At 46.4% G+C, this 230686-nt stretch carries 212 protein-coding genes, 2 tRNA genes, 1 pseudogene and 1 riboswitch (2 of these 216 running past the window's edge); of the genes and pseudogenes, 178 read left to right on the top strand and 37 right to left on the bottom strand.

From position 1 onward, the window contains the following. The 23 genes from ACFTRD_RS04260 to ACFTRD_RS04370 form a co-directional block, all read left to right on the top strand. Window positions 1-37, top strand: the end of a protein-coding gene (locus ACFTRD_RS04260) for a hypothetical protein (protein WP_379377886.1). 476 nt of this gene lie to the left of the window's left edge; only the last 37 of its 513 coding nucleotides appear in the window; its start codon lies off the left edge, out of view; it ends in the stop codon at window positions 35-37. Window positions 38-75: 38 nt separating this feature from the next. Then, window positions 76-714, top strand: coding sequence for an adenylyl-sulfate kinase (locus ACFTRD_RS04265; RefSeq protein ID WP_379377887.1), 639 nt, complete (start codon window positions 76-78; stop codon window positions 712-714). Window positions 715-780: 66 nt separating this feature from the next. After that, window positions 781-918, top strand: a complete 138-nt coding sequence (locus ACFTRD_RS04270; RefSeq protein WP_379377888.1) for a hypothetical protein — start codon at window positions 781-783, stop codon at window positions 916-918. Between the two features lie 12 nt (window positions 919-930). Further along, window positions 931-1422 (top strand): NUDIX hydrolase, encoded by a 492-nt coding sequence (locus ACFTRD_RS04275; protein ID WP_379377889.1) that lies wholly within the window; start codon window positions 931-933, stop codon window positions 1420-1422. Between the two features lie 9 nt (window positions 1423-1431). Then, window positions 1432-1998 carry a histidine phosphatase family protein gene (locus ACFTRD_RS04280; protein WP_379377890.1) on the top strand — a complete coding sequence of 189 codons (567 nt, stop codon included), beginning with the start codon at window positions 1432-1434 and terminating at the stop codon, window positions 1996-1998. A gap of 24 nt (window positions 1999-2022) precedes the next feature. After that, entirely contained in the window at window positions 2023-2400 is a 378-nt protein-coding gene (locus tag ACFTRD_RS04285) for a hypothetical protein (protein ID WP_379377891.1), read from the top strand. A 33-nt stretch (window positions 2401-2433) separates the two neighbouring features. Next, the gene (locus ACFTRD_RS04290; protein WP_379377892.1) at window positions 2434-3072 is read left to right on the top strand and encodes a Type 1 glutamine amidotransferase-like domain-containing protein; all 639 of its coding nucleotides are present in this window, start codon (window positions 2434-2436) and stop codon (window positions 3070-3072) included. Window positions 3073-3091: 19 nt separating this feature from the next. Continuing rightward, entirely contained in the window at window positions 3092-3985 is an 894-nt protein-coding gene (locus ACFTRD_RS04295) for a PhzF family phenazine biosynthesis protein (protein WP_379377893.1), read from the top strand. Between the two features lie 26 nt (window positions 3986-4011). Next, on the top strand, window positions 4012-4779 hold the full coding sequence (locus ACFTRD_RS04300; protein WP_379377894.1) for an aminoglycoside adenylyltransferase domain-containing protein: 768 nt from the start codon (window positions 4012-4014) through the stop codon (window positions 4777-4779). A gap of 28 nt (window positions 4780-4807) precedes the next feature. After that, entirely contained in the window at window positions 4808-5611 is an 804-nt protein-coding gene (locus tag ACFTRD_RS04305) for an inositol monophosphatase family protein (RefSeq protein ID WP_379377895.1), read from the top strand. Further along, entirely contained in the window at window positions 5611-6207 is a 597-nt protein-coding gene (locus ACFTRD_RS04310; protein WP_379377896.1) for an HD domain-containing protein, read from the top strand. Before ACFTRD_RS04305 ends, ACFTRD_RS04310 begins: the two co-directional genes overlap by 1 nt. Before the next feature lie 43 nt (window positions 6208-6250). Continuing rightward, complete coding sequence (locus ACFTRD_RS04315) at window positions 6251-6700, top strand: NUDIX hydrolase (RefSeq protein ID WP_090894908.1); 450 nt, start codon at window positions 6251-6253, stop codon at window positions 6698-6700. An 18-nt stretch (window positions 6701-6718) separates the two neighbouring features. Then, the gene (locus tag ACFTRD_RS04320; protein ID WP_379377897.1) at window positions 6719-7051 is read left to right on the top strand and encodes an HIT domain-containing protein; all 333 of its coding nucleotides are present in this window, start codon (window positions 6719-6721) and stop codon (window positions 7049-7051) included. A 392-nt stretch (window positions 7052-7443) separates the two neighbouring features. Then, entirely contained in the window at window positions 7444-8220 is a 777-nt protein-coding gene (locus tag ACFTRD_RS04325) for a hypothetical protein (protein ID WP_379377898.1), read from the top strand. A 64-nt stretch (window positions 8221-8284) separates the two neighbouring features. Continuing rightward, window positions 8285-8986 (top strand): hypothetical protein, encoded by a 702-nt coding sequence (locus ACFTRD_RS04330; protein ID WP_379377899.1) that lies wholly within the window; start codon window positions 8285-8287, stop codon window positions 8984-8986. A gap of 70 nt (window positions 8987-9056) precedes the next feature. After that, on the top strand, window positions 9057-9491 hold the full coding sequence (locus ACFTRD_RS04335; RefSeq protein WP_379377900.1) for a YhfM domain-containing protein: 435 nt from the start codon (window positions 9057-9059) through the stop codon (window positions 9489-9491). A gap of 295 nt (window positions 9492-9786) precedes the next feature. Further along, the gene (locus ACFTRD_RS04340; protein WP_379377901.1) at window positions 9787-10347 is read left to right on the top strand and encodes a GNAT family N-acetyltransferase; all 561 of its coding nucleotides are present in this window, start codon (window positions 9787-9789) and stop codon (window positions 10345-10347) included. A gap of 115 nt (window positions 10348-10462) precedes the next feature. Continuing rightward, entirely contained in the window at window positions 10463-10963 is a 501-nt protein-coding gene (locus tag ACFTRD_RS04345; RefSeq protein ID WP_379377902.1) for a PH domain-containing protein, read from the top strand. Continuing rightward, window positions 10960-12495 carry a PH domain-containing protein gene (locus ACFTRD_RS04350; protein WP_379377903.1) on the top strand — a complete coding sequence of 512 codons (1536 nt, stop codon included), beginning with the start codon at window positions 10960-10962 and terminating at the stop codon, window positions 12493-12495. Before ACFTRD_RS04345 ends, ACFTRD_RS04350 begins: the two co-directional genes overlap by 4 nt. 127 nt (window positions 12496-12622) lie before the next feature. Beyond that, window positions 12623-13402: a Cof-type HAD-IIB family hydrolase gene (locus ACFTRD_RS04355; RefSeq protein WP_379377904.1), complete on the top strand. Its 780-nt coding sequence runs from the start codon at window positions 12623-12625 to the stop codon at window positions 13400-13402. A gap of 104 nt (window positions 13403-13506) precedes the next feature. Beyond that, window positions 13507-13677, top strand: a complete 171-nt coding sequence (locus ACFTRD_RS04360) for a YHYH domain-containing protein (protein ID WP_094030689.1) — start codon at window positions 13507-13509, stop codon at window positions 13675-13677. Window positions 13678-13774: 97 nt separating this feature from the next. Continuing rightward, the gene (locus tag ACFTRD_RS04365) at window positions 13775-14437 is read left to right on the top strand and encodes an HAD family hydrolase (protein WP_379377905.1); all 663 of its coding nucleotides are present in this window, start codon (window positions 13775-13777) and stop codon (window positions 14435-14437) included. 54 nt (window positions 14438-14491) lie between these two features. After that, on the top strand, window positions 14492-15010 hold the full coding sequence (locus ACFTRD_RS04370) for an NUDIX domain-containing protein (RefSeq protein ID WP_379377906.1): 519 nt from the start codon (window positions 14492-14494) through the stop codon (window positions 15008-15010). Window positions 15011-15182: 172 nt separating this feature from the next. Here the strand turns inward: ACFTRD_RS04370 and ACFTRD_RS04375 are convergent, their stop codons facing one another. Next, window positions 15183-16343 carry a glycosyltransferase family 4 protein gene (locus ACFTRD_RS04375; protein ID WP_379377907.1) on the bottom strand — a complete coding sequence of 387 codons (1161 nt, stop codon included), beginning with the start codon at window positions 16341-16343 and terminating at the stop codon, window positions 15183-15185. 292 nt (window positions 16344-16635) lie between these two features. On the opposite strand from ACFTRD_RS04375, the gene ACFTRD_RS04380 reads away from it, so the two are divergent. From ACFTRD_RS04380 to ACFTRD_RS04390, 3 genes are read left to right on the top strand one after another with little or no spacing between them, the layout of a single operon-like run. After that, entirely contained in the window at window positions 16636-17205 is a 570-nt protein-coding gene (locus ACFTRD_RS04380) for a DMP19 family protein (protein WP_379377908.1), read from the top strand. Between the two features lie 25 nt (window positions 17206-17230). Continuing rightward, window positions 17231-17767: an AAA family ATPase gene (locus tag ACFTRD_RS04385; RefSeq protein WP_379377909.1), complete on the top strand. Its 537-nt coding sequence runs from the start codon at window positions 17231-17233 to the stop codon at window positions 17765-17767. 12 nt (window positions 17768-17779) lie between these two features. Further along, window positions 17780-18070, top strand: a complete 291-nt coding sequence (locus tag ACFTRD_RS04390) for a hypothetical protein (protein WP_379377910.1) — start codon at window positions 17780-17782, stop codon at window positions 18068-18070. 107 nt (window positions 18071-18177) lie between these two features. On the opposite strand, the gene ACFTRD_RS04395 is transcribed toward ACFTRD_RS04390, so the two are convergent. Next, window positions 18178-18951: a sporulation protein gene (locus ACFTRD_RS04395; RefSeq protein ID WP_379377911.1), complete on the bottom strand. Its 774-nt coding sequence runs from the start codon at window positions 18949-18951 to the stop codon at window positions 18178-18180. A gap of 224 nt (window positions 18952-19175) precedes the next feature. On the opposite strand from ACFTRD_RS04395, the gene ACFTRD_RS04400 reads away from it, so the two are divergent. From ACFTRD_RS04400 to ACFTRD_RS04480, 17 genes are all read left to right on the top strand, one after another. Next, window positions 19176-19847: a class I SAM-dependent methyltransferase gene (locus ACFTRD_RS04400; protein ID WP_379381177.1), complete on the top strand. Its 672-nt coding sequence runs from the start codon at window positions 19176-19178 to the stop codon at window positions 19845-19847. 117 nt (window positions 19848-19964) lie between these two features. Further along, on the top strand, window positions 19965-20549 hold the full coding sequence (locus tag ACFTRD_RS04405) for a GNAT family N-acetyltransferase (protein ID WP_379381179.1): 585 nt from the start codon (window positions 19965-19967) through the stop codon (window positions 20547-20549). 3 nt (window positions 20550-20552) lie between these two features. Beyond that, the gene (locus ACFTRD_RS04410) at window positions 20553-21077 is read left to right on the top strand and encodes a YfiT family bacillithiol transferase (protein ID WP_379377912.1); all 525 of its coding nucleotides are present in this window, start codon (window positions 20553-20555) and stop codon (window positions 21075-21077) included. A gap of 36 nt (window positions 21078-21113) precedes the next feature. Beyond that, window positions 21114-21620: a GNAT family N-acetyltransferase gene (locus ACFTRD_RS04415; RefSeq protein ID WP_379377913.1), complete on the top strand. Its 507-nt coding sequence runs from the start codon at window positions 21114-21116 to the stop codon at window positions 21618-21620. 265 nt (window positions 21621-21885) lie between these two features. Next, complete coding sequence (locus ACFTRD_RS04420) at window positions 21886-22605, top strand: class I SAM-dependent methyltransferase (RefSeq protein WP_379377914.1); 720 nt, start codon at window positions 21886-21888, stop codon at window positions 22603-22605. 68 nt (window positions 22606-22673) lie between these two features. After that, entirely contained in the window at window positions 22674-23414 is a 741-nt protein-coding gene (locus ACFTRD_RS04425; protein WP_379377915.1) for an SDR family NAD(P)-dependent oxidoreductase, read from the top strand. Window positions 23415-23716: 302 nt separating this feature from the next. Continuing rightward, complete coding sequence (locus tag ACFTRD_RS04430) at window positions 23717-24406, top strand: response regulator transcription factor (RefSeq protein ID WP_379377916.1); 690 nt, start codon at window positions 23717-23719, stop codon at window positions 24404-24406. Next, on the top strand, window positions 24403-25407 hold the full coding sequence (locus tag ACFTRD_RS04435; protein ID WP_379377917.1) for a sensor histidine kinase: 1005 nt from the start codon (window positions 24403-24405) through the stop codon (window positions 25405-25407). Before ACFTRD_RS04430 ends, ACFTRD_RS04435 begins: the two co-directional genes overlap by 4 nt. Window positions 25408-25507: 100 nt before the next feature. Next, window positions 25508-26263 carry an ABC transporter ATP-binding protein gene (locus ACFTRD_RS04440; RefSeq protein ID WP_379377918.1) on the top strand — a complete coding sequence of 252 codons (756 nt, stop codon included), beginning with the start codon at window positions 25508-25510 and terminating at the stop codon, window positions 26261-26263. Next, window positions 26260-28185, top strand: a complete 1926-nt coding sequence (locus tag ACFTRD_RS04445; protein WP_379377919.1) for an FtsX-like permease family protein — start codon at window positions 26260-26262, stop codon at window positions 28183-28185. The genes ACFTRD_RS04440 and ACFTRD_RS04445 overlap by 4 nt, the downstream gene beginning before the upstream one ends. A gap of 166 nt (window positions 28186-28351) precedes the next feature. After that, the gene (locus ACFTRD_RS04450; protein ID WP_379377920.1) at window positions 28352-28870 is read left to right on the top strand and encodes a ClbS/DfsB family four-helix bundle protein; all 519 of its coding nucleotides are present in this window, start codon (window positions 28352-28354) and stop codon (window positions 28868-28870) included. Window positions 28871-28897: 27 nt separating this feature from the next. Then, the gene (gene pgsA / locus ACFTRD_RS04455) at window positions 28898-29485 is read left to right on the top strand and encodes a CDP-diacylglycerol--glycerol-3-phosphate 3-phosphatidyltransferase (RefSeq protein WP_379377921.1); all 588 of its coding nucleotides are present in this window, start codon (window positions 28898-28900) and stop codon (window positions 29483-29485) included. 190 nt (window positions 29486-29675) lie between these two features. Continuing rightward, the gene (locus ACFTRD_RS04460) at window positions 29676-32345 is read left to right on the top strand and encodes a winged helix-turn-helix domain-containing protein (protein WP_379377922.1); all 2670 of its coding nucleotides are present in this window, start codon (window positions 29676-29678) and stop codon (window positions 32343-32345) included. A 134-nt stretch (window positions 32346-32479) separates the two neighbouring features. After that, the gene (locus ACFTRD_RS04465) at window positions 32480-34588 is read left to right on the top strand and encodes an S-layer homology domain-containing protein (RefSeq protein ID WP_379377923.1); all 2109 of its coding nucleotides are present in this window, start codon (window positions 32480-32482) and stop codon (window positions 34586-34588) included. Between the two features lie 187 nt (window positions 34589-34775). Then, entirely contained in the window at window positions 34776-35258 is a 483-nt protein-coding gene (locus ACFTRD_RS04470) for a GNAT family N-acetyltransferase (protein WP_379377924.1), read from the top strand. Between the two features lie 22 nt (window positions 35259-35280). Continuing rightward, a complete protein-coding gene (locus tag ACFTRD_RS04475; RefSeq protein ID WP_379377925.1) occupies window positions 35281-35706 on the top strand; it encodes a GNAT family N-acetyltransferase in 426 nt (141 codons plus the stop codon). A 41-nt stretch (window positions 35707-35747) separates the two neighbouring features. Continuing rightward, on the top strand, window positions 35748-36185 hold the full coding sequence (locus tag ACFTRD_RS04480) for a GNAT family N-acetyltransferase (RefSeq protein WP_379377926.1): 438 nt from the start codon (window positions 35748-35750) through the stop codon (window positions 36183-36185). A gap of 141 nt (window positions 36186-36326) precedes the next feature. Here ACFTRD_RS04480 and ACFTRD_RS04485 read toward each other — a convergent pair whose 3' ends face one another. The 5 genes from ACFTRD_RS04485 to ACFTRD_RS04505 all read right to left on the bottom strand — a co-directional run bounded on the left by ACFTRD_RS04485 (window position 36327) and on the right by ACFTRD_RS04505 (window position 41017). After that, window positions 36327-37784 (bottom strand): erythromycin esterase family protein, encoded by a 1458-nt coding sequence (locus ACFTRD_RS04485; RefSeq protein WP_379377927.1) that lies wholly within the window; start codon window positions 37782-37784, stop codon window positions 36327-36329. 60 nt (window positions 37785-37844) lie between these two features. Continuing rightward, complete coding sequence (locus tag ACFTRD_RS04490; RefSeq protein WP_175399435.1) at window positions 37845-38048, bottom strand: helix-turn-helix transcriptional regulator; 204 nt, start codon at window positions 38046-38048, stop codon at window positions 37845-37847. A gap of 23 nt (window positions 38049-38071) precedes the next feature. Next, entirely contained in the window at window positions 38072-38578 is a 507-nt protein-coding gene (locus ACFTRD_RS04495) for a DUF6773 family protein (protein ID WP_379377928.1), read from the bottom strand. 518 nt (window positions 38579-39096) lie between these two features. Then, a complete protein-coding gene (locus ACFTRD_RS04500; RefSeq protein ID WP_379377929.1) occupies window positions 39097-40245 on the bottom strand; it encodes an alpha/beta hydrolase in 1149 nt (382 codons plus the stop codon). A 112-nt stretch (window positions 40246-40357) separates the two neighbouring features. Then, window positions 40358-41017: a TetR/AcrR family transcriptional regulator gene (locus tag ACFTRD_RS04505; protein WP_379377930.1), complete on the bottom strand. Its 660-nt coding sequence runs from the start codon at window positions 41015-41017 to the stop codon at window positions 40358-40360. 215 nt (window positions 41018-41232) lie between these two features. On the opposite strand from ACFTRD_RS04505, the gene ACFTRD_RS04510 reads away from it, so the two are divergent. Together ACFTRD_RS04510 and ACFTRD_RS04515 are read left to right on the top strand one after the other, a co-directional pair. Then, the gene (locus ACFTRD_RS04510) at window positions 41233-42453 is read left to right on the top strand and encodes an RtcB family protein (RefSeq protein ID WP_379377931.1); all 1221 of its coding nucleotides are present in this window, start codon (window positions 41233-41235) and stop codon (window positions 42451-42453) included. Window positions 42454-42473: 20 nt separating this feature from the next. Then, the gene (locus tag ACFTRD_RS04515; protein WP_379377932.1) at window positions 42474-43652 is read left to right on the top strand and encodes a DUF4272 domain-containing protein; all 1179 of its coding nucleotides are present in this window, start codon (window positions 42474-42476) and stop codon (window positions 43650-43652) included. A 108-nt stretch (window positions 43653-43760) separates the two neighbouring features. Here the strand turns inward: ACFTRD_RS04515 and ACFTRD_RS04520 are convergent, their stop codons facing one another. After that, window positions 43761-44801 (bottom strand): LacI family DNA-binding transcriptional regulator, encoded by a 1041-nt coding sequence (locus ACFTRD_RS04520; RefSeq protein ID WP_379377933.1) that lies wholly within the window; start codon window positions 44799-44801, stop codon window positions 43761-43763. A gap of 521 nt (window positions 44802-45322) precedes the next feature. On the opposite strand from ACFTRD_RS04520, the gene ACFTRD_RS04525 reads away from it, so the two are divergent. The 10 genes from ACFTRD_RS04525 (at window position 45323) to ACFTRD_RS04570 (ending at window position 59276) form a co-directional block, all read left to right on the top strand. Next, complete coding sequence (locus tag ACFTRD_RS04525; protein ID WP_379377934.1) at window positions 45323-46699, top strand: ABC transporter substrate-binding protein; 1377 nt, start codon at window positions 45323-45325, stop codon at window positions 46697-46699. Between the two features lie 118 nt (window positions 46700-46817). Beyond that, window positions 46818-49745: an extracellular solute-binding protein gene (locus ACFTRD_RS04530; RefSeq protein WP_379377935.1), complete on the top strand. Its 2928-nt coding sequence runs from the start codon at window positions 46818-46820 to the stop codon at window positions 49743-49745. Window positions 49746-49820: 75 nt separating this feature from the next. Then, the gene (locus ACFTRD_RS04535) at window positions 49821-50732 is read left to right on the top strand and encodes a carbohydrate ABC transporter permease (RefSeq protein ID WP_379381181.1); all 912 of its coding nucleotides are present in this window, start codon (window positions 49821-49823) and stop codon (window positions 50730-50732) included. 2 nt (window positions 50733-50734) lie between these two features. Then, entirely contained in the window at window positions 50735-51598 is an 864-nt protein-coding gene (locus tag ACFTRD_RS04540) for a carbohydrate ABC transporter permease (protein WP_192265310.1), read from the top strand. A gap of 11 nt (window positions 51599-51609) precedes the next feature. Further along, window positions 51610-53076, top strand: coding sequence for a gluconolactonase (locus ACFTRD_RS04545; RefSeq protein WP_379377936.1), 1467 nt, complete (start codon window positions 51610-51612; stop codon window positions 53074-53076). Continuing rightward, window positions 53057-53677 carry a YIP1 family protein gene (locus ACFTRD_RS04550; protein WP_379377937.1) on the top strand — a complete coding sequence of 207 codons (621 nt, stop codon included), beginning with the start codon at window positions 53057-53059 and terminating at the stop codon, window positions 53675-53677. Before ACFTRD_RS04545 ends, ACFTRD_RS04550 begins: the two co-directional genes overlap by 20 nt. 14 nt (window positions 53678-53691) lie before the next feature. Then, window positions 53692-56277: a DUF5696 domain-containing protein gene (locus tag ACFTRD_RS04555; protein ID WP_379377938.1), complete on the top strand. Its 2586-nt coding sequence runs from the start codon at window positions 53692-53694 to the stop codon at window positions 56275-56277. Then, window positions 56274-57173, top strand: a complete 900-nt coding sequence (locus tag ACFTRD_RS04560) for a carbohydrate ABC transporter permease (RefSeq protein ID WP_379377939.1) — start codon at window positions 56274-56276, stop codon at window positions 57171-57173. Before ACFTRD_RS04555 ends, ACFTRD_RS04560 begins: the two co-directional genes overlap by 4 nt. Window positions 57174-57205: 32 nt before the next feature. After that, on the top strand, window positions 57206-58216 hold the full coding sequence (locus tag ACFTRD_RS04565; RefSeq protein ID WP_192265321.1) for a carbohydrate ABC transporter permease: 1011 nt from the start codon (window positions 57206-57208) through the stop codon (window positions 58214-58216). A 97-nt stretch (window positions 58217-58313) separates the two neighbouring features. Then, window positions 58314-59276 carry a glycosyl hydrolase gene (locus ACFTRD_RS04570; protein ID WP_379377940.1) on the top strand — a complete coding sequence of 321 codons (963 nt, stop codon included), beginning with the start codon at window positions 58314-58316 and terminating at the stop codon, window positions 59274-59276. 120 nt (window positions 59277-59396) lie between these two features. On the opposite strand, the gene ACFTRD_RS04575 is transcribed toward ACFTRD_RS04570, so the two are convergent. Continuing rightward, a complete protein-coding gene (locus tag ACFTRD_RS04575) occupies window positions 59397-59666 on the bottom strand; it encodes a SunI/YnzG family protein (RefSeq protein WP_379377941.1) in 270 nt (89 codons plus the stop codon). A 308-nt stretch (window positions 59667-59974) separates the two neighbouring features. Between ACFTRD_RS04575 and ACFTRD_RS04580 the strand changes: the two genes are divergently transcribed. Continuing rightward, window positions 59975-60526, top strand: coding sequence for a hypothetical protein (locus ACFTRD_RS04580; RefSeq protein ID WP_379377942.1), 552 nt, complete (start codon window positions 59975-59977; stop codon window positions 60524-60526). Window positions 60527-60552: 26 nt separating this feature from the next. After that, window positions 60553-60843 (top strand): annotated as a pseudogene (locus ACFTRD_RS04585) (SUMF1/EgtB/PvdO family nonheme iron enzyme); the annotation flags it as partial. 66 nt (window positions 60844-60909) lie between these two features. Here the strand turns inward: ACFTRD_RS04585 and ACFTRD_RS04590 are convergent. Both ACFTRD_RS04590 and ACFTRD_RS04595 read right to left on the bottom strand, forming a co-directional pair. After that, on the bottom strand, window positions 60910-62028 hold the full coding sequence (locus ACFTRD_RS04590) for an MFS transporter (RefSeq protein ID WP_379377944.1): 1119 nt from the start codon (window positions 62026-62028) through the stop codon (window positions 60910-60912). Between the two features lie 89 nt (window positions 62029-62117). Continuing rightward, window positions 62118-62648, bottom strand: coding sequence for a TetR/AcrR family transcriptional regulator (locus ACFTRD_RS04595; RefSeq protein WP_379377945.1), 531 nt, complete (start codon window positions 62646-62648; stop codon window positions 62118-62120). Between the two features lie 332 nt (window positions 62649-62980). Between ACFTRD_RS04595 and ACFTRD_RS04600 the strand changes: the two genes are divergently transcribed. From ACFTRD_RS04600 to ACFTRD_RS04615, 4 genes are all read left to right on the top strand, one after another. Beyond that, window positions 62981-64024 (top strand): metallophosphoesterase family protein, encoded by a 1044-nt coding sequence (locus tag ACFTRD_RS04600; RefSeq protein WP_379377946.1) that lies wholly within the window; start codon window positions 62981-62983, stop codon window positions 64022-64024. 42 nt (window positions 64025-64066) lie between these two features. After that, window positions 64067-64924 carry a DMT family transporter gene (locus tag ACFTRD_RS04605; protein ID WP_379381183.1) on the top strand — a complete coding sequence of 286 codons (858 nt, stop codon included), beginning with the start codon at window positions 64067-64069 and terminating at the stop codon, window positions 64922-64924. Window positions 64925-65195: 271 nt separating this feature from the next. Beyond that, window positions 65196-65747 (top strand): nucleotidyltransferase family protein, encoded by a 552-nt coding sequence (locus ACFTRD_RS04610; RefSeq protein ID WP_379377947.1) that lies wholly within the window; start codon window positions 65196-65198, stop codon window positions 65745-65747. Window positions 65748-65799: 52 nt separating this feature from the next. Further along, the gene (locus ACFTRD_RS04615) at window positions 65800-66531 is read left to right on the top strand and encodes a YdcF family protein (RefSeq protein ID WP_379377948.1); all 732 of its coding nucleotides are present in this window, start codon (window positions 65800-65802) and stop codon (window positions 66529-66531) included. A 100-nt stretch (window positions 66532-66631) separates the two neighbouring features. Here the strand turns inward: ACFTRD_RS04615 and ACFTRD_RS04620 are convergent, their stop codons facing one another. Then, complete coding sequence (locus ACFTRD_RS04620; RefSeq protein WP_379377949.1) at window positions 66632-66979, bottom strand: helix-turn-helix domain-containing protein; 348 nt, start codon at window positions 66977-66979, stop codon at window positions 66632-66634. 441 nt (window positions 66980-67420) lie between these two features. On the opposite strand from ACFTRD_RS04620, the gene ACFTRD_RS04625 reads away from it, so the two are divergent. The 16 genes from ACFTRD_RS04625 to ACFTRD_RS04700 all read left to right on the top strand — a co-directional run bounded on the left by ACFTRD_RS04625 (window position 67421) and on the right by ACFTRD_RS04700 (window position 81117). Next, window positions 67421-67978 carry a DJ-1/PfpI family protein gene (locus ACFTRD_RS04625; protein ID WP_379377950.1) on the top strand — a complete coding sequence of 186 codons (558 nt, stop codon included), beginning with the start codon at window positions 67421-67423 and terminating at the stop codon, window positions 67976-67978. 40 nt (window positions 67979-68018) lie between these two features. Further along, window positions 68019-68540 carry a hypothetical protein gene (locus ACFTRD_RS04630; RefSeq protein WP_379377951.1) on the top strand — a complete coding sequence of 174 codons (522 nt, stop codon included), beginning with the start codon at window positions 68019-68021 and terminating at the stop codon, window positions 68538-68540. An 82-nt stretch (window positions 68541-68622) separates the two neighbouring features. Next, on the top strand, window positions 68623-69513 hold the full coding sequence (locus tag ACFTRD_RS04635) for a TIGR01777 family oxidoreductase (RefSeq protein ID WP_379377952.1): 891 nt from the start codon (window positions 68623-68625) through the stop codon (window positions 69511-69513). 227 nt (window positions 69514-69740) lie between these two features. After that, window positions 69741-70742: a beta-ketoacyl-ACP synthase III gene (locus ACFTRD_RS04640; RefSeq protein WP_379377953.1), complete on the top strand. Its 1002-nt coding sequence runs from the start codon at window positions 69741-69743 to the stop codon at window positions 70740-70742. Then, the gene (locus tag ACFTRD_RS04645) at window positions 70732-72027 is read left to right on the top strand and encodes an ATP-grasp domain-containing protein (RefSeq protein ID WP_379377954.1); all 1296 of its coding nucleotides are present in this window, start codon (window positions 70732-70734) and stop codon (window positions 72025-72027) included. Before ACFTRD_RS04640 ends, ACFTRD_RS04645 begins: the two co-directional genes overlap by 11 nt. Next, a complete protein-coding gene (locus ACFTRD_RS04650) occupies window positions 72024-73019 on the top strand; it encodes an NAD-dependent epimerase/dehydratase family protein (RefSeq protein ID WP_379377955.1) in 996 nt (331 codons plus the stop codon). The genes ACFTRD_RS04645 and ACFTRD_RS04650 overlap by 4 nt, the downstream gene beginning before the upstream one ends. Further along, a complete protein-coding gene (locus ACFTRD_RS04655; RefSeq protein ID WP_379377956.1) occupies window positions 73013-73873 on the top strand; it encodes an MBL fold metallo-hydrolase in 861 nt (286 codons plus the stop codon). Before ACFTRD_RS04650 ends, ACFTRD_RS04655 begins: the two co-directional genes overlap by 7 nt. Beyond that, on the top strand, window positions 73870-75186 hold the full coding sequence (locus ACFTRD_RS04660; protein WP_379377957.1) for a F390 synthetase-related protein: 1317 nt from the start codon (window positions 73870-73872) through the stop codon (window positions 75184-75186). The genes ACFTRD_RS04655 and ACFTRD_RS04660 overlap by 4 nt, the downstream gene beginning before the upstream one ends. A 68-nt stretch (window positions 75187-75254) precedes the next feature. Beyond that, window positions 75255-76208: an SDR family oxidoreductase gene (locus ACFTRD_RS04665; RefSeq protein WP_379377958.1), complete on the top strand. Its 954-nt coding sequence runs from the start codon at window positions 75255-75257 to the stop codon at window positions 76206-76208. A gap of 41 nt (window positions 76209-76249) precedes the next feature. After that, window positions 76250-76831, top strand: a complete 582-nt coding sequence (locus ACFTRD_RS04670; RefSeq protein WP_379377959.1) for a DJ-1/PfpI family protein — start codon at window positions 76250-76252, stop codon at window positions 76829-76831. Further along, window positions 76828-77394, top strand: a complete 567-nt coding sequence (locus tag ACFTRD_RS04675; RefSeq protein ID WP_379377960.1) for a GNAT family N-acetyltransferase — start codon at window positions 76828-76830, stop codon at window positions 77392-77394. The genes ACFTRD_RS04670 and ACFTRD_RS04675 overlap by 4 nt, the downstream gene beginning before the upstream one ends. 11 nt (window positions 77395-77405) lie before the next feature. Beyond that, window positions 77406-78290, top strand: coding sequence for a serine/threonine-protein kinase (locus tag ACFTRD_RS04680; RefSeq protein WP_379377961.1), 885 nt, complete (start codon window positions 77406-77408; stop codon window positions 78288-78290). A gap of 280 nt (window positions 78291-78570) precedes the next feature. Beyond that, the gene (locus tag ACFTRD_RS04685; protein WP_379377962.1) at window positions 78571-79263 is read left to right on the top strand and encodes a GNAT family N-acetyltransferase; all 693 of its coding nucleotides are present in this window, start codon (window positions 78571-78573) and stop codon (window positions 79261-79263) included. 16 nt (window positions 79264-79279) lie between these two features. After that, window positions 79280-79669 (top strand): hypothetical protein, encoded by a 390-nt coding sequence (locus ACFTRD_RS04690; protein ID WP_379377963.1) that lies wholly within the window; start codon window positions 79280-79282, stop codon window positions 79667-79669. Window positions 79670-79749: 80 nt separating this feature from the next. Then, entirely contained in the window at window positions 79750-80535 is a 786-nt protein-coding gene (murI, locus tag ACFTRD_RS04695; protein WP_379377964.1) for a glutamate racemase, read from the top strand. Between the two features lie 30 nt (window positions 80536-80565). Further along, window positions 80566-81117, top strand: a complete 552-nt coding sequence (locus ACFTRD_RS04700) for a histidine phosphatase family protein (protein ID WP_379377965.1) — start codon at window positions 80566-80568, stop codon at window positions 81115-81117. 70 nt (window positions 81118-81187) lie between these two features. On the opposite strand, the gene ACFTRD_RS04705 is transcribed toward ACFTRD_RS04700, so the two are convergent. Next, window positions 81188-81550, bottom strand: coding sequence for a DUF423 domain-containing protein (locus tag ACFTRD_RS04705; RefSeq protein ID WP_192265363.1), 363 nt, complete (start codon window positions 81548-81550; stop codon window positions 81188-81190). A 63-nt stretch (window positions 81551-81613) separates the two neighbouring features. Then, entirely contained in the window at window positions 81614-82543 is a 930-nt protein-coding gene (gene coaA, locus ACFTRD_RS04710) for a type I pantothenate kinase (protein WP_379377966.1), read from the bottom strand. Between the two features lie 193 nt (window positions 82544-82736). Here coaA and ACFTRD_RS04715 point away from each other — a divergent pair, with 193 nt between their 5' ends. From ACFTRD_RS04715 to odhB, 10 genes are all read left to right on the top strand, one after another. Beyond that, window positions 82737-83522, top strand: coding sequence for a DUF3891 family protein (locus ACFTRD_RS04715; RefSeq protein WP_379377967.1), 786 nt, complete (start codon window positions 82737-82739; stop codon window positions 83520-83522). Window positions 83523-83789: 267 nt separating this feature from the next. Then, a complete protein-coding gene (locus ACFTRD_RS04720; protein WP_379377968.1) occupies window positions 83790-84299 on the top strand; it encodes an 8-oxo-dGTP diphosphatase in 510 nt (169 codons plus the stop codon). A 313-nt stretch (window positions 84300-84612) separates the two neighbouring features. After that, window positions 84613-85035 (top strand): GNAT family N-acetyltransferase, encoded by a 423-nt coding sequence (locus ACFTRD_RS04725; protein ID WP_379377969.1) that lies wholly within the window; start codon window positions 84613-84615, stop codon window positions 85033-85035. A gap of 193 nt (window positions 85036-85228) precedes the next feature. Continuing rightward, entirely contained in the window at window positions 85229-85714 is a 486-nt protein-coding gene (locus ACFTRD_RS04730) for a GNAT family N-acetyltransferase (RefSeq protein ID WP_379377970.1), read from the top strand. After that, window positions 85711-86073, top strand: coding sequence for a cupin domain-containing protein (locus ACFTRD_RS04735; RefSeq protein ID WP_379377971.1), 363 nt, complete (start codon window positions 85711-85713; stop codon window positions 86071-86073). Before ACFTRD_RS04730 ends, ACFTRD_RS04735 begins: the two co-directional genes overlap by 4 nt. Window positions 86074-86217: 144 nt before the next feature. After that, window positions 86218-86679: an NUDIX domain-containing protein gene (locus ACFTRD_RS04740; protein WP_379377972.1), complete on the top strand. Its 462-nt coding sequence runs from the start codon at window positions 86218-86220 to the stop codon at window positions 86677-86679. A gap of 370 nt (window positions 86680-87049) precedes the next feature. Beyond that, on the top strand, window positions 87050-88336 hold the full coding sequence (locus ACFTRD_RS04745) for an S-layer homology domain-containing protein (protein ID WP_379377973.1): 1287 nt from the start codon (window positions 87050-87052) through the stop codon (window positions 88334-88336). A gap of 18 nt (window positions 88337-88354) precedes the next feature. Continuing rightward, complete coding sequence (locus ACFTRD_RS04750) at window positions 88355-92035, top strand: DUF5704 domain-containing protein (protein WP_379377974.1); 3681 nt, start codon at window positions 88355-88357, stop codon at window positions 92033-92035. Window positions 92036-92675: 640 nt separating this feature from the next. Further along, the gene (locus tag ACFTRD_RS04755) at window positions 92676-95549 is read left to right on the top strand and encodes a 2-oxoglutarate dehydrogenase E1 component (protein ID WP_379377975.1); all 2874 of its coding nucleotides are present in this window, start codon (window positions 92676-92678) and stop codon (window positions 95547-95549) included. Window positions 95550-95554: 5 nt separating this feature from the next. After that, window positions 95555-96832, top strand: a complete 1278-nt coding sequence (gene odhB, locus ACFTRD_RS04760; protein ID WP_379377976.1) for a 2-oxoglutarate dehydrogenase complex dihydrolipoyllysine-residue succinyltransferase — start codon at window positions 95555-95557, stop codon at window positions 96830-96832. A 129-nt stretch (window positions 96833-96961) separates the two neighbouring features. Here odhB and ACFTRD_RS04765 read toward each other — a convergent pair whose 3' ends face one another. The 4 genes from ACFTRD_RS04765 to mnmL all read right to left on the bottom strand — a co-directional run bounded on the left by ACFTRD_RS04765 (window position 96962) and on the right by mnmL (window position 100719). Next, window positions 96962-97939 (bottom strand): alpha/beta fold hydrolase, encoded by a 978-nt coding sequence (locus ACFTRD_RS04765; RefSeq protein ID WP_379377977.1) that lies wholly within the window; start codon window positions 97937-97939, stop codon window positions 96962-96964. A gap of 73 nt (window positions 97940-98012) precedes the next feature. Further along, entirely contained in the window at window positions 98013-98990 is a 978-nt protein-coding gene (locus ACFTRD_RS04770; protein ID WP_192265380.1) for a type I phosphomannose isomerase catalytic subunit, read from the bottom strand. 186 nt (window positions 98991-99176) lie between these two features. Then, window positions 99177-99764, bottom strand: a complete 588-nt coding sequence (gene mnmM / locus ACFTRD_RS04775; RefSeq protein WP_379377978.1) for a tRNA 5-(aminomethyl)-2-thiouridylate-methyltransferase MnmM — start codon at window positions 99762-99764, stop codon at window positions 99177-99179. Window position 99765: 1 nt separating this feature from the next. After that, on the bottom strand, window positions 99766-100719 hold the full coding sequence (gene mnmL / locus ACFTRD_RS04780) for a tRNA modification radical SAM protein MnmL/YtqA (protein ID WP_192265384.1): 954 nt from the start codon (window positions 100717-100719) through the stop codon (window positions 99766-99768). Window positions 100720-100990: 271 nt separating this feature from the next. Here mnmL and ACFTRD_RS04785 point away from each other — a divergent pair, with 271 nt between their 5' ends. Both ACFTRD_RS04785 and trmB read left to right on the top strand, forming a co-directional pair. Further along, window positions 100991-101191 carry a hypothetical protein gene (locus ACFTRD_RS04785; RefSeq protein ID WP_062320234.1) on the top strand — a complete coding sequence of 67 codons (201 nt, stop codon included), beginning with the start codon at window positions 100991-100993 and terminating at the stop codon, window positions 101189-101191. 152 nt (window positions 101192-101343) lie between these two features. Continuing rightward, complete coding sequence (trmB, locus tag ACFTRD_RS04790; protein ID WP_379377979.1) at window positions 101344-102093, top strand: tRNA (guanosine(46)-N7)-methyltransferase TrmB; 750 nt, start codon at window positions 101344-101346, stop codon at window positions 102091-102093. 115 nt (window positions 102094-102208) lie between these two features. On the opposite strand, the gene ACFTRD_RS04795 is transcribed toward trmB, so the two are convergent. Beyond that, complete coding sequence (locus ACFTRD_RS04795) at window positions 102209-104455, bottom strand: AraC family transcriptional regulator (protein WP_379377980.1); 2247 nt, start codon at window positions 104453-104455, stop codon at window positions 102209-102211. Window positions 104456-104858: 403 nt separating this feature from the next. On the opposite strand from ACFTRD_RS04795, the gene ACFTRD_RS04800 reads away from it, so the two are divergent. The 3 genes from ACFTRD_RS04800 to ACFTRD_RS04810 all read left to right on the top strand — a co-directional run bounded on the left by ACFTRD_RS04800 (window position 104859) and on the right by ACFTRD_RS04810 (window position 108346). Next, window positions 104859-105764: an ABC transporter permease gene (locus tag ACFTRD_RS04800; RefSeq protein WP_339300246.1), complete on the top strand. Its 906-nt coding sequence runs from the start codon at window positions 104859-104861 to the stop codon at window positions 105762-105764. A 30-nt stretch (window positions 105765-105794) separates the two neighbouring features. After that, window positions 105795-106694: a carbohydrate ABC transporter permease gene (locus ACFTRD_RS04805; protein WP_379377981.1), complete on the top strand. Its 900-nt coding sequence runs from the start codon at window positions 105795-105797 to the stop codon at window positions 106692-106694. Between the two features lie 101 nt (window positions 106695-106795). Then, window positions 106796-108346, top strand: a complete 1551-nt coding sequence (locus ACFTRD_RS04810) for an ABC transporter substrate-binding protein (RefSeq protein WP_379377982.1) — start codon at window positions 106796-106798, stop codon at window positions 108344-108346. 94 nt (window positions 108347-108440) lie between these two features. Here the strand turns inward: ACFTRD_RS04810 and ACFTRD_RS04815 are convergent, their stop codons facing one another. Continuing rightward, on the bottom strand, window positions 108441-109589 hold the full coding sequence (locus ACFTRD_RS04815) for an MGDG synthase family glycosyltransferase (protein WP_379377983.1): 1149 nt from the start codon (window positions 109587-109589) through the stop codon (window positions 108441-108443). A 50-nt stretch (window positions 109590-109639) separates the two neighbouring features. Continuing rightward, window positions 109640-110167: a phosphatase PAP2 family protein gene (locus ACFTRD_RS04820; RefSeq protein ID WP_192265410.1), complete on the bottom strand. Its 528-nt coding sequence runs from the start codon at window positions 110165-110167 to the stop codon at window positions 109640-109642. A gap of 713 nt (window positions 110168-110880) precedes the next feature. Between ACFTRD_RS04820 and ACFTRD_RS04825 the strand changes: the two genes are divergently transcribed. The 9 genes from ACFTRD_RS04825 (at window position 110881) to ACFTRD_RS04865 (ending at window position 119709) form a co-directional block, all read left to right on the top strand. Continuing rightward, window positions 110881-112119 carry a glycosyltransferase family 2 protein gene (locus ACFTRD_RS04825; RefSeq protein ID WP_062320219.1) on the top strand — a complete coding sequence of 413 codons (1239 nt, stop codon included), beginning with the start codon at window positions 110881-110883 and terminating at the stop codon, window positions 112117-112119. A 307-nt stretch (window positions 112120-112426) separates the two neighbouring features. Further along, on the top strand, window positions 112427-112921 hold the full coding sequence (gene infC, locus ACFTRD_RS04830; RefSeq protein ID WP_024628309.1) for a translation initiation factor IF-3: 495 nt from the start codon (window positions 112427-112429) through the stop codon (window positions 112919-112921). A 24-nt stretch (window positions 112922-112945) separates the two neighbouring features. After that, window positions 112946-113146: a 50S ribosomal protein L35 gene (gene rpmI / locus ACFTRD_RS04835; protein ID WP_062320217.1), complete on the top strand. Its 201-nt coding sequence runs from the start codon at window positions 112946-112948 to the stop codon at window positions 113144-113146. 77 nt (window positions 113147-113223) lie between these two features. Continuing rightward, window positions 113224-113583, top strand: coding sequence for a 50S ribosomal protein L20 (gene rplT, locus ACFTRD_RS04840; RefSeq protein WP_017689664.1), 360 nt, complete (start codon window positions 113224-113226; stop codon window positions 113581-113583). Between the two features lie 580 nt (window positions 113584-114163). Continuing rightward, entirely contained in the window at window positions 114164-115204 is a 1041-nt protein-coding gene (locus ACFTRD_RS04845) for a BMP family lipoprotein (protein ID WP_379377984.1), read from the top strand. Between the two features lie 342 nt (window positions 115205-115546). After that, window positions 115547-117085: an ABC transporter ATP-binding protein gene (locus ACFTRD_RS04850; RefSeq protein WP_379377985.1), complete on the top strand. Its 1539-nt coding sequence runs from the start codon at window positions 115547-115549 to the stop codon at window positions 117083-117085. Beyond that, a complete protein-coding gene (locus ACFTRD_RS04855; RefSeq protein WP_192265428.1) occupies window positions 117078-118157 on the top strand; it encodes an ABC transporter permease in 1080 nt (359 codons plus the stop codon). The genes ACFTRD_RS04850 and ACFTRD_RS04855 overlap by 8 nt, the downstream gene beginning before the upstream one ends. After that, window positions 118158-119120 (top strand): ABC transporter permease, encoded by a 963-nt coding sequence (locus ACFTRD_RS04860; RefSeq protein ID WP_379377986.1) that lies wholly within the window; start codon window positions 118158-118160, stop codon window positions 119118-119120. Between the two features lie 211 nt (window positions 119121-119331). After that, window positions 119332-119709: a hypothetical protein gene (locus ACFTRD_RS04865; protein WP_192265430.1), complete on the top strand. Its 378-nt coding sequence runs from the start codon at window positions 119332-119334 to the stop codon at window positions 119707-119709. 6 nt (window positions 119710-119715) lie between these two features. Here ACFTRD_RS04865 and ACFTRD_RS04870 read toward each other — a convergent pair whose 3' ends face one another. Further along, window positions 119716-120159 (bottom strand): GNAT family N-acetyltransferase, encoded by a 444-nt coding sequence (locus ACFTRD_RS04870; protein ID WP_379381186.1) that lies wholly within the window; start codon window positions 120157-120159, stop codon window positions 119716-119718. 600 nt (window positions 120160-120759) lie between these two features. On the opposite strand from ACFTRD_RS04870, the gene ilvB reads away from it, so the two are divergent. From ilvB to ACFTRD_RS04890, 4 genes are all read left to right on the top strand, one after another. After that, complete coding sequence (gene ilvB / locus ACFTRD_RS04875; protein ID WP_192265437.1) at window positions 120760-122511, top strand: biosynthetic-type acetolactate synthase large subunit; 1752 nt, start codon at window positions 120760-120762, stop codon at window positions 122509-122511. Next, on the top strand, window positions 122508-122990 hold the full coding sequence (ilvN, locus tag ACFTRD_RS04880) for an acetolactate synthase small subunit (protein ID WP_076289931.1): 483 nt from the start codon (window positions 122508-122510) through the stop codon (window positions 122988-122990). The genes ilvB and ilvN overlap by 4 nt, the downstream gene beginning before the upstream one ends. A 299-nt stretch (window positions 122991-123289) precedes the next feature. Further along, window positions 123290-124282 carry a ketol-acid reductoisomerase gene (ilvC, locus tag ACFTRD_RS04885; protein WP_024628318.1) on the top strand — a complete coding sequence of 331 codons (993 nt, stop codon included), beginning with the start codon at window positions 123290-123292 and terminating at the stop codon, window positions 124280-124282. A gap of 126 nt (window positions 124283-124408) precedes the next feature. Continuing rightward, complete coding sequence (locus tag ACFTRD_RS04890) at window positions 124409-125950, top strand: 2-isopropylmalate synthase (protein WP_192265439.1); 1542 nt, start codon at window positions 124409-124411, stop codon at window positions 125948-125950. Between the two features lie 225 nt (window positions 125951-126175). Here ACFTRD_RS04890 and ACFTRD_RS04895 read toward each other — a convergent pair whose 3' ends face one another. Next, window positions 126176-127156, bottom strand: a complete 981-nt coding sequence (locus ACFTRD_RS04895; protein WP_379377987.1) for an aldo/keto reductase — start codon at window positions 127154-127156, stop codon at window positions 126176-126178. A 231-nt stretch (window positions 127157-127387) separates the two neighbouring features. Here ACFTRD_RS04895 and leuB point away from each other — a divergent pair, with 231 nt between their 5' ends. The 15 genes from leuB to ACFTRD_RS04970 all read left to right on the top strand — a co-directional run bounded on the left by leuB (window position 127388) and on the right by ACFTRD_RS04970 (window position 148169). After that, a complete protein-coding gene (leuB, locus tag ACFTRD_RS04900; RefSeq protein WP_379377988.1) occupies window positions 127388-128473 on the top strand; it encodes a 3-isopropylmalate dehydrogenase in 1086 nt (361 codons plus the stop codon). Between the two features lie 274 nt (window positions 128474-128747). Beyond that, entirely contained in the window at window positions 128748-129287 is a 540-nt protein-coding gene (locus tag ACFTRD_RS04905) for a peroxiredoxin (RefSeq protein WP_062320195.1), read from the top strand. A gap of 358 nt (window positions 129288-129645) precedes the next feature. Further along, window positions 129646-130062 carry a hypothetical protein gene (locus tag ACFTRD_RS04910; protein ID WP_062320193.1) on the top strand — a complete coding sequence of 139 codons (417 nt, stop codon included), beginning with the start codon at window positions 129646-129648 and terminating at the stop codon, window positions 130060-130062. Window positions 130063-130503: 441 nt separating this feature from the next. Next, window positions 130504-131607, top strand: coding sequence for a PAS domain-containing sensor histidine kinase (locus ACFTRD_RS04915; protein ID WP_192265452.1), 1104 nt, complete (start codon window positions 130504-130506; stop codon window positions 131605-131607). A 125-nt stretch (window positions 131608-131732) separates the two neighbouring features. Continuing rightward, window positions 131733-132701, top strand: coding sequence for an AAA family ATPase (locus ACFTRD_RS04920; protein ID WP_379377989.1), 969 nt, complete (start codon window positions 131733-131735; stop codon window positions 132699-132701). A gap of 3 nt (window positions 132702-132704) precedes the next feature. Next, window positions 132705-133820: a DUF58 domain-containing protein gene (locus ACFTRD_RS04925; protein WP_379377990.1), complete on the top strand. Its 1116-nt coding sequence runs from the start codon at window positions 132705-132707 to the stop codon at window positions 133818-133820. Continuing rightward, window positions 133817-135127, top strand: coding sequence for a hypothetical protein (locus ACFTRD_RS04930; protein WP_379377991.1), 1311 nt, complete (start codon window positions 133817-133819; stop codon window positions 135125-135127). The genes ACFTRD_RS04925 and ACFTRD_RS04930 overlap by 4 nt, the downstream gene beginning before the upstream one ends. 85 nt (window positions 135128-135212) lie before the next feature. Next, entirely contained in the window at window positions 135213-136169 is a 957-nt protein-coding gene (locus ACFTRD_RS04935; RefSeq protein WP_379377992.1) for an aldolase catalytic domain-containing protein, read from the top strand. A gap of 290 nt (window positions 136170-136459) precedes the next feature. Continuing rightward, window positions 136460-138586 carry a bifunctional diguanylate cyclase/phosphodiesterase gene (locus ACFTRD_RS04940; RefSeq protein WP_379377993.1) on the top strand — a complete coding sequence of 709 codons (2127 nt, stop codon included), beginning with the start codon at window positions 136460-136462 and terminating at the stop codon, window positions 138584-138586. Window positions 138587-138725: 139 nt separating this feature from the next. Next, window positions 138726-138799: transfer RNA gene (locus ACFTRD_RS04945), tRNA-Pro, on the top strand. An 11-nt stretch (window positions 138800-138810) separates the two neighbouring features. Continuing rightward, window positions 138811-138881 (top strand) — tRNA-Gly (locus ACFTRD_RS04950). A 530-nt stretch (window positions 138882-139411) separates the two neighbouring features. Further along, window positions 139412-141304, top strand: coding sequence for a ribosomal protection-like ABC-F family protein (gene abc-f, locus ACFTRD_RS04955; RefSeq protein ID WP_379377994.1), 1893 nt, complete (start codon window positions 139412-139414; stop codon window positions 141302-141304). 457 nt (window positions 141305-141761) lie between these two features. After that, window positions 141762-142796, top strand: coding sequence for a phenylalanine--tRNA ligase subunit alpha (gene pheS, locus ACFTRD_RS04960; RefSeq protein WP_379377995.1), 1035 nt, complete (start codon window positions 141762-141764; stop codon window positions 142794-142796). 72 nt (window positions 142797-142868) lie between these two features. Next, window positions 142869-145322 carry a phenylalanine--tRNA ligase subunit beta gene (pheT, locus tag ACFTRD_RS04965; protein ID WP_379377996.1) on the top strand — a complete coding sequence of 818 codons (2454 nt, stop codon included), beginning with the start codon at window positions 142869-142871 and terminating at the stop codon, window positions 145320-145322. 138 nt (window positions 145323-145460) lie between these two features. Continuing rightward, window positions 145461-148169 carry a cell division protein ZapA gene (locus ACFTRD_RS04970; protein WP_379377997.1) on the top strand — a complete coding sequence of 903 codons (2709 nt, stop codon included), beginning with the start codon at window positions 145461-145463 and terminating at the stop codon, window positions 148167-148169. A gap of 105 nt (window positions 148170-148274) precedes the next feature. Here ACFTRD_RS04970 and ACFTRD_RS04975 read toward each other — a convergent pair whose 3' ends face one another. Both ACFTRD_RS04975 and ACFTRD_RS04980 read right to left on the bottom strand, forming a co-directional pair. Further along, window positions 148275-148658, bottom strand: a complete 384-nt coding sequence (locus ACFTRD_RS04975) for a cupredoxin domain-containing protein (protein ID WP_379377998.1) — start codon at window positions 148656-148658, stop codon at window positions 148275-148277. Between the two features lie 213 nt (window positions 148659-148871). Continuing rightward, a complete protein-coding gene (locus ACFTRD_RS04980) occupies window positions 148872-149237 on the bottom strand; it encodes a phage holin family protein (RefSeq protein WP_379377999.1) in 366 nt (121 codons plus the stop codon). 186 nt (window positions 149238-149423) lie between these two features. Between ACFTRD_RS04980 and ACFTRD_RS04985 the strand changes: the two genes are divergently transcribed. The 4 genes from ACFTRD_RS04985 to ACFTRD_RS05000 all read left to right on the top strand — a co-directional run bounded on the left by ACFTRD_RS04985 (window position 149424) and on the right by ACFTRD_RS05000 (window position 154317). After that, window positions 149424-151793 (top strand): endonuclease MutS2, encoded by a 2370-nt coding sequence (locus ACFTRD_RS04985; RefSeq protein WP_192265481.1) that lies wholly within the window; start codon window positions 149424-149426, stop codon window positions 151791-151793. 71 nt (window positions 151794-151864) lie between these two features. Further along, window positions 151865-152284, top strand: coding sequence for a DUF350 domain-containing protein (locus tag ACFTRD_RS04990; protein WP_228469226.1), 420 nt, complete (start codon window positions 151865-151867; stop codon window positions 152282-152284). Window positions 152285-152403: 119 nt separating this feature from the next. Continuing rightward, window positions 152404-152970: a hypothetical protein gene (locus tag ACFTRD_RS04995; RefSeq protein WP_379378000.1), complete on the top strand. Its 567-nt coding sequence runs from the start codon at window positions 152404-152406 to the stop codon at window positions 152968-152970. Window positions 152971-153099: 129 nt separating this feature from the next. After that, on the top strand, window positions 153100-154317 hold the full coding sequence (locus tag ACFTRD_RS05000; RefSeq protein WP_379378001.1) for an MFS transporter: 1218 nt from the start codon (window positions 153100-153102) through the stop codon (window positions 154315-154317). Window positions 154318-154385: 68 nt separating this feature from the next. Here ACFTRD_RS05000 and ACFTRD_RS05005 read toward each other — a convergent pair whose 3' ends face one another. Further along, a complete protein-coding gene (locus tag ACFTRD_RS05005) occupies window positions 154386-155606 on the bottom strand; it encodes an NAD(P)/FAD-dependent oxidoreductase (RefSeq protein ID WP_379378002.1) in 1221 nt (406 codons plus the stop codon). A 101-nt stretch (window positions 155607-155707) separates the two neighbouring features. On the opposite strand from ACFTRD_RS05005, the gene ACFTRD_RS05010 reads away from it, so the two are divergent. The 7 genes from ACFTRD_RS05010 to ACFTRD_RS05040 all read left to right on the top strand — a co-directional run bounded on the left by ACFTRD_RS05010 (window position 155708) and on the right by ACFTRD_RS05040 (window position 159952). Beyond that, window positions 155708-155941, top strand: coding sequence for a hypothetical protein (locus ACFTRD_RS05010; RefSeq protein ID WP_379378003.1), 234 nt, complete (start codon window positions 155708-155710; stop codon window positions 155939-155941). Window positions 155942-155975: 34 nt separating this feature from the next. Further along, on the top strand, window positions 155976-156371 hold the full coding sequence (locus ACFTRD_RS05015; RefSeq protein ID WP_379378004.1) for a spore coat protein: 396 nt from the start codon (window positions 155976-155978) through the stop codon (window positions 156369-156371). Between the two features lie 159 nt (window positions 156372-156530). After that, the gene (locus ACFTRD_RS05020) at window positions 156531-157031 is read left to right on the top strand and encodes an Lrp/AsnC family transcriptional regulator (protein ID WP_024628343.1); all 501 of its coding nucleotides are present in this window, start codon (window positions 156531-156533) and stop codon (window positions 157029-157031) included. Between the two features lie 13 nt (window positions 157032-157044). Beyond that, window positions 157045-158253 carry an aminotransferase class I/II-fold pyridoxal phosphate-dependent enzyme gene (locus tag ACFTRD_RS05025; protein WP_192265490.1) on the top strand — a complete coding sequence of 403 codons (1209 nt, stop codon included), beginning with the start codon at window positions 157045-157047 and terminating at the stop codon, window positions 158251-158253. A 189-nt stretch (window positions 158254-158442) separates the two neighbouring features. Next, window positions 158443-158664, top strand: a complete 222-nt coding sequence (locus ACFTRD_RS05030) for an aspartyl-phosphate phosphatase Spo0E family protein (protein ID WP_323374397.1) — start codon at window positions 158443-158445, stop codon at window positions 158662-158664. 159 nt (window positions 158665-158823) lie between these two features. Then, window positions 158824-159375, top strand: coding sequence for a type 2 periplasmic-binding domain-containing protein (locus ACFTRD_RS05035; RefSeq protein WP_192265492.1), 552 nt, complete (start codon window positions 158824-158826; stop codon window positions 159373-159375). 37 nt (window positions 159376-159412) lie between these two features. After that, the gene (locus tag ACFTRD_RS05040) at window positions 159413-159952 is read left to right on the top strand and encodes a bifunctional adenosylcobinamide kinase/adenosylcobinamide-phosphate guanylyltransferase (RefSeq protein WP_379378005.1); all 540 of its coding nucleotides are present in this window, start codon (window positions 159413-159415) and stop codon (window positions 159950-159952) included. 96 nt (window positions 159953-160048) lie between these two features. Here ACFTRD_RS05040 and ACFTRD_RS05045 read toward each other — a convergent pair whose 3' ends face one another. Beyond that, complete coding sequence (locus ACFTRD_RS05045) at window positions 160049-160660, bottom strand: DedA family protein (RefSeq protein ID WP_379378006.1); 612 nt, start codon at window positions 160658-160660, stop codon at window positions 160049-160051. A 137-nt stretch (window positions 160661-160797) separates the two neighbouring features. Here ACFTRD_RS05045 and ACFTRD_RS05050 point away from each other — a divergent pair, with 137 nt between their 5' ends. From ACFTRD_RS05050 to ACFTRD_RS05085, 8 genes are all read left to right on the top strand, one after another. Beyond that, a complete protein-coding gene (locus tag ACFTRD_RS05050) occupies window positions 160798-161379 on the top strand; it encodes a cob(I)yrinic acid a,c-diamide adenosyltransferase (protein WP_379378007.1) in 582 nt (193 codons plus the stop codon). Further along, window positions 161376-162359 (top strand): RluA family pseudouridine synthase, encoded by a 984-nt coding sequence (locus tag ACFTRD_RS05055; RefSeq protein WP_379378008.1) that lies wholly within the window; start codon window positions 161376-161378, stop codon window positions 162357-162359. Before ACFTRD_RS05050 ends, ACFTRD_RS05055 begins: the two co-directional genes overlap by 4 nt. Window positions 162360-162736: 377 nt before the next feature. Next, complete coding sequence (locus tag ACFTRD_RS05060) at window positions 162737-163102, top strand: arsenate reductase family protein (protein ID WP_379378009.1); 366 nt, start codon at window positions 162737-162739, stop codon at window positions 163100-163102. A gap of 417 nt (window positions 163103-163519) precedes the next feature. Beyond that, on the top strand, window positions 163520-164413 hold the full coding sequence (locus ACFTRD_RS05065) for a 5'-3' exonuclease (RefSeq protein WP_192265505.1): 894 nt from the start codon (window positions 163520-163522) through the stop codon (window positions 164411-164413). Between the two features lie 5 nt (window positions 164414-164418). Beyond that, complete coding sequence (locus tag ACFTRD_RS05070) at window positions 164419-165525, top strand: phosphodiester glycosidase family protein (protein WP_379381189.1); 1107 nt, start codon at window positions 164419-164421, stop codon at window positions 165523-165525. 29 nt (window positions 165526-165554) lie between these two features. After that, a complete protein-coding gene (locus ACFTRD_RS05075; protein WP_379378010.1) occupies window positions 165555-166250 on the top strand; it encodes an MOSC domain-containing protein in 696 nt (231 codons plus the stop codon). A gap of 72 nt (window positions 166251-166322) precedes the next feature. After that, window positions 166323-167201 carry an ROK family protein gene (locus ACFTRD_RS05080; protein WP_379378011.1) on the top strand — a complete coding sequence of 293 codons (879 nt, stop codon included), beginning with the start codon at window positions 166323-166325 and terminating at the stop codon, window positions 167199-167201. Between the two features lie 182 nt (window positions 167202-167383). Then, window positions 167384-168385 carry an HRDC domain-containing protein gene (locus tag ACFTRD_RS05085; protein WP_379378012.1) on the top strand — a complete coding sequence of 334 codons (1002 nt, stop codon included), beginning with the start codon at window positions 167384-167386 and terminating at the stop codon, window positions 168383-168385. A 116-nt stretch (window positions 168386-168501) separates the two neighbouring features. Here ACFTRD_RS05085 and corA read toward each other — a convergent pair whose 3' ends face one another. Then, window positions 168502-169437 carry a magnesium/cobalt transporter CorA gene (gene corA / locus ACFTRD_RS05090; RefSeq protein ID WP_379378013.1) on the bottom strand — a complete coding sequence of 312 codons (936 nt, stop codon included), beginning with the start codon at window positions 169435-169437 and terminating at the stop codon, window positions 168502-168504. Between the two features lie 454 nt (window positions 169438-169891). Beyond that, window positions 169892-170017, top strand: a riboswitch (SAM riboswitch). A 196-nt stretch (window positions 170018-170213) separates the two neighbouring features. Between corA and metA the strand changes: the two genes are divergently transcribed. The 6 genes from metA (at window position 170214) to ACFTRD_RS05120 (ending at window position 177153) form a co-directional block, all read left to right on the top strand. Then, window positions 170214-171131: a homoserine O-acetyltransferase MetA gene (gene metA / locus ACFTRD_RS05095; RefSeq protein WP_192265518.1), complete on the top strand. Its 918-nt coding sequence runs from the start codon at window positions 170214-170216 to the stop codon at window positions 171129-171131. Between the two features lie 24 nt (window positions 171132-171155). Beyond that, on the top strand, window positions 171156-172343 hold the full coding sequence (locus tag ACFTRD_RS05100) for an aminotransferase class I/II-fold pyridoxal phosphate-dependent enzyme (RefSeq protein ID WP_379378014.1): 1188 nt from the start codon (window positions 171156-171158) through the stop codon (window positions 172341-172343). Further along, window positions 172336-173529, top strand: coding sequence for a trans-sulfuration enzyme family protein (locus tag ACFTRD_RS05105; RefSeq protein WP_379378015.1), 1194 nt, complete (start codon window positions 172336-172338; stop codon window positions 173527-173529). The genes ACFTRD_RS05100 and ACFTRD_RS05105 overlap by 8 nt, the downstream gene beginning before the upstream one ends. A gap of 241 nt (window positions 173530-173770) precedes the next feature. Next, window positions 173771-174907, top strand: coding sequence for a cyclic dehypoxanthinyl futalosine synthase (gene mqnC / locus ACFTRD_RS05110; RefSeq protein WP_192265525.1), 1137 nt, complete (start codon window positions 173771-173773; stop codon window positions 174905-174907). 258 nt (window positions 174908-175165) lie between these two features. Then, the gene (locus ACFTRD_RS05115) at window positions 175166-176143 is read left to right on the top strand and encodes an aldo/keto reductase (protein ID WP_379378016.1); all 978 of its coding nucleotides are present in this window, start codon (window positions 175166-175168) and stop codon (window positions 176141-176143) included. Next, a complete protein-coding gene (locus ACFTRD_RS05120; protein WP_379378017.1) occupies window positions 176140-177153 on the top strand; it encodes a zinc-binding alcohol dehydrogenase family protein in 1014 nt (337 codons plus the stop codon). The genes ACFTRD_RS05115 and ACFTRD_RS05120 overlap by 4 nt, the downstream gene beginning before the upstream one ends. Window positions 177154-177266: 113 nt before the next feature. Here ACFTRD_RS05120 and ACFTRD_RS05125 read toward each other — a convergent pair whose 3' ends face one another. The 4 genes from ACFTRD_RS05125 to ACFTRD_RS05140 form a co-directional block, all read right to left on the bottom strand. Further along, window positions 177267-178172, bottom strand: coding sequence for a YitT family protein (locus ACFTRD_RS05125; protein WP_379378018.1), 906 nt, complete (start codon window positions 178170-178172; stop codon window positions 177267-177269). A gap of 110 nt (window positions 178173-178282) precedes the next feature. Then, window positions 178283-179521, bottom strand: coding sequence for a cation:proton antiporter (locus ACFTRD_RS05130; protein ID WP_113051643.1), 1239 nt, complete (start codon window positions 179519-179521; stop codon window positions 178283-178285). A 4-nt stretch (window positions 179522-179525) separates the two neighbouring features. Continuing rightward, on the bottom strand, window positions 179526-180020 hold the full coding sequence (locus ACFTRD_RS05135; RefSeq protein ID WP_192265535.1) for a cation:proton antiporter regulatory subunit: 495 nt from the start codon (window positions 180018-180020) through the stop codon (window positions 179526-179528). A gap of 314 nt (window positions 180021-180334) precedes the next feature. After that, window positions 180335-180739: a hypothetical protein gene (locus ACFTRD_RS05140; protein WP_379378019.1), complete on the bottom strand. Its 405-nt coding sequence runs from the start codon at window positions 180737-180739 to the stop codon at window positions 180335-180337. Between the two features lie 178 nt (window positions 180740-180917). Here ACFTRD_RS05140 and ACFTRD_RS05145 point away from each other — a divergent pair, with 178 nt between their 5' ends. The 16 genes from ACFTRD_RS05145 to ACFTRD_RS05220 all read left to right on the top strand — a co-directional run bounded on the left by ACFTRD_RS05145 (window position 180918) and on the right by ACFTRD_RS05220 (window position 199369). Further along, window positions 180918-181862 carry a putative sporulation protein YtxC gene (locus tag ACFTRD_RS05145; protein WP_379378020.1) on the top strand — a complete coding sequence of 315 codons (945 nt, stop codon included), beginning with the start codon at window positions 180918-180920 and terminating at the stop codon, window positions 181860-181862. Between the two features lie 395 nt (window positions 181863-182257). Continuing rightward, on the top strand, window positions 182258-184195 hold the full coding sequence (gene thrS, locus ACFTRD_RS05150; protein ID WP_379378021.1) for a threonine--tRNA ligase: 1938 nt from the start codon (window positions 182258-182260) through the stop codon (window positions 184193-184195). 180 nt (window positions 184196-184375) lie between these two features. Next, entirely contained in the window at window positions 184376-185149 is a 774-nt protein-coding gene (locus ACFTRD_RS05155) for a 3D domain-containing protein (protein WP_379378022.1), read from the top strand. A 111-nt stretch (window positions 185150-185260) separates the two neighbouring features. Next, window positions 185261-185473 carry a hypothetical protein gene (locus ACFTRD_RS05160; protein WP_379378023.1) on the top strand — a complete coding sequence of 71 codons (213 nt, stop codon included), beginning with the start codon at window positions 185261-185263 and terminating at the stop codon, window positions 185471-185473. 177 nt (window positions 185474-185650) lie between these two features. Next, on the top strand, window positions 185651-186676 hold the full coding sequence (gene liaF / locus ACFTRD_RS05165) for a cell wall-active antibiotics response protein LiaF (RefSeq protein ID WP_379378024.1): 1026 nt from the start codon (window positions 185651-185653) through the stop codon (window positions 186674-186676). Between the two features lie 3 nt (window positions 186677-186679). After that, the gene (locus tag ACFTRD_RS05170; protein ID WP_379378025.1) at window positions 186680-187717 is read left to right on the top strand and encodes a sensor histidine kinase; all 1038 of its coding nucleotides are present in this window, start codon (window positions 186680-186682) and stop codon (window positions 187715-187717) included. Continuing rightward, window positions 187714-188376, top strand: a complete 663-nt coding sequence (locus ACFTRD_RS05175; RefSeq protein ID WP_192265551.1) for a response regulator — start codon at window positions 187714-187716, stop codon at window positions 188374-188376. Before ACFTRD_RS05170 ends, ACFTRD_RS05175 begins: the two co-directional genes overlap by 4 nt. Before the next feature lie 148 nt (window positions 188377-188524). After that, on the top strand, window positions 188525-190201 hold the full coding sequence (locus tag ACFTRD_RS05180) for a S1C family serine protease (protein WP_379378026.1): 1677 nt from the start codon (window positions 188525-188527) through the stop codon (window positions 190199-190201). Window positions 190202-190397: 196 nt separating this feature from the next. Further along, a complete protein-coding gene (locus ACFTRD_RS05185; RefSeq protein WP_192265556.1) occupies window positions 190398-191087 on the top strand; it encodes a response regulator transcription factor in 690 nt (229 codons plus the stop codon). A gap of 1 nt (window position 191088) precedes the next feature. Further along, entirely contained in the window at window positions 191089-192549 is a 1461-nt protein-coding gene (locus tag ACFTRD_RS05190) for a sensor histidine kinase (RefSeq protein ID WP_379378027.1), read from the top strand. 67 nt (window positions 192550-192616) lie between these two features. Beyond that, on the top strand, window positions 192617-193570 hold the full coding sequence (locus tag ACFTRD_RS05195; RefSeq protein ID WP_192265560.1) for a 4-hydroxy-3-methylbut-2-enyl diphosphate reductase: 954 nt from the start codon (window positions 192617-192619) through the stop codon (window positions 193568-193570). 364 nt (window positions 193571-193934) lie between these two features. After that, window positions 193935-194999, top strand: a complete 1065-nt coding sequence (gene aroF, locus ACFTRD_RS05200) for a 3-deoxy-7-phosphoheptulonate synthase (protein WP_192265562.1) — start codon at window positions 193935-193937, stop codon at window positions 194997-194999. A 423-nt stretch (window positions 195000-195422) separates the two neighbouring features. Beyond that, on the top strand, window positions 195423-196847 hold the full coding sequence (gene glnA / locus ACFTRD_RS05205; protein ID WP_192265564.1) for a type I glutamate--ammonia ligase: 1425 nt from the start codon (window positions 195423-195425) through the stop codon (window positions 196845-196847). 404 nt (window positions 196848-197251) lie between these two features. After that, complete coding sequence (gene serC / locus ACFTRD_RS05210; RefSeq protein ID WP_379378028.1) at window positions 197252-198340, top strand: 3-phosphoserine/phosphohydroxythreonine transaminase; 1089 nt, start codon at window positions 197252-197254, stop codon at window positions 198338-198340. Window positions 198341-198477: 137 nt separating this feature from the next. Beyond that, window positions 198478-198942, top strand: coding sequence for a tRNA (uridine(34)/cytosine(34)/5-carboxymethylaminomethyluridine(34)-2'-O)-methyltransferase TrmL (trmL, locus tag ACFTRD_RS05215; RefSeq protein ID WP_379378029.1), 465 nt, complete (start codon window positions 198478-198480; stop codon window positions 198940-198942). Window positions 198943-199114: 172 nt separating this feature from the next. Then, entirely contained in the window at window positions 199115-199369 is a 255-nt protein-coding gene (locus tag ACFTRD_RS05220; protein WP_024629045.1) for an AbrB/MazE/SpoVT family DNA-binding domain-containing protein, read from the top strand. A 101-nt stretch (window positions 199370-199470) separates the two neighbouring features. Here the strand turns inward: ACFTRD_RS05220 and ACFTRD_RS05225 are convergent, their stop codons facing one another. Together ACFTRD_RS05225 and ACFTRD_RS05230 are read right to left on the bottom strand one after the other, a co-directional pair. Further along, complete coding sequence (locus ACFTRD_RS05225; RefSeq protein WP_379378030.1) at window positions 199471-199902, bottom strand: GNAT family N-acetyltransferase; 432 nt, start codon at window positions 199900-199902, stop codon at window positions 199471-199473. Continuing rightward, window positions 199899-200816: a serine hydrolase domain-containing protein gene (locus ACFTRD_RS05230; protein ID WP_379378031.1), complete on the bottom strand. Its 918-nt coding sequence runs from the start codon at window positions 200814-200816 to the stop codon at window positions 199899-199901. Before ACFTRD_RS05230 ends, ACFTRD_RS05225 begins: the two co-directional genes overlap by 4 nt. 467 nt (window positions 200817-201283) lie before the next feature. On the opposite strand from ACFTRD_RS05230, the gene ACFTRD_RS05235 reads away from it, so the two are divergent. From ACFTRD_RS05235 to ACFTRD_RS05265, 7 genes are all read left to right on the top strand, one after another. Beyond that, window positions 201284-202048: an alpha/beta hydrolase gene (locus ACFTRD_RS05235; RefSeq protein WP_379378032.1), complete on the top strand. Its 765-nt coding sequence runs from the start codon at window positions 201284-201286 to the stop codon at window positions 202046-202048. A gap of 11 nt (window positions 202049-202059) precedes the next feature. Next, window positions 202060-203019: an ABC transporter permease gene (locus ACFTRD_RS05240; RefSeq protein ID WP_379378033.1), complete on the top strand. Its 960-nt coding sequence runs from the start codon at window positions 202060-202062 to the stop codon at window positions 203017-203019. Between the two features lie 18 nt (window positions 203020-203037). After that, the gene (locus ACFTRD_RS05245; protein ID WP_379378034.1) at window positions 203038-203940 is read left to right on the top strand and encodes a carbohydrate ABC transporter permease; all 903 of its coding nucleotides are present in this window, start codon (window positions 203038-203040) and stop codon (window positions 203938-203940) included. A 54-nt stretch (window positions 203941-203994) separates the two neighbouring features. Further along, the gene (locus tag ACFTRD_RS05250; protein ID WP_379378035.1) at window positions 203995-205593 is read left to right on the top strand and encodes a type 2 periplasmic-binding domain-containing protein; all 1599 of its coding nucleotides are present in this window, start codon (window positions 203995-203997) and stop codon (window positions 205591-205593) included. 134 nt (window positions 205594-205727) lie between these two features. Continuing rightward, window positions 205728-207893 carry a beta-glucosidase BglX gene (gene bglX / locus ACFTRD_RS05255; protein WP_379378036.1) on the top strand — a complete coding sequence of 722 codons (2166 nt, stop codon included), beginning with the start codon at window positions 205728-205730 and terminating at the stop codon, window positions 207891-207893. A 47-nt stretch (window positions 207894-207940) separates the two neighbouring features. Beyond that, window positions 207941-211312 (top strand): GH36-type glycosyl hydrolase domain-containing protein, encoded by a 3372-nt coding sequence (locus tag ACFTRD_RS05260; protein WP_379381191.1) that lies wholly within the window; start codon window positions 207941-207943, stop codon window positions 211310-211312. Between the two features lie 99 nt (window positions 211313-211411). Further along, the gene (locus ACFTRD_RS05265) at window positions 211412-212425 is read left to right on the top strand and encodes a LacI family DNA-binding transcriptional regulator (protein ID WP_379378037.1); all 1014 of its coding nucleotides are present in this window, start codon (window positions 211412-211414) and stop codon (window positions 212423-212425) included. Window positions 212426-212764: 339 nt separating this feature from the next. Here the strand turns inward: ACFTRD_RS05265 and ACFTRD_RS05270 are convergent, their stop codons facing one another. Both ACFTRD_RS05270 and ACFTRD_RS05275 read right to left on the bottom strand, forming a co-directional pair. Next, window positions 212765-213829, bottom strand: a complete 1065-nt coding sequence (locus ACFTRD_RS05270; RefSeq protein WP_379378038.1) for a phosphodiester glycosidase family protein — start codon at window positions 213827-213829, stop codon at window positions 212765-212767. Then, on the bottom strand, window positions 213826-214236 hold the full coding sequence (locus ACFTRD_RS05275) for a hypothetical protein (RefSeq protein WP_379378039.1): 411 nt from the start codon (window positions 214234-214236) through the stop codon (window positions 213826-213828). Before ACFTRD_RS05275 ends, ACFTRD_RS05270 begins: the two co-directional genes overlap by 4 nt. A gap of 441 nt (window positions 214237-214677) precedes the next feature. On the opposite strand from ACFTRD_RS05275, the gene ACFTRD_RS05280 reads away from it, so the two are divergent. The 3 genes from ACFTRD_RS05280 to ACFTRD_RS05290 all read left to right on the top strand — a co-directional run bounded on the left by ACFTRD_RS05280 (window position 214678) and on the right by ACFTRD_RS05290 (window position 217561). Continuing rightward, the gene (locus tag ACFTRD_RS05280) at window positions 214678-215334 is read left to right on the top strand and encodes a response regulator transcription factor (protein WP_379378040.1); all 657 of its coding nucleotides are present in this window, start codon (window positions 214678-214680) and stop codon (window positions 215332-215334) included. 140 nt (window positions 215335-215474) lie between these two features. After that, window positions 215475-216698 carry an aminotransferase-like domain-containing protein gene (locus tag ACFTRD_RS05285; protein WP_379378041.1) on the top strand — a complete coding sequence of 408 codons (1224 nt, stop codon included), beginning with the start codon at window positions 215475-215477 and terminating at the stop codon, window positions 216696-216698. Between the two features lie 236 nt (window positions 216699-216934). Next, entirely contained in the window at window positions 216935-217561 is a 627-nt protein-coding gene (locus ACFTRD_RS05290) for an FMN-dependent NADH-azoreductase (RefSeq protein ID WP_379378042.1), read from the top strand. Window positions 217562-217646: 85 nt separating this feature from the next. On the opposite strand, the gene ACFTRD_RS05295 is transcribed toward ACFTRD_RS05290, so the two are convergent. Beyond that, the gene (locus ACFTRD_RS05295) at window positions 217647-218498 is read right to left on the bottom strand and encodes a DUF2161 domain-containing phosphodiesterase (RefSeq protein ID WP_379378043.1); all 852 of its coding nucleotides are present in this window, start codon (window positions 218496-218498) and stop codon (window positions 217647-217649) included. Window positions 218499-218858: 360 nt separating this feature from the next. Between ACFTRD_RS05295 and ACFTRD_RS05300 the strand changes: the two genes are divergently transcribed. The 7 genes from ACFTRD_RS05300 to ACFTRD_RS05330 form a co-directional block, all read left to right on the top strand. Next, window positions 218859-220754 carry a PrkA family serine protein kinase gene (locus ACFTRD_RS05300; RefSeq protein ID WP_379378044.1) on the top strand — a complete coding sequence of 632 codons (1896 nt, stop codon included), beginning with the start codon at window positions 218859-218861 and terminating at the stop codon, window positions 220752-220754. Window positions 220755-220999: 245 nt separating this feature from the next. Next, window positions 221000-222004, top strand: a complete 1005-nt coding sequence (locus ACFTRD_RS05305) for a protoglobin domain-containing protein (RefSeq protein ID WP_379378045.1) — start codon at window positions 221000-221002, stop codon at window positions 222002-222004. A gap of 130 nt (window positions 222005-222134) precedes the next feature. Next, window positions 222135-223139, top strand: coding sequence for a LacI family DNA-binding transcriptional regulator (locus ACFTRD_RS05310; RefSeq protein WP_192265605.1), 1005 nt, complete (start codon window positions 222135-222137; stop codon window positions 223137-223139). A 234-nt stretch (window positions 223140-223373) separates the two neighbouring features. Beyond that, window positions 223374-225002, top strand: coding sequence for a response regulator transcription factor (locus ACFTRD_RS05315; RefSeq protein WP_379378046.1), 1629 nt, complete (start codon window positions 223374-223376; stop codon window positions 225000-225002). Window positions 225003-225013: 11 nt separating this feature from the next. Next, on the top strand, window positions 225014-226774 hold the full coding sequence (locus tag ACFTRD_RS05320; protein WP_379378047.1) for a sensor histidine kinase: 1761 nt from the start codon (window positions 225014-225016) through the stop codon (window positions 226772-226774). Between the two features lie 195 nt (window positions 226775-226969). Further along, window positions 226970-229792: an endo-1,4-beta-xylanase gene (locus tag ACFTRD_RS05325; RefSeq protein WP_379378048.1), complete on the top strand. Its 2823-nt coding sequence runs from the start codon at window positions 226970-226972 to the stop codon at window positions 229790-229792. A 267-nt stretch (window positions 229793-230059) separates the two neighbouring features. Beyond that, window positions 230060-230686 carry the start of an EAL domain-containing protein gene (locus ACFTRD_RS05330; RefSeq protein WP_379378049.1) on the top strand. 1845 nt of this gene lie beyond the right edge of the window, so only the first 627 of its 2472 coding nucleotides appear in the window; the start codon lies at window positions 230060-230062; the stop codon falls past the right edge of the window.

The raw sequence follows: 230686 nt of genomic DNA on the forward strand, positions 1-230686 counted from the left end.
CGATGCTGCGAAATGGGTCTTTGCAGACATCGATTAACAACAACTGAATTGAATGAAGTTAAGGGTGATGAAATCATGACAAGACAATTGATTCTTATTGAGGGATTACCGGGTTCAGGAAAGTCGACGATTGCCAAGATGGTATCGAATATTCTGATTGAGCAAGGCAAGAAGGTGCAACTCTTTCAGGAAGGGAATCTGGATCATCCTGCTGATTATGATGGTGTAGCCTTTTATTCTGCGGAAGAGTTCAGATCTTTGGTGGATGCTCACGAAGCATGTAAACATATATTGGAGAGCAGAGCTACAGCCTATCAGGATGGTTTTCTGATTCCTTATCGCAAAATGAAAGAGGAGTTTGGAGAGCGTTTCCCCGATCATGTGGTGCAGGAGATATTTAGCAAAGATATATACGAACTGCCTTTTGAACAAAATGTAAAGCTGATCACCGAAAAATGGCGGAGTTTTACCGAAGGCGTGATAAGCGCGGCTGACGATTCCATCACCATATTCGAATGTTGTTTTATTCAGAATCCACTGACTATAGGTTTGGTGAAAACCAATCAATCCAGAGAAGAAAACGTTAAATATGTTTTGGACTTGGAGCGGATCGTTCAACCATTAAATCCACTCCTAATCTATATTCATCAGCAGGACCTGGCACATACCTTTGACAAGGCAATCCAGGAAAGACCCAAGGAATGGTCGGATTGATTCATACACTATTACACGAATCAAGGATGGGGACTCGCAAAAGGATATCATGGTGTTGATGGCACGGTGAAAGTTCTTCAGGCAAGAAAAGAATTGGAGACCGAGATATATCAGCTGCTGGAGATAGACAAACACTGGCTGGACAATTCGAAGTATAATCGCGCTGCTTGCCAGGAGGAACTGGAAAAGATTTTGAAAGGGTAAAGGGTGGATCTTTTGATAAATTCAAATAACAATAACATAACGTATGAAAAAGATAACAATAAATTCAATTTCCGTGTAGCTGGTATCGTTATACATCAGGGGAAAGTTCTCCTGCACACAACAGAACAAGATGATTTCTGGAATCTGCCTGGAGGGCGGGTGGAATTCAACGAAACGACAGAAGCAGCCATTGTGCGCGAGATGTATGAAGAATTGGGTGTTTGTGTACAACCGCAGAGAGTTGCCTTTGTAAGTGAAGATTTCTTTGAATATGATGGGCTGAAGTATCACGAAATTGGATTTTATTATGTCATCACATTACCCGAAGTACATAGGCTCTATGATGAATTGGAATTTAAGGGACTTGAGGATAATGGGAAATTGACATTCCGCTGGTTTTCATTGGAAGAGTTGAAAGGTATGGAGGTTTATCCGGTGTTTTTGAAAAGAGATCTGAGTAATCTGCATGATACAGAGGACATTAAGCATTACGTTCAGAAATAGGAGGAGCATGTGGATCTCATATTTATTCGTCATGGTCACGCTGAACATTTGCTTCAGTATCCTCATCAGCTAAACCAGTTGCATCCAGGACTTACCGAACAAGGAAAGAGACAGGCGACTGAATTGCGAAAGCAGATTAAAATCTTACCGGAAGACATCGTTTTGGTGAGTCCTACGAAACGAACGATAGAAACAGCATTCCTATTAACATCAAGCGACAAACTGACAGTCTGTCCACTCGTTGGCCCAAGAATGTTCCCTGAAAACCCGGAGTTCCCCGTTTTGCGCTGTGATCAGATCTATTCGAAAGACGAATTAAATGCTCAGTATACGGGTTTACGAATTCTTGATTTTGAACTTGATTGCTGGGTGGATGGGATTAATCGGATGGAGGAACATCGATTTGAGATCTATGCTGGACAGCTAATTCAATGGTGCAGAGAGCACGGTGAGAGAATTTTTATCATTTCACATGATGGTACGATAACGAGTTATAGAGCTTTCCTTGGAGAGCAGGGGTTAACCCGAAGCGACTTTCTCGGTGAAGTGGGTCATTACACGATTAGAGATCTGTAAGACAAAATAGAAGGTAGGGATTCCATGAAATCCATTCCATTTTCCATTTTACTGGCTAGTGCCATACTAGGAATATCTTTTATTGTTGGCTGCCTGTTGCTATCAAATCAGGGAAAAGTTAGTGAATCGACTCAGGCAGTGGAACAGGATGTGCCGAACAATAACAAAACATTAATGACGATCCAAGAAACGGCGGAGTATCTGAGCATGACTAAAGAACAGGTGATGGACATTATTAAGGCCGAACAAGGAAGTTTCTCAGCATCGGGTGTCTTTGAAGGGAAAATGTTTCCTTTCATCAAGGTTCAAGATCAGTTTTTTGTCAGTAGAGTCGAGTTGGAATTGTGGGTTCAGGATGCAACTTCAAGTCATAGACGATATATTAACGGACAATTGTATTAAGTACTCTGAAAATTAAGAAAGGGAGAAATTCAGATGACCAAGCTAGTTTTGTTAAGTGATTTATATTTCGAATCTAACCAAGAATTAAATCAGAGGATATGGAGCCTGTTCAACTCTGATCAGCCTTCCATCGGTTATGTACCTTCGTGTTCTGACCCGGATAGAAGATATTTCGAGCAGACGAGACGTTACTATAATCAACTGGGCATCGAAACGATTGATTATTATGATCTCGACCTAGAATACGAGGAAAACAAATTCAATACCATTTTTGAAACCGATGCGATTCATTTATCTGGAGGGAATACATTTTATTTTCTAAGTTTATTGCAGAAGAGAAATGCAATGGGGTTGTTGCGTTCCTATGTGAACAAGGGCGGCATTCTGATTGGGGTTAGCGCAGGCAGTATTCTAACTACACCAACAGTTGAAATGGCCGGATATGGCGAAGATGCAGACGAGAACCATGTTGGATTAATGGACAAGCAGGCTCTGGCACTCGTTGATTTTGAATTCTCACCACACTGGGATGGAACGGAAGAAGCTTTGGATTCGTTAAGAAATTACGCGCTTACCAACGCTACAACAATCTATGCTTGCAAAGATGGTGGCGGGATCGTTATCGATGGTGAAGTGGTAGAGTCATATGGCGATGCATATCGTATAAACTGAAAAAAAAGGTGGGTCACCAATGAATGAAATTACTGTGTATCATTATGATGCTTTTTCAAAGGTTGCCGGTAAAGGAAATCCGGCCGGGGTTGTCTTTCATGCCGATTCGCTCAGTGAGGAAGCGATGCAGCAGATTGCGCATAAAGTTGGCTTTAATGAAACAGTCTTCGTGATGAGTTCCGAGTTGGCAGACGTTAGATTACGATATTTCACACCGGGTCATGAGATTAATCTGTGTGGGCATGCCACAATGGCATCCATGTATGGGTTAAAGACTAGAGGGCTACTGGAGGATAAGCATTCGATTACCATTGAGACTAATGTAGGCATACTACCGATTCAGTTCCAGCAGAATGGCGATACGATCAACATTGAGATGAAGCAGGATCAACCCCGTTTCCTGCCCTTCCAAGGTGACATAGAGAAGCTGGCAAATTCCATAAATCTAACCATGGATGATATTGATCTATCCACACCCATCGTCTATGGAAGTACAGGCACCTGGACGTTATTGATACCGATTCGCAAACTGAACTCTTTCCAACAAATGAAACCGGATTCTTCTCTATTTCCTGAGATATTACTTGAAAATCCCAAAGCTTCTTTGCATCCATTTACTCTGGAAACCCGCGATTCAGATGCTTTAATGCATGCCAGACATTTTTCTTCGCCCTTTTCGGGTACTACGGAAGATCCGGTTACGGGAACAGCATCCGGTGTGATGGGTGCTTATTATTTGGCGTATATGAATCCTGATATGGATCAGGCTCATTTTGTTGTGGAGCAAGGCCATGAGATTAACAGAGATGGGAAAGTTCACGTTAGTGTGGTCAGGGATGGTCAGGATATGGATGTAAGAATTAGAGGGACGGCTGTTTTTGTGGAGGAAATGAAAGTGGAATTGGATACGTAACAACGTAAATAAAGGAGTGGATTTAAGTGGATGAACAGGCGGTACTACATACAGTTACTCATTTGTTAGAAGAAGAATGTGCGGATTCCCTGGTGGGAATTTATTTGCACGGGTCCATGGCTATGGGGTGCTTCCAGCCCAATCAAAGCGATATCGATATACTGGTGGTAAGCCGGGAGCAGCTGTCTGTTGATACCTATCGGAGTATTGCGAAGCGATTGATGCACATCGAAAATGAAATGCATATTGTCACTGGGTTTGAACTTAGTATTGTTTTGGAGTCTACGATTGCTAATCTGACGTTTCCGACACCATTCGAATTTCATTACTCTGCGTATCACCGGGAAAAGTATAGAACTGATGATCAATATCTTTGCGGTGGATACGAAGATCCGGATCTGGTAGCACATCTGGCCGTTATTTATGACCGTGGAATTGTGCTTGTCGGCAAACCTATTAAGGAGTTATTTCAGCCCGTAAAACGTGAATATATGCTGGCCTCTATTACATCTGACGTTGGTTCAGCTCTGGAGGAAATAACGGAGAATCCTGTCTACTATGTTTTGAACCTATCGCGGGTTCTATTGTACGTGAAAGATTCGGTAATATACTCCAAGCGAGAAGCAGGCGAGTGGGCACTCATTCATATTTTGCCGAAATACAAGGAAGTTATCTCACAATGTCTCGCAAAGTATAACGGAGAGCTGGAAAGCGTGAAACTATGTGATGATTTGCTTCTGGATTATACGAAGTATATGTTGAACGAAATAAAAGGTTTGGCGGAATCTGGTTGATCCCATGAACAAGTAACCGAACGGAGTGATGGTTATCGAACAAACCATTCGTTTAGCCCAAGAGATTGCAGAGAGAGTCATTCGAAGAGCAGGAAAAGTTGCTCAGGATCATTTTGATCGGATCACCTGTGCAGTGGATAAGGGCATCTTTGGCGATGTTGTTACGGAAGTTGATCATGAAGCAGAGCGGATGATATGTGATGAAATTAGCATTAGCTTTCCCGATCATGAGATCCATAGTGAAGAGCGAGGGCATAACGGACAGAAGAGTGACTGGCTGTGGATGATTGATCCGCTAGACGGAACAAACAACTTTGCCATTGGTCTACCGCTATTTTCCGTTTCCATTACATTAATGTATCGTTCAGAACCCGTTCTCGGGGTTATTTACGAACCTCTGGTGGATCGTTTGTTTGTGGCATCACGTGGGAGTGGAGCAAGTTGTAATCTGAATCCCCTGACAGTCCAAAAGAAAGAGTATATTCATAAAGGGACCATTGGCTGGATTCAAGGGCATCAGGTGCAAAATGAGGAGAAGGCTGTACGGCTACGTCAACATCTGGATGTCAGCTTCAAACGAATGATGCGATTATGGGCTCCAACCTTACAGTGGTGCATGTTAGCTAAGGGGGATATTGACGGCATTGTGCTCTACAATTCGGAAGGAGACGATTTGTATTCAGGAATATTAATGGTGAAAGAAGCAGGTGCCATTGTTATGGATTTTGAAGGTAATCCCTTTGAAGGCATGAATTCAGAGCCATACCTGATTGCCTGTCATCCGGATCATCGTGAATATTTTCTGAGTGTTGTTCGGGAGGGAATGAACTGATGAACGAGTCATTACAAGAGCAGATTCAATTTTTAATAGAGATTGATAAACTGAAAACGATTGAACGAAAAACGAGAATTATCCATGGCGACAGACTTGAAAATGATGCGGAGCATTCCTGGCATCTGGCGATGATGGCCTTGATTTTGCAGAGCCATTCCAACAAGGAGGTGGATCTTCTCAAAGTCATTAAAATGCTTCTCGTTCATGATCTGGTTGAGATCGATGCCGGAGATACATTTGCCTACGATACGGTAGGGAATACGGATAAATATGACCGTGAGATCAGGGCAGCCCATCGCCTGTTTGGGATGTTGCCTGAGGATCAGGCTCAAGAACTGTTGAATCTATGGCTAGAATTCGAGGCAAAGGAAACCCCTGAGGCGCAGTTTGCCTCGTCCCTGGATCGGTTGCAGCCTTTGATCCACAATCATCAGAATGAGGGAGATACGTGGCAGAAATATAATATTACAAGTGAACAGGTGTTAAACAGAAATCGTGAGATTGCGAACGGCTCCGAAACATTGTGGACATACGCACAGCAGATTATCCAAAATTCTGTGGACAAGGGAATCTTGACTCAATCCAAGTCTTAGAGACATGTTGAACTTATCTGATTCAAAACGGGGGAGAATCTTTATGGGATATATCATGGAGTTGAGAAAGCTGGTGGGTTCGCGCCCTCTAATCATGGCTGGTTCATGTGTGTTGGTCTTCAATGAGCAGGGCCATCTGCTATTGCAAAGACGTACAGATAGTCTGGATTGGGGGACCCTTGGCGGATCGTTGGAGCCGGGAGAATCTCTGGAGGAAGCAGCAGCACGTGAATTATATGAGGAAGCTGGACTGAGGGCGGGTGCGTATAAACTCATTACCGTTTTCTCAGGTCAGGATATGTATTACAAGTATCCGCATGGAGATGAAGTGTATAATGTCATGGCTGTCTATGAAGCTACAGAAATTCAGGGTGAACCAACGGTCATGGATGATGAAGGACTGGAACTTCGTTATTTTGACCTGAGCATGCCAATCCCCGAGATTAATCCGTTCACGGAATATGTGCTGAAAAAAGCCGGATATATTAACTAAGTAAAAAGGAGGTCGTATATGGCACAGGATTTTTATTGTGATGAAGTGCTTAGTGGTAATACCAAAGTAAATATCGTCATGGAAACAGACAAGGTGCTTGCTTATCATCATACCCGACCATACTACAGACATCATATTGTTGTTATTCCAAAGATCCATATCCAATCGTTCATTTCACAGGAAGAAGATAATAATGATGAACTATTACTGGAGATTATGCGCGTCATCAAAAAGGTTGCTACGGACATGGTTATCCGGACGGGTTCCTCCAAAATCGTAACTAACCTGGGTACTTACCAGGATTCGAAGCATCAACACTGGCACGTGGTAAGCGGTGAACGTATTCAATAGAATAAGTCTTAAGTAAAGTCTTCCAGCCGGATGTCCGGGGGAAGATTTTTTGATTGTTTTATTTATATGAGAACGAGGAGAATGGTTCTATATATGTTTAACTAAACATTTACACAAAAATGGAGAGGACAGAAAAAACCTGGAGAAGCGAAGCGTTCGCCTTTATCCCCGGATTTGCCCCTTTGAAGGAGAAAAATTAAAAAATCTGGGGATAACAGCGATCGGAGGGTTGTTCTGTCATCGGAGTGGCCAGTGTAATTATTCTTTAGTTACCCTTATATAGGGTTTAGAAATATCACTCAACAATAGAATTATCATTTTTCTCTCAGTGTTTTATTGTTGCTCTATTGATATGATTAACTCATCATTCCACTAGAGAGAGGGTAAATGACATGGATACTTTTTTAGAGCAAATCAACGAATTGCAGGAGCTTCAAAAAGATTTAGTCAGTATACATCCCTTATTCGCAGAGCATTATCCCGTGGTTGTGGCATATGAATCTTTGTTATATATCTATGATTATTCGTCCAAGACGCAGCAATATGAATGGGTGAAAACCGTCCCGGATGACCTGAATATTCCCGAAGGATGCCTTGCAGCATTTCCGGTGCATCACATGGATGAACGGATGTGCGCAGTGGTGACGGATGCGGCGTTTCAAAATTTTGAGCAGAAAGTCTACCTCTATCATGAGTTTGTACATTGTTACGTATATGAGCAGTACACCGACATGGGTGACCGTCTTGAGATCAAACGTAAGATGGAGCAAATCAAACGTGTCACATGGGAACTGGATTATGAGTTTCCTTATGACAATGAGATGGTTGTCCAGCGAATCACCTCGTTGCTGTCAGCCTTGAAGAGTAAGGATCTCTTGCAAGTGAAAGAGGCGAGAGTAGCCTTGTTCAGCTCTCTGAGTGAAGAACAAGCGGAGTACTTCAACTGGCTGGAGTGGAACGAGGGTTACGCGCGATATATAGAGAATCGAATTCGGGAGAAATGGGGACTGGACATCAATCATCTTGGGGATTCAGCTCCGTTTAATCGTCTTGTTTTCTATGAATGCGGGTCTGAATACATAAGCCTGCTCGTTAACGAACAGCCGGAACTTCATACGGATTTGGAGCAGTTGTTTGAGAGGATACAAACAGAGCGAGTGCAGGGTTGAACATAAGCTAAATTGATTTTCTTTTGTATGGGTAGCAGATTTTGCGAAAAAGGAGAATATCTCTATGCCACTGCCAATGGTTCATTTAGATATAGCTGTTCTTTTTGAAGAATCCTTACAAGGACATGTAGAACAAGCTCCGTTCTATCTGGGGAATATCGCACCTGACTCTATACACATGCGCGAGGGCTGGACAAGAGCAGATAAGGAAAACACTCATTTCAACCCTAAGGATAAGAATGAGAGAGAATACGTTGAGCAATTAAAAGAACGTTATTCAACCTACATTCAACAACAAGCTGATGAGGGATGGAAGTGGTTTGTGCGGGGCTACTTTATGCATGTCCTGACGGACTTTTACTGGTTCCGGAGTGTTCATCCGCAATTTGTGGAGCAGGTTACCATTACAGATCAAGATTCGGGTATAAACCGGACCAAGGATGAACTTGGGCGTCTGTATTATCAGGAAACGGATCAGATTGATTTTAACCTTTACCATCATGCGAGTTGGAGTGAAGGAGTCTGGCAGATGCTTGAGATTGCGCCTGGTTATGATGTTGCTGATCTGTTAACCTCAGAGGAGATTCTGCACTGGCGGGATCGTACGTTTTTCTTTTTTAATGAAAGTACCAATGAACCCGGTGTTGTTCCCCAGTACATTACGGATGTAAAGATAAGTGCTTTTGTGGCCGACACCGCCCATCGTTTAAAAGTACTGCTCCAAGGATGGGATACCGAGTTACAGCATGCCAACATAAGCATCTAGAGCTAAATACAGATGATTACGTAGAGAGTAAGGACTAAGTGTTTAGTTGAGCCGGGAGGTATATATGCTAATGAAAAAAGCAGGGATTCTCTCAGGCCTTTTCGCTGTACTCCTTGCAGGACTTCTCACAGGCTGCAACCATTCTGGTAGTACTAATTCTAATCCGAAAGAAGCTCTACCTTCGCTCATTACATTAACCTGCAACCCAAACTTCACGAGTGAAGCGTGTGAGGATGTGAAAATCGAAGATCCTGTTGAGATCGGAATCGTAATCGAGGCTATAAACAAAGCGGAGCGTATATCAGGAAGTCTTGATTACAGCGTGGAGTACAAGATGAACTTAACAGATGCAGATAGCTCCTTAATCAAGTATGATTTTTCCATAGGCAAAGATCCCAAGCAGTCAGCCCTTCTGGTCAACCATGAGGATACCCATGTGGGATATAGCATATCCATCGAGGATGCAAACCGGATAAGGAAACTGATTCAGAGTCACACGGATTAACATAGAAGATTACTGATTAGATCAGTAAGTCAGTTTACTATATAGGTTCAACAAAAAATTTACACGATAACGGAGAGGACAGAAAAAACCTAAAGAAGCGGAGCTAAAAGCTTTCTGGAAGAAAGCTGCATCGGAAGCATACGCTGCGCCTTTATCCACGGATTTTACCCTTTGAAAATAGGAATCAAAAAAATTTGGGGATAACAGCGATCGGAAGGTTGTTCTTCATCGGAGTGGCAAGTGTAAATATTCTTTGGTTTAATTTATATAGCTATTGAAACGGAGAGAAGGTCATATGAGTCACCTGATTACCATTCAACCTTTAACATCATCGGATATGGAGGGTGCCCGCCAGGTATTCGAGACATCCATTACGAATGCATTTACACAGGAGGGACTGGGTTCCCTGCACGAAGACATACGGGATGAAATTGAACACAAAAAAGCGATGCTTCACTCCGCTTTGCATCCTGACAACAACAAGGAACCGTGTGTCTTCTTTCTGCTCGCCAAAAGGGAAGATACCGTCGTGGGCACCATTTCGTACGGGCCTTGCGGTGAGGAGATTCGAGAGTGCACAGACAACCAGCTGAACCACGTAGGGGAATTGGGTAGTCTCTACGTTCTGCCAAAGGTTCAGGGGCAGGGAATTGGCTCTGCTCTCATTCAGGCCCTGGCTGCTGAGCTTCAAAGGCGTAAGATTACGCAATTTTGTCTGGATAGTGGATACCGGACAGCGCAGAAGAAATGGCAGCGAAAGTTCGGAGAACCGTATGCCGTGGCAAAGAACTATTGGGGTGAAGGCACGGATCATATGGTATGGTTATGTGAAGTGAAAGACTTTGCTGCAAAATAAAAAGAGTCAAGAGATGACGACCTGTATCGAACAGGGGTCATCTCTTTTGCTAAGTCAATCTTTCTGCATCGGTGGAGGACTATTCTTCGTACAGTAAGAAAAAAGGAGTGAATATATGCAGCAAATACAATGGAACATACCTGAGCAACGTTTATCTCCGAATGCCATTACCATATGGAGAATCAGTGCAATTATATCCAATGGAATAGGTTTGATCGTACTTGCAGCACTGCTGGTTCTGGATTCCATCTATGGATGGAAGGCATGGATTGGTTGGTTGCTGTGGGGAGTGACTGCCATTTCAGTGCTCTACGCGATGTGGGAGATTCTAATCCGACCTCCATTGTTATACAAGCATTGGTACTACGATGCGAATGAGGAGTTCTTGCAGTTGAAGCATGGGGCTCTAAAAAAGGTATATCAGATCATTCCCATGGCCAAAGTTCAATCTGTCACGACGAACCAGGGTCCCCTGTTGCGAAAATATGGCCTTTATTCTGTTTCGGTTGGAACGATGGGTTCAGCTCACAACATTCCGGCGTTGCCAGAGGAAGTGGCGCTTGAGTTGCGGAATCAGATTGCATCCTATGCAAGGATTAACGAGGTGGATGAATGAATGAGATGAAAAGACAACACCCGTTAGCCATGCTGTGGAGTTTGTGGAAACTGGTGAAAAATTCGTTTGCATTTATCGTTTTTTTGTTTATTCTTCGCCATGGCTCAGAGTCCAAGTGGATTATGTACGGCAGAATTGCTTTTTATGTAGCTATCATGTTTAGTGTTGTAGCCATCATTTGGAGCTGGTTTACGCTCCGTTATACCGCAGACGAGAAGGCTTTTCAGATATACAGTGGGGTGTTCAATCGCACAAGAAGAACGATACCCTATACCAAAGTTCAAAATGTGAACCGGCATACGTCGCTGTTTCACCGTTTGTTCAGAGTCACATCCATACGTTTTGAGACGGGCATCAAAGGAGAGGATGCCACTTTTCATTTGCAAGTCGTTTCACTATCGGAATCGGATCGGCTTGAAAAGGTTGTAGCCGGGCATATGTCGGAAGCGAATATCGCCAGTGATGCTGTAGAACCAAACGGAGAACCAGTGACGCGAACTGAACACGTAACACTGGAAGAAGAGATTTCCCTGCCTGTAAAAGAGGAGCTTGAACGGCATGTCCATTACCAGTCCACCCGCAAGGATATATTCAAAGCTTCGTTTACCTCACTCAGCTTTCTGGTACTTATACCAATTCTGGGCTCACTCTATTCTTCGGTGAAAGATTTCTTTCCTAATGAAAAAGTAACGGAAAGTCTTGTATTAACGTGGTGGGACACCTGGTGGATTGCCGCTTTAATTATCACAGGACTCATCGCTGTTTCCATTACGCTTGGTATTGTCAGAACCTTTGTGAAGTATGGCGATTTCCAAATATCCTCTGATCGCAAGCGGATCTATATTACGAAGGGCATGTTGGAACAGACTGCATTTTCGATTCTAAAGGAACGCGTCCAGGCTGTGAAAATTACGCAGTCCCCGATGAAAAGACTGCTAGGACTGGCAGAAGTGGAACTAACAACAGCAGGTGGTGTGGGAGAATCGGACCAGGAAGTTAACTCGCTCTATCCTTTTTTGCCTGTGAAGCAAGCTTACGATATGATCTCGGAGATTTTGCCATCCTATCAGGTTACGCAGGAGATGCAGAAGCTTCCACGAAAATCATTATGGCTCCGCTTACTCGCTCCAAGCTGGCTCTGGATCATTGCAGCGGGTGCGCTGTTTAATTTCAAGCCGGCAGTACTGGGGCAGGAGCAGGCATGGTGGATGATTTCCGCTATTCTGTTACTGTGGATTGTCATATGCAGAATAGTTGATTTTTCCCATACACGTTACGTCCTGAATCAGAACTTCATCCAGTTGCGAAGCGGTGCATTAACCTCAACATTATACATCTCCAAGCGGGAGAAAGTCATTGAAGTTCAGATTACCCAAAATCTGCTGCAGCGCTGGTTTGGTGTTGCTTCGATTCAAACCGTGAATCGTGCCAAACCAGTTCTGCATCACACGATAAACGATATTCCGTTTGAAGCCGTAGAGTCGTTTCAGTTGTGGTATATGGAGCGGAGCCAAAACGTCCAGACTCGTTAATGAGAAGGCAAGTGCAGGAAGACTACTAAGTGACTGTGCACTTGCCTTTAGTATTGAAGAGCGATGCTTATCGGAGTGGCAAGTGTAAATATCAATAATTCAATTTATAAGCGTAGGAGGTGTTCCATTGATTAAAATCATATTTATGGACGTGGATGGTACGTTACTCAGTGAGAAGGATCGAAGTCTTTCCCCGAGTACAGAAGAATCCATTCGAAAATTGGTTCGTAGGGGCATACAAGTTGTTCTGGTCACTGGCAGACCGTATAATTTATGCGGAGAGTTCAGGAAACTCGGCATTGATACTCTGATTTCAGCTAATGGGGCATTGATCAAGAGCGGTGATGAAGTGATACATAAATCGGTTCTTTCTGCACGAATGGTTAGAGAATTCAGTACATTTGCCGAGTTGAACGGAAGCAGTATTTCTTATTTTACAGAGTCATTTGAGATGAATGGCTTATGCACAACAGATGTGCGTGTCACCGATGCATTGAGAGATACGCTCGGCCTGATGGAGTATCCGGTGACAATCCGTTCTTTGGAGCAAGAAGTGTATTGCATTTGTTTATATGCCGATCAAGCTGAGGCGAAGAAATTCCATTCCAGATTCCCTGCATTAACATTCGTGAGATTTCATCCTTATGTGTCTAACGTACTGGAAGAGAACGAAGTATCCAAATCGATAGCGGCAGGAAAAGTGCTCGCCCACCTGAATATATCGAGAGAGGAAGCAATGGCTTTTGGCGATGGTGAAAATGATATTGATTTGCTAGAGTATGTGGGACTTGGCATTGCGATGGGAAACGGAGGAGAGCGTATCAAACAAAGTGCGGATTATGTGACACTGCGAGCGAGTGAGGATGGCATCACGCATGCGTTGAGAAAGTTTAAAATCATAGAATAAGCAAAATTTTGGGGCGATAAATATATCCTAATTATGGGTTTTCATGTAGAATGATGGAGGATGAATTAAGCCCTAAAGCATAGGGTGTGATCGAAGGGTGACTTATGAAAAAGGTTGTCATTGTAATCTTGTCTCTTGTCGTACTTATTGGTGTATCTTCTTCAGCTTATGCCCATCCAGGCAGACTGGACAAAAATGGTGGACATAATTGTTCCGCGAAATCCAAACAAAAGGGCCTATGTACAGGCTACCATTATCACAAAAAGAAAAAATGAAAATGGATTTTACAGGGTAAACCCAGCCATGAGTCTAATCAATGGTTGGGTTTGCATGTTTACGATTTATTTAGAATGGTGGAGGCGGTTACACACAATGGATCATATTAAAGCGATTATTTTTGATCTGGACAATACGATTCTCAACAGAACAAGTACCTTTGAACGCTTCACCCAGTGCTTAATCAAGTCCTATTTTGCCCATCTCGAGTCCACTGATGATATCCTCAGTAGAATTATTGAGCTGGATGAGGATGGCTATAAGGATAAACATATGTTGTTTAACGAACTGCTGGATGAACTCCCTTGGGCTGAGAACCCGCCTCACGCGGAGCTTATGGAGTTCTATGGCAGAGAGTATGTGAGAAGTGCTGTTCTGATGGAACAGGCGCGAGAAGTGGTCCAGCAGATCAGAGGAAAATATAAAACAGGTTTAATCACCAATGGTAAAACCGAGATTCAGTACGGCAAAATCGATCAACTTGGCATCCGGGATGATTTTGATCATATTATCGTATCGGAAGAGGCTGGGGTCAAAAAGCCCGATCCTCGTATTTTCAGACTGGCACTGGACCATTTCGGCCTGTTTCCCGAGCAGTGTATTTACATTGGAGACCATCCGGTGAACGATGTCGAAGGAGCAGCAAAAGTAGGCATGAGCACGATCTGGATGAAGGTCAATCAGCCTTGGCAGGACAGCATTACAACCAAACCATTGCATGCTATTGAACATCTGGGTGAATTAAGGGAATTGCTCTAGGGCAGATAGTCAGTTTAGATCAATCTACATAACAGAACAGTGAGGAAGGTGAACATGGAGATCAGACAGATGGCTACGGCTTTTTTGAGCAATGGAACCGATATGTTGATGATGAAGAAGACAGGCAGCAAGCTGTTTGATTTTGAGTTTTGGGGTGGCATTGGCGGTCATCTGGAGCAAGGGGAATTGAATTCACCAATGGCTGCCAGCTATCGAGAGATCGAAGAAGAATCAGGGTTCAAGCAAGAGGAAGTTGAGAATTTTCGTCTTCGATATATATTGCTGGAGGTTAAAGGCAGTGAAGTTCGGCAGCAGTTTGTATATTTTGGTGAGACGAAGCATCGATCCTTTATACCATCGGATGAAGGGGAGTTATTTTGGGTACCTTTGGATGAACTGCTGGATTTACATACATCCATCCTGATCAAAGCATCAATCCGGCACTTTTTGCAGAATCAGACGACCAACGAGATCTGGATCGGGAATGTCCTGAATGGAGAAGGTGCAGCAGCCAGACCAAGGGTAGAATGGAGCATCATGCAAGATACGATATCATTTGAACCTGTTGTATAATACTCGATACTCTTGACCGGGAGCGGGACCTATTGCTGATTGGAAAAGCAATCTGTACAACCGTCTGTAGGCGACTGTTATAAAGAGAGTGAGGATGTCAACACATCCCCGCTCTTTTTTAATACTCGTATTGAATATAAATTTTCTCATTGGAAGGAGGAAGGGGTGAAAGTCAAGCTGTGATGATTCGATCTTTCGTGTTTTTTCTCCGATTCTCAATGGCTTCCTCATAATCCCCGACCAACCTGTCAAAAATATGATCCCACGACCGCTGGTGAGCAAATTTTCGCCCTTCAAGACCCATTTTCCTCAGTTGATCCACATGATTTCCCCAGAGACATATTTCCCGAATTAATGCATCCGGATGGCCTGGCTCGAACAGAACGCCGTTTCGATGGTGTGCGACCAGGTCTTTTACACCACCTGCGTTCGCGGCTAGAACAGGCAATCCAGAAGCCATCGCTTCCAGTACCACATTGCCAAATGTTTCTGTAGAGGAAGGAAACACAAAGAGATCTGCCGAAGCATACATAACAGCAAGTTCCTCACCATGCAGATACCCTGTAAAGGTGACATTAGGCGGGGATTGCATACGCATTTTGGGAAGCGATGGCCCATCGCCTACAATGATCCAGTGTACACGGGTTTTCATATGTTCAGGTAACTGTTGCATGGCAAGGGAGAGGGTAGCGATATCTTTTTCGGGGGCGATTCGTCCAACGTAGAGTAAAATTAGAGGAGCGGTTATATTATAGCGAGTACGGACATCGGAGCTTCGTTTATCTGGTGAATACAGGCTGCAATCGATCCCGCGGGACCATAGTTTCAGACGCTGAATGCCTTTCGATTGCAATGAGTTTAAGGCCTCCTGAGACGGTGCTAATGTTGCATCACAGGCCCGGTGGAACCATTGAATGTACTTCCAGTAGAGAGGAATGATGCTGTTTAACCTGTAGTATTCGAGGTACCGATCGAAGTGGGTATGGTAGGAGATGACATGAGGAAGCTGGTGCTTGAGCGCATATCTGAGACCGAGAAGGCCCATATTGAATGGGGTGGCAATATGCAGCAGATCTGGCTGAAAGGCTTTTAATTCTTGATGAATGGATCTCCGGTTAGGTAAGGCTATTCTACATTCCGGATAGAGGAAAAAGGGGATGTTGGTAACCGAACGGGCTGGTGCGGCGTGATTGCCTTCAATAACTGACTGCGGCGTAAGTAGCAGATGCTCAATCCCTTTGCGGTTCAACTGGTTACTTAAGCGGTGCAGCGTGCCGGCAACACCATTCGTGTCCGGAACATAGGTATCGGTGAACAAGGCCAGGCGCATCATTACCCCTCCCATGACTCTTGATGACAAGATCATAACAGCGGACCATTTTCCAGAGGTCAAGTGCAGGTTAACTTTATCCGTATTTCGTGTAAAGTGTGCGAGCAGCGTGATCTGGTGCAAACGTACATTGGATAAACTTATATAACAACTTCTGATATGATGTAAAGGCGTTTCGTGTCACTAGTTTGATAACGACTTCACATGATAACAGAGATTGAAGGGTTGTTCTGACCAAGCTGTGATCCAGTGTGAAATTTGAAATTAGAGAGAGAAATACAGGAGGCAGAGAGAGATGAACAAATTACAGGAAGAATTAAAGCAATTGTTACCCTTGGATCAGCTTGAAAGCATGTCGGGTGAAGAAGTGGTGGGGAGTGTTGCCATGGATATCTATCGTACCGAATTTGCGACCATTCGGGAATGCGGACCGGAACTTCCGCAGGTATTGCGAGATACTATTCTGATCATAGATCTGGACACAGAGCTGTCCATGAATGGCATGACTGGTTTTCTTGAAAATGCGAGCGGACAGTTTCTGGGTGAAACGACGGAAGCGATGCAGCGCATAGGTAATGACGCAGATGCAGAGATTCTGAAGAACATACAGCATATGTTATCCGAAAGTGGTGTGACGCCTGAGCAGTTAAGAGAAAATGTAAATGCACTCTCTGAACAGGACGTAACAACGACTCTAAATACCCATGGGCAACAGATCCATGAGGTCTTGCAACAGGTAGAGTTGGAAGCAGGCCATTTGAGCATGCAATCGGATAATGAAGGAGTGTTTGAACTCCTTTATCAATATGTGGATACGAACAAAGATCGCCTGAAACAGGAGATGGAGCACCTCTTCTCTAATTGAATCTAACACGCAGGAGAGTGTTACGATGATTGTGATGATTAATGGAGCATTTGGCTCGGGTAAAACCTCTGCTGCAACCAAGCTGCAGCCGCGAATTCCGAACAGCATGATCTACGATCCTGAAGAGATTGGTTACATGTTAAGAAACGTGATTGTGGATGACGTCAAGATGGAAGTGGAGAAAACGGACGATTTTCAGGATATGGAGCTGTGGAAAGTCCTTACCGTGAAAGTCGCCCGTGAAATCAGGCAGAAGTATGACAAACATCTGATTGTTCCGATGACCATCTACAAGTCAGAGCAGTTCGATTACATCCATCGGGGTCTGAAAGAGTTAGACGTTGACCTTTTTCATTTCACCCTGATGACATCCATAGAAACATTACATGAGAGATTGTTGAAGCGCGGGGATGAGCCTGGTGGATGGACATTTAAACAAGCGGTTAAGTGCGCCGAAGCATTCCATGGAGCACGCTTTGAAGAGTACATTCAAACGGACGACCTAACAACAGATGATGTGGTGGATTTTATCATTTCCAAAGTGATGTCCAATCGTAACTGAGGAGGCAAAATGATGAGTATCAACAAACGTTTAGGTGTTGAATCCCTGTTGGTAACCCTGTTATTCACCCTGGGTTTTATGGCTTGGAATGTCATTCAGGGCATGTTAATTACACTTAATTACAAGCCTGATATGATGAAAAATGATTCTGGCGTCACCACGTTGCAATCCAAGATCACTTTTGGCCCTATTGTCCGCTGGGATACAACATCCATTCTAATCGCTGTTGTCGGATTCTTCTTGCTTGCTGCTGCATATTATGGTCTTCGTTCGGGGATGCAGCGATGGACACAGCGTTTCTGAGGTGGGCTAGTATATTAATAAAGGAAAACAAAAACAAAAAAACAGTTCTACACCAATGAAAGTTGGTAGGAGAACTGTTTTTTGTTTTTTGGTCTATTTTCAATAGATTATAGATGCTTGGAGATGACTTCTTCCAGACCTTGGGCAACGGAATGCGCACCCCGCGCAAGGTGTCTCTCGTAGAGATGCAGACGGACAAAGCTCTCATCAGTACCCATCGCCTCCGAGAAAATACCACCAAGTCCACGTGCACGGCGGTCAATCTGAAGCAACAGTTCGAGCGAATCTCCCATTGGGTAGAACAGTACTTCCAGCTCATCCAAATAACCGCGGAACTTGCTCGTGGGCACGAATTCAAATTCCTGTACAAAGGGAAGATTACCACCAAGTTTTGGAGCATAGTCATTGGTCACTTCACGCAGCTTGAAACCGAGGAGATCAATCGCATCAAGCACAGTGTTCATGTCTTTGGTAGGAACTACATGGAGTCTGTCCCGATCGGAGGGGTCCATGGCGCTTGAGATATCAAGGCCAGTTTCAACCCACACCTCTGCACGATGCAGTGTAATCGGAAGATTTTCAGGCAGATCAAATGAGAAGGATTTCTCCAGTTTGGCTCCAGGCTGTAATATAAAACCTTCTGTGAGCAAATATTTGGCTACAACGGCAGTTTCGTTTACTTTTCGATCATTGTGCTCCCGTATGTAGTGGGTTTTGATCGTAAGATAGATTCGATCTACATTTTGTTCCACTTCTCCGCCCTCGATGTACACGATCCCAGAAATGATCCCTCCAGGCCTAACCTCTGGTGTATGTAATTCTGTATTTACTTTGGCTGCTCCAACACCTACACTGGCTAACATTTTCTTGAAAAAAGACATTCGCTCATCCTCCACATTCTATTGGTTTATCCAAGAGAAAAATACGACTTCGACCTTAATACGGAGACTGTGAGAGAAGCGTTTCAATTTTTAACAAGCAATACATTGTGAATAAATAAACTTTTTTCATAGAGAAAAGTTAACAAGTGAAACAGGGAAATCGGATTGTCCGTGTCGAATGTTGTTTAATATGGGATTTTCTTCTGGAGGGATATCTATTGGGCATGGAATGGTATGACATGATTGGACGACGTAACGGCGGATACAAGGGCAGGTCTGTATTTACCTGGGAGGGTAATTCTGCAGAAGATGTATTTGAAGCGCGCTTGTTGCAAATGCTGCCTCAGTATAAATCCGTGCTCGATGCGGGTTGTGGTCATGGTGAATTTACATTAAAAATGTCGGCCTATACCGGTCATATTACGGGTTTCGACAACTCGAAGGAACTGCTGCGTATCGCCCAGGCTGGGCTTGAAGCCAGGGAAGTTGAAAATGTGAAATTTGTCTACGCCACAACCAAAACAGATATGCCGTTCGAAGACGAACAGTTCGACCTGATCTATGACCGCAGAGGACCTACGTCCATTATTGAACATGGGAGATTGCTGCGAAAGGGTGGCGTGATCTTTGGTATTCATACCGATGTAAGCAAGGTACGGGAAAGGCTGCATACAAATCAGTATGAATACATCGAGATTGAAGAATTCAACGAGGCTTTAATGGTTTTCCCGGATGAAAAAGAGTTCGCCATCTTTCTTTCCGATATTCCCGGAAACCCGGATTACACACGGCCGGAGTACCATGAACAGCTGCAAGTGAAGCTGAAGGAAAATCAGATGGATGGGAGACTTGCTGTGCGTGAGCACAAATATATCTGGAAGGCCGTAAGGCGTTAAAGAAAGATTATAAAATTACAATTGTCTGCCTTCGAATGTATAGATCTGGAGGATGGGCAAGGACCTGAGCTGGGTTACAAGAAAACCTCTCAAGATAATAAAGGAGTATACAGAGTGATGCTAATCTATCAATGGAATGAAATTACGGTGCGTCTATTGGATGAACAAGATGAGCAGCAACTTGTTCAATGGTTGTCTGACCCAGCCGTGCTTCAATATTATGAAGGCCGTGATCGGCCGCACAATCTGAATATGATTAGGGAGCACTTTTATACACAAGACGATGCCACACATCGTTGTATCGTTGAATACGGAGGCAAACCGATTGGCTATATCCAGTTCTATGAACTGGAGGAAGAAGAACGAAATGAGTATGGTTATGGAGACACAGATGAAATCATCTATGGAACAGATCAGTTTATTGGAGAGGCTGGTTACTGGAACCGAGGTGTTGGCACACAACTAGTACAATACATGCTGGACTATCTGGTTAACCAAAAGCAAGCTAGGAAAGTGATCATGGACCCGCAATCGTGGAACGAACGAGCCATATCCTGTTACGAGAAGTGTGGATTCAGGAAGGTCAGACTGTTACCAGAACACGAGCTGCACGAAGGGAAGATGAGAGACTGCTGGTTGATGGAATATGACCCATATGCAGTTCACCGTGCTACATTGAACCATTTAAATGGGGAGGAATGATCGATGGATTTGAGATACCCGATTGGACCATTTGAACATACAGGCGAGGTTACACTAGCACAGCGGAAACAGTGGATTCAGGATATTGCCGAGTTGCCGGAGCGCGCCCGCGAAGCGCTACATGGACTTAGTGAAGAACAATTGAGGCTGCCCTACCGGGAAGGTGGCTGGATGCTCAAACAGGTCATACATCATATGGCAGATAGCCACATGAACAGTATGGTTCGTTTCAAGCTGGCATTAACGGAGGATAACCCCACGATCCGGCCGTATTACGAAGAACGGTGGGCTGAACTGAGTGATTCGCGGGAGCTGGACGCCCTATTTTCCCTGCAAATTCTGGATGCGCTGCATCGCCGTTGGGTAGCGCTGCTAAACACATTAACGGATGCAGATTATGCCAAAACCTTTTATCACCCCGCATCCAAAGAAACGACCAGACTGGACTACAATTTGGGCGTATATGCATGGCATGGTAGACACCACGTTGCCCAAATTACCTCGCTTAGAAGCAGGTTGGAAATCTAGGCGTGAAATAAATAACTTATTAAGGAGATTACATCGATGAATATACATATCAGACTTTTGGATGAGAGCGATCCGATTGTAATTTCGCAGGCGTTTCAGGAACAGGGTTGGGCGAAATCGGCAGAGCAGTACATTCAATATCTTGCAGAACAGCAGAATGGTGAACGGGTGACTTTGGTAGCGGAGCTCAATGGAGTTTTTGCCGGATACGTGAATGTATTGTGGAAGTCGTACTACCCATCATTCAGAGAAAAGGGCATTCCGGAAATCAATGATTTCAATGTGCTGATCAAGTATCAGCGCCAGGGAATAGGCACACGGTTGATGGACCGGGCAGAGGAAGTGATTCAGGAGCGAACCGATACAGCAGGGATTGGTGTCGGGGTGTTTTCCGATTACGGCAAAGCTCAAATTCTGTATGCCCATCGCGGATATATTCCGGACGGTCAGGGGGTTCATAAGCATGATCGTTATCTGGTGTGGGGTGATGAAACCATCATCGATGACGATGTTGTACTGTATCTTACGAAGAAGTTAAGCTAATTGGACCCTCACTAATGATGAATAACGACGTCCGGGAGATAGAGAATTTTTCTTTCTTCTGAACGTCATTTTTTCAATAGGATACAGGCTATTGTCGACTCGGAATTGTACAAGAAAAATAGAGTTATATTGGATGTAAATGTTATAAAGAAGGTAGTTAATTTAGCGATAAACCTTAATGAAGCGGCAATGGATATGCACAGAGATCGATACATAAGAGGAAATGTTCAGGTTACTTTGTATGAATTCGAGGAGGAAAATGGCTATGGAGAAGACAATTAAAAACGTGCAGGATCTGTATGACATGCTTGATGCCGAGTTCAGATCAGCGAAGCAATTTTGGGAGCCGTTCTATGAAGATCGGAACCGTCCAATCCCCTTTTTTCCAAACAAACCGGATGAAAATCTGGTAGCGCATGTGAACACAGGTTTGCTGAGCGGCGGCAAGGCACTGGAACTAGGTTGTGGCCCGGGAAGAAATGCACTGTATCTAACTCGCGAGGGCTATGAAGTGGATGCTTATGATCTTTCGGAGCAAGCTATTGCTTGGGCGAAAGAAAGAGCAGCGGAAGAACAGCTTGAAGTGAATTTTGAATGTAAATCCGCATTTGAACTTACGCCACAGGAAGAGTACGATCTCGTCTATGATTCGGGTTGTCTTCACCATTTGCTGCCCCATCAGCGTATTCCTTACATACAGATGATTCACAACGGACTCAAACCTGGAGGGTATTTTGGGATGACCTGCTTTGCTCCAGGATTTGGCGGCCAAGGTGGACCGGAGAGCGTTATGGACGATTGGGAGGTATACCGTGAGAAGTCGATGAAAGGCGGTCTGGCTTTTACGGAGGAAAAGCTTCGCTATTTGCTGGAAGATCCATTTGAATGCGTAGAGTTGCGCCCGATGAAGACGAAGGGCCAGGAGGATATGTGTTTTGGCTTGCCCATTTTGTGGGTGACCTTATGGAGAAAACCCAACGTGTAGTTATAGATTTAAAGGTCACAGGTACGTTTAACCAATATTGCACAGAGCGAGAGAAAGGCGGGTAGAATATGGGACAAAGGTATTTTATTATTACAGGTACATCCAAAGGAATCGGCAAACAGCTCGCGGAGCTGTTATTGGAAAAGGGAGATCATGTCTATGGTATTGCACGCGGAACGTCTGACTTGGAGGAAGCTTATGAGCGTTACCAGCATGTTCAGTTTGATCTTGCAGATATCCATAGCATCGACGACCTTGTCTCAAGCATATTGGAGCAGATTCCGCTGCAGGAAGTTGAGTTCATCGGGCTCATTAACAATGCAGCGATGCTGGAGCCGTTGAAACCAATAGACCATTGCAACGCCGAGGAGATCCGTCTTAATCTGAACATCAGTTTGGCAGCACCCATGATCATGACATCATCTTTTATACAACACACCAACCACCTGAGCACACGAAGAAAAATAGTCAATGTGTCTTCCGGTTCAGGAAGTTATCCGGCACCTTCAATGGCATCTTACTGTACCTCCAAAGCCGGGATGAACATGTTCACCCAGTGTGTAGCGATGGAGCAATCCGGGCAACCCAATCCCGTTGAAGTGATTGCATTCGATCCGGGGATGGTAGATACGGAACTGCAGGCTGTGGCAAGAGGCAAAAGTGCGGAGGAATTCGCCTTGTCCGAGGTATTCGGTCAGGTATATGAAGCTGGTCAATTAAGATCACCACAAGATGTCGCGAAGCAACTGATTGAACGGATGGAAGAAATCAGTGATCCAAGCAAGGTCCTCTATACTATGGAGGGATAACAGATTAACGGTTGTATACGTTTAGATTCATCTAAATTGATAAGAGATTATGGGTTTTAGGTTGCCTCGAAATTTGTATTGTTCTATTAATAGCGGCAGGAGTGAAAGAAACGGAATCGATTCTGAAGAAGCGGTAGCGTTCGCCTTTGTCACCTAATTTCTACATTTAATAAATTTAATAAAGGAAATTTGGGGACAACTGCGATCGGAAGAACGATCCGTATCTGGAACGGTCTCCCGTAGATTGTCAAACAATATACTTCGGGCAATGCCCAAGAAGAACAGAAACGTGGTGAAGGTATATGTTTAAAATTATGCTTATTGAAGACGATGAGTCGTTATTCAGTGAAATCAAAGAACGGTTAACTCAGTGGTCCTATGACGTGTATGGCGTGCAGGGTTTTGGCAAAGTCATGCAGGAATACAGTGCCATTCAACCACAGCTGGTTATTATTGATATCCAGCTTCCCCAGTATGACGGATTTCATTGGTGCCGCATGATCCGCGCTCATTCCAATGTGCCGATTATCTTTCTGTCCTCACGGGATCATCCTACGGATATGGTTATGTCGATGCACTTGGGCGCAGATGATTTTATCCAGAAACCCTTCCATTTCGATGTGCTGATTGCCAAAATCCAAGCGACTCTTCGGAGGGTATACAACTACAATACAGAGCGGATTGAGCTGCGGACATGGCGCGGGGCGACCATTGAGTATGTGAAAAATACCCTTACTCATGACAATGAATCTGTCCTTTTGACCAAAAATGAGATGTTCATTCTGAAAGTGCTGGTTGAGCACAAAAATCAGATAGTCACCCGCGAAGACCTCATACGCAGCTTGTGGGATCATGAACATTTTGTGAGTGACAACACGCTGACGGTTAACGTTAATCGACTTCGCAAAAAGCTCGAGCCCCTAGGGTTGGATGGCTATATCGAAACCAAGGTGGGGCAGGGCTATATGGCAACAGAAGAGGCGGAAGCATGATTGGCAAATACATACGGGAAAAGCTCAGCTGGTTATTGTTGCTAATAAGCATGCAGCTCATCATTTTATTTGTGGCCTATATCGACACGTCCATTCCATTCCGTTCTGTAGCCTATATCGTCGTGCTGAATGTGGTGGTATGCATCGTTTTTATCTGGGCGAGATATCCAAGAGAGTCCCGTTTCTACAAAAGATTAACCACCTGGGATCATACGTATGATTTGGGCGATTTGGATATCGCGCAAAGCCCTTATGAACGTATTGTGCACAACGCGGTGACTACTCAGACTGAACGTTATCGGAAGGAGTCTTCGTCTCATTTCACTTTGCTGAAACAGGAGAAGGATGAGATGTTGGCCTGGATTCATGAGGTGAAGACCCCCCTAACCGCGCTGCAACTGATGATTGAGCGTATGCCGGATGACAAACTTCAGGGCCAGATGACGTATGAATGGCTGCGCATTCACCAACTGCTCGATCAGCAGCTTCACCAGAAGCGTATTCCATTTATGCATAATGATTTGTTTGTCGAAGAAACGGAGCTTGAACCGATTTTGAATGGCGAAATTAGAGCCTTGAAGTCTTGGTGCATCTCCAAAGGTATTGGCTTCGATGTGTCTTTGTATGTGAAAAAGGTGCTGACGGACAGCAAATGGTTAGGCTTCATCCTACGGCAGTTGCTCAGCAATGCGGTGAAATATAGTCATTCCTCTGATATTGTTATTGAAAGCAGGGAGCAGGATGGACATCTTATACTGACGATTCAGGATTATGGACGAGGCATTGAGGCTCAGGATTTACCGCGTATCTTTGATAAAGGCTTCACTTCAACGCAAGGCAGGCTGGAGGGAACGGCAACGGGAATGGGGTTGTATTTGACCAGACAGGTGGCACAAACACTTCATATAGACATTAAGGTACAATCTGCTTTTGGAGAGGGCACAATCGTCAAACTGATCTTCCCGCGAAAGAATGACATGATCCACCTCGCAGGCGTGTGACAACATTGTCACATGCTTTTTGGTTTTGTTCGGTGAATCGCACGATAAATCGGAGTATCCGGCCTATGATAGAGATATAGCAAAGAGGAGTGAGTGGGATATGTGGATACTGGAAGCCAAAAAAATTCATAAAGTATACGGCAATAAACTAAATAAACAGGAAGTTCTTAAGGGGATTGATCTCGGCGTAAGTAAAGGGGAATTTGTTGGAATTATGGGACCTTCGGGTTCGGGGAAAACGACGCTGCTTAACGTTCTGTCCTCAATCGATCGGGTAAGTCAGGGCACCATTGACATTGAGGGTCAGGAGTTCACCGGCATGAAGGAGAAACAGCTTGCTGAATTCCGTAAATGTCATTTGGGTTTTATTTTTCAGGAATATAATCTGCTGGATACGCTCACGGTGAAGGAAAATGTATTGCTACCGCTCTCGATTACAAGTATCCCGAAGCATGAAGCACACCTGAAGTTTGAACAAATCGCCCGTGAACTGGGCATTTATGAGCTGAAAGACAAATATCCGTCCGAGATTTCGGGTGGACAGAAGCAGCGGACTTCAGCTGCGCGTGCGTTTGTACATGATCCAAGCATTATTTTCGCTGATGAGCCAACAGGTGCACTGGATTCCAAATCGGCTTCGGACCTGCTTGGCAAATTGAGTGATATGAACAGCAAGCATCAGGCTACGATTATTATGGTTACGCATGATCCGTTTGCTGCGAGTTATTGCAGCAGGGTGATTTTCATCCGGGACGGTCAGATCTACACCCAATTAAATAAAGGAGACGAGTCCCGGCAATCCTTCTTCAATGACATTATCAAAACTCAGGGGGTGCTGGGTGGTGTGCAGCCATGAGCCTGAACTATATCATCTTTCGCAATCTGAGGAAAAACCTGAAGAATTATTATCTTTACGTCTTTGCCCTGATCTTTAGTGTGGCACTGTATTTTTCCTTTGTAACGTTACAGTATGATCCCTCCATGGATGAGGTTGCTGAATCAACGAAAGGAGCGGCTGCGATTGGCGCATCCTCCGTGTTACTGATTGTCATTGTGGGCATTTTTCTGCTCTATGCCAATACGATTTTTATCAAGCGACGTAGTAAGGAGATTGGTTTGTTTCAGCTGATCGGACTGACGAAGGGAAGAATTTTTGGCATCTTGAGTGCGGAGAATTGCATTCTCTACTTCGGCTCTATGGTGATTGGTATTGTGATTGGGTTTCTCGGTTCCAAGCTGATATTGATGATTTTGTTCAAAATTATTGGCGTTGATGCAATTACGAAGCTGTACTTCTCACCAATGGCGCTGGCACAGACGCTTATTGTATTTGCGGCGTTGTACCTGCTCATCATGCTGATGAATTACACCTTTATCCGGGCACAGAGTATCCTATCCCTCTTTCGGGTGTCTTCTACAACAGAGCAGCAGGTACAGAAGTTATCTATAGGGCAGATTCTGATGGGCATCTTAGGTATTGCTCTGATCGTGTTCGGTTACATACTGTCTGCACGGCTGTTCAGCGTCGAGAAATTGGATATGCAGCAGTTAATGTACACAATGATTTTAATTCTCTTTTCGGTTATTTTGGGGACGTATCTATTCTATAAAGGTTCTGTCAGTTTTCTCTTTAATCTGATCCGCAGAAGTAAAAAAGGTTATCTCTCTATTAACGAGGTATTATCGTTATCCTCCATTATGTTTCGCATGAAGTCGAATGCCTTGCTGCTGACCATTATTACTACCGTATCGGCACTTGCCATAGGCATGTTGTCGCTCAGTTACATTTCCTACTATTCGGCAGAGGCGCAAGCCAAAGAAAGCCTATCGGAGGATTTCTCTTTTGCTCAGGCGAATGTGAAGGATCGTTTTGTAGCCGAATTGGATCACAAACAGATTCCATATGAGGAGAAGCACAGACAGCCTCTGTATATTGAAATTGATGCACACAAGGTGATGAATGACTCCACAATGGAGGAGCTGTTGTTCAGCAGTGTAGTAAGTGACAGCATGGTAGATAACATTGATCTGAAACCAGGCGAAGTCATTTTCATGGGGTACGGCAATGTGATTCAGCAATTCTTTTCCATTCGGGATGATGGTCCCATTGTTCTGCACGGATTGAAAAAAACGATTGACCAGCAATTGATTGGAACCAGCAAGCAGGGAGTTCTTCCCGTATATTACACCAAAGGTACACCCGTAGCGGTTGTGGATGAATCGGTTTATGCGGAGCTCGCGCAGGATCTTGATCCGAAACTTCAGGAGGGGGAACCGACCGATTATTACGGTGTGCAAATTACAGATCCAGGGCAGGACGAGAATGCGTATGCCATTTTTGCAGAATTGCAATTAGAGGCCCCGAGTTTCTCCCAGATTGAATTCAGAAATAACCAGCGCACCACTATGGGCCTAATCATGTTCATTGTTGGTTTCCTGGGTCTAACCTTCCTGATTACATCGGGTTGTATTCTCTATTTTAAACAAATGAATGAGAGCGAAGAAGAGAAATCGAACTATACCATTCTGCGAAAACTTGGTTTTACTCAAGGCAATCTGTTACGCGGGATTCAGTTCAAACAGTTGTTTAATTTCGGAATTCCACTTGTTGTGGGACTAAGCCATAGTTATTTTGCTGTGAAATCAGGCTGGTTCTTTTTCGGTACAGAACTGGTCACACCTACGGTAATCGTCATGATTGTATATACGTTGTTATATTCGATCTTCGGTCTATTATCTGTATGGTATTACAAACGCGTAATCAAGGAATCGTTGTAAGACCAAGGGATTGGTCGGCTAGCCAGATAACAAAATAAAACGTATAGGGGCAGCTGTATTGAATACAGGCTGTCCTTTCTTTTTTTGTGAAAAAAAGGAGGATGGAGGAATGAGGGAGAAATGTTGATAGAGGATAGAAATAGGGTTGTTGCCAAGGAGGGCGAACATGTCTGGTCCGATATATGAATCCAAACAAGAGCTGATCGAAACCATTCAACGTGTATATCTGTTGTTCGATGACGAGTTTAGTGAAGTCAGCGAGAGCGACAAAGATAAACTTGTGGAGGGTGTGGATCGCACACCTGCACAGATGATCGCCTATCAGATGGGATGGATGAATCTTGTGATGGGTTGGGATCAGGACGAAAGGACGGGAAAGGACGTAATGATGCCAGCACCCGGATATCAATGGAACCAACTGGGGGCCTTGAATGCATCCTTTTATTACAAATATGCTGATCTTTCCCTCGTACAACTGCGGTCCATGTTTCGGGAAACAGAGCAACAATGGGTAAACTGGATCGACTCGCTTAGCGAGGAAGAGTTATTTGTGCAGGGGATAAGAAAGTGGACGGGGACTAAGCCTGGGTGGGCGATGGTAAAGTGGATACAGATCAATTCGGTAGCTCCATTCAAGTCGTTTCGTACCAAGATTCGCAAATGGAAAAGGGTCCATTCCGGGTGACGTGGGTCCTATTAGGAGTGAATGTGAATGAATCTGGCTAACAAAATCACCTTAGCGAGAATGGCATTGATTCCATTGTTTATGTTGTGCTTCATTCGCTTTCCGGCGTGGATGCAGGAATCGAGTGACTTTTTGCGTTTTTTGGATCAACATGGTGTGGTGATTGGGGTTATTATTTTTGTGCTGGCAGCAGGTACGGATAAGCTGGATGGGTATGTGGCGAGAAAATATAATCAAATCACCAATCTGGGAAAATTGCTTGATCCATTGGCAGATAAACTATTGATTTCGGTTGCGTTGATTATGATGGTCCAAGAGGATTTGATCGGATCATGGATAGCTGTGATCATTATTGGACGTGAGATTGTCATTACAGCGCTGCGCATGATTGCTAGTGAACAGGGAATTGCCCTGGCTGCTGATCGATATGGCAAGATCAAAATGGTGCTGCAGGTGGCAGCCATCATTGCAGTGTTACTGAATAATGCTTTGTTCAGTTTGCTGACGGATGTGCGGGTTGATGTGATTTTATTGTGGCTGGCGGCAGGAGTTACGCTGTTATCGGGATTGAACTATATTGTGGTGAACTATAAGTTGCTTCAGCCAGGAAGATAGGCAGAGCCAATCGGATAATGCCTTGACAATCCAAATGTTACCCTGCATTCAACATGCAGGGCTTGTTTGTCGTTGCTTCTGATCAAAAAAGTGTGGGGCCTCGTTGCAGTTCCTTGTATACTTAGGGTATCTGAATGTACATACAATGAATCGGAAAACGGGCACTATGGTGCTGATTCAGGAGGATATCATGCAACAGGAACATACAACTGGTCTTCACGGAGACTGGCTTCAATTTATGATTTTAACCACCAAGCTGGAACTGCCACCCTTGCCAGCGGATACAATGGACCGTCCAAGGCTTAGTTCGCAATGCAAAGAATTGTTCCAATCCAAAGTCACGTTGTTGACTGCTCCGGCTGGCTCAGGGAAATCCACACTTTTAGGCAGCTGGGTGAGAAGTGAAGCAGTACATGCGGCCTGTGTCTGCCTGGATGATAAAGATCAGGATCCGCTTCAGTTTTGGCTCTACATTATTCATGCACTGGATCGAGTGAGAGAGGGGCTCTGCGGAGATGTCCTACCACACTTTTTGCAACGATATCCGATAGATCCAAGGTCAGCACTAATATTATTGCTGAACCGCGTTGCCCAGACCAATCAACATGCACTGCTCATTCTGGATGACTATCATGCAGTAACGCACCCTGAAATTCATGAGCAGATGCAATACTTTATCGAAAACCTGCCCCTGCCCATTCATCTGGTACTGTCAAGTCGAACCTATCCTCCGTTCAAGCTAGAGAAGTTGCGTCTTAGTGGCGAATTGAAGCAATTTACGCTTCAGGAACTGGCGTTTACGGCAGAGGAGGGCATTGAATTTTGCCAGGAAATCATGCAGTTGGATATTACCGGGGGTGACGCGCGTGGTTGGGTACAGCAGACTGAAGGCTGGGCTGCCGGATTGAAGCTGCTTGCTTTATCTCATGCATTGGGTGCACACTCGTTGGTCAGCCCAATACATGAGATATCGTCTTCTTTGTCTCGTGAAGATCAGGGACAGGCGGGCGAAGGGTCGATTTCGGATTATTTGCTTGAAGAGGTGTTTCAGCGTCAGTCACCGGAAATGCAACAATTTCTGCTCCGAACGGCAATTACGAGAAGGATGAACAGCGGGTTATGCCAAGTATTGAGTGATATGGAGGAAGCTCCGCAATTGTTAAGACAGCTGGAGAAGGAACATCTCTTCCTTGTTCCGCTTGATCGGGAGGCGAACTGGTATCGTTATCATCATTTGTTCTCCGCATTTTTAAAGCGTGAACTGGCTCGTTCTGGCATAGCACAGGTGGATGAATTACATGCCCTTGCCGCACATTGGTATAAGCAGCAAGGATACCCGGCCGAAGCACTGGATCATTATATTCTCGGACAGCACATGCAGGATGCAGCCATACTGCTGGAAGAGCTGTTTGCCCACTTTATTATGGGGGAGTGGTGGACGCTTCGCCGATACTTCGATGTTCTGCCACTGGAAATTGTGAAGGCACGTCCAAAATTATATATGTCCTACCTGTTCCTTGTTGCGCGCGAAATGCCATATGGACAGATGGTGAAGCAGCTTGATGAATTGGAACACGTCATCCGGGTGCATCTTCAAGGGCAGCTTGAACCTGAGATTATCGGGTATTTGTTGCAAGTCATCTGTGTGATGCGAGCCTACATGGCCTATCAGAACAGAGATTTGGAGGGGCTGGCTCATTACTTGGTGTCCTATATCGATCAGGGATATCCCGATGATATTGCCTTTCAATATATGGACTATGACCGAAGAGAGAGCATGCGCCTACGTAGTTTTCATGGCGTTAATGGCTACCTGAGGCGTGGGGAAGCTTGCTTCGCAACCATCATGGACCGTTGGTATGATGAACATGCCTATGTGACGTCCTACTATGGTGTCGGATATGGTGAAATTTTAATGGAACAGGATCGGTTATCAGAAGCGGTATGTTATGCGGACCGAGCACTTGAGGTGGCTTTGCAGATCAAAGTAGCTGCGCTGCTCGTTCCTGCGTATGTACTCAAGGCCAGACTGGAATTCGCACTGGGCAGGCCTGAGGAAGGCATGAAGCTGCTTCGGCAAGTCACGGGTGTATTATCTGTGAAGGATATGGATTACTGGCAGCCAGCACTGGAAGCTCATCAACACCGAATTTTACTTGAAATGAATCCCGTGGAATTGGCCCGGACCATTCTTGCTAAGCCTGTTGGCGAAAGCAGTATGGCCGCTGAAACCAGCTGTGATCAGACATTCCATTCCATGGTCCGTATACGTGCGATGATCGTCCTTGAACAGTACGCTCTTGCGCGAGAGGAACTAAGACGTATCCGTAAACAGGCTGAAGAACGAGACTGGCTGACTGAACAGATAGAGTGTGCCTTGCTGGAGTCAATCATGCTGCAAAAGGAAGGATTCATAGATGCTAGCGTAGCCGCGTTATCCCGTGCTCTGGTGTTGGGGGGATCGGAAGGATATATCCGTTCATTCGTTGCTGAAGGTGAGCAAATGAAGCGGTTGCTGCAGAAATATCTGTATTTAGGTCGTACGAAGGCAATACAGGATCATGGTGTAAAAATGGCGTATGTGAAGCAGTTGTTATCGGCATTCGCGAGAGATAAACGGACAAAAGGCTTCTCACCTGTAGGGAAGGCAAACCTTGATACAAAAGAAGTGGGGCTTAGCCCCATGGAGCAAAAAATATTCGGTTATATAGCTGAGGGGCTGACCAGCAAACAGATTGCTGCCGAGTTTGGTATCTCACCCGGAACCGTAAATACCCACATCCGCCGAGTGTTCGCGAAGCTGGGTGCGAATAGTCGTACGCATGCTGTACAAATTGCTGAGCAGCGGGGATTGTTATGATGAGGTGAAACCATGTCTACTCTTTTGTAGACTGTTTTCGAATGAAGGTCTCTCCTACAATAAAGGTAATCAAATAACTCTTGCGGTCTTTGATGACGTAAGGGTTATATCCATGTGGGAGGTAACGTTAAGAGATGTCAACACGTGTATCCAATCCAAAAGTTTGTTCTAAAAATAGGCACCGTAAGGTCTCGCCTTATTTGGCAGCCCTTCTGTCATTATCAGTCATTGCGGTTCCCGGAACAGTGAGTGCAGCGACCAATGCAGTAAGCATTGGTGACTTGCAGCAGGCAGCACCGTGGGCCAGGCAAGCCATTGAAAAGGTTGCTGAACAACAGATGATTCTGGCGGATGCAGCAGGTAATTTTAACCCAAGTGCAACGTTAACAAGAGGGGACCTTGCGTACACATTGGCACAATTATTGGAACTGAAGGGGCTGACATCAGATCCGCTTCCAGATCTGTTATTCAAAGACATTGAAAGTTCCGCTGAGAATGGCGCGTATATTAATACTCTCAAATTGGCCGGAATCATGAACGGTTATCCAGATGGTACATTTCGTCCAGGCGGTTTGGTGACAAGGGAAGAGCTGGCAACCACGATCATTCGGGCGCTGAAAGTTAAGGGATATGATGAAGCGTTACATCCAACCAGAGTGTTGTCATTTAAGGATACGTCCAACATTAGTGCTTGGGCTTTGCCAAGTGTACAACAGGCCGTTGAGTTGGGGATTTTGAAAGGGGAAAATGGAAACTTTGCTCCGAAGCGCTCCACTTCCAGACAGGAAATGGCCGTGATTGCATTACGCACAACCGAGCTTATTCAAGCGCTTGAAGAAGCTGCAAGTCAGGCGGGAGCCAATCCGGAATCCAATTCTAATGAGCCAGGAAAGGTAACTGAGGTGCAGGGCACGACTTCAGGCGGCAATGATGCAAAGAACGACGCAGGAAACACAAACAGTAATTCTGGGGTAACGCCAGGGAATGGAAATGGAAGCATGGGTGGAGGAAGTGGATCCACGCCTACCAATCCAACGAACCCAACGAACCCAACGAACCCAACGAACCCAACCAATCCTTCCAACCCAGGTACGGGGAACAGGGCTCCGGTGGTGATTAGTAGCGGTTTGCCAGATCAGGAACTTACATTGGATCACGCCTCACCCGATTGGCAGGCCTCCTCTTATTTTAGTGATCCCGATGGGGATGAATTGCAGTTCAGTGTCGTAGCAGGAGATGAAACCATCGTTTTCTCCACTGTGGATGGCCAAGTGATTCGACTTGTGCCACAGGCTGCTGGAGAAACATTGCTAACGATCAAAGCGACCGATGATCAGGGGGCAAGTGTCACGGCACAACTCAAGGTTAAGGTGCAGGTCAATACGATAAGCCGCCAATTCCCTGATCCGCATCTGGCTGGAGCCGTTGCTTATTGGTTGCAAAAGGATGTGGATGATCCGCTAACCAAAGATGAATTGGTAGAAGCTCTTATACAGACGAATGGTGGACTGTATGCAAGGAATGCAGGCATTTCCGATCTGACAGGAGTCGAAATATTCAAAGGGTTGAATGTTACCGAAATAGACCTGTCCGGAAACGAAATAAGCAAGGCGGATGCCTCTGGATTCGATCATTTGAAATGGCTGGATTTATCCGGTAACCAACTGTCGGAAATCAATGTTTCCGGACTGGATCAGCTGGAGTATCTGAATCTCGCGAATAATCGACTTGCTTTACTGGACGTGGGCGGATTACTTTCCTTACAACAACTTGGTGTGAACAATAATGAGCTTGGTCATTTACCTACTGGAGTTGCTGCGCTGTCTGATTTGCAATCCTTGGATGTGAGTGGCAATGTCATACCCCTGAGAGAAGAGCCTGACTTCACTTTACATCAGACATTGCTACAGCAGTTGTCCATGTATGATTTTGATGATGCTGCCCCTGAACTGGTGGAGGCACCAGCGGGGAATACAGTTTATGTTGGCGAAGAAGAGACCGAGATCGACCTGGCATACATGTTTGAAGATGAAGATGACGAGAGTTCTACACTGGTTCTCACTGCGGATTCAGCAGATCCACAACTGGCTGAAGTCAGGATGGAAGGACAGAAGTTATACGTTAAAGCTCTGGGATTGAGTGAGACCCCGATTCGGATTTACGTGCAGGCAAGAGACATATTGGGCAAAATGGATTCAGGATATGTAGAAGTCATGCTCAAGATGAGAGAAGAATTGCTTTGAAATAACGTAATTGAATAAATAGTGCATTGAATAAATAGTATGTTGAACGCATCTCCCAAGGAGGTGCGTTGTATTATTTTATATGGAATATTATATGGAATAAGATCATGTTAAAATATGCAAGAAACGAATGCGGCTGCGAATGACAACGTCATACGATGATCAAGTAGAAAGAAGGAAATACGCTATGTTATCGATTCATAAAGCGGAGTATCAACACAAATCAACATTGCGCAATCTGATGGAATTATACAAATATGATTTTACTCAATATGACCCGGAGGACGTCAATGAAAACGGGTTATACGAATATGTGTACCTGGAACATTATTGGACAGAAACGGGCAGACATCCTTTTTTATTCCGGGTTGAAGGACAACTGGCTGGATTCGCACTGATTCGTGAAATTGGGAGTGAACAGGGAACAAGTATATATCAAATGGCAGAATTTTTTGTAATGAAAAAATACAGAAAGCTCGGAATGGGTGCGCAAGCCGCCATTCAATTGTTCAACCTTTTCCCCGGGGCATGGAAAGTGGCGGAGATGGAGACGAACGTGCCTGCTCAGGCTTTCTGGCGTAAGGTTATTGCACGTTATACCCATAATAAATACCAAGAGGTTAGAGAGCCAGGTTGGGACGGACCCATTCAAATATTTACCACGGAGTAATGACGAGAAGGGAGAGAAAAGGATGTCCCAAATAAACATCAATCCAAGTACTTCAGAGGATTCAGAATATGTTCGCCAGCAACTCATTTCTTTTAATGCAGCTCATGTGAGCGAGGAATTAAGGCATCGTTACGAAGAATTGAATTTCAACATCAAAAATGAGGCCGGCGAGATTGTTGCAGGTGTGCTCAGTACACTTTGCTGGAACTGGTTGGAGGTTGACATTCTTTGGGTTGATGCAGGTCAGCGGCAACAGGGTTACGGTTCCCAATTGCTACGTGAGGTTGAACGCATTGCTCGCGATAAATCCTGTGATTTCATCCAACTGAACACATTCTCGTATCAGGCACCGGATTTTTACAAGAAGCATGGCTACCAATTGATCGCAACGATTGAGAATGCACCGACAGGACACAGCCATTATTATTTTAAGAAGAACCTAACTTAAGACAGCATATGTGAAATAGGAGAAAAATCAGGAGGATTATCATGGTTACCATTAAACCAATCGAACTTGAAGATTTACCGGCGTTAAGCCAGTTATACAACGAATTGATGGGTAGACCGACCAATGAAGAGCAGATGCAGAAGATGTTCCACTATATTCAGCAAAATGGACACTACCATGTTCTTGGTGCATTTTATAACGGGGAACTGACCGGATCGGTTATGGGCATTGAATGTATGGATCTGGCTGGTCAGTGCAATCCCTTCATGGTTGTGGAGAATGTGATTGTATCCGATCAGGTACGCAGGCAAGGAATCGGTCAGAAGCTTATGCTTCGGATTGAGCATATTGCGAGAGATCTTGGATGTGAATACATGATTCTGGTGTCTGGCGATCAGCGCAAGGAGGCTCATATGTTCTATGAAAAGCTGGGCTTTAAGGATGAAAAGGTTCAGGGGTACCGGAAGCATTTTAATTGACAAATTTCTCCGTTTTCGTGACGGAGAATAGGGAGTGTGATTAGGAAACACGTCGACGTGGGTGTTCTGGGGCGGTCGATCAGGGTAAGTAGACACGTAAAATGGAAAACAAAAAGAGAGCTGCCAGCTCTCTTTTTGTATTTATTCCTTATTTTGTTCTTTGGAACCAGATGAGGATGATCGGATATATTGCGGTGGATGAACATCGTCAATCATTAAAATGCCGTCATACTGATCGCGTGGAACAAAACTCTCAGGGATCATGCCCCAGCTGTATGCAAATCGTGGTTCGAACATCCAGGAGTTGCCTGTTTCCCTGCTCTGATATCGAAGGTCCAGGAAGCTGTAAGGCGTATTCGTAGCGGACATAATGGCCTCAACGGAACCGGGCTCTGCTGGCTCAACGGCATGAACTCCGCCGGCATTATCAGCCGTTTGGCCGCTGGATGCATACAATCCAAGAACATAACTGGATTTCTTCATTTCCTCCGAAAGCATCTCACCCATTAAAGTTACTGGATAAGGTGAGCCCATTACTTCACTGTGTGCTTTACGTATATGATCGTTATGTCCCCATACGATGAACTTTTCGTTTGGATATACTTCGGTAGCGAGCCACATGAGATTGTCATGCATCGCCTGATCGCGCCACGCCATTGAATCAAAAAACGTCTCATATTTGCCTTCATTCATTTCAGCCATTGAGCGTATCGAAAGAGCGACATATTCCCTCGCTACACGAATTCGATCATTGAGGCTTCGCTCCAGCAGCATGGAAAGTTTCGGTTGATTCGGATATTCTTTTTGCAGATAAGTCTGGTTCGCTTCGGATTTCAGGGATTGAAGGACATCCTTGTATACCTTGATGATTCCATTTTTTTCAGCGTGGTAGGCTTTCAGATCCGTTCCGGCGGAGAATTCGGATAGCTTTTGTTCCGTTTGTTCGAGACGCTTGGCGAGCTTTTTATCCTTCAGCCAGTTACCGTCCAACAACGGGAATTGCAGCTGCATATCGAAACCGGTCAGGATGAGAGGCTGTTCGGTTTGTGCGTTTGTTTTGAGATAATCGAACAAGGGCGTGATTTCCTTGGACCACCAGACGCCGAAGATGGAGTTTTTCATCGTTTGTTCCGGACTTTGCTGTCCTATCATGGCATTAGCCAGGGATGTATTGGAGAGACCGCTTTCGAAGGCAAGAACGTTATATCCCATTTCCTGATGCAAAAACTGTATCAACCGGGTCTTCGCCAGATTAAATTCGGCAACCCCATGGGAGCTTTCACCCAGAAATACAATTCGCTTGTCATGCAGCAGTGGCTTCAGCATATTCAGATCCGAAAAGGAATCTCGCTCCTGACCTGTCTTCACAGGTTGGATGCTGTCCAGTCGATACGCATGATCTTTAGCCCATTCGTTCCACTCCACAATTTTCTCATCCGACGTTTTCGCAGATTGCACTTGGGTTACCTGACCCTGTATGGTTTCCATGGCGGATGATGTTGCAGCACCTGCATGCCCTGTTGGATAGAGTGAACTCGCTAGTATGGTTGTAGTCAGTGCAAGTACAGCACCCGTTTTTCTTTTCCTGAAATAAATCAAAATAATGCCTCCTTCATCATGTACGTGATTATAAATGATTTCGTATTGGAACCATCCGGCTTATGTCTGCTCTTCGTCCCAGAACAGGTCATTCAGTGTTCTTGAGAGTGCCTTGCATATGGCAATACATAAGCTGAGGGACGGGTTATACTTTCCCAGTTCTATTAGACCAATGGTTTGCCTCGATACACCAACGATCCGTGCCAGATCGTCCTGCGATAGATCCTTTTCTACCCGGGCGACTTTTAATCGTATATTTTTCATGCCTATTCACCCTTGTATCCTTTCTAAGAATCCCACTGATCTTTACGAGCGGCTTTTTGACTCTCCTTATTTGCGAAGTGATGAACTATGACATTGAATCCCGCAAAGAACGGAATATAAAGCAGCAGTGAAGTAATAAATACGAGGAAGAAAAACCACCACTTCTCATGCGCAGTCTCGGCAAACAAAACGGAACTTCTTATGCCCAGGAACAAGGCCATTGAAATACCGATAATTAGGCCCGTAATGATGTTGCGCAGGCTATAAGAAATTTTGCTCGTCTGGTCATGGACTTCAACTTCATCCGAATAAATGCCCAGCATGACGGAACGAACTCCGAAATAGATGCTTCCTGCGAGAAGGATGATCACTTCCGTCAGCATGGAGTAAGTTTCCCAACTGAGAAAGCTTTTGATCATGATGGAGATGCCGCAGATGCACATGATTAAAGTGTAAGCTTCCTTGTACACCTTGTTTTTCAGATTGACGATACGCTCATCCAGATTGCCATTTTTTTTGAACCATTTCATGAGTGACCTCTCCTTTATAAAGATTTGTGTACATGTGGGAAATATTTCTTATGCCCTTCATGATAATATTATTTGAGTCTTTTTGAAATATATATATGTCATTTTGTTTGGTATAAAATACAATACGATAAAATTAAACTAAAATAGATGTTGTCAATTTGTAATTTATATTGCAACTTTTTTAAAACTTATTTTGTGTAAGAATACACAAATAGAAAAGAGCTTGTATCACTTAGATACAAGCTCTTTTTGTACTAAAGTCCCCCTTTATTGAATTAACCCTGTGTGATCGATCTTATGTGATGTTGGTATGAGATGTTTTAGATTCAATCGTATAAATTCATTAGGTATGAGAAGTTTGTTTCTAAGTATGTTTTTCAACGGTGAAAACACCGCTTATGATCTTAAATAGAAAACAATGCCTGAAATATGAGAGAGCCGATAACCCTATTACGCGGTTATCGGCTCTCTGTCTGTACGGCCAACTCTTTGACATGCGTTTATCAGCACACTCTCGGTTAATTCACTTGTTGCGGGTACTTCTTGATCAAGTCCACGCCCTCGTAAGCCAGACTTTCCACACATGCATCCTTCTGCCGGATGTAATAATCAAAAAAGTTCTTCGTATAGTCTGTAACAAGATTTCGCATCTCCATCGCATCCCGTTCGCCTCTGAGTTCCTCATTAACACTGGTAAACACGATGTCGCAGTAATCTAAATGCGCAACACGATCAACAGAGAAATAATAGGTTTCCCTGCTATTGTTAGCGCCAATTATCGCATTCATGTTGTAGTTGGGTTCACGAAACAGCAGCAGGAAGGGCTTCTTAAGGTCGCTGCCCAGAAGACCGAACGCACCGCTGTCCAAGCCAATCCCGCAGGCGAACCGATCGTCGTCCCGGCAAACCATCGCCGTTGTAAGCCCTCCATAAGAATGTCCGACGATGCCCATGCCGGTGTCAAGGAGCAATCTGCCTTTAAAAATGGTATTCAGCTCTCCAGCGTCCAGTTTGTACAGATAATCAGCTACATACCGTACATCTTCTGCCTGTAACTCACTATACTCTGTTACCTTGGCAAGTACCGGGAGTGTAAGCACGTTACGGTTCATCTCAACGGCAGTTTCATCGTCAGGCCGCATCTCCATCTTACCAACCAGCGCCTGCATCTCCGGATCTTCAGCCAACGCCATTATGGCATCCGAAAAACCGTTTGATACATTAAACAGGCGCCCATCTTTACGCTTATACATCGTGCTATTCGGATGGCCGATGCTTACCACAACATATCCCAGGCTTGCCAAGTCTGTACAGATCACTGTACCCCATTCCGGAGAACCGCCCCCGCCGCAAACATAGAATAAGACCGGATAGCGCTTTTCTTTCCCGGAGAGAGCAAGGTCGTCGTAACACCGGGTCTTGATATCTATAGAGAAAACATCCCCTGTAAGATACCCGGTGACGAGTGGCTGATCCTTTAACATCTCGTAGACCTCAGGAAACATATACGTTGATGTAGCCTTACCTTCGCTGCTGTCGGACGGATAGTACACGAACGCCGTCAGTTCTCTTTTGGAGTGATCTGATGCCGTGTACTCCAAATCCATCTGGGTCCGGCCGACAGTATAGCTGCCAATTGGTTCTGGAAATACGTCATACGTTTTCATTGTCCTGTTCCCCCTTAATTAATAAAAGTGGCGAATGTGAAATACATACATTGCGCTATAAGCGCTTTTCAAAACTGTGAAACGATTACATCCTATCTTCAGTGAATCATATCTACTCCTTGGCTTTCTTGAGATCGCTAACCATTTCAGAATACTTATGATCTTCAAGCAGCCCATGACCCATAAAGTCAGCAAAGTATTTGCTGATCTTATGTTGCAACTTAGAGTCCTTAATATCGAATTCCCTAAAAAACATGACTAAATTAAACTGCATTGACTCAAACATAAAAGAAATCAGGTCGTCGTCAATATCAGGTCGGAGATATCCATCAACCCTCATTCGGCGTAACATGTCCTTGATTAAGGGGGATGACTCGCCCTTTAGCACATTCAGATATACTTTAAGTAAAACGTTCTCAGGAATGTATAAAAATGTTTCAGTGAGTTTGATTTCCAGCTCATTCAATGGCTCGGTCACCATGCCGTTAACTTTACCAAATAAGCCAGTAAGGAAAAACCGGTAAAGGGAATCTTCATTACTGTTATTAAAATACGACGCTCTTTTCTGGGTCACATTACGTACTAACAGACAATAAAGGTCATCTTTGTCTTCAAAATATCGATAAAATGTTCCGGGGTGCATGGACAAACGATCCAAAACCATCTTCATAGTTATGTCCTCGTAAAGATGATCAACAAAAAGATGCATAGCGCTATTAGATATTTCCTCGCGCCTTGCTTCATCTAAACGAAAGAAAGAATTTTTGGGCATAGAATACTCCTTTCTTTGAAGTGTGAACTCATTCACACTATACCGATAATTCATTCACATGTAAAGTTGTACTGAAATATTAATAACATTATAAAAAATTAAAACCATTGCATAGAACATTATCCTTTCACTTAGGATTTGATTTCCTGCCCATATGGCATGATTTCTGGTAAAATATACAAAGCGTTTTGATGAGACAGGAGGTTTTACAGATCATGAGAATAGTGGATAACATTAAAGTCTGGGGGGAGCCGCTGGAGAATGCAGTAAGTCAGGCGGTGACTTGCTCGCAGCATGGTGACGTACTGGGCGTGGCTCTAATGGCAGACCATCACAAAGGGTACTCACAGCCCATCGGGGGCGTAGTCGCCTACCGGAACATGATCAGCCCGTCAGGGGTCGGTTATGATATTGCCTGCGGTAACAAGGCTGTTCGCACCAACCTGATGTGGGACGATATCCGGGACCGGATTGCTGTTATTATGGATGACATTAACTCAACCATATCCTTCGGCGTAGGACGCAACAACCCAACACCTGTGGAGCATGAACTGTTTGAGGATGCCAGCTGGAAGCTGTTTGATTCCATCGAGCCTGGATTACAGCACAAGCTGAAGACACTTGCACGCAACCAACTTGGGACGGTGGGCAGCGGCAATCATTTTGTGGATATTTTTGTGGAAGAGGCGACGGGTAAAGTGTGGATTGCGAACCACTTTGGCAGCCGCGGCTTCGGCCACAAGGTTGCGAGTGGTTTTCTGAATTTGGCTGCTGGACGCAAGTTCAGTGGCAAAGCCCCGGGAGAATCGATGGATCAACCGCCGACATTGTTTGACCTCAAGAGTGAAATGGGTGATATGTATTGGGACGGGATGACCCTGGCCGGCCGATACGCGTATGCAGGACGCGATTATGTCATTGATCAGGTCCTTGAAATTCTCGGAGCGAGCGCAGAGTACGCGGTTCATAATCATCATAACTTTGCCTGGAAAGAAAAGCATATGGGTGAAGATGTGGTGGTGGTCCGTAAAGGAGCAACGCCGCTGTCACCGGGCCAGCTTGGTTTTGTGGGAGGCAGCATGGGAGATATCTCGGTAATTGTGGAGGGTGTCCACAGCGAGGAGAATACCGAGTCTTTCCGCAGCACCGTACATGGTGCAGGGCGCACGATGAGCCGAACCCAGGCGGCTGGCAAAATGAATTACAAGCTGCGTACACGCATGGGCGGCGAGATTAGCGAAGAACAGATGCAAGCGGCAATCCGTGCCTATGGTGTGGAGCTTCGGGGAGCAGGAACGGATGAAAGTCCATTTGTGTACAAAAAGCTGCAGGACGTGCTGAATGCGCATGCTCTTACCTTGAAAATCAACCATATCCTTCGCCCCGTAGGTGTCGCGATGGCCGGAGGCAATGAATTCGACCCGTATAAGGACTAATTGAAAAGAAGGTGAACCCCATGAGAAATTGTGCGATATACAGCTCACAGTTTGACCTGGATCAGTTGTTTGAAATGATTCAATCCATATACCCTCAGGATACAATTGAGCGTAAGGAAGACAAAACCCACATTCAAGTTACACGCAAGAAGCTGTTCAGCAAAAAGACGAAGGGCTTCAATATCATGACCAGCCAGACACACCCTGAAGAATTTACTTCAATGATTCAAGGAATGTTGGGATTTCTGAGTCAGATTGAAGGAAAGAATCCTTCGCTGCAGGAAAAGGTATTGATTAAATGCGCTACACTGAATATGGTTGTTGGTATCGAGACCGAAGAAGACATTTCGGAGGAATTCTTCAATGAGTTATTGCACTTGGCAGATGCCCTCGATGCAGTCATCTTCTGGGGAGGTGGCTCCTTGCTGAACGCGCAAGGTCAGCTGCTGTTGGATGTCAACGGAGAATCCGAAGTGGAGGATTACAAAGTGACAGCTCACACCAGTTTTCTGGACGATGTCAGACCCCCGTCGGAATCTGCAACTCTGCGCAAAGAGCGGTCGGAGCAGCTTCTAACAGAGCAAGGAATCCCCTTTAATGTTCATTTGCCTGCAAGAGCGGGGGAAGAGTATATAACGATCCGTAGTGTGGAAGAAGTCGCACAGCGTGCGGTAGCGCTTTGTATTGCAGCACTCAAGGGTGAGTGCCTGGGAGCGGGCGAAAGCGCGGAAGATACAGCAGCGCTGGTCCAGGAAGTGATCGACAAGTATGATGCAGCTTCATTTTTTTCGCCTGTGGAGAGAAGATTTATCGAGCAACATGGGGCCGAGCATCAGGAGGTTATCTCCTTTTCATGGGGGTATGAAGCTTATCATGTGATGTTATGGGCGCTTGGCTACGTCAAGGAACTTGGAGCACCGGTAAATCTTTGTAACGTAGGCCAGGATGTAGGGTATTTGCAGCAATGTGACGATGTTGAAGCCTTTGTAGCCGGGGCACGGTTTCGCTCCAAAAGCGAGATTCTCGATGCAGCAGACCTAATTTACCGATACAACTGGGTGTGTGTGGACAGTCGTGTGAAGGAACAAGCACCTCCCGCGGATCTCAATGGCGGAGTGGCCTACGAACGTCACCGGGCATTGAACTGGCTGATTTGTTACCTGGATCAGGACTGGGATGATGTACGGACAGATACGTAGAATGGACTTTTAAAGTTAACTATTTTTATATAACCCAAACTCAAATACCCCCAAGCCAGGCAAACACTGGTTATGGGGGTATTTTGGCGTCTCTTGGTACCTTTCTGTTTACCCGCTATGTCTTCCGTACTGTTCCCGAATCATAACATCAGCGAGAATCAGCTTCTTCTCTACATTACTCTCCGGATTCACAATGCGCCATAACATCTGGTCGACTGCACGTGCACCAAGCAGTTCCTTGTTTACATTAACCGTGGCGAGCACAGGGATATTGTCGTACACATTATCAAAACCGGTGACCACGCACTGATCGGGTACGCGAATTCCCATGCTCTCCAGGGCTTCAATGGTGTAAAGCGCAAAGAAGTCATTGGCACAGACAAAAACCTCAGGCAAGTTCTCCTCGTTAATGACGGACGTAAATGTTTGACGGAAATCATCCACCTCCGGGCTGCTCAGTTCCGGGATCTGATTCAGATTCAATCCGTGTCCCATTAATACAGAAGTATAGGCGACCCAACGTTCATAGAAGCTGTGAGCATCACTGGTATTTCCGACAAACTGAAACCGTTTGAATCCCTTGCGCAGAAGATAGAGCATAATGTCACGCATGGAGGCAAAATTATCGGTAAAAATACTGTCACTATGAAAAACAGGGTCCAGATGATCCACCATAACGACGGGAATGCCCAGACGCTTGATTTCAAGCAGAATCGGTGTCGAGATGGAACCCACCGTAATAATGCCCCGAATGGCATCCGGGTTCAGCAGCGTGAATAATTGATCCGCAGAAGGTTCTGTCAGGGTGAGGATATTGATGCCTTTCTGATTCAGTCTGGATGATATCCCGTTAAAGACTGGACCCCAGTATACGGATTCCTGATTCTGATAACGAACATTGGGAAACAAAATCAAAATGGTTCCGCTCCACCGCATGTTCTGCGGGTCCTGAAGCTCATTGCTGCTATACATATCACCAGACAACATGCTGTTATCTTTGAAATATCCAAGCTTGCCAGCAGCCTTGAGAATAACGTCCCGTGTCTGTTCACTAACACCTGATTTTCCAGACAGCGCTCGTGAGACCGCAAATTTCGACAGACCTGTAAAATGTGCAATTTCCTGAATTGTTACCTTCGTCTTCATCATACCATCCTTACACTCGTAGTTCAGCCGTATTTTTACCTTGAACAATGAGAAACTGATTCTAGTATATCATGTTGTATTTCCCTTAATCTAATAACGGATGGAGAAATGAAAATGTTAGTACCCCTTACATGTAACGACGGAAAAAGACCACGGTGATGGATTGATATCAGGAGAAAATGGTCGTTTTTTGTTTTGTTTATTATTATTTTGTTATTTATTAAAATAACAAAAATGGCAAATGAATTTCCCGATAAAATGCGAGAGTACTCAGAATGGTATTTGGATAATATGCTTAAACAAAGGGGTTTAAGGTGGTGTAACAGCAGTTTATCAGAAAAATTAGAAAATGTTAACAATAAAAATGTTGACGCTTACATTATGCTATGTTAAATTTTGTTTGTCAAAACCAAACGAATAAATAACAAATGGTGGTGGTCATTCAATTTTTTTAGGAAGAATGAAATTCAAGAAGCTATGCTGGGCCATGATTTGTATACACATTCGGGGAGGTTGTTAAATTCATGATTAGAAAATGGAATGTTTTGCCGCTGATGTTATTGGCCGTGATGCTTTTTGTATCCGCTTGCAGCGGTGGTGGGACAGCTCAGCCGGGTACTGATGCAACAACCAATTCAGGCAACAGCACGGAGACCGCCGAGACAGACAAAGAAGGCGGAGCGGAAGAAGTGGCAGTCGATGTACCGGATTTGGGTGGACGTGTCATTAAGGTTGCGGCCTGGTGGGATCTGAAGCCTGCGGGGGAGACCGCATCGGATAAGGCTAGGCTGGATAAAATCGCTGAAGTCGAGAAGAAATACAACGTGAAAATCGAGTTTGTGAATGTGCCGTTTGAAGAATACATGAACAAATTCACTACAACTGCGCTGGCTGGCGAACCGTTTGCAGACATCGTTCAGATGGAATACAAATCCGCACTTCCCGCCATCCTCAAAGGGCAACTGCTGCCCATCTCCGAATTTACCACAGCTGAGAACAACATCAACCAAGAGGCTAACCTGATCGCGAAATACCCTGCCATCGCAGGCAACTCCTACGCATTTGATTCTCCGACCAGCATCGGTCTGGGACTTCACTACAACCGTGACTTATTCAAGAAGCTATCCCTGCCCGATCCTCAGGAACTGTACAACAAAGGCGAATGGAATTGGGACCAATTCATGGAACTGGCGAAGCAGGCAACCAAAGATACGGATAACGACGGAAAAATGGACGTATACGGATTTTCCGGCTGGGCCATTGACGTGCTTCGTCACTTTACCGCAGCCAATGGCGGCACGATTGTTGATGATGAACATTCGAAAGAAGGATTATCCGATCCGAAAACGATTGAAGCTGCCGAATTTGTCAAACGCCTGTATAACGTGGAGAATGTCGTGAAAGTCAAAACAGGCGACAAAACGAATTGGGAGGAAAGCAACACGTTCAAGGATGGAGATGTGGCTTTGTTCACTGCTGCGGAATGGCAATTGGGCGATATCACCTTTGCTGCAGGAGTCGTACCGATTCCGAACGGCCCTCAGGGCAATAAGGATGTAACATACGCCAACAACGCTGCTTCAGCAAAATTCATTCCCAAAGGTGTGGAAGATCCTAAAATCGTATACCAAATCTATGAAGAGACGTTCGACATCCCACAGATTGAAGAGTATCCAGGTCAGGATTACCTGGAGAGTCGGTATACCGACGAGAAGGACATCGCCATGATTCGAGAGCATATCGCGGGAACCGGACGCATCCTGCTGGATGATGCCTATGCTGGGTATCCAATCGGGGATTATGTAAATGACATTATCAAAAACAATGCATCCGTTACGGCAACTGCCGAGAAGTACAAAGCACAGGCACAAGCGGCAGTTGATAAGCTCGGCAAACAATAACACCGGCCGTTTACAGGCAGAGGTGCCGTGTGCTTGAGATCATGCACGGGCGCCTCTTTTCCTGGACCTTTGAAATAGGGTGCGGCTGGCATCAGCCTTGATGAGGAGGACTCGTAGAATGGCTGGAATTCTGCAACGAAAAAAATGGATCCTGCCCACAGTAATCGTAGCGGCGGCAGCCTGCGTCATACTGTATTTCACCTCCGGTGCGGATGTGGACAGTGCCGATGTTCCGCCAGGCAGTTTGCCTGCCATTGAGGTAGATGCCATCTTGCAGCAAACGAGGCAGAAGAAGGGTTATGAACAGTATCTGATTCAAGCCGGTGAGGCTTCACGGCCGGAGGCAGACATCACGATTGAAGCGGGGAACTACAGCCGAGCTGAGGGTGAGGGGGTCCATAAACTGGATCATTATGAGGGTATGGAAGGTACGGCACTTCATACCGGAGAGACTGGAGAGGTCGATTGGATTGTCGATGTGCCGGAAAGCGGGTTGTACAACCTTTCCGTTGTCTATTTTCCCGTAGAAGGCAAGAGCTCCGCGATCGAGCGTGCATTGTACATAGACGGTGAACTTCCGTTTGCGGAAGCCGCCTATTTGCAGTTTGACCGGGTATGGGGAAATGAGAAGGAAGTCGTTGAACAGGATAACCAGGGCAATGATCTTCGCCCAAAACAAGTGGAGAAACCCCGCTGGATAGAGGAAACATTTCAGGACTCGGACGGATACGAACAGGCTCCATTCAAGTTCTACCTGGAAAAAGGAGAGCACACGCTAACGCTGAAATCATCTCGCGAACCCATGGTGATTCGATCGATACGGCTATTCAATGAGAAGCCAGCCGTTTCTTATGCGGAAACTGCGGGGGCGCAGCAGATGAACTCATCCGGTCAGCCTAAGGATGTGCTTATCCGAATTGAGGGGGAAGCGGCTGTTGCCAAATCTTCACCTACGCTATATCCAACCAGTGAAAGATCAAGTTCAGCTGTGTCTCCCTACAGCGCTTCCCGAGTGCGTATTAATACGATTGGTGGCTATAACTGGCGTCTGCCAGGACAGTGGATCGAATGGGAAGTGGATGTGCCGGAGAGTGGACTTTATCATATCGGTTTTACCACTCAGCAAAATTTTGTTAAAGGCATCTATTCCACGCGCAAGCTGACCATTGATGGCAAAGTTCCGTTTGCCGAGATGACCAAAGCATCGTTCCGTTATCAAAGCGACTATCGCATCGACGTGATGGGCGGTAAGGAAGCTTACAACTTTCAGTTGGAAAAAGGCAAACATGTCATTCGGCTGGAGAACAGCCTGGGCGACTTTGCCCCACTGATCCGCAATGTGGAGGACAGTTTGTACAATCTGAACTCCATGTACCGGAGAATCTTGATGATTACAGGCACCAAGCCAGACGAATTTCGCGATTACCGGGTGGAGAAGCAGATTCCGAATCTGCTGGAGGTGTTCAGCGGGGAAAGCAAACGTCTGAAGGAAGTGGCAAAGCAACTTCGTCTCCTGTCAGGCCAGTCCAGCGATCAGGAAGCGTTGATCCAAACGATGGCCCAGCAGTTGGACGAGATGATTGACAAGCCGGATACCATTCCAAGAAGGCTCGCTGCTTACAAAACGAACACCGGCGGACTTGGTACCTGGGTACAGCAGGCTCGCGAGCAACCACTTGAGATTGATGCACTCTATGTAGCTTCACTAGACAACAGCATTCCCGGAACGGGTATGGGTCCGCTGGCGAAGCTTGGTCATGAAGCAAAGACATTCTATCATTCATTCTTCATTGATTATAACCAGATCGGGAACGTAGCCACATCGGAGGATCAGCGCACGGTGACGGTCTGGATCGGCAGTGGACGGGACCAGGCGAACACGATGAAGGCGATGATCGATGAGACCTTTACGCCGGAGAGCGGCATCAACGTTAATCTGAAGCTGGTCAACATGGGGACCCTACTGCCAGCCACCTTATCGGGTGAAGGGCCGGATGTGGCGATGCAGATCGGCAATGATCTGCCTGTGAACTTTGCGATGCGTAACTCAGCGGTGGATCTCACCCAGTTCAGTGACTATACCAGGGTGGAGCAAGAGTTTAGAGACAGTGCCATCGTACCGTACGCCTATGATTCAGGCGTGTACGCTTTGCCCGAGACACAGACCTTTAATATGTTGTTTTACCGTAAAGACGTGCTCGCAGAGCTGGGGCTGGAAGTTCCTCAAACGTGGGATGATGTCGAAAGCCTGCTGGCGATTCTGAGTAAAAATCATATGGAATTTGGCATGCCGGTGGTGGCCCAGGCCAATATGCAGGGCGTCAACATCCCGCCTAACTCGCAGTATGCCACGATGCTGTTACAGAACGGCGGCTCTTTCTATCGCAATGACGGCAAGGAATCGGATCTGGATTCCCGTATCGGAATTGAAACATTTAAGAAGTGGACAGAGTTGTATACCGATTACAAGCTGGAGCGGGAGTATGACTTTGCCAACCGTTTTCGGACCGGACAGATGCCGATTGGTCTGACGGATTACACGATGTATAACCAGCTCTCTGTATTTGCACCGGAGATCCGTGGATTATGGGGATTTGTTCCGGTTCCGGGGACTGTACAGCCGGATGGAACATTGAATCGGGACGTTCCGGGCGGCGGCAGCGCGGTCATGATGCTGGAAAGCGCCAAGGATCAGGAGGCCGCGTGGAAATTCATGAAATGGTGGACCAGTACACCGGTTCAGGCTGAGTTTGGCCGGGAGATGGAAGGGCTGATGGGCGCGGCTGCGCGTTATCCGACGGCCAACATCAAGGCACTCGATTCGCTACCATGGCCTGCTGAGGATTACGCCAACCTTAAGGCACAATTCGAAATGGTCAAGGGCATTCCCGAGGTGCCTGGCGGTTATTTTACCGGACGCCATCTGTTCAATGCATTTTACAAGACGGTTGTTGGCCAAGTGGAGGCCCGGGAATCCATTATGGATTACACCCAATATATTCAGGACGAGATTCGGATCAAGCGTAATGAATTTGGTCTTCCGTAAGCAGAGGGAGGGTTAACAGTGTCACAAATATCACTCCGAGACGGACAAAACAGTCCTCCTGAGAAAATGCCGGGGATGGGCCTGAAATCATGGTGGTCCTGGAAGCTCAAGGAAATGAAGGCCAGCAAACATTCCTATGTACTGCTTGCTCCTTACATGATCCTGTTCACCATGTTCACTGTGATTCCGGTGGTTATCTCCATCATACTCAGCTTTACCTACTTCAACATGCTGGAGTTTCCCCGTTTTATTGGCTGGCAGAACTATACCCGTCTGTTTCTGGAGGACGACGTATTCCTCATTGCCATCAAAAATACGTTGCTGTTTGCTATTATCACCGGACCGATCAGTTATATTGCCTGTTTTGTGTTCGCGTGGATTATTAATGAATTAACGCCCAAATGGAGAGCATTCATGACACTGATTTTCTATGCACCATCCATTTCGGGGAATGTCTATTTCATCTGGCTGATGATTTTCTCTGGGGATCGCTACGGAATAGCCAATGGACTGCTGATCAAATGGGGGGTACTGCTGGAACCGATCCAGTGGTTAAAAAGCGAAGCCTACATTATGCCGATCCTCATACTGGTGCAATTGTGGCTCAGTCTTGGAACAGGCTTTCTGGCGTTCATCGCCGGTTTGCAGACCGTAGACCGGACGTTATATGAGGCAGGCGCGGTAGACGGAATCAAAAATCGCTGGCAGGAGCTCTGGTATATCACCCTGCCTTCGATGCGCCCACAACTGATGTTCGGTGCGGTCATTCAACTCACGACCTCGTTTGCGGTGGCGGATGTCTCTATTGCGCTGGCTGGGTTCCCGAGTGTTAACTATGCAGCAGAGACCGTAGTGACCCATTTGATCGACTTTGGTACAACACGGTTTGAAATGGGGTACGCGTCGGCGATAGCAACCGTGCTGTTCATGATCATGGTGGGCACCAACCTGCTGGTACAGAAACTGCTTCGAAGGGTGGGAGAATAGCTATGGCTGCAATTGCGACAGGCAAAAAGCGGGTGAACCGCTCCTTATCGGGAAGCCTCTCCCTGTTTGCCCTTCTGCTCGTATTTGGTGCCTTTATGGTGCTGCCGCTAATCTATGCGATCAATAATGCGTTCAAACCGCTGGATGAGATTTTCACCTTTCCACCAACACTATTTGTCAAAAATCCAACGTTCAGCAACTTCACCGATCTGCTGAATCTGCTGAGTGACTCGTGGGTGCCGTTCTCGCGGTATATCTTCAACACGGTATTTATTACGGGCATTGGCATCGTGGGCCATGTGCTGCTCGCTTCGGCAGCGGCTTACCCGCTCGCCAAGCACAAATTTCCGGGCAAAGTGTTCATGTTTCAGGTGGTTGTGTTATCCCTGATGTTCACGCCTGCCGTAACGGCGATCCCGAACTATATGATCATGTCATGGCTCGGATGGATCGATACGTATTGGGCTGTCATTATTCCGGCGTTTGCCTATTCATTAGGTTTGTATCTGATGAAACAATTCATGGAGCAGATTCCGGATGCGCTGCTGGAGGCGGCGAAGATTGATGGTGCAAGTGAATACCGGATCTTCTGGTCCATCGTGATGCCGAACGTGAAGCCGGCCTGGCTCACCTTGATCATCCTTCTTTTTCAGATGTTATGGGGCAGTGACGGCAATGGATACATTTACAGTGAGCAGCTTAAGACATTGCACTATGCGGCGGGTCAGATCATTCAGGGTGGCATATCCCGGGCAGGTGCAGGTGCTGCGGTAGCGCTTATTTTGATGAGTGTGCCTATTACGCTGTTTATTTTCTCACAGAGCCGCATCATTGAGACGATGGCGAGCTCGGGCATGAAGGAATAAGGAGGAACGATATGGCACGCACAGTGAAAAGATGGCTTGTTCTCCTGGCGGCAGTATCGCTGCTGCTGGTGAATGCCGTGCCTGCGGCGGCCTCCCCGGCGCCGTATGAGAGCTATAACTACAACTACTGGCAAGAGGCTGTTCCTTCACCGGATGCCTATCTGCCTCAGCGAACCATATCGGGCAGCGACCTGGGCATTGGTGAATTCAAAGATCCCGGTGATGTGAATGTATCTCCCTCCGGGCAGATTTATATTTTGGATAGCGGAAACAACCGACTTATTGTGTTGGACGCGGATTATAAGCTGCTGCGGGTGGTCGAAGGATTTATGATGAACGGCAGCAAGGAGAGTTTTAATACTCCAGGTGGATTATTCGTGGATGAAGTGGAACGAATATACATCGCTGATACAGGGAACAGCCGCGTGGTTGTGCTGGATGCGGAAGGCAAACTGATCCATACCATTACGAAGCCGGAGTCCGATATCATCGCGACCAATGCTCAGTTCCAACCGCTGAAATTGACGGTGGATCGGGTAGGTCGGGTGTATGTGGTGGCTCAGGGTGTTTACGAAGGAATAATGCAGTTTGACGAGCATGGTCAATTCATCGGATACGTCGGTACCAACAAGGTGGAACGGGACTACGGCGAATACATTTGGCGGATGCTTTCAACCAAAGCCCAACGGGCACAGATGGTTTTGTTTGTACCGACCGAGTTTTCCAATGTGGATATCGACTCCAAAGGGTTCGTGTATGCGACCAATATCGACCCCGGTTCCAACGAACCGATCAAACGGCTCAACCCATCCGGCGAGGATGTGCTGAAACGATTTGGTTATTTTGATGTCAAAGGAGATGTCAGGTTCCGCAACAACCCGGGTCCATCCAAACTGATTGATGTGAAGGTGCTGGGTAACGGCATGTACAGTGTGCTGGATGCAACGCAGAATCGGGTGTTTACTTATGATGATGAAGGTCATCTGCTCTACGTATATGGAGGCAAAGGCAATCAGGTGGGCACGCTCAAAACGCCAGTAGCCATGGAACAATCCGGGGATCAACATCTGGTACTGGATCGGGGAAAAAACAATCTGGTGATCTATGAGCCAACACGGTTCGGAGCCAGCGTGAATGAAGCGGTTGCCCTTCACTATCAGGGTGAGGATACAGAGGCTGTCCATATCTGGCAAGAAGTGCTGAAGCTGAACGCCAACTATGATATTGCCTATATCGGTATTGGCAAGTCCCTGCTGATGGAGAAGAAAAACGAGGAAGCTCTGGGTTATTTCGAACTGGGGATGGATCGCAAAAGTTACTCTGTCGCGTTCAAAAGACATCGGCGAGAGATGATGAAGGAGCATTTGGGGACCTTTCTGACGCTTGCCATCGCGCTGATTTTCATTCTGATCCTGGCCCGAGTGGCGGTTAAATGGAGACGGAGGAGGCAAATGGACCGTGAAGCAGGATTACATTAAGTTTCCGCTGCATCTCATTTTTCACCCCATCGATGCATACTGGGATCTCAAGTCGGATAACCGGGGCCGGATGCTTGTCGCTTTTTCGGCACTGGCGCTCACCATAATCATGATGATTTTGCAAAAGCAATACGCGGGATTTCTCGTCAATTACATCGATCCTCGCACGATTAACAGCATCGTGGAGATCGCGACAGTTGTTGTGCCGTTCTTTCTTTGGTGCATGGCCAACTGGGCGGTAACCACCCTGATGGAAGGGGAAGGAAAGTTCAGGGAAATCTTTCTGGCAACAGGCTACTCGCTCATTCCGGTTATTCTGATCTATGCCCCGATGATCGTCATCAGCCGGTTCATGGTCCAGGAGGAGACTGCCTTTTATTATCTGTTTAATAGCATTGCGTTCTTCTGGTTTCTGCTGCTTCTCTTCATTGGCATGATGACGGTGCACCAATATACGGTGATCAAAACGATCATAACGATGCTGCTGACGGTGATTGTAATGGGCATCATCGTGTTCCTCGGAGCATTGGTGTTCAGCATGTTGCAGCAGTTATATGAATTTGGTTACAACATCTATCGCGAGTTGATTTTTCGGACCTAAAGGAGGCGGCATCCGTGAACAAAAGGCAACGAATATATGCGGTGCTGGCCAGTGGTGCAGCTGTGATCCTGCTTGCAGCCGGACTGCTGTATATCAACAACAGGGGAGTACCTGCCGTGGAAGCAACGGCTTATCTTGAAGCAACAACGGCGGCCATGTCAACCGGGACGGAGTCACTGCAATTCCTTTCCGATTCTTCCCAGGGTGTGCCGGGTATGCAGTTGGTTGCCGAAGACCAGGGGATGGCGCTCTATTACAACGAAGAGACGACCGAAATTGCTGTTCGAGATGGAACGAGTGGACAGATCTGGTACAGCAATCCGAACGAACGTAATCAGGATGGCCTGGCTTCCGGTTATGAAAAGGAAGTTCTGTCCTCCCAGCTGAACGTGTCATTTCGGGATGCAATCGGTACACTGGAGAACTTTCCGAACTTTAGCTCCAGTATCAGCAACCAACAATTTGCAGCTGTCAATGTGGAACAGGGAATTCGGGTTACATACACGCTCGGGGATACCTCGCTAGGTATTGATGCCCTGCCCAAACTGATCAGCAAACAGCGTCTGGAAGAGAAGGTCCTTTCGAAACTGGATGCTACAGTCGCAAGATATACGTCTGCCCGGTACTATCCAACCAAGAACAATCCGGATGTGCTGGAACGGCTCGATGGACAGATTTCAAAGCAGCTTGTGCTGAACAAGATGCTGGATGCCTTTGAGACGGCAGGGTACACCGCTGACGATCTTGCTTATGACAATCAGGAGAATGGGGTTGAAGGCGGGGGCATATCGGATAAACCAAGCTTCGTCATTCCGGTGGAATACCGGTTGGATCAAGGTTCGCTGGTGGTCACGGTGCCGCTAAGTCAGGTGAAAGAGAGCGGACCATACCGCATTCGCAATATCGATCTGCTGGCTTACTTTGGTGCGGCGGATACGAAAGGTGAAGGTTATATGTTTGTCCCCGACGGTTCAGGCAGCCTGATCTATCTGAACAACGGAAAGGTCAAGGAAGAGCAGTATGTACAGCGTGTGTATGGTGCAGATCCGAACGATAATTCGCTCGGTCGTCCTCAGGTGAGTGAATCTGTGCATATGCCTGTGTTTGGTCTGAAGAACGGTGAACATGCCTGGTTTGCCGTGATTGAAAAAGGGGATGGCATGGCCAGTATCTCTGCGGATATTGGAGGCAGGCAAAATAGTTACAACCATGTCTATGGCACGTTTTCCCTGCGGGGTGAAGATGAACTGGAGATGTATACCTCGCAAAAGATGCAAGAAATTCAGTTATTGAGCGAGGAACCTTTCCGTGGGGATATTCAGGTCCGGTACCATTTCCTTCATGGGGAAGATGCCAGTTATTCCGGCATGGCTCGGTTGTATCAGCAGCAGTTGGTGGGGCAAAGTGTACTGAAACCGCTGGAAAACGAGTCGGCATTAGCTTTTTACGTGGATGTGTTAGGTGCAGTGGACAAAAAAACTTCATTCCTGGGTGTGCCTTATCGGACCACATTGGCTATGACGACATATGAACAAGCGGCTGAAATGGCTGCGAAGCTGCAGCAGGAGGGTGTGAACCGCGTGCAGATGCGGTATCAGGGATGGTTTGGTGGTGGCTTCAGTCACGGTACACCCACCCAGGTCAAACTGGACAGTGAAGTGGGCAGTCGTTTTGAATTACAGAAGCTGTCTGAACAATTGAAGCAGTCTGGAGGAACGCTGTTCCCTGATGTGGCGTTCCAGCGCATGTATCACGATGATTGGAACTTTGCTCCATCCTCGGATGCAGCCCGATTTGTAACCAAGGAGACAGCTGAATTGTATCCATATAGTCCTGCCCTCAACCGGATGGATCGGAGCATAGACAGCTATTATCTGCTGTCGGCCGCCAAGCTGCCGTATATGGTGAGTGAGTTTGCCGGAAAAATCAACAAATTGGAACTCAGCGGATTATCTCTGCGTGATCTCGGGCAGGTATTGAGCTCGGATTATCGCGATAGTCGTGTCATCCACCGGGAGACCGCGAAGAACATCGTGAAAGAGCAACTGGGCAAGCTGCAGCAAGAGTATCCAAACATGATGTTATCATCAGCTAACGCCTATGCGTGGGGATATACGCAGCATATTGTGGATGCTCCCTCAGGATCCAGCCGGTTCAACATTACCGATGAGGAAGTCCCTTTTTATGAAATGGTCATTCATGGATATATGGACTACGCTGCTTCTCCAATGAATACGTCGGGGGATCAGGATCTGCGCAAACAACTGCTCCATAGTCTGGAGCTGGGCTCAGCTCCGCAGTTTCAATGGACGTACGAACCAGCATCCAAGCTAAAGCTGACCAGTTATGATTCGGCTTATGCCACTGACTATGCATATTGGGTAGATGAGGCAGCTGAATTATACAAGGAAGCAAATGGGGTACTGGGTGACTTGAGAAACCAGCCAATGACCGAGCATGAACGAGTTCAGGATGGTGTTGTACGTGTCACATACCGTGGCGGGGCGTCTATTCTGGTGAATTACAATGATGATCCGGTAACGATCGATGGAATTACCGTTGGCGGGGCGGACTATACAGTGGAAGGAGTGAACCGATGAGAAGCCTTCGTTTGTCGCTGAAATCACGAAGAGCGCTGCTTGGACTTGCGTTTATTTCGCCATGGCTGATTGGTTTCATCTTTCTGTTCGCCACGCCGCTGCTGCAATCGATCCGGTTCAGTTTGAGCAATCTCTCGGTTGCCCCAGGAGGATATGTACTGGATTTTGTCGGGCTGAAAAATTTCAAGGATGCCATACTGGTTGATGCTACATTTAACCGGATTTTGGTGGATTCGGTCGGAGCGATGCTGCTGAATGTGCCGATGATTCTGTTCTTCAGTTTGTTTACAGCAACACTGCTTAACCAGAAATTCAAGGGTAGAACGATGGCACGTGCGATCTTCTTCCTGCCGGTTATTCTGGCCTCCAGTGCGGTGGCAGCGGCCGAGTCCGCAGGTCTGATCAATCTGATGGGGGACGCTAGCGCGGTTGAATCCACGGCTGACGGAGGAGCTTCGTTCAACGTCGTTTCCATCGTACGGATGCTGGCGGATGTAGGGTTACCCCTGGCCTACGTGGATTACATTGTTGAAGCCATCATGCGGATTTACGAGATCATTAGCAGCTCGGGCGTACAGATTCTGATCTTTCTCGCTGCGCTGCAATCGGTACCGGGCTCGATGTATGAAGTGGCCAAAATTGAAGGCGCAACAGCCTATGAATCATTCTGGAAAATTACGTTTCCTATGGTGAGTCCATTGATTCTGACGAATGTCATCTATACCATTATTGATTCCTTTGCAGGCAGCCCGGTGACCGAGACGATCTACCAGACCGCATTCAAAACCCAGAACTTCGGTCTGAGCTCAGCCATGTCCTGGTTATACACACTGGTCATCGGTCTGGTACTGGTTGTTGTTGGATGGGTGCTGTCACGACGGGTTCATTACAATTGAAAGCGAACGAACGTTGAAGGAGGCATAGGACTATGGCTGTGTCGGGAACGGATCGCATGGTGGTGGTTCCAAGAGAGAACTACCGCATGCAGAGGGTGCGAAACAAGACATCGGACCTCCTGTATTCCATATTCAGATATGCACTGGTTATCGGTATTTCATTTATTATTTTGTATCCGCTGGTTCTTAAAATTTCGGTTGCATTCAAGGATAAGCAGGATATCTATAATCCGACCATCTATATGATTCCCCAGCATTTTACGCTGGATAATATCAAGCTTGCGGCACAGGTAATGGATTATTTGCCTTTACTGGCAAATACGCTGTTGTTCGTCACGATTACAACGCTGCTCACAGCCATATCCTGTGCGTTAGCCGGATACGGCTTTGCCCGCTTTTCCTTCCCCGGAAGCAATGTGCTGTTTGTGTTGGTGATCCTCACCATTCTGGTACCGACAAGCACCCTGATGGTGCCGATGTATCTGCACTTCCGCAGCTTTGACATCCTGGGAATGGTTCATCTGTTCACGGGGCGTGAGGGGATCAACCTACTGAATACATATTGGCCGTCCATGATTACGGCGGCTACGGCAGGTGGGCTGAAGGCAGGGCTGTTCATTTATATTTTCCGTCAATTCTTCAAGGGCATGCCCAAGGAAATTGAAGAAGCTGCGCTAATCGATGGAGCAGGCGGGTTTCGGACATTTGCCCGAATCATGCTGCCCAACGCCATTTCACCGCTAATCACGGTCATTCTGTTCTCCTTTGTCTGGCAGTACAATGATACGTTCTATTCGGCGTTATTCATGAGTGAAAGTCCACTCATCTCGCTGAAGGTGGCGTCCTTGCCAGCCCAGGCGAACCAGTTAATTCCCCAATTGATGGGTTTTGGTTCGAACTCGGGTATGAAGGCCGATCCGAACTATGTCGCCATGATTGTGGATACGGGCATTCTGCTGGCGATTGCACCGCTTATTATTTTGTATCTGTTTGTACAGCGCTATTTCGTGGAAAGTATTGAACGTTCCGGTGTTGTGGGTTAAGAAGCGGAGGAAGGTAGAAATAGAGTAATCAGCTTATCGGATTCGAAGTTGGTTGTGTTAATGGGCGTGGACCATGCCATATAGTGGGGGGATAGCTATGACGGAGAGCAGGATTAGCAGTGTTCTGGTGAATGAAGCAGCAACTTCTGAGGCCAGAGAACTGATGAATTTTTTGGCAGAACGTTATGGAAAAGGGGTACTGTCGGGACAGCAGGATTATGGCAATCTGAACTGGATTAATGAGAATACAGGCCGGAAGCCGGCGGTAATCGGATTCGATCTCATGGAATATTCTCCTTCAAGAACAGAACGAGGTGCGATCTCACAGGAGATTCGGGATGCGATTGCATGGCACCGGCAAGGCGGAATTGTGACTCTCTGCTGGCACTGGAATGCACCGACGAATCTGATTGACGAACCAGGCAAGGAATGGTGGCGGGGGTTTTATACCGATGCCACCACCTATGATCTTGCCTCGGCGCTGGCTCATCCCAAATCGGAAGAATATACCTTATTGATCCGGGATATTGATGCAATTGCAGGACATCTGCAAGAACTAAAGGATGCTGGGGTGCCTGTGTTATTCCGGCCGCTTCATGAAGCGGAAGGAGGCTGGTTCTGGTGGGGAGCCAAAGGACCTGAACCTGCCAAGCAGTTGTATCGTCTGCTGTATGATCGATTGGTCAACAAGTATGATCTGGGTAATCTGATCTGGGTGTGGAACTCAGAAAAGCCGGAGTGGTATCCGGGTGACGATGTGGTGGACATTGTGAGTGTGGATGTGTATCCAGAAGCAGGGGATCACAGTCCACTAGCTGAACGTTATGAGAATCTGCGCACACTGGTGAATGACCGAAAAATCATTGCCCTAGCCGAGAACGGCTCCATTCCTGATCCAAAGCAAATGAAAGAGCAGGGCGTGCACTGGAGCTGGTTCTGTACCTGGACGGGAGGGTTCCTGAGGGATGGCAATCATAATGCCATATCTTATTTGAAGGAAGTATACCATAGCGAATATGTCGTAACCCTGGATCAATTACCGAAGTGGAGCTGGAAATAGGCTGTCATCTGAACGATTACTAAACTATAAAAGCGTCAGCAAAGCATAAGGAATTATGCGAGTTCTGACGCTTTTGTATTGATCATTTTTTTGTAAATGGGTGAGTTCCGATTAAATGAGCTACCCAGCAGCGTTGCATAGCATGGCACTGATTTTCGGGAATAAAGCCTCATTGGAAGTAAACAAAATGTAGGATTGATTGGTTGTACGGATTAAGATTGTTTCGGAAGCGCCATAGGCTGCGCCGATTCGAACGGCTGAAGGCTCACTTCCACCATATGTATCATCAAGGGTAACTGCTCTAATATCTGAGATGGGGAATTCTATTTTGGAAAGCTGCCAACGGATGATTAGTTGATTCTCTACTTGCTGTACTTTGATTCCTAACATAAATAAAGCCCTCCTTATTATGCCTTATCATATGTAGTCATTTCTCCTCTCTTTTATTAGTTTATCATTTGGTGGTTAATATTTCCTTAATAAAAGCGAATCTGGCGAATAAAGGGCACTGCGTGAGTTTCATCGAAACGAATGATTTTGCTATTGGTATTTCCACTAATGTGGACATGAGGTACATTATAAGTAGATGTAAGAAGTTGTTTTTGTATCTGAGTAAAACTCAGGTTGTACGAATAATAAACTCTAGCATTTGTGAATGAGTGTGTATTTACATCTTTTGAAAAAGAGGCGGGACCCGAATGACGGACCTGAACGCATATCATTATTTTGAAAAAAGTGTTGGACCATTCCGCAATCTCTCCAGTCTGTCCGAACAGGAGGCAGAAGTCGTTGCGCGGCGTATCCGGCAGGAAGGCCGAAATTTTGCCAGTCAGCGTTCAGCAGATTACATGATGATTCGCAGAGCGCTTGAGCAGAAAGCGTACGAGCAGTTTATCGCCAAAGGTGGGAAACCGACCAACCGTTATCCTCATTACCTGACCCTGGGTGCATGTGCGTGGTTGGAATCATGGTATACCGATCCTGATTGTGTCACGATCTCCTGGGAGGAGCTGCCTCCTGATTCCGTTAGTTTTACCTACGGCGATTTGTTTCCAACGATGCGTTATTTGGATGATAAAGCTTACCGTAAGCAGGTCTACACCAAAGATGAAATTCTGGACGTTATTCGATCCTATGGATGGCCTCAGGAATGGAATCGACAGGGTGATCTCGGTCCCGAACGTTATATCGAAGTACAGGTCTGGAACGAGGGCATCATCAGGCCATATCGTCAACGTTTTGACGTGTGAAACGGATGAAGAAATTCAGGCGAAGCGTTCGTATTGAAGGTGGGCGTTTCCTGATGGGCACGAATGCCCCCGAAGCTTTTACCGCAGACGGGGAAGGCCCCGTCAGGGAAGTTCAGGTGAACTCCTTTTATCTGGACGCATGTACGGTAACGAATGCGGAATTCGCCCAGTTTGTACGTGGGACGGGATATCGGACTGAGGCGGAGCAGTTTGGCTGGTCTTTTGTTTTTCATCTGTTTGTTTCTCAGCAAACAGCGGTTCAAGTTCGAACCGTGGTACAACAGACGCCCCGGTGGTGGGTTGTTGAAGGTGCAGACTGAGCTCATCCCGAGGGGCCTGATTCTAATCTGAACGATCGTTCTGATCATCCATCGGTTTGTAGATTAAGACACGGGGTGCTTCACCCGAATGAGCAACCCGAACAGACCCAGTACAGCAAAGGCCAGAAACGCTGTGGTGTTGGAGAACATTTCAATGGTGTAACCTGCTATGGATGAACCCAGGAACTGCCCTGCTCCGAGAGCCAGAAAAGCAAGGCTGATCCCGATGGACGTATTCGGGTTGAATAGTCTTGTGGCCCAAACAATGAATACACTGGTCAGAAAAATATAGGTGCTGCCAAACACAATGGCTGAGATCAAGCTGGCGGCCATCGATGGAAGAAGGATAACGCCAAGTGAAAGAGACAAGAGCAGAATTCCTATCCGATAGGACCATCCGATCCCAATGCGTTCAATAATGCGACCAGCACATCCCCCGAGAATCCCCATAATCCCCATCACAATCCAGAACAGTACGGCTTCCGAATCGGAGGCCCCTTTTTCGTCCGTGAGGAAGTTTCGGGCAAAGGTCCAATAGATTGCAGAACTGATGCCTGTCAGAAGGGAAGCCATAAGCAGAGCTACACCGGGTCTGGTCGGCTTCATGCATGCCCAGAGGGACTTGGTACAAGGCTCTGTTTTGCGTTTGGAAAGAACCCGTCTATTCCACACCACAACCACCACACCGAGAACAGCGAAGAAGATGTAGGTTAAACGCCAATATTCAGTGAACAGCCAGTAGATCGGACCGGATACGATAATGCCAAAGCTGGTACCTGTGTTAATCCAGCTGTTTCCTCTGGCTTGCTGTTCAGGCGCAAGCTCAGCATAGACGGTGTTGCCCAATGCAGGAGAAGCGAGGCCCGTACTTAATCCGGCGAGAAATACGCTTAACGTAAGAATAAAGGCGTTTGGAGACAAGCCAATGCCCAATAAACCGAGTACAGCACTAACGCCAGCTATTTGAATAACATGATAGTGCCCCATGCGATTAATAAGAAGTGGAGCACTAAGCAAGGACAGGCAGTATGCAATGTAGGTTGCGGAATTGATTGCTCCGGACTGGGCATCGTCCAGTTGCAGTGCTTCCGAAATTTCCGGCATAAACAGCCCGTAGCTGAATCTCCCGAATGCATAACATATCGCGATCAGTGCAATCCCTGGGAAAATTACTTTTTTCATTAAATCCACCTCTTTTTTAGATAGAACGATCATTATATTTTCTTTGAAATAAAAAAGTGAGTTGAACTACTAACTCACCCGGTCTGGGATCACTTGAAACTATTTTGCGTCATGTGAATGAGTTCCCGACATACACTATTTACATTTTCTGTCTCAGCGAGTGCGGTAGAACCCTCCAGCAGCAGGTTAAATTGCAACACTGCACGGTTGCTTGCGGCAGGATCAAGATTTTTGATCAAGGTCATCACATGTTTCTTATGTGCGTTGACAGTTTGTACTATGACGTTGTCTGGATCTCCGCCAAATTCCTCCTTGGCACGCAGAAACAAACATCCTCTCGACTCATGCTCCATTAACCAGCGTGCATGGCCTTCCGCCAGATTGACGAATACGGACTGCGCTTTGTTGTCGGCGTACTGCCGCAGCTGCTCCAGATAGCGCTGTTCGCGCCGCAGAAGCACTTCTACAATGAGATCATCTTTGGAGTTGAAGTGATTATATAACGTCATGATGGCGATCCCGGCATCTGTGATGATTCGCTTCAAGCCGATGGAATGAAATCCGTGCAGGTAGAATAATTCCTCAGCCACGTTCAACAGCATTTCCTTTTTGCTGCTCATAAGGATGATACTCTCCCTTCAGAATAAGATAGAACGATCATTATATTTCTAAATTATAGAAAACGGTCCCCATTGTCAAATACTGTGAACCATTTCAATTGCCATTTGGTGAGAGCTTCTAGCCATTCAGCAGGGCCAATGGAATCTGTGATATCACCATGGATATTTGATCTATAGGCGTAATCTGGGCAAAGGTGGAGCGTCCAATGACTCAGTAACTCATGAGCAAGTTTAAAATTGGAGAGAAGAGTTTGCCAATTTTGAGATGGAAAGAAGGAGTGATCCCGTTCTTAATATGTATTGACAGTAATATGATGTGAGGATAATATCATATGAAACAACGTAAAACCACAATAAACAACATTGAAAACTTTAATCCATATTCCATGGATCATCAGGGAGGAAAAAGGGTGAAACGTCAGCTTGCTTTTCAAGAAAATGGAACCTTCAAAATCGTGCAGTTTACAGAATTACACTGGAAGGACGGGCGGACTGAAGATCTTCGGACCCGGAAATTGATGAAAACGGTAATTGAAGTGGAGCAACCCGATATGGTTGTATTTACAGGCGATGTCATCTACACGGGACCTGTCGATCCTGGCAATAAGGAATGTGAACATCCAGAGCAGGCATTCCGGGATGCCGTATCGGTGGTGGAAGAGTGTGGGATTCCGTGGGCTTTTGTGTATGGCAACCATGACACGGAGAATCGGATTACCCCCGATGGATTAATGGATGTGATTCAAGAACATGCGCATACTGTGACGGAACCTGGGCCGGGTGAGATTGCAGGATTGGGCAATTACACACTGGAGATTGCCGGAGCGGATGGCAATCCGGCGGCAGTGTTGTATTTACTCGATTCAGGGAGCTATTCCCCGTTCGAGTCCATTCCCGGTTATGGCTGGATTCAGCCTAATCAGATCCAGTGGCTGATGTCTGAATCCACACGCGTCAATCCCGGCCGCAGCCGCGGGGATAAGCTTCCAGCCTTGGCGTTTTTCCATATCCCGATTCCTGAATATCAGTCCATGTGGGACACACAGATCTGTTACGGCAGCAAGTACGAACCTGTCTGCTCTGCCCAAGTGAACTCGGGTTTGTTCTCGGCACTGCTGGAGATGGGCGATGTGATGGGGACCTTTTGCGGGCATGATCATGTGAATGATTTTCAGGGGACTTACCATGGTATTCGTCTCTGCTACGGCCGTTCAAGTGGACACAGTACATACGGGAGGGAAGGCATGCTGCGCGGAGGACGGGTCATTCAATTGCAGGCGGGACAACGCAGCTTTGATACCTGGCTTCGCTTGAAGGACGGATCTGTTGTGAGGGAACAGCCAGAACATCAACCTGAGGGCGGTTTGGCACATTAGAGAATATAGAAGAGCAAGGGATTAGAGAGGAACGTTTTGATTATGATTTTACCTGTATTTCTGGTGCTCGCTTCCGGGATGGCTCACGCTGTCTGGAGTATGTTCACCAAACGCAGTTTGAACAAAAGTGTGTTCTTATGGTCCATCATGATGATTCCGACCGTAATTCTCCTGCCTGTGCTTATCGTGGAGTTGGTACGGGTACCATTATCCATGCCAGCCTATGCACTGCTTGTGCTATCCATGGCGCTGCAAGCGTTGTATTCCTGGCTGCTGTCGCAGACGTATGAATTGGGCGATTTGTCGCAGATTTATCCGATTATGCGGGGAACGAGCACCTTGTTAGTGCCTTTGATCGGGGTTGCTTTTCTAGGGGAAACGTTATCACTGTTCGGCTGGGTCGGTATTGCCTGCATGATCGTTGGATTTACGGTACTTAGTGGTGTGGGAAGCAGAGACGGCAAATCTGGCTCAAGGGTAACAGGATCAAAGCCGGTTCTGATGGCCTTATGTGTCGGGTTATGTACAACCAGTTATGTGTTCGTGGACAAATTAAATCTAGAGCATATTTCACCCCTGTCGTTACTTGAAGTGACGAACATTGGCTTTGTTGCCGGATTGACTCCGGCGCTGCTCGCTTCCCGCCAACTGCGTCAGGAGTGGAAGAAGAATCGATCGACCATTATGCTGGGAGCACTGCTGAATCCGGGCTCGTACTTGTTGTTTCTGTTTGCATTACAGCAGGCACCGATGGCCAGGTTGGGTCCGCTTCGGGAAGTGGGGACGGTATTTGCGGCCTTCCTCGGTATTTTGTTACTGAAAGAACAGCAGGGGAAGAAGCGTATTCTCTGTTCCATCGTTATTTTTGGCGGCATATTGCTGATTGGCATGTGGGGTTAGTGGAATTCCAGTAGGCTTAATTCCTTTATTCAATCTCCTCATTTAATCCCCTCAGGGTAAATGATCTTTAGGAACATCTGTTCAGATGAGCTTAGGATTACTGCCTGAGGGGATTTGTTTATTTTATTGCAGGTACTCAAACATGATATATTGGAAACAAGCAGTTGTCGGTAAAGTAAAGTAAAAGTAAAAGTAAAAGTAAAAGTAACAGTAACAGTAAGCAATGATAGCTCTACGATTAAAAGGGCAGAGTAACAAGGAGAGGCGCTATATGCTGCATGAGGACAAGTTGATCCAGGCGATTACGGAGCATGAAAAATTAATGCACGACCTGCGGAGGGTTCGCAGTCTTGATTTGCCTCAGTGTTACATAGGTGCGGGGTATATTCGCAATTATATCTGGGATGCGCTTCATGGCTATTCTCTTCGTGAACTGCACAGCGATATTGATGTTGTATACTACGATACGGAAGACATGCGACAGGAGCGGGATCTGCTGCTGGAGCAACGGCTTCGCGAGGAGACAGGCAATTCCAAGTGGTCGGTGAAAAATCAGGCGAGGATGCATCTGCGCAACGGAAACGAACCCTATCAATCCACAGAAGATGCTCTTCGATATTGGCCAGAAATCGTCACAGCCATAGGTGTGCGGTTGGATGAACAGGATCAGGTGGGCATCTGTGCCCCGCATGGGCTGGAGGATCTGTATGGGTTAATCGTGCGGCAAAGTCCTTTTTTCTCGGATGCAGACTATTATAATCAGCGTGTAGAGAAGAAGTACTGGCAACAACAGTGGCCTATGCTTACAATCATAAGATCCTGAATCAAGGGCATGTGACGGAAGTGCAAGCTCAAGAAGGAGTGTTACTGGATTTATGAAAAAGTTTATACAAGAAAAAGGCCTGATCCTTGATCTTATTTTCATTGCATGTTTTGTGTTTTTTCTGGTCTTCTGGGGCTGGAACTTCGCGGTGAAGTTTTTTGGCATGATCACTGTTGCTTTTATCGTGCTAAGGCGAATTGATTATCAAAAGCATATTCTGCTGAAACGTATTCTGCTTACCGGCTTCGGGATTGCTGCGGTTTCATTTGTCATTATCGAAGCCCTTGTATTTACTCAGCTTAACGCGAATGATCCGGAAGAAGCGGACTATGTCATTATTCTCGGCTCGGGCATCAAAGGAACGGAATTGTCATTGACTTTGAAACAAAGGCTGGATGCCAGTCTGGACTATATTCGCAGTCATCCTCATACGCCAGTGATTGTATCCGGGGGTCAGGGGCCGGGGGAATCCATTCCGGAAGCACTTGCCATGAAAAACTACCTTGTTGATCAGGGGATCAGCCCCACACAAGTCATTATGGAAGATCGATCGACAAGCACTCAGGAGAATATGGCTTTTTCCAAAAAAATCATTGATGCATCCGGGCTGGAGCATCCCGAGATCATGATTGTCACAAGTGATTACCATATGTTCAGATCCAAGTATTTGGCCGCCAAGAACGGTTTCGCTGCCGAATACGGCATTTCTGCTCCTTCACCGGGTTATCTGAAACCGATTAATATGATCCGAGAGTATTTTGCAGCGGTTAAAGCATTTATCTAATGGATAATGCGCAAATTCAGAGATGGATTGCAATTCCAAAGAGATATCGAGCCAAAAAAGGCAACGATCAACTCCTAATCGAGTGAACGTTGCCTTTTTGTTATTTCTTATCGTACGTGTTGAAAATTTCAGTGATCACATTGAGAGCCATAGCTATTTCATGCGGTTCATGGGTTCTCAGAATGGTAATCAGTTTCTGGATGTTAGTATCTTCATAGGAGAGTGCCTCATTTTCATTCACATATGTAAATAATTGATTAACACCGACATCGAGAGCATCCGCGATTCTATCCAAATTTTTTAAAGAGATGTTACGCTCCGCCCGTTCAATGAATCCGATATAACTTGTATTAAATCCTGCCTTTTCAGCTAGCGCTTCTTGAGATAGATCCCTGGATTTCCGAAGATCTCTTATTCTTGCACCAACTAACTCCAAAAGTTCTGACATATGTACACCTCTCTTTAATTAGAAGTGTAGAGAAAGAATAGAGGTTGATTAACCAATACTTAATATGTAATTTGATTAAAAAACTACTATATAGTAATATTTTATCTATATCTTGCCCAAAACATAAAAAATACATACCATTTTGTTTTGTACAGAGAGTAAAACGGATAAAGGAGTTGATGGACTTGAATGAAATGTACTCCTTCATGAATCGGCAGATTGATAAACCTTTATTGTACTTAACTGATGAGATTTCCAATTTGAAACTCCCTGAAAATTTACACGACTTTTTGTTTGAATTCGACAGCCTCCGTACGCCAAAGCGGCCTACAAGGGGCTGTTTTTTGTTGGAACACGCCATCAAACGAAAGAATCTTGTACAATGAGGTAGTTGGAGAAATAAAACATAAATAGGGAATATACGGAAGGGGTGCGGCTGATTTGAAAACATACATATTATTATTTGAAGGATACGTATCATTTGAGATTATGTTAGCCAGCTATTTTATGAAAACGCAAGGAGAAATCATGGCGGTGGCGTTGGAAAAGGGACCGTTAAAGTCATATGAGGGATTTTCAGTTAATCCCTCTGTTCTATTAAATGAGATTGATCCATCTGAAGTGGACCTTTTCATCATTCCTGGAGGAGATGTTACGGAAATGTTGCAACGTCCGGACTTGATGTACTTCATCAAATTACTTAATGAGCGCAAGACGCCTATTGCAGCCATCTGTGCAGGAACATTGTTGTTCGGTCAAGCGCAAGTATTGGAGAGCAGATCATTTACAACCAATGCTGAATCGGAGATGAGAGCAATCACTGCCCAAGGAACATATGTGAACGAAGGCGTTGTTGTGGATGGACATATCATTACAGCCAAGGCTAATGCTTATGTGGATTTTGGAATCGAAATCGGTAAAGTTATGAATATCTATTCAGGTCCTGAAGATCTGGAAGAAACGATTCAAGTGTTCAAATATTTCAACGCCAAATCATGATATAATATACGTCATTAATAGAAGAACGATGTAGGAGTGAATGATCATTACAGCATATATGTTACCTGCTCTCTATGAGCAAAAGAAAGTTTCTGCGCATGACATGGAAGAGGTTTTGCGTCTATTGGCACACGCACCATTACTATACGATGACGGGCTGACCATTCAAGTTCAGGACTTCATGGATGGATTGGAGATCGAGCTTGAGCATGAGGTGCGACGTGCAGTAATCGAGCTGTATGAGCTGGCAGTGCAAGCATGCCGTCCCTTCTCCGATCCATTTGCATATGAGCAGCTTCAGGATGCACTTGGATTACAGGCTGAACTATGGCAGGAAGAAGTACTAACGCTTGCCGAATGGATGGAATGGTTGAAGCAGATCGGTAAAGGACAAAGAAAACTGCCGGAATATGATTTTACAGCCATGCTGGGGACTTTGCCTGAAGGATTTATGATTCATGATTTTCATGACGAGCTCCGCTACCAGTTGGAGCAAAACCCAGCGAACGCATGGGCGATGGAAGAACGCAATCGCTTATACGCAGCATTGGGCGTAAATTAAAATCAAACAAAACGGTCAGAGACGGTGTTAGTTCATATATAGCGTACTTGCTTTACCCAGTATGGGGAAATGAGGGGATACCGTGAAAAAGGTTGTGTTGGCGGGTGGAACAGGGTTTGTTGGTCAGGATTTTGCCCATAGATTCAAGGAACTTGGTTATGAGGTGCTCATTATCTCACGTCAGCCCGGTCATATTGCCTGGGAGAACCAGGCTGGAATCAACCAGGCACTTGAAGGTGCAGAATTGCTGATTAACCTGGCCGGAAAATCCGTAAACTGCCGTTACACGGACGCGAACCGCAAAATCATTTTGGAATCCAGAACACGCACAACCCGCATTTTGGGCGAGTCTGTTCTGGCTTGCAGCAATCCTCCTGAATTATGGATTAATTCGAGCACAGCCACGATATACAGACATGCAGAAGATCGCCCCATGACGGAGAAAGAGGGCGAGATTGGCTCCGGGTTCTCGGTGGATGTCGCCAAGGCGTGGGAAAAGGCTTTTTTTGAATTCAGTCTGCCGTCTACACGTCAGATTGCATTACGGATTGCCATTGTGCTCGGAGAAGGCGGCGTCATGGAGCCACTAACCAATCTAGTCCGCTTTGGGCTGGGTGGATCACAAGGATCTGGAACCCAGCAGTTTAGCTGGATTCATATCGAAGATTTGTTCCGCATGGTCATCTATGTTCAGCAGCATCCGCAGCTGGAGGGTGTATTTAATGCATCCTCTCCGCATCCTGTTACGAACCGCCAGCTTATGGAGAGTCTGCGGCGGCAGATGGGAGTTCGGATTGGAATTCCTTCACCTCGCTGGATGCTGGAACTGGGAGCGCGATTCATTCGGACCGAAACTGAACTGGTTCTCAAAAGTCGTTGGGTGATTCCCGAAAGGCTGGAAAGAGAAGGATTTACATTCAGATATGATACGCTCGATCTTGCACTGGCCGAGATTTTGAAGCAGGGGAAATAGCATGTGCTGGATTCATAAAATCAAAATAACATTAAAAAGGGATGTTCCTCGTCATGCTCATGACTTATGGTACAGCCCCTTCTGCCGTATGTTCCTTCTTTAAAAAGGAATCAAATAATCTTGGGATACTGCGATCGAAAGGTTGTCCTGTCATAAGAGTGTCAGTGTAGATATTCATTAGTAGAACTTATATCGATCAGTCAGAAGAAGAGAAAGAGGTTAGTCATATGCAGCTTAGAAGAGTGAGAATTGTTGGAACAGGCAAGTATTTGCCTGAACAGGAAGTAACCGACGAGGAGCTGGATCGCCGTTTGCACGTGCCTGCGGGCTGGGTCAGCCAAGCAACAGGTGTGGGTGTGCGTCACTATGCTTCGGGTGCAGAGACCTCTTCATTCATGGGAGCGAGAGCTGCTGAAGCCGCACTTGCGGATGCAGGACTGACGTTTGCAGATATAGACTGTCTGGTGTGTACGAGCGGTACGAAAGAACAACCTTTACCCAGTACGGCGGTATTCATTCAGCAAGCGATGGGGGAGCAGGATTCAGGTGTACCCGCTTTTGACATGGATGCGACGTGCTTAAGTTTCCTGAACGGGCTGGATGTCATTTCCTATATGGTGGATGCCGGGCGTTATAAAAGGGTGCTGCTTGTAGCTACGGAGATTGCTTCCAAAGGATTGAATTGGTCTGATAAGGAAAGTGCTGCCCTGTTCGGTGACGGAGCCGCCGCCGTCATTATTGAACGCACTGCTGAAGGGGAGTCTTCGCAGATTGTACATGCTTCCCTGAAAACGTACAGCCGCGGCGCACGATTCTCGGAAATTGCCGGTGGAGGCACTCGTCTGCATGCCTCGAATTATGTGGCAGAACAGCCGGCGCCCTATCTTTTTCATATGGATGGACAGGGCATCTTTCGCATGGCTTCCAGATTGCTGCCGGCATTTATGGACGATATGTTGCAGGCAACCAGTAATCAGATGGGGGATTTCCAATTGGTGATTCCGCATCAGGGAAGTGCGATGGCGATGCGACTGATTCGCAAAAAGCTGGGGATATCGGAGGACCGTTTTATGGACATTACACGAAATCACGGCAATACGATTGCCGCTTCCATTCCGATGGGGCTGCATGAGGCGATCAAGCAGCAGCGCATTCAGCGGGGAGATCGGGTGTTAATGATTGGTACAGCCGCCGGATTGTCACTGGGAGGACTCATTTTTGACTACTAGGTTCACGAAGAATGGACATCAAGCATCCCCATCCTTTAATGTGCTGCTCACGGGCGGCCGGGCCCCGGTAACACTGGATCTGGCGCGTATGCTTCATCGTGCGGGTCACCGGGTATACATCGCGGAGAGTGCGGGGCGCCATCTGTGCAGATTGTCCAGCACGGTGGAGCGGTGCTTTATTGTCCCATCTCCACGTCATGAAACAGAGAATTACTTGTTCGAAATGGAGGGTCTGGTTCAAGCATGGCAGATCGACTTGTTGATTCCGATGTGTGAGGAAGTTTTTTATATTGCTCAAGGAGCAGGGAGGCTGGGCGATCACTGCCGTGTACTTGTCTCGTCTTTGGAGCAACTGCACGAATTGCATCATAAATATGACTTTATCCAGCTTGCAGCATCGCTTGGTCTTTCGGTCCCGGATACCCGTCTGATCAACAGTCGGCAGGAATGGATGGAACTGCAGGCTGTTCTGGAAATGGAGGGGGAATGGGTATGGAAGCCCGTGTACTCCCGATTTGCCGCTAGAGTTCGTATGCCGATATCCTCCACAACAGCTTTTAATGGAGCAGGACCTGATCAGAAGGCATACGCAGATAAAATGAAGCAGCACCGTTTACAGTACGATCCTCCTGGTGACGAGGAAATATCCGCGGCTTCTCCTTGGGTTGCACAGGCCTATGTTGCCGGTCCAATGTTATGTACATACAGCGTAGCGTACGAAGGGCATATCGTTGCACATACCACCTATGAAAGCCGCTACCGAACGGGCAGCGTGGGGGCCAGTGTTTATTTCGAACATGTGGAGCATGAAGGAGTTTACAAGTGGGTAAGTCAATTTGTGCAGGCGACCGGGTTTAGCGGACAGATTGGTTTTGATTTTATCGAAACAGAGGACGGGCACTTGTATGCCATTGAATGTAATCCGAGGGCGACGAGTGGGATCCATTTGTTTCACCATGGAGACGAGTTGGTGCAAGCGCTGATTGCGCCTGATAAGCTAGTGAAAGAAGGAACAGTGGTCATCCCCAAGTTGGGCAGTAAAGCGATGCTGATGCTTCCGATGCTGGGAAGTGGATTGCAGCAACTCTTGCAGCCAGGCAGCTTGCGAGCATGGATGACCGCTTGGCGAGGAACGAGGGATGTAGTGTACCTGAGACATGATGCGAAACCTTGGTTTGAGCAATTCGCGGTTGTACTGTCCGCCTGGCGGCTGGCAAGGAAACATAAACTTTCGCTGACTGAAGCTTTGACTCACGACATAGAATGGAACGGTGAACAACGATGAATAGAGCATTGGTTACAGGAGCAACCGGATGTCTGGGCAGGCATCTGGCGATACGGCTTGCTGAGCAAGGTTGGGAAGTTACGGGTATGGGACGCCAGCAACAGCACGGTGCAGAGCTTGAGGCGGCAGGCATCCGATTTTATAACGGGGATCTACGGGATCAGGCGGCGGTGAATGAGGCCTGTTCGGGTCAGGATATTGTGTTTCACTGTGCGGCATTATCGTCGCCATGGGGGAAGTATCGGGATTTTTACAGCAGTAATGTGGAGGGCACACAGACTTTGGTGGATCGATGCATGAAAGGTGGCGTACAGCGATTCATTCATGTATCGACACCGAGCGTATATTTTAACTACAGTCCGCGATATGACATACACGAGAATGATCCTTTGCCCTCCAAACCAGCCAATCATTACGCAGCCACCAAGCGGCTTGCTGAACAAGTGGTTTGGCAGGCTCATGCCAATGGACTTCCATCGATCATGATTCGTCCCAGAGCCATATTCGGCCCGTACGACCAGACGCTTTTTCCCAGAATCGTTGCAGCCAACGCCAAATCAGGCGTGCCCATGATCGGAGGCGGACAGGCATTAATCGACCTGACTTGTGTGGATAACGTGGTGGATGCGCTGTTGTTATGCCGGGATGTCGGGGCTGAAGCGCTGGGCCATGCCTACAATATCTCCAATGGAGACCCGAGACCGTTCCAGGATTTGGTGAGCAGGTTGTTTGGAATGCTGGAAATGCCTTTACGCCGTCGGAATATACCCTACAGAGCAGCATACGGAGCAGCCGCAGTGTTGGAAGTTGCACACCGCTTGATTCCTGCGCTCGGTGAACCTCAACTGACACGGTATACCGTTGGCTCCTTATCCATCCCGCAGACGCTGGATATTACAGAAGCCCGGGAGAAGCTGGGGTACGTGCCTCGGGTGTCCATTGATGAGGGGTTACAACAATTTGCAGACTGGTGGAGGGCTGAATCATGCTGACAACCACATCGGTAAAACTTCATCTGGGCGCAGCAGGTTACTGCACGCATCCGGAGTTTCTGACGCTGCGTGGTGGACGGTTGCGTCCGGTGGCTTTTCCGGCAGGCTTTGCCTGCATCATTCACCCTGTACATGGTCCGATTCTGCTGGACACGGGATATAGCTCCCGTTTTTTCAAGGAAACTACACACTTGCCAAACGCACTGTACCGCCATATTACCCCTGTGGTATATCGTGAAGAAGACAGTGCGGTGCATTTTCTGGCCCGTATAGGGCTGAAAACTTCGGATATCCGGTACATCATCCTCTCGCATTTTCATGGGGATCATATCGCCGGTGTGCGGGATTTCCCGCAGGCGCAGCTGATCTATCTGCCAAGCGCCTATGACGCCGTGCGTTCCCTTGGCCCGATTGCAGCTGTTAAGGCAGGGTTCCTGTCCGGGCTGCTGCCAGAGGACTTTGATGCCCGCTCATTGCCTGTTACGAAGCAGCCGGTGCGATGGATGAGAGCGGGCGAGGATTTTCCTTTTTCCGAGGTATACGACATTTTCGGTGATGGCAGTCTGCTGGGAGTTGACGTATCTGGTCATGCGGAAGGCATGATGGGCATTTTGCTCGGTACAGAGGCGCATGACTATTTTCTGTGCGCGGATGCGGTGTGGTCGAGTCGTGCTTTCCAGGAACAACGCAGACCTCATGCGCTGGCTGGAATTATTATGTCAGATCGTCTGGCTTATCGAAGGAATTTTGACAGACTGGTGCAGCTGCATCAGCAGTTTCCGGCGATTCGGATTGTGCCCAGTCATTGCCGCGCGGCGTTGAATGCTTGGGGTACAGGGGCTGAGGATGTATGAGTAATACACTGCGTATTGTCTATCATTATTTACTTGCACGGGGATTGAGAAAATGGAAAACACGAGCGCAGCTTGAACGCTGGCAGGAACGCCGGATCATTCGGCAAGTGGAACGGGTTCGTGAAAAGTCACCATTTTACCGGGAGTGGTGGGGTGATGTTGATGCATCCAACTGGAGAAGCTTTCCGCTAATCGACAAAACGATCATGATGCAGCATTTCGATCGGCTCAACACGGTGGGCATTTCCAGGGACGAAGCGATGGCTCTCGCCGGGGAAAGCGAGGAAACGCGTAATTTCAAACCATCCGTTCAGGGCGTGACGGTAGGTTTGTCCTCGGGCACGTCAGGCAACCGGGGGGTGTTCCTGGTGAGTGATCAGGAGCAGGATGCGTGGACAGGGACAGTGCTGGCCAAGCTTCTGCCTGGCGGACTGTGGAAGCCTGCCAAGATCGCCTTTTTCCTGCGGGCCAACAGTAATCTGTATGAATCGGTGCAGCGGGGCAAGCTGCAATTTCAATATTTTGATCTGCTGGAGCGTGTCGATACTTTGGTTAAACGTATGGAAACATACCAACCCACCGTGTGGGTAGCGCCGCCCTCCATGCTGAGAATGCTGGCTGACGCCTATACGTTAGGCACATTGACCGCCGTACCGGACAAAATCATTTCGGTAGCCGAAGTGCTGGACCCGCTGGATCGCAAGGTGCTGGAGCATGTCTTTGGACAGACCGTTCATCAGGTCTATCAGTGTACGGAGGGGTTCCTGGGTGCAACCTGTCGCTTCGGCACTCTGCATTTGAATGAAGACATCGTTCATATTGAAAAAGAGTTCATTGATCCCCGCACCCGGAGGTTCGTGCCCATTATCACGGACTTCTCCAGAACCTCACAGCCGATTATCCGGTATCGGCTGAACGACATTTTGACGGAGGCGGCGGTGCCGTGTGCCTGTGGTTCTCCGTTTACGACCATTGAGCGGATCGAAGGACGCTGTGATGACACGCTTTATTTTCCACATCGACAAACGGGTGAAGCCGTACCTGTATTTCCGGACTTTGTTACGCGTGCGGTGATTGCAGCCTCTCCGGCGATCGAACATTATCGTGTTGTACAGCGAGGTAGCGGGACGCTGGAAATATCGCTTCGGCTCAGAGGAGGAAAAGGGATGCAGCAGGTTGAGGTTGATGTGCGGCGTGAGCTGATGAAGCTGGGAGCGCGGCTGGAATGTGAAGCACCCGAGATCAGATTTGTTCCTTATACGTTTGAAGCGGGAGTAACGAAGCTGCGCAGAGTGGAGAGACAGCTTGGGTAAAGCGTAATGCTGACACTGCTGATATGCACTGCTACATCCTGTGCCGGGAGCTGTGTGAGTATGTGGGGATGCTGAATCTACTGAGGGAAGAGGTGAAGCAGATGACAGAACAGGAGATACAGACAGAGGATGAACATATACGGGGCGAAACAGGATCAACAGTGAAAAGGTTGAAGGAAGTTGACCCGAACGCTCCGGTGGCGTTAATTACGGGTACATCAAGTGGATTCGGCATGCTTACGGCGATTACCCTTGCGAAGCAGGGATATCGTGTTGTGGCAACGATGCGTGATCTGAGTCGAAATACAGAGTTGGCAAGGCTGGCGGAGCAGGAGGGTATCTCGGATTGGTTACAGGTTATTCGTCTGGATGTGACCGATGCTGAATCGGTACAGGAGGCTGTTAAGACAGTACTTCAGAACAATGGGCGGATCGATATGCTGGTGAACAATGCGGGATTTGCGCTTGGCGGATTTATTGAGGAAGTAACCATGGACGATTGGCGTAGACAAATGGAAACGAATTTCTTTGGCGTAATTGCCGTTACGCGTGCGGTCCTGCCTGTCATGCGTGAGCAGAAGCAGGGATTAATCATCAATTTGTCCAGCGTCAGTGGATTGTCTGGTTTTCCGGGTTATGCGCCGTATGCTGCATCCAAATTCGCTGTGGAAGGTTTCACGGAAAGTTTGCGTCATGAGATGAACTCGTTTGGGGTTCGGGTTGTATTGGTAGAACCAGGTGCTTATCGCACACCCATCTGGAATAAAGGTTTGGGTGAAATTCACAGGAGCGATCATTCTCCCTATAAAGATAAGCTGGATGCGGTTCTTCGCTACTCCCAGCATGCTGGAGAGACTGCGCCTGACCCGCAAGAAGTGGCCGATCTGATCACCCGCATTGCACGGATGCGTGCACCAAAGCTTCGTTATGCGCTGGGCAAAGGCTCGCGTTTGCTTATTATCGGCAAATGGCTGCTTCCATGGAAATGGCTGGAGTGGATGATTGCGCGTGGACTGAAATAGGACCCTCTAAAAACACTTTAAAAACACTGGAGGACTTTCACATGAAAATCGCTTTTGTTTTGTTTGATGGTTTAACTTTCCTTGATTTTGCAGGATTTTATGATGTGACCAATCGGTTGAATTTCTTTGAACAAACCAAAGGCACAACGTGGGAAACATGTGCGATGACAGATCAGGTTACGGACGAATCAGGCCTAACGTTGAAGGTGGACCGGGTGAAGCCTAATTTGGCGGAATATGATCTCGTTTTTGTACCTGGTGGCATGGGAACGCGGAAGCTTCGATTCGATGAGGCTTTCATAGGGTGGCTTCGACAGGCTGAGAATGTTCCGCTGAAGGTGTCCGTGTGCACAGGCTCTCTGCTCATGGGGGCGGCAGGTTTTTTATCAGGTAAAAAAGCAACGACGCATCCCAATGTCTATGATTTGCTTGAGCCTTACGTAGATGAGGTCATTCAAACCCGGATTGTGAAACACGGAAATGTAATTACAGCCGGAGGGGTAGCGACGTCGATTGATCTTGGAATCTATGTCGTAGGTTTGCTTGCAGGCCAGGAAGCCGCAGCGAATGTGAAGCTCCAGATCGATTATCCTTATGTGATGCAGGGAGTGGTTGAAGAATGAATGAAAGTCAACAGGAGAACGTGTTCATCCTTCGCAATATACACAGAGATGAGGCAGAACAGTATTGGCCTTTGCGGCTGGAAGCACTGAAAAACCATCCGGAAGCCTTCGGGGCTTCATTTGAATTGTCGATTCAGCTTCCCATGAGTGAAGTCCAGGAACGTATACATAATGAAGCTGATGATTACATTCTGGGGGCTTTCACAGAAGAAGGCATCCTCGCAGGAACGATGGGATTCAAACGGGAACATGGTCTTAAGCTAAGGCACAAAGGATACATCTGGGGAGTCTATGTTTCACCACTATATCGTGGATGTGGACTTGCTTCCCGATTGCTCCGCGAAGTGTTGGATCGGGGCAGGGAACTGGAAGGCATAGAGCAAATCAATCTCAGTGTGGTTACCACAAACGAGTCAGCAAGGCGATTGTATGAGCAGTATGGATTTGAAACCTATGGCATTGAGCGTAATGCGCTGTTCGTTCAGGGAAAAGGCTACGATGAAGCGCATATGACGTACTTTTATACTGATTGTTTGAATGAGAGTGTTGAGCATGTTAAATAAGGTGGTGACATATGACGGACACGGTTCAGCTTGAACTTGACGGCATTTCTTTTGAGTTAAAAGAACCTCATTCATTCGAGTGGATCACGCGCTTGGGTACCGTATTTTGTGTGTTTGATCAGCAGGATTCCGGTAATTTGTCCTTTGGTGTTCTGGGTCAGGACGGAGAGAGGTACTTCGTGAAATATGCTGGAGCACGCACGATCCATGCAAATAGTTCAGGGAGCCCTTCCCAAGCAATTGACAATCTGAAATCATCCGTTTCAATATATGAAGATTTGGCACATGACACATTAATTCATTTAAAAGACCATTTTGCAACGGAACATGGCTACGTCTGTGTACTCGATTGGGTGGAAGGGGAATGTCTGCATTCCCACTGGGATTATCCACCGCCAGCCAAATATGAGGACCCTCGTTCGCCGTATTATCGTTTCAGACAGCTCTCGGTAAAGACACGCATTCGGGCGATGGAGCAAATTCTGGATTTCCATATTGAAGTGCAGCAGAGAGGATATGTGGCCGTTGATTTTTACGATGGCAGTTTGATCTATGATTTTGACAAACAAACGATGAAAATATGTGATATTGATCTGTATCGAAAGGGTTCTTTCATGAATACGATGGGACGGATGTGGGGTTCATCCCGCTTTATGTCTCCTGAGGAATTTGAGTTGGGTGCGCCAATGGATGGGGTCACGAATGTGTTCAATATGGGAGCAATGGCTTTCTCACTGCTTGGTGGAGAGCTGGATCGTTCGTATGCCCGATGGGATGCCGGAGAAGCATTGTACCAGGTGGTTGTTCGTGCGGTTAATCCAGATCGTACTCAGCGATATGAGTCGGTTACAGAATTAAGTGATGCTTGGAAAAAAGCTGTGATGCAGGATAAATAAGCTATATTGGATCGTTGTATGGCTCGTAAAATTCTCACGTATATTACACATTCGCAATTGCGCAATCTTCATTCGTATCTGGAAGGGATATACCGTATAATGGAAATTAATGAGGGGGTGCTTGTTAATGTGCAGATACGCCATGTCAGGACCGTACAAAGACATTTATGCCTGTTTTGATCGTGATAAATCACCAAACAAACCTCCTGGCATGATTTGACTGCTGCAGGGTTAAGAAAATGGATATGCTTGAATTTCTGCAAAGGATGATTCGGTAAATATGAAGAGCTTGTCCAACATTTTACCCATGGATATGATGAAAATACAGGCAGATACATTGTATATGATGGACGACCAGCACCGTCTTTTAAGCATTAACGAACCGGATGGCGGGCAGGCTCCAGCCTTATTTATTGGAATAACTTCTGCCGGGCAATGTTCCTATTATCATGAGCAGTTGCCATCCAATCTGATTAATGAGCTTGGCTGTGACGCTGAGCTTCCGCTTGATATTTCGAAGCTGATTCAAAGGGTAGGGACTTTCAGGCCAGTGAAGAGTGTATGGATGGGCCCGGCTTATACATTTCCCGAGAAGTGTGGCGAATGGCATCCAAATGTTCAGCTTATAGGTAATCATTGTACCTTTCGGCTGGAAGAGCATTTTCCTGAATTAATAGAACAGCTGCATGAGAAAATGCCTGTTGCCGCTTATGTCATTGAGGATTCGGCTGTCGCTGTATGTTGTTCAGCCCGTGTATCCGCACAGGGGGCTGAGGCGAGTCTGTATACGGCACCTAGTTTCAGAGGACAGGGGTATGCAGCAGAGGCGGTAAAGTGCTGGCAGGTTCATGTTAAAGAGAGCGGGCGAATTCCGATCTATAGTACATCATGGGATAATATAGCTTCGCAGACGGTTGCCCGGAAGCTCGGACTCATCCAGTTTGGTGTGGATTTCAGCATCACGACGTCGTAGGGGCAGGAGTGATTCCATGAATCGTAAACATATTGCAAGTGGTATAGTGATACTATGTACAGCATGGACGTTGGCAGCATGCTCGAATCAGGCAGAAAGTCAGGACGTAACCTGGAAGATTGAAAGCAACCTTCAGCAAATCGTGAACGGTCCTGAGATGACTCTGACCAGCAGTAATCCAGGTGATTATATTGCTGCTAACACAGAGGCGTATGTTCAGATTCTGGATACTGGTGAAGAGGGGCTGAACGTCCTGATTCAGCAGTTGGAGTCAAGCTTGAACGACGGGCTGAAGGAATGGGTCATGGCTCAGGCGAGTGTGGAACTGCTTGGAGCACACAATCCGGTGGAAAACTGGCAAAGTGGCAAAGACTGGCTCAGACAGTATAAAATGAATGTAGAATAACATAACTCACCTCCAGTCATCATGAGCAGGAATGAGAGGTTCCAGGAACCCGAAAGAATACACGTATAGAGGTGAAACCCTTGAAGAAGAAAATTGCATTTTTTGACTCGGGAATCGGTGGTTTAACCGTCTTGCATAAGGTTTTGCATCAATTCCCTGAAGAACAGTTTCTGTATTATGCAGATACACTGCATGTTCCTTACGGGACCAAGTCTGCGGATGAGGTTAGAGGGCATGTTTTCGATTGTGTGGAGGCTATTGTTCAGGAAAATGTGCAAGCGATCGTGATAGCCTGTAATACAGCAACGAGTCTGGCTGTGAAGGATTTGCGTGCCAAGTACGATATCCCTGTCATCGGGATGGAACCCGCTGTGAAACCGGCAGTGGAAATGAATCGGAAAAGCGGCAAAAGAGTACTTGTATTTGCTACAGCCCTGACCTTGAGTCAAACGAAATATCATGAATTGGTATCCCGAGTGGATGATCATCACAGCGTGGATTCCATTCCGCTGCCTGAACTCGTGGAGTGGTGTGAGCAGCTGGAATTTGACCCGCAGAAGATTGCAGCGTATTTCCGCCTAAAACTCGCTGATCTTGATCTGAATTTATACGGTACCGTTGTACTGGGCTGCACGCATTATCCGTTCTACACATCCATTCTTCGATCGGTTCTGCCCAATCATATCCAAATTATTGATGGCAGTACGGGGACGGTTAACCGCTTGAAGCAGCTTCTTGGATTGGGCAATCAGACGGGTGCGAATACAGAACAGCAAATTACATTTCTGAGTTCGTCTGGTCGTGCGGAAGACTTGGAAAATATGAGCATCGCGCTCCGTTATCTGGAGATACAACATTCCTTGTAAGTTAAACGAGAGGAGGTGAGGTAAACGGCTATGGAGTCTGTTTATCTTATTCGTCACGCCAAAGCAACAGGACAAAAGCCGGAAGACGGACTTACAGACGAAGGACTTCGTCAGGCAGAGGAGCTTGCTGAGAGGCTGGCAGCGCACCATATCGAATACATCGTGTCCAGTCCATGGAAAAGGGCCCTGCAGACCGCTGCACCACTGGGCAGAGTCGCCCTTCAACATATACATACGGATGAACGTCTTCAGGAGAGGGTTCTGAGTACCCTTCATCTGGATAACTGGTTGGATGTGCTGGAACGTACATATACCGACGAGGATTGGACAGAAGAAGGCGGGGAGTCTACGCGCTTCGCTACAGCGCGGGGACTTGAGGTGCTGGGGGAGCTATGGAATCGATCGGAACGCAGTTCTGCGGTGATCACACATGGCAATATGTTATCCCTTTTGCTTCGCAGTTACGATGCATCCTTTGGATTCGAAGATTGGAAGAACCTCACCAATCCTGATGTATATGTCATGAAAAAACAGCCTGGGGATGATACCTCTTACAGCATTCGCCGTATATGGCCAGATTAAATTTAAAGAGAGTGTTCCAGCGACAGTGATGATCGGCTAGAACACTCTCTTCCATTTATACAATTATGGTCTACAATACGGCAATGATTAACACGACCCATCCAGCCAGGAACGCTACTCCGCCCAGAGGTGTGATGGCTCCCAGTTTGCGGACACCTGTTACGCTCAGTACGTACAGGCTGCCCGAGAATAGAAGAATACCGGCAAATAACAGCCATCCGGCGAGCAAAATGAGAGAAGCTTGATCCTGTCGATCAGCGAGCAGTCCAAGCAGGATGATCCCAAGTCCGTGAACCAGGTGATACTGGACGCCGGTCTCATATATTTTGATCATGTCAGCAGACATTTTGCGCTTGAGCGCATGTGCACCAAAGGCGCCCAGGGCAACAGCAAGAAACATCATGATACTTCCGAGTATAACCAGGGTCTGCATGTGTCTTGTCTCCTTTTAATTGGGTATTAAGCAGTACAGCAGGATGTCTGCCTGTTGTTACGATTACAGCTTGCGCAATCGGATACGCTGAATGGAATGATCGGCTTCCTTTTTCAAAATCAGTCGGGCTCGTCCTTTGGTTGGCAAGATGTTTTCGTGCAGGTTTTTGGCATTGATATCTTTCCAGATCTGACTTGCCATAAGTACAGCTTCTTCTTCTTCCAGATTGGCAAAACGGCTGTGGAAGAAGGAATTCTTATTCTGAAATGCTGTATTTCGCAGCAACTTGAAACGCTCAATGTACCAGTGGCGTATATGATCCTCCTCGGCATCGATATAGATGGAGAAGTCAAAAAAGTCACTGACGAGCAGCGGGGTTTCCTTCTTGACCTGGAGCACGTTAATTCCTTCAATAATGAGGATATCGGGTTGACAGATGGCCTTTTCCTCACCTGCAATGACATCGTAGGCAAGATGGGAATATACGGGAGCCATCACTTCAGGTTTGCCTGATTTGACGTCACCCATGAATTGAATAAGGGATTTGATATCATAACTTTCCGGGAATCCCTTCCGGTTCATGATGTTTTTCTCTTGCAGCACAGCATTGGGATACAGGAAACCATCTGTAGTAACCAGATCCACCTTGGGACGTCCTTTGCCTCTGGCAAGCATAGCCTGGAGCAGGCGGGCCGTTGTGCTTTTGCCTACGGCAACACTTCCCCCAATGCCAATGATATAGGGAGCGGGGTGTGCTTCTTTTTTTATAAAAGAGGCCGTTAAACGATTCAGCTCTCGTGAAGCTCTTGCATATAAGTTAATAAAGTGGGTAAGAGGTAGATAAATATCCTCAACTTCTTGAATGGATACCTCTTCATTTAATCCCTTTAGCTGTTCCAATTCCGCTTCCGTTAGTGGAAGAGTGGTCTGATGTTCCTTCAAGTCAGCCCATTCCTTGCGGTTAAACTCGATGTAAGGAGAGTATAAATTCATGAGATCCCGCTTTCTGTATGTAATGTTATGTTGGCACAACCTTTAGTGTACCAAATTTCAGGGAACTGACAACACTTTTACCTTGATGGCACCCTTGTATATTCCCTGAAAGTTGAATGAAAAGCAACTTATAGGAAAGTTTAAACCAATTTATGTTAAAGTCAACGTATACCATGCGGAAGGGTGACAGCAAATGATCGTATATGAGAGAGAGCATGATTTTGTTTTGACCGCGCAGCATGAGCATGGACTAGTAGCCGGAGAAATGGCTTCCCATTGGAAAACGGAGTTGCTCGCCGATGCAGCGCATCGGGAAGAACTGATTATTGCTGCAAGAGAGCATGATCGGGGATGGATTGAACTGGATGCTGCTCCTTTCTGGAATGATTATAGTCAGACACCGTATTCGTTTCGTGATTTTCCGCTGCGTCCGCGATTTGTATTTTACCGTAAAGGCATTGAAGAAGTGCGTGAGAAAAACCTGTACGCCGGGTTGTTATGCAGCATGATGTACACGGAGTTGTTTCAGAACAATCTGGGTGCGAACGCGCATGATGATGAAGACATCAGGGAGTATCTGAACGTTGAACGGGAGTATCAGTTAAGCTGGGAACAGCAGCTTGGTGATCGTGAGGCATTGAAACAAAGGCTGAAAAGTGATGTGGAAATCATGCTTTTTTGTGACCAGCTGAGTCTGTTTCTCTGTATGGAGGAACCTGGAACACCTGCTGCGCGGTATGATTTCTTTGCCGATGGACTCGGTTGTACCTTTGATGCGTGTTCAAGACAGCCGATTCAGGCGGAATGGCTCTCCAACGAGAAAGTAGGGATATCCTTTGTGCCGTTTGACGAAGACTTTACCGTTACTATGCCTTACAAATCGGTACCGAAAGCGAGCATTCGCAAGTTCGGTATGCTGCAGGCATATCGCCGAGCGGAGTGGAAAGAACGCCGGGTATTGATTACAGGCATGAGCTGAAACGTGTGCATATCCCAATGCTTCGGGACACAAGAAACAAGCATATCCAAAAAGGCGGGCTTCCGAAATTTCTGGTGTCCGTCTTTCGTATGTGTTTATATCGAAATGGATGAATTTGCAGATAGTTAGGAAAGTTAAGATGGATTTGGAATAGAGATGGAGCAGGAAAATCTATCTACGTACCAGAAGTGTTAGAGTACAACGAAGTATTTAGCTTAATTCAACGAGTACACAAGAACTGTAGATAAGGCAACTGGGAGGATAAACATGGACACTAGAACTGAGATTTTAACGATGTGTATGGTATGGGACAAGCGGAAGGACCAGGTACTATTAATGAATCGACCGAACCGAAAAGGATTTCCGGGATATATTGCTCCTGGAGGGAAAGTTGATTTTCCGGAAAGTATTGTGGATGGTGCGGTGCGAGAAGTTAAAGAGGAAACAGGACTTATGGTGAAAGAAATTACATATAAAGGTCTTGATGAATTTTGTGATCCAGAGCAAGGATTGCGTTATATGGTATTCAACTACGTGGCTACTTCTTATGAGGGGGAGCTATTGAGCGAGCCGCCGGAAGGCGAACTGTTGTGGGTGTCTTTAGGACAGGCGCTTGAGTTGCCTATGCAGGAATGGTTTGCAGAACGTTTCCCGCGATTTTTTCAAGCAGGTACGTTTGAGCGGAGTGTGATCTGGGAGAAATCAACCGGACGTACACTAAAAGAGACGTTTAAGGTGTATAGCGACTCGGTTCTTGAACAGAGTGAAGTTAAATAAGTTAAACCACTCATTAGGAAGAAGAATCATCGGATACCAGCAAGCGCTGGAAGGATACATTGCGGCGACGAATACACAACCAATGTTTTGGTTGCAGGCAGTAACGGAGAATGGAGATTAGTCCACAAGCATTTAAGCAAGGGTGTTTAACAGTAGAAATGGATCGTTGGCTGTTGTAAAGGATTATGACTTGAATAAAGCAAATGAGAGAGGCATCAAAAAGGTCTCACATTGTTTATCCAATTCTATATATTTATATCCAGATATTATGATATAATGAAGTTTGCTATTTTTATAGGAGGTGACTTGCTGTATGAAAATCACATTTCGTGACACGTTGGAAGGAGTAGGCCCAGACCAGCTTGGCGGACGTTTTTTTGATGGTTGGCCCAATCCTCCATCTACGCCTACTTTTCTGAAATTACTGGAACAGTCTTATGCTGTTGAACTGGCTGTTGATGAGGACACAGGGAATGTAGTGGGCTTTATTCAGGCGATTTCGGACGGTGTTCTTAGTGCATACATTCCGTTATTGGAAGTGCTGCCGGAGTATCAGGGTAAGGGGATCGGAACGGACCTCATCAAGCGTATGTTCAATCGCCTTAGCGGTCTCTACATGATTGACCTCTTGTGTGATGCCGAGCTCCAGCCGTTCTACGAGAAACAGGGTATGCATAAAGCATCTGGTATGGTGATTCGTCATTATCAAAATCAATCCGGTGCGGCGAATAGCTAATAGATTGGGAAATAGACTGTTGGATTAAAATTTGGATCAATTCAATCTAACCCGAGGTTTTGTAAAGAAAAATCTGAATGTCGACCAAACATTTGTATCAGGAAGATTGTTATTTATTTGGAGATCTAGCCATACATAGGCTTCTGCAAACGGGCAGGAATGAATATTGTACGATGAAAAGGTGGAGATTGTTGTGAAATTGTCGTTCCGGATTCTGGACTGGGAAGAAGAAAAACCTTATGAACTTTTACTGATGGCGGATCCGTCCAAAGCCATAGTTGACGAATATTTGAGTCGCGGTGTTTGTTTTATCGCTGAGTATGAAGGAGAAATGGTGGGAGAGTTTGTTTTATTGAAAACGCGTCCAGAGACGGTAGAGATTGTGAATATTGCCGTACAGGAGGAATTACAAGGTCAGGGCGTTGGTAAACACATGATCAAGGAAGCGATAGAAGCGGCACGCAGGCTCGGTTGTAGAACAGTAGAAATCGGGACAGGCAACTCAAGTTTTCATCAGTTAAAGCTGTATCAGCGCTGCGGTTTTCGCATCATAGGAGTTGATCGGGATTTCTTTGTGAAACATTATGAAGAAGAGATTATAGAAGACGGTATTCGCTGCGTGGATATGATCCGTTTGGCACTGGACCTGGAAACCGTTGCAGAGGAGAACAAGAAGTGAAAATATATCGGCTTAAACCAGAGGAACGTCGCGACATCACCGCTTATGGCAGCGAGGGAGCAGAGATCACGCCGATACTCCGAAGTACAACAGCTTGCCACGTAGCCCAACTGAAACTGTCTGCAGGAGGAAGTGTAGGTTTGCATCCAGCTGTAGGCGAGCAGGTGTTTCTGGTGCTCGAAGGGGAAGGTTGGGTGGAAGGTGAGTCAGGCGAACGGGTAGCTGTCCGATCAGGAGAAGCTGCGTATTGGACTAACGGAGAGAATCACCAATCTGGCTCGAACAAAGGACTAACCGCATTGCTGATTGAAGGTGAAGAACTAATTGTTCGGTTATCGCTAGAGGCGGAAGACTCTTAGATAGGGGCTGATGATTTGAGTGTCTGGGTCATTGTTATTATTATTGGGGCGATATTTACTCCATCGTTCTATCAGATGAATAAGCGTATTCGTAGATTGGAAGAGCAAGTTAGGCATCTTTCAGACGAGAGGAGGAACCTTTAAGTGGATCGGTACACACATATGGGGGTATATGGTTTAGTCACCTGGGAGCAAAAAGTTCTGTTAGTTCATAAGGCGAGAGGAGCCTATATGGGGAAATGGGATTTGCCTGGAGGAAGGTTGGAGTTCGGCGAGCAACCGGAGACTGCACTACATCGTGAGTTCGAAGAGGAGACGGGCCTTTCCAATCTACAATTGGTGATTCGTTCTGCGGAGGCGAATGTACTGGAGTGGATTTACCAAGGCGAGCCGGAAGAGCTGCACCATATTGGGATTTTGTACGATGTATATTTGACAACCGAAAGTCGGCCTTATGAGATCAAAAGGGAACCGGATGGCGAGGATTCACTGGGCGCACAATGGTTTACTATGGAAGAGGTCGGAGCGTTATCATTGACGCCATTTGCAGAGTATATGATTAACAATAGCGATGTGTCAGGGTCAGCCGGTAACAGTATCGAATGAACAATTTTAATAGAGCCTATTCTGATTTTGGATTTTAGGACTGTTCAAATGGTGTGGAATCGTTTATTCTGTGATAGATAGATTACAATTTTTTCAACTGAATAGGACTGACACCTTAAAGCATAAGGCTATGAATCTGCGGATTCGTGGCCTTTTTTTGTGTTTTTACAGGTGAATTGGGTCTTTGGAAGGGGAGGTTGCATGCCTTGTCGTGATGGGGATTGCTGAAAAATAATACCAATAGCCTAGTTTTGCATGGTAGAATATTGATGATTATGACAAATTTAGGTTTTGGTTTGAAGAGTAGTACGAGTGCTGAAGAAGCAGAAGTTTGCCCCGTTACTATAAGGTACATAGGAGAGTGAGTAGATTGAAGAAACAGATGAGATTAGCTGATAGGAAATCAAAAAGGAATGTGTTGATCGTCGGTTTGTTGACGACGGCTTTGATGGCAGGAACGCTGCTGACTACTGGAACCATGGGTCTGGTGTCTACTGTGGATGCTGCTACAAGCACGAATGAAGCGGGCACAACAGCTTCTGCGCTTACCAAGTTCAAAGATATCAAAGGGCACTGGGCGCAAGCTACAATTGTCAAAGCCTATGATAAAAATCTGATTTCCGGTTATCAGGACGGTACGTTCCGCCCCAATGCCAAAATCACCCGTGGTGAGTATGCCACGCTTCTCAGTCGTGCAACCAGCTTGGAAAAGGTACAAGGCGAAAATCCTTTTGCTGATCTCAAAGGACACTGGTCTGAATCGGCTGTTACACAGTTGGTAGGACAAGGGTTTATTAATGTTGGCGATTATTCGAAAGGATTCAATCCCAATGCCGAGTTGACACGCTACGAGATGATGAAATGGATTGCGAACGGATTGATCAAGTCGGGAACCAGTTTCCAGGATGCTTTTGACGATACCAAAGCTACATTGTTACCTACTCCTGAGGTGAATCGGGGTACGATTCGTGCGGAGCAGATTCCTTATCTTGCGCTTGTTCGTGGGACAGGCATTGTCGGTGGATTTGAGGACGGTTCATTAAAACCTGCTGATCCAACAACGCGAGCTGAAGTGTCTGCCATTTTGCTGCGTTATATGGATGTGGAAGGTACGGATGCGGGGAAGTACAGTGATCTGAATGAAATGCGTGAGGTTGGCACGACGGGCACGAATTTAACGACGATTAGTAATTATTTTTATGCCAAAAATTCTGTTACAGTTAGTGACCTATCTCAGGGGAACATAAAATTATCTAACAATTCAGGAGTGCTCAAATTTCATAGATTTATAGTAGTGAAAGTTCAAAATGGTAAATCTCAAGGAGTTTATAATAAGCTTTTCGTGGAACCTAAAATTGCTACGGGTGATTATTATTTAACGTTTGCTGACTTATCTTTCACATCAAACACAGAGAAAACAGATTTAATCACCTATAGCAGTGGTTTGAATAATGGGTTGTTGAAATTTAGACGACTAGACTTAGACTTTGCAAAAAAGAACGGATTCAATACCATTCCTAACAGTCCTAAAGAACTTATTACTAAAGGTAAAGAAGTTAGGTTCTGGACGAGGTCATCTTTAGATTTCAAAAATGGAACTTACCATATCACTTCTGAGAATATAGGAGAATTGAAAATACAAAATATGTACTACTAGTGAGGTGATTATACTTCTATGAATAAACGAATGCGGATGCCCGTATTCAATTGGTCCAACACATTAGTTGTATTATTCATCATAAGCTTTAGCATGGCAGGACTATCGATGAATTACATTGTGTACGCTGAAAACGATCCATACGGTCCGAAGTCAATGAAAAGTCCGCTTTTAAAATCTATTCAAGCTGAAAAAACAATTGGTACACCTGGCGTTTACTGGTATCAAACTGATGATGGAAGATTTAGAGCAGATCACAGTGGTGGTCCTACATATTCTAATAATGATGGGGATTGTACCACCCCTTATCCCGCTTTAAAGGAAGTCCCTGATAGTGTTGACTTCTCACGTTGGCCAGCAGTTTCTTGGCCCCAATATAACGGGAATAATCTGTCGGCTTCGAGTTTCAAGGAAGTTAAAATCAAGAGTGTAGAGTATCAAACAAGTTTTGAACAAGAATCGTATACAGGGGTCGGGAGAACGGTAATTACACCTCCAAGCACAATAGTTGGGATCCGGACTCTAACTGGTGGAAGCCACGAATGGACTCAGAATGACCCTTTTGAAAATGGTGGACGAACAACAGCGGGCTGTATTAAACATAAAGTTGCATATTTTACCCCAATGGACATCATCTGGGAAGGGGATCTTGAAGAAGAAAAGGAAATTGACGTAACCCCAGATTCCACTCTAACGGTTGGACAAATCAAACAGATGGAAGCCAAAGTTAAGACGAAAAACTACGGTTCTACACAGTGGAGTGAAGGTATCGACGTAAGTCGGCGTGAAGCCGAGACCACTTGGTGGTCGTCCGACCCGAGCATTGTAAGTATTGAACCAAAAACAGGAATGGTTAAGGCTGAGAAGCCGGGTACTGCCTTTGTACGTGCGATCTGGAACAATGGGACCTATCTCATCTCGGATACCGCCGACATTACGGTGACGTCCGAGCCGGGACTTACAGTGAATCTGCCAAACGCCTGTAAAACAGATACGTCCACATCGCTGCAAGCCAAAGCTATCCTGACCAAGCCAGACCTTTCCGTTCATGAGCTTACCGCTCATTCCAAACTGACCTGGCAAAGCTCCAATTTAGCAGTAGCGACCATAGGAGCAGATGGGAAAATGACGATCAAGGGCATCGTCGGCAGTACCACTATCACCGCGCGATTTTTGGACCCTGCCCAGCAGTTGGACGAACAAGGGATGCAGGTGCTTGAGGTGAAGGATTGCGCAGGCAACGGAGGTGACGGGGGAACTGATCCAGGTAATGGGGGTAGCATTGTGGGTTGCCCAGTGACCATCAGTCCTCCTAGTAAAGGAACTTTAATTGAATCAGCCGTCATGGACCCTTCCGTGCGAGGTGTGCTGAAGGCCGATGATCGGGGATCTGAGAAGTTTGATGTCACCCGCGGCATCCCGACTTCTGAAGATCTCTATGCAAATGTCATGGCTAAAGGATACTTGTTCCAGCACCGTTGGGTGAACATGACGGGAACAGTGACTTATACAGTCAAGGTGAAAAAGAATTATCACAAAACATGGACAATTCCTGGCAGACCCTCGACGGGACCGAATGATCCAGGCACACCCCCACAACCTAAGCAACTCGACGTTCCAGTGGAAAAACCAATGCAGATCGTCCGACAATATAGTTACTGGCAAATTGAAAATCTGGAAGTGTACAAGCTCAATCAGGCTACGGTATCCAACTATGCCCTTGGTGGGTATGGAGAGACGGTAACTCTTACCCCAAATGGGTATACTCAACCAAGTTTGCAATCAGCTAATGACGATGCGGTGACCGCACATGTGAAACCTGCACCTTGCAAGGAAATTGACCTGGGCACAGAAGCAAGATCGGGTGGTGACAGTGAGCCGCCTACACCTGATGAAACGTCATTGTTTCAATCCAAAGCGGAAACGGAGGTCAAAGAGAACACTGTAAATAATGACAAGGTCGTGTTTAATGGCGCCACTGTGATGGATCCTGCTCCGATGGATAAGAGTGCTCCGCGACCTGGGACAATTCCGCAGCCGGGCATGATCGGTGACAGTGTGCTGTACCAAAATCGTCTAACCATTCAGAATATACTGGTCAACAAGGCGAACCAACCGACAACGGGCGAAATCGCCTATGGTTTGATTCCTGGCAACATTAAAGGTGGCCAAGATCAGAAGTTTTCTGTTCAAGGGATTAATTCTGTCACGGTGCATACACCTGTCGTTAACTACGCCTGGGTGTCTGATGATCAGCCGCATAACCAGAAAAAAGTGCCTGATCTGACCAGCGCGGCGCTTATTTTGGAACGACCGTTTATCGTACGCATCCCGACCTCAGGACAGCATCTGAACGTGAACAGTTATCCGGGTTATGGCAATAGAGACTATGCCAAGTATTTTCGCATCAAGCAGATTCGTTTTCCCTTTGATGTCTATAACGCGGATAGAAGTCAGTTCATTCCAGCCAAGACCTGGGTTGACATTCCGATCAATCAGCTGGATACCGTTTTCTATCTTCCCGTATGGGTGGATGAAGGAAACTACCGAGTTGAATTTCGGAATATTGCGGAAAATGCTCCCTCGACGTTCACCGAGCAGCAGGATGCCAACACCAATCTGAGCCATCATGTTGCGGCAGATACGGTTCCGGTGGAAGTTATTGGGAGGTTGTATGATTTTCAAGTTACGGATATCGCCGATTATAATTGGGAGAACGTGTTTCGCCAGCAGCTCGGGAGTTCAGAGCCGACAGGGGTGAGCTACTGGACAGGACTTAACAGTATTGATGGTGATCCGCGAGGTAATCTGGCACCATATGTGTTACCTGCTCGTCCTGGCAGTCACCCTGTACAGGGTTTCAGCAATGTAGCGGTGAAAACGGGTTACCATGTCAAATTCGACTTGAAAACAAAAGGCAATATGTTTGGCAAACAGGATGGCGTTCGAATTACACCAACGTTCTATTTTGTAAGCAAAGACGGCTCTTCCAGACAAGAAGTCGATTTATATTACCACCGCGGTCAAGAACGACTTATTCGTATAGGATCGGAACAGGATTTGGAGAAACGGTATGTTGTCCTGAACTCGAGGTTGCGCAATGTACCCGGCACGGAATTGGGGGATACAGCGCGTTATCAGTATACTTATGAAATGACAGCCGATGAACGCAACCAGAGTGCGCTCGCTGATTATATGGTTCGGTTTGTAGATCAAACCTCTCACCAGAAAACGTGGGTAGGCCGCTATGATTGGATGATCCTGCCCGCTTCCATTCGTACACTGATTGGACCAAAGACGGCCATTCCTTCTGGTGTTAGTGTGGACCGAGCGAATGCGGCTATCCAGCGTTGGTACGGGGAATACAGCTTGCCTGCAGATGTTTACGCCGTGCCAAAGGGAACAAATCTCGAAACGTTCGCCGGACAAAATCAACTGGATGAAAAGGCTTCTGTATTTCTGAAGGACGGCTATATCGTTGTCAACTTTAATATGGAGACACTTCGGAATGGAAGTACAGAGGCTCCACACCTGCAATACATTTACGCTCCACTGATGAATCAGTGGCAGATGGAAGGTTTCAACGATAGTCCAGTAGACAGTCAAGGCAGAACTTGGCCCCTGAAGGATGGTGATGTGGTCTTTTACCACGCAGATCAGTCCAGCCGTAACGATTTTCAGTCTCAGGTGCCACATTAAGATAGACATCATCGCTGATTAAATCATGTATGAGATGTAAAGACTGTCAGCCTAAATAAAACAAGTCAAAAAGAAGCCGCCTGGATGCTTTTACGCATTACAGGCGGCTGTTGGTTTATAACATTGAATTGTAATAAATACCTATTTTTTTGTTGAATATCAAGCCAAATGGTTAATATTTAACTTGACGGTTTGTTTTTGTTCATAATAGACCACAATTCTAATGAAGGGAGGCTACAAAGAGAATTCTTTTTGCACCTGAAATGCTCCAATTATTCGATTCATCTAATTTATGCATCAATTGGACTAAAAATAGGAAATGCTCCTGAGCGCAAAAGTTTATAGAATAGATATTAGAACACGGACTTCAATGGATAACATTGAGGAAGGTGTAACCTTCGAACGGATAAGGACAGTATTCGACATCTGTGCGACGGTATATATAATCATCGTATAACTATGATTTTGAAAACGCAGACAAACCTTGACGGGAGCGTCGGAACAACGTTACTACCACCAACAGCACGATTATTGGACTTCATGAAAAATTTAGCTTAAAATGTTGAACGAACGCAAATTACGGCTTAGTCAATGATTTCCGTCAAAAACTTATGACTAAATCAAGACGGAGGGAACGTCGATGACGATCGAGGAAGGCAACAAGAAACCCTGGGAAAGTTACTATGGCCCCAATATGGGATACGTACAGGAACAATATGAATTATATTCCCAAGATCCAGGTGCAGTGACACCGGCTTATCGGGAATTATTTGAACAATGGGGTGCTCCGCCGATGTCTGGCAAGGATGCACATACAGCCTCGTATTCTGGCAACGCCCAAAAGGCTTCCGGAAGCGTGGATATTCAATTATTACAGAAAGCGGTTACAGCAGGGAAACTGGTTATGAATATTCGTACCTATGGTCACCTTGCGGCCGATATTGATCCACTAGGAATCAGTGAAGATTCAGATACTTCTTTGCTGGAACCGAAGCATTTTGAATTAAATGAAGAAGATTTGAAAGCTCTGCCCGCTTCCCTGATCTGGGAGGGTGCAGATGGACAGACTGTGACAGGATTGGATGCCATCCAGCGCCTGCGGCAAATATATACGGGTCCTATCGCTTATGAATTCAGCCATGTGCATGAAGTTCATGAGCGGGAGTGGTTGAACCGCCGTGCAGAATCTCGTACTTCGCCGGCACCGCTTAATCCAGAGGAGCGTAAGGCTTTGCTGGAACGTTTGGTTGAAGTAGAGCAATTTGAAGATTTCCTTCACAAAACATTTGTTGGGCAAAAACGCTTTTCCATTGAAGGTAACGACGTGTTAGTCCCTATGCTGGATGAAGCAGTCCGAATTATGGCACACGCAGGTTCCAGTCATATTTTGATGGGAATGGCTCACCGTGGCCGATTGAACGTACTTGCTCATGTACTGGGCAAGCCGTATAGCAAAATTTTCTCTGAATTCCATCATTCTCCGAATAAGGATTTGGTTCCTTCCGAAGGTTCAACAGGAATCAATTACGGTTGGACGGGGGATGTCAAATATCATCTGGGTGCAAACCGTTATGTAAAAGACGGTGAAACAGTTCAAGCGCGTCTTACCCTTGCCAATAACCCGAGTCACCTGGAATATGTCAACCCAGTTGTACAGGGCTTTGCACGTGCAGCGCAGGATGATCGCCGTGATCCGGGGTATCCGAAGCAGGATGTAACAAAAGCGGCAACTATTCTGATGCATGGTGATGCGGCCTTCCCTGGGGAAGGTATTGTAGCCGAAACGCTCAATTTCAAAGCTTTGCCTGGTTACCAAAATGGCGGCACGATTCATATTATCGTGAACAACCGTCTTGGATTCACCACAGACAGCAGCGATTCACGCTCAACGTACTATGCGAGTGACCTTGCCAAAGGATATGAGATCCCTATTGTGCATGTCAATGCAGACAACCCGGATGCATGTATCGCAGCCATTCGTATGGCAGCAGAATACCGTAACCTGTTCAAAAAGGACTTCCTGATTGACCTGATCGGTTACCGTCGTTATGGTCATAACGAAACGGATGATCCGGAGACAACACAGCCGACAGTGTATGACAAAGTAAAAGCTCATCCAACGGTTAGCCACTTGTATCAGGATCATCTGAAAGAGGAATCTGTAATCGACGATGCTTCCATCAACAGCATTCGTGAGGCTGTGACGAACCGCCTAAAAGAAGCATATGAGCAGATGAAGAACAATGAAGTACATGAATATTATCAACGTCAAATTAGCGAGCCAGAAGCAGTTTCTGTTATTCCAACTGCGGTACCATTGGGAAATCTGCGGGCAATTAACGCAGACTTGCTGAAATGGCCAGAGAATTTTAATGTGTATCCGAAGTTGCAGCGCATTTTGCAGCGCAGAAGCACGTCTCTGAATGAAGGTGAGAAAGTAGACTGGAGTCTTGCAGAGACGCTTGCTTTCGCTACTATTCTTGCGGATGGCAAACCGATCCGGATCAGTGGACAGGATGCAGAACGTGCCACGTTTGCCCATCGGAATCTGGTGTTGCATGATTCTGAGAATGGAGAGAAATTCTGCCCACTGCATCATCTGCCGCAGGCAAGAGCATCCTTTGCCATCTACAATAGTCCGTTGTCTGAGGAGTCTGTAGTTGGTTTCGAATACGGATATAACGTATATTCACCAGATACGCTCGTCATCTGGGAAGCTCAATTCGGGGATTTTGCCAACTGTGCACAGGTTATTTTTGACCAGTTCGTGTCTGCCGGCCGTGCCAAATGGTCTCAGAAATCCAGTCTGGTCATGTTGCTTCCGCATGCGAACGAAGGTCAGGGACCTGAGCATACAAGTGCTCGACTGGAACGTTTCCTGCAGCTTTGTGCAGAAGATAATATGACCGTTGCGAACTTGACGAGTGCATCGCAGTATTTCCATCTGCTGCGTCGTCAGGCTTCCTTGACCGAAACAGAGGATGCCCGTCCGCTGGTTATGATGTCGCCGAAAAGTCTCATTCGTAATCCACGTGTTGCTTCACCTGCTACAGAATTCAGCGAAGGCAAGTTTGAACCGGTGCTGGAGCAAGCAGGATTGGGCACGAAACCGGATCGCGTAGAGCGCATTATTTTGTGCAGTGGTAAAATCGCCATCGATCTGGAAGATGCTTTTGAGAAAGATAAAGCGGATTGGTCCTGGTTACACATTATTCGTGTTGAACAGCTGTATCCGTTCCCGGCGGAAGAAATCAAGCGTGTACTCGCACGTTTCAGCAAGCTGAAAGAGCTGGTGTGGGTTCAGGAAGAAAACAAAAACATGGGTGCCTGGACATACATGGAGCCACGTCTTCGTGAGATCGCGCCAGAAGGCACAACCGTTAAATACGAAGGTCGCCCGGAACATGCGAGTCCTTCCAGCGGTTATCAATTGGTGCATGGCATGGAACAGCAACAGATTATTACAGCCGCGTTGAAGCAAACGACGAAAAATAATATTCCACTGGGGAGGTAACAGCTGTGAGTGAAATTAAAGTACCTGCAATGGGTGAGTCGATAACGGAAGGAACTGTATCCAGATGGATGGTCAAAGAAGGAGAAACCGTGAATCAGGGTGATGTTCTTCTGGAGCTTGAAACGGATAAAGTAAATATTGAGATCAGTGCTGAAGAGAGCGGTGTGCTTGAGAAAATTATTCGCCAGGAAGGCGAAACTGTAGTGATCGGTGAAACGATCGGAACAATTTCGGCTGGAGCAGGAGGAGGAAGCGGCACGCCCGCTTCCCAACCAGCGGCGACTGAGCAGAAACAAGCATCTGTTCCTGCACCGGAAGCTCCAACACCGCCACCAGCACCCGTTGCTGTAGCACCTGACTCTTCGGATAGCAGCTCGAAGACAGCTTCACCGTCTGCACGCAAACTTGCACGTGAGCGTGGTATTGAGTTGGATCAGGTACAAAGCAAGGATCCGATTGGACGTGTGTATCAGGATGATGTGAAGACTCACAGTACTCAGGCAGCTGCTCCTTCAGCGCCTCCTGCCAAAGCTCCTGCGGCAGCACCGAGTGCCCCGGCAGCTGGGGGTTCCACGTATACCAAACCGGTGGAGCGTCAGCGCATGTCCCGCCGTCGTGCTACCATTGCGAAACGCCTGGTAGAAGCGCAGCAGACCGCAGCCATGTTGACTACTTTTAACGAAGTGGATATGACGGCAATTATGGATGTTCGTAAACGCCGTAAGGACAAGTTCAAAGAGAAACATGAAATCAATCTTGGCTTCATGTCCTTCTTCACCAAAGCGGTTGTAGGCGCACTGAAAAAGTTCCCGACCATCAATGCGGAGATTGATGGCGAAGATGTAGTACTCAAGAAGTACTATGATATCGGTATCGCCGTATCTGCCAAAGAAGGGCTTGTCGTACCGGTTGTACGGGATGCCGACCGTCTGGGCTTCGCCGAGATTGAGAAGAGCATTGCGGACCTGGCGTCCAAAGCTCGTTCCAACACGCTGGCGTTGTCTGATCTGCAAGGAGGAACGTTCACCATTACCAACGGTGGAACATTTGGTTCCCTGTTGTCGACGCCAATTTTGAATACACCTCAAGTGGGTATTCTGGGTATGCACAAAATCCAGCTTCGTCCAGTAGCGATTGATGCAGAGCGGATGGAGAACCGTCCAATGATGTATATCGCCCTGTCTTACGACCACCGCATTATCGATGGAAGCGAAGCAGTACGTTTCCTCGTGACGGTGAAAGAATTGCTTGAAGATCCAGAGTCTTTGCTGATCGAAGGGTAATCCATAACGATTAACACTTAATTGCCATCTTATAAATATCAAATAAAAGCCTCTGAACATGGTACACAGCACAAGCTGCTAACCTGTTCAGAGGCTTTTATTCATCATTGTATGCTTGCTCGCTTCGCATCATACGGATTCGACAGATTCGGCATTTGTCATGGAATGACGGGCATTAAGGTCAGGCATATGCCTTTCCAGCCATTCCACGACGTGCCCCGCAACTTCTGTCCGATTCGTCTCATGCAGCATTTCGTGGCGCCCGCCCGGATAGAGGCGGTATTCAATATCCTCAAGCTGAAGCTCCCGATATTGGGAGACCAGGTTGAGGACTCCTTTTCCGTGAAGACCAACCGGGTCCTGTTCACCTGAAAAAAGATATACAGATTTATTCTTGGGAATACGTTTCATGTTGCGTGGCAAGTGAATATCCAGCAGCAGTTTGAAAAAGTCACGGAAAAACCCTGCGGAACAGATGGCTCCACACAAAGGGTCATCAATGAACCGCTTGACCTCTTCGGTGTCCCGGGACAGCCAGTCAAACGGCGTGGTTGCCGGACGGAAAGAACGGTTGAATCCGCCAAATACGAGCGCATTGAGCAGCATACTTGGATGAGCAGTCCCCTGAATGCCGCACTGCAGGAGAGCCAATTTCTCTCCAATCCGAAGAAGACCACGTTTGCCATTGGTGCCGGACAAAATAAATGCATGGTAACGTTCGTGGCCAGCATACATGAGATGCTGCACCAAAAACGACCCCATGCTATGCCCCATCAAAAAGAGGGGCACATCAGGGTTTTCTTTGGCGGCAACTTCGCCCAGATTCATCATGTCACTCGCCATCCAGCGGAAAGCATCGACGCCGGCATTGCCCAACAAATTCGAGTTTTCTACCGTTTTACCATGACCACGATGGTCATTCGCGTAGACCGCGTACCCGTGCGTGGTGAGATATTCGGCAAATTCAGAATACCGGGCAGCGGTCTCACTCATGCCATGTGCAATCTGGATCACACCCTTAATGTTACATTCCGGATCGGGAAGCCAGCGGTACACATGAATACGGGTACCATCATTGCCAATCAGGTCAAAGGTAGATTCCTGCATCTCATGTAATCCTCCTTCACAGGTCACATTAAAGCCATTACTGAGAACCAATAGTTAGAGAACTATTAATCGATTAAGGCAAATAAGAGCGAAGAACCGTAGTATTGCCATCCAGCGCATAGGAGCCCAGATTGGCAGGCAATAAGTAGCATTGTCCAGCTTTCAATTCAATACTCTCCGATTCAGCATTGTCCCACTCCAGCGTCCCGCTGCCTTCACAGACCACAAGAATGGTGAAGCTTTCTGCACTGGTGGAGAGCTCCCAGCGGTTCGTAACGATCCCTTTTTCCACAACAAAATAAGGACATTCGGCAAGCTTCAGCCATTCACCTGGAGTCGCGTTATTGGTTTTCATTGTTGTGGCGCCTGCACCCTCATAAGCGGTTACATTCAATGAATCCTCAACATGCAGCTCGCGTGGTTTGCCATCCAGACCTGGACGATTGTAATCGTAAATCCGGTACGTTGTATCCGAATTTTGCTGTATCTCAGCGACGACCACACCGGCACAGAGAGCATGTACGGTTCCAGCAGGGATAAAGAACGTATCGCCTGCTTCCACAGGAACTTGACGAAGAGTATCCATGACGGTACCATTCTCCAGAGCTTCCTTCAGTACTGCGCGATCGACGCCTTCATTCAAGCCGTAGATGATGTGCGCTCCTGGTTTGGCATCCAGCACGTACCACATTTCCGTTTTGCCGAGCTCGCCAGGGGGAAGAGCTTCGTAATCATCCGTTGGATGCACCTGTACGGACAGATCATCGTTACAGTCGAGCAATTTGATCAGAAGCGGGAAACGTCCGCCTTTTTCCGAAACACCTTTGGTTCCGAGCCATGCTGTGCCGAGCTGTTCACGAACTTCATCAAGTCCTTTACCAGCAAGTGCTCCATTTAATACCTTCGTTGTCCCATTGGGATGATCCGCAATCATCCAACCTTCACCAATATGTCCTTCAGGGGGCGTCAGGCCGAATTGCTCCAGTGCGCGACCTCCCCATACACGTTCTTTAAACTCTGGTTGAAATTGCAGTGGATATGGCGTAGACATTCCTAATCTCTCCTCTAGTATATGAAATGGTGGATCGCTTTAATCAGTCATAACCGCGTGGCGGCATGAATGTAACAGGGTGAATACGGTTGCACATCGTTATGTAGTACACAAATCGCATAAATGGAACACGAGTTTCTCAGCTACGATTGTGTTTAGTTTATTGTATTTGTGTACTAAAGGAAATTATTTTTTCTCAATACCAATCAGAAAAGGGGAAGCTTCTCGCTGCAATTGGCGATACATTACTACTTGTGCTTGCTCTACAGACAGAGCAGACGCCCACTCCAAAACCGCTTCCGCCTCCTGAGACCCTCCTTTATGGCCCGGGTACAGGACAACGGTAATAATGCCGCGCGGCTTAAGCAAGCCCAGTGCAGCCTCGAGTGCAGCAAGGGTACTATCGGTAAGAGTAATAATGGAGGCGTCAGCACCTTCTGAAGGCAGGTAGCCGAGGTTAAACATTACAGCCCCAACAGCATTTTGCCATGACTCCGGAACGGCTTCAGCCATTCGATCGTGGCTTAATTGAAGCAGGGAGATAGAGCCCATTTTGGTGCTGTCCTCTTCTTGTTTGCGAATTCGGGCTTGTGCCAATGTCAAGGCCTCGCTCTGAATATCGAAACCGATGACTTGACCTCGTTTACCCACCTTTTGTGCCAGAAACAGGGTATCTGCCCCTGTACCAACCGTTGCATCAATGGCCAGATCTCCGGGCTGCAGACGCGAAGAAATCCACTGATGGGCACAGCTTAGAACCGAAAGAAAGCCCATCTTATGCTCCCCTCCAGTATTTACCTTGCCATGAATCCCGCTGGCGCAGCTCCCGATCAATAGCATTCAGCACTTCCCATTTTTTCATGGACCACATCGGACCAATGAGCAGATCACGCGGGGCATCCCCTGTAAGGCGATGTACAATCATTTCCGGCGGCAGCATTTCCAGCGTATCAACGATTAGCTTAATATACTCGTCTTGTTCCAGGAAACGAAGAAGTCCGGCTTCGTACTGCTTCACCATCGGCGTTTTGCGCATCAGGTGCAGCAGGTGAATTTTGATTCCCTGTACATCCATGTGGGCTACGGCCCGTCCGGTATCCAGCATCATTTCATGAGTTTCCTGCGGCAGTCCGTAAATGATGTGTGTACACACACGGATATTCCGTTCGCGCAGCTTAGCGACGGCTTCCTCATAACATTGGGTATCGTGTGCACGGTTAATTAGAGTTGAAGTGGACTCGTGAATCGTTTGCAGGCCCATCTCAACCCAGAGGTACGTGCGTTCATTCAATTCGGCCAAGTAATCAACGACGTCATCCGGTAAACAGTCAGGGCGAGTGGCTATGGACAAACCGACGACCCCAGGCTGCTTCAAAATTTCTTCAAAGTATTCACGCAGTTCTTCAACAGGAGCGTACGTGTTGGTATAGGCTTGAAAGTAGCCGATGTAATGGGCTGAAGGCCACTTCAAATGTTGTTTATCCCGGATCGTATTGAATTGGGTTACCAAATCATCACGTCTGCTACCAGCGAAATCACCGGATCCACGAGCGCTGCAGAACGTGCAGCCACCCTTGGCAATGGACCCATCACGGTTAGGGCAGGTAAATCCGGCATCCAGCATGACTTTGAAGACTTTATTGTTAAATTCGTCTCTCATTTCGTAATTCCATGTATGGAATCGTTTATCTCCCCATAAAAGAGGAGGTTGTAGTGAAGGTGCATTCATCTTAAGGGTACTCCTTTGGCTACCTATTGACTTGCTTTATAATTTATCGAAATCGATGCTTCATGAACTTTTACCATTGTATCAAAAAACTCAAAAAAAGGGGAATCTCGTCGCAAAAATAGGCCGTAGAATCGTGGTTTTATCCTTGCTATAGTTTACACCTTATGTTATATTTAAACCAACGTCAGACACCATCCAATGGGTACTATTCATCATAGCATTTGAATCAATGTTGACGTCATGGACCATACTATACCGTGAGGTGATATGAATGAATTCCCAAGTTAAAAACAATGATCTTCATCATGTTTCTGTAGAACTGACGGCAGAAGAAGCTCTCGCTTTGACAGGTGTTCGTTTCAATGGCAATCCGAAAGTGAAAGCGGCTGCAAGACAAAAAGTTCGCGATGCTTTCGAAAAGACATTTGATTTTTCACACCAAGATAAGGTAGACTATGAACTATTAAAGTAGTTGGACCCCAATTCCAAATAAATCGAAGAGGGAATCTTTGAGATTTGCCCCAAAGTGGCAGATCCGAAGATTCCTTTTTCATTGCTCTTTACAATTCGCCGGTTCTTCGGCAAAATGATTCTGAGACAAGTATGGATAAACGGAGGAATAAGATGCGTTTACGTGGCAGAAAAGGGATTCGTGAAAATTTGGAGCAACAAGTCGATCTCGTTGTTCTTGATCCCAAACAGTATAAAGGAAAATGGTCTGAACAATTTGGTAATGACCATCCGATCTTTGTGGAATTTGGTATGGGTAAAGGTCAATTTATCAGCCAAATGAGTTATAAATATCCGGAATATAATTTTATCGGCATCGATATGTATGATGAACTGGTGCGTCGTGCCAGCGAGAAGGCTCGGAAAGCATGGAGTCAGGCGGAAGTGGACACACCTCCCAACCTGAAGTTGGCCTTGGCCAATATTGAACAGATCGAGGACGTGTTTGAAGAGGCGGAATTGGAACGGATTTATCTGAACTTCAGCGATCCTTGGCCTAAAGCCAAACATGCACGCCGTCGTTTGACGCATCCACGCTTCCTGAAGAAATATACGGAACTGCTTAACAAAAAGGGACAGATCCATTTCAAAACAGACTCGGAGACATTATTCGATTTCTCACTCAACGCCATTGCTGACTTTGGTCTGCAAATGACCAATCTGTCCCTGAATCTGCACCGCGATGGATTGAACGAAGAACATGTCATGACAGAGTATGAACAGAAATTCATGGGCAAAGGCATGAACATTCACCGGGTTGAGGTGATCGTTGGTGAAGATGCGCTGCGCGAGTACCAACAGATCCGTTTGGACAAGTATAAAGTCCGGGAAGCTACGAACGAGTCTGACGAGGAACAAGAGTAATTGGATTTAAAAAGCGTTACAAGAGCTGGCACCAGACTCTTGTAACGCTTTTTGCTGTTTGCAATTCATAACTCACGTTTTTTCATAACCCGCTCGCAATTGTTATTTCCCTCTGCTAAAGCTCCGAATGCAGCTCTTTGCGGCGATAATCGTTCGGAGTAACCCCATTGAACTTCTTAAACATGCGATAGAAATAAGAACTGTTAGTGAATCCTGTTTGTTCCGCAATATCAGCAACAGATCTATCCGTCTCCATAAGCAAATGCTGGGCTTTGGCTATGCGCGTCTCGTTGATGACATCCGTGAGTCCCTTTAACGTTAATTGTTTGTAGAGCCTGCTAACGTAAATGGGTGACATGGCTAGTTCATCGGCAATTGAAGTCAGGCAGAGGTTGGTGTCTGCATAGTCCCGTTCAATAATACAGTTGATTTTGCGAATTAACTCTTCGTGTTTGAGAGTTCGTTTTTCCTCTACTTTGGATCCAAGCTCGTCGAACATCCGGTAGAAGTGTGCGTGAACTTCATTGAGATCCTCGGCATCATGTATTGGCAGCATTGAACTGTCGGAGATGGAATCGATCGTAAGCTGGTTGTTCTTTTTGAGTGTATTACGTACATGATTCAACGTCATGGTCAGATGGGATAAGGCCAGTTGGAATACAGTAAACGGATATACCGCCGTTTCCCCGACGATATCTGCGTAAACCTGTTTGGCTTCGGCTGTTTTGCCAGTCATCAGGCAATCAATCAACTGCCGCTCTTTTCCAACAGGGAAAGCATACTCTTTTGTTTGATACGCCATGATGTCCGAGGTATAGATCAGGCATCCAGGGCCCATAAACAAACGGTGAAGCGAAGCTTCTGCTGAGCGTGTATAAGCGGCAATACTGTTTTCCAGTGATTCTTCGGCTGGCCCGATCGTAAAGGAAATGGAGCATTTCAGATGCGTCATCACGGCAGTCTGCATCAATCGCAGCAGTTCCTCAATAGAGACATTTCCGTGATCGGCATCCTCTTGGATCTTATCATTGAAGATAAAAGTGATCAGATCTCCGCCCATATCTACAGCTTCTGTATGGTAGTAAAGGCCGGCCGTTTCTGCACAAATGTTCATCATGGCATATTTCACAAGCTGAGTCTCATCCCGATAGGTCTCGCTGAAATCAGCAAAATGATCAATGCGGAGCAGCACCAATCTGGATATGCGATGCGCATCGATAGACGAGCCATAGAATTTCATCCGCTCCTCCAGCATGCGTCCAGTTACGGTTTCCCGACCTTGCAGAGCCCCGCGCAGGAAGTCCTGTCGCAATAAATGCAAGCTTCCGCGACGCTCTGCCTCCATAACTCGCATACGGCCAATGACTTTATCAATCGGATGATACAACTTTCGGGATACCAGGTAGGATAAGAGTAGTCCGGCAAGTAGTAGTCCAAGGCAAAATAAAACGGTATGTGTTCGCATATTTCGAATATCTGCGGTAATCAGGTCATAAGGCGTGATTCGCACATAGCGCCATCCAAGGTTGTCAGGTGAGGTATAGGTAATCAATGACTTTTCTCCATCCACCGTTGCAGAAAAATAAGCAGACTGCCCTGTATTTTGAAGGATGGGTTGCATAAACGGTTCATTGGAAAGGTCTTTCATTAGAGAACGATTGTTAAACTCGGATAATAACTGTCCTTTTTCATTAATAATAAATGCGTTGCCTGGCTGATCGACTGAATTCATATTAGGACTGAGCCAATCGTCCTTAATGTTTACGATGACTGCGTAGTTCAGTTTGGCGTTGTCGTTGATCGTATCGTAACAGAGATACGTGTAGCTGCTGACTTCGGTCGCTTCCGTGGAACCAACCTGATATGTACGAGGAATCGGCACAAAAGGTTTGTACTCATGAAATCGCTCAAGGATACTTGTTATCCCCTGATCGTCAATTTCCGTCATGGATTGCTGTCCATTGCGCACTTCATTGGAACTGATGAAGAAATCATTACTTTTGGAGTTATATACATAGATGGATTCGATAAAAGGAAGGGACATCCGGTAGTTATCAAGCTGTCTCATCGCAGAAGTAACTTCATAGATACTCGGTTTGGAATAGAGCAGAAGGGATGAGATGGTATAGTCCTGATAAATCTGATAAGACAATGATTTGGCGGTTTCGGTCATCTTGGAGACTTCCCGACTGGTCTGGGTAAGACTGTTCATATCTGTGCGATAGACCTGGCGGAGAGCAATACGATTATAGTTTACATACAAAATGCTGGCTGCCACAAGCAATGTAGCAACGGTGCTGATAATAACCCCAATCCAAATCCGTGTAAACACCTTCTGACTGTCCGCTGAACGTTTACGCATGACCTGTCCTCCCCAAGCCTCCCTGTTTTGGATGAGCAAAGTATAACTTCATAGCCAAGTATCGGGCTTCATATATGGCTGTGGCGAATCACGGATGATATCTTGAATTATATATTATGTATGCGTTTACATCAATGATAGACAGGGAGAATATACCCGATTTCCTTGGTTAAAGTTCAACTTTCGCTTTATTGTTCACTACGTTTAGGTTATGTACGATTTCAAGATTTGTGAACACGCTGCTGTTCATTTCAGTGTTTGTTCATTTTGTTCATATTGAAATGTGCAGAATCGTTCATGATCTGATCGGATGATTCAGTATCCGATAGGTTCGAGGGCATCTACAATAAAAACAGAGCTTCACTGCGCAATGCACCGCAAGAAATTCGGGAGGGATCGAGCCATGCTCAAAGAATTGAACAAAAACAAAATCATGTTCCTGATGCTGCTGCCAACACTGATCTTTTTTCTGATTAACTCGTATTTTCCGATGGTGGGCATTTATTATGCGTTTACCCGTTATGATTTTGAAGGAGGGCTGTTTGGGAGTCCCTTCGTGGGCTTGGAAAACTTCAAGTTTCTATGGCAATCGGGAATGCTGCTGAAGCTCACTACCAACACCGTGGGTTATAATCTGGCCTTCATTATATTAGGCAACGGGCTGGCGATCTTCTGTGCCATTATGCTTAGTGAAATCAGGGGCAGATTATTCAAAAAAATTACGCAATCGGTGATGTTCTTACCGTATTTTATCTCGTTTGTACTCTTGAGTGTAATCGCTTACAACATGTTCAACTATGAATCCGGTTTTGTGAACACAGTACTCAAACGTTTCGAGGCAGGTCCAGTCGACATCTACAATACACCTTGGATTTGGGTATTCCTGATCATTATTTTTTACCTTTGGAAAAATCTTGGGTATAGCATGGTCATCTACCTTGCAGCCATCACAGGCATAAGCGATGAGTATTACGAAGCCGCCCGGATGGACGGGGCCAACATCTTTCAGCGAATTTGGTACATTACCGTCCCCATGCTGAAACCGACATTTGTCATCCTGTTGTTGTTCTCGCTCGGTAGCATTATGAAAGGTCAGTTTGATCTCTTTTATCAACTTATTGGAAATAACGGCGTTCTGTATAACGCTACAGATATTATCGATACGTATGTGTATCGTTCCTTGAAAGTAACGTTTGATATCGGCATGGCTACTGCCGCAGGCTTATATCAGTCGCTGTTTGGTTTTATTTTGATCATGACAGTCAACTACATTATTCGCAAAGTGAATGAGGACTACGCTTTGTTCTAAAATGCCCGCAGGGCAGAAGGGAGATCCACTATGCATACTCGTGCCAGAGATTCGGAGTTTACCCTACTTTTTCAAATGATTGCTTACAGCGTCATTGTCATTTTTTCCATTATATGTTTTCTTCCGTTTTTGCTCATTTTATCCGGTTCGTTCAGCAGCAACGAATCGATTGTGAGAGATGGATACCATCTTTTTCCGACGGATTTTTCCCTGGAAGGATACAAGATGGTGTTCAAGTTCCCGACCCAGGTGCTCAAAGCCTATGGCGTAACGGTTTTTACAACCGTGGTGGGTACTGCCCTTGGATTGTTTCTTATTACGATGGCGGGATTCGTGCTGCAGCGCAAAGACTTCAAGTACCGCAACACCTTTTCGTTCTTTATCTATTTCACAACGTTGTTTGGCGGAGGATTGGTACCCTGGTACATTATGCTGGCTAATTACTTCAATCTCACGGATACGTACACCGTGTTGATTTTTCCGGGATTGATGACACCTTTCCTCATTATTTTGATGAAAAATTTCATTCGTTCAGCCGTTCCTGAAGAACTGATTGAATCTGCCAAGATTGACGGGGCGAATGATTTTCGCATGTATTGCAGTATTGTACTGAAACTGGCGATGCCTGGCATCGCAACCGTAGGTTTGTTTCTTGCACTGGGTTACTGGAATGACTGGTTTACCTCATCACTCTTCATTAACGATCCGGATATGTACCAACTGCAATTTTATTTGTACAACACGATGAATACGATTACCTTCATTGACCAGATGGCCATAGGCACCGGTATAACGCTAAGCCAGGATGTACCTACTGAATCCACCAAAATGGCAATGGCGATCGTGGTGACGGGTCCCATTTTGTTCCTGTATCCATTTGTGCAGCGTTATTTTGTCAAAGGACTTACGATTGGAGCGGTAAAAGGTTAGAACGTGAACGCGCTGTGAACGAAGGGCTGCCGAAAGGTTTGCTTCCCGTCTGAACCACGGCGAATCAACGCTAACATATAAGGTCTACACAAAAAGGGAGGATGCGTATGCGTAACAAAACAATTCGGCACCTGTCTCTGGTATTTGCCCTGATGCTGTTCGCCGGGATACTCGCCGCATGTAATAATTCAGGAGGATCGGCGCAAGGAAGCGAGCAGGGAAGTTCTTCTGAGAACAAAGGTGAGAAGGTAACACTGCAATTTTACATGCTTGGTGATGCACCCAAAGATCTGCCCGTGATTGAATCCGAGATCAACAAATTGGCTGAGGCGGATCTGAATGTGAACGTGAAATTCAACTACACCTCCTGGACCGACTGGGATCAAAAATACAAACTGCTGCTGTCCTCCGGTCAGCCGATTGATCTGATCTTTACTGCGGATTGGACGTTCTACCAGTCATATGCGAAAAAAGGAGCATTCCTGCCGCTGGATGAGATGCTGCCCAAAGCTGCGCCAGCGCTAAAATCCCATGTACCTGAAGACATGTGGAATGCGGTCAAAATCAATGACAAAATCTATACCGTGCCATCCACCTGGATAGAGTATGTGACAGAAGGAATTGCGTACCGTGAAGATCTGCGCGAGAAGTATAATCTTCCTAAACCCGAATCGGTGGAGACGCTTGAAGCTTATCTGGAAGGGATTAAAGCCAATGAACCGAGTATGACTCCAATCGCGGATAGCAATGCGAACCATACCCATGGTATTCGTCAATTGACATCCAAGCTGGTGAATACGGCCGGTCAACTCCCTTATGGGCTGGACATCATGTATGATACACCTTCAAGCATAACTTCCTATTGGGGTTCTGCGCAGCATCTGGAAGACTTGAAAACGTACAAACGTTGGATGGACAAAGGCTTTTTCCCGAAAAACGTGCTGAATGTAAAAGATACCTCCAACTCATTGCTGCAAAATGGAAAATCAGCAGTTGTTCTGTCAGGAGAGAATCCCAATAAGTTTAATGCTGATGTAATCAAGGTGCAGTCCACGCATCCGGATTGGAAGCTGGGTTATTTCCCTTACCCGAATGCGAAAGGGTTTGCACAGCCGGTTCATCCAATACACAACGGATTCGCTATCCCGCGGAGCAGTAAAAACCCGGAGAAAGCGTTGGCATTCTACGAGAAACTCGTTACAGACAAACGTTATAACTGGCTCACCGAGTACGGTGTGGAAGGTAAAAATTTTGAAGTACAAGATGGCTATTACAAAATGGTGGGAGACGCTCAAACCAATGGATTCCCGCGTGAAGGTATGAATGGTTGGGCTTGGCGTAATCCAGACTTCATGCTCTATGACAAAACCTTCGATGATGTGCTGACCATGTTTGAAGAGCTGGACAAAATCAAAAAGCCGGATATCTTCACAGGTTTTGCTGAGGACTGGACCCCGTATCAGGCCGAGAAGGCAGCACTTGAACAGGTTGAAAAACAATATCTGTATCCACTTAATGTAGGTTTGGTGGAAGACGTGGAAGCGGGATTAAACACATTTATGGAGAAAGCCAAACAGGCAGGTCTGGAAAAAATTCAGACCGAGTACACCAAACAGTGGCAGGAATATTTGAAGTCGGCGGGCATTCAGTAGTTTGTACTTTCTTTCATATTTTTATATCTAAAAAAGGTGCCTTCATTTATTCGAAGGCACCTTGACTATATGGATGAGAGCTTGTTTGAAGCCGTTAAGGTCTGGCTTGGTCAGTAGGGTAGGGACGCAGGTCCAGCAGGTCGATAATACTCTGTGCACTCTGCATGGGATAATACTTGGCGATCTGCGCCAAGTGGCGTTTACGTTTACGAACGATATCGGGGTAGTTATGGAGAAGTTTATTCATCCATTTTACAACCACGTCAAGTGACGTAATGGACTCACCCAAACCCTTTGAGGTGAAATAATGGACATTCTCTTCTTCCTGACCCGGTATGGGATTGTGGAACAACATGGGTATACCTTTTGCCAAACCTTCACTGCACGTCATTCCGCCTGGTTTGGTGATCAGGAGATCGGATACTTCCATTAATTTGTCCACTTCCTTGGTATAACCGATAATATGAATGTTTTCTTTCTGGTACAACGGGTTTTGTTCCATGCTGATTCGACTTTTGTCGTTGCGACCAAGGCAGAAAATAATCTGTACATCCTCATGCCAGCGTATCAGTAATTGGTTCACTACCTCATCACTAAGCATGCCCCAGCCTCCGCCCATGACAAGCACCGTAGGCATGTTTTTTAATTTGAACTTACTGCGAATCTCATCCCGTTGGGGATGTTCCCAAAAATTAGGGTGGATCGGAATGCCAGTCACCCTAATCTTATCAATAGACACACCCCTCAGCATTAATTTGGACTTTACCTCATCGGTTGAGACAAGATACAAGTCCACCTCAGGACTGATCCAAGTCCCATGCGCGTCATAATCGGTGATGACTGTACAAAGCGGAACTTGTACGCCCAGGCGCTTCAACCTGGATATAACCGCGCTGGGGATGGGATGGGTGCACACAATAGCATTCGGACGAAGCTGACGCACAACACTGCGTGTATGGGTGTAAAACAACTTGTGCAATGCGAGTGTGGTCAGCCGATTCAAAGATTTTTTATATTGATGCCTGTATACATACCCGATAAGCTTCGGCTGGTTAATGACTGTTTTTTTGTATGCGGTTATAATGAGTGGCGCCATTCTGGGATTCAGAAAACTTCCCAGCTCAAGCACTTTGGTTTGCACATCCGGTGACAGTTTCCGCAGACTGCTGGAAAGTGCATAAGCGGCTTGGGTATGACCAGCGCCAAAGCCTTCAGATAATAGTAATACTCTTTTTTTCTCCACGCTTGCTTCACCTGTTCCTGCTAGGTTTTCCTTAGTCTAACATATCCACATTATGTCCATAAAGCAACTGTTGCAAGTGCGACTAAAGTACCGATTGTCGCCCCTGCGAGTACGTCGGAGGGATAGTGTAATCCCAAGTAAATTCGAGAAAATCCGACAATTAAGGCAACAGGCAGTAGCATCAGTAACAAGAATGGCTCCATGGCCATAAACGGAACCGTAACCGAGAATATGGCGGTAGTATGCCCTGAAGGGAACGAATGGTCCGTCAGGGGGTTACGGAACGTGATTGTATCCGGTAAGGCCAGGTAAGGGCGGATACGCGGATACAGTTTTTTGGCGATGGCTACGGGAATATGGCTCACCGCAAGCGCGATGCAAGCCTGCAGCCCTGTTGTGTTCCAAGGGGCGGGAGCCAGCAGCCAAATGAGCAAGGATACTGCAATAGAAGAAGTTGCTCCGCCCAGATGAGTGAAATAATACAGCCAAAAGTTCATAAATCGATTATGAAGACGACCATTAATCCACATAAATACATTTCGATCATACTCTTGAAACTTTACGAATAAACGGCTCATAGTGGCCTCCTGCCAGTCAGGCCGCCCAAGTTGGCGGCAGTATTTCCGGTAAATTGCTGTGTCCGGTTTAGTCCTGATTAGTATATAACCGTTTTTCGTAAACTTGAGGTTATTTCAGGTATATGTTTATCATATTTTTAAATGTTGTCCTTTTCAAGAAGAACACATGTGAAGAAAGTAAATTTCATGTTAAAGAGTGGATAAACACCCAACTTAACTTTTTGACTCGGACGAGCCAAAAAAGATACAATGATTCAACATGGCTGAAATGAGGTAAAAAAATGTGAGTTTTAAATCAAACTTTTTGTGGTCTGTTTACGTTATTTAATATAGAGCCTCTGTTAATCTGTATCAGCCTGGAGAAAAAAGCAGGGACTTTAGAAATAAAAATCAAGTAAACAGCTGAAAATAAGATATAACAGGCATGAATGCGAGGTTGCAGTATCACAAACTGCCAATTCAGCGTTTAAAGTTCACATTTCTGCTTCAGGGAGTGGAATTGCGGTTTTGACAAATGGCTGAAAAGCATACAAAATCGATAAAGCAGCCAAATGGCAATAACCATGCTTGAAACATTGCCTCAAATATTTGCGTAGTAAACAAAAGAACAGGGTCATATTCTGCAGATCACAAATAAAAATAAAGATGCAGAATCAGGAAGAGAAATGTCTTAAAGTAATCTGGGTTTGAAAAAAAGGGGGTAACAGAGAACGATGTTGGACGCTATATTCGTCACGTTGCAGGTCATTCTGGCACTGCTAGCCGTGTACCAATTCACGTTTTCGCTGTTCGGTCTGATTAAGAAAAAGAAAAAAAACCATTATCCGGCGACAAAGTCATTCGCTGTACTCGTCGCAGCACACAATGAGGAACAAGTCATTGGTGCCTTGATGGAGAACTTGAAACAACTTGATTATCCGGAAGATCTGTACGATGTGTTTGTCATTTGCGACAACTGTACCGATGGAACGGCTCAAATTGTAAGGCAGCATGGACTGAATGCTTGTGTACGTACCAATGCCGATCTGAGGGGTAAAGGGTACGCGATCGAATGGATGCTGAAGTACCTGTGGAAATTGCCACGTCAATACGACGCAGTTGTTATGTTTGACGCGGATAACCTGGTTGACCGTAACTTCTTGCTTGAGATGAACGATGACTTATGCAATGGTTCACGTGTTATCCAAGGATACATTGATACGAAAAATCCGGAGGACTCCTGGATTACTGCGGCATACGGTGTATCTTATTGGTACATCAACCGTTTGTGGCAGTTGTCCCGTCATAACCTGAATATGGCGAATTTCCTTGGAGGTACTGGAATGTGCTTCGAGACCAACCTGCTCAAGGAAATTGGTTGGGGCGCGACAAGTCTGGTTGAGGATTTGGAGTTTACGATGCGCAGTGTTCAGCGTAATGTATATCCTGTTTTTAACTATGATGCCAAAGTATTTGATGAGAAACCGTTAACCTTTAAAGCTTCCGCAAGACAACGTCTTCGCTGGATGCAAGGCCACTTTACGGTCGCGCGTAGATATTTCTTCCCGCTGCTATGGCAAAGTATCAAAGAAAGAAGCTTGGTGAAGTTTGACCTTGCTGTGTATGGCGCAAATGTGTACGTTGTTTTGCTTACGTTTCTGATGACAGCTGCCCTGTGGGTGGATACAGCGATATTCAGTGGTCCGCATATCGCAAACATATACGGGTACTTCCCGCTCTGGGTAGGATTTGTAGCGATTGGACTGAATATCCTGACATTTTTGTTGTCCATGGCTCTGGAGAAGGTTACGTTTGCCAAAGTATATCTGTACCTGATCCTGTTCCCGATTTACCTGCTCTCTTGGTATCCAATTACGTTCTATGCGTTCTTTACGCAGAACAACAAACAATGGAGCCATACCCAACATACACGTGTTGTACGTTTGGATGAGGTGCAGAGCAAGCAGGGATAACTAATAATGAGCTTGTTGAAAACATGTCCAATAAAATATTGTAGAAGTGTTGACAATGTTTTTGCAGGATGTTATAGTATTCAAGTGCGTTAAATGAATAGCTGTGGAATCACAAGTAGAAGTCCGACTTCTCACCTGATCAACTCATGTTGACTGGTCAACGATCCCAATGATTTATGAAGTTGTATACTCATGAAGAATTGTGTTGATTACAGGGATGTCGGTAGCTTAACCGGCATCCCTTTTATTTTTGTGTAACAGGATATTCAAAATGACCTGGAGGTGGACGGTTATTAGTAAAGATCACATGATTAATGATGAGATTCGGGCGAAGGAAGTACGCCTTGTCGGAGCTGAAGGGGAACAAATTGGGATCACGCCGATTCGGGAAGCACTTCAAATGGCGATTGACCTGAACTTGGACCTGGTCAATGTGGCACCACAGGCTAAACCGCCGGTATGCCGCATTATGGACTATGGCAAATTCCGCTATGAGCAACAAAAGAAAGACAAAGAAGCCCGTAAGAACCAGAAAATTGTTGACATTAAAGAAGTATGGTTCCGTTCCAATATTGAGGAGCATGATTATCAAACGAAGCTTCGGAATGTAGTTAAGTTTTTGAAAGAAGGCGACAAGGTGAAGTGTTCCGTTCGTTACCGCGGACGTGAAATTGCGCATGCCGCCATTGGTCAACGGATTTTGGAACGCGTTAAAGTGGAAGTTGCAGAACTTTGCACTATTGAACGCCAACCAAAATTGGAAGGCCGCAGTATGATCATGATTCTGGCTCCTAAAGCCTGATAACATTGAAGGAGGAAACACAAAATGCCTAAAATGAAAACACACAGCAGTTTGAAAGGACGCTTCAAAATTACCGGTTCCGGTAAAGTCCTGCGTTACAAAGCTCACAAAAACCACTTGCTTTCCCACAAATCAAAACGTGCTAAGCGCGTTCTGAACGGTAACCCAGTTATGGCTGCCGGGGACGTAAGACGTTTGAAACAAGGTCTGGCTAACTTGAAATAGTAAATCCGTATGGGGGATCGGCTTAGGTCGTACACATACTACGGATACATTTAATATTTATTGGGAGGTTCTTTAATATGGCAAGAGTAAAAGGCGGTTTTGTAGTACGTCGTCGTCATAAAAAGGTTTTGAAACTGGCAAGAGGTTATTTCGGTTCCAAACACCGTATTTTTAAAACAGCTAACGAGCAAGTAATGAAATCCCTGGTTTACGCATACCGTGACCGTCGCAACACGAAACGTAACTTCCGCAGACTGTGGATCGTTCGTATCAATGCTGCAGCACGTATGAATGGTTTGTCTTACAACAAACTGATCCATGGTTTGAAACTTGCTGGTGTAGACATGAACCGCAAAATGTTGGCTGATCTGGCCGTTAATGACATCAATGCGTTCAACTCTTTGGCTACTGTAGCTAAAGGCAAAATCAACGCTTAAAACTGTTTATGCAAGCCGCCGTACCTATATGGCGGCTTTTTTTACGGCTTGAAGAGTTATCTGTAAAAGAGATATCCGGTATTTGAACGAATAGGCTGCTGCCTGTAAGGGCACTATGGGAAGTATATGATGAGTGAATAACAGACTGTCTAAATACATAAAATACGAACGGTGAAATAATGCAAATAAAAACAGAGGATTTCCACTTCTCACCAGAAGGCATGGTAAGTTTTTGTTATGTAACATTACATCGTTGTAACGTTAGTGTGTTAAACCGTTAAAATATTAAGCGCTTTCAACAAAAAAAGAACAAAAATATGTGATAATTGGTGATGAAACATCTGGATTTTACCACGGGTTGAATGTATAATCACCTCTAGTAGGCTAGTCCTAAACTTTTCTCTTCATGTCATAATGTTCGGTTTTTCGACAGGTGATCCGATTGTTTAGGGATAAGAATGCGCTTTTAATGTCGAAGAAACCATACATTCTGCATAAAAGCCATATTATCGATCTGTTGATCCGTTCTGTTTTGGCCTGAACAGGAAGTAGGTATATATCATTAAGGGGGAACAGAGAAATGAAAAAGATGCTCAGCTTGTCTTTGGTCATGTTGCTGGCAGTATCGGTTATGCTCGCAGGTTGCGGTAGCAAACCGAAAGAGGAAACAAATGCCGGAGGAACTGCAGGTGGCGAAAACACTGAAGCTAAATCCGATTTGAAAATCGGGATGGTTACAGACGTAGGTGGGGTTAACGACAAATCGTTTAACCAATCTGCTTGGGAAGCTCTGCAAGCAACTGAAACTGAAACAGGTGTAGCTGTTAAATACCTGCAAAGTAAATCCGATGAAGAGTACATTCCAAACCTGAACGAGTTCGTTAAAGGTGGATATGACCTCACTTGGGGTATCGGTTTCCAATTGGCTGATGCAATCAAGACTGTAGCTGAACAAAATCCTGATTCTAAACTCGCGATCATCGACAGTGTTGTTGATGCTCCTAACGTTAAATCGGTAACATTTGCTGAAGAAGAAGGTTCTTTCCTGGTGGGTGTTGTAGCTGGTCTGACAACTAAATCGAACAAAATAGGCTTTGTTGGCGGTATGGAAAGCCCACTGATCAAAAAGTTTGAAGTAGGTTTCAGAGAAGGGGTCAAAGCGGTTAATCCTGACGCTGAGTTTATTCCCAACTACACAGGTGCATTTGATAAGCCTGACCTGGGTAAAGCAGCAGCAGCTACACTCTATAATAAAGGTGTAGATATCATTTTCCACGCTTCAGGTGCTACTGGTAATGGTGTGTTCATCGAAGCAGCTGCTCGTAAGAAACAAGGCCAAGACGTTTGGGTTATCGGTGTTGACAAAGACCAATCCCTGGAGTTTGGTGATGATGTAACACTGACTTCCATGATCAAAAAAGTGGACGAGGCTGTTAAGCGCGTAAACGCTGAAGTCATCGATGGAACATTCAAAGGTGGAGCTGAGAACCTGACTTTGAAAGAAAACGGTGTAGGTATCGCTGATACTTCTACGAAAAACGTTCCTGCTGATGTACTTGCCAAAGTGGACGAGTACAAAGAAAAAATCATCAAAGGCGAAATCAAAATTCCTACAGAATAATCTGATTCTGCTTGTATAAATGAATAATCATCGAGGCCGGTCTTGACCGGCCTTATGATTGTCAGGACAGGAAAATTTGCTCAAGTCATCATAACAATTGTACAGCCTTGCAGTGCGTGCTAGGGGATAACCCATGGCAAAAGAAAGAAGACTTCGTATCAACGCTCCGGTAGGAGCTTTTCTTAAGATTATGGAATGCAGAAGTTTCCAGTGAAACTGAAGGATTCGATCATCCCAAGAAAAAGTACCGCTAAAAATGCGGTCATCTTCCTTGAATAAACGTCGATAGACGTTTTTCTTACGTTTGCGGAACCAAACTATATCAGGTATAAGGGTGATTACATGGGTGCAGCAACCCCCGTCGTTGAGTTAAAACAAATCACGAAGCGTTTTCCAGGCATTGTTGCCAACGACGCTATCAGCCTTCAGCTTCGTAAAGGCGAGATCCATGCTCTACTGGGCGAAAACGGCGCTGGTAAGTCAACGTTGATGAACATTGTATTTGGTCTCTATCAGCCGGATGAAGGTTCCATTGAAGTGAATGGCAAGCCTGTCATCATCGACAGCCCTAATAAAGCAATCGATCTTGGCATCGGCATGGTGCATCAGCACTTTAAGCTTGTTCAGCCGTTCACGGTAACAGAGAACATTATTTTGGGATCCGAACCAAGGAAAGGTCTCAACATTAATTATAAAAAGGCTGCTGCTGAAGTGCAGCGACTGTCTGAACTGTATGGACTCAAGGTGAACCCGCATGCCAAAATTCATGATATCTCCGTCGGTATGCAGCAACGTGTGGAAATTGTGAAGACGTTGTATCGTGGTGCGGATATTCTTATTTTTGACGAGCCTACAGCGGTATTGACTCCCCAGGAAATTAAAGAACTGATGGTGATCATGAAGAAGCTGGTGGCCGAAGGCAAGTCTATTATTCTAATCACACACAAACTGAAAGAGATCATGGAGATTTCCGATACAGTGACGATTATTCGTCGTGGTAAAGTGATTGATTCGGTTAAAACATCAGAAACGAATCCGAACGAACTCGCCGAAAAAATGGTTGGCCGCAATGTCACTTTTAAAGTGGACAAAAAGCCGGCTACACCAGGAAACAATGTCCTGGAAGTCAGCAAATTGACTGCCAAGAATAAAGAGGGTATTTCGGTTCTGAACGAACTCAATCTGAATGTGCGTGCAGGAGAGATTGTGGGGATCGCTGGTGTTGATGGTAATGGGCAAAGCGAACTTATTGAAGCTCTTACTGGACTTCGTAAAGTGGATAGCGGTTCGATCCTTCTTGAAGGTAAAGAGCTGTCCAACCATTCTCCACGTCATATTTCGGAGTCAGGGGTAGCCCATATTCCGGAAGACCGACACAAACACGGACTTGTTCTAGATTTTTCAGTGAGCGAAAATATCGTGCTGGAATCATACTATAAAGCGCCTTATACCCGTAAAGGGTTCCTTAACTTCGATGCAATCAAAAAGCAGGCGAAGCGGCTTGTCGAGGCATTTGATGTGCGTACACCTAGCATCGAAACGAAGGCTCGTTCTTTGTCGGGAGGGAACCAGCAAAAGGTCATTATCGCACGTGAGGTTGATAAAAATCCTGAGCTGCTTATTGCTGCCCAGCCAACTCGTGGTCTGGACGTAGGGGCTATTGAGTTTGTTCAGAAACAGTTGATTGCACAACGTGATCAGGGGAAAGCGGTTTTGCTGATCTCATTCGAGCTGGATGAAATTATCAACGTATCTGACCGAATTGCAGTCATTTATGAAGGACAGATTGTGGGCGAGGTGCTGCCGGAAGAAACCAATGACAGGGAGCTCGGCTTGATGATGGCGGGCAGCACCCAAAAGAGAGGTACTGTGCATGAGTAATGTATTGAAATGGTTTACCCGTGATTCATTTATTTTACCTGTTGTAGCCATCATTATGGGTCTGATCCTTGGCGGCATTGTCATGCTGATCGGTGGATACAACCCCATTGAAGCTTATAGTGCGTTGTTTACGAAGGTTTTCGGAGACATGTACAACTTCGGTGAAGCTGTTCGTGAGATGACACCTCTCATCATGACTGGACTTGCTTTTGCATTTGCGTCACGTGCAGGGCTGTTTAATATCGGAGGAGAAGGACAATTTCTCGTCGGCATGACAGCGGCCACCTTTGTTGGGGTAAAGTTTGCAGGTCTGCCGATTTACATCCATGCTCCGCTGGCTTTGATCGCCGGTGCGGTTTTTGGTGGGCTGTGGGCAGCTATTGCCGGCTACCTGAAAGCAGCACGCGGGGTTAACGAAGTTATCAGTAGTATCATGCTGAACTGGATTGGTCTTTATCTGGCGAACCTGATCGTACGTCAATTCCTGCTTTTAAAAGGTGAAAATCGTTCGGTCGATATCAGTGATACAGCTTCGATTAGTCTGACATGGTTGTCCGAACTGATGGGCAACTCCCGTGTGCATATGGGAACATTAATTGCCCTTGTTATGGCAGTGCTCTTTTATATTTATATGTGGAAAACCAAACAAGGGTACGAGATTCGAGCTGTAGGATATAACCCGAATGCGGCAGAGTATGCAGGTATGCATGTTAATCGCAATATCGTAAAAGCGATGTTTATCAGTGGTATGCTCGCAGGTCTTGGCGGTGCGTTCCAGGTGCTCGGGGTGTTCCAGTACCAGACTGTTATGTCGGGTTCACCAGGAACAGGGTTTGACGGCATCGCCGTTGCTCTGATTGGTTTAAATCATCCGTTTGGAGTGTTGCTGGGCGCATTGCTGTTCGGTACGCTCACATATGGATCTGCGGGAATGAGCTTTGCTGCAGATGTACCGCCCGAGATTATTCGGATTGTGATCGGTTCGATTATCTTCTTCATTGCGGCACAAGGCATCGTGCGCTGGGTACTTAAACCGTTCTATTCCAAGCGCAAGAAAGAGAAGGTGTTGTAGATGGACTTGTTGACAATTGGGCAAATTATCAATACGACGCTTGTCTTTGCCACGGCATTGATTTTTGCATCCTTGGGCGGGATTTTTTCGGAAAAATCAGGTGTGACCAACCTTGGACTTGAAGGTTTTATGGTATTTGGTGCCTTCGCTGCGGGGATTGCTGCGCATTATGCACAAGAAGCTGGCATGGGAGGAACGACCTCTGCATGGATGGGGGTATTGTTCGCAGTCGTACTGGGAGTCGTTGTGTCGCTAATCCATGCGGTTGCCTCGATTACGTTTAAGGCTGACCAAATTATCAGTGGTATCGTCATTAACTTCCTGGCAGCAGGAAGTACACTTTATTTGGTAAAACTGCTGTTTGAAGGATCAGGAGATTCACCTTTGGTACAAGGATTTAGCAAGTTTGATGTACCACTGTTAAAAGATATACCGTTGCTTGGTGAAGCTTTCTTCAAGAACGTGTATCCAACAACTTATCTGGCCATTCTGTTTGTCTTCCTGACGTATTACATCATGTACAAAACTCCATTCGGTCTTCGTCTTCGCTCAGTTGGTGAACATCCAAGTGCTGCGGATACCGTGGGTGTTAAAGTACGTCGTTACCGTTATATTGCGGTTATGATCAGTGGTGCACTAGCTGCCATTGGTGGAGCTGCAATCACACTGACTACAACAGGCACATTCTCCCATAATACCGTTTCTGGTCAAGGTTATATTGCAATTGCGGCCATGATCTTTGGTAAATGGAATCCGATTGGTGCTTTTGGCGCGGCTGTATTCTTTGGTTTCTCACAAGCCATCCGAAACTATGTACAGTTGTTTGAATGGTCTCAAAGTATTCCCCAGGAAATTATTTATATGCTGCCTTACCTGCTCACCATCATCGTGCTCGTTGCGGCTGTTGGACGCTCTTCTGCTCCATCCGCACTCGGGGAACCGTATGATCCGGGGAAAAGGTAACGACATAATTATGATTTCCCACATAATGCTTTACTTAAAAAGGTTCGCCTCGTGCGAATCTTTTTTTGTTTAAAAAAGAAAAATATCAGAATACTAGCGTTCTAACTGTTATAGAGAAGACACCCATATTTTCATTTAGGGACAAAGAAACAGGCGAAGCCAACCATGGACGAATACACTGTTCTGAACGATCCGAGGAGGAGGGGAAAGTATGAAACAACATGTTACGCGTGATGAAGCGATAAAATTAATAGGCAAAAATATTGTCGCGATCAAAAAAGATGGTACTCGGGTGACTGGGAGACTGTTAAAAGTATCCGGCAATAAACTGGTGCTGAAACGTGCTGTTGGCAAAAAAGTGCGAACCAAAGCGATTTTGCCACTGGTATTATTTGATTTACTCGCCGTCGCTACGCTGCCTTATGCTTACGGCCCTGGTCCTGGGTTCGGCCCAGGTGGTCCTGGATATGGCCCCGGGTATGGCCCCGGACCCAAACCGGGCCCAGGATACGGCCCTGGATTTGGTGGTGGATTTGGGCCAGGTCCTGGATATGGACCCTACGGACCACGGCCACCAGGATTTTTCTAGGCCGCTTTACAGCCTTTTTTCCAACTCATAACAGCGGCTTAACATAATGTATCTAATTATTATATATCCATTTTTTTGGTAAAATTGAAGTCCTTTTGCATTGCCTTCATCCACCATAACTTTGGATCTTTTGCAGCCTCGAGATACAGCGAATTGTTCAGCTTGGTGCAGCAAAGTCTGTCCGTATCGTTTTCGTTGTTCTTTGGTGGTAACAGCCATCATATCCACATACAGCAGTTCACCATGCATGAGAAAATGAATGAATGCAACAGCTTCTTTGTCTGGCTCTGGTGAGACAACAAAGGTCATGCCCCTGTTCATTCTCAGGGGTATTTCTTTACGTATTTTGTTGATTTCAATTTCACTCATATGAGATAGAGGAACAAGTTGAGAGTCAATCAGCCTCATTATGGCGGCATCATCCAGCTTGGATTTGCGTTGCCGAATCACCATGGGAAGCCTCCTTTCAGGACCAGTCGTGCTGCTCGTATATCCTATGCTTGAGAGAAGTTAAAAGGTGACTGAATGAAGCGCGGGGATGAGGGAAACGTTAAAAGCTGGAGATGAAGGTTTAGGGACGTTCTGAATTTTTATACAAAAGGGGTATTGACTTATCGGTTAGAGGAATCATATAATGTTCCTAACATTTAACGAGAATATTTCATCGGCTATGAAGAGGACGAAGTTTTAAGGGCTCTTTTGCTCAGAGAGTGGCTGGAATTGCTGAAACCACCACCATTACCCCTTATATACGAGCTCACCTCGGAGCTGTTTTCCTGAAAAGCATTGGATGTCACTCCATTTGGTTATTAGGGAAAATCGTATGTCTGCGTTACAGACAACAGGTATGGAGAACGGCTATGTCGTTTGATCTATCGTTTTTTGTACCTGGTAAGGTCCGTTATTGCGAAATTTCGGACAAAGTTGGGTGGTACCACGGAAGCAATAACCTTTCGTCCCTCGCAAGCATGAACTTGTTTGCAGGGATGGAAGGTTTTTTTTGTAACTTTAAATGTCAGAATGATGTAAATTCCGAGAGGAGGATGACTAATGGGAGCTCAAATTCCAGAAGTACGATCGACAGATGAATTACGTGAAAAATGGATGAAGCCGGAGGTCATTAGCGGTTCCGAAATTCTGCTGAGAAGCTTGTTGCTGGAAGGTGTAGAGTGCGTTTTTGGTTACCCGGGCGGTGCAGTGTTGTACATTTACGATGCAATGTATGGTTTCGAGGACTTCAAGCATGTGTTAACACGTCACGAACAAGGTGCCATTCATGCAGCTGATGGATATGCACGGGCTAGTGGAAAAGTCGGTGTCTGTATCGCTACCTCCGGACCAGGAGCAACCAATCTGGTTACCGGTATTGCAACGGCGTATATGGATTCTGTTCCACTCGTAGTCATTACGGGAAATGTTATTTCCAGCTTGATCGGGTCGGATGCTTTCCAGGAAGCAGACATTACCGGAATCACGATGCCAATCACCAAACACAGTTATCTGGTAAAAGACGTGAAGGATCTGCCGCGTGTCATTCATGAGGCATTCCATATTGCCAATACGGGCCGTAAAGGTCCAGTACTGATCGATATTCCGAAGGATGTATCGGCTAACAAAACGTTGTTTGAACCGATGACTGAACCTGTTACATTGAGAGGGTATAACCCGCGGACTGTACCCAATAAACTTCAGGTAGATCGACTGGCTCAAGCGATTCAGGAAGCAGAACGTCCGATGATTCTGGCAGGCGGTGGCGTGGTTTACTCCGGTGGACATGAAGAACTGTTCGAGTTTGTGGAGAAGACAGGTATTCCAATCACGACAACACTTCTTGGACTTGGAGCTTTCCCAAGTGGTCATGAATTGTGGACCGGGATGCCGGGTATGCACGGAACATACACTTCCAATCAGGCGATTCAAAAAGCAGATTTGCTGATCAACATCGGAGCGCGTTTCGATGATCGGGTAACAGGTAAGCTGGACGGGTTCGCTCCACATGCCAAAATTGTTCATATCGATATTGATCCGGCTGAAATTGGCAAAAACATTGCAACGGACATTCCAATCGTTGGTGATGTGAAGACGGTGCTCGAAATAGCGAACAAGGAAGTGCAGCGTGCAGAACGTGCAGATGCGTGGAGAGACCAGATCAAGCAGTGGAAACAAGAAAAACCTTACAGCTACACGGATTCAGATGAGGTGCTGAAGCCACAGTGGGTAGTTGAAATGCTGAATGATACAACCAAAGGTGAAGCAATTGTAACTACAGACGTTGGACAGCATCAAATGTGGGCAGCACAATATTACAAATTCAATCAGCCACGTTCATGGGTAACCTCCGGTGGACTCGGCACAATGGGCTTTGGATTCCCTTCTGCAATCGGTGCTCAAATGGCTAACCCGGACAGGCTTGTTATTTCCATTAACGGTGACGGCGGCATGCAGATGTGTTCTCAGGAACTCGCGATTTGTGCGATCAACAACATTCCGGTAAAAATTGTTATTATCAACAATCAGGTGCTTGGAATGGTGCGTCAGTGGCAAGAGATCATCTATGAGAACCGTTACAGCCACATCGATCTGGCAGGAAGTCCTGATTTTGTGAAACTGGCTGAAGCTTATGGTGTAAAAGGATTGCGTGCAACCAACAAGGAAGAAGCCGAACGTGCTTGGCAAGAGGCTCTGGATACACCAGGACCAGTCGTTGTTGAATTCGTAGTACGCAAGGAAGAAAACGTGTATCCAATGGTTCCGCAAGGAGCGACAATCGATCAAATGCTGATGGGGGATGCTGAAGAATGATAAGACATACGATTTCGATATTGGTCAACGATCAGCCAGGCGTCCTTCAGCGGGTATCGGGGTTGTTCGGTCGACGGGGATTCAACATTGAAAGTATAACGGTAGGTCAATCCGAGGAACCGGGCTTGTCAAGAATGGTTATTGTGACGATTGGTGATGACAAAACGCTGGAACAGATCGAAAAGCAGTTGTACAAAATCATCGATGTCATCAAAGTGGTTGATTTCAGCCTGAAACCGATGGTTGCCCGTGAACTTGCGTTGATCAAAGTGAAAGCTGAGCCTTCAGAACGTCCTGAAATTCTCGGTGTAGTTGAAACTTTCCGTGCATCGGTTGTGGATGTTGGTCCCGGAAGTCTCATTGTACAGGTGGTCGGGGATACGGATAAAATTGATGCAATGATTGAATTGCTTAAGCCATACGGCATTCGTGAACTGTCACGTACAGGAGTAACTGCATTGGTGCGAGGCAACGTTTAAACAGACATATTGAAAAAAAGCATGGTCTGATGCTTATCAACGGAACGACAAAGGTATGTTAGCAGCATTAAGCTGAGAAATACCTTTAATCTTAAATGAAGTGCCAGTCCCGTATTAGCTGCAATTCAACATTTTAGCGATGTAACGCTTGACAATACAGCCACACCCCCGCATTAATGGGCGGGTGTCTGAACGGATCGGATCAGACCAGAAACGCTGAAGCAAGAAAGCGACCGGTCCCTTGAGACACCCGCTCATTAATGAAGGGTTCTTTACAATACAAAGGAGGACTTATAAACATGCCAGTAACTACTTATTATGAACAAGATGCAGAGCTTAGCGTATTGAAAGGAAAAACGATCGCGGTAATCGGTTATGGTAGCCAGGGTCATGCCCAAGCCCAAAACCTGCGCGACAGCGGATTGAACGTAGTCATCGGACTTCGTGAAGGTAAATCTTTTGACACTGCAAAAAATGATGGATTTGAAGTTCTGTCCCCGGCTGAAGCGACTAGCCGTGCAGATGTCGTTCAAATTTTGCTGCCGGATGAAACACAAGCTTCTGTATACAAAAATGAAATCGAACCAAACCTGAAAAAAGGCGCTGCATTGCTCTTCTCTCACGGTTTCAACGTTCATTTCGGTCAAATCGTTGCTCCAAAAGACAGCGATGTATTGCTGGTAGCTCCTAAGTCCCCTGGCCACATGGTACGTCGTACCTACGTGGAAGGTTTCGGTGTACCGGGCCTGATCGCAATTGAACAAGATGCAACAGGTAAAGCAAAAGATATCGGTTTGGCATACGCAAAAGGTATCGGTTGCACACGTGCAGGCGTGATTGAAACTTCCTTCCGCGAAGAAACAGAAACAGATCTGTTCGGTGAGCAAGCTGTTCTGTGTGGCGGTGTAAGTGCCCTGGTAAAAGCTGGATTTGAAACATTGACAGAAGCGGGTTACGCTCCTGAAATGGCATACTTCGAGTGTCTGCACGAATTGAAATTGATCGTTGACCTGATGTATGAAGGTGGACTTGCAAGCATGCGTGATTCCATCAGTAACACAGCGGAGTACGGTGACTATGTAACTGGACCTCGCGTGGTAACTGAAGATACGAAGAAAGCAATGAAAGAAGTCCTGACAGATATCCAACAAGGTAAATTTGCACGTGACTTCATCCTGGAAAACCAATCCGGCCGTGCATTCCTGACAGCAACTCGTCGCAACGAAGCTGAACACCCAATCGAAGTGGTTGGCGGACAATTGCGTGAGATGATGCACTGGATCAAGAAGTAGGTAACAACTTTAAGGTAATCAAGTAAACTTACAGCTTTAACCGGGAATAGCGGCCGTGCATATGCGTGTGCCGCTATTGCTGGTTTAGAAGAAATCCATACATTACAAGTCTAGGAGGTGCGAGGCGTGCGTAAAATCTATGTATTTGACACAACGCTGCGTGATGGAGAGCAATCCCCGGGAGTCAATCTGAACACTCGTGAAAAGGTGGAAATTGCCCACCAGCTCGAGCGGCTTGGTATTGACCGGATGGAAGCCGGTTTTCCGGCGGCATCTCCAGGCGATCTGGCGGCAGTCAATGCAGTTGCCAAAGCGGTCAAAAATGTTACCGTTATTGGCTTGTCCCGCTCCAGAGAGCAGGATATTGATGCGGTAAAAGAGGCGCTGAAGGGCGCGCAGGACCCGTGTATTCATATCTTTTTGGCAACTTCACCCATTCATCGTCAGCACAAATTGCGCATGGACAAAGGTCAGGTTCTGGATACAGCTCGTTCCGCGATTCGTTATGCGAAGAAAACTTTTTCGAAGATTGAATTCTCCCTGGAGGATGCAGGTCGTACAGAATATGATTTTCTCGTAGAGATGGTGAATATGGCTGTGGAAGAAGGCGCGGCTGTTGTGAATATCCCGGATACAGTTGGGTATCTGAGCCCATACGAGTACGGTAATATTTTCAAACATTTGAAGGAAAACGTACATGGCATTGAAAAAGTGCAGCTGAGTGCACATTGCCATAATGACCTGGGAATGGCCACTGCCAACACACTCGCAGCGATCCTAAATGGAGCCGATCAAATTGAGGGAACGATTAACGGAATCGGTGAACGTGCGGGTAATACCGCTATTGAAGAGATTGCCATGGCACTGGAGACACGTCAGGAATTTTTCCAGGCGAAAACTTCGCTGCAACTTTCTGAGATTGCGCGGACCAGTCGTCTTGTCAGTCGTTTGACGGGGATGGTTGTGCCTGGCAATAAAGCGATTGTTGGTGCGAATGCGTTTGCACACGAATCAGGCATTCACCAGGACGGCATGCTGAAAGAGAAAACAACCTACGAGATTATGACGCCAGAGACCATCGGTCTGAAGGAAAGCAAGCTCGTATTGGGTAAACACTCGGGACGTCATGCCTTCCGTGAGCGCTTGATTGAGCTCGGTTACGAATTGGAAGATGAGGCATTGAACCGTGCTTTTGCCCAATTCAAAGATCTGGCTGATAAGAAAAAAGAAGTGACAGATGAGGATTTGCTGGCGGTCATCGAAGAGAAATTACAGGATGCACCTGAGGTGTTCAAACTGGAATCCATCTTTGTGACCTATGGTGATGAATCCATTCCAACGGCTAAAGTTCGTATTGCTACACTTGATGGTAATACAGTGGAACAAAAAGCAGAAGGAAATGGATCAGTAGATGCCATCTATAATGCGATTGACCAAGTAAGCGGGGAAGAGGTAACGCTATCCGACTACTCGATCAAATCGGTTACGCATGGTAAGGATGCGTTGGGTGAGGTTCACGTCGTACTTACTCAAAATCAAATTTCCGTTCAGGGACGCGGTGTAAGCACTGATATTTTGGGTGCCAGTGCACGTGCTTATGTGGATGGATTGAATAAATTAATTGAAAAACGCAAGACGTATACGAATCGAGTTAATGTCAACCTGTAACACCCATTTGCAGCAAGCATAATTCTTCATTGGACTGTGTTGGTGCTGAATGGAGATGGTGAGATGGAGTTCACCAATCCTTCCTTGCATTGCAGTTCGGTGAGGTACATAAAAAGTCTGACCCTCAAATCTTGAGAGTCAGACTTTTTTGCGGTTACTTGATATAAATAAACGGAAAATCAATATAGACCATTAAAACGGGATAATCTGTTAGTCTGTATAAATTCACCAAGCATATGCGTTCGGAGCTTGTCCTCCCGGACCCGGGAAGATTTCATCCAGACGTTTGAGGACCGCTTCATCCAACGTGACATCCAGACATTTAAGCGCAGTTTCAAACTGTTCCAGCGTACGCGGTCCAATAATCGGAGCGGTAACTGCCGGGTTGGCAGCAACCCAGGCCAAAGCGATGGTATCTTGGGGTTCACCGAGTTCGCGGCAAAGTGCTGCGAATTGTTCCAACTGAGTTTGATGGGACTCGATCCGCTCAGCAATGCCACCACTGCGTGTACCTTCCAGCTTCTGGAGTGCATTACGTCCCAATAATCCACCATCCAGTGGGCTCCAAGGAATAACACCAAGGCCCAGCTCTTTCGCTGCAGGCAATACTTCGAGTTCAGGCAAACGGCAGTTGAGGCTGTATTTGTGCTGCTCGGATACAAGGCCCAGGAAATGGCGGTTTTTGGCTTCACTTTGCGCAACAGCAATCTGCCAACCAGCAAAGTTACTCGAACCTACGTAACCAATTTTGCCCTGATGGACAGCGTTCTCGAACGCGCCCCAGAGCTCGTCCCATGAGATAGCGGGATCCACATGGTGCATCTGGTACAGTTCAATATGATCGGTTTGCAGACGGCGGAGGGAACCCTCCAGATGGCGTCTTATTTTGTAGGCGGAAAGACCTGCATCGTTGTTTGGGCCATCTGTATCGTCGTGCATTGAGCCATAAACTTTGGTCGCGAGTACGACTTTTTCACGTCTACCGCCGCCCTGTTTAAACCAGCGTCCAATGATTTCCTCAGTGAGACCCGAATTTTCGCCCCAGCCGTAAATGTTAGCGGTATCAAAAAAATTCACACCAGCATCGAGTGCTGCATCCATGATACGGAATGCTTCCTTTTCGTCAGTAGCAGGACCAAAGTTCATCGTGCCAAGACAGATCCGGCTGACTTTAAGACCTGATTTTCCCAAGTACGTGTATTGCATGATTGCAATCCCTCCTGAGTTACCTGAATTTGTCTTCAGGCTTCATTTTAACCCAGTCAGAGGTACAGAACAACCAATCTAATTCAGCTTATAGGTAAAAACTATTAAAGTCATAGATTGTATATCTTGGTCAAATCACCTTCGAATATGATACAAAAGAGAGAGTTAAAAATGACACGTAAATTTTTGAAGTGAATAACCGAATGAAAGCATATAAGGAGTGGACAACCCATGGCAGACGTAAAAAAAATTGCAGTAATTGCAGGCGACGGAATTGGTCCTGAAGTTGTGGCTGAGGCAGAGAAAGTTCTCAAGCGTACGGAGGACGTGTTCGGATACCGTTTTGAAACAGAGCATGCGCTATTTGGTGGAATCGCGATTGATGAGAAAGGTACACCCCTTCCTGAAGAAACACTGACGGTATGTAAAAGTGCAGATGCGGTCCTTCTTGGAGCTGTTGGTGGTCCAAAATGGGACAATAACAGCAAGGAGCTTCGTCCGGAAACAGGCTTGCTAGGTATTCGCAAAGCGCTCGGTTTGTTCTCCAACCTTCGTCCGGCTGTTGTATTTGATTGCCTGAAGGATGCTTCAACCTTGAAGCCAGAAGTGCTTGAAGGTACGGATCTGATGGTGGTACGGGAGTTGACCGGCGGCATCTACTTCGGAGAAAAGTTCAGACGTGAAAGTGCACAGGGCGAAGAAGCCGTGGATACTTGTGCATATAATGTAACAGAAGTGGAGCGCATCGTTCGTCAAGCATTCGAAATTGCTCAAGGACGTCGCAAAAAACTGGCTTCGGTTGACAAAGCCAACGTATTGGAAACCTCCCGTCTCTGGCGTGAAGTCGTTAACCGGGTAGCACCGGATTATCCGGATGTTGAATTGGAACATGTGCTTGTTGACAACTGTGCGATGCAATTGCTGCGCCGCCCATCGAGCTTTGACGTAATCGTGACGGAAAATATGTTCGGAGATATCTTGAGTGATGAAGCAGCGATGCTGACAGGCTCCATCGGTATGTTGGCATCTGCATCACTCGGAGAGGGCAGTTTCGGTCTCTATGAGCCAGTACACGGTTCAGCGCCGGATATTGCAGGTCAAGGCTTGGCGAATCCAATCGCAACGATCCTGTCTTTGGCGCTCATGTTCCGCACAACCTTTGGTTATGCGGAAGGTGCGGATGCTATTGAAGCGGCTGTATCTGAGGTATTGAATGCAGGACATCGTACGAGCGACATCGCTGTGGACAAGAGCAAAGCGATCAGTACAACGGAAATGGGCGACTTGATTGTCGCAGCAATTCGTAAACAGGCGTAATATGGCATCATGACAAGACAGCCCTTTAATTTCCGCGAGGAATGATAGAGGGCTGTTCCTTTATGATTTTGCCACGAAAAGTCCTTATTTATAATCATTATAAAAAAATAACGATTATAATCTTGACTTTGAGAAGTGCGGATGATAACATTTTACTTGTACTTGTTATCAAGTAACAAACCCATTTTAATTACAGGAAAAACGTTCACGTTTTTCTTGATGATGAGCATTCAACTCGAGTGCTTACATAATCCCAAAGGAGGAATTGTAAGTTATGGCAGAACGTTTGGTTGGTAGACCCGCACCGGATTTTGCAATGGAAACAGTATCGGGAGATGGACAAGACTTTGGTTCCGTAAAACTGTCCGATTATCGTGGCAAATGGCTCGTATTTTTCTTTTATCCTTTGGACTTCACTTTTGTGTGCCCAACAGAAATCACAGCTTTGAGTGATGCTTCGGAGCAATTCAAAGCTTTGGATACAGAAATTCTTGGCGTAAGCGTTGACTCCGTACACAGCCACAAAGCTTGGATCAACACACCAAAAGACAGCAATGGCTTGGGCCAACTGAACTTCCCGCTGGCTTCCGACATCACAAAACAAGTAGCTAAAGATTATGGCGTTCTGATTGAAGAAGAAGGCGTTGCACTGCGCGGCTTGTTCATCATCGATCCAGAAGGCGAATTGAAATACCAAGTGGTTAACCACAACGATGTAGGCCGTAGTGTTGAAGAAACACTTCGTGTGCTGCAAGCACTGCAATCCGGCGGATTGTGTGCAATGAACTGGAAACCAGGCGACAGCAATCTGTAAGCCTGATTGAACTTGAACGTTATGGTTCAAGCCCTCATCCCTTTTGGGATTGAGGGCTTTTTGCACCCTTTTGTCAGAATATAAGCCCTTAAGGAAGAAAAGTGTTTAAACAGGGATATAAACGTGGTAATGGTGTATTAGAAGTAAGCCCTCATTTTATTCTTTGGAAAGAGGAATCGAAGGGCTTGAAGGCGAATAGGGTATGGAAACCCGGGAATGATTCCGGTGCTCTGTAATTATAATTAGTACATGAATGTGATACACTATGGAACTATTCCTTTTCTCGGAAGTGCTTAAAGTGTACGGGCTTGCATGTCCAATAAAAAGTCCCGGCACGTTATAAGGAGGGTGAACAAAAATGAGTTACTGTTGTGGGGCAAGTATGGTGGGAACAAAGGGCACGCTGAAGCATTACCGCACCCAGGTTCATAATGTTCCCCTGCTGTTTTGTCCGGTATGTCACCGGGTGGAAGTGCATTATAAAGTGGAGAATGAATATGAGATTCTGGCCGAATATGCGCATGGAGATGGTGCATCGGAGATTGATTTCCAAGATTATGTGACAGAAGATGAAGATGCGATTTTTGAAAATTGCGTGAATCGTGAAAGCGAGGAAGGGATGGTCATTGTACAGCGTCAGATCGACATGTCTCTGGATCTACTCCGGCTTGCCAAGGAAATGAAGGATGAGAAGTGGGAAAGTGAACTTAAGCGCCGATTAGCTGTGATGAGTCAGCGGCGACTCAAAATCCAGCATAACAAGAGTGGATTATAGATCGAATTGAAGAATTTAAAATTTAAAATTATACGAACGAAGCTGATTCGCAATCGAGCGAAAAGGCTTCGTTTTTGTTGTGTGGGGAAACTAATTCGCGGTTTTTTTTAAAATAATTTCCATTCGACACTTTCTCCGATTGACTCTCTTCTATAAACTTGTCTATGATAAAAACAGACTTGCAAAAGAGGCGGAGCAAAATTGTTCGTGTTTGGGAATAGGAGAAGGTTAGAATGGAACAGACGTATATTGTTTTCCGGAACAACTGTTGGTTACCGGGAATAAACCAGCTTGGGTTCCGGACATGCCATCCATATTTTCGGCTCAGCCCCCTAACGAAAGGGCACCGGTAATGAAAAATAAATCGGCCCTTCCTGTTTCTGTGATGATATGATGTCCGAATGGCAAGTTTATCATTTACGTGAAAAGGAGGAACCTGACATGATTAGTGAATTTCAGGATACAGTGCCTCGACCAACGAATGGATTCCCGCCTATACATCTGGATAACAACAAGTATGAGAATGTCCTGGAACATCTGGATAGCGGTATTATGTTGTTTGACAGTCACGGTGTATTGACGTTTATTAACGTTCAGATGGCAAAATTGTTGGAGCTTCCAAGAAGCCTGTTGAGCGGCTGCACCCTGATGCAAATGCTGCATCATCCACAGATGAGCCGATTCAAGAAAAAGAAAATTTTACGTATCTATCGGGAGACTATCTTCCATCGTAAGCGCTATCATGAGCTGATTGATGAGTACGGCAGGCATTGGCTGGTTACAGTAACGTATGGGGATCAGATGGATGGAGACTTTCTGTTCAGTGTTAAGGATGTCTCCGATTATAAACAAATTGAGCAGACTGCTTATCAAAATGACAAACTTGCAATGTTGGGGCGGATTTCGGCATCAATTGCCCATGAGATTCGCAATCCTTTGACGGCTATTCGCGGATTCATCCAGTTGCTTCGGCCTCATTTGCTTCAATTGGGAAAAGACGAGTACGCTCGAATCATACTGACGGAGATTGACAGGGCGAACGATATTATCTACGAATTTCTGAATTCCTCCAAGCCGTCAGCCCCTCAGAAGACCATTATATCTGTTAACTCTTTGCTCAAAGAGGTGGTCTTGCTGACAGAAAGCGAAGGGTTAATGAAGGGATGCGAGATCATCTTAGATGAAGCAGAAGTCCCGTTAAATGTGTCTATTGATGTCAAACAAATTAAGCAGGTTATTTTGAATATGGTGAAAAATGCGATGGATGCCATTGAGGATGTCGGAGAAGAACATGCAGGTCTGATTCGAGTCTCTATGGAAACCGAGAACAAGTATGTGCAGATTTCGATAGCTGACAATGGGCAGGGGATGGACCACAATACGCTTGTACGACTATTTGATCCATTCTTTACCACCAAAGAGAGCGGTACGGGGCTGGGACTTTCCGTGAGTTACCGGATTATCAAAAATCATGGAGGTACCATCTCTGTGGATAGCAAAAAGGGAGAGGGCACCCGTTTCATGATCATGCTCCCTCTGGTGTAAAGACAAGAGCAATGCAACAGGAATTGGCTAACCGCCTGTTCCTGTTGTTTTTTATTGGAACGATTAGGGTTATAGTTAGAATGAATGCGAATACATAAGCTCTATTTACGGGAGGATGGACTGATATGGATATCCAGGGAATGGAACAAATGAACAAACAGCTAATGGACCATGTGGGAACGGTCATCGTGGGGAAAGACCATACGATTGAGTTAGTGATGACAGCTATCATTGCTTCAGGGCATGTCCTGCTGGAGGATGTGCCCGGTACGGGGAAAACCATGTTGGCAAAATCAGTAGCTTCTTCGCTGGACTGCACCTTTCAGCGTATTCAGTTCACACCGGATCTGTTGCCGTCCGACTTGACGGGGATTCATTTCTTCAATCAAAAAGATGGTGATTTTGAATTCAGACCTGGCCCTCTCTTCGCCAACCTCGTCCTTGCAGACGAAATAAACCGGGCTACACCGCGTACTCAATCCAGCTTGCTGGAGTGCATGGAAGAGCGCCAGATCAGTATTGATGGCTCCACAAGGCAACTGGAGCGTCCATTTATCGTCATTGCTACACAAAACCCGATAGATAATCAGGGGACCTTCCCGTTACCCGAAGCACAAATGGATCGTTTCATGATGAAGATCCGAATGGGTTACCCAAACAGTGAAGAGAGTGTAGAAATTTTGAGACGTACGGTAGCACGTCGTTCTGTTGACGATCTGTCCGCTATCATTAGTCGTGAGCAATTGCTTGAGGCACAGAGTACGTATACATCGGTCCAAATCGACGAAGATCTGTTGCGATATATTATCCGTCTGACAGAAGCTACCAGACAACATTCCGAGTTGTCACTGGGCGTAAGTCCACGAGGAGCTCAGGCGTTGCTCAAGGCAAGTCAGGCCTGGGCTGCTTTACATGGCAGAGATTTCGTTCTGCCTGATGATATTAAAATATTGGCGGAGCCCGTGCTAGCCCATCGACTTGTATTCCGTAACCGGGTAAGGCAGCAAGAGGGCTTGGCGGAACGCATCATTCAGGAGCTTCTAACCCAGACAGACGTGCCGACCGAGACTCTTGCTGCAGGCAACGGGCGATAGCTTATGGCATTATTATGGCTTGTCATTGTTGGTGTCATTATTATTGGCGTACAAGGCATATGGTTCGGCCGTCCCGCCTTATACAAGCTCAAGTACACCAGACAATTCAGCAAGATACGTTGTTATGCCGGAGATGAGCTGGAGATGGTAGAGACGATTTCGAATGAAAAACGAGTCTCGGTTCCCTGGCTCAGACTTGAAGCCATGATGCCCGTCTCCTTTGTTTTTCGATCCGGTTCAGGCATGGATATCAGCCAGGGAGATATCTACCAGAATCATAAAAGCATCTTCACTTTGAAACCGTTTACTCGTATTACGCGCAAGCATCCTTTTGTATGCAGCAGACGTGGAATTTATACGTTAAACACCGTGACAATGACTGGAGGGGATCTGTTTGGCCTTTGGCGCGTAACGAAGGCGCTCCCCGTTCATCTGAACATGATTGTGTATCCTTCACTTGTTCATCCTGAAGATCTGCCTGCAATTTATCAAGTATGGCAGGGTGAGGTTGAAGTCTCCCGTTGGATTGTTGAAGATCCCTTTCTCATTCTTGGAGTTCGTCCATATGGTGCGGGCGACCCCATGAACCGTATACATTGGAAAGCAAGTGCTCGTACGGGTGAACTGCAGGTATACAAGCAGGGATGGACTGCGGACCCCCAATCCTGGATTGTGGTCAACATTCAGGAGTCGGCAGACATGTGGAGTGTAGTTACCCGTCCCGAGACGATCGAACGGGCACTCCGTTATGCTGCCACTGCAGTAGTGGATGCGATAGGGAGAGGCTTGCCTGCAGGATTTGCTCATAATGGTTATCGTGTGAGTGGAGGGCAGGATCCATTGCGGATTGAGCCGGATTACGGCAGTCCTCATCTGGAGAGGTTACTGGAAGCTATGGCGGAGACGGAGTTAAAATGCATGGTTCCCATGGAACAATTCCTGAGCGATGAAGTACAACGTAATGAAGAAGCGCAGCAGGCTCGCAGTTATCTCTTAATTACGTCCTATGTATCTCCAGCCATGGAACAAGAAATTGCTCGTTTGCATGAACAGGGCCATCGTGTGACCGTACTCCCGGTAGAGGGTGGGAAAAGCGATTCAAAGGCGGTGAGTGCATGAGTGATTCCAAGAGTTCCAAGGAAAGTTTGATTTTATCCATATTGGCGGTTCTATTGATCGGTGTGTACCTCTATCCATTTCTGACGCTTACTTCACTATATACAGCAGGACATTTGCCTTATACATTAATAGGTATCTTTGTTGTGGCTGGCTCGTTAGGTCAGTGGGTACAGCACAGATTACCAGCTATCAGCGAAAAAAACACATTTATTCGATGGGGCGCTGCGCTGATTATGGGACTGTTGATCTCATTGATTATCGCATTAGTATTGGGGCTTCCTTTACCTGATTTGCTGACAGCAGCAGTGTGGGGAGTGATTTCAGCCTATGTTGGATTGAATTTCCAACCTGTCTTCCGTTCCATTTTGATTTGGCGCTTGCAGATTTTTGGTGTGCTCACTGCGATTGTATGGAGTGGGGCGGCTAACAGCGTTGAATTCATGCAACCTCTTCAGGCGTATGCAGGAACCGTATATGCAGCAGGGGTCATCAGTTTTGCTGGTTGGTTGGTAGGTCAATACAGTGTACAGTTGGACCGGGCGATATTGAATGATGGTCAAAGAAGGATTGTGCTGCGTGAGTTTGCCCGGGCGAATCATCAGCGGTTGGTATGGATGCTGATTGTCATCGCAGGAATTGGCGCTTTCCCCAGTCTTGTTGCCTGGTTAGGTCCGTTGCGTGACCGTCTCCTTGCCTGGATCAGAGGTTTACTGGGTTCGAGCTCCAATCAGGATGTTCCGATTACGCCCACAGCTCCCAATGAACCACCGTTGCTACCTGAAGGGATGGAGGCATCAGGGGAGCCCTCTGTTTTCTGGGATATCCTGGGTTGGATAGTTATGGGGGCTGTTGCAGTAGTTGTTCTGTGGCTTATCCTGCGGTTGGGGCAGAAGGCCATAAACAAACTTATGGATCGTTTCAAAGGGATGCTGCAACCCGGTCAGAAGAAGATAGAGCCCCGTACAGAGTATGTGGATATCAGTGAAACGTTAGAGGCACCGGCGAGAACGCGGAAATCCTGGTTCCGCAAGAAGGAGTCGCTGCCTTCACAGGATGCTGAACGTGTTCGATATTACTATCGGAAGTGGATCGACAGAGCTGCAGCCCGGGGAGTGGATATACAGGGTGCACATACGCCACTGGAGGCTGCGGAGACCATTGTTCAGCATGGAGTCATAGAAGATGATCAGAAGCTCTCTGCAATGCTGCCGGATCGTTATAATGCTGTTCGCTACGGGAAGAAAACCCCGGACGATTCCGATATGAGTGAGATTGATCGGATATGGAAATCTTATCGAAGTAAATAAGTCGGGAATCCCTTTACTTTTCTTGTTGCGTTCAAGTATCATGAGAGGAATACACAAGTTGGTCAGAAAAGGAGCAGAGACATTAATGAAGACAAATCATTGCAAAATAGTAGATTGTACAATCCGTGATGGCGGGCTGGTAAATAATTGGGACTTTAGCGTGGACTTTGTTCAGCAGTTGTATGCTGGTTTGAATGAAGCCGGCGTTGATTATATGGAAATTGGATATAAAAATTCGCCGAAGCTCTTGAAGGGAGCGGAAGAGGCGGGACCATGGCGTTTTCTGAATGATGATTTTCTGCGCAAGGTTATTCCTCAGAAAGGAAACACCAAATTGTCTGCACTGGTTGATGTCGGTCGTGTAGATGAGAATGATATTCTGCCACGCAGCGAGAGCATGCTGGATCTGATCCGTGTAGCCTGTTACAGCAAAGATGTGGACAAGGCACTCGCTCTGGTTCAAACGTTCCATGACCGTGGGTATGAAACAACACTGAACATTATGGCACTGTCCAATGTGATGGAGAATGAACTGCTGGAAGCTTTTGAACTGATTAAGGAAAGTGCTGTGGATGTTGTATACATAGTGGACTCCTATGGTAGTCTGGATCATAATGACGTGAAATATCTGGTGGAAAAGTTCAAGACTCACTTGCCGAACAAACGTCTTGGCGTTCATACACACAATAACATGCAACTGGCATTCTCCAATACACTGATCGCAGCTGAGCTTGGTGTTGAACTGCTTGATGCTTCCGTATATGGAATGGGCCGTGCTGCCGGGAACTGTCCGACTGAACTGCTAGTTGCCCACTTGAAAGGCACGAAATACAATTTGCGTCCGGTGCTTGGTGTATTGGAGCAATTGATGGTCCCGCTCAGAGAAAAAGAAGAGTGGGGTTACATTCTGCCTTACATGATTACAGGTACGTTGGATGAGCATCCTCGCTCGGCAATGGCACTGCGTTCGTCAGAAGATAAAGATAATGTTGTCGATTTCTATGATAAACTGACGACACCAGAAGTGAATTTCGATAAATAAAATAGGCTAAAATTCAGTTGTAAACTAAAAAAACATGGAGTCCTATTGGGAATCCATGTTTTTTTAGTTCTAAATGCCTTGTTTTTCGGCGTATATATGAATATATATTCCTAGGAGTACATATTTTTTAGTTCACGTCTGCGGAAATAAATGTTATTATGTACCAGATAGCATGTTTGTGCATGTGAATTGAACGTTGGTAGATATGAAAATGTCGAATTTTGTAACAATAGATATTTTTATAGTTAAGGTATTTCAGGATAGGTGATCCCGGGAAGGAAAAACACGGCATGAAGGCTAATCAGCAAGATCAGAGAAAAATAGGTGGGGTCGCTATAGGCGGCTTAATGTGTTTCCTCGCAAGTCAATGGTTTCGTTCCTCTACAAGCTCTGATCTGATCATATCGGGTTACCCGGTTCTGACGCTCTTGGGTGGATTCGCTGCGGCAGCTGCCTGTATCGGCATTTACAATCAAAGCTGGTTATTCCAGACCCAAAGGCAGACCCTGCGAAGGGTCATGATGACTACGTTGTTTTTATTAATTGGTTTGTTTGAATTGGTTCACATCGTATCTTTTGCCGAAGAAATGCCGAGTGGTGCCATGGCCGAGTCCGATTTCTCGCTGAAAATGATGACGCTTGGATCTCTGGTTTGTGCAGCGGGTTTGCTGTTCATTTATACGGTCAAAGAAAAGGAAATTGCGTTACCACGCAAATTTTTGCTGTTTAGCGGAACGCTGGGAATTTTTGTTGTGTTATACATATTGGCTATTCAGGAATGGGCCGTGCTGCCAAACTTAATGTCGGGTGATGTGATTAGCGGGATGTTTACCCGGATTCATTTTCTGGTGGGCATCCTGTATGGCGTTACTGCTGCCGTGTTATTCGTTCACTGGAAAAAGAACAGAGAGGGAGATTTGCCTTCCATCCTTTGCGCTATTCTGTGTTTTTTCTATGGCGAATGTTACTTTGTTTCCGCAACGCAGATTAATGATATCAATCTCTTATGGGGTCTGTTCAGTGACTGTTTGGCTTATTTCTTTATCCAGAAGGGGCTATATTCATCTGTAGTGGATACGCCTTTCCTCAAGCAGCAGGTAGCTGAAGCGAAAATGAACTTTATTGCTCATCATGATGATGTGACAGGCCTGCCGAATCGCCGTCGCCTATCTCAACGACTCAAAGTGATGATGGACGAGGCTGTGGTGGAGGAGCAGCTTGTTGGCGTACTGGTACTGAACATTAACCGATTCAAAACGATTAATGATTCACTGGGTCAACAAGCAGCTAACCGTGTACTTCGTCAGGTAGGACAGCGTCTGAAGCATTCTTCGCTCCCCGGAGAGGAAGTGTTCGGGCTGGGAAGAGACGAATTCGTTCTGACAATGACAGATTTCTGCATAACAGATACGGCGTTACGGCGGACAAGATCCATTTTGCAACTATTCGAAAAACCTGTAACAGTAGATGGAAACGAATATCATCTCACGCTGGGTATCGGCATGGCGATATTCCCGCACGACGGATACTCACCGGAGGAGATCATTCAGAATGCGGATACGGCATTGCATCATGCCAAAGATCAGGGAGTGGAGCTTAACCGGTATGCGCACGCGATGCAGATGAAAGCCCAGGAACGGTTGCAGCTTGAGAATGATCTGCGTAAAGCGTTGGATCGGGGACAGTTCTATCTGGTGTATCAGCCGCAGGTTAATCTGGCAAGTGGCTTGATTGTAGGTATGGAGGCTTTGGTGCGCTGGCAGCACCCGCTCAGAGGAGCGGTATCCCCTGCTGAATTTATTCCTCTCGCTGAGGAGAGCGGGCTGATTGTTCCTCTAGGAGAATGGGTGCTGCGAGAGGCATGTGCACAGAACAAACGTTGGCAAGAAGCGGGTTACCGCAAGCTGTGTGTATCAGTTAACCTGTCCATGAGACAGTTCAGGCATTCCCACCTGCTGGATAACATTAGAGGCATCCTCAAGGAAACAGGATTGGAGCCAGTGTGGCTCGAACTTGAGATAACGGAAAGCATGACGTTTGATAAAGACCGAGCCTTTGAACAGTTGCGCAAAATCAAGGAGATTGGTGTTCATATCAGTATTGATGATTTTGGAACAGGGTACAGCTCCCTTCATTATCTGAAAGATCTGCCAATTGATCGACTCAAGATCGACCGTTCCTTTGTCAATGAAGTCCTGGAGGATAGTAACAATGCAGCGATTGTGTCTACCATTACGTCCATGGCGCATCACTTGCATTTGAAAGTAACAGCTGAGGGTGTGGAAAATGAGGACCAGCTTTCGTTTCTTCGTGACCAGCATTGTCATGAGGCTCAAGGGTACTTTTTCAGCAAGCCGATTGAAGCAGCGGATTTCGAAAAAAAGTTTTTGAGAGATGTGGATAAACCCACGGGATAGGATAGGCAGAGGCGCAGGTCGCGCTTCTGTCTTTTTTGTTTTAAAATGTTAGGGTGGAAATGGAAAAAAAGTTGCAAGCCTTGGATGTTCATGGTATATTAGTTTTGTAAAATTCGTGTTAATGTTCCTCGAAACTTAACGGGACGTAGCTCAGCTTGGTAGAGCACCTGGTTTGGGACCAGGGGGTCGCATGTTCAAATCGTGTCGTCCCGATCGTCATTCGTGCGGGTGTAGTTCAATGGTAGAACTTTAGCCTTCCAAGCTAATAGCGTGGGTTCGATTCCCATCACCCGCTTAACTCATGCAACATCCGAAACCCTTGTGAATACAAGGGTTTTATTTTTTTTGGAGGTATATGTACCACAATCGTAATGGATGAAATGTTGATTCCGAATGGCCCATAATAATCGGCTATACATCTGCCAAGTAATATCGCTGAATCCAATTCAAAACCTTTGCTTTTTCCCCATCATCTGGTACAATAACGAAGAAATCGATACTACACATGAATGAGAGGTAACCATACGTCCCATGAAGTAAAACACATGAATTGAACCCCAGTAACTGCAGAGAGTGTATTGACGCAGTCAGCCAGAGCGGCTGAGCAATGAGGGGATTCGTGTGTCCAAATTCAGCTATGGGATCAGGTATGGAGACAGGCAGGCTGTTCTGGCTTAGCTTGTGTGTACCCTTTTAAGGGTTCTTTGTTCATACCGTGGGGTATCTTATGCTTGTTTTTTGACGCTTTATCCAATCCTGAATTGCCAGACCGCCGGCTGATGCCAGCGGTTTTTTTATTTTGAATTGCAGGAAGGATGAGGCCTCATGATGACAATGGTACGCCTACATGAAGTATCGAAAGAGTGGAACGGAAATGAGTTGTTCGCAGGACTGAATCTGGAAATAAATGAAGGCGAGCGGCTCGCCATTCTGGGTCGTAACGGGTGTGGCAAAACTACCTTATTACGCATCATTCTTGGAGAAGAAGAGGGGGGTGGACGCATCGAACGCCACATTCCGCAGCAGGAGTGGGGATTCATGCGCCAGCGCTCCATGATCGAACCCGACATCAATGTGCTGGATGCCGTCCGTCAGGAAAGTGGACAGATCAACGAGGTGAAGCGTGACCTGGAAGAACTGGAACAGCGTATGGGCGAGAGTGAAGCGGCAGATGAGCAGTCGTTACTTGCAGCATACACAATAATAATGGAACAATATGAGCAATTGAACGGGTATATGTGGGAGACGGAGGTAGAGAAGGTACTGACACGTCTCGGGTTATCAGCGGAACATTGGAGCAGGCCGTATCATTCTTTGAGCGGTGGGCAAAAAACAAAGGCTCGTCTCGCAGGATTGCTGGTCAGTAAACCGAAATTTCTTATTCTGGATGAACCGACGAATCATCTGGATGAAGAGAGCATGCGCTGGCTTGAGGAATGGCTATCCACCTATGCCGGAACATTGTTGTTTGTCTCTCATGACCGGACCTTTATTGATCAGGTAGCAACGGGCGTCGTCGAGTTCAGCCCGGATGCCCTGACCAAATATAAGGGCGGCTATACAGATTATAAGGGCCACAAGGAACGCGAATGGCGTGAGCAGGAAGCGACCTATCGCAAGCAGGAACTGGAGCGGAAAGCGCTCGAAGAGACGATCCGCAATTATCAGCAGTGGTTTCATCAGGCTCATAATTCAGCGACCGATGTGGAGGTCAAAATCACTCAGAGCTTCTACAAAGCCAAGGCCAACAAGAATATTTCCCGCTACCATGCCAAACAGAAACAACTGGAGCGCCTGGAGAAAGAACGAGTGGATAAACCTCGTGAAGCTGCCAAATTAAACATGGAACTGCAGGTAAATACACTGGCTGCCCGTCAGCTCCTTGCATTGGAAGACGTTAGCTTTGCTTATCCAGGAAGCTCGACATTGCTTCACAATATCCGGATTGCGGTCGAACGTGGAGATCGTCTTGCCGTACGGGGGCCGAATGGTACAGGCAAGACGACACTGCTCAAACTGATGATTGGAGAGCTGCAACCATCCCAGGGCAAAGTGACACGCCATCCACAGCTAAAGATCGGTTATTTTTCGCAAGAGCTTGAGGGGTTACCGGAAAGTGAGACGCTTCTGGACAGTTTGCTCCGTCTTCCATCCATGACACAAAGTGCTGCACGTACCATTCTGGGATGCTTTTTATTCTCAAGAGATGATGTGTTCAAGCGTATTGGGGATTTGAGTATGGGAGAGAAGTGCAGAGTTGCATTCCTGCGGTTGTATTTCGGGGGATCTAACGTGCTGGTATTGGATGAACCGACGAATTATCTGGATATTGACACGCAGGAAGTGATGGAGAATATATTGAAGCAGGCATCCGGTGCGCTGGTGCTCGTATCCCATGACCGTATGCTGACCAAAGTACTCGCCAATCGCTTGCTTGATCTGGAGCCGGGCGGGAAGGCTGCGCTGTTCGAAGGTGGAGTGGAGGACTGGGAGCAATCTATCAAACTGCGAGAGTCCGCCCTTGAGGTTCGGGAATCAGATGATGAACGGCTCCGGCTTGAAATGCGGTTGTCCGAGTTGTTATCTCCCATGAACAGTGCGACTAAGGATGTATTAACAAAGCCTGATGATGCAGTCGAACGGGCGGCTGAGGTTGCCGAGGTTCGTGAAATTCAGCGTCGTTTGAACCAGCTGCATGAGCTGCGAAAACAAAAGTAATGGATGGATGAGGCAAAATCAGCTCATTTTTGGGCATTACGCTTCATCACGCAGCTTTACAGCTTGCTATTTCGAGTGATTTTGCATATAATAATGGACGATCATCTGTAAATTTGAAAGTTTTTCTAACATGCAAACGTGATGATGGAGACAAGTAAGCAGTGCCTCTGGACAGGGAGGAGACGCCGTAGATTGAGAGCGTTTCTGTAGAACAAGGCTGCTGAAATTCACTCCGGAGCGGTTCCCTGAACCATATCTTGCGATTCATCGCAGGAGTTAGTAGGGGCTAACGGTTAACGGTCGTTATTCCGTATAGAGTGAGGCAAACATGTTGCAGGCCGGAAGGGCTGGGCAGCACTGAATGTCTAACAAGGGTGGTACCACGGTCTTTTCGTCCCTTCAGGGGAGAGAAGGCCTTTTTTTGTTGCAATAAACCACATAAAGGGGGCATTTACACATGAAAGAACGTTTGGAGGCATTAAAGATCGAAGCGCTGGAACAACTGTCTGTCGTGAAGGATCCACAGACGCTGAGTGATCTGCGTGTAAAGTATTTGGGGAAGAAGGGTGCATTGACCGAGATTTTGCGCGGTATGGGTGCGCTTAGTGCAGAGGAACGTCCGGTGATCGGCCAGGTGGCCAATGATGTTCGCGGCGCGATTGAAGAAGTGATTGACAGCAAACAGGAGCAGTTCCAAAAGGAAGAGACGGAGAAACGTCTGCAATCCGAGAAAATTGATGTGACCCTGCCGGGACGTCGCGGACGTCAGGGCGGACTGCATCCACTGACCAAAGTGGTACAGGAAATCGAAGATATTTTCATTGGTATGGGATACCGGGTAGCGGAAGGCCCTGAGGTTGAAATGGATTATTACAACTTCGAAGCACTGAATCTGCCGAAGAACCACCCGGCACGTGATATGCAGGATTCCTTCTATGTAACAGAAGACCTGTTGATGCGTACACATACGTCACCGGTTCAGGTTCGTACCATGCAAAGCATGAAAGGCGATGTGCCTGTTAAAGTCATCTGTCCGGGTAAAGTATACCGTCGTGACGATGATGATGCGACGCATTCGTTCCAGTTCAATCAGGTTGAGGGTCTGGTCATTAGCGAGAATATTCGCATGAGCGACTTGAAGGGAACTTTGCTGCAATTCGTACGCGAAATGTTCGGTGCACATACCGAAATCCGTCTCCGTCCAAGCTTCTTCCCGTTCACTGAGCCAAGTGCGGAAGTGGATGTCACTTGCGTACAATGCGGTGGCAGTGGTTGCCGGGTATGTAAACAGACGGGCTGGCTTGAGATCTTAGGCGGCGGTATGGTTCACCCGAAAGTGCTCGAGATGGGCGGTTATGATCCGGCGAAATACAGTGGGTTTGCATTCGGAATGGGCGTAGAGCGTATTGCCATGCTGAAATATGGCATTGATGACATTCGTCATTTCTACAACAGTGATATGGCGTTCCTGAAACAATTCGGACGACTGTAATTACCGAAGTAGCATACTGGGCGAACGCCCTTCATTTGCAACACCAATTTATAGATTAGGAAGTGAACGTCCATGAGAGTATCGACAGATTGGCTGTCTGATTATATCGCGCTGGAAGGCGTAGAGCCGCAAGAGCTGGCTGAGAAAATGACCCGTGCGGGTATTGAGATTGATGTAGTGGAGAACCGGAACCAGGGTGTGAACAACGTGGTTGTCGGTTACGTGAAGAGCAAGGAGAAGCACCCTGACGCTGACAAGCTGAATGTATGTGTGATTGATGCCGGTCAGGAAGAAGATCTGCAAATCGTGTGTGGTGCGAAAAATGTGGATGCCGGTCAAAAGGTAGTCGTTGCCCTGGTCGGAGCAAAGCTCCCTGGTGGACTCGATATCAAAAAAGCCAAGCTGCGGGGCGTCGTATCCCTTGGCATGATCTGCTCTGCGAAAGAACTGGGCATGAACGACAAGTTGCTGCCGAAGGACCAGCAGGAAGGCATTCTCGTTCTGCCAGAACAGACGGAGATCGGCACGCCAATCAGTCAGGTTCTTGGTCTTGATGATTATGTGCTTGAACTGGACCTGACGCCAAATCGTTCCGACTGTCTCAGCATGCGTGGGGCGGCTTATGAAGTTGGTGCCATCCTGGGTCGTGAAGTGAAGCTGCCTGATCCAAAAGAGCAATTGGTGGAAATCAGTGATGCGGCTGCGAATCATATTTCGGTTGAGATTACCGCTACGGAACAATGCAGTCACTATGCGGCACGTTATGTAACGGGAATTAAGCTGGGAGCTTCCCCTCAGTGGATGCAAAACCGTTTGATGGCCGCTGGCATTCGTCCGATCAATAATATCGTTGACATCACAAACTATGTCATGCTGGAATACGGACAGCCGCTGCATGCTTTTGATGCAGATAAGCTGGAGAAGGGCCACATCGAAGTGCGGATGGCCAAAGAAGGCGAAACGATCGTGACGTTGGATAGTCAGGAGCGCAAGCTGGAGCCGCATATGCTGCTCATTACGGATGGCGTAAAACCGGTAGCCATCGCGGGTGTTATGGGTGGCGAGAATTCCGAGGTAACGGAAACCACAGTAAATCTGTTGCTGGAATCCGCCAAGTTCGATGGCGGAACCGTTCGGAAAACGTCGCGCCAACTGGGGCTGCGTTCCGAAGCAAGCATGCGTTTTGAGAAGGAAGTCGATCCGGCTGCTGTCATTACGGCGTTGAACCGTGCGGCTGAATTGATTCAGCGTTATGCGGAAGGCGAAGTTCACCAAGGGATTGTGGAAGCGGGAACAGAGGCTGCGGATAAACGTGTTGTGCAGCTGTCGCTGGATAAACTGAATCGTTACCTGGGAACCGATTTGTCTCTGCTTGAAGTGAAAACCATTTTCGCTCGTTTGCACTTTGCGTGTGGTGATGCGCAGCAGGGTCTGCTTGATGTGGAAGTGCCAAGCCGCAGAGGGGACATTACACTTGATGTGGATCTGTTTGAAGAGATTGCACGTCTGTACGGATATGACAATATTCCAACCACTTTGATCGAAGGACCAACAACACCAGGTGCTTACACACCATCCCAGGCAATGCGACGTACCATTCGTGGTCTGTTTGCAGGCAGCGGATGGCAGGAAATGATCAGTTATTCGTTCGTTCACCCGGACAACGTATCTTTGTTCCCCGCTTTGACAGAAGGCAGTCAAGCGGTGAAGCTGGCTATGCCAATGAGTGAGGATCGCAGTGTGCTCCGCAAGAGCATTCTACCGCAAATGCTGGATGCAGCAGTGTACAATATGAATCGCAAGGCAGATTCACTGGCTGTGTTCGAAGTGGGCAGTGTGTTTTTCACCGAAGAAGAGAAACTGACCAAACAGCCACACGAGATTCCAGTGTTGAGCTTGTTGCTTACGGGAAATCGTGCATCTCAGCAGTGGAATGTGGGAGCAGAAAAAGTGGACTTCTTCGATCTGAAAGGTGCACTTGAAAACCTGTTCGCCTATGTGGGTCTGGAGCAGCGCATTCGCTTGGTGGCAAACAGTCCGGAAGGTTTCCATCCTGGTCGCTCTGCATCGGTATACCTGGATGCAAAAGATGGCGGAGAGGGCAAACGGATTGGTACGATGGGTCAATTGCATCCTGAACTGCAGCAGCAGTATGATTTGAACGATGTATATCTCGCGGAGATTGCGCTCGATGCGATCTATAGTGAAGCGGATGCGGATATCCGTTATCGTGAGCTTCCACGTTTCCCTGCAGTTGAGCGGGATATCGCCGTTGTTGTGAATAAAGATATCGAAGCTGGAGATATGCTGCGTGCGATTCGTGAATCTGCTGGTGAACTGTTGCAAACCGTACAGGTATTCGACGTGTTCACAGGCAGCAAGCTCGGTGAAGACAAGAAGAGCGTAGCGATGGCTCTCGTGTATCGCAACCGTGAACGCACATTGACGGATGAGGAGATTACTGAGGTTCATGCTCGTGTTGTTGCTCGTCTGGAGGAGCAATTTGCAGCCGAATTGCGTAAATAGAACATAAGTCAATTTTTTGAACAAAGATTAGCAGGAATTGCTTGAAGTCGCATCGAATCCTTAGCATTAGAGGATCGATGTGACTTTTTTTGTTAAACAGCTTAGAATCAACATACAGACTTGAAGGAGGGCACAACTGTGACTACACCTGATCGTACACGCGTCACCGTAGAGATCTACGGGACTTCCTATAAACTGGTTGGCAGCAGTGCCGACTATATGAAACAAGTAGCTAACCTGGTGGATGAGCGAATGAGCGCTATCTCCAAACATCATTCCCGACTGGATACTCCTCGTATTGCGGTGCTGGCAGCTGTACATATGGCTGAGCAGTCTCTTCAGACTCAGGAAATTCGGAATGAGCTGAAAATGCTGACCGGTGAACGTACCGAACTGAGAAATGAGTTAAATCGGCTGATTGCCATACAAAATGAACATCAGCAGGAATTGGAACGCCGAGACCAAGCTCTGGCTGAAGCAACCAAGCTGAAGAATGAGGCGGAACAGGCCTTTGCAAAGCTCCAGAAGGACCAACAAGCAGAGGTAGCTAAGCTTAAGGCATTACTTGAGCAGGAACGAGCTCAGGCAGCAGATCGTGAGCAGAAGCTTCAGGCTCAAGCTGCGGCTCAATTGAAAGCAGCGGAAGAGAAGGGGCAGGCCCGTCTGAAAGAAGCGGAAGAAAAAGCAGCAATTCAACTCAAGAATGCCCAGGCTCAGGCGGCGACCCAGCTGAAGGAAGCATTGACTCGTTCAGCATCTGAGCTACAGCAGACCCAGGCCAAAGCGATTGCACAATACAAGGAATTGCAGGATAAGACGGCAGCACAACTGAAAGAAGCAGAAGCTCGGGCTGTGGCAGAACGTCAAAAAATTGAGGTTCAGGCTGCAGAGCAGGTACAAGCGGCGAAGGAACAAGCCGAAGCTGCAATTTTGTCTGAATTGGAACAAGCTGAGGTCCAATTGCAAAAAGTTCAGGAGGATGCCCAGCTTCGATATCATGAACTTCAGTCTGAGATGGAACAGCGTATCCAGCAGGCAGAGCAATCTGCTGCAAAGCAAGCTCAAGAACTGACTGACAAGGCAAAGGAAGAACAGACTGTACTGCTGCAGCAAGCAGAGCAGAAGCGACGGGCTGAGATCGAAGAGCTGAATGCGGCGTTCAAGGAATCATCCGAACAGGCCGAATTGGAATGGATGGAAAAAGAAGCAGCTTATGAAGAGCAGCTTCAACAAATCAATGAAGCGGCCCGGATTCAGGCGGCCGAAGCCGCTGTCACCGCTGAGGCTTTGCTGCAAGAGGAACGCAGCAAGCTGAAGCAGCAGTTGGAAGAAGAACGTAAACAGGCGAAGTCGCGCCTGGCAGATATCGAAGGTCAATTAGTTGAAGCGCGGAAGCAACTCAAGAATGCTCAAGAGGTGATTGTCGATCAAGAACAACAACTTCAGCACGAGCGAAGCCAAACGGAGACATTACGCAATGAACAAACCATACACAAGCAGGAGCAGGATGTTCAGCTTCGTCGAATTACGGAGCTTGAGCAGCAACTGGAACAATTGAAAGCAGACAGTGCCCAGTTGCAGGAACAGCTTCGTAACACAGAAGCTGATGTCCAACAGTCCCGGGAAACGCAGCAGCAATGGAAGCAACAGTATAACGAGACCGTTGAGCGTGAGACTTCTCTGACTGCACAGCTGCGCAAAGTACAGGATCAGCACGCCCATCTTGAACAGGAGATCACAAAACTCCGTGAAGCCGAAGTGAAATCCGAGGATGAGCAGCGCAGACTGCAAAAAGTGCTTGAACAGGCCCATGCAGCAGTTCGCATATTGCAAAATGAGATCAGTACACTTACCCAAAGTGAGCAATCTTGGAAAGCGCAGGCGGAACAACGTCTGATTGAGATCGGTGAATTGGAAACCCAGGTACTTGAAGCTGCAGAGCAAAATGAGACGCTGGAATTGGGTGTGCAGTCCCTTCACGATGAATTGTCTGTGGTTAAAGAAGAGGCTCGCCATGCTGGTGAAGAAACCGAACGTTATATCGCGCGAGCAAGCCTCCTGGAGCAAGAACGAGAAGAACTTAACCGTGAAATGAATGAAGTCCGTGCAGAGCTGAACAAGCTGCAGGAAAGTTATAAACAAATCCGTAAGGATTACAGCGATGCACTTCAACGTGAAGAGGACTATAATCACAAAATGAATGAAATGAGTGAAGAAAAGGAAGAGATTGTACGTGCGCTTGAAGAATCCAGACAGAATGCCAAACAGCTATCTGAACGGATTAATGAACAAGGCAGCTTGCTGACTCAGACAGAGGAAGAAGCACTAGAGTGGCAAATCAAGCATGAAGAATTATCTGCGCAACAAGCCGAGCTCTCCTCTCGTCTGCAAGAGCTGACTGCCCGGGAAGATGAGCTAAGCTCCAAGGTAGAACAAGCGGAACAACAAGAACAGGTTTGGCAACGTCGTGCAGATGAATGGGCGGCTCAGGAACAATCCTGGCAGGAACGCTGGGCAGCACTGGAGAACGAATTAAACCTTTGGCAGAAAGAGAGTGCTGCCAGTGTTGAAAAAGTAGAAGAGCTGGAGCAGGAGCGCGAGCAGCTTGCCAAGCAACGTACAGAAGCGATTGAAGAAAAGCAGACAATGGAACATGAATTGCTGGAGATCGGTGAGCGGTATGAACTTGCGGCCCATCAGCTGCGTTTACTGCAAGTTGAACGTGAGATGGAGCAGGAGAAGGCGGAGCAGCTGAATACGGATTATCGCCAGTTGCGGGATGAATATACGAAATTGCAGACGGAATATAACGAATGGATTGAATTGATTGAGCAGGATCAGACCTAGCCTGATGATGATGTCATGACTCGAATCCTGCACAGCGCACTCGTGTACAATTTGTTATAATGAAGAAAGAGCTCCCGTCGTTACGGGGGCTCCTTGTCTTGAACACTATTCGTCAACAATAATTTTGGAGATCATACTGCTATGACCGCTTCCACAAAAGACGGAACAGGACATTTCGAATTCCCCTGCTTTGTCGGGAGTAATCACCTTGGAACTGTTCTTGGTGTCCAGCTGAAGGTTTAGCTCTGGCACGAGAACGCCATGGTTACCGTTCGTATTTTCATAGACAATCTTAACCGGGACCCCTTTTTTTAAGTGGTATTCAGGCTGGTCGAATTCATAGTTGCTCGCTTTGATGACCAGTTCTTCGCTTGCTGTAACACCCGAATCGGATTCGCCGTTTGATTCTGCGGATTGTCCAGTTCCTCCACATGCAGCAAGGACCAGGATCAACATACAGGCTGCAAGCCATGCTATGCCTCTCTTCATCATGTGCCTCCTTAAAAAGCGTGATATGGATAAAATTTGAATGATTTCTCCAGCCATCATACCGCAAATTGAGGATGCCTGTACATGTTGCCTATGTCGTTTTTTTGAACTTCACCTATGCTTGACAAAAAAAACCTCATCAGGCATTTAAGCCATCAGAGGTTTAGGGGAAGCTGGCACAGGATATCGGGGGTTAAGCAGGTAAAGTGGAGTCTATGCGTGATCTTTAGACCTTCTTCCGGCATCAAAAGGCGTAGAAACCGGAATGAAGAGATCAATGATCCCAATGACCAATGCAGCCAGAACAGCACCAAGCAGACTGACATGCACATGATCTACAACATATTGTCCAATCCAGATTACCAGTGCACTGACGATGAAGCCGACAATACCACGGCCAAAAGGATTTACCCTTTTACCGAAGATGCCTTCAATGATCCAACCGAGAAGGGCGATAACCAGAGCAAGCATCAGAGCACTCCAGAAACCGCCAACGGTGAATCCGGGCACGATCCAGCTGACAACCATCAACACAATTGCGGCGATGATAAATCGCACGACATGTCCCAGAAAATTCATGGTGTTTACCTCCTTTTATTCAGATGGGATTGGGCAGTGGAATCCTGTTAAACGGAGAGGTTGCACAATCCTGACACTTGTAGTTTGCGGCGGCAAGTCCCAAGTTATGTGTGGAAGGATTCGTTAAATAGCGCAAGGGAGTTTCTTTCGTTATAATACAGTTATAGTTTGGAAGGAGTTGTACACTTGGACACGAAAATTTTACACACATTGGAATATCGCAAAATTTTAAATACATTGCAAAGCTTTGCCCAGACTACGATGGGTAAAAAGAAAGCGGATCAACTGGAGCCGATCAGTGAACTGGAAGAAGTGAAGAGACTTCTGCAGCAGACGGATGAAGCCTTTAGGTTTGACCGTCTGAAAGGGTCTCCATCTTTTGGGGGAATTGTAGATATTACCGCTTCCGTCAAACGAGCAGAAATTGGAGGCACGTTGAATCCGCATGAACTTTTGGGGATTTCCAATACTACCTTTGCTGCACGTCGGTTGAAACGCCAGATTGCTGCGCTTCATGACGATGAAAAAGTGGAATCGCTGTTCTATATCAGTGATCAAATATCCGAGCAAAAGACACTTGAAGATGCGATTCGCAATTGTATTGACGATAATGCTGAAGTTTCTGACAGCGCGAGTGTAACGCTGGCGCAGATTCGTCGTGAGCTTCGCGGTGGTGAGGCACGCATTCGCGAGAAGCTGGATTCAATGATTCGTTCTTCTACAGTATCCAAAATGTTACAGGATCAAATCATTACCATTCGTGGTGATCGGTTTGTTATTCCTGTAAAGGCGGAATATCGTTCCTATTTCGGTGGGATTGTTCACGATCAATCCGGTTCGGGTGCAACCCTGTTTATAGAGCCGGAATCCATCGTCGCCATGAACAACAAATTGCGCGAGACCCGGATCCGGGAAGAACGCGAAATTGAAGTGATTTTGCAGAAATTGACGGCTCTTGTCAGTGAACAGGTGGAGTGGCTGTTGTATGATGTCGACCTGTTGGGATCACTTGATTTCATTTTTGCGAAAGCACGCCTTGCACGGGAACTGAAGGCCACATTGCCACGGATGAATGACCGGGGATTCCTCAAGATTAAAAAGGGACGTCATCCGCTGATTTCCATCGAAAATGTGGTGCCTACCGATATTGAACTGGGCAATGAATATACGTCTATCATCGTGACGGGTCCCAATACGGGAGGAAAGACCGTCACGCTCAAAACGATTGGATTGCTGAGCCTCATGGCGATGTCAGGGTTGTTCGTTCCAGCCGAGGATGGCAGCCAACTGTGTGTATTTGATGCGATCTATGCGGATATTGGTGATGAGCAAAGCATTGAACAGAATCTGAGTACGTTTTCCAGCCATATGACGAACATTATTCGGATATTGAAAAATATGACTACCAAAAGCTTGGTCCTCCTTGATGAGGTTGGGGCGGGTACGGACCCGGCCGAAGGCTCTGCACTGGCCATTTCCATTTTGGAGCACATGCACCAGACTGGATGCCGGATGGTAGCTACAACACATTACAGTGAATTGAAAGCTTACGCCTATGAGCGTAAAGGTGTTATTAATGCGAGTATGGAATTTGACGTAAACACACTGAGCCCAACCTATCGGCTTCTTGTCGGTGTGCCTGGGCGGAGTAATGCGTTTGCAATTGCCGAACGATTGGGTTTGCCGGGATACATTCTCAATTATGCGCGTGGTGAAGTGAAGGAAGAAGACCAGCGGGTTGAGCATATGATTGCTTCTCTCGAAGAGAACCGGCTTACGGCTGAGCAGGAACGTGAGCGCGCGGAACTTCTGCGCCAGGATATGGAGAAATTGCGCAGCAGGCATCAAGCGGAACTGGAGAAGCTGGAGCAGCAGCGTGACCGTCGCATAGAAAAAGCAGAAGAAGATGCCCGTTCCATTGTGGACAAGGCGAGAGCAGAGGCTGAGAAGATTATAGCGGATCTTCGCCAGCTTGCCATGGAAGAAGGGGCCTCCGTTAAAGAACACAAGCTTATAGCTGCTCGGAAACAACTGGATGAAGCCGAACCGGAAAAACGTAAAAAAACGGTTAAGCGCAATGCAACTGCAACCAAAACTCGTGCAATCGGCCCGGGCGATGAAGTTCTCGTTTATAGTTTGAATCAAAAAGGTCACGTAGTCGAGATGTCAGGCACCAAAGAAGCGATAGTACAGTTGGGGATTATGAAAATGAAGGTGTCCCTGAATGATCTTGAATTGCAGCAGTCTGCACCAGCAGAATCCAAACCGAAGCAGAAACCGGTAACGGGCGTGAAACGAACTCGTGATGACAATGTGAAGAGCGAACTGGATCTGCGGGGAACGAATCTGGAAGAAGCCCTGATGGAAACGGATCGTTTTATCGATGAAGCTTTCCTGGCTAATCTGGGTCAGGTTTATATTATTCATGGTAAAGGAACAGGAATTTTACGTTCCGGTATTCAGGATTACCTTCGTAAGCATAGACATATAAAAAGTTACCGGCTGGGCAATTACGGAGAAGGCGGAAACGGTGTAACCGTCGCAGAATTGGAATAGCCCGACCATGAATCAAAGATATTCAGCTGCCTAATCGATTGAGGCAGCTGAATGGGGAAGGGGAACGGTGAGTGAAGGGGACGATTGACCAATTGCTGTCTCATCCCTTGGGGATGGTGCTCGGATTTTTCTCCGTAGCGATTATGGAATTGCTAGTATTTCTCGCTTGCTTCGAACTGGTGACCAAATACAAATGCTGGCATGAAATCAAGAAGGGAAACGTGGCTGTAGCCATGGCTACAGGAGGCAAGATCTTCGGAATCTGTAATGTGCTTCATTTCTGCATTCAGGCCAAATCTTCGGTATATGAAGCCATGACGTGGTCAATTGTAGGATTTGTCCTTCTGCTCATTGCCTATTTTTTATTCGAATTTCTAACACCGGTGTTCTCCATTGACAAGGAGATTGAAGCGGATAACCGGGCTGTCGGATTGATATCCATGATTATTTCCGTCTCGTTGTCATTTGTTATTGGCGCGAGCATCATGTAGGGGGACCGTTGATGAAAATTTTGATACGGATTCTGTTTGCTGCATCCATTGTTTTTTTTGCGATTGGCATCATTTATGTTATGAACACATGATATTAGGAGAGAAAGGTTGATTTAATAATGGAGACAACAGTATGCCCATGGTGCCAAACCGAAATTGTATGGGACGAGGAACTCGGTCCAGAAGAAGAATGCCCTTATTGTCACAATGAACTTAAGGGATATCGTACCTTAAATATCAATATCGGTGATGAAGAGACTGACGATTCCGAGGAAGACATCTATGATGTCGATGATGTAGCGGACGATGAACAAACTACGGATCTTGCCGCCCTGTGGGGGAACGAAGTAGAGCTAAAATTGCCTGAGCTTCGTACATTACAGAAGTATGCAGATGAGGGTAATGATCTGATTCAATATGAAGAAGGTGTGGAGAAACAGCTTGATCTGCAAGAAGAAGTGCCAGAATGTCCGCATTGCCGTGAATTTATGATTCTCACAGGTACACAGAAGGCAACGAAGGATAACTTCAATCCTGTTGCTAATGCCGTCTCTGGTGCAAACTCGTTGCTTGATGCACCTTTCTCTGTACAAATGTATGTATGTTCGGGATGTTTCCAGATCCAATATAACCTCTCTGAAGATGATCGTCTTCGCCTGATTCAAAATCTTAGTGTACGGAAATAAAGATTATAATGTGGTTTGAAAATATAAAATTCCGGAAAATTCATCATGTTTTCCTTCTCCTTGGGGTACGTTAACCCTGAGACCTGCCTGTGAAGTACTAGCTTCATGTGGAAATAGGAGGGAGAGCAGATGAAGATTTCTCTGGGCCGACAATCCATTCTGCTACTAGGCGTGAATGGATTGTTTGTGTTAGCTGGAGCTTTGTCAGGGACGTTTCTGAATGTATATCTGTGGAAAAGCCGTCCGGATTATGCCATGCTTGGGTGGTTTACGGTAAGCCAGCAACTTGCACTGGGGCTCACCTTTTGGCTCGCGGGAAAATGGGTCAAGGAACATAATAAAATGAGCGCGTTACGCTTGGGAACCGCCTTGTCGGGCATATTTTACATGCTTGTGTTATGGGCAGGGCCCAAAGCAGTTGACTGGATTTGGCCCTTGGGAATTTTGCTCGGATGTGCGCTTGGATTGTTCTGGATTGCGTTCAACGTCGTGTACTTTGAAGTGACGGATCGGGAGAACAGGGACTTGTTCAATGGTTGGGTGGGCCTCTTGGGTTCCATGACAGGCATTATTGGCCCATGGTTCTCTGGTTTTGTTATTTCCCGTATGGCAGATAACTCAGGGTATCGCCTTATCTTTACAGTGTCGCTGGTGATCTATGTGATTGCTGTGGTGTTCAGCTTTTTTCTGAAAAAGAGAAAGGTCAGTGGCACCTACCAATGGTCCGAACCATGGCGACAGTTAGCTGCGAAGGATAGTGCTTGGAGGCCCGTAGGTATGGGACTGTGTGCTCAAGGTGCACGTGAAGGAGTCTTTGCCTTTCTGATTGCCCTGCTCGTCTATGTAGCTACAGAGCAGGAGTATAAGCTTGGTCAGTTTTCTTTGATCACTTCAGCGGTAGCACTGGTGAGTTACTGGGCAGCAGGCAAATGGTTTCAGCCACAATATAGATCCAAAGGGATGTTTATTGGAGCATTGTTGTTATTCGTGGTATTGATTCCACTGTTATGGAAAGTCAGTTACGGTACGCTTTTAATTATGGGAATCGGGTCTGCTTTGTCGATGCCATTGTATATGCTGCCAATGATATCCGCAGGATTCGACTTGATGGGGACAAGTGGTGAAAATGTGGAGAAAAGAGTCGAACTTGTCGTATTAAGGGAGCTGTGTTTGATGGTTGGTCGTTTACTGGGCCTTGCTTTATTTATCATCACAGTCATGAATGACCCTTCATTACAAACGTTAACTTGGCTTATAGTGTCTTTGGGATCTTTCCCGCTAATCGGTTGGATTTTCATGCGCAAAATACTTGTGCAAACACAGCATCCAAAACGGTCTGAACCATGATAAAAAGGGTACAGTGCAGAAGTGGAATTTCTGTATTGTACCCTTTTTTTGGAACCGTATTTTTGGTTTTAGACGGGAGAGGGTTTACTCGTTCTGGTTAAGGAGAAAAGTTCCAGATCCTTACTCTCGTTACCTGCTATAGCGTTTGTCAGAAGGGAAGCAGCAATCATGCTGTATACGGTACCATTACCACCATATCCCTCCAGGAAGTAGGAATGCGGGTATTCCGGATGTGGTCCAATATACGGAAGACCGTCATGTGTATCACCAAAAGTTGCTTCCCAAGCATAATCAATTTCGAGATCTGACAGTGGAAAATACTCCGCGACTTTCTTCAACAGAGCTTGTCCTCTGTTCAGAGCTCGAATAGGTCGCTGGTCTTCACGAGGGGTTTCTTCATCAAGACCTCCGGCAATAATCCTGCCATCCGGTGTTGTCCTCATGTATAGATAAGGACGAGACGTTTCCCAAATCAAGCTTTGCTCGTACCAACTGCTTAGATCCTTCACTGGTTTGGTCGCAATTGCATAAGTACTCTGTAGATAGGCGCCGCGGTCATTTTTGATCTCCTGCGTTTCATAACCTACGGAGAAAATTACATTATTAGCTCTGATAGTACCAGTGGAGGTATAACAGACTACGCCATCTTCCATAAAGTCACAGTGTGTCATTTCAGTCTGTTCGAATATGCGAGCGCCCTTTTGTACAGACGAATGAAGAAGAGAATGGACCAATCGGTAAGGATTGACTTCAGCATCCCCATATGTATATAAAGCTGCTGCACGGCTAAATGGGAAATGACTCTCAATCTTCTGCCGATTCCACAGCTCTACGTCGAATCCATATCGTCTTAGGGTATTGTACTCCTCTTCCAGCTTGATCACATCGTCTTCTGTGCTGGCACAATATAGACTCGTGCGAGGGACAAAACATGGATCTATCTCAAGTTTGGACACGATTTCCGTTAACTGCAACATCGCATAGCGGCACAATTCATAAAATCTCACCCCTTGTTGTTCACCAAAAGTATTAATGCATGAGGTAAGTGTTTTGTCATTGGTATACTGAAGCAATCCCGCGTTAGCCAAGCTGCTCCCAGTTCCTACTTTTCTTTTGTCAATGACAATCGTGTTTATTCCTCTCTCTGTCAAGAGTTTGGCGGAGAGCGCTCCTCCTATACCTCCTCCGATAATCAAGGTATCACAGGAGAGATTTGTTTCGAGAACGGGATAACTCGAATTCGATTGTAATGTGGTTGGCCAGAATGGATTGCCATTAATAAGTTCCATAGGATTCACCTCGGTTGGGATGGAATTGATGAGTATACTTTTACAGGACAAGGTTACAATAAATTCGCATAAACTTTTGAGCAAGGAGGATGAAATAGCACATGCAGAACAATCAAATGCAAGCGCTGAGTCCGAAAGAATTGAACTATATAGCGGATTCAATTTCTAATGAAGAACTGCTAATCAAGCAGTGTGCAGCAACAGCTTCCATCACACATAACCCGCAGATCCAACAGGCACTGAATCACTACGCTCGTTCTCATGAACAGCACCTTAACACACTTGTTAACGCTCTGCAGCATCATCAATCTATTGCACCGACACAATCACAGTAATTGAAGCTTAAACTAACGTATTGGAGGGAACCGTGTGTATTCTCAATCTTTATCAACTAACGGATCTTTTATGCAGGAGCAGGATTTATTAAAGTCGATTCTTGCAGATTTAAGACGAACGGCGCGTGAGTATACGACAGCCACAACTGAATCTTCCTGTCCGAATATACGCCGGATGTTCACAGATTTGACCAATGATACGCTTCGTCTGCAAGGTGAATTGTTCAGTGTGATGCAGCAGAACAATATGTATTCGGCAGGGTCAAAGGCACTAAGACAGGATGTGGACAAGCAGATTCAATCTGCTCAACAGACTCAACAGAGATGCCAGCAATTCATTCAGGAAAAGAACACGCAGTCCAGTCCCTACAGTCAGGCCCCCAATGTGCCACAGCATCAGGCGAATTACGGTAACCCTTATTACATGTAGCCTTTGTAATTATGGTTTGATGCAGGCGACTGTTACAGACCATACCACCGCTTGCCCGAATTCAGGGCGAGCGGTTTTTGTCTTTGCATGATCGTTGAATTCATGTAATATAAGTATTAATTCATTTTCAGGAACCTGGATGACGCTGGAGGGAAAGACATGAAGGATTTGAACGATCTGCAATTAAAAGTTCTGGATTTGTTGAAGGAAGACGCGAGAAGGACTCCCGCACTGCTGTCGACGCTGCTGGGGGAGTCGGAAGATAAGATCAAGAATGCTGTGGCACAGCTTGAACAGGATCACGTTATTGTGAAATACGCAACCGTCGTGAACTGGAGCAAGATCGATGATGAGAAAGTAACGGCCTTGATTGAAGTACAAATTACGCCAGAGCGTGGTCGTGGGTTTGAAGGAATTGCTGAACGTATCTATCTGTATCCGCAAGTGAAATCGGTATATCTCATGTCAGGCGCATATGATTTGCTCGTCGAAGTAGAAGGTGGCAATCTGCGTGAAGTCGCTAATTTTGTATCGGAGAAATTGTCTCCGATTGACTCTGTGCTCTCAACCAAAACGAATTTTATTCTTAAAAAATATAAGCAGGACGGGATTATCTTTGAGGACCATCAGGAAGACAACCGTCTCATGATCTCGCCGTAAAGGAAGATGCGTCATGATAGTGAATGAACAGACAACAGGAAACAACAAGAAAATGACTTCGTATCTGGCTCCTTTGGTTCAACAGATACCCCCATCTGGCATACGCAAGTTTTTTGATCTGGTCGGTGACAACAAGGACATCATCACACTGGGTGTAGGTGAACCGGACTTTGTAACCCCATGGCATATGCGTGAAGCGTGTGTATACTCACTCGAAAGAGGCATGACCAGTTACACATCCAATGCCGGAATGCCGAAACTAAGGGAAGCCATTAGTGATTATCTGGACACGCAGTTTGATACCAAATATGATCCCAAAGATGAGATTATTGTTACCGTTGGTGGCAGTGAGGCCATTGATCTAGCCTTGCGTGCATTAATCGTACCTGGAGACGAAATTTTGATTCCGGAGCCTTCGTATGTAGCTTATTCACCAATCGCTTCGATTGGTGGAGGTATACCGGTTGGTGTAGAAACCTATGCGAAGGATCAGTTTAAACTGACTGCCGAAGCGCTGGAAGCAGGGATTACGCCAAAGTCCAAGGTCGTTATTCTTTGTTATCCAAGTAATCCGACAGGTGCCATCATGACCTATGAAGAATGGCTGCCTATTGCGGAAGTAATCAAAAAACATGACCTGATCGTCATTGCGGATGAGATTTATGCGGAGTTAACGTATACGCAAAAGCATGTTAGCTTTGCTTCGATTCCGGATATGAAGGAACGGACTATTTTGGTCAGCGGGTTTTCCAAGGCTTTTGCAATGACCGGATGGCGGATCGGGTATATGTGCGGACATCCCGAACTGATTGCAGCCATGCTCAAGATTCATCAGTATACCGTGATGTGTGCACCTGCCATGGGACAGGTGGCTGCACTTGAAGCATTGACGAATGGTTTGGGTGAGAAGGACAGAATGGTCGAATCCTACAACCAGCGCAGACGTCTGATTGTGCAGGGTTTTCGGGATATTGGACTGGACTGTCATGAACCGCAGGGCGCATTTTATGCATTTCCGAGTATTCAGAAGACAGGGCTGAGTTCCGATCTGTTTGCTGAACGCTTGTTAACGGAAAATAAAGTGGCTGCCGTTCCTGGTAATGTATTTGGTCCCCAAGGTGAAGGGTTTCTTCGCTGTTCTTATGCGACATCTGTGACCCAGCTGAATGAGGCTTTGGAACGAATCGGAAGCTTTGTTTACAAATTGCAAAAAGAGGGTTAATAGGAAGTGGAAGCTTGAAAAGATGTGAACGTTCTTCAAATTAGAAAAAAATAACTTTCTTTTACAAAATATTGTGATATAATTTCAATTTGAAATAAGTTTTTCTTGTATTTGGAAACTAATTTTTCCAAGGAGGGGTTGGCTTTGTTTTGTGTTGAATATGATTTACCGACTAATCGTGGGCATTATTTGGCAGAAGGCGATCATGGCGACCGATGGTCGGTGAAACCGGATCACGCATCTTTGCATAACGTTTCCTTGGAAGATGAGATCCATATGCTACGCCGCAAGATGGAACAGATATTTCTTGAAGAGAAATCATTTACATCCGATATTGTAATTGAAATCAGCAGTTTGCTGGATTTGAAGATTAATGAATACATGAAAGCTAATCCAATTAAAGGGAAATGATGTTTCCGTTATATCGAAACGTTACGCTTACTGATTGGAAGAAGACCCTGAGGGGTCTTTTTTTTTTTTGATCAGTGGAATTTCTTTAATCCCGGGTTTATTTTTTTGCGTGGAACAATTGTGATATATTGTACATAGGAGATTAAAGGGGGAACTGGAATGAAGAGATTTTGGGGGCTTACCGCAATCATTTCTATGATTATTTTGCTCGCAGGCTGTGGCGGTAAGGATGGTTTTACCATTTTTATTATTGACAACCAAGGAAATCCATCTGTGATCTCGGAACAATTGCAAGCTAATTTGCAGCAGAAGTTGGGCGAGGCGCCTAAAGTAGAGGTTATCACCAGCGCGATGTATGATGTTCAGAAAATTATGGTCGAGTATGCGGCAGGAGGGCATGACATTTTTATTTTGCCTGAGACGGATATGAAGCAATACGGAAGCAATGGATCCAATGTTCCGCTGGATGACACGTTTGATCCGAAGAAGTATGAACGTGGCGTGTTTGACGGTGGGGTACTGGTTGAGAAAGGTGAGGGAGATGAAGGTTCAGATATCAAAAAAGAATCACATCTCTATGGCATTCCGCTGGAAGACATGCAAATGTTCAAGGATGTAGATTATGCCGCCCAAAATCTGTTTGCTACCATTCCGGTGTCAGCCGCCAATGTCGAAGAATCCAAGAAAGTGCTGAAGGCGCTGACAGAATAAATGCACCATAGTCGGGTTACTGAAGGAGGGGAGCGGATTGCTGATTACGGTCACAGGCGGCATAGGCAGTGGTAAAACCCGATTTGCGCTTGGTTACGCAGCCCGGATCAGCCGGGAGGGCATCTATTTATCCACTGGTGATCATGATCCCGTGATACCCGAATTACCATCCGCTCATTATCGTGCCATTCAGGCTGGGAACGGCCAGCACCTGACGGAGGTGCTTCACCAGATCAATCGGGAATCCAATCTCTTCCTGGCAGATCAACGCATTGTCATTGTAGATAGTCTGACAGCGTGGATGGCGGCAGGTTTCAGGGCAAGTGATGACCTAGATCATCAGCGTCTTGAGACACAGTTATTGCTGGACGCTCTGTTGTCTTATCAGGGTAAGTTATTGGTTATCACGAATGAAATGCATGGTTCTCTGTATCCTTCTGAGGAAGAACGAATCTTTGCAGCAAGAATGGCATCGGTTAATCGCGCGCTGCAGAAACATTCGGAACAGATGTACATACTGGTCTCAGGCTTGGCTGTAGACCTCAAGGCTCAGAAGATGCGATATGAAGATTGGTAGTGTTTAAAGGATGGACGAGCTTAAAGAAGAAGCCTCCTAACCACAAAAATCGTGGTAGGAGGCTTTATCTTATAAGGGTAATATGTGGCAATCTCTTTATTTTCGAGTTTTACTTCGTCTGACCCACCAGATTATACAGCCAATAACAATAATCGCCAGCAATATATATACGACCAGAGAGTATACGTCCATAAAGTGCAGGATACTCTCCCATGATGCACCGAGTGCCGCTCCAACGGAGACGAGGATAATATTCCAGGCGAGCGTACCAATGGTTGTGAAAAGAAGGAATAAGCCAAATTTCATGTTGGACATGCCAGCAGGAATGGAGATTAGGCTTCGAACAAGCGGTACCATGCGACAGAATAGTACGGTCCACATTCCATATTTGTCAAACCATGCGTCAACACGGTGAATATCTTCTTTTTTGATCCGCAGAATATGACCCCAACGTTCAACAATCTTCTCCAGTCGATTGACGTCAATCAGTAATCCGATCCCGTATAATATGACAGCACCAAGGACAGAACCAATAGTAGCTGCAATAATAACACCGGGAAGGGTTAGGCTGGTATAGGTGGTCATGAAGCCGCCAAAAGGTAAAATGATTTCGGAGGGGATGGGGGGGAATACGTTTTCCAGAGCAATAATGAGTGCAATGCCTATGTAGCCGTATTGTTCCATGAAATCGGTTATCCAGTTTTGCATAATCGTCTCCTCTACTTTTGGTTTGCAAGGATTTGTCGTATACTCGGCAGAGTACACCAATTCATATATACGTGTGAAACTATCACTGGTTTCTGAAAAATAAGATGCGAATGATATTAACAATAGGAGGGGCTAGAATGGGTATATACACACGAACAGGTGACGAGGGACAGACATCGGTCATCGGGGGACGGGTTATCAAAGATGATGATCGAGTAGAAGCGTACGGTACAATTGATGAGCTGAATTGTTTCGTTGGACAAGCCATCAGTTTTATAGATCAAGCGAATGGGAAATTTGAAGATCTGCGTGAACATTTGCTTGAAATTCAGCAGGAATTGTTCGATTGCGGGTCCGATCTCGCCTTTGTGAGAATCAGCGAAACCAAATATAAAGTACGGGATGACATGGTTACCCGGCTGGAGCAATGGATTGATCAATATGATGCGGAGAATCCGAGAGTGGAACGGTTTATTTTGCCTGGGGGGAGTTTACTCTCGTCCACCTTGCATGTCTGCCGTACGGTATGTCGCCGTGCTGAACGTCGCGCTGTAACACTGGGGCAACATACGGATATCAACCCTTCCGTGCGTCGTTACCTGAATCGTCTGTCGGATTATTTCTTCGTTGTTGCACGGACCGCCAATGCGAGACAACAGGTGGCGGACATTGAGTATGTGCGGAGCAAAAAAGTATTCCGCCGCCAAGATAAAGAATGAGCGGTTATTATTCACCGCTTGCCTACACAGTTACCGAACATGAAGACGGCTGGCTGCTGAAGACCGTGCTTCAACGCCGTCTCCAGGTTTCGCGCAAGCTTCTGTCGAGAATCAAACTCACAGAGCAGGGAGTTATGCTTAATGGAGAACGTGTATACATTAGCGTCAAAGTATCTGCAGGAGACGTTGTTGAAGTTCGAATGGAGCAGGAAGAGTCGGATGATATTTTGCCTGAACCGATTCCCTTTTCAATACTGTATGAAGACGAGCACTTGCTGATCGTGAACAAGGATTCTGGAATCATTGTACATCCAACACATGGACACTATACAGGTACCCTTGCGAATGGGGTTGTCCATTATTGGAAGTCCAAAGGCGAACGATTCCGGTTTCGGCCGATTCATCGACTGGATCAGGAAACCTCTGGTGTGCTGGCCATTGCGAAAAATCCGTACGTTCATCAGCATGTCTCTGAACAGATGATCGCAGGAACAGTGGATAAACAATATATTGCCTTTGTGCACGGTTGTCCTGCCCAGATAGATGGCGCCATAGATGGTCCAATTGATCGTGACCCCGAGGAGCCGCATCGTCGAATCGTAACACCTGTCGGTTATCCAGCCAGAACGTTATATACAACTGTCACCCGCTGGGCAGAAGGTAGCGCTAGTGCGGTAAATCTGAAGTTGGAAAGTGGCAGAACCCATCAGATCCGGGTACACATGACATCGATCGGTTGCCCTTTAATTGGCGATCGGATGTACAAGACTCTTCCCATACATGAGATTGATGAACAAACTCTGGCTGTTCGGAAAGAACGAGACACTTGGATTGATCGTCAGGCATTACATGCATGTGAGCTGGCGTTTGACCATCCTGTTTTACAGAAACGAATGACATTCCACGCGCCTTTGCCAGCAGATATGGCTGCACTTGAGGCACGTTTGGATGCTGAGGCAGCTCCAAGAGAAACGTTTTAAAATGCTGTCAAGAGCCTGGCGATTTGCGCATGCAGTACCTTAGTGCACGGTCCCCTGCTATATATCAACGTTAGTTAGTTAATCCCTTGTAAGGGATGCAAAGTGCACCCGAACAAAACGCCGTAGGCTAATATTTAAGGTAGTAGGTTGTAAGGTTGTAAGGTTGTAAGGTTTTAAAGTTTTTATGTATTTATGTATTATGGTTTTTGATCCTAAAATGATATAGGCGAATGAATATTTTTCTCATTCGCAAGAAGGTTTAAAGTTACATTGCGATGGTATCGGTTTGGAGCGACTTTTGGATTTGCGAAGCTAACCAAGGGAAGCGAGAAATCGATACCGGAGCAACACCGGGCAAACTAGGAGGATTAGTAACGATGAGTAATCTGAAAGTATATCAATATGCCAAATGCGGCACCTGCCGCAAAGCGGTAAAATGGCTTGAAGCTCAGGGACATGAGTTGGAGTTAATTCCTGTTTTTGATACTCCCCCGACCGAAACGGAATTAACCGACTTGATTCAGAAGAGCGGACTTGAAGTGAAGAAGTTCTTCAATACGAGTGGAGAAGTGTACAAGGAGCAGCAATTGAAAGACAAGCTGCCGGGGTTGTCCGTAGAAGAACAGATTCGTTTGCTGGCTTCCAATGGTCGACTGATCAAGCGTCCAATCGTTACGGATGGGGAAAAAGTGACTGTCGGATTCAAGGAAGATACGTATGAGCAAGAATGGAACAACGCTTAAATCGGAGGTAATTGGTGCAGTTTACCATTTCTTTGATTATTTAAATGAATCAAGGTCGAAGAAGGCTCTGAATGTTCAAAATTCAGGGCTTTTTTGGCTGGTCGATGGTTGGCGGAACTATGCTATAATGATAGAATTAGTTCGATATTTTATTTGCTATAGAAACTTAGCTAAAGATTTACACGAGAACGGAGAGGACAGAAATAACCTGAGGAAGCGGAGCTAAAAGCTTTCTAAAAGAAAGCTCCGTCGGAAGCATACACTTCGCCTTTATCTACGGATTTTCCATTTGGAAAAGGGAATCAAAAGAATCTGGGGATAACAGCGATCAGAAGGTTGTTCTGTCATCGGAGTGGCAAGTGTAAATATTCTTTAGTTCAATTTCTATGGAATCAGGACAGGAGAGAATAATTTCAAGTGAATCAACGTAATGAACCTACTTTGTTGCTGGTAGACGGTATGGCGGTGTTGTTCCGTGCGTTTTATGCGACATCTGCAAGCGGATATATCAGACGTACAAAGGCAGGAGTGCCTACCAATGCAGTATACGGATTTATCCGTTATTTCTGGGATGCGGTTCAGACCTTTGGGCCAAGTCATGTCGTATGCTGCTGGGATATGGGAGGCAAGACGTTTCGCGGTGAAGAATATGCAGCGTATAAGGGGAACCGTCCGGAAGCTCCTAATGATCTGATTCCCCAATTTGCTCTGATTCGCGAAGTGATGGATAGTTTGGGCATTCCGAATATTGGCGCTCAAGGATACGAAGCCGATGATTGCATCGGTACACTTGCTAAATATTATACGGAGCAGACGGACATGAATGTGATGGTACTTACGGGTGACCACGATATGCTGCAACTCATTGATGACCGCACCAGCATTATTATTATGAAAAAAGGTCATGGCAATTATATGGTGTACACGCCTGAATCCCTAATGACGGAGAAACAGCTGACGCCTCGTCAAGTGATCGACATGAAGGGTCTGATGGGTGATGCCAGTGACAATTATCCCGGAGTACGGGGCATTGGTGAGAAAACGGCTCTGAAGCTTGTACAGGAGTATGGCTCCATTGAAGGAATTCTGGACAATATGGACAAGCTTACCCCTTCGGTACGTAACAAGATTGAGAATGATCTCGACATGCTTCATCTGTCACGCAAACTGGCAGAGATTCACTGTGCTGTTCCAGTCGCCTGTGAACTGGATGTATGTGAATTGCGGCTTGATCCGGATATGGTGATGGACAAGTTCGAACAACTTGAGATGAAGAGCCTGGGCTCTTGGATGGGAGTGGCAATAGGGTGAGCAGTATGCAGACAAAACGGACGGGCAAGAAGTGGTGGACAGGGGCTATGGCCCTCGTCCTGGCTTTGCCTGTAATCCTTTCGGGAGCGGTAAGTGCTCCACAGACAGCGGATGCCAAAGCGGCAATTAGCACCAAAGTGCAGAACGTAAAAGCAGCAGGACGCAGTTTTACCGTGCAGACGGTCAGTATTCCAAAGGGTACACCAGTTACCGTAGGATTGGCGAAGAAGCAAGTTGGTCAGACCGCAACTTTACCTTCAATAGTTAAGGCTTATGGCGCACAAGCGGCTATTAACGGAGCATTTTTTGAAGCCTATAACGGAGCACCAGATCCATACGGCATGTTGATAGCAAATGGCAAGGTTATACATATTGGAAGATACGGAACAACGATTGGATTTAAGGAAGATGGATCAGCCATCATGGATTCGCTTCAAGTGAGCCTGACGGGGAAGGTTACAGACACGCAAGGCAAGTCCCGCAGCTGGTATGCGACCTTTATCAATCGAACACCTTCTGCAAATGCGAGCATTACGATGCTGTATACACCAGAACGAGGCTCCACGGTTGGGTTCAAAGGAGGAACGGCGGTTGTGATGGAGAAAGGGATTGTCACGAAGAAAGTGCCTAACACCAATGTAGCCATTCCGAAGAATGGCTCGGTGCTGGTCTTCACGGGTAATCAGAAATCTTCTTCGGACCGCTTTACTGTAGGTTCAACCGTAGAAATGAACTACAAATACACCAATGCAGCAGGCAAGGAGATTCCTTGGGGAGATGTAGTCACTGCTGTGGGAGCAGGGCCGCGTCTGGTGAAAGACGGCAAAGTTGCCGTGAGCCCAGCGAGTGAGGGATTCAAGGATACCAAAATCCTGAATGCCTCCGGCGCAAGAAGTGGTATTGCCATTATGGCCGATGGTTCGGTTATGCTGGCTACTGTTTCGGGAGCGACGATCAAGGAATGGGCAGCGGTCATGCAGAAGCTCGGAGCCAAACAGGCGATGAATCTGGATGGGGGTGCATCTTCGGGCATGTATGCTGGAGGTAAGATGCTTACGTCCCCGGGCCGTTTGTTAAGTAATACGCTTGTTTTTGGTGGCTCTGTTCGTTAAAAGAAAGCTATTATGGGAGGTTGGGTCAGATGACACTCACACATAACCGGAAGCCAGATGAAAGCAAAACGGCTGTATTAGCCGTAAACGTGGGCAAACCCCAGGCATTGCCTGGCCAGAAGCGTGAAGTGATGAGCGGCATTGTGAAACATCCCGTATCCGGCCCGGTCTTCCTGTCATTTACCGGAATGACAGGGGATGCCCAGGCAGACCTGGAGCATCATGGTGGGCCGGATAAGGCGGTTTGTGTATACGATTACAGTCGTTATGCGGCGCTCGAAGAACTGATGAATCGCAAGCTCGACTGGGGAGCCTGCGGGGAAAATCTGACGGTTGAAGGCTGTAGGGAAGATGAAGTCCGAATTGGCGATGTGTACGAGTTAGGGGAAGCGACCGTACAGGTCAGCCAGCCAAGACAGCCCTGTTTCAAGCTTGGTGCAAGGTATGACTACAAGGAGCTTCCTGTTTATTTTCAGGATAGCGGACATACCGGATTTTATTTTCGGGTATTGCAAGAAGGCGAGGTAACTCCTTCTGCGGTATTCAGACGAATCAGCACCGATCCTGCATCGCTGACCATTCTTGATGCCAATCGAATTATGCATCAGGGAAAACAGGACTTCATGGGTATGCGTACTTTACTGGCCATCCCAACGCTATCCGACAGCTGGAAGCAGACCTTATTGAAGCGTCTGACCAAGCTTGAAAGTGAGCAACAGGGTTAAGCCAAGGGGTTGTTCAGAGAAACCGATGGGAATTCCATTTTAATTTTAAACTGACTTGGGAGTGTGACTAACATGACGATTTTAGGCGCAATTGAAGCTGGAGGCACCAAATTTGTATGTGGAATTGGTACGGAAAAAGGGGAAGTGCTTGAACGCGTAAGTTTTCCAACGACGACACCGGAAGAGACAATGGCTCAGGTGATTGCTTTTTTTGAGGGTAAAGGAATTGAAGCGTTAGGTGTGGGTTCGTTTGGTCCGATTGATCCCATTGAAGGAAGTCCGACATATGGCTACATCACGACAACACCCAAACCGCATTGGGGTCAGTACAATATGATTGGCAAGCTTAAGGAACACTTTGATGTACCGATGACGTTTGATACGGATGTGAATGGAGCTGCACTCGGGGAAGCGACTTGGGGTGCTGCACAGGGGCTGGAGAGCTGTCTGTATATCACTGTTGGAACGGGCATTGGTGCAGGAGCTGTTGTAGGTGGCAAAATGGTTCATGGATTGTCTCATCCAGAGATGGGACATATCATTGTGCGCAGACATCCCGAGGATACATATGAAGGATTCTGTCCGTATCATGGGGACTGTCTGGAAGGGCTTGCGGCCGGTCCCGCCATCAACAAACGTTGGGAGCAACCAGCGTACGAACTGCCTGCTGATCACAAGGCCTGGGAGATGGAAGCTCATTACCTGGCGCATGCCCTGATGAATTACGTATTGATTCTCACTCCGCAGAAAATTGTAATGGGCGGTGGTGTGATGAAGCAGGAGCACCTGTTCCCGATGATTCGTAGCAAATTGCAGGAATTGCTCGCTGGTTATGTTCAGCATCCGGCACTTCAATCCGACATTGACCAGTATGTCGTTTCTCCAGGACTTGGTGATAATGCGGGGCTGTGTGGTTCGCTTGCACTGGCCAAGTTGGCATTGAACAAGTAAAAGGATTTACAATCTAATGGTTGACGAATTTTTCCATTGTGGTAATATATGAGCAACAGCATAGCACGGTTGATGAGGAAGCACCTCTCTTGCATGGATTTTGCAGGAGAGGTGTTTTTTGTGCTGTCTTGAAACAGCATGATCAGACTTTGCGAAGCTGAACTTTTGAAGGAGGGACAGAAATGGAAGTCATTTTTATGAACAGATTATCTCGAATTTCAGGTATGGATGAAGAGCAGGCCCAGTTATGGATTGGTGAAGAGGAAGGATCATGGCACCTGGGTTGGAGTCGCTATGAGGAAGGTGACCGAGAGGATGTGATCTGGTACGAAGGCAGTTCGTGGGATGAGTTACTACATGTATACCGTCATCAGCTAGCCATACAGATGAAAGATGGATACCGTCCATTGCTCCAGGGTCTGTTCCATGAGAATGAAGACCCGAAATCACGCAGTTATAGTGGTCAGCGTCTTCAATGTTACAGTGAATTGGTTAACAATGAGGAGTTGTATACGGATCTCTGTACTTGGCGGAGGAAGAGAGCAGCATCAGACCGGAAAGCCCCGTATTTTATTGCAACGAACCGTCTGTTGCGCATGATAAGTGCATTTGTACCGCAAACCATGGAAGAGTTGATGCAGCTGCCTGGTGTGGGCGAGAGCAAAGCTTCCGAGTACGGGGCAGAATGGCTGGAACTGACAAACGGCTTGGAACGTTCCACATCTTTTCCGTTGGACTGGGTGTATACAGCTCTGAAGGAACAAGATTATGAGAGCTGGCTTTACAAGCAGAGAGAGCAGAAATACAAGCAGGAGCTCGACCGATTTACCACACGCAAGCAGGTGCTTGAAGGCATGAAGGAAGGACATACGCTGGAGGAAATCGTGAATCGTTCCGGATTGTCCCGGCGGGAGCTGATTGAATTGCTGGAAACATTGGATCTGGAGGGGTATGATACAGACTGCCTGCTGGATGCAGAGCTGGCCGTAATGCCTGAACAGGAACAAGAGGCGGTATGGAGCGCCTACGAAGAGCTGGGAGATACGTTTCTGAAGCCCGTGTTACATAAAGTGTATGGAGAAGAGAAGCCCGGCGGAGGCAGTCTGGAGCAGGTCTATGAAAGGTTGCGCATGATTCGAATTCGTTTCCGTCGCCACACAGAGACGGAGCAACACGCGGGCTAGAGTGGGGACAATGGGGTAATCAGTAGGTCTAATCGTACTAAAATACAATAAATAAAAAAGACGAGGCGCTTCTCCGAATGGAGGGCTTCGTCTTTTCAGCTTTGGTCTGTGGCAGTTTAAACCCAGTCTTTCTTGCGGAAAATAAAGAACATGCTCAGACCCAGAGTAACCATTAATCCGATGACAACAAAATAACTATACTTCCAGTGTAGCTCAGGCATGTTGTCGAAGTTCATTCCATAAATACCGGTAATGACCGTCAGTGGCATGAAGACTGTGGTAATCGCGGTAAACACGCGCATGATTTCATTCGCTCGGTTGGCAATACTCGATTGGTAAGCTTCTCGCAAGTTGCCCATCAGGTCGCGATACGTCTCAAAGGTTTCGGATATCTTCACAGCATTCTCATAAATGTCACTGAAGTATTTTTGCAGCTGATCATCGATGAGACGCAGGTCTTTTTTGTTTAGGGTGTTAATGACCTCTTTCTGAGGTCCCAGCACTTTCTTGAGCCACAAAATCTCACTGCGCAGCCCGATGATCTCATTCAAATGAGACTTTTTGGTGTGCATCAGGATATCTTCCTCAAGCTTCTCAATCCGTGCTTCAATCCGGTCACCGACTGTGAAATAATTATCAACAATCAAGTCCACGAGGAGGTACAGCAGCCGATCCGGGGTGCTGATTTCCTGTTCCCATAGTATCGGTTTCAATGTCCGTAATTCACTGACTTTCTGTTTCGTAACACTGATAATAAAATGTCTTCCAAGGAACAGGTTGACGGCACGCAAAAAAATCTCTTCATCATCGAAACGAATGCTATTAATGACAATAAAATAATGGCTCTCATAAATTTCAATCTTCGGACGTTGTTCTTCGTCACTCAAGCAGTCTTCCACTGCCAGATCATGCATTAAGAACAGCGGTTGAAGTACCGCCAAATCGTCTACATCCGCATCAATCCAGTAAAATCCCTCCGCTGGTGGAGTCAGCGCCTGCTGAATGTCGTCCACCGGGATAAATACACCGTTGTTTACCAACCGGATTTTCATTGTTTATCTACTCCTTCTGCACCCGCCAAGCTGGCGGATTTTTATCAATTTGGGCGCAAAAAAGAAGAGATCAGCCGGTCGGCAGCGGAGCCTGGAGATCAGGACTGCGTTCGCTCTATATACAAACGGAAGTAACGTCCCGCTGCCGGCATGCTGATGTCAATTCTCTATGCAGTTTGTAGGAACTCGGCTGCCAGTCGGGCCTCGGGTCGCCATCCATTGAATATGTCACCTCTCACATAAGGGTTTATAACACTTGTTTAGTATACCGCTGGTACAGGGTGCTTTCAAGCGCAAAAATGTGTCGATTTCGCGCCCTGGAGCAGTGTATGACAACGGAAGTTGATCGGTTCCGGGTCCAGAGGTGAAGACTATGAACTGCATCTTGACGTGAGTGGATTAATGTTTTAAAGTAGACGGTGAACCATTTTAAATTACAATTGAATACAGCGAAATCTTATCAAGAGTAGGTGGAGGGACTGGCCCGATGAAACCCGGCAACCGGCGGTATATCCGTACGGTGCTAATTCTTGCAGCGACCAAGTGTCCATGTGGCACTGTTGTAACTGAGAGATGAGAGAGGCGCATATCTATTTACATATGACCTTTCTCGGAATCCGAGGAAGGTCTTTGTTTTATATGCCCCGACTTCTCAGCAGTGATTTTCGCTACGGAACTTGAGCTTGTCACTTGATGTAATGGCATCCAGCGCCTGAAGGCAAGCTCATGGCAGCCCATGCTGCATCTATCTATGCACAAGGAGGAGTTTGAACAACATGCCGATCAAAATACCAGACACCCTGCCAGCCAAGGAAGTGCTCGCAGGAGAAAACATCTTTGTCATGGACGAAACATCTGCTTATAAGCAAGATATTCGTCCGCTCCGTATCGCTATATTAAACCTGATGCCTACAAAGGAAACGACAGAAACGCAATTGCTTCGTCTAGTCGGAAACACACCCATTCAGGTGGACATCGTTCTGGTGCATCCGAAATCTCATACATCCAAGAATACATCACAGGAATATTTGGACCTGTTCTACAAAACCTTTGACGAGATTGAACATCGCCGTTTTGACGGCATGATCATTACAGGTGCTCCTGTAGAGCAAATGGACTTCGAAGACGTGAACTATTGGAAGGAGATCCAGGAGATCTTCGAATGGACCAAAACCAATGTAACTTCGACCATGCATATCTGTTGGGCTTCCCAAGCGGGTTTATACCATCATTTTGGTGTTCCGAAAGTTCCACTGGATGAGAAATGCTTTGGCGTATTCTCACATACGATCAACAAATCCAATGTGCAGTTACTGCGCGGATTCGATGAAGTATTTAACGTTCCGCATTCTCGTCACACGGAAGTGCGCCGTGAAGATATTGAAAAGAATGATAACCTCGAAATTTTGGTTGAATCCGAGGAGGCTGGCATTTTTCTGGTCGCCACCAAAGACGGCAAGCAGATTTTTGTAACCGGACATGCCGAGTATGATCCGCTTTCATTGAAATGGGAATATGACCGGGATGCAGCCAAGGGAATGAATGTGGCTCTTCCTAAACATTATTTTCCGAATGATGACCCTTCCCGTGTCCCTCCGGCAACTTGGCGGGCACATGCAAACTTATTATTCTCTAATTGGCTCAATTACTATGTATATCAAGAGACGCCTTACGATATTGGACCGCAAATCTAATCGAGATCCCAGGAGGATGCAGCAATGGAAGATAACAAGTTAAAAATTGAAAGCCGATTGGCTCAAATTGGGTCCATCAATGAACCGGTAACGGGTGCCATTAATTTTCCAATCTATCAATCCACTGCGTTTCGCCACCCGAAGCTTGGACAGAGTACAGGTTTTGATTATATTCGTACGACGAATCCAACCCGTAAAGTGCTGGAAGAAGCAGCGGCAGCACTGGAATCCGGTGATGCCGGTTTTGCCTGTAGCTCCGGCATGGCTGCCCTGCAAACGATTTTTGCCCTATTTGGTCAAGGAGATCATCTGATTGTATCGCTGGACCTCTATGGTGGAACGTATCGTTTGCTTGAACGCATTTTATCCCGCTTCGGGGTAACGGCTAGTTATGTAGATACCAATGACCTTGAGGCTATGGAAAGTATTCGTCAGCCGAATACCAAAGCCGTATTTGTTGAGACACCGACCAATCCGCTGATGATGATTACAGATCTGGAAGCCGTTAGCTCCTGGGCCAAGAGCCACAATCTGCTGACCATTGTAGATAATACACTGCTGACTCCGTTCTTCCAGCGTCCAATTGAACTCGGCGCCGATATCATCATCCATAGTGCTACGAAGTATCTGGGTGGTCATAACGATGTACTTGCGGGATTAATTATTACAAAGGGGGAAGAATTGTCAGCAGAAATGGCATTTCTGCACAATTCCATCGGAGCAGTGTTGTCTCCAAGCGACTCCTATCAGCTGATGAAAGGCATGAAGACACTCGCTCTGCGTATGGAACGCCATGAGTATAATGCCTTGACGATTGCCAAGTACCTGTTGGAACATCCAGCTGTTGGTGAAGTGTACCATCCAGGTCTGTCGGATCACCCCGGATTTGAAGTACAGAATAAACAGTCCAGCGGAAACACTGGCATTTTCTCCTTCAAAGTAAAGGATGCTCGTTATGTTGAACCATTGCTGCGTCACATCAAGCTGATCGCTTTTGCGGAGAGTCTTGGTGGAGTCGAGTCGTTGATGACCTATCCTGCGGTACAGACCCATGCCGATATTCCGATTGAAATTCGCGATGCTGTAGGTGTGGATGACCGTCTGCTGCGCTTTTCTGTAGGGATTGAGCATGCCGATGATCTGATTGCCGATCTGGGAAATGCACTGTCAGCTGCACAACAGGAGATTGAAGGAGGAGTTCATCATGAGTGAACAAAATAACCATTCCAATAATCAGGAACGGAATGTTCATTCCGACCTGAAGTTCGAAACCAAGCTGCTGCATTTCGGTGACGAAATCGATAAAACCACAGGGGCTTCCAGCGTGCCCATCTATCAAGCCTCCACATTCCATCATTTTGATATTTTTAATCCGCCTCAACATGATTATAGCCGTTCGGGCAATCCGACTCGTCAGGCTCTGGAGGATTACATCACACTGCTTGAAGGCGGAGCACGTGGATTCGCTTATTCCTCTGGCATGGCTGCGATCTCCAGTGTGTTCATGATGTTCTCGGCAGGAGATCACATAATTGTGACGGAAGACGTTTATGGTGGCACATACCGCTTGCTAACGTCCATTCTCAGCCGGATGCAGATTGAAACGACATTTGTAGACATGACCGATATAGAGGAAGTAAAAGCGGCGATTAAGCCGAATACCAAGGCTGTTTATATGGAAACTCCATCCAACCCAACATTGCGAATTACGGATATCGCGGCCGTGACTTCCTGGGCGAAGGAACATGAGTTAATCTCGATTCTGGATAACACCTTTATGACACCTTATTACCAACGCCCGATTGAGCTTGGAGTGGATATTGTTGTACATAGTGCCACCAAGTTTCTTGGCGGACACAGTGATGTGCTGGCGGGGTTGGCCGTTGCCCGGACAGACTCCTTGGGAATACAATTGAAACAATTGCAGAATGGACTTGGTACGGTCCTTGGTGCTCAGGAATCCTGGCTGCTGATGCGTGGAATGAAAACCTTGGGTGCACGTATGGCACATAGTGAACAGAGCACAGCCAAGCTGGCAGCATGGCTTAGCGGACGCAGTGATATTACGGCTGTATTCTATCCTGGGCTGCTGGATCATCCAGGTCGTGAAGCTCATGAGCGTCAGTCAAGTGGTTACGGAGCTGTAGTTTCATTTGATGTTGGTTCGGGTGATCGGGCCAAGAAAGTACTTAACCGGGTGAAACTGCCAATTGTTGCCGTAAGTCTTGGTGCAGTGGAGAGTATCCTCTCGTACCCGGCGATGATGTCCCATGCGGCAATGCCGGCTGAGGTTCGTCGTGATCGTGGAATAACGGACGGATTGCTGCGCTTCTCCGTTGGCTTGGAAGACATTGATGATCTGATTGCTGATCTGGATCAGGCACTTCAGGAATCGTAGAATCAGAATGTGATGAACCACCGTGTTGAAGTATGCTGAAGCAAGATTGAAAACATAAGGATTGTAAAAATTTTTACTTGTTTTTAAAGCACCTATTCATAAGGTGCTTTTTTTCACATGTAACCTGTGTTACGATATGGGGAGTACAGAAATACGATGTTGCCACCAAAACTTTCATCGATATGAACAAGTTGGGACGGATCGTGATACTATTTTCTCTTCATGAGGGAGGCTTTTTACGATGAGTACGGTAGACCGTATCTTAGATAAAGCCCTTCGGGGCGAACGTTTGGATTTGGAAGACACGATTCAGCTATTTGAATCAAATGAAGTAGACAAAATCGGGGCCGCCGCCAATGTGATTGTAAAACGCATGCACCCCGAACCATACAGAACATTTGTCATTGGGCGTAACGTCAACTACACGAACGTGTGTGATGTGTACTGCCGTTTTTGTGCTTTCTATCGCAGACCGGGTTCTGAAGAAGGGTATGTACTTCCCGATGAACTCATTTTCCAGAAAATTCAGGAAACAGAAGATGTGAACGGTACGGAAATTCTGATGCAGGGTGGAACGAATCCGAACCTGCCGTTTAGCTATTACACTGATTTGCTCAAAGCAATCAAAGAGCGTTTCCCTAATATTACGATGCACTCTTTCTCCCCGGCTGAGATTATGAAAATGGTCGAAGTGTCCGATGGTCTTACTTTGGAAGAGGTTGTACGTGCAATCCACGAAGCGGGACTGGATTCCTTGCCAGGTGGTGGTGCCGAAATTCTGGATGACCGCACACGTCGCAAAATCAGTCGTCTGAAAGGTTCATGGCGCGACTGGATGGACGTTATGCAGACGGCACATCGGATCGGCATGAATACAACGGCAACGATGGTTATCGGTCTTGGTGAAACGATGGAAGAACGCGCACTGCATTTGCTTCGTGTACGTGAAGCTCAAGACGAGTGCATCGCGAACAAATACGATTCCGAAGGATTCCTGGCGTTCATCCCTTGGACATTCCAACCGGATAATACGAACCTGAAACTGGAGCGTCAGACACCGGAAGAGTATCTGAAAACGGTAGCGATTAGCCGACTCGTTCTCGATAATATCAAGAACATTCAATCCTCCTGGGTTACGATGGGACCTGAGATTGGCAAGAAATCACTTGAATTTGGCTGCAATGACTTTGGTAGCACCATGATCGAAGAGAACGTGGTGTCTGCTGCAGGTGCGACGTATAAAGTCAACATTGAATCGATTCTCCGGTTGATTCGGGAATCGGGCTACATTCCGGCACAGCGGAACACCAAATATGACATCCTGCGGATGTTTGATGAAGAGAACGCTGTTCATGAAGATTTTGTTATGCAGAACTAATTGCTATTATAAAACGATGTAATTCAATCCGATCCATTGAATCCATGCGATTACACTTAATAGGTTATGGATCTGAAGTCCGCTGGTTACTCCTTAATGGGGAAATCGGCGGGCTTTTTCATTTCGCATTTTCCCATCGTTGATACCAAGGTCATCAAACAGTACATATTACGCATTTGGCGATATTTTATATAGAAATTGAACTGTTACAATAAAAGGGCACTTGAGTAAGCAGACATGCTGGGAAGGGGCAATTTGATGAAAACAAGAGTACTTGGAAAGACGGGACTGAAAGTACCTGCATTAAGCTTTGGAGCTTCCTCACTGGGTTCCGTTTTTCGCGATATTGACCGAGGTGAGGGTATTCGTACAGTTCATGCTGCGGTTGATGCAGGGATGAATTATATAGATGTTTCGCCCTATTATGGATTAACAAAAGCTGAAGTTGTGCTTGGAGAAGCCCTTCGCAGTTTGCCGCGCAGCTCGTTTACGCTATCAACCAAGGCTGGGCGATATGGAGAGAATACGTTTGATTTTTCACGTAAGCGGATTCATGAAAGTGTACAGGAAAGCCTGAACCGCCTGCACACGGATTATATCGACATCCTGTTCCTGCATGACATTGAGTTTGTGCCGGCCGAAATCATTATTGAAGAAGCCTTCCCAACCTTGCTCCGCCTGAAAGAGAAGGGGGTAATTCGCTATGCAGGCATATGTGGATTGCCATTACCTTTATTCGAGAAAGTACTACCACAGGTCGATGCCGACGCCATCATTTCTTATTGCCATTATGCTTTGAATGATACTTCACTGCTCTCATTGCTTCCTCTTTTGGAAAAGAAAGATATTGGCCTTGTAAATGCTTCGCCACTTTCTATGGGCCTATTAAGCACAAGAGGGACTCCTGCCTGGCATCCGGCAGATGATCGCGTGAAGCAGGTCTGCTTGCAAGCCGCCCGGTACTGTATGGAACAAGGCAGTGATATTGCGAAGCTTGCCGTGCAGTTTGCGACAGCCAATGAACGGATTCCAACGACACTGGTCAGCAGTGCAAGCGAGCATAATATCCGCAACAATGCAGCCTGGTTGGAAGAACCACTGGATCAGGAACTTCTATCCGAGGTACTGCGTATTTTGGCTCCAATTCATAATGTGAGCTGGGCCAGCGGCCGACCTGAATACAACATCGAACATAACATGAAGCCAAAAGTATCAACAGAGGGGGAGCAGGAATGAGGGCTGTTGTATGTGAAGAAATCAATCGTTTGGTGCTCCGGGAGATGGATGAGCCCGAAAGAGCTGAGAATCAGGCATTGGTCTCCATCCGGCGGATCGGCATCTGTGGAACTGACTTGCATGCCTATAAGGGCAATCAGCCATTTTTCACCTATCCTCGTGTACTGGGCCATGAGCTAGCAGGGGTTATTGAAGAAATCGGACCCAATGAAGCGGGCCTGAAGCCGGGAGATCAGGTGAGTATTATTCCATATTTGCATTGTGGTCATTGTATCGCTTGCCGATCTGGGAAAACGAATTGTTGTGTGTCCATGCAGGTCATGGGCGTTCATGTGGACGGCGGCATGAGGGAGAGGATTGTTGTGCCTGTCTCCCATCTGATCCGGGCAGAAGGACTTACACTGGATGAAACTGCGATGGTGGAACCGCTCAGTATTGGTGCTCATGCGGTCAGAAGAGCAGCGATACGGCCTGGTGAACAGGTTGTGGTGATTGGAGCTGGACCCATTGGTCTTGGCGTAATGGCAATTGCCAAAGAGGCAGGGGCTCAGGTCATTGCCATTGATCGGAATATGGACAGGCTGGAACGTAGCCGCTCCTGGGCGGGAGTGGACTTCTTGGTTCAGGCCAATGAGCAAGCCGTACAGCAAGTATCCGAAATTACGAATGGGGACTATGCAACCACTGTTTTTGATGCAACAGGAAATGCACATTCGATGAATGAAGCCATCCAGTACGTGGCCCATAGCGGTCAATTAATTTTTGTTGGGCTGGTCAAAGCCGATATTTCCTTTCATGATCCTGAGTTTCACAAGCGGGAGATGAGTATTTTGGGCAGTAGAAATGCAACCCGAGAGGATTTCGAGCAGGTCATGTCGATCTTGCGGGAGAAGAAATGGAGCATGGATGATTACATTACACATCGGGCGAGTTTTGACCAACTTCCTGATTCTATCGACGTATGGTTAAGCCCGGATTCACATGTGGTGAAAGCGATAGTCGAGTTATAAGATATAAGGAAAAGCGGCAATTAACCAAAAAACTCTCTTTGATCCTCAATGAATGGTTAACATCCATAGGAATCAGAGAGAGTTTTTGTTTGCCTAGCCTATAGGAATCCAGACTATTTTTCCGGGTTCGTCACAATGCCTGCATGAGGATCAATATGACGCACAATGGATTTGAGCCAAATCATTTCGAGGAAATGAATCTCATAGTAGAGTGCTCCCGGAACGTGTTGGAACCATCCTTCGGTCAGAGCAGGGTGTCCTGAATTGGTTGGAGAATCAAATGTTCCAGGTTCACGGCGCAGCCGTTTGCGGACAGCTTTTTCAACTTGGGCGCTTTGTGTGGTTAAGATACATATTTTGCGCTTGGCTGTGAACCCTCGAAAAGCAATATACACCATTTCATAAGCAATGAGATAGGCGATTACTGAATACATCGCTTGATCCCAACCAAAGACAACACCTGCAGCGGTTAGAATTAACAAGTTGACCAGCATGATTATTTTTTCGATAAGCATCCGTTTTCCGCTAAACAGACGTTCTGGTGGACGGGAGGACGGATCACCGATTTCCAGCGTATCCAGTGTCCCGCCATATCGCACGACCAGACCGATTCCTAAACCGAGACATAATCCGCCAAACATGGCGGCAGTCAGCGGGTGCTCGACTAGCGGCGGCATGGGATGAAGCACAATGGCTCCAATCGAAAAGACAACCAAACCCAGAACAGTGACCAGTACGAATTTCTTTTGCACGAGTCGGTAGGACAGAAAAATAAACGGAACGTTAAACAAAAACAGAAACAAACCAATCCTCATTTCGGTCCAGTGAGCGAACAACGAGGAGATACCCGTAATGCCCCCAATAATGATTTTATTGGGATGTAAAAACAATTCAAGTCCCACGGAGGCCAGAATTCCACCCGCAATCACAAATAATAAATTCAACATGCGACGGGTAGATGACCATCTGGTCTTGGCGGCTTGTGGCACCGGATTAGCCGATATCAGAGGTGCTTTCATAGGTCATCCTCCTTAGTGCGGCTTTCGTGCCATTCTCCCTGGGTTAATCACAGAAAGATCGGCGGTAGAGCCGCGAGTACGAACGTTGTCTGTTCTGAACAGACAGGGGGTTATCCTTCTTTCTGAAGTACCTTCGGCTCTTCTTTCTTTTTCCGAGGATCTTTAAACTTAAATATTTTATCCAATAATCTAAACACGTGTTTGGATTCTTTCGTTAATAACGGTCCAAGGATGGCCAGAATGAGCACATATAATGCGGCAAACGGCTGCAACAGCGGCAGAAGTCCTCCGGCTTTACCCATGTTGGCCATAATGATGGAGAATTCACCACGTGACACAATGGTCAAACCGATATTGGCTGATGCTTTCGGTGATAAACCTGCACTGCGTCCAGCGAGCATGCCTGCAAGGAAATTCCCGAATAGTGTGAGCACAACTGCGATCAACGCAAGCCATACGGCTTCGCCACCAAGAGATAGCGGATCGATGGACAGTCCAAAGCTGAAGAAGAAGACCGCGCCGAAGAAATCACGGAATGGCAAAATCAAATGTTCAATCCGTTTTGCATGCTCCGTCTCGGCCAGAACCAAACCAACAAGCAAGGCCCCAATCGCTTCTGCGACATGAATGGTTTCAGAGAATCCGGCTACAAGGAACAATGCACCGAAAATCACAAGGGAGAATAACTCATTGGAGCGAATCTTAAGAACTTTGTTGAGCAACGGTGTCGCTTTACGTCCAAGGATAATGACAATGAGCATGAATCCAAGCGCGATGAGTGCCGATACAATGACGCCTCCGATGGAGGATGAATCACTGAGCACAAGTCCAGACAAGATGGAGATATATACTGCGAGAAACACATCTTCAAACATGATAATACCCAGAATCATTTCCGTTTCCGGATTGGCCGTTCGTTTGAGATCAACGAGTACTTTGGCGACGATGGCACTGGATGAAATTGTTGTGATACCGGCGATGACAAGAGCTTCTGCAGCAGGGAAACCGGAAGCAAATCCGAAAATCAATCCCAGCGTAAAGTTAATCCCAATATAAATGGAGCCGCCGACGGCAATGGATTTACCCGATTTGATCAGACGACCAACCGAGAATTCCAGGCCGAGATAAAAGAGAAGGAACAGGATACCGATGCGGCCCATAAATTCAATAAACGGCTGACTTTCGATGAAGCGGAAATCCAGATGCCAGATCTTCATAGCATGTGGTCCAACGGCCATCCCGATCAAGATGTAAAATGGAACGACCGAAAATCTCAGTTTTGCGGATAATAGTCCGGCCGCTGCAATGAGCACAAGCGCCAGACCCACTTCGAATATCAAATGATCCATCGACTCACCCCCTTCCGGTCAGGAGGAGGGATTTGAATAGCTTTTGCTGATTGCGTTCGCCAACAGCTACAACCGTGGATTCTGCACTAATCACTACCTCCGGACCGGGGCTGATATGTTTTTTGTGATTCTTCTCTACAACGGCAATAACCGTTGCCCCTGAGTTTTGACGAACATCCAGTTCACCAATCGATTTACCGATACATCCGTAGGATGGCTCGATTTTGTACCATTCGATAATGAGGTCATCAAACGTTACTTCAATATTTTCAAGCTGCTTTGGTTTATAGGTCAATCCACCAACAATGGCAGCAATCTGTCTTGCTTCATAGTCATCAAGCGTAATCATGGAGATGCTTTGGTCCGGATCTTCGTATTCAAAATGATACATTTCCCGGCGGCCATCATCGTGAATAATGACAATAATTTTATCTCCACTGCTCGTTTCAATCTGAAATTTCTTGCCGATTCCCGGCAAATCTGTTTCGCGTACATCCATGGATAGTATGCCTCCTTAAATTGAAGGCTGCCACAGAAGACAGGCTTATTTCCCGAAAATAGAATGATCTGCTGCTCTAAGGAACATTAAATGATGCGGGCAAACAGAGCCAGGTGCTCCTGACATACAGCCTTGTGTTTGGAATTTTTGCTGAAAATGGGTATAACAAAATAATGGTTATTAACTAGGTGTTATTTTATGAAAATGGGTTGATATCTTACATTAGCTAAAAGGGTTATAAGTTATGCACAAGCACACCGTCTTTCAGATAGAGGTGTCTCCATGCAAAGCAACCTACAAATACGGTATAACGGCTAGTTCAGAGCGTTCACGTATTTTGGTGCTGAAGGGGTGGGAGATACATACATGCTGGTGAATTTGATGGGTAGCAGAAATAATCTGCGTTTAAACAGACAAATCAACGGTTTAAAGGGCAGACGCGGTGTAGGAATTCGCAGCATTAGCAACAAAGCGAGCACAAGAAAGACAGGTTTGTTATGCGTAACCGCAATCAACTTCGACATGACTTGTGGGTATTTGCGAATGGCAGGTTTCTGCTGAGACTCCAATGTGTGGACAAGCACTTCCTTGTTGGAAGTCGTCTCAACGGTTATCTCCACAGCGGATTCCGACTGCATCGGAATAGGGAAGGACAACGCTTGAAATACGCACAAAATGATAATAAACGCGTAACGGAGTAGTCTTGGTTGTTGTCTCATTTTGGCTTCCCCCCTTTCCGTGAAACATACTGTTATAAAAATAATAACACATTTTTGGCTTAACTCCAAACGGATTGATAATATACTGAGAAATCATGACACGCTTTCCATCAATCCGCTTCGTATATCCCAATCGGCCTTGCCATATACTTTGAACAGAAGGAAAGGAGTGATTCTTATGGAACTGTTCGCCGTATGGACCGAGGTATCGGGGCAAGAGGAAGCTGATCAATTTTATCGTTGTGTGAAGGAAAAAACCAAAGGTTTACATATAAGCAAAAGAGGATTTCGGCTCACCTTCAAACATAATGATGGAAGAGCGACCTGGGTCTGCAGGGGGAATGAGAATCACGCAGACTTCCAGCAGTGGCTTCCTCAAATCAGTGACTTGCTCGCGATGGGGCTTGCAGATTTCATCATGGATACGCGTGAACGGCATATAGTGGAAGATATGATTTCCAAAGCTTGCTCGGTAATGGATGAACAAGAGGTTGAAAAAGTCAATCGGATATGCATGCCTCTGTTAATCAATGGTGATTTGGACCAGCCAGGACTTCGGGAGCGTCGCCGCGCTACTTTGGCAACAGGTCTGAAGCAGGATTTGGAGGATGTTCATTTTTTTCAATTGGAAGGTATCCTTAATTTCCGGATTCGGCAATACAAACAGGAGCTTCATGAACTGGTGGAATACGCGCTGGACGAATTCTGGATGGATCGTCAATACGAAGAATTTATGGGGCTGCTCAAATATTTTGTGTTCTTTCAGGAAGCCAAAGTACCGCTTGTGCATCTGGTACACAAAGGTTTGCATGAATTTCAGGTATTTGATGCTGAACTTCGAGCGCTGCCTGTACAAAAAGACGAACAGGTCGTCGTGGAAATGCCTGGACTTGAATTGGAAATGGATATTGAAGATATGATTGTAAGTACGTTGATCTCCATCTCACCCGAAAAAGTCATGCTGCACACCAAAACACCCGACCTGCCAGTCATCTCTACCATCCGTCAGATCTTTGAAGACAAGGTACAATTATGTCATCATTGTCCGGAGTGTGAAGTGTTGCGCTCAGGATTGCTGACAAGTCTTGACGCAAGTGATCTCGGCAATTATAATAACTGTTGATAATCAAAAGCGTTGACAAAGACAAGAACCATTCGCAAGGTCGGTGCAGAGAGAGGGAACTAGGCTGAAATTTCCTCCGGTTGCCACGTTTGGTTTACCCCTTTGTAGCTGCAGTTTTGAAAGCGGGATTTGGAAGTTACCTCTTCAATCGTTGGTAATGATCCGTGAGTAAGGATATGCCGGGTCATGCCCGTTACCGTCATGCCAATGAGGGCTGTACTTCTGAGTTTGGATGAAGCAGCTGAAGTAGGGTGGAACCACGAGTATATAACACTCGTCCCTTTGCCGGGACGGGTGTTTTTTGCGTTTCTTTCCATAATGGCAGGAATTGCAATAGATAATCCAGTCCATCAATTGAATGGATTCAGGTTACATTTACAGGAGGAATGAGACAAATGGCAGTTAACATTAAATTACCGGATGGTTCGGTTCGTGAGTATGCCGACGGAAGCAGTATTGAAGATGTGGCCGCTTCGATCAGCAGCGGACTGCGCAAAAATGCCGTAGCCGGCAAACTGGATGGAATCGTAGTGGACTTGTCCACCACTTTGCATGAAGGAGCATTGGTTGAGATCGTAACCCTGGATTCACCAGAAGGTCTGGAAGTGATGCGTCACAGTACAGCTCACTTGATGGCTCAAGCGGTGAAGCGTTTATACGGGAACAAAGAGGTACACCTCGGTGTTGGCCCAGTCATTGAAGATGGTTTTTACTATGATATGGATCTGGAACAACCGCTCAATCCCGAAGATCTGCAAAAGATCGAGAAGGAAATGGAACGTATTGTTAATGAAAACTTGCCAATTGTACGTAAAGAAGTTAGCCGCGCGGAAGCGATCAACATTTTCGAAGAAGTGGGCGATCCTTACAAGCTTGAATTAATTCGTGACTTGCCGGAAGACAGTGTGATCACCATTTATGAGCAAGGCGAATTTTTCGACTTGTGCCGTGGACCACACGTACCATCCACCAGCAAAATCAAAGTATTCAAATTGATGAATGTTGCGGGTGCTTACTGGCGCGGAGATAGCAAAAACAAAATGCTGCAACGTATTTACGGTACGGCTTTTGTGAAAAAAGCACAGCTGGATGAACATTTACATTTCCTTGAAGAAGCTCGTAAACGGGATCACCGTAAACTCGGCAAAGAGCTGGAAATCTTTACGTTCTCCCAATTGGTTGGACAAGGGTTGCCGATCTGGTTGCCAAACGGTGCCAAACTACGCCGGACGTTGGAACGCTATATTGTGGATCTGGAAGAAAGCTTGGGATACCAGCATGTATACACACCGGTTCTGGGTAATGTGGAATTGTACAAAACATCCGGACACTGGGAACACTACCAGGAAGACATGTTCCCGAAAATGGTCATGGACAACGAGGAACTTGTTCTTCGTCCAATGAACTGTCCGCACCATATGATGGTGTACAAATCTAGTATGCATAGCTACCGTGATCTGCCAATTCGGATTGCCGAACTGGGTATGATGCACCGTTATGAAATGTCGGGCGCGTTGACAGGTCTGCACCGTGTACGGGCAATGACGCTGAACGACTCTCACATTTTCGCACGCCCGGATCAGATCAAGGAAGAGTTTGCTCGTGTTATTGAGCTGATTCAAACGGTATATAAAGATTTTGGCATTCACGAATATCGTTTCCGTCTGTCCTATCGCGATCCTAAAGATACCGAAAAATACTTCCAGAATGATGAGATGTGGGAAATGTCCCAGCGTATGCTGCGTGAAGTTGTGGAAGAACTGGATCTGCCATTCTATGAAGCAGAAGGCGAAGCGGCGTTCTATGGTCCGAAGCTGGATGTACAGATCAAAACTGCATTGGGTAAAGAAGAGACATTATCAACCGTTCAACTGGATTTCCTTTTGCCAGAACGCTTTGAACTGGAATATGTAGGAGATGACGGGCAGAAGCATCGTCCAGTCGTTATTCACCGTGGTGTAATCAGTACGATGGAACGTTTCACTGCTTTCTTGCTGGAGAACTTTGCAGGGGCTCTGCCATTGTGGCTGTCTCCTGTGCAGGCGAAGGTTATCCCGGTATCCGGTAACTTCGATGACTATGCCCGTGAAGTGGAAGCGAAGCTGAAACGTGCGGGAATCTCAGCTGAAGCCGATCTGCGTAATGAGAAGCTCGGATATAAAATCCGTGAGGCACAGCTTGAAAAAATGCCATACATGTTCGTCGTTGGTGAAAATGAGCGGAATGCTCAAGGCGTATCTGTACGGAAACGCGGAGAAGGCGATCTCGGCATGAAGCCTGTAGACGAAATTGTAGCCCAACTGAAAGAAGAGATTACATCACGTCTGGTGTAATTCAGTATTGTGTTTTCTAAATAAGAGACCCGTCTGAACCCAATGATTAATTTCTTGGTGTTTAGACGGGTTTTTGTTATTTTTGGGTTTTTGAACGTGCTGGCTCATTAGCTTCTTCAAGGGTAAAGTATAGAATTTTTTCATTTTGGAAAACCTTTGCAGTAAGGGGGAGGTTCTATAATGAAAAAGCAATTCTTAATTCAAAAGAATAACGTACGATTCACCATTGCTTGCTGTGTGTTGCTTATTGGAATAGCTATGGGCTCCAATCTGGCAGAAGCGTATACCTTTGAAGAGGAAAATGAAGTCCTGTATGTGGAGAGTCGCGACAACGAAACTTCAGATGAACGTGAAGGCCACCATCCAGATACGGCAGTCTATGCATACAGTGATCAGGCTCAACTAACAACCATGGTCTATATGGCTTTATTGTGGTCCCCGCAGCCCATTGTCATTCCACGACCGCAATTTCCAGAAAGGCAGATCGGAAATGACCCATCCATGCCAGTGCTCGCACCGCGTACAGAACAGGTATTGGACACACATAAGGTGACGGCGACCGGATACACGGCAGGTGTGGAATCAACCGGAAAGGGGCCTAAACATCCACAATACGGAATTACGTATTCAGGTGTAAAGGTACGGCGCGATAAAGAAACCGTCTCAACGATTGCAGCTGATCCAAAGCTGTTTCCCATGGGCTCCATTTTATATATTCCAGGCTACGGATACGGAATCGTTGCAGACACGGGCTCGGCCATCAAGGGCAATAAGATTGATCTCTATTTCCCAACAACAAAACAAGTGTACAAGGAATGGGGCAAAAAGGATGTCGAAGTACAGGTAATCAAACAAGGTGCTGGAAAATGCACTGAAAAGATGCTGGAAGAGCTATCGGAAGCCATCGACGTGTATAAATCGGTACCGGATTCCTGGTTGGACAAGGCGATTTAATTTGGAAGGTTACACCTGAATAACTAAAGTGCTCTCTTCACATAATATTGACTGGGGACGAACCCCGCGATGCAGCAATGCAGCGTAAATATGAAGAGAGAGGTGATCGTTGTGGCTAAGAAATCCCAAGGATTCCAAACACCAAACGAGAAGTATAATGCGGAGTTTGGGCAAGAAAATGTAGCAAACAAAGTAAAACAATCCGAGCAAAACAAAGTACAGGAAAATTTCAAAACACCTGATGAAAAATTCAATGCCGAGTTCGGTGTAGAAAACACTGGTCAAACAGGCCAAGCAGGCCAAGCAGGGAAATTCCAAAAATAAAAATGATTCAGGCACCCTGGAGCAGCAGCTCCGGGGTGTTTTTATTTATATATTTTTTACATAAAAATCCTTCCGGATCGGTCTCAAGACTGAGAACGATTCCATCTGCCGCCGCTGTTAACCAACCATTATCTGATGTAAACTGAGTACAGAATAAAGACGAAGGAGACATGAGCGATGAAACGATCTACACGGGACCGCTGGTGGGTTGGCATTCCTCTTATTGCGATTGGTGCAATCATTTTGTTCAGACAAATGGGATATGACATTGATATAGGATACGTGTTCAGAACATATTGGCCGCTGTTCTTAATTTGGTGGGGTGTAAAAGGGATGACTGAAATTCGTCGTCATGGCGGTTATGCTTTTATCGGACCAGCTATTGTATTGGCAATCGGGGGGTATTTTTTGGCACGAAATCTAGGCTGGATTGATTATTCCATGGGTGAGTTCATTCGTTATCTCATTCCGGTGATGTTAATTGGTGGTGGATTGTTTGTTCTGATTGGACCACGGCGCCGTGATCGCAAGCACCATGAACAAATGCAGCCACCTCCACCCGAGCAGCCTTATAAGCCGCTGTCCCCTGAGGATCTGGAGATGCCATCTTCGTTTGATGAGCAATTCGAAAAAACATTTGGTAAACCGAAACAGGAGCCGAAGAACGATTCACATGGTTCATCTTATAAAGGTAAGGAAGATCAGACATCTTATGGACACCAGCACAAGCAGAAGTATGACGCTTACGGATCAAGCAAAAATGGCTACGGAAAATATGATGACGATGACATGTATGATGATGCCAACTATAATGGCGGCGGGCATACGTTGAACAAATCATCATTTATCGGTGATTTGTATATGGGACAGGAAGTGTTTTCGCTGAAACCCATGAACATCTCGGCATTTATTGGCGATACCGTGATAGATTTGACGAAAGCACAGATTCCGTATGGCGAGACGAAGATTAACATCTCTTCTTTTATTGGGGATGTAAAAGTGTTTGTACCGGAGGATATGGATCTGGGTGTGACGGTGACGACGAACTCCTTCATTGGAGATATGTCGTTGTTGAACCAGAAACGCGGCGGTTTCCTGAGCAGCGCGCAGGCTGAAACTTCACACTACCGTGAAGCGGGCAAAAAAGTACGGATTATCGTCAGTGTGTTTATTGGAGATGTTAAAGTGAATAAGGTGGGTTAACGCATGATACGAACGATTCTCAAGGCCAATAAGTGGGAACTGATGATGTATTTTTCGCTGACCGGGCTCATTGCCTTGGGCGGATTCTATCTCCTGTACGGGGAGGTGCTGATGGGAACCGGGCGCCAGCGCGCCTGGACCTATGTTGCGGTTGTTGTACTGGCTACTGTGATTACCGGGTATATCGCTGCTCTGCGCCTTCAGCGGAAAATCGATCTTCTGGATCTCAATATGCTGAAAGTGTCCAAAGGCAATCTCTCGGTTCGCCTGCCTGAAACAGATGACGCCTCATTTGGCCGGGTATATCAGGAATTCAATGTCATGATGGATTCGATTGAGAAAAAAATGAGACTGCTTCAGCGGCTCGGTGAGCAGGAAGTTATAGAAAAGGAACAGGCATCAGAACGTGCCGTACTTGAAGAGCGGAAACGCATGGCAAGAGACTTGCATGACACGGTAAGTCAGCAGCTGTTTGCCATGCACATGTCGGCTTCTTCCTTACCACGCTTGCTGGAGATGAATCCGGAGCATGGCAGCAAGGTACTCGATCAATTAATCCAGATGTCTCATATTGCTCAGCGGCAGATGCGAGGACTTATTGCCCAGCTTCGTCCAGTGGAACTGGAGGGTCGGGATCTGGCCGAAGCGCTGGACAGATGGTTCCCGGATTATTGCAGACAGAACGGATTGAAAGGCGTCAAAGAGCTGGAACTGGATGGCGGAATCTCGGATGCCATCGAGCACCAGCTGTTTCTTGTTATTCAGGAGGCCGTTGCTAATGTGGTCAAACATGCAGAGGCTGGACTGGTCAGTCTGTCCATACGTGAAAGTGAACATCAAATCAGCATGAGCATCAGCGATGATGGTCAAGGTTTTTTGCAGCAAGCGGAACGCGCGGGTTCATACGGATTATCAACGATGCGTGAACGGGCAGAGAAGCTTGGGGGTCAGGTTCAGATTATATCGAAGCCGGGAGCGGGAACGACGGTGCGAGTATTCATCCCGAAATTTCCGAGTGAACCAGAGGGGGAAATGGAATGAGCGGAAAAGTGAATGTAATGATTGTGGATGATCATGACATGGTGCGGATGGGTTTGAAAACATATCTTATGCTGGAGCCCACATTTCATGTGATGGGGGAAGCAAGCAACGGGCAGGAGGCACTGGACCGACTGTGCAAGCTGGACAAAAGTGAACTGCCTGACCTGATCCTGATGGATCTGATGATGCCTGTGATGAATGGGGCGGAAGCGACACAAGCCATTATGACCGAATTTCCGGGAATGAAAATTGTGATGCTGACCAGTTTTCTGGAGGATGACCTGGTGGTTCAGGCCATCGAAGCAGGTGCGGTCAGTTATGTGTTGAAGACGGTATCTGCTGAAGAACTGATCTATGCTCTGCAGGGAGCATACCGAGGCATGCCTGTGATGACAGGCGATGTATCGCAGGCATTAACGCGTGGCATCAGACAGCGTACAGCGAGAGAGAATGAGTCAGGCCTGACGGAACGGGAAAAGGAAGTACTCCTGTTAATTGCTGAGGGGAAAACCAACAAGGACATCGGGGAAGAATTACATATTAGTATTAAAACGGTTAAGACTCATGTGAGCAATCTGCTGATGAAATGTGAAATGGACGATCGCACACAGCTGGCCATATACGCTCATCGTCAGGGTTGGGTGAAAAATAAGGGTTAGAATACAGATTTGGCGGGGAAAATGTTCTATAACAGCGTGCTTTTATCTCCTTTTTAATTGTTTTTAAGGTACGGTTAAGGTTTAAAGTACAAAATAAGGACAGTTAAAGAATATCTCTTGCGAATAAGAGATTGGGAGGTAGAGAGGCATGGACGAACGTAATTACAGAGCGAACCGTCAAGACGAGGAAAATGATACAAAACAAGCAGAGAATCGCAATTCATCGGGGACGGACGATTCCTCCTATTATTATTCTTATGGACCTTTTCAGTCCGTGAATCAGGAAGATACAGCAAGCTACAATGGAGAACATAATCAACGTGAAGAAGGAAATGTACAGATTACAAGACCGGATCCTGTGAAGCCAGTACCTACTTACTACAGCAACGAATCATCTGAACAGGGTAACCCGTCAGCCAGAGGTGGCGGAAATGGTTCAGGCAACGGAGGAGATCAAGGCAACGGCGGCAAGAATAACGGCAATTGGAATTACAATAATCGTCGGCCGCGTTCTTCCGTAAGATCGCTGCTGTTTTCTTTCATCGCCGGTATGCTGGTTATTACTGTGTTGATGTATACAGCTGATCGAACAAACATGTTTACACCGCAGGAAGCTCTGACGAGTGCTGAGAATCCAAGCTCTGCTCAGGAATCTACGTCCACGAACACGGGCGGTGGCAATAACGTGACTGCATCGCTGTTGCCTACCGGTAAAGAGGATGTTTCATCCGTGGTAACGAGTACAAGTCCTGCTGTCGTCAAAATAGAAACACTTGCCAAACAGTCATCACGTAGCAGCAGTCAAGGTGGTTCTACGATGAGTGATCCATTGTACCAATACTTTTTTGGTAATGGAAGCAATGGCGGAACAGATAGCTACCAGGGTCAAAATCAACAGCAACAAAGCAGCAATCAGTTGGTCCCGCTCGGTATTGGTTCCGGATTTATTTTTGACAAAGAAGGCTACATCCTGACGAACCAGCACGTGGTTCAAGGGGCAGATGTCATTCAGGTTACGCTGGAGAACAACAGTAAACCGTATGAAGCGAAATTGCTGGGAAGCAGTTTTGATCTCGACCTTGCCGTATTGAAAATTGAGAAAAACAGCGGCGACGATAATTTCCCTGTCGCTCCACTGGGTGATTCCAACAGCACACAAGTCGGGGAATGGCTTGTTGCAATTGGTAACCCGGAAGGATTTGAGCACACCGTTACCGCAGGTGTGTTGAGTGCCAAAGAACGTACCATTAGCATTCCGGATGAAGAAACAGGCAAAACGCGTGAATACAGTCACCTGTTACAAACAGATGCATCCATTAACCCTGGTAACTCGGGGGGGCCGTTGCTTAATCTGAATGGGGAAGTTATCGGTATGAACGTTGCTGTGAGCGCAGATGCTCAAGGGATTGGATTTGCCATTCCATCGAGCGTGATCTCGGATGCGGTGAAATATTTGAAACAAAACAAAGAAGTTCCCAAAGAGCCAGTACCATTTATCGGCGCATCGTTGATGGCCCTCACACCTGAAGTGGCTAAGCAAATGGGAACGGATATTACCGAAGGTTCCGTTGTTGCGAGCACGATCTATCAATCTCCTGCGTATCAGGCAGATCTACGCGCCTATGACATCATTACAGGTGCCAATGGCACGGCATACAGTACAAGTCAGGATCTGATTGATTTTATTAAAAAACAGAAAATTGGCAGTGAAGTGACACTGAATGTTGTACGTGACGGTAAAAAAATGGATGTCAAAATCAAAATCGGCAACAAAAACGATTATGATACAACTCAAACGACAGGTCAACAACAGCAGCAACCATAATCCAAGTTGAAATAGGTACAGGAATAAGCTACAGGAGAGCGGAAGGGTTCGAAGGCCCTTCCGCTTTTTTGCATAGAATAGAGGTATATGAAATGTTAGATGGTCCTATCATGGAACCGGGTATTGGGAGAAGATGCAGATTGCGCTTTTGCCTGTTACAATAGGAATAAAACGTTAGGGATAAAGGAGAAAGACCATGCGCTCAACTATAATGATTGTTGATGATGATGAGAAAATTGTGTCCATGCTTCGCCGGGGGCTGGCATTTGAAGGATATGAGGTACAGACGGCATCTAATGGTGCCGAGGGTCTTAGTAAACTAATGGATAAGGAACCCGATGTGGTTATTCTCGACGTGATGATGCCACAAATTGACGGGTTTGAAGTATGCCGCAGACTTAGAGAAGCAGGGAGCAAAGTTCCTGTGCTGATGTTGACAGCCAAAGATGAAGTTCAGAGCCGGGTAACAGGACTTGATACAGGTGCAGATGATTATCTGGTGAAGCCGTTTGCACTTGAAGAATTGCTGGCTCGTGTTCGTGCATTGCTTCGTCGTAAAGCCGATATCGCGGATACACCGGATAATCGTCTTATGTATGAGGATATTATTCTGGATAATGATTCCCGTGAGGTGTTGCGTGATGGTCAGCGTCTGGAACTGACTGCCAAGGAGTTCGAATTGTTGAACCTGTTCATGCAGAATCCCAAACGTGTGCTGTCCCGTGATCTGATCATGGACAAAATCTGGGGGTATGATTACAGTGGTGAATCCAATGTGCTCGAAGTATATATTGCCATGCTCAGACAAAAAACCGAAGAATACGGCGGCAAACGTTTGATCCAGACGATCCGGGGAGCCGGCTATATTTTGAGAGGTGACTCCTGACATGTCCATTCGGTTAAGATTAACCGCGTGGTACTCAGGCATCTTGGCAGCCGTGCTTATTTTTTGGGGCGTTGTGATTTACGCTTTTGTCTATTTTAATACGTATCAAGAAGTGGAACAGCAACTGAAAGATAAAAGTGAACGAATTACGAATCAAATTGGTGTCAACCCTCTTTCGCAGTCGTTGGATCTTGACCCTTTTACCGAGAGTCAGCTTCAGGAAGCCCAGATATACATCCAATTGTGGGATTACCATAGCAGATCAGGCAAAATATCAGGAAATATGGAGAAGCTCCAAATTCAATTTCCTGTAGTGAAATCCAGTGAGATCCAGAAAGCGCGTGGAATATCCAAGATCTATGTAAACGGAACTCCATTTCTGGTTAATCAGCAGCCCTTGTCTTTGCAAGGAACCAATGAAATAAGGGGGCTCCTTCAAGTTGGAACGAATGTGAGCTCCCAGGAACGCTTGCTGGAGGCTTTGCGCAATATCCTCGTGTTCGGCTGGTTAGTGGCAATGGCACTCGCGATTACTTCGGGTCTCATTATGGCTCGCAAATCCATGCGCCCACTCGTAAATGTTGTTGATGCGGCCAATCAGATTCAGTCCGGGGATGATCTTAGTGTGCGTATACAATACACGGGTCCCAAGGATGAGATTGGACGTCTGATTGAAACAGTGAACAATATGCTTGAGCGAACAGAGCTTTCCTTCCGAGGATTGGAGGAGACCAACAAAGCCCAGCGCAGATTTGTATCCGATGCCTCACATGAGCTGCGCACACCGCTGACCACAATTCGTGGGAATGTCGACTTCCTGAAGAAGCTTTGGGATCAGGAAAGCACGGACCGACCGAATCTGGATGAAGAAACGGTTAAACAGATGTCTCTCGAGGCGATAGAGGATATGGCGGATGAAGGCAAACGCATGAGTAGGTTAATCAGTGACATGCTGTCTTTGGCCAGAGCGGATACAGGACAGAAAATCGAACTGAATCCGATTCCATTGCAAATTCTGGTGCAGGAAGTGGCTCGCAGAGCACAATTCCTTGATCACCAGGCAGACTGGCGTCCAGGTGATCTTTCGATTCTGAATGGCATATATGTGAACGGAAGTAAGGATTACCTGCAACAGATGCTGTTCATTTTTGTCGAGAATGCTTTCAAGTATACACCGGAGGGCTCAGTAACACTCGATGCGATATTGTATAAAGGCCAGGTCGGACTGCGAATCAGTGATACGGGAATTGGAATGGATCGGGACGAGGTACCGTTTATTTTCGATCGGTTCTATCGTGCAGATGAATCCCGTGGTGCCACACCGGGCATAGGCCTGGGACTCTCGATCGCCAAATGGATCATCGAGGAGCATCATGGATCGGTTGAGGTTGTAACCAGACGTGGAGAAGGAACAACCTTTATTATCTGGTTGCCGGTTGTCTTTGCTCCGCCTATCGAATAAGGGTATAATAGACTGGACTGCAATTACATCGGCAACCTTGCCGAGAAAGAAAGCGGGTGGCAACCAAGTGGAAGTATTGCGAATTTCGCCGCGAGGATATTGTTACGGAGTTGTGGATGCCATGGTGCTTGCGCGCCAGGCGGCACGCAATCTGGATCTACCACGGCCTATTTATATATTGGGTATGATTGTGCATAACCAACATGTGACGGATTCATTTGAAGATGAGGGCATTATTACTCTGGATGGACCGAACCGGATTGATATTTTGCGTCAGGTGGAGAGCGGAACAGTGATCTTTACGGCCCATGGTGTATCTCCGGAAGTGCGCAAGATGGCACGTGATAAAGGGCTGACGACAGTGGATGCTACATGTCCGGATGTAACCAAGACCCATGACCTGATTCGGGAGAAGACGGCTGAAGGATATGACATTATCTATATTGGAAAAAAGAATCATCCAGAGCCTGAGGGTGCTATAGGCGTTGCACCCGATCATGTTCATCTGATCGAGAAGGAAGAGGAGATCGATGGACTAAGCGTACCACCCGGCAAAATCCTGATTACAAATCAGACAACGATGAGCCAATGGGACATTAAACACATTATGAGCCGTCTTCTGGAGAAGTACCCAGGCGCAGAAATTCATAATGAAATATGTCTGGCTACCCAAGTTCGTCAGGAAGCTGTCGCTGAACAGGCAGGACAGGCGGATTTGGTCATCGTTGTAGGTGATCCTCGCAGCAACAACTCCAACCGTCTTGCACAAGTGTCGGAGGAGATTGCCGGGGTTACGGCATATCGTGTATCTGATGTGGCGGAGATCCAGCAGGAATGGCTGAAAGGTGTGAATAAAGTGGCGGTTACGTCAGGAGCTTCAACACCAACACCAATCACGAAGGAAGTCATCCTGTACCTGGAGCAGTATGAACATGATAAGCCGGAAACATGGGAAATCAAGCGTACAGTGAATATGAGCAAGTTGCTTCCTCCTGTAAGAGAGAAGACGCGTACGACCTAAAAAAAGAAATAATAGTATAAGCTTTTTGCATAAATCCGAAGAGTGTCTTCCGATCAGCAACATATAGATCGATATCCTATTCGTTTATATCTTGAATCCGTGAGCGAGAGAAAATCGAATGAAGAAAAATGGCTGATTATATGAACCCTGCCGTACAGAACCGAGATCCGGTGCTGACTGCAGGGTTCTTTTTTTGAGAAGGACAGGAGTTGGCTTGACGGAAAAGGGGGAATATGTTATATTTACTTTAGTGGATAAAAGCTTAAAAGCGAACAAGCGTTTAAGTGTAGAAGAGTTTTAAATGTGAATCAGACGCGCAATGAATATTCAATGTGCTCTCATACAAGGAAGGGTGGATATAATTATGATCGTTATTGCAGGTAAAGCTACGCCGGAGGAACATATTCAGGATATCGTCGCTACAATTGAGAAAGAAGGACTTCAGGTTCATATCTCTCGTGGAGAAGATCGGACCATCATTGGTTTGATTGGCAAAGTTGAGCCGAAAATGGCTGAACACCTGCGTCAAATGAAGGGCGTGGAGAATGTCGTCAAGATTTCTAAGTCCTACAAATTGGCAAGCCGTGACTTCCATCCGGAAGATACCGTGATTTCCATCAAAGGGGTAGACATCGGCGGCAAAGAACTTGTGATTATGGGTGGACCTTGTGCAGTTGAATCGGCAGCACAGATTGATGAAATTGCCGGACTAGTTAAAGCTGCTGGAGCACAAGTGCTGCGCGGTGGCGCATTTAAGCCGCGTACAGGTCCTTACAGTTTCCAAGGCACAGGTGTAGAGGGATTGATCATGATGGCAGAAGCAGGCAAGAAGCATGATCTGCTGACCATCACAGAAGTTATGACACCTGAATATGTGGATATCTGTGCCGAGTACGCAGACATTTTGCAAGTAGGCACACGTAACATGCAGAACTTTGATCTGCTGCGCAAATTGGGCGAGTGCGGCAAACCGGTATTGCTGAAACGTGGGTTCAGTGCAACTTATGATGAACTGTTGAATGCGGCTGAATACATTCTTGCAGGTGGCAATCCGAATGTTATGCTGTGTGAGCGTGGTATTCGTACATTCGAATCCTACACACGGAATACGCTCGATCTGTCGGCTATCCCTGTTCTGCAGTCTCTGAGCCATCTGCCAGTCATTTCGGACCCGAGCCATGGTACTGGACGCCGTGAACTGGTAGAACCGATGACAAAGGCTTCTGTTGCTGCTGGTGCCAACGGCCTGATTATTGAAATGCACACGGACCCTGATAACTCGATGACAGGAGATGGGGTGCAATCACTGTTCCCTGACCAATTTGCCAACCTGCTTCAGGATCTGGAGAAATTGGCACCGATCGTGGGTAAATCGTTCAATACGGCTAAACAACCGGCTGCGTTTTTCCCGGCTCGAGTGGGCGTATAATTTGTTACAATAGTGTGAGATTTATAATGATCCGGGCATTGGCCACGGCTTCGTTCAGTGAGAATGGAGCCAGGGCCAATGTCCGGTTTTTTTATATTATTTAGGTCATTTGGATCATTGAACGTATTTATTAATCATAGGTGATAAGAAACATTTATGATGTGATGTTTTTTCCATAATATAGGACGATTTCACACTCACTTTACCGCATTAAACCAGTTGAATATAGTATTTTAACGTTGTTAAGTGAAATATACAGGTTTATAAAATGTGAGCATAGCTTACATACTCGCAAAAAATACCTAACATAAGTATTGACGATGTCATGTTTAAGAATTTATAATGACGACAGAAAAAAATTCGAATATGGACATTTTCTTAGCGGGGTTGTTTAATGTTCGGAATATTTGGGAGGACGAATACATGTCGGTTGAAAACGTATTGAAAGCAATTCAAGAGAACAACATCGAGTGGGTAGATTTTCGTTTTGTAGATTTAGCCGGTCGTGCGCATCACATTTCGTTACCAGCTTCGGCAGTTGACGCAGACACTTTTGTCAATGGAGTAGCCTTTGATGGTTCTTCTATTCAAGGTTTCCGCGGAATCGAAGAGTCCGATATGGTTATGATTCCAGATCCTGAATCGACTTATGTCGATCCGTTCACAGCACACCCTACACTGAACGTTATGTGTGATATCTTCACTCCGGATGGCGAGCGTTATGAGCGTGACCCGCGCGGTATTGCTGTTAAGGCGGAAGCGTTCCTGAAAGAAAGCGGAGTAGGTACAACGGCATTTTTCGCACCTGAATCCGAATTCTTTATCTTTGACGATGTACGTTATGAGAGTGGCACGAACAGCTCTTCCTATTTCGTAGATTCCGAAGAAGCTTCATGGAACACAAACCGTAAGGAAGACGGCGGTAACCTGGGCTTCAAAGTACGCACAAAAGGCGGCTATGTTCCTGTAGCTCCAGTGGATACACAACAAGATATCCGCAGCGAAATGTGTCGTATTCTGGAAGAAGCCGGCCTTTCCATCGAACGTCACCACCACGAAGTGGCGACAGCAGGCCAAGCCGAGATCAACTTCCGTTTTGATACGTTGAAGAAAACAGCAGATAACCTGCTTGTATACAAATACATCGTGCACAACACTGCACGTCAATATGGTAAAGTAGCAACATTCATGCCGAAACCACTGTTTGGTGACAACGGTAGCGGAATGCACGTTCACCAATCCATCTTCGATGGCGATTCCCCATTGTTCTATGACAAAGCGGGATATGCGAACCTGAGCGAAATGGCTCTGCACTACATCGGAGGAATTCTGTACCATGCACCAGCCCTGATTGCTTTGACTAACCCTAGTACGAACTCATTCAAACGTCTTGTACCTGGTTATGAAGCACCGGTTAACCTGGTTTACTCCAAAGGTAACCGTTCAGCAGCAGTACGTATTCCTGTTGCAGCTGTTACACCGAAAGGCTGTCGTATCGAGTTCCGTACACCGGACTCCACAGCTAACCCTTACCTGGCATTCTCTGCAATGCTGATGGCGGGTCTGGATGGTATCAAACGCAAAATCAATCCAACTGAGCTTGGATATGGTCCTCTGGATAAAAACATCTATGATTTGTCTGATGCAGATAAAGAAAACATCCGCAGTGTACCAGCTTCCCTGGAAGAAGCGCTTGACGCTCTGGCAGCGGACAACGAGTTCTTGACTGAAGGCGACGTATTCACGAAAGAATTCATCGATAACTATATCAACCTCAAACGTGACGAAGCGAAAGCAGTAGCGATCCGCATTCATCCACATGAGTACAGCCTTTACTTCGACTGCTAATCGGTCGGGGTCGGAACAGAACAGAACGATCTGTTCCAACTCAAAGCCTCCGGGACTCGCTCTCGGAGGCTTTTCCTTGAAGTAAACAATGCAGTGCATTAACTTTGCAGGGTGATAAAGGAATTTGATAACCCGAATTCACAGCTTCAGTGCATATTGCCCTTGAAGCAGATAGGGAATACTGATATTATAGCCATAATATTCACTTTGTAGAGCATTTTGCATAAATCCATAGAGCGACTTCCAATAAGTAAGATATAGATCGAAATGATTCAATTCGTCTATACGATGGTTGGAACAGGATGCTTCTTCCTGTCCAACTCTTATACCCGTGAGCGATTCTAATCGAATTATGCAAAATGCTGTTCATATGTCAGCTACGGATGGAAAGGGCGGGGGATTTTGTGACAAAGAGAGCGTATAATTTTAATGCAGGACCTGCGGCGTTGCCACTTGAGGTACTGGAGCGTGCTCAGGCAGAATTTGTTGATTTTCGTAACACAGGTATGTCGATTATGGAGATGTCTCACCGTGGTGCGGTGTACGAATCTGTACATAATGAAGCTCAGGAGCGCTTGTTGTCGCTGCTAGGCAATCCGAAAGGATATAAAGTCCTCTTCCTGCAGGGTGGAGCGAGCACTCAGTTCGCTATGCTGCCGATGAACCTGCTCGGGGAAGGGCAGACAGCCAGTTACGTCATGACAGGCAGCTGGGCCAAGAAGGCGTTGTCTGAAGCGAAGCTTATCGGGGAAACACAGGTCGCTGCATCTTCCGAAGCGGATAAATTCATGAAATTGCCGGATGTGTCGAATCTTAGTTTGCCGGAACGCACAGCTTATGTTCATTTGACTTCTAATGAAACGATTGAAGGAACGCAATTCAAGTCATTCCCGGATACCGGTTCGGTGCCGCTTATTGCGGATATGTCGAGTGACATTTTCTGTAAACCGTTTGATCTGAATCAATTCGGCATGATCTATGCAGGTGCACAGAAGAACCTTGGCCCATCTGGGATTACCGTAGTTATTGCCCGCGAAGAGCTGGTAAGCGAATCACCAAAAACAATTCCGACGATGATGCGTTACAGCACACATACGGAAAACAATTCTCTTTATAATACGCCGCCGTCTTTCTCCGTATATATGGTGAATGAGGTTCTAAAATGGATTGAAGAACAGGGTGGACTCACCGGGATAGAGCAAAAAAACACGAAAAAAGCAGAATTGCTCTATAATGCCATTGATTCCTCCGGGGACTTCTACCGTGGTTGTGTAGACCCGGCTGACCGTTCCCTGATGAATGTGACCTTCCGCCTGGCTTCTGAAGAATTAGAGAAACAGTTCATCAAGGCTTCGGAGCAAGAAGGGTTTGTGGGCCTGAAAGGACATCGCAGTGTGGGTGGCCTTCGAGCTTCCATTTACAATGCAGCGCCATATGAGAGTGTTAAGGCACTTACGGACTTCATGAGCCACTTCCAGAAGACAAATGGATAAATAGCTTGGCAGCGAGTTGTGAATTCAAGCACTCACACTTGTGCCTTACCAGAGCCTTCCACATTGACGTGTGGAGGGCTTTTCTTTAAGATTAGAGAATTGTCGCTTACATGAAATGAAAAGGAGATTGAACACAGATGGCTTTGCATATCGTTCTGGTTGAACCGGAGATTCCGGCAAATACAGGCAATATTTCACGTACATGTGCGGCTACTGGCACGCATCTGCATCTCGTGCGCCCACTCGGATTCCGTACGGATGACGCTACACTGAAACGGGCGGGTCTGGATTACTGGCATGCCGTTCATATTGAATATCATGATTCGTTTGCCGAGGTTCAGGAACAATACCCTGAAGGACGTTTTTTCTACGCAACCACGAAAGCGAAAAATCTTTATAGCGATTTCGAATTTCAAGATGGAGATTTCTTGGTCTTTGGTAAAGAAACAAAAGGCTTGCCGCCCGAATTAATAGCTGCGAACCCGGAAACTTGTATGAAAATGCCAATGACAGGCGATGTCAGATCGTTGAATTTGTCAAACTCAGCAGCAATCATTGTATATGAGGCGCTGCGTCAACTCGATTTCCCTGGCCTGGATTAAGCCGTTTAAGGCGTTTGAATAACGGTTAGAATTCGCTTAAAAAACATTTTTCAAAAAAAAGGACAAAAAATGTTTATTTCCAGCAGGATTCGACAAAATCTTGGCGAATTAATAAACATAGTACAAATGTACCTAGAAATTTAGAGTAAGATAGGAGAGGTGTGCCGTAGCTATGAAGCCAGCTGGAGTCGTTCGCAAAGTTGACCAATTGGGTAGGATCGTATTGCCTAAATCTTTGCGTAAAAGGTATCAAATGAATGAGGGAGATCCTGTAGAGATCTTAGTACAAGGGGACCATATCATTCTGGAGAGATACCGTCCAAAATGTATTTTCTGCGGATCGATGGAAGAAGTCAATGAGTTCAAAGAGCGTTACATATGCGCACAATGTTTAGATGAAATGACCCAGCTTCCACAGCACGGGTAAGTAAAAAAAAGTATCATGATCTCTAAGGTCATGATACTTTTTTTGTGTGGAAAAAATATATTTCCATCCATTTCTATCTGGCGGAATGAAGTGAACAAGATTTAACTATTCGTGTCATATTCCATCACCCAATATTTTTCTCCGGGGTTACCTTCTTCAATGACTTTTTTCCAACCCTGTCGTTCGTAAAAACCAATTGCTTTATGATTGTCGGATACACATTTCAATCGAATAGGCTGCTGCATGAGTGAAATCGACGCATCAAGTAAGCGCGAACCTGTGCCCCCACCCATAAAATCGGGATGGATAAACAGAAGATGGATAAAATTATCAGGAAGGTACAGCGAAGCGAAACCGAGGAGCTGTCCATCTTCCTGTTCAGCCACGATAATATGCTCATCCACGGTATCTGCGTCAAAATCTTGAAGGGACATGTCCTCAGGAGTTGTCCAGTGAAAACGGGCGCGACGCGACTCCAGATAAATGTTTCTTAACTCCGGGTAATCTGTAACAACTGCTGTTCGAATATTCAAATATTCCCCTCCAAAATAGGTAATATATCTGACCATACATGGTCAAGAATGGCTTGCATATTTTGTTCATCACTATTGATGGCAACAACAGACTTCAGCGCGGGCAGAACAACGCATAGTTGACCATTGGCGCCATCAGCACGGTAAGCGTTATGGGAACATCTCCAGAATTGATATCCATAACCTTGTCCCCAATCACCGGCTCCCGGTGTAGGGATCTGCTGTGCCGTCGCCAATCGAATCCATTCCGCCGGAATGAGCTGTTTGCCGTTCCAATGGCCCTCCTGAAGCAACAATTGACCGAATCTGCCTAATTCCTCGTTGGTGAGCTCCAAGCCCGCACAGCCCAATGTAATGCCCAAGGGAGAGGTCTCCCACTCTACATTCGAAATACCCAGTGGCATGAATAGCCGGGGAATCAGATAGTCCTTAACGGTTTGACCAGAGGCAGCCTGAAACATGGCGGAGATCATAAACGTATCTGCACTGCTGTATGTAAACGTTTCACCAGGGACTCTGTTCAAAGGGAGGGACATGTAATATTTGGCCCAATCTTTCTCAGGAAGTGTGGCCCGCTCTTCTGCCCATAACACGGGGACATCATGCCCTGATGACATCCGCAGCAAATCATGCAGGGTAAGGTCCTCAGGAGGAAAGGCGGTTAAATGAGAAGCAGGTGTTGGTGATGTGAAGTAGTCACCGAGCCTGGATTCAAGGGTAAGTATGCCCTCATCCAAAGCCAATCCAATCGCCATACAGGTAAACGATTTGCTGACAGAATGCTGTAAGCGGCGCATATCTGTGGTGTGATCCCACGCTCCGATTGTAATCCCTTTCTGCAATACCCGAACAGAATGTACGTTTAACTGCTGTTCATTAATATGATGAACAAAAGAATCTATAATACTCGACATCGTAACATCCTTTCTGAAAAAAAAGAAGAATTTTAACTATTGGTGAAACGTTTCCGTAATCTGGATCAAAAATTAGAACTTATGTTAGTACAAACTAGCTTCAATGTCAATGGAGATCTGCAAACGGTTACTTAAAGGATATTATTTGAGATTAAAAGTGCCTTTTGACGCAAATTTTATCACGAAAAATCAGTTTTTTGAGAAAAAAGCGCGAAATTTGTAAAAAGGTTATTGACAGGGTTTGCCCTTCGGGATTATGATTTATTCGAAACGATTCGAAGAAATCGCTTCCACGTAAAAAGCGTTGTAATCAAGTCCATGTAAATCAACGTTGGCTATGTTTTGAAACGATTCGAGAAAATCGTTTCGATAACCAAGTGAAATACGGGGGAATCACTGTGGGTTGCAACAAAAAGGCAGAACAACAGAAGCTTACAGACAGCAGCCGACGATGAAAGGGGTTACTTATGGCGCATATAACGATCGAAACCGGATCGCCTACATTATGCATGAATACAAGCATACATGTAGTGTCCAGTGACTCCGGAGACACTTCAGGCGGTACGCTATATTTGCTGCATGGGGCAGGCGATAATGCAAGTACATGGCAACGATTGACTACAATTGAAATGTACGCAGAGCAATATGGCTGTACCATCATTATGCCGGAAGCGAACCGAAGCTATTACACCGATATGGAATACGGCCTGAATTACTTCCATTACATCACTCAGGAGCTGCCTGAATTCTGTAGGCGTCAGCTCAATCTGAATACAGACCCGGCCAAGACTTACGTTGCCGGTCTATCCATGGGGGGGTACGGTGCATTGAAATGTGCACTGACATATCCCGAGAGGTATCGCAAGGTGGTCTCTTTATCAGGTGTGACTGATATTCAGACCAGGCTTCATGATCCGGGAATGCCCTCGGGCATGATCAAGGAAATGAAAGCGGTTTTTGGAGAACGGTTACAGGTAAAACCCGATCAGGACCTGTACGCACTATCTGCCAAGCTGTTGCAGCAGGGTGAAACTTTACCGGATATTCTGAGTTGTTGCGGTGACATCGATCCCTTCGTGGACATGAATCGTAAATTCGCTGAATACATGCAGGAAACGGACTTTGAGTTTCGGTATGTAGAGACGCCGGGAACCCATGAATGGAGATTTTGGGAGCAACACCTGAGAACAATGTTTGATTTTCTGTATAACGACAAGACCAAAGTAGAGTGAGGAGATGCAATTTGAAACCTGCAGCCGAAGGACCTAGCAAAAAGCTGAAGGGAAACTTGAAAGGCAATTCGCTCTGGAGTGAAATCTGGAAGCACAGAATGACGTACACCCTGCTTGTTCCGGGGCTCGTCTGGCTGATCCTGTTTGCCTACATGCCTATGGGTGGCCTGTCTCTTGCGTTTAAAGACTACAAGGCAAACCTGGGAATTTGGGGAAGCCCATGGAGCGGATTTGAGAATTTCAAATACGTTTTCCGGGATCCAACCTTTATTGACGCAGTATGGCGGACGCTGTACATCAACATTCTAAAACTGATTATTCAGTTCCCGTTCCCGATTATTCTGGCCCTGTTGCTGAATGAGTTGCGGATGCGCAGAGGGAAAAAGTGGTTCCAAACGGTGCTTACGTTCCCTCACTTCCTGTCATGGATTATCGTATCCGGGGTAGTTATCAACGTTCTGGCGTATGACGGACTGGTAAACAGCGCACTCGGATTACTCGGATTGCCAACGATTAACTTCCTGGGTTCCGAGTCCAACTTTGTACCGATGCTGCTGTTGACGGATATTTGGAAATCAAGTGGATGGGGTGCGATTATCTTCCTGGCTGCCATTTCCGGTATCGATCAGGATCAGTATGAATCAGCACAAATTGATGGAGCATCCCGTATGCAACAGATGTTCCGCATCACATTGCCAAACATTCTTCCTACAATCACCGTCATGTTCATCCTGTCGGTCGGTGGATTGATGTCTTCCGGTTTCGATCAGATCTTCAACTTGGCGAATGCCGCAACCAAAAATGTTTCGGAAGTATTGGATGTATACATCTATCGGATTACGTTCCAGTCTTCAACGGACTTCTCATTCTCGACGGCGGTCAGCTTGTTCCGTTCCCTCGTGAATATGATCTTGCTGCTTCTCGCAGACAGATTTGCCAAGTGGCTTGGCGGAGACGGTTTGTTCCGATAAGAGAGGAGGAAAAATGAAATGAGCAAGAAAGCTAACAAAAAACCGAGAATTGGTACAGAAAAAATGACATTTCTCGATTACATTATTTTCGCCATATTACTTGTGCTTGCCCTGATGATTCTGATTCCGTTCTGGAATGTCATCATGATCTCGTTCGCAACACAAAAAGAATATGCTGACAATCCATTTTTGATGTTCCCTAAAGAATGGACTTTGGATTCCTATAAGGCGTTGTTCGCTGACGGAAAAATCCTGTCAGGGTACAAAAACACTGTTATTTTGCTGGTCATTGGCTTGCCGCTCAGCTTGTTCCTGACAACAAGCATGGCTTATGGCCTTAGCCGCAGTAACTTCCCGTTCAAAAAGTTTCTCTTTTTCCTGGTATTGTTCACCATGATCTTCAATGGTGGTATTGTACCGCTGTACCTGATCATGAAATCACTTCACCTTACAGGTACGCTGTGGTCCGTTATCCTGGCGGGAAGTTTCAGTGCGTTCAACATGATTCTGATGATGAACTACTTCTATACCTTGCCTGAATCGTTGATGGAATCGGCGAGACTGGATGGAGCAGGAGAGTGGAGAATTCTGTTCTCGGTAGTTCTCCCATTAGCTACACCAATTATGGCTACAATTACGTTGTTCTACGGTGTAGCGTACTGGAACAGTTGGTATGATGCGATGATATTCCTTCGAAAAGCGGATCAGCTACCGCTCCAGAATGTACTCAGAAACATTATCGTCACATCACAGACGAACGCATCCAATGCATCCAGTGTGGATGCTGCCCAAGCAAGCAATTTCTCAATGGGTATGAAGATGGCGGCAGTATTTGTCACCATGGTACCTATTATGTGTTTCTTCCCAATGCTGCAAAAACACTTTGCCAAAGGGGTATTAACAGGGGCAATCAAGACCTGATTATACGTATAGGATTTTGCATTAAAATTCTACTAAAAAACATGGGGGTAAAACATGAAAACGAACAAAAAGTTGTCAGTAAGAGCTCTCTTTGCCATTATGCTGAGTGTAATCATGCTGATGGTGACCGCTTGTTCCAGCCAAGAAGCTTCAGGCGGTAATGAAAAAGATACCGAGGGAAATTACAAAGACAACCTCAATATCTCTGTAGCCAATCTGACGGAAATCAAAAACGGGAATTTGGATAATGATTTCCATAAATTCTGGACAGACAAATTCAATGTAACATGGGAGTACAACTATATTGAGTGGGATTCATGGGGCGAGAAGCTTCGTCTGTGGATCAACTCGGGTGACTTGCCGGATGTAGCGGTGTGGAACTATGTTCATGGTGACGCTCTAAACAGTATTGATCAAGGTTTGTTCTACAAATTCCCGGATGACTGGAAGGAACGCTGGCCTAATGTGGCAGCTGCTTATAAGTTAACGGGGCTTGGTGATAAGTTGGAAGAACTAACAGGTGGAACGTATCTCTTGCCTAGACCGATTTATTTTGAGAACAAACCTGCTGATCCACTCACCAACCAAATCGGTGTCATTGCGCTTCGTAAGGACTGGGCTGAAGCGGTTGGTTTTGAACTGAAAGATGCTTATACAACTACTGAATTGAACGAATATGCTGCGCTTGTGAAAGAGAAAGATCCAGGCAAAGTGGGTAACAAACTTGTACCTCTGTCCTACAATGCGGGAGATGCAATGACGAATATGATTATGCCGAACAGTGTTCATGCCATGACAGACTCTCCGTTCTACAAAGGTGAAGATGGCAAGTTTCACTGGGGACCTGCGGATCAGGAGACTCTGACAGGACTGAAATTGATGCAAAAAGCCTACAAGGATGGCCTGCTAGATCCTGAGTTCTACACTTGGAAAAACAATGAAGGTCAAAACAATTTTAAAGTAACAGGTACAGCCGCAGTAACAAGTCTGGGCGGACTGGCTTCGTACAGACAAGGTCTGGATTCCGATATGAGAAAAAATCTGGGTGTAGATAGTGATGAACTGGTACACACAGCAATTGTATTGGGTGATGACGGGAAATACCGTAACATGGAGCAAGCGAACTTCTGGTCTGCATTGATCTTCAATCCGGACATTAGTGACGAGAAATTCGAACGGATCATGGATCTGATCGACTACTCGGCCACCAAAGAAGGACAATTGCTGATCAACATGGGCTTTGAAGGAAGAGATTGGAAATATGACGAAAACAATGAACTCGTTAGCTTGCTGCCAGAAGGTACTGTCCTGGAAGACAAATACCCGGCACGTTTCGAAGGTCTGTATCTTCTGGGTGACGACTTCAGTGTAGTAAATCCTGCAATCAAAAAGGATTATCGTGATAGAGCTGTGAAGCTGTTCCAGGAAAAAGCAAAACTCGGTACAGAAGGTCAATCACTCGCAGCATACGACTGGGATGTCAACCTGTACGATTCCAAAGCTAAAAGTCAGGCTTCGTTCGACTACCAGAATGAGTATGCCAACCTGATCCTCAAAAGTGGAGATCTGGAAGCGAACTGGAAAGAATGGGTAAACAGCAAAATGTCCCTGGTTCAACCTTATCTGGATGAACTGAACAAAGAATTCAAGTAATCATTCAGTAGTTAGCAAGATGGGATATGACAGATGTATTCTGTCGACCCCATCCATTCGAACCCGGTGCGCGGTCTCTCCCCGAACGCAGCCGGGTTCTTTTTTTCAACAAAATGCAGCGGAGGATAATATCTATGAATAACGAGCAGTTGCTAGACTTGGTGAAACAGATGACTTTGGAGGAAAAAACAGCTCAGCTTCTCCAATTAACTGCCAATTTTTATGAAGGAACGAATGTCGAAGGTCAGATTACAGGGCCGATGGAAGAGATGGGAATCACGGAGCAGTCCGTGGATGCCAGTGGCTCCATTCTGGGTTTGTCCGGTGCACAGGCCATCATTGATGTGCAACAAGCCTATATGAAGAAAAGCCGTCTTGGCATTCCGCTCTTGTTCATGGCTGACGTAGTGCATGGTTTTAAAACGATTTTCCCGATCCCGCTGGCGATTGGATGTTCATGGGATACCGAACTGGCTGAGAAAAGCGCTGAGATAGCAGCACGCGAATCTGCAGTATCTGGTCTCCATGTCACTTTTGCACCGATGGTCGATCTCGTTCGTGATCCGCGCTGGGGCCGGGTGATGGAGACAACAGGCGAAGATCCGTATTTGAACAGTCTGTTCTCTGCGGCATTTGTACGTGGATATCAGGGTGACCGTTTGAAGGATGAGCCGGATCGTCTTGCAGCTTGTGTCAAACACTTTGCAGCCTATGGGGCAGCAGAAGGTGGTCGTGATTACAACACGGTCGACATGTCTGAGCGTAGCTTGCGTGAGTACTATTTACCGGCTTACAAGGCAGCACTGGATGCAGGCGTCGAAATGGTTATGGCTTCATTCAATACCGTAGAGGGCATTCCAGCGAGCGGAAATGAGAAGCTCATGCGTGACATTTTGCGTGACGAATGGGGCTTTGATGGTGTATTGATCTCGGATTGGGCTTCCATTCGCGAGATGATTGCCCATGGCGCAGCTGAAGATGACCGTGAAGCTGCAAATCGTGCGATTCGTGCAGGTGTGGATATTGAGATGATGACTCCTTGTTATGTTCATCATCTGCCTGAACTGATCCAGAGCGGTGAAGTGGACGAAAAGCTCATTGATGAAGCGGTACTGCGTATTCTGCAACTGAAAGAAAAGCTCGGATTATTCGACAATCCGCTGCGTGCAGCGGATCCGGAACGTGAACGCGAGATTGTCTTCTCGAAAGAGCATCGTCAGGTATCGTACGAACTGGCAACCAAATCAGCAGTGTTGCTGAAAAACGACAATCTTGTTCTTCCGCTGAAGCCGGAAGCCCACGTAGCGTTAATTGGACCTTTTGCCCAAAGCGAAGACATTCTCGGCTGGTGGTCTTGTGAAGGTGTCAAAGAGGATGCTGTTAAGCTCGGAACGGCTTTGCAGGAACGTCTAACTGCCGGGAAGGTTCATATGGCTCAAGGCAGCAACGTTCACACCATCACGGCTGAACAGATTGCTGAAGCGCTTGAAGTAGCAAGCAAAGCCGATCTGATCGTACTTGCCCTTGGTGAAGATTCCGAAATGAGTGGTGAAGGTGGCTCGCGTACGGACATTCGTTTGCCAGCAGCCCAACTGGAATTGGTTAAACAGCTCAAAGCAGCGGGTAAACCCATTGCCAGCGTGATTTTCAACGGTCGCCCTCTGGACCTGCATGGTGTATTTGAAGAATCCGATGCTGTACTTGAAGCGTGGTTCCCCGGCAGTGAGGGTGGAGCTGCGATCGCCGACGTATTGACAGGTGTGGTGAATCCATCTGCACGTCTGACGATGTCTTTCCCGCAATCCGTAGGTCAGATTCCGGTATATTACAATCATTTCAATACAGGACGTCCGCTGAATCCGCAAAAGACCGAAGAGCGTTATGTATCCAAATACATTGATAGCCCGAATGATCCGCTGCTTCCGTTTGGCTATGGATTGTCATACACCTCGTTTGAGTATGGTGATCTGAAAGTTTCGAGCCATGAAATGACTGCTGACCAGCCTTTGACGATCCAGGTGGATGTAACCAATACAGGTGAGCGTGCAGGCGTGGAAACGGTTCAGTTGTACGTTCGTGATGTATCCGGTGAAGTTGTGCGTCCGATGCGTGAGCTGAAAGGGTACGTGAAGCTGGCACTCGCGCCGGGTGAAAGTGGTACGGCTACATTTACGTTAAACGAAGAGCAGCTTCGTTATCATCATTCTGATTTGAGTCATCGCAGTGACAAGGGAACATTCCACCTTTTCGTAGGGCCGAATAGCCGCGATACATTGGAAAGTACCTTCAAGCTGGTGTAATTGGACACGGCTCATACAGATGAATGAAGGAGGATATGAATAGAAATATGAAGACCATGAATCAATCTCAAATCAACGTGCAATCCGGCGAGCTGTGCTTTACGTTCTGGGAAAGCGGTGATTTGTTCAAAGCAGTAAGCGGAACAACGATGATTAATCAGTGGATGGCTAGTCCGGTGGACGGCTCCATGAACAATCTGTACTTGCGTTTTCACAGTGAATCCGGTATCCGCTTTGTTCCGATGCTTGGCCTTCACTCCGACAGTCAGATGAGCACGGATGGCAGTCGTATGGTATGGACAGGTACCGCTGAGGGTGTAGGTTATCAAGTCGTTTTTGCTCCGACAGCACAGGGTGTATGGTTCTGGGATGTAACGGTAAACGGTAATGGAGAAGAGGTCGACGTAGTCTATGGTCAGGATGTCGGCAATGCCGATCCTGGTGCAGTACGCAGCAATGAGGCTTACTTGTCGCAATACATCGACCATGCCGTATTCGAGGATGAGAAGCTGGGATATATCGTAGCTTCACGGCAGAATCAGCCGCAGGGCGGGGCTTTTCCTTATCTTCAACAGGGCTCATTAACCCGCGCAGCAGGTTATTCCACAGATGGATTTCAGTTTTTTGGTTTGAGTTACAAGGAAACGAATGTGCCTGAAAGTCTGGGTAAACCGACACTGGCGAATGAAGTATACCAGTATGAATTTGCATACACAGCCCTTCAGTCCGAGAAAGTGGTTCTGAGTGGCGAAGCTCGTTTTGTGTTCTATGGACTCTTTCAGGCCAATCATGCGGAAGCAGTGAAGGAACTGGAATACCAGGATGTTGTCCAACAGGCCTGGGAGGAGTATGAAGCGAAGCGTCAAGGGAATGCAAGCGCAGCACAAACAGCATCCGACGTATTCCCCAAGGTATCTATCCATCCGGTAATGGGTAAGCCTTTGCTTACTTTATCGATGACCGAAGAAGATGTAAATTCTCTTTTTCCAGCTTCGAAGAGACATCAGGAAGAGCGCACTGATGGTGAATTGCTGGCGTTCTTTACAGATACGTATGAGCACATTGTGCTCAAGGAAAAGGAAATGCGCGTGGAACGTCCTCATGGACACATTCTGATGAGCGGCAACAATGTGAAGATGGGACAAAACGTGATCACGACATCTTCCTATATGTATGGCATTTTTAATTCCCATGTGGTTGTGGGTAATACGAACTTCAATAAAATGATGAGCAATGCACGCAGTGCGCTCAACATACCCAAATCATCCGGTCAGCGGATCTATGTCGAGGTTGAGGGAATCTTCCGCCTGCTCACGATGCCTTCCCTGTTCGAAATGGGCTTTAACTATGTTCGCTGGTATTACAAGACAGCTGAGGATACGCTGATCATCACGAATTATACAACGTTGGATACGCCTGAAGTACATCTTCATGTGAAGTCGGAAAAAGGAATAGCCTATCGATATCTGATCACCAATCAGATTACGATGAACGTGAATGAATATGAACTGCCGGTTCATGTTACGGAGCAGAATAGTGAGCTGAGCTTCAAGGCAGATCGCAGATCCCTTAGTGCCGAAGTATATCCGAATCTGGAGTATCGCATGCGGGTAAGCGGAGCGGAAGTGAAGGTTGGCGATGAGACAGAACTGGCCAGTGGAGTAAACGCAGGCGACGCATCACTGACAACGTTACGGCTGGATAGCAGCGCTGAATGGACATTGACCATTCAAGGTCTGTTGGAAGGTGGACAGCCTGCATCATCGACACGCAGCTTTGAAGAGGAGGTGGCTGCCTATCGTGCCTTCTATTCAGAAGTGATGAATGGGTTCCATTTATCCCAGCCTCAAAAGCAGGAAGCAGACGAACTGTTCAAAGTCAATGCTCTTGCATGGTGGTACACTCACAATATGCTGGTGCATTACTCTGTTCCACACGGACTGGAGCAATATGGCGGAGCTGCCTGGGGAACACGGGATGTTTGCCAGGGGCCAGTCGAATACTTTATGGCTACACAAAGGTATGAGCAGGTCCGCGACATTCTGAAGATGGTGTACTCCCATCAGTATGAGGATGATGGCAACTGGCCGCAATGGTTCATGTTTGATCGTTATTTCAAGGTTCAGCAGGAAGAAAGCCATGGTGACATTATTGTTTGGCCTCTTAAAGTACTAAGTGATTATCTGATTGCGACCAGGGATTATTCCATTCTGAATGAAGAAGTACCATATACCGTCAAACATGGTTTTGACTTTACGGATAAGACCGCCAGCGTGCTTGAACATGCCCAGAAAGAACTGGAGTATATCCAGAGCCACTTCCTGCATGATACATTCCTCTCTTCCTACGGGGACGGTGACTGGGATGATACATTACAGCCGGCCAATGCCCAATTGAAGCAATATATGGTCAGCAGCTGGACTGTGGCACTCACGTATCAAACGTTGAAGCAGCTATCCAGAGCACTTGCGCCTGTGAAACCGGAGCTTTCATCCGAATTGGGCGACATGGCAACGGGTGTGAAAAGGGACTTCAGCAAGTATATGCTGGATACTGATGTGATTCCAGGCTTTGTATATATGGAAGATCCGGCACAAGCGAAGCGCATGCTTCATCCGGATGACGGCGAGACAGGTATTCAATATCGCTTGCTCCCTATGACACGAAGCATGATCGCGGAGTTGCTGGAACCAGAGCAAGCGCAATCCCATTATGAACTGATCAAAGACAAGTTGTACTGCCCGGATGGCGTCAGATTGATGAATCGGCCAGCACAGTATGATGGCGGTGTAAGCACCCATTTCAAACGTGCGGAGCAGGCATCCAATTTCGGGCGTGAAGTGGGCTTGCAATACGTCCATGCTCACATCCGCTATGTTGAAGCTATGGCAAAGCTGGGCAACCCGGATGAGGTGTGGAATGGTCTGAGCATCATTAATCCGGTGGGCATACAGGAAGCTGTACCTAATGCTGATCTGCGTCAGAGCAATGCTTATTTCAGCAGTTCTGACGGCAAGTTCAACAACCGCTATGAAGCACAGGAGCAATTCGATAAACTCCGCACCGGAGAGGTACAGGTAAAGGGTGGCTGGAGAATCTATTCCAGTGGACCGGGAATTTATATGAATCAGCTCATTTCGAACGCACTTGGCATTCGCCAGGAAGAGGAAGATTTGGTTCTGGACCCTGTGTTGCCTGTCAGCCTGGATGGAATACATTTTGATTTCCAGTTTGCCGGTAAGAAAGTGACCTTTGTTTATCATCTCACGGGACAATCTGTGCAGCGTGTAGTACTGAATGGCCATGAGTTGGAGACAACAAGATTGCAACAACCTTATCGCCTTGGCGGACTGCGTATCTCGCGTTCGATTCTTGAACAGAGTCTGAGCGAGAACAACGTGATTGAAATGTACAGTTAATCCTGTGGATTTTAACCCGTTTTTTGAATCATGAATAATTAAGATGTCAGGTCCTTCGATTTTGAAGGGCCTGATGAACATAACAGGGGAGCGAAGAATGTGGTCAGTATCAAGGATATCGCCAAACAGGCGGGAGTTTCGATCTCTACCGTGTCGTATGCGCTGAATGGCAGCAACAAAGTGACAGATGAGACCAGCTCCAAAATTTTGGCTATCGCCAAAGAGCTGAACTATGTTCCTAATGCTGCTGCCAGAACATTGAAAAAGAGAGAATCCAAAATTTTGGGTGTATTTCTGACGGATTTTAGCGGTGATGTATACGGAGACTTGCTTAGTGGCATGAAGTCTGTATGTAATGCGCAAGGGTATGATCTGATCGTCTGCAGCGGGACACAATCTCATCGGATGCTACCAGAGCGGATGATTGATGGTGCCGTTATTCTCGATCATACATTTGCGAGCAAGGAACTATTGCAATATGCGGACAGAGGACACAAGATCGTCGTTCTGGACCGGGAACTGGATCATCCAAACATTAACCAGGTGTTACTGGACAATAAGGCGGGAGCTACACTTGCAATGGAGCATCTCATTGAACAGGGACACACGAAGATCTATGTTGTGACAGGTCCGGAAGGTTCATTTGACTCGGCTCAGCGGTTGAAGGCTGTGAGGCAGGTATCGGAGCGGGAAGCAAATGTGGAATGGATTGAGATTACGGGAGATTTCGAGAAGAGTGGCGGAGAACGGGCAGCCGAGCGCATCATTCAGGAATATACGCAGCCGGTTGGTGTATTCTGCCTGAATGACGAGATGGCGATTGGCATGTGTGATCGTCTCGCTGGCAGTGAGTTAAATATTGGTCAGGAGATTAATATCATTGGATTTGATAATATCGAACTTAGCAAATATGTGCAGCCAAGATTGGTCACTATCGATTATTCCAAAAGAAAATGGGGGGCTCTTGCAGCTGAACAATTAATTAAGATTATTGCTGGAGAGCCTGTCGATCATGAACGCATCTATGTAACTCTAGTAGAAGGTGGCTCGGTGAATCGTCAGCTCCAGGAGAGCCTTGTGCAAACGCAAAGCGAAAAGGCGGTCAGCTATTGACTAGGCGTCCCATGTTTTATCCTGTGGATGAGGTGTCAAAAGACGACTGTACAGCAAGAGACAAGGCTTAGAAGAATTGCAACATTCTTTTAAGCCTTGTCTCTTATTATTTGATCCGTACAAAAGTATGAAAAAACCTCTCCAAAGGAGAGGCTTGGCTCTAAAGGCCTTTTGTTTTGTCATTGTTGTAGGATGAAGTGAGAATGCCTGTAATGAAGAGAGTCAATACGATAGCAATAATCCAAAATGTCAGTGAAAATGACATACATGGCACCTCCTGTACAATCTCATTTACTTCTATTATAACCATTATATGAAGAAAAGGAATGCTTCACATGATCATTTGTAAAATAAAAAGTGGGTAGGCACCGGTCTAAGGCTTCCATCCGAAGGATTATTCACAACCCGGTTGTTCACGATCAGTGAGGATGATCCGCCGCCATCCAGATTATAGGCGTCGACTACGCCCAGCTTGTACAACCGGCCTTGCAGCTCTTCGAGGGTGGCACCTGAACTGCCGGCTTCGTTGTAGCCGTCAACCACGATGATCAGCAATTGATCATCTTTGTAGTTGCCGATAACCGTACGTGGAGCCCGCTTGGGTGACACTTTCCATTTGTCCGGGATCACAGTCTTCTGTCCGTTCTGCAACAGCACGGGCACAAATGTGGCTCCGAACTGCGGTTGCAGGCGATCGAGGGAACTTTTGTCGAAAAATTTGCCGCCTACCAGCTTGCCTCCATGATCAAGACCTACAAAAAATAAATCCTTAAAGCTGGCCTGAAAACCGGTCACATACTTGCCGTCCATAACCGTTGTACTCAGCGGGTATCGTTTGCCTCCGCTGTCGGCGAAACCACCTGCATTAATGCCGGCAATGGCACCATTGCGCTTCACCGCCTGCATGGTAGTCTCAGAACGGCCAAGCTCGCTGTCTAGAGCCATCTTCATGGCAGTAGGGTCTTTCAGCTTGATTTTCATGGCATAGCCCTTATAGGAGCCTGGGTTGACTCTGTAAAGTTCAATCGTAAGGCGATCACTGTTTATCCGTTCAAACGGAACGCCCAATTTGGATGAGATCCGTTGATTATAGATCGTTTCTGGACGAGCTGCCTGAACCTTTGCCTTCTGTACAAGGGTAGACATCGTGCTTGTTGTCTGATTGTACAATTGTGTTGTTCTTTTAATAGAAGAAGAAGTTTGAACCGCAGCTTCTTTTGCCCCTGCAAGCTCCTGGCTAATCGCCTGGGTCTGGGAGGTAACAGTCTCCTCAGCCAGACCGGATTCGATGAAGTCTGCAGGTTCAAGCGGTGGACGTATCAGCAGCAGGCATAACATCAGTCCAACAAAAGGAGCAAGTGCAAGCATAAATAAACGATTAACCTGTTTTACCGGTGTAATCATTTGAGCAGATCCATCTTTTTCTGGAGTGTTTCCAGTTGTTTTTTGACTTCGCTCAACTGGGTATACAATTTGTTGCTGTTGTCGGTTTTATCGTTTGCATTATCCTTGGTAAAAGTCAGCAATTCATTAAAGGACTGCACCTGTCCCTGCAGGTCCGATATTTCCTGAGATATCGTTGTTAGCTGCTTTTCGTAGTCGGCTTTGAGCGTTGAAATCTGCTGCTGATTATGGGTCTGAAGCTGAGTTATCATCTGTTGCTGGAGGTGGTTACTATAATAGTAGGCTCCAAGTACTCCAAGTGCAATGAGAACGATCCACATTACCAGAAACAGCTTGACTGAAGATCCGGCCTTGCCTTTGGCGCTCCGGGTGTGATGGATGTCAGAAGGTGGGGCAGAAGGTTTCATATCATCACTCCTGGTCATTTATTGGTACAAAAAATTTTCCAGTCCTCATTCTATCATGCCACTATTGATTACGCAAAAATGAAATTCTTTAAAGAATAGGATAAAAAGAGATTGCATCGGAAGGAAGTCCTAGGATACAATTTCTTATAGATGCAATAAGTAGGAACTTTGGGCAAGTTTTTCGACTTTTTTAGATAGAAATACAGGAAAATTATACTATTTTTTGATCTTTTCTTGTTTGAAAAGGCAAAAGTCCTGATGTTGCGACTGCGAAAGACAGTAGAAATAGAGCTGTTTTTACGGCTTTCTCGTCTGAACTCCTATTTTTCGACATAATACGACTCTTGCTTCTTCTATACACGGACTGTCGCAGGGGGAAAAGCATCATCATGGCTTAGGGTAGAAAAGGAATTTGTCCAATACATAACAGGGGGAAGAACAATGAAAAAAGTATGGCAGGTGGTCATCGTAGATATCCACCCCACCAGCATGCTGGGTACGAAATTAATTTTGGAAGAACAGCAGGATCTGTTAGTCCGGGGGATGACTTCGACCGGGTCGGAAGGCCTTGAGCTGGTGAACATTCACCAGCCTGATCTGATTCTGATGGATTATCGGCTTCCTGAGGGCCAAGCGGATCAGTATATTGCACAGATGAAAAATCTGTCGGCCCATAGCCACATCATTATTCTGACGGACGAAGACAATGTAAAGTTATTTCGTCATCTGATCAGCCTTGGTGCAAGTGGTATGCTGTCCAAACAGGCTTCCCCTAGCCAGCTGATCCATCTGATCTCTGGACTGCGTGAGGGATGTGTCTCCATTCCTTTATCCTGGTTAGCCAGTCCCGAATGGGCCCAGCCTGTCGAATCTTCGGCAGAAGAGCTTATCGTTGAATTAACCGAAACGGAAACTTTTATTATGGAAAGAATTGTACAGGGCGTAACCTATGATAAAATAGCCAGTGAGATTAACGTTAGCAGACGTTCGATTGATAATTACCTGCGTAAAATTTATGTGAAGCTGGATGTAAGCAGCAGGGCACAGGCCATTGAACGTTATGCTTTATATGCGAGGCAGACCAAAACCGTATCCTGACGAGCTTAGTTCCATGGATTCCAATGTACAATGACTCGTCACGTGTTCAGTCAGGTCATATTCAGTGCTGAACCGGAATAGGTTGTAGGGGCTGCGGACTGCGAGCATAGTTCGAATAGGGATGAAAGGGGAACGGACCGATGAAATATTTCTTCGCCTCCCGTACAAACAGGCTTTTGTCATCACCGCTGAGGGATATTCGTGAAATGTCTGGCCGGGATTATTTCATTTCGCTGGCAGAAGAACTGCCTGCGGAGGAGCTATTTCCATTCAAACTTCTGGAAGAAGCAGCGGTCTCTGTATTTAGTTCTGGTCCTTCTGCGTTACAGTATGGCGAGCCGGCAGGGTACGGACCCCTGAGAGAGTGGCTCGACAAAGACTGGAATGCACGCAAGGGCATACGGACGGTTCCAGATCAAATTCTATTGACAACAGGTACTCAGCAGGCTATCGATCTTGTGATGCGATTGTTACTTGAGCCTGGAGATTCCGTACTGGTTGAGCATCCGACCTCTCCTGGTTGTCTTGAGGTTCTGGAAATGCAGGGTGCCAAAATTGTGCCCGTGACAGGTGATGGCGACGGTATTTTGCCTGACCTCTTGGAGCATCACATGCAGCAGGTGAGACCGAAGCTGCTTTTTGCCGCACCCAGCTTTTCCAATCCGACAGGTGTGCTGTGGAGCATGGAGCGTCGTGAGGCAGTGCTGGATCTATGCTCGCGTTATGGCGTGCTGCTTGTGGAGGATGATTCCTATGGCGAACTTCACTTCGATGGTCTGGAGCCGGGGGAATTCTATCGGAGATATCCATCCCTCTTTGCACTGGATACAGCGGATCAGGGTGGACATGTTCTCTATATTGGTTCATTTAGCAAAACCGTAGCACCCGCCCTGCGTACGGGTTGGGCTGCCGGACATCCTGCGCTGATTCAAGCCATGGCTTCAGTGAAAAGGATAGCAGATGGGCAATCCAGTCCGATGAATCAGCGATTGTTATATCAACTGCTGGCCCATTCTCCTTTTAAATGGAGTGATCACCTGTCCATGTTGAATCGGGAGTATAAGACCAGACTCAAACTTATGCTCGAATTATTGAAGCGTCCGGGCTGGAAGGGGTGCCAGTACAGCATTCCTGAAGGAGGAATGTATCTGTGGATACAGCTGCCGGATGGGTTGGACAGCGGGGCGCTGCTCAAGGCAGCTCTGTTAAAGGGGGTATCTTTTCTTCCTGGTTCCCTCTGCTCCACAGGGGCACAGGATCATCGGTACATCCGTTTGAACTTCAGCCATCCCGGTCGGGATGAGTTGTTACTGGGCATGAATCTGATCAGTGAGTCCATAACCGAGTTTACAGCCCGGAGCTAGAATGCTCTTAGGATGAGAAAGATTGAATTCAATTAACGCCTGGAACTTTGATTAGCGGAAGGTCCAGGCATTGAATTAGGATCAAAGATGTTGCCCCCAAAGTAATTACGTTATTGCATCCACTAACATTTTTATATATAATATGTATTAATGAGTTGTTGTTTTCTTTATATAAGCTGCATTCATTGCAAGTTCAGGAGAAGCACTCATATATTTTAACTAACGGGGGAACGAACATGTCTAATATTTTATTTGTTAAAGCTAACGACCGTCCTGCTGATCAAGCAGTCAGCGTACAATTGTACGATGCATTTTTGAGCGCATATAAAGAGTCCCACCCAGGTGACACTGTTACCGAACTGGATCTCTACAATACAGATCTTCCTTACTACGGCAACACTGTAATTACTGGTGGGTACAAAGCAGCTAACGGCATCGAAGCAACGCCAGAAGAGCAAAAAGCGGCTGCACTGGCTGCACAATTGCAAGATCAATTTTTGGCAGCAGACAAAGTGGTATTTGCATTCCCACTGTGGAACTTCACTGTTCCGGCACCACTGGTGAACTACATTTCCTACCTGAGCCAAGCTGGAAAAATGTTTAAATACACTGCTGAAGGTCCTGTAGGTCTTGTTGGCAACAAAAAAGTGGCATTGCTTAACGCGCGTGGTAGTGTTTACTCCGTAGAGCCTATGGCATCTGCAGAAATGTCCGTGAGATATGTAACGAACGTACTGAACTTCTGGGGTATCCAAAACCCTGAACTGGTTATCGTTGAAGGCCACAACGCTTCACCTGACCGTTCCCAAGAAATCGTGGCAGCAGGTCTGAAATTGGCTTCCGAAGTAGCAGCAAGCTTCTAATAGCAATTATATATAGAAATGCAAAAAGCCTGTTATTTCCTTTAGGAGATAACAGGCTTTTTTTTATTTCATTTTTGCTTCAAGCTCACTGGCTCACATTCCTTTTTGGGAGCAGGTACGGCTCCGCTATTTCCGCAATGTGCTGTAGTCTATCGTCATCAACGTGAATCAGGGAAATATCTATTTCCGGTTCATTTATACGCTGCTCAATCATATCATTATCCTCAAGCATGTGAGCATGCTCGGTCAGTGCCTGCACACCTTTGATTGTCAGCACATATCGTCCGCGGGATAGCCGCTCGAACCAGCCATAATAATTTTTTTGCAGAATGGCCGCAGCGGACCCGACACTTGTCTGCTTGGCGAGAGAAGCCGGGGAAGATTCACCCTGAGCGCGAAGGGCAGAAGCAATACGTAATGCCTTTTCTCTGTATGCAGTGACCAACTGCCTGCGTGTGCTTCCTCCTGTATTATAGTCACCACTCCGCTCGTCGAATTCACGCAGCAGTCGTTGTCTCCGGATTCCGCCCTTGCGGACTCCGCTGCTGCTACCAGACAGAGGAGCTTGGGCAGCAGGTTCGCACAGCACATCAATCAGGGGGGCTTTGGTTTTGTAAAAGGTAACGGTTAGGAGTCCCAGACCAAGCTGTCTGCACAATGCCGTCAATTCGCCCCAGCGCTGGTTGACCGCCCCGCGTTTACTGCGATTCCGCTCCACAGCCAGATAAACGAAGGGACTGAGCTTCAGGCGCTGCATTCCTTGTAGCAGCAGAGACAGATTAAATGTTTTTTTCATCTCCACAATGAGTGGTTCATTCTGATCCGATTTGACCCCGACCAGGTCACAATGTTTGACTTCAGCCTTCACGTTGTAACCGCGTCGTTCGAAAAAAGCCTTTACAGGCGAATATAACTCGGTTTCGTACTGCACCGCCATCGTTTCTGCTCCTTCCTTGAAGTGGCCCGTCTTGGGCCATGTTTTGTCCCGTTTTCTGAATTTAGAACCTTCATTATATCATATCCGTTCTTTTTTTTCTGAGGGCATAAGATGTCTGATAGAACAGGGAAAGCCTCAAATTAAGACATTGGGATTGAAAAAAAGAGGTCAACTTATCCGATTTGCCGCATAGGTATGTAATACACTTTTCACAACAATACAAGTTGTTTGGACAGAGGGTGGCGGGACTAATCCGAACCGCAGATTGGTATTCAAGCAGGAGCCGTAATTCTATTGATTTCTTCATACCATTCGGAATGGTTGACAATCACACTAAAGGAGCCATGGGAGGTACCAAGCATGAATATTTTTGAACGCGTTGCGGAACATCGGGCAGAAAGTGACCGTTTGACATGGAACGGAACATTTGAAGATTATATTGCACTGCTGAGAGAGGACCCGACTCCGGCAATGACGGCTCACGCTCGAGTGTACCAGATGATCGAATCGTTTGGTGTAGAAGAAGTAGGTGGGCACAAACGATACAAGTTTTTTGAACAGGAGATTTTTGGGCTGGATCGGTCCATTGAAAAGCTGGTTGAAGAGTATTTCCATTCGGCCGCTCGTCGTCTGGATGTGCGCAAACGGATTTTGCTGCTTATGGGGCCGGTCAGTGGAGGGAAGTCTACGTTAGTGACGTTGCTCAAACGCGGACTTGAACAGTTCTCCCGTACAGAGAAGGGGGCCGTGTATGCCATTGAAGGCTGCCCAATGCATGAGGAGCCACTCCATCTGATTCCACTGGAGCTTCGCCCTGAAGTGGAGAAGGAAATTGGTGTACGCATTGAGGGCAATCTCTGCCCATCTTGCCAGATGCGGCTTCGCACCGAATACGGCGGGGACATTAGCCGGGTGAAGGTGGAACGGGTCGTGATTTCCGAAGATAACCGGGTGGGAATTGGAACATTCAGTCCATCCGATCCGAAATCCCAGGATATTGCAGATTTGACGGGCAGTATCGACTTTTCGACCATCACCGAATTTGGTTCCGAGTCTGATCCGCGTGCCTATCGTTTTGACGGGGAGTTAAACAAGGCTAACCGCGGATTGATGGAATTCCAGGAGATGCTCAAATGTGATGAAAAATTCCTCTGGAATTTGCTGTCACTGACCCAGGAAGGCAATTTCAAGGCAGGACGATTCGCATTAATCAGTGCGGATGAGATGATTGTGGCACATACGAATGAATCCGAGTACAAGTCGTTTATATCGAACAAAAAGAATGAAGCGCTGCAATCCCGGATGATTGTCATGCCCATTCCATACAACTTGAAGGTCTCCGAGGAAGAAAAGATTTACAGCAAGCTCATTCAACAAAGTGATATGAAGCATGTCCATATTGCACCGCATGCCCTGCGGACTGCAGCCATTTTCTCCATACTTACTCGCTTGAAAGAAACGAAGAAACAAGGTATGGATCTGGTTAAGAAAATGCGGATGTATGACGGTGAAGAAGTTGAAGGGTACAAAGAAGCCGATTTGCGTGAGATGCAAAATGAATATTTGGATGAAGGCATGTCGGGCATTGATCCGCGTTATGTCATCAACCGGATATCCAGTGCTTTGATTAAGCAAAATCTTCAGTGCATTAACGCGCTGGATATTCTCCGGGCGATCAAGGATGGTCTGGACCAGCATGCTTCCATTACAAAAGAGGAACGTGAGCGTTATCTGAACTTTATTGCTTTGGCACGTAAAGAATATGATGAACTGGCGAAGAAGGAAGTACAAAAAGCATTTGTCTACTCGTTTGAAGAGTCGGCCAGAACGCTGTTCGAAAATTACCTGGATAACATTGAGGCCTTCTGCAACTGGTCCAAAATCCGTGATCCGCTGACGGATGAGGAGATGGACCCGGATGAACGCTTAATGCGTTCGATCGAGGAGCAGATCGGTATTTCCGAAAATGCCAAAAAGGCGTTCAGGGAAGAAATATTGATCCGCATCTCGGCTTATTCCCGCAAGGAGCGCAAATTCGAATACAGCAGCCATGACCGCTTGCGTGAAGCGATTGAGAAGAAGCTGTTCGCTGACTTGAAGGACATTGTGAAGATTACAACCTCAACCAAGACACCTGATGCGACCCAGCTGAAACGAATGAATGAAGTGATTAAACGATTAATTGAAGAACATGGATACACCGCTGCCAGCGCAAATGAATTGCTTCGTTACGTAGGCAGTTTGTTGAATCGCTGATCTGCATCGAACCATTCCGGATCAGGCTCCTGATGCCTGCTGTGAGGCTCCTTCACAGCAGGATTGGGGGCCTTTTTATATACATTCACATACCAAATCTCACCATAAAACTGACAAAGAAGGTCATTTTCATGACAAATTAGTTCGAATGGTATATGTAAAATTAGGCCATTTAGTCTATAATCGATACAGATATTTACAATTTGAACTTTTTTGAGGTTATTAAGGAGCTGACAGAACTAGTTATGAGTATTGCGTTGGCAAGACAGAAACAACTTGATTATATTGGACTAACCGCAGGGGATTTGCAACTTCTCGCAGATCATCGGCCTGCTTTTGTGAAAGTCGTTGACGAAGTAGTGGACCATTTCTACAATCATGTGGGGAGTTATCCGGATTTGGTCGATCTAATTGCCCGTTTCTCTACCATTGACCGTCTGAAAGAAACCCAGAAGCTATACTGGCTATCCATGACCGATGGTGTGGTTGATGATGCATATATCGATCAGCGCATCGCGATTGGACTGGTTCATTCCCGCATTGGATTGTCCGAGGATTATTATCTGGGCACCTATATGGTGTACCTTGATATTGCGACAAGCATATTCCAGCAGGTTATTCCTGAAGGCTGGCATCTGGTTATCCAGGCGCTTAGTAAAATGTTTAACCTCGATTCACAGCTCGTATTGGAAGCATACGAGAAGAAAGAAAAGGAGAAATTAAATCAATTCGCTGAAGATCAGCATCATACCTTGCAGGCCATCACACAGATCACCCAGCAGCTGACGGGAATGATTAGTGAATTGAATGAAAATGCTCAGGCGATCTCGGATGTGGCCAGGGAAACGGCAGCCTCTCAGGATCAGGCAAATGGATTGTTGGACGAACTGACCAAGGAGATTCATCAGATTGGCAAAATGGGTGAGATCATTCGCGAAATTTCGGATCAGAGTCATCTGGTGGGCTTAAATGCCGCCATTGAAGCTGCACATGCAGGAGAATTTGGCCGGGGTTTCGAAGTGGTTGCAAGTGAGGTGCGCAAGCTTGCCTCCAGCTCCCGAGAGGCCCAAGGAAAAATCCAGACGAATCTGGCACAGATTATGAAGAAGCTGGGCAGTGTTCAGCAGGAAGCCAAGCACACTGCCTCGGGGGCAAGACGTCAGGCTTCCCGCTCAGAAGAGCTTGCTGTTTTTGCTACCACTATGGAGAAACTGGCACTTGATCTAAGGAAATTGGATCATCAAGAATAGCCGGTAACACTGGCTGGAACCCTGTGATACCGTTTCTGGCTGTTTTAAGCTATAATGGGTAGACAAACCTGCCGATGTTATAGTGAATGCAGCCGGAGACAGGGGATTTGAAAGAGGTTGAGGTGATCAGGTGGCTTCTATCCATGATGTGGCCAAAGAGGCGGGCGTATCTGTTGCAACCGTTTCCAAAGTGCTGAACGATTATCCCGATGTAAGTGACAAAACTCGCAAAAAAGTCAATATAGCCATCGAACTATTGAAATATCAACCGAATGTGGTTGCACGTGGACTTGTGAAACGCCGTTCTTGGACAGTAGGTGTATTGTTGACAGTTCCTTTTACCAATCCGTTTGTATCGGAGCTGCTTGAAGGAATCAAAACAGCACTGGAGAACAGCGGATACGATCTTGTTCGTTTATCTACACGTTTTGATGATCCCGCCTATTCGTTTATCAAACATTGCCGCAGCCGAAATGTGGATGGCGTTGTTGTTTTCGGGGAAGGAAGAGACAATAAGAGTATTCAGGAATTGGTTACTGCGGAGATTCCGACGATGTTCATTGATACCGACTTGTTTGGCAAGCGGGCAGGATACATAACGACGGATAATGCAAATGCGATTGCCATGAGCGTCAAACATTTGCATGAGTTGGGTCACCAAAAAATCGCCTATATTTCAGGAACACTTGGGCCTGCCGTAGCGAATCTTCGACTGGATGGATATCGGGAAGGACTGCGTGAATGCGGCATTCCATATTCAACCGTGTATCTGGAGGTCTGTGACTACTCCTTCGATGGCGGCAGTAAGGCAGCTCGCCGATTGCTTGCATTGAAGGAACAGCCCACAGGGATTGTCTGTGCTTCAGATATGTCCGCTTTCGGAGCGATCCACGAAATTGAGAAACATGGGTTGCGGGTGCCTGAGGATGTTTCCGTTGTCGGATTTGATAACACGTACTATGCTGAAGTGTTCAAACCAGGCTTAACCACGATTAATCAAAATATTCATTCTATCGGGATCAAATCGATTGAATACCTGATCGCCATGATTGAGAATCCTTCATATTCGCCTCCGGTCATTACGGAGCCATCCAATCTGGTGATCCGTCAAACGACTGCACCTGCGAAAGTGTAAAGATGATGACACGAAGCACAGCTAACAGGCTGTGCTTTTTGGCGTTATGGATTTGCCCTAATAGTTCGTGAGTTTCAACGAAACCTGATCCATTCAGCTGAGAGGAAAAGCTGTTGACTTTTTGCCACATTCCAACTAACAATAAATACCATAAATAATATTTTGTAACCGCTTACTTTGGGTGGTCGAATTTAAGGAAGTATTGTAGTCCATTCAATCAAGGGGGTTGATCTAATGCATCAGGTGCTTTTGGTGGATGACGAAGTGTACGCACGCAAGGGTCTTAGGAAGTTGATTCGCTGGGAAGCATGCGGATTCGAGGTCATTGGTGAGGCCGATGATGGGGATGAGGCTTACGAGCAGATTGAACGGTTACAACCTGACGTCGTCATTACCGATATTCGAATGCCGGAGACGGATGGTCTAGAATTGATTCGGCGGACTAGCCTGGAGGGAGATCGAAATGAAATAAATGGGAAAATACCCTATTTTATCATTTTGAGTGGATATAATGATTTTACTTATGCACAACAGGCAGTGAGGTACGGTGTACAGGACTATATTTTGAAACCGATTGATGAGGTTGAACTTGAGGCGACCTTGTGTAGATTGTCAGCAGTGCTGAAGCAACATAAATCTGCGGAGCAGGAGAAGCGGGAGCGGCAATACATGCGGTGTCTGGAACAGCTGATGTACGGAGAGGCTGATTCTTCTGTTGCTGAACAGTGGTTGGAACTGACGGATACTCATTCGGGGGATATGCTGGCATATCTGCTGTTTGAGCACAACCCGCGATTATGTTCTGATGTACCGGAAATCACATATACGGGAGAAGAAGACGTGGCCCAGCTCGGGCATTACGAGAGCTTTCAACAGATTGTGCAGGCAGTTCTCAAGCGGATGTATCCGCAAGATACGCCAATGCATCTGAAGCAGCATGGTGAGCGTGTTGGAGTTCTACTTACAGGCAAACATCTGCGTACCGATGCGAACAATCTGCGCAAAACGGTAGAGAAAATACAGTTCAGCTTCACTGAAATGGAAAATACTCGAGTATGCATCTATGCAGGTGCCACCTGTCAAGATCCTCTGCTCATTGGACATGCCTATCAGACGGCTTTAAAGGCAATTGCCTACAAGTTCATTACAGAGGACGATGGGGTCGTGCTCTTTGATGACGTACAGCATGTTCAGGTGCAATGGATGCATACGGATCATGAAAAGCAGCAGCAGTTGCTGAGATTGATGGAAGAGCAGCAGATGGAGGCCATGGAAGTGACGCTGGGTGACTGGTTCACCGAATTGCGGGCTTCCTGTTATGCTCCGGCAGCTGTGACGTCTGCTGTACACCAACTGGTCTCTGCCGTGGTATCCATTCTGAAATCGGTTCAGGCCGACGTGAAAACAATGACTACGCTTCAACCTGTTCTGGACTGGCAATCCGAGCGGGGAAGGCTGGCGGATGCACACCAATTGCTGAATTGTTTTATGGAGGAAGCAGTCCGACGGCTGGCTGAACAGCGTCAGCAGATTCAGAAGGGGGCCATGCCCAAGATCAAAAGTTACATTGAGGAAAACTATAGCAAGAATATAAGCCTGAAGAGTATTGCCTCTGAATTTTATATGAATCCGGTGTATCTGGGGCAACGCTTCCGCAAGGTTTATGGCATGTATTTCAATGATTTTTTGCTTCAGCTTCGCATAGAAGAAGCCAAAAGGCTTCTGAGGCAGACGGATTTGCGGGTATATGAGGTGGCAGAGCGGGTAGGATTCGGGAGCAGTGATTATTTTGCCACTCAATTCGAGAAAACAGAGGCTTCCTCGCCTACGGAATATCGGAACCGTTTGATGGGCGAGGGGTAGGTGATACGGCCGTGAAGCGGAATTTTCTCAGCAATATCCGTCTGCGGGACAAAATGCTGATTCTATATGTCTTTTTTGTACTCGTACCGGTCATTTTCAGTAATGTTATTTTCTATCAGGTGACGACGGCGAACGTCAAATCACAACGCATGTCTGATTTGTCCAAGGCCATGGAACAGGTGCGTACCAATTTTACCGGTGAAATTCGCAATGCGGTCGATATCTCATCCAGCCTGTACACGGATATCCTGTTGACTGAAATGCTCGATACGGAGTATGCCCATCCGATCCAATATGTTGAAGCCTATGCCCTGTATCTCCGCAAGATTCTGAATACGTACCATTCCGGTTTTCATTCGATTCAGGGCCTGACCATCTATGTCGATAATACAACAGTGTTGCCCTCCGGGGGAGTTGAGTTTCTGGACGAGAAGGTAAGGCGATCCGAGGCTTACAGGCAGCTGACCATCGGTCCGCAATTTTCTCCCATTTTTATGCGATGGAGTCTTGGAGGAACTCAGCAGACCTTCAGCATACTCCGCAAGCTGGACTATTATGCTGCAAATCCGGGCTGGAAGGAGAAATTCGTTCGATTGGACCTGAAAACGTCAACGATCCGCCAAATTTTCACGAATATTACCATTCCAGGGCGGCTGTTTCTGGTCAACTCAGCAGACACAGTGGACTACACGACCGATTCGGATGTGCCATGGACAAGTCAGACTGTGGCGTACAGCGACATCAGGAGTCAACTGGGAAAACATGAATTTGAGCTGGTCTATCCACTATCTGGGGAACTGACGGGATGGAAAATAGTTGGTTTATTTGATGAAACCGAAATTTACAGAGAACTGAGGCAACCGCTTCATCTGGTCATTCTGCTGGCTTGTTTGAATATTATTCTGCCAACCTTGATTATTATTTGGACGACACGAAACATCCATGTGCGGCTTGCACGTGTGCTGGAGCATATGAAAAAAGTGAAACTTCAACGATTCGAGCCCATTAGACAGCCGGAAACATCGGATGAGATTGGTCAGCTCACAGCCGAGTTTAATCGCATGACGATGACCATTCACCGTTTGATCAATGATGTGTATGTAGCGGATATTCAACATAAAAATCTGGAGTTGCAGCGGCGTCATGCCCAGTTAAATGCGTTGCAAAGTCAGATTAATCCACATTTTCTGTTCAATGCGCTGGAGACCATCCGCATGCGAAGCCTGATGAAGGATGAGGATGAGACAGCAAGAATTATCCAGTATATGGCCAAAATTTTTCGGAATGCCCTGACTTGGAATCGTGACAGGGTTAGCATAAAGGAAGAGCTGGAGTATGTGACCTGTTTTATCGAGATACAGAAATATCGGTTCGGACACAAGATGGATTATTCCATTGAACTGGACCCGGAAGCAGGTCAATGTTTCATTCCCAAGATGACACTTTTGCCATTTGTCGAGAACGCCAGCATTCATGGCATTGAACCTCTCAAGGAGGGGGGAGAGATAAGGCTTCGCATTAAACGTACAGAGAAGCAACTCATCTGTGTTGTGGAAGATACGGGAGCAGGCATGACGGAGGAAAAGAGAAACCAGCTGCTTGCTTATGTGCAAACAGAAGATTCCATGGGGGATCGTGTGGGAGTACAAAATGTGATTTATCGGTTGAAATTGATCTATGATAACCGTTTCCACATCCGATTCGACAGTACCCTTGGTAAAGGAACACGGGTGGAGATCGTTATACCGTTAGAGGAGCCTGGAATGGAATAGAACCTCTAAAGTTTTTGGAGCAAAATCTATAGTTTAACGGGTAAACAAAGTTTGCTGGCAATCGTATAATGAAAGTGCTTACAAAATTTCCGGTCATTACGTCTATCCAATCCTGCACAACCATCTTGTAAAGGGCTGACACATGACGGAGTAAAGGTTAGTCTAACAAACAACCAAGGAGGAGATCGGATGCATATGAGAAAATGGTGGAGTTTGGGGTTGGCTGCTGTACTGTTCTTCAGTCTGTTGCCGGGTATAGGTACAGGAGGGGCACGTGCTCAGGCAGCTGCGGACGTTAAAACAGGAGAAGGTGATCAAGCGCTGTTTGAGGCCCAGTTTGAAGACGGTATATTGGGGAAATGGCGTGCACGCGCGAGTGAGAAGCTCGAAATTGTGACAGGCGTGGGTCACGACAGTACACGAAGTCTGAGAACCTCATCTCGCACCGAAACATTCCATGGACCCTTAATTGAGGTGCTGGACCATGTACAGAAGGGCAGCACGGTTCATATTTCATTTTGGGCCATGTACGATGAGGGGCCTGACAGTCAGGTCATTAACGGCTCATTGGAGAAAGAATACAATAAAGACGCTTCGAGTCTTGAATATGCCACGTTTGCCTCCGCTACCCTGAACAAAGGACAATGGAAAAAAATCGAGGCCGATGTGGTCATCCCTGGGGAAAATAGCGGCATCACCGGATTCCGGATGTATGCAGAGACCCCATGGAAGAAGTCAGAGGAAGTGACGCCGACAGATACGATTTCTTTTTACATCGATGATGTTCTGATTACGGTGGCCGAGAAAATTGAAATTGAGCCGAATATTCCGAACCTGGTCGATATCGTGGGACAAAATTATGCGCTCGGGGCTGCAATCGACCAATCTGCACTGGACCCGGAAGACCAGCATTCCCGGTTGTTGACAAAGCATTTTAACAGTATTACGGCAGGCAATTTTATGAAAATGGATGCGATGCAACCTCAGGAAGGACAGTTTGTCTGGTCAGAAGCGGACCGGCTGGTGAATTTTGCCGAAGCCAATGACATGGAGATCAGAGGTCATACGCTGTTATGGCATAGTCAGGTACCGGATTGGTTCTTTACTGATCCGAATGATGCATCGAAACCTGCCACGCGGGAACAGTTGCTTGCGCGGATGAAAACCCATATTCAGACCATCGTGACCCGGTACAAAGGAAAGGTTCATACATGGGATGTCGTTAATGAAGTCATCTCGGACGGAGGCGGATTGCGTAATCAGGCAAGTGGTTCCAAGTGGAGAGATATCATTGGGGATGTGGACGGTGATGGAGATGACAGTGATTACATTGAGCTGGCTTTCCGATATGCCCGCGAGGCTGATCCGGATGCCGTACTGGTGATTAATGACTATGGATTGGAGGGCAGTGCAAGCAAGCTGAATGATATGGTGAAGCTTGTAGAGAAACTGCTGGCTAAAGGCACACCGATTGACGCGGTTGGATTCCAGATGCATGTGTCCATGTACGGACCGGATGTGAAGCTGATTCGTGAGGCTTTTAACAAAGTTGCCGCTCTTGGTGTGAATGTACAGGTTACAGAGCTGGATGTTTCGATCTATTCAAATTCTTCCGAGCAGGAGATGCCCGTTACGGATGAATTAATGCTGCAGCAGGCCTATCGTTATCGTGAAATATTTGACCTGTTCGATGAGTTGGGAAAACGTGGAGTAATGGACAGTGTTACAGTCTGGGGACTTGCAGATGATGGTACATGGCTTGACAACCATCCAGTCAAAGGACGCAAAGATGCACCGTTGCTGTTTGATCGAAAGCTGAAAGCGAAACCGGCTTATTGGGCATTGGTGGACCCTGCCACCCTTCCAATCTACCGTAATGAATGGACAGCGCTTAAGGCCAGCCCTTCTTTCCCGGATCGCAAAGGACAGGAAGATGTTCTCTGGGGCGCTGTGAAAGGGATTGATATTAATCATCTCGCAGAGGGTACATCAGAGGTTACCGGTGAGGCTAGAATGCTGTGGGATACCAAAAAGATGAATTTGCGAGTGGAAGTGAAGGATACAACACATCGCAAAGGTGATCAGGTGCAGGTGTTCCTTGCGGAAGACGCAAAAGATACAGGCGCTGCAACCTCTGGAGATGTTTCACTTGCCGAGAAGAAACATCCATCACCTGCGAATGGTCAGTATACGTTCAAACGTGAGGGCAGCAAAGGCAAGGATAAGAATGTATACAGCGTACAGGAGACAAAAACGGGTTATGTCGTATATGCATCACTGCCTTTATCAGCCGCTATACTTACCGAAGGACAGGTACTGTCCCTGGATTACCGAATTACGGATGAGTATGCTGCTGGACAGACAGCGACTATTGTTTGGAATGATATTTCCAACCAGCAGCCCGATAAACCCGTCAATCGGGGGAAATTGAAGCTGGGTTCTGCCCTGAAGCAAACCAAGGTCACATATGGCAAACCCGTAGTAGATGCGAAAAAGGAAGGCATTTGGAAGAAGGCAGCGTCAGTTAAGACCGATGTCTGGGTGATTGGGGATTCGGGCGCAACGGCGACTGCTCAGTTGTTATGGGATGAGAATTATCTGTATGTATTTGCAGATGTTAAAGATCCGTTATTGAGTAAAGTGAGCAAAAATGCACATGAGCAGGACTCTGTCGAAATGTTTATCGACCCCAACCACAATCAGACCACCTATTATCAGGAGGATGACGCGCAGTACCGGGTTAACTTTGATAATGAATCTTCCTTTGGAGGAAATGCCTTGAAGGAGCAATTCAAGTCGGCTACCCGACTGACAAGTGGAGGATACGTTATCGAGGTGGCGATTCCTTTGGATCATGTCCCTTCAGGTAAGAATCCATGGATTGGATTTGACCTGCAGGTGAACGACGATCATGCCGGGAATGGTCAACGGAGCAGTGTATCGATCTGGAGTGATCGATCAGGCAACTCCTATCAAAATACATCTGGCTTTGGCAACTTGCTTCTGGTTCAAAAATAGGTGACTCAAAAGTGAATTTTGAAAGGAAATTTGTTCATATATAATATCCGGTTTTCTGGGAAAAAGTGTTGATTTTAAATGCCGGGACGTTTAGACTATATACATCTATAATAACGGGTTTCTGATGTATGACTCCGGCTTTATATAAGTCAGTGGTCACAAGACAAATGATGCGGAGGGAGTGCCTGTCATCCGGACAGCGCACTCGCTTCTTTTTTACATTTTTGCTTACATACGAGGCATTTCCCGGTTGAAAGGACAGAATGAGTGGAGCACCTACATGGAACGTACAACTTGGAACTGGTTTTTTTATCTTACATTATTGCAACGCTTGCTTCTTATGCAGCACTTGACCTAGCAGGCCGGTTGAGTCTGGCGAATGGCATGTCCCGGAAGGTGTGGCTTACTTGCGGGGCAGTCTCCATGGGTTTGGGGATATGGTCCATGCATTTTGTGGGCATGTTGGCTTTTGTTCTTCCCATGCATGTGTCCTATTCCACTAATGAGGTCGTTCTATCCGTTCTGCTTGCAATCATCGCATCTGGTGTAGCGTTAAATATTGCAGGTCAACAATCGGGGAAGATAAGCAAGCTCCTGATTGCGGGATTGCTCATGACTGCAGGCATAAGCAGTATGCATTATGTGGGAATGGCTGCCATGTCCATTCCGATTACGTATGAGCCAGGCATAGTGATGTTGTCTATTCTGATTGCAGTGTTGGCTTCATTTGCTGCTTTGTGGCTCATGTTTTACTTTCGGCAGCGTCAGTCACGATATACATGGATATACAAGATGGGCAGTGGACTCATTATGGGTCTCGGAGTTTCGGGAATGCATTATACGGGAATGTCGGCCGCTCAATTTCATGGCACACATGACACAATGGCAGGTTCG

The sequence above is a fragment of the Paenibacillus sp. NPDC056933 genome (assembly GCF_042674385.1).
In the GTDB taxonomy this organism is placed as follows: Bacteria; Bacillota; Bacilli; order Paenibacillales; family Paenibacillaceae; genus Paenibacillus.

What these genes read in the sequence shown, in the direction of transcription:
- ACFTRD_RS04535 (WP_379381181.1), top strand. Translation starts at nt 49,821, where the DNA reads ATGGGCCTGAAATCATGGTGGTCCTGGAAGCTCAAGGAAATGAAGGCC.
- pgsA (WP_379377921.1), top strand. Translation starts at nt 28,898, where the DNA reads ATGAATCTGGCTAACAAAATCACCTTAGCGAGAATGGCATTGATTCCA.
- ACFTRD_RS05100 (WP_379378014.1), top strand. Translation starts at nt 171,156, where the DNA reads ATGGAAGATAACAAGTTAAAAATTGAAAGCCGATTGGCTCAAATTGGG.
- ACFTRD_RS05105 (WP_379378015.1), top strand. Translation starts at nt 172,336, where the DNA reads ATGAGTGAACAAAATAACCATTCCAATAATCAGGAACGGAATGTTCAT.
- pheT (WP_379377996.1), top strand. Translation starts at nt 142,869, where the DNA reads ATGAGAGTATCGACAGATTGGCTGTCTGATTATATCGCGCTGGAAGGC.
- ACFTRD_RS04330 (WP_379377899.1), top strand. Translation starts at nt 8,285, where the DNA reads ATGCCACTGCCAATGGTTCATTTAGATATAGCTGTTCTTTTTGAAGAA.
- ACFTRD_RS05130 (WP_113051643.1), bottom strand. Translation starts at nt 179,521, where the DNA reads ATGGATCATTTGATATTCGAAGTGGGTCTGGCGCTTGTGCTCATTGCA.
- ACFTRD_RS04660 (WP_379377957.1), top strand. Translation starts at nt 73,870, where the DNA reads ATGAGTAATACACTGCGTATTGTCTATCATTATTTACTTGCACGGGGA.
- ACFTRD_RS04375 (WP_379377907.1), bottom strand. Translation starts at nt 16,343, where the DNA reads ATGATGCGCCTGGCCTTGTTCACCGATACCTATGTTCCGGACACGAAT.
- ACFTRD_RS04905 (WP_062320195.1), top strand. Translation starts at nt 128,748, where the DNA reads ATGGCAGAACGTTTGGTTGGTAGACCCGCACCGGATTTTGCAATGGAA.
- ilvN (WP_076289931.1), top strand. Translation starts at nt 122,508, where the DNA reads ATGATAAGACATACGATTTCGATATTGGTCAACGATCAGCCAGGCGTC.
- ACFTRD_RS04800 (WP_339300246.1), top strand. Translation starts at nt 104,859, where the DNA reads ATGCTCAAAGAATTGAACAAAAACAAAATCATGTTCCTGATGCTGCTG.
- aroF (WP_192265562.1), top strand. Translation starts at nt 193,935, where the DNA reads ATGATCGTTATTGCAGGTAAAGCTACGCCGGAGGAACATATTCAGGAT.
- ACFTRD_RS04600 (WP_379377946.1), top strand. Translation starts at nt 62,981, where the DNA reads ATGAAACAACGTAAAACCACAATAAACAACATTGAAAACTTTAATCCA.
- ACFTRD_RS04395 (WP_379377911.1), bottom strand. Translation starts at nt 18,951, where the DNA reads ATGTCTTTTTTCAAGAAAATGTTAGCCAGTGTAGGTGTTGGAGCAGCC.
- ACFTRD_RS05060 (WP_379378009.1), top strand. Translation starts at nt 162,737, where the DNA reads ATGAGTAATCTGAAAGTATATCAATATGCCAAATGCGGCACCTGCCGC.
- trmB (WP_379377979.1), top strand. Translation starts at nt 101,344, where the DNA reads ATGCGTTTACGTGGCAGAAAAGGGATTCGTGAAAATTTGGAGCAACAA.
- ACFTRD_RS05180 (WP_379378026.1), top strand. Translation starts at nt 188,525, where the DNA reads ATGGACGAACGTAATTACAGAGCGAACCGTCAAGACGAGGAAAATGAT.
- ACFTRD_RS04500 (WP_379377929.1), bottom strand. Translation starts at nt 40,245, where the DNA reads ATGAAAACGTATGACGTATTTCCAGAACCAATTGGCAGCTATACTGTC.
- ACFTRD_RS05140 (WP_379378019.1), bottom strand. Translation starts at nt 180,739, where the DNA reads ATGAGACAACAACCAAGACTACTCCGTTACGCGTTTATTATCATTTTG.
- ACFTRD_RS05190 (WP_379378027.1), top strand. Translation starts at nt 191,089, where the DNA reads ATGTCCATTCGGTTAAGATTAACCGCGTGGTACTCAGGCATCTTGGCA.
- ACFTRD_RS05250 (WP_379378035.1), top strand. Translation starts at nt 203,995, where the DNA reads ATGAAAACGAACAAAAAGTTGTCAGTAAGAGCTCTCTTTGCCATTATG.
- ACFTRD_RS04390 (WP_379377910.1), top strand. Translation starts at nt 17,780, where the DNA reads ATGAGTATCAACAAACGTTTAGGTGTTGAATCCCTGTTGGTAACCCTG.
- ACFTRD_RS04570 (WP_379377940.1), top strand. Translation starts at nt 58,314, where the DNA reads ATGACGGAGAGCAGGATTAGCAGTGTTCTGGTGAATGAAGCAGCAACT.
- ACFTRD_RS04755 (WP_379377975.1), top strand. Translation starts at nt 92,676, where the DNA reads ATGACGATCGAGGAAGGCAACAAGAAACCCTGGGAAAGTTACTATGGC.
- ACFTRD_RS05085 (WP_379378012.1), top strand. Translation starts at nt 167,384, where the DNA reads ATGGAAGTCATTTTTATGAACAGATTATCTCGAATTTCAGGTATGGAT.
- ACFTRD_RS04980 (WP_379377999.1), bottom strand. Translation starts at nt 149,237, where the DNA reads ATGAATTTTCTGGGACATGTCGTGCGATTTATCATCGCCGCAATTGTG.
- ACFTRD_RS04320 (WP_379377897.1), top strand. Translation starts at nt 6,719, where the DNA reads ATGGCACAGGATTTTTATTGTGATGAAGTGCTTAGTGGTAATACCAAA.
- ACFTRD_RS05155 (WP_379378022.1), top strand. Translation starts at nt 184,376, where the DNA reads ATGAAAAAGCAATTCTTAATTCAAAAGAATAACGTACGATTCACCATT.
- ACFTRD_RS04765 (WP_379377977.1), bottom strand. Translation starts at nt 97,939, where the DNA reads ATGCAGGAATCTACCTTTGACCTGATTGGCAATGATGGTACCCGTATT.
- ACFTRD_RS05125 (WP_379378018.1), bottom strand. Translation starts at nt 178,172, where the DNA reads ATGAAAGCACCTCTGATATCGGCTAATCCGGTGCCACAAGCCGCCAAG.
- ACFTRD_RS04805 (WP_379377981.1), top strand. Translation starts at nt 105,795, where the DNA reads ATGCATACTCGTGCCAGAGATTCGGAGTTTACCCTACTTTTTCAAATG.
- metA (WP_192265518.1), top strand. Translation starts at nt 170,214, where the DNA reads ATGCCGATCAAAATACCAGACACCCTGCCAGCCAAGGAAGTGCTCGCA.
- ACFTRD_RS05045 (WP_379378006.1), bottom strand. Translation starts at nt 160,660, where the DNA reads ATGCAAAACTGGATAACCGATTTCATGGAACAATACGGCTACATAGGC.
- coaA (WP_379377966.1), bottom strand. Translation starts at nt 82,543, where the DNA reads ATGAATTTATACTCTCCTTACATCGAGTTTAACCGCAAGGAATGGGCT.
- ACFTRD_RS04975 (WP_379377998.1), bottom strand. Translation starts at nt 148,658, where the DNA reads ATGAAGAGAGGCATAGCATGGCTTGCAGCCTGTATGTTGATCCTGGTC.
- ACFTRD_RS04810 (WP_379377982.1), top strand. Translation starts at nt 106,796, where the DNA reads ATGCGTATGCGTAACAAAACAATTCGGCACCTGTCTCTGGTATTTGCC.
- ACFTRD_RS04655 (WP_379377956.1), top strand. Translation starts at nt 73,013, where the DNA reads ATGCTGACAACCACATCGGTAAAACTTCATCTGGGCGCAGCAGGTTAC.
- pheS (WP_379377995.1), top strand. Translation starts at nt 141,762, where the DNA reads ATGAAAGAACGTTTGGAGGCATTAAAGATCGAAGCGCTGGAACAACTG.
- ACFTRD_RS04515 (WP_379377932.1), top strand. Translation starts at nt 42,474, where the DNA reads ATGAGAAATTGTGCGATATACAGCTCACAGTTTGACCTGGATCAGTTG.
- ACFTRD_RS04295 (WP_379377893.1), top strand. Translation starts at nt 3,092, where the DNA reads ATGAATGAAATTACTGTGTATCATTATGATGCTTTTTCAAAGGTTGCC.
- ACFTRD_RS05170 (WP_379378025.1), top strand. Translation starts at nt 186,680, where the DNA reads ATGATACGAACGATTCTCAAGGCCAATAAGTGGGAACTGATGATGTAT.
- ACFTRD_RS04445 (WP_379377919.1), top strand. Translation starts at nt 26,260, where the DNA reads ATGAGCCTGAACTATATCATCTTTCGCAATCTGAGGAAAAACCTGAAG.
- ACFTRD_RS04995 (WP_379378000.1), top strand. Translation starts at nt 152,404, where the DNA reads ATGGAGACAACAGTATGCCCATGGTGCCAAACCGAAATTGTATGGGAC.
- ACFTRD_RS04820 (WP_192265410.1), bottom strand. Translation starts at nt 110,167, where the DNA reads ATGAGCCGTTTATTCGTAAAGTTTCAAGAGTATGATCGAAATGTATTT.
- ACFTRD_RS05000 (WP_379378001.1), top strand. Translation starts at nt 153,100, where the DNA reads ATGAAGATTTCTCTGGGCCGACAATCCATTCTGCTACTAGGCGTGAAT.
- ACFTRD_RS05050 (WP_379378007.1), top strand. Translation starts at nt 160,798, where the DNA reads ATGGGTATATACACACGAACAGGTGACGAGGGACAGACATCGGTCATC.
- ACFTRD_RS04415 (WP_379377913.1), top strand. Translation starts at nt 21,114, where the DNA reads ATGAATATACATATCAGACTTTTGGATGAGAGCGATCCGATTGTAATT.
- mnmL (WP_192265384.1), bottom strand. Translation starts at nt 100,719, where the DNA reads ATGAATGCACCTTCACTACAACCTCCTCTTTTATGGGGAGATAAACGA.
- ACFTRD_RS04405 (WP_379381179.1), top strand. Translation starts at nt 19,965, where the DNA reads ATGCTAATCTATCAATGGAATGAAATTACGGTGCGTCTATTGGATGAA.
- ACFTRD_RS04920 (WP_379377989.1), top strand. Translation starts at nt 131,733, where the DNA reads ATGGATATCCAGGGAATGGAACAAATGAACAAACAGCTAATGGACCAT.
- ACFTRD_RS04650 (WP_379377955.1), top strand. Translation starts at nt 72,024, where the DNA reads ATGAATAGAGCATTGGTTACAGGAGCAACCGGATGTCTGGGCAGGCAT.
- ACFTRD_RS04680 (WP_379377961.1), top strand. Translation starts at nt 77,406, where the DNA reads ATGACGGACACGGTTCAGCTTGAACTTGACGGCATTTCTTTTGAGTTA.
- ACFTRD_RS05185 (WP_192265556.1), top strand. Translation starts at nt 190,398, where the DNA reads ATGCGCTCAACTATAATGATTGTTGATGATGATGAGAAAATTGTGTCC.
- ACFTRD_RS04715 (WP_379377967.1), top strand. Translation starts at nt 82,737, where the DNA reads ATGATCGTATATGAGAGAGAGCATGATTTTGTTTTGACCGCGCAGCAT.
- ACFTRD_RS05260 (WP_379381191.1), top strand. Translation starts at nt 207,941, where the DNA reads ATGAAGACCATGAATCAATCTCAAATCAACGTGCAATCCGGCGAGCTG.
- ACFTRD_RS05285 (WP_379378041.1), top strand. Translation starts at nt 215,475, where the DNA reads ATGAAATATTTCTTCGCCTCCCGTACAAACAGGCTTTTGTCATCACCG.
- ACFTRD_RS04540 (WP_192265310.1), top strand. Translation starts at nt 50,735, where the DNA reads ATGGCTGCAATTGCGACAGGCAAAAAGCGGGTGAACCGCTCCTTATCG.
- ACFTRD_RS05290 (WP_379378042.1), top strand. Translation starts at nt 216,935, where the DNA reads ATGTCTAATATTTTATTTGTTAAAGCTAACGACCGTCCTGCTGATCAA.
- ACFTRD_RS04855 (WP_192265428.1), top strand. Translation starts at nt 117,078, where the DNA reads ATGAGTAATGTATTGAAATGGTTTACCCGTGATTCATTTATTTTACCT.
- ACFTRD_RS04850 (WP_379377985.1), top strand. Translation starts at nt 115,547, where the DNA reads ATGGGTGCAGCAACCCCCGTCGTTGAGTTAAAACAAATCACGAAGCGT.
- ACFTRD_RS05175 (WP_192265551.1), top strand. Translation starts at nt 187,714, where the DNA reads ATGAGCGGAAAAGTGAATGTAATGATTGTGGATGATCATGACATGGTG.
- ACFTRD_RS04530 (WP_379377935.1), top strand. Translation starts at nt 46,818, where the DNA reads ATGGCTGGAATTCTGCAACGAAAAAAATGGATCCTGCCCACAGTAATC.
- mqnC (WP_192265525.1), top strand. Translation starts at nt 173,771, where the DNA reads ATGAGTACGGTAGACCGTATCTTAGATAAAGCCCTTCGGGGCGAACGT.
- ACFTRD_RS04310 (WP_379377896.1), top strand. Translation starts at nt 5,611, where the DNA reads ATGAACGAGTCATTACAAGAGCAGATTCAATTTTTAATAGAGATTGAT.
- ACFTRD_RS04675 (WP_379377960.1), top strand. Translation starts at nt 76,828, where the DNA reads ATGAATGAAAGTCAACAGGAGAACGTGTTCATCCTTCGCAATATACAC.
- ACFTRD_RS04750 (WP_379377974.1), top strand. Translation starts at nt 88,355, where the DNA reads ATGAATAAACGAATGCGGATGCCCGTATTCAATTGGTCCAACACATTA.
- ACFTRD_RS05295 (WP_379378043.1), bottom strand. Translation starts at nt 218,498, where the DNA reads ATGGCGGTGCAGTACGAAACCGAGTTATATTCGCCTGTAAAGGCTTTT.
- ACFTRD_RS04925 (WP_379377990.1), top strand. Translation starts at nt 132,705, where the DNA reads ATGGCATTATTATGGCTTGTCATTGTTGGTGTCATTATTATTGGCGTA.
- ACFTRD_RS04685 (WP_379377962.1), top strand. Translation starts at nt 78,571, where the DNA reads ATGAAGAGCTTGTCCAACATTTTACCCATGGATATGATGAAAATACAG.
- ACFTRD_RS05025 (WP_192265490.1), top strand. Translation starts at nt 157,045, where the DNA reads ATGATAGTGAATGAACAGACAACAGGAAACAACAAGAAAATGACTTCG.
- ACFTRD_RS04700 (WP_379377965.1), top strand. Translation starts at nt 80,566, where the DNA reads ATGGAGTCTGTTTATCTTATTCGTCACGCCAAAGCAACAGGACAAAAG.
- ACFTRD_RS04335 (WP_379377900.1), top strand. Translation starts at nt 9,057, where the DNA reads ATGAAAAAAGCAGGGATTCTCTCAGGCCTTTTCGCTGTACTCCTTGCA.
- thrS (WP_379378021.1), top strand. Translation starts at nt 182,258, where the DNA reads ATGGCAGTTAACATTAAATTACCGGATGGTTCGGTTCGTGAGTATGCC.
- ACFTRD_RS04580 (WP_379377942.1), top strand. Translation starts at nt 59,975, where the DNA reads ATGACGGACCTGAACGCATATCATTATTTTGAAAAAAGTGTTGGACCA.
- ACFTRD_RS04480 (WP_379377926.1), top strand. Translation starts at nt 35,748, where the DNA reads ATGGTTACCATTAAACCAATCGAACTTGAAGATTTACCGGCGTTAAGC.
- ACFTRD_RS04285 (WP_379377891.1), top strand. Translation starts at nt 2,023, where the DNA reads ATGAAATCCATTCCATTTTCCATTTTACTGGCTAGTGCCATACTAGGA.
- ACFTRD_RS04795 (WP_379377980.1), bottom strand. Translation starts at nt 104,455, where the DNA reads ATGCGTAAACGTTCAGCGGACAGTCAGAAGGTGTTTACACGGATTTGG.
- ACFTRD_RS04440 (WP_379377918.1), top strand. Translation starts at nt 25,508, where the DNA reads ATGTGGATACTGGAAGCCAAAAAAATTCATAAAGTATACGGCAATAAA.
- ACFTRD_RS04565 (WP_192265321.1), top strand. Translation starts at nt 57,206, where the DNA reads ATGGCTGTGTCGGGAACGGATCGCATGGTGGTGGTTCCAAGAGAGAAC.
- ACFTRD_RS04860 (WP_379377986.1), top strand. Translation starts at nt 118,158, where the DNA reads ATGGACTTGTTGACAATTGGGCAAATTATCAATACGACGCTTGTCTTT.
- ACFTRD_RS04410 (WP_379377912.1), top strand. Translation starts at nt 20,553, where the DNA reads ATGGATTTGAGATACCCGATTGGACCATTTGAACATACAGGCGAGGTT.
- abc-f (WP_379377994.1), top strand. Translation starts at nt 139,412, where the DNA reads ATGATGACAATGGTACGCCTACATGAAGTATCGAAAGAGTGGAACGGA.
- ACFTRD_RS04475 (WP_379377925.1), top strand. Translation starts at nt 35,281, where the DNA reads ATGTCCCAAATAAACATCAATCCAAGTACTTCAGAGGATTCAGAATAT.
- ACFTRD_RS05020 (WP_024628343.1), top strand. Translation starts at nt 156,531, where the DNA reads ATGAAGGATTTGAACGATCTGCAATTAAAAGTTCTGGATTTGTTGAAG.
- ACFTRD_RS04510 (WP_379377931.1), top strand. Translation starts at nt 41,233, where the DNA reads ATGAGAATAGTGGATAACATTAAAGTCTGGGGGGAGCCGCTGGAGAAT.
- ACFTRD_RS04640 (WP_379377953.1), top strand. Translation starts at nt 69,741, where the DNA reads ATGCAGCTTAGAAGAGTGAGAATTGTTGGAACAGGCAAGTATTTGCCT.
- ACFTRD_RS04495 (WP_379377928.1), bottom strand. Translation starts at nt 38,578, where the DNA reads ATGAAATGGTTCAAAAAAAATGGCAATCTGGATGAGCGTATCGTCAAT.
- ACFTRD_RS04435 (WP_379377917.1), top strand. Translation starts at nt 24,403, where the DNA reads ATGATTGGCAAATACATACGGGAAAAGCTCAGCTGGTTATTGTTGCTA.
- ACFTRD_RS04400 (WP_379381177.1), top strand. Translation starts at nt 19,176, where the DNA reads ATGGAATGGTATGACATGATTGGACGACGTAACGGCGGATACAAGGGC.
- ACFTRD_RS04505 (WP_379377930.1), bottom strand. Translation starts at nt 41,017, where the DNA reads ATGCCCAAAAATTCTTTCTTTCGTTTAGATGAAGCAAGGCGCGAGGAA.
- ACFTRD_RS04430 (WP_379377916.1), top strand. Translation starts at nt 23,717, where the DNA reads ATGTTTAAAATTATGCTTATTGAAGACGATGAGTCGTTATTCAGTGAA.
- ACFTRD_RS04595 (WP_379377945.1), bottom strand. Translation starts at nt 62,648, where the DNA reads ATGAGCAGCAAAAAGGAAATGCTGTTGAACGTGGCTGAGGAATTATTC.
- ACFTRD_RS04290 (WP_379377892.1), top strand. Translation starts at nt 2,434, where the DNA reads ATGACCAAGCTAGTTTTGTTAAGTGATTTATATTTCGAATCTAACCAA.
- ACFTRD_RS04490 (WP_175399435.1), bottom strand. Translation starts at nt 38,048, where the DNA reads ATGAAAAATATACGATTAAAAGTCGCCCGGGTAGAAAAGGATCTATCG.
- ACFTRD_RS04305 (WP_379377895.1), top strand. Translation starts at nt 4,808, where the DNA reads ATGGTTATCGAACAAACCATTCGTTTAGCCCAAGAGATTGCAGAGAGA.
- ACFTRD_RS04630 (WP_379377951.1), top strand. Translation starts at nt 68,019, where the DNA reads ATGATCATTACAGCATATATGTTACCTGCTCTCTATGAGCAAAAGAAA.
- ACFTRD_RS05135 (WP_192265535.1), bottom strand. Translation starts at nt 180,020, where the DNA reads ATGGATGTACGCGAAACAGATTTGCCGGGAATCGGCAAGAAATTTCAG.
- ACFTRD_RS05235 (WP_379378032.1), top strand. Translation starts at nt 201,284, where the DNA reads ATGGCGCATATAACGATCGAAACCGGATCGCCTACATTATGCATGAAT.
- ACFTRD_RS04940 (WP_379377993.1), top strand. Translation starts at nt 136,460, where the DNA reads ATGAAGGCTAATCAGCAAGATCAGAGAAAAATAGGTGGGGTCGCTATA.
- ACFTRD_RS05325 (WP_379378048.1), top strand. Translation starts at nt 226,970, where the DNA reads ATGAGAAAATGGTGGAGTTTGGGGTTGGCTGCTGTACTGTTCTTCAGT.
- ACFTRD_RS04615 (WP_379377948.1), top strand. Translation starts at nt 65,800, where the DNA reads ATGAAAAAGTTTATACAAGAAAAAGGCCTGATCCTTGATCTTATTTTC.
- ACFTRD_RS04380 (WP_379377908.1), top strand. Translation starts at nt 16,636, where the DNA reads ATGAACAAATTACAGGAAGAATTAAAGCAATTGTTACCCTTGGATCAG.
- ACFTRD_RS04360 (WP_094030689.1), top strand. Translation starts at nt 13,507, where the DNA reads ATGAAAAAGGTTGTCATTGTAATCTTGTCTCTTGTCGTACTTATTGGT.
- ACFTRD_RS04560 (WP_379377939.1), top strand. Translation starts at nt 56,274, where the DNA reads ATGAGAAGCCTTCGTTTGTCGCTGAAATCACGAAGAGCGCTGCTTGGA.
- ACFTRD_RS04315 (WP_090894908.1), top strand. Translation starts at nt 6,251, where the DNA reads ATGGGATATATCATGGAGTTGAGAAAGCTGGTGGGTTCGCGCCCTCTA.
- ACFTRD_RS05010 (WP_379378003.1), top strand. Translation starts at nt 155,708, where the DNA reads ATGCAGAACAATCAAATGCAAGCGCTGAGTCCGAAAGAATTGAACTAT.
- ACFTRD_RS05055 (WP_379378008.1), top strand. Translation starts at nt 161,376, where the DNA reads ATGAGCGGTTATTATTCACCGCTTGCCTACACAGTTACCGAACATGAA.
- ACFTRD_RS05270 (WP_379378038.1), bottom strand. Translation starts at nt 213,829, where the DNA reads ATGATTACACCGGTAAAACAGGTTAATCGTTTATTTATGCTTGCACTT.
- ACFTRD_RS04895 (WP_379377987.1), bottom strand. Translation starts at nt 127,156, where the DNA reads ATGCAATACACGTACTTGGGAAAATCAGGTCTTAAAGTCAGCCGGATC.
- ACFTRD_RS05220 (WP_024629045.1), top strand. Translation starts at nt 199,115, where the DNA reads ATGAAGCCAGCTGGAGTCGTTCGCAAAGTTGACCAATTGGGTAGGATC.
- ACFTRD_RS05005 (WP_379378002.1), bottom strand. Translation starts at nt 155,606, where the DNA reads ATGGAACTTATTAATGGCAATCCATTCTGGCCAACCACATTACAATCG.
- ACFTRD_RS04915 (WP_192265452.1), top strand. Translation starts at nt 130,504, where the DNA reads ATGATTAGTGAATTTCAGGATACAGTGCCTCGACCAACGAATGGATTC.
- leuB (WP_379377988.1), top strand. Translation starts at nt 127,388, where the DNA reads ATGGCAGACGTAAAAAAAATTGCAGTAATTGCAGGCGACGGAATTGGT.
- ACFTRD_RS05035 (WP_192265492.1), top strand. Translation starts at nt 158,824, where the DNA reads ATGAAGAGATTTTGGGGGCTTACCGCAATCATTTCTATGATTATTTTG.
- ACFTRD_RS04450 (WP_379377920.1), top strand. Translation starts at nt 28,352, where the DNA reads ATGTCTGGTCCGATATATGAATCCAAACAAGAGCTGATCGAAACCATT.
- ACFTRD_RS04845 (WP_379377984.1), top strand. Translation starts at nt 114,164, where the DNA reads ATGAAAAAGATGCTCAGCTTGTCTTTGGTCATGTTGCTGGCAGTATCG.
- ACFTRD_RS05115 (WP_379378016.1), top strand. Translation starts at nt 175,166, where the DNA reads ATGAAAACAAGAGTACTTGGAAAGACGGGACTGAAAGTACCTGCATTA.
- ACFTRD_RS04350 (WP_379377903.1), top strand. Translation starts at nt 10,960, where the DNA reads ATGAATGAGATGAAAAGACAACACCCGTTAGCCATGCTGTGGAGTTTG.
- trmL (WP_379378029.1), top strand. Translation starts at nt 198,478, where the DNA reads ATGGCTTTGCATATCGTTCTGGTTGAACCGGAGATTCCGGCAAATACA.
- ACFTRD_RS04325 (WP_379377898.1), top strand. Translation starts at nt 7,444, where the DNA reads ATGGATACTTTTTTAGAGCAAATCAACGAATTGCAGGAGCTTCAAAAA.
- ACFTRD_RS05080 (WP_379378011.1), top strand. Translation starts at nt 166,323, where the DNA reads ATGACGATTTTAGGCGCAATTGAAGCTGGAGGCACCAAATTTGTATGT.
- ACFTRD_RS04590 (WP_379377944.1), bottom strand. Translation starts at nt 62,028, where the DNA reads ATGAAAAAAGTAATTTTCCCAGGGATTGCACTGATCGCGATATGTTAT.
- rplT (WP_017689664.1), top strand. Translation starts at nt 113,224, where the DNA reads ATGGCAAGAGTAAAAGGCGGTTTTGTAGTACGTCGTCGTCATAAAAAG.
- ACFTRD_RS04930 (WP_379377991.1), top strand. Translation starts at nt 133,817, where the DNA reads ATGAGTGATTCCAAGAGTTCCAAGGAAAGTTTGATTTTATCCATATTG.
- mnmM (WP_379377978.1), bottom strand. Translation starts at nt 99,764, where the DNA reads ATGGGCTTTCTTTCGGTTCTAAGCTGTGCCCATCAGTGGATTTCTTCG.
- ACFTRD_RS05145 (WP_379378020.1), top strand. Translation starts at nt 180,918, where the DNA reads ATGGAACTGTTCGCCGTATGGACCGAGGTATCGGGGCAAGAGGAAGCT.
- ACFTRD_RS05275 (WP_379378039.1), bottom strand. Translation starts at nt 214,236, where the DNA reads ATGAAACCTTCTGCCCCACCTTCTGACATCCATCACACCCGGAGCGCC.
- ACFTRD_RS04665 (WP_379377958.1), top strand. Translation starts at nt 75,255, where the DNA reads ATGCTGAATCTACTGAGGGAAGAGGTGAAGCAGATGACAGAACAGGAG.
- ACFTRD_RS04935 (WP_379377992.1), top strand. Translation starts at nt 135,213, where the DNA reads ATGAAGACAAATCATTGCAAAATAGTAGATTGTACAATCCGTGATGGC.
- ACFTRD_RS05070 (WP_379381189.1), top strand. Translation starts at nt 164,419, where the DNA reads ATGCAGACAAAACGGACGGGCAAGAAGTGGTGGACAGGGGCTATGGCC.
- infC (WP_024628309.1), top strand. Translation starts at nt 112,427, where the DNA reads ATGATTAATGATGAGATTCGGGCGAAGGAAGTACGCCTTGTCGGAGCT.
- ACFTRD_RS05305 (WP_379378045.1), top strand. Translation starts at nt 221,000, where the DNA reads ATGAGTATTGCGTTGGCAAGACAGAAACAACTTGATTATATTGGACTA.
- ACFTRD_RS04365 (WP_379377905.1), top strand. Translation starts at nt 13,775, where the DNA reads ATGGATCATATTAAAGCGATTATTTTTGATCTGGACAATACGATTCTC.
- ACFTRD_RS05245 (WP_379378034.1), top strand. Translation starts at nt 203,038, where the DNA reads ATGAGCAAGAAAGCTAACAAAAAACCGAGAATTGGTACAGAAAAAATG.
- ACFTRD_RS04705 (WP_192265363.1), bottom strand. Translation starts at nt 81,550, where the DNA reads ATGCAGACCCTGGTTATACTCGGAAGTATCATGATGTTTCTTGCTGTT.
- ACFTRD_RS05315 (WP_379378046.1), top strand. Translation starts at nt 223,374, where the DNA reads ATGCATCAGGTGCTTTTGGTGGATGACGAAGTGTACGCACGCAAGGGT.
- ACFTRD_RS04865 (WP_192265430.1), top strand. Translation starts at nt 119,332, where the DNA reads ATGAAACAACATGTTACGCGTGATGAAGCGATAAAATTAATAGGCAAA.
- ilvC (WP_024628318.1), top strand. Translation starts at nt 123,290, where the DNA reads ATGCCAGTAACTACTTATTATGAACAAGATGCAGAGCTTAGCGTATTG.
- corA (WP_379378013.1), bottom strand. Translation starts at nt 169,437, where the DNA reads ATGAAAATCCGGTTGGTAAACAACGGTGTATTTATCCCGGTGGACGAC.
- glnA (WP_192265564.1), top strand. Translation starts at nt 195,423, where the DNA reads ATGTCGGTTGAAAACGTATTGAAAGCAATTCAAGAGAACAACATCGAG.
- ACFTRD_RS04670 (WP_379377959.1), top strand. Translation starts at nt 76,250, where the DNA reads ATGAAAATCGCTTTTGTTTTGTTTGATGGTTTAACTTTCCTTGATTTT.
- ACFTRD_RS04575 (WP_379377941.1), bottom strand. Translation starts at nt 59,666, where the DNA reads ATGTTAGGAATCAAAGTACAGCAAGTAGAGAATCAACTAATCATCCGT.
- ACFTRD_RS04460 (WP_379377922.1), top strand. Translation starts at nt 29,676, where the DNA reads ATGCAACAGGAACATACAACTGGTCTTCACGGAGACTGGCTTCAATTT.
- ACFTRD_RS04470 (WP_379377924.1), top strand. Translation starts at nt 34,776, where the DNA reads ATGTTATCGATTCATAAAGCGGAGTATCAACACAAATCAACATTGCGC.
- ACFTRD_RS04690 (WP_379377963.1), top strand. Translation starts at nt 79,280, where the DNA reads ATGAATCGTAAACATATTGCAAGTGGTATAGTGATACTATGTACAGCA.
- ACFTRD_RS05120 (WP_379378017.1), top strand. Translation starts at nt 176,140, where the DNA reads ATGAGGGCTGTTGTATGTGAAGAAATCAATCGTTTGGTGCTCCGGGAG.
- ACFTRD_RS04385 (WP_379377909.1), top strand. Translation starts at nt 17,231, where the DNA reads ATGATTGTGATGATTAATGGAGCATTTGGCTCGGGTAAAACCTCTGCT.
- ACFTRD_RS04620 (WP_379377949.1), bottom strand. Translation starts at nt 66,979, where the DNA reads ATGTCAGAACTTTTGGAGTTAGTTGGTGCAAGAATAAGAGATCTTCGG.
- rpmI (WP_062320217.1), top strand. Translation starts at nt 112,946, where the DNA reads ATGCCTAAAATGAAAACACACAGCAGTTTGAAAGGACGCTTCAAAATT.
- ACFTRD_RS05230 (WP_379378031.1), bottom strand. Translation starts at nt 200,816, where the DNA reads ATGTCGAGTATTATAGATTCTTTTGTTCATCATATTAATGAACAGCAG.
- ACFTRD_RS04465 (WP_379377923.1), top strand. Translation starts at nt 32,480, where the DNA reads ATGTCAACACGTGTATCCAATCCAAAAGTTTGTTCTAAAAATAGGCAC.
- ACFTRD_RS04545 (WP_379377936.1), top strand. Translation starts at nt 51,610, where the DNA reads ATGGCACGCACAGTGAAAAGATGGCTTGTTCTCCTGGCGGCAGTATCG.
- ACFTRD_RS04610 (WP_379377947.1), top strand. Translation starts at nt 65,196, where the DNA reads ATGCTGCATGAGGACAAGTTGATCCAGGCGATTACGGAGCATGAAAAA.
- ACFTRD_RS04340 (WP_379377901.1), top strand. Translation starts at nt 9,787, where the DNA reads ATGAGTCACCTGATTACCATTCAACCTTTAACATCATCGGATATGGAG.
- ACFTRD_RS04370 (WP_379377906.1), top strand. Translation starts at nt 14,492, where the DNA reads ATGGAGATCAGACAGATGGCTACGGCTTTTTTGAGCAATGGAACCGAT.
- bglX (WP_379378036.1), top strand. Translation starts at nt 205,728, where the DNA reads ATGAATAACGAGCAGTTGCTAGACTTGGTGAAACAGATGACTTTGGAG.
- ACFTRD_RS04265 (WP_379377887.1), top strand. Translation starts at nt 76, where the DNA reads ATGACAAGACAATTGATTCTTATTGAGGGATTACCGGGTTCAGGAAAG.
- ACFTRD_RS04770 (WP_192265380.1), bottom strand. Translation starts at nt 98,990, where the DNA reads ATGTCTACGCCATATCCACTGCAATTTCAACCAGAGTTTAAAGAACGT.
- ACFTRD_RS05300 (WP_379378044.1), top strand. Translation starts at nt 218,859, where the DNA reads ATGAATATTTTTGAACGCGTTGCGGAACATCGGGCAGAAAGTGACCGT.
- ACFTRD_RS04785 (WP_062320234.1), top strand. Translation starts at nt 100,991, where the DNA reads ATGAATTCCCAAGTTAAAAACAATGATCTTCATCATGTTTCTGTAGAA.
- ACFTRD_RS04345 (WP_379377902.1), top strand. Translation starts at nt 10,463, where the DNA reads ATGCAGCAAATACAATGGAACATACCTGAGCAACGTTTATCTCCGAAT.
- ACFTRD_RS04605 (WP_379381183.1), top strand. Translation starts at nt 64,067, where the DNA reads ATGATTTTACCTGTATTTCTGGTGCTCGCTTCCGGGATGGCTCACGCT.
- ACFTRD_RS04725 (WP_379377969.1), top strand. Translation starts at nt 84,613, where the DNA reads ATGAAAATCACATTTCGTGACACGTTGGAAGGAGTAGGCCCAGACCAG.
- ACFTRD_RS04420 (WP_379377914.1), top strand. Translation starts at nt 21,886, where the DNA reads ATGGAGAAGACAATTAAAAACGTGCAGGATCTGTATGACATGCTTGAT.
- ACFTRD_RS04825 (WP_062320219.1), top strand. Translation starts at nt 110,881, where the DNA reads ATGTTGGACGCTATATTCGTCACGTTGCAGGTCATTCTGGCACTGCTA.
- ACFTRD_RS05280 (WP_379378040.1), top strand. Translation starts at nt 214,678, where the DNA reads ATGAAAAAAGTATGGCAGGTGGTCATCGTAGATATCCACCCCACCAGC.
- ACFTRD_RS04520 (WP_379377933.1), bottom strand. Translation starts at nt 44,801, where the DNA reads ATGATGAAGACGAAGGTAACAATTCAGGAAATTGCACATTTTACAGGT.
- ACFTRD_RS04425 (WP_379377915.1), top strand. Translation starts at nt 22,674, where the DNA reads ATGGGACAAAGGTATTTTATTATTACAGGTACATCCAAAGGAATCGGC.
- ACFTRD_RS05075 (WP_379378010.1), top strand. Translation starts at nt 165,555, where the DNA reads ATGACACTCACACATAACCGGAAGCCAGATGAAAGCAAAACGGCTGTA.
- liaF (WP_379378024.1), top strand. Translation starts at nt 185,651, where the DNA reads ATGAAACGATCTACACGGGACCGCTGGTGGGTTGGCATTCCTCTTATT.
- ACFTRD_RS04525 (WP_379377934.1), top strand. Translation starts at nt 45,323, where the DNA reads ATGATTAGAAAATGGAATGTTTTGCCGCTGATGTTATTGGCCGTGATG.
- ACFTRD_RS04720 (WP_379377968.1), top strand. Translation starts at nt 83,790, where the DNA reads ATGGACACTAGAACTGAGATTTTAACGATGTGTATGGTATGGGACAAG.
- ilvB (WP_192265437.1), top strand. Translation starts at nt 120,760, where the DNA reads ATGGGAGCTCAAATTCCAGAAGTACGATCGACAGATGAATTACGTGAA.
- ACFTRD_RS04910 (WP_062320193.1), top strand. Translation starts at nt 129,646, where the DNA reads ATGAGTTACTGTTGTGGGGCAAGTATGGTGGGAACAAAGGGCACGCTG.